207 protein-coding genes, 1 other RNA gene and 2 pseudogenes (1 of these 210 running past the window's edge) are annotated in these 230,686 nt (G+C 33.1%); 113 read left to right on the plus strand and 97 right to left on the minus strand.

Annotated features, from left to right (window positions below; genetic code table 11):
- From ACXGSQ_RS13000 to scpA, 6 genes are all read left to right on the plus strand, one after another.
- Window positions 1-1,223 carry the 3' portion of an acyl-CoA carboxylase subunit beta gene (locus ACXGSQ_RS13000; RefSeq protein WP_458626586.1) on the plus strand. Its footprint begins 337 nt before the window's first position, so 1,223 of the gene's 1,560 nt are visible here — the last part of the coding sequence; its start codon lies beyond the left edge, outside the window; the stop codon is at window positions 1,221-1,223.
- On the plus strand, window positions 1,223-1,582 hold the full coding sequence (locus ACXGSQ_RS13005) for an OadG family protein (RefSeq protein ID WP_458626587.1): 360 nt from the start codon (window positions 1,223-1,225) through the stop codon (window positions 1,580-1,582). Before ACXGSQ_RS13000 ends, ACXGSQ_RS13005 begins: the two co-directional genes overlap by 1 nt.
- A 92-nt stretch (window positions 1,583-1,674) precedes the next feature.
- Entirely contained in the window at window positions 1,675-2,094 is a 420-nt protein-coding gene (locus ACXGSQ_RS13010; protein ID WP_458626588.1) for an acyl-CoA carboxylase biotin carboxyl carrier protein subunit, read from the plus strand.
- Between the two features lie 56 nt (window positions 2,095-2,150).
- The gene (locus tag ACXGSQ_RS13015; protein WP_458626589.1) at window positions 2,151-3,473 is read left to right on the plus strand and encodes a sodium ion-translocating decarboxylase subunit beta; all 1,323 of its coding nucleotides are present in this window, start codon (window positions 2,151-2,153) and stop codon (window positions 3,471-3,473) included.
- 44 nt (window positions 3,474-3,517) lie between these two features.
- Window positions 3,518-5,308, plus strand: a complete 1,791-nt coding sequence (locus tag ACXGSQ_RS13020) for a methylmalonyl-CoA mutase family protein (RefSeq protein WP_458626590.1) — start codon at window positions 3,518-3,520, stop codon at window positions 5,306-5,308.
- Window positions 5,309-5,313: 5 nt separating this feature from the next.
- Window positions 5,314-7,446: a methylmalonyl-CoA mutase gene (gene scpA / locus ACXGSQ_RS13025; RefSeq protein WP_458626591.1), complete on the plus strand. Its 2,133-nt coding sequence runs from the start codon at window positions 5,314-5,316 to the stop codon at window positions 7,444-7,446.
- Between the two features lie 807 nt (window positions 7,447-8,253).
- Here scpA and ACXGSQ_RS13030 read toward each other — a convergent pair.
- Together ACXGSQ_RS13030 and meaB are read right to left on the minus strand one after the other, a co-directional pair.
- A complete protein-coding gene (locus ACXGSQ_RS13030) occupies window positions 8,254-9,006 on the minus strand; it encodes an acyl-[acyl-carrier-protein] thioesterase (RefSeq protein ID WP_458626592.1) in 753 nt (250 codons plus the stop codon).
- A 16-nt stretch (window positions 9,007-9,022) separates the two neighbouring features.
- A complete protein-coding gene (meaB, locus tag ACXGSQ_RS13035; protein ID WP_458626593.1) occupies window positions 9,023-10,027 on the minus strand; it encodes a methylmalonyl Co-A mutase-associated GTPase MeaB in 1,005 nt (334 codons plus the stop codon).
- A gap of 303 nt (window positions 10,028-10,330) precedes the next feature.
- Here meaB and ACXGSQ_RS13040 point away from each other — a divergent pair, with 303 nt between their 5' ends.
- From ACXGSQ_RS13040 to ACXGSQ_RS13095, 12 genes are all read left to right on the plus strand, one after another.
- Window positions 10,331-10,738 (plus strand): GNAT family N-acetyltransferase, encoded by a 408-nt coding sequence (locus tag ACXGSQ_RS13040; RefSeq protein WP_458626594.1) that lies wholly within the window; start codon window positions 10,331-10,333, stop codon window positions 10,736-10,738.
- Between the two features lie 420 nt (window positions 10,739-11,158).
- The gene (locus ACXGSQ_RS13045; protein ID WP_458626595.1) at window positions 11,159-11,635 is read left to right on the plus strand and encodes a hypothetical protein; all 477 of its coding nucleotides are present in this window, start codon (window positions 11,159-11,161) and stop codon (window positions 11,633-11,635) included.
- 85 nt (window positions 11,636-11,720) lie between these two features.
- Window positions 11,721-12,839: a DUF6688 domain-containing protein gene (locus tag ACXGSQ_RS13050; RefSeq protein ID WP_458626596.1), complete on the plus strand. Its 1,119-nt coding sequence runs from the start codon at window positions 11,721-11,723 to the stop codon at window positions 12,837-12,839.
- Window positions 12,840-13,023: 184 nt separating this feature from the next.
- Entirely contained in the window at window positions 13,024-14,352 is a 1,329-nt protein-coding gene (locus ACXGSQ_RS13055) for a TolC family protein (protein ID WP_458626597.1), read from the plus strand.
- A gap of 11 nt (window positions 14,353-14,363) precedes the next feature.
- The gene (locus tag ACXGSQ_RS13060) at window positions 14,364-15,569 is read left to right on the plus strand and encodes an efflux RND transporter periplasmic adaptor subunit (protein WP_458626598.1); all 1,206 of its coding nucleotides are present in this window, start codon (window positions 14,364-14,366) and stop codon (window positions 15,567-15,569) included.
- 9 nt (window positions 15,570-15,578) lie between these two features.
- Window positions 15,579-16,322 (plus strand): ABC transporter ATP-binding protein, encoded by a 744-nt coding sequence (locus tag ACXGSQ_RS13065; protein WP_458626599.1) that lies wholly within the window; start codon window positions 15,579-15,581, stop codon window positions 16,320-16,322.
- A gap of 2 nt (window positions 16,323-16,324) precedes the next feature.
- Window positions 16,325-17,545: an ABC transporter permease gene (locus tag ACXGSQ_RS13070; RefSeq protein ID WP_458626600.1), complete on the plus strand. Its 1,221-nt coding sequence runs from the start codon at window positions 16,325-16,327 to the stop codon at window positions 17,543-17,545.
- A gap of 364 nt (window positions 17,546-17,909) precedes the next feature.
- Window positions 17,910-18,947, plus strand: coding sequence for a sensor histidine kinase (locus tag ACXGSQ_RS13075; protein WP_458626601.1), 1,038 nt, complete (start codon window positions 17,910-17,912; stop codon window positions 18,945-18,947).
- 2 nt (window positions 18,948-18,949) lie between these two features.
- Window positions 18,950-19,678 (plus strand): LytR/AlgR family response regulator transcription factor, encoded by a 729-nt coding sequence (locus ACXGSQ_RS13080; RefSeq protein ID WP_458626602.1) that lies wholly within the window; start codon window positions 18,950-18,952, stop codon window positions 19,676-19,678.
- A gap of 132 nt (window positions 19,679-19,810) precedes the next feature.
- Window positions 19,811-20,110, plus strand: a complete 300-nt coding sequence (locus ACXGSQ_RS13085) for a hypothetical protein (RefSeq protein WP_458626603.1) — start codon at window positions 19,811-19,813, stop codon at window positions 20,108-20,110.
- 256 nt (window positions 20,111-20,366) lie between these two features.
- The gene (locus ACXGSQ_RS13090; RefSeq protein WP_458626604.1) at window positions 20,367-20,951 is read left to right on the plus strand and encodes a DUF6515 family protein; all 585 of its coding nucleotides are present in this window, start codon (window positions 20,367-20,369) and stop codon (window positions 20,949-20,951) included.
- A gap of 194 nt (window positions 20,952-21,145) precedes the next feature.
- Window positions 21,146-22,150: an LLM class flavin-dependent oxidoreductase gene (locus tag ACXGSQ_RS13095; RefSeq protein ID WP_458626605.1), complete on the plus strand. Its 1,005-nt coding sequence runs from the start codon at window positions 21,146-21,148 to the stop codon at window positions 22,148-22,150.
- A gap of 97 nt (window positions 22,151-22,247) precedes the next feature.
- Here ACXGSQ_RS13095 and ACXGSQ_RS13100 read toward each other — a convergent pair whose 3' ends face one another.
- Entirely contained in the window at window positions 22,248-23,726 is a 1,479-nt protein-coding gene (locus ACXGSQ_RS13100) for a collagen-binding domain-containing protein (protein ID WP_458626606.1), read from the minus strand.
- 192 nt (window positions 23,727-23,918) lie between these two features.
- Window positions 23,919-24,785 (minus strand): outer membrane beta-barrel protein, encoded by an 867-nt coding sequence (locus ACXGSQ_RS13105; RefSeq protein WP_458626607.1) that lies wholly within the window; start codon window positions 24,783-24,785, stop codon window positions 23,919-23,921.
- A 254-nt stretch (window positions 24,786-25,039) separates the two neighbouring features.
- Here ACXGSQ_RS13105 and ACXGSQ_RS13110 point away from each other — a divergent pair, with 254 nt between their 5' ends.
- The 9 genes from ACXGSQ_RS13110 to ACXGSQ_RS13150 all read left to right on the plus strand — a co-directional run bounded on the left by ACXGSQ_RS13110 (window position 25,040) and on the right by ACXGSQ_RS13150 (window position 39,900).
- The gene (locus tag ACXGSQ_RS13110; RefSeq protein ID WP_458626608.1) at window positions 25,040-27,580 is read left to right on the plus strand and encodes a DUF7619 domain-containing protein; all 2,541 of its coding nucleotides are present in this window, start codon (window positions 25,040-25,042) and stop codon (window positions 27,578-27,580) included.
- Between the two features lie 122 nt (window positions 27,581-27,702).
- Window positions 27,703-28,599: a helix-turn-helix domain-containing protein gene (locus tag ACXGSQ_RS13115; protein ID WP_458626609.1), complete on the plus strand. Its 897-nt coding sequence runs from the start codon at window positions 27,703-27,705 to the stop codon at window positions 28,597-28,599.
- Between the two features lie 227 nt (window positions 28,600-28,826).
- Complete coding sequence (locus ACXGSQ_RS13120) at window positions 28,827-29,849, plus strand: efflux RND transporter periplasmic adaptor subunit (RefSeq protein WP_458626610.1); 1,023 nt, start codon at window positions 28,827-28,829, stop codon at window positions 29,847-29,849.
- Window positions 29,850-29,864: 15 nt separating this feature from the next.
- Window positions 29,865-33,059: an efflux RND transporter permease subunit gene (locus tag ACXGSQ_RS13125; RefSeq protein WP_458626611.1), complete on the plus strand. Its 3,195-nt coding sequence runs from the start codon at window positions 29,865-29,867 to the stop codon at window positions 33,057-33,059.
- A 91-nt stretch (window positions 33,060-33,150) separates the two neighbouring features.
- Window positions 33,151-34,431 carry a TolC family protein gene (locus ACXGSQ_RS13130; RefSeq protein WP_458626612.1) on the plus strand — a complete coding sequence of 427 codons (1,281 nt, stop codon included), beginning with the start codon at window positions 33,151-33,153 and terminating at the stop codon, window positions 34,429-34,431.
- A gap of 18 nt (window positions 34,432-34,449) precedes the next feature.
- Window positions 34,450-35,052, plus strand: a complete 603-nt coding sequence (locus ACXGSQ_RS13135) for a TetR/AcrR family transcriptional regulator (protein WP_458626613.1) — start codon at window positions 34,450-34,452, stop codon at window positions 35,050-35,052.
- Window positions 35,053-35,543: 491 nt separating this feature from the next.
- A complete protein-coding gene (locus tag ACXGSQ_RS13140) occupies window positions 35,544-36,521 on the plus strand; it encodes an AAA family ATPase (RefSeq protein WP_458626614.1) in 978 nt (325 codons plus the stop codon).
- 3 nt (window positions 36,522-36,524) lie between these two features.
- A complete protein-coding gene (locus tag ACXGSQ_RS13145; RefSeq protein WP_458626615.1) occupies window positions 36,525-38,996 on the plus strand; it encodes a S8 family peptidase in 2,472 nt (823 codons plus the stop codon).
- 304 nt (window positions 38,997-39,300) lie between these two features.
- The gene (locus ACXGSQ_RS13150; RefSeq protein ID WP_458626616.1) at window positions 39,301-39,900 is read left to right on the plus strand and encodes a DUF6642 family protein; all 600 of its coding nucleotides are present in this window, start codon (window positions 39,301-39,303) and stop codon (window positions 39,898-39,900) included.
- A 166-nt stretch (window positions 39,901-40,066) separates the two neighbouring features.
- On the opposite strand, the gene ACXGSQ_RS13155 is transcribed toward ACXGSQ_RS13150, so the two are convergent.
- The 3 genes from ACXGSQ_RS13155 to ACXGSQ_RS13165 all read right to left on the minus strand — a co-directional run bounded on the left by ACXGSQ_RS13155 (window position 40,067) and on the right by ACXGSQ_RS13165 (window position 41,630).
- The gene (locus ACXGSQ_RS13155) at window positions 40,067-40,453 is read right to left on the minus strand and encodes a DUF302 domain-containing protein (RefSeq protein ID WP_458626617.1); all 387 of its coding nucleotides are present in this window, start codon (window positions 40,451-40,453) and stop codon (window positions 40,067-40,069) included.
- Window positions 40,454-40,600: 147 nt separating this feature from the next.
- The gene (locus tag ACXGSQ_RS13160) at window positions 40,601-41,047 is read right to left on the minus strand and encodes a TlpA family protein disulfide reductase (protein WP_458626618.1); all 447 of its coding nucleotides are present in this window, start codon (window positions 41,045-41,047) and stop codon (window positions 40,601-40,603) included.
- Between the two features lie 361 nt (window positions 41,048-41,408).
- Window positions 41,409-41,630 (minus strand): hypothetical protein, encoded by a 222-nt coding sequence (locus ACXGSQ_RS13165; RefSeq protein WP_458626619.1) that lies wholly within the window; start codon window positions 41,628-41,630, stop codon window positions 41,409-41,411.
- 512 nt (window positions 41,631-42,142) lie between these two features.
- Between ACXGSQ_RS13165 and ACXGSQ_RS13170 the strand changes: the two genes are divergently transcribed.
- A complete protein-coding gene (locus ACXGSQ_RS13170) occupies window positions 42,143-43,606 on the plus strand; it encodes an arylsulfatase B (protein ID WP_458626620.1) in 1,464 nt (487 codons plus the stop codon).
- Window positions 43,607-44,801: 1,195 nt separating this feature from the next.
- Here ACXGSQ_RS13170 and ACXGSQ_RS13175 read toward each other — a convergent pair.
- Entirely contained in the window at window positions 44,802-44,993 is a 192-nt protein-coding gene (locus tag ACXGSQ_RS13175; protein WP_418636380.1) for a cold-shock protein, read from the minus strand.
- A 201-nt stretch (window positions 44,994-45,194) separates the two neighbouring features.
- On the opposite strand from ACXGSQ_RS13175, the gene ACXGSQ_RS13180 reads away from it, so the two are divergent.
- Complete coding sequence (locus ACXGSQ_RS13180) at window positions 45,195-45,458, plus strand: hypothetical protein (protein ID WP_458626621.1); 264 nt, start codon at window positions 45,195-45,197, stop codon at window positions 45,456-45,458.
- A 117-nt stretch (window positions 45,459-45,575) separates the two neighbouring features.
- On the opposite strand, the gene lpxD (ACXGSQ_RS13185) is transcribed toward ACXGSQ_RS13180, so the two are convergent.
- The 5 genes from lpxD (ACXGSQ_RS13185) to ACXGSQ_RS13205 form a co-directional block, all read right to left on the minus strand.
- A complete protein-coding gene (gene lpxD, locus ACXGSQ_RS13185) occupies window positions 45,576-46,565 on the minus strand; it encodes a UDP-3-O-(3-hydroxymyristoyl)glucosamine N-acyltransferase (protein WP_458626622.1) in 990 nt (329 codons plus the stop codon).
- Window positions 46,566-46,704: 139 nt separating this feature from the next.
- Window positions 46,705-47,823 carry a DEAD/DEAH box helicase gene (locus ACXGSQ_RS13190; RefSeq protein WP_458626623.1) on the minus strand — a complete coding sequence of 373 codons (1,119 nt, stop codon included), beginning with the start codon at window positions 47,821-47,823 and terminating at the stop codon, window positions 46,705-46,707.
- Window positions 47,824-47,915: 92 nt separating this feature from the next.
- Window positions 47,916-49,466: an SDR family NAD(P)-dependent oxidoreductase gene (locus tag ACXGSQ_RS13195; RefSeq protein WP_458626624.1), complete on the minus strand. Its 1,551-nt coding sequence runs from the start codon at window positions 49,464-49,466 to the stop codon at window positions 47,916-47,918.
- A gap of 29 nt (window positions 49,467-49,495) precedes the next feature.
- Window positions 49,496-49,945, minus strand: a complete 450-nt coding sequence (locus tag ACXGSQ_RS13200; RefSeq protein WP_458626625.1) for a KTSC domain-containing protein — start codon at window positions 49,943-49,945, stop codon at window positions 49,496-49,498.
- A gap of 90 nt (window positions 49,946-50,035) precedes the next feature.
- Window positions 50,036-51,589 carry a DEAD/DEAH box helicase gene (locus ACXGSQ_RS13205; RefSeq protein ID WP_458626626.1) on the minus strand — a complete coding sequence of 518 codons (1,554 nt, stop codon included), beginning with the start codon at window positions 51,587-51,589 and terminating at the stop codon, window positions 50,036-50,038.
- Between the two features lie 212 nt (window positions 51,590-51,801).
- Here ACXGSQ_RS13205 and ACXGSQ_RS13210 point away from each other — a divergent pair, with 212 nt between their 5' ends.
- Entirely contained in the window at window positions 51,802-52,728 is a 927-nt protein-coding gene (locus tag ACXGSQ_RS13210; protein WP_458626627.1) for a peptidoglycan DD-metalloendopeptidase family protein, read from the plus strand.
- Window positions 52,729-52,787: 59 nt separating this feature from the next.
- A complete protein-coding gene (locus ACXGSQ_RS13215) occupies window positions 52,788-55,016 on the plus strand; it encodes a type IA DNA topoisomerase (RefSeq protein ID WP_458626628.1) in 2,229 nt (742 codons plus the stop codon).
- Here the strand turns inward: ACXGSQ_RS13215 and ACXGSQ_RS13220 are convergent.
- The 4 genes from ACXGSQ_RS13220 to ACXGSQ_RS13235 form a co-directional block, all read right to left on the minus strand.
- Window positions 55,006-55,476, minus strand: coding sequence for a GyrI-like domain-containing protein (locus tag ACXGSQ_RS13220; protein ID WP_458626629.1), 471 nt, complete (start codon window positions 55,474-55,476; stop codon window positions 55,006-55,008). The genes ACXGSQ_RS13215 and ACXGSQ_RS13220 overlap by 11 nt on opposite strands.
- A 64-nt stretch (window positions 55,477-55,540) precedes the next feature.
- Window positions 55,541-56,002: a cold-shock protein gene (locus ACXGSQ_RS13225; protein ID WP_458626630.1), complete on the minus strand. Its 462-nt coding sequence runs from the start codon at window positions 56,000-56,002 to the stop codon at window positions 55,541-55,543.
- A 326-nt stretch (window positions 56,003-56,328) separates the two neighbouring features.
- Window positions 56,329-56,790 (minus strand): hypothetical protein, encoded by a 462-nt coding sequence (locus ACXGSQ_RS13230; protein WP_458626631.1) that lies wholly within the window; start codon window positions 56,788-56,790, stop codon window positions 56,329-56,331.
- 1 nt (window position 56,791) lies between these two features.
- Window positions 56,792-59,260 carry a zinc-dependent metalloprotease gene (locus ACXGSQ_RS13235; protein ID WP_458626632.1) on the minus strand — a complete coding sequence of 823 codons (2,469 nt, stop codon included), beginning with the start codon at window positions 59,258-59,260 and terminating at the stop codon, window positions 56,792-56,794.
- Window positions 59,261-59,396: 136 nt separating this feature from the next.
- On the opposite strand from ACXGSQ_RS13235, the gene ACXGSQ_RS13240 reads away from it, so the two are divergent.
- Entirely contained in the window at window positions 59,397-59,693 is a 297-nt protein-coding gene (locus tag ACXGSQ_RS13240; protein WP_458626633.1) for a DUF3817 domain-containing protein, read from the plus strand.
- Window positions 59,686-60,924 carry a mechanosensitive ion channel family protein gene (locus ACXGSQ_RS13245; RefSeq protein ID WP_458626634.1) on the plus strand — a complete coding sequence of 413 codons (1,239 nt, stop codon included), beginning with the start codon at window positions 59,686-59,688 and terminating at the stop codon, window positions 60,922-60,924. The genes ACXGSQ_RS13240 and ACXGSQ_RS13245 overlap by 8 nt, the downstream gene beginning before the upstream one ends.
- Here the strand turns inward: ACXGSQ_RS13245 and ACXGSQ_RS13250 are convergent, their stop codons facing one another.
- Complete coding sequence (locus tag ACXGSQ_RS13250) at window positions 60,925-61,308, minus strand: acyl-CoA thioesterase (RefSeq protein ID WP_458629361.1); 384 nt, start codon at window positions 61,306-61,308, stop codon at window positions 60,925-60,927.
- Window positions 61,309-61,510: 202 nt separating this feature from the next.
- On the opposite strand from ACXGSQ_RS13250, the gene ACXGSQ_RS13255 reads away from it, so the two are divergent.
- Window positions 61,511-61,927: a glyoxalase gene (locus ACXGSQ_RS13255; protein WP_458626635.1), complete on the plus strand. Its 417-nt coding sequence runs from the start codon at window positions 61,511-61,513 to the stop codon at window positions 61,925-61,927.
- Window positions 61,928-61,985: 58 nt separating this feature from the next.
- Entirely contained in the window at window positions 61,986-62,126 is a 141-nt protein-coding gene (locus ACXGSQ_RS13260; protein WP_458626636.1) for a hypothetical protein, read from the plus strand.
- Here the strand turns inward: ACXGSQ_RS13260 and ACXGSQ_RS13265 are convergent.
- The 3 genes from ACXGSQ_RS13265 to ACXGSQ_RS13275 all read right to left on the minus strand — a co-directional run bounded on the left by ACXGSQ_RS13265 (window position 62,121) and on the right by ACXGSQ_RS13275 (window position 64,081).
- Window positions 62,121-62,798 (minus strand): DUF2461 domain-containing protein, encoded by a 678-nt coding sequence (locus ACXGSQ_RS13265; protein ID WP_458626637.1) that lies wholly within the window; start codon window positions 62,796-62,798, stop codon window positions 62,121-62,123. The two genes, ACXGSQ_RS13260 and ACXGSQ_RS13265, sit on opposite strands and share 6 nt — an antisense overlap.
- A 92-nt stretch (window positions 62,799-62,890) precedes the next feature.
- The gene (locus ACXGSQ_RS13270) at window positions 62,891-63,058 is read right to left on the minus strand and encodes a hypothetical protein (protein WP_458626638.1); all 168 of its coding nucleotides are present in this window, start codon (window positions 63,056-63,058) and stop codon (window positions 62,891-62,893) included.
- Window positions 63,059-63,178: 120 nt separating this feature from the next.
- Entirely contained in the window at window positions 63,179-64,081 is a 903-nt protein-coding gene (locus ACXGSQ_RS13275) for a mechanosensitive ion channel family protein (RefSeq protein ID WP_458626639.1), read from the minus strand.
- A 344-nt stretch (window positions 64,082-64,425) separates the two neighbouring features.
- Between ACXGSQ_RS13275 and ACXGSQ_RS13280 the strand changes: the two genes are divergently transcribed.
- On the plus strand, window positions 64,426-64,647 hold the full coding sequence (locus tag ACXGSQ_RS13280) for a hypothetical protein (RefSeq protein ID WP_179375806.1): 222 nt from the start codon (window positions 64,426-64,428) through the stop codon (window positions 64,645-64,647).
- A gap of 124 nt (window positions 64,648-64,771) precedes the next feature.
- Window positions 64,772-65,197 carry a hypothetical protein gene (locus ACXGSQ_RS13285; protein WP_458626640.1) on the plus strand — a complete coding sequence of 142 codons (426 nt, stop codon included), beginning with the start codon at window positions 64,772-64,774 and terminating at the stop codon, window positions 65,195-65,197.
- Window positions 65,198-65,255: 58 nt separating this feature from the next.
- Here ACXGSQ_RS13285 and truA read toward each other — a convergent pair whose 3' ends face one another.
- Window positions 65,256-66,041 carry a tRNA pseudouridine(38-40) synthase TruA gene (gene truA, locus ACXGSQ_RS13290; RefSeq protein ID WP_458629362.1) on the minus strand — a complete coding sequence of 262 codons (786 nt, stop codon included), beginning with the start codon at window positions 66,039-66,041 and terminating at the stop codon, window positions 65,256-65,258.
- 70 nt (window positions 66,042-66,111) lie between these two features.
- Between truA and ACXGSQ_RS13295 the strand changes: the two genes are divergently transcribed.
- Together ACXGSQ_RS13295 and ACXGSQ_RS13300 are read left to right on the plus strand one after the other, a co-directional pair.
- The gene (locus ACXGSQ_RS13295) at window positions 66,112-66,909 is read left to right on the plus strand and encodes a LytTR family DNA-binding domain-containing protein (protein WP_458626641.1); all 798 of its coding nucleotides are present in this window, start codon (window positions 66,112-66,114) and stop codon (window positions 66,907-66,909) included.
- 95 nt (window positions 66,910-67,004) lie between these two features.
- Entirely contained in the window at window positions 67,005-67,952 is a 948-nt protein-coding gene (locus tag ACXGSQ_RS13300) for a DUF5694 domain-containing protein (RefSeq protein ID WP_458626642.1), read from the plus strand.
- Window positions 67,953-68,046: 94 nt separating this feature from the next.
- On the opposite strand, the gene ACXGSQ_RS13305 is transcribed toward ACXGSQ_RS13300, so the two are convergent.
- The 21 genes from ACXGSQ_RS13305 to ACXGSQ_RS13405 all read right to left on the minus strand — a co-directional run bounded on the left by ACXGSQ_RS13305 (window position 68,047) and on the right by ACXGSQ_RS13405 (window position 92,497).
- On the minus strand, window positions 68,047-69,870 hold the full coding sequence (locus ACXGSQ_RS13305; protein ID WP_458626643.1) for a T9SS type A sorting domain-containing protein: 1,824 nt from the start codon (window positions 69,868-69,870) through the stop codon (window positions 68,047-68,049).
- Between the two features lie 227 nt (window positions 69,871-70,097).
- On the minus strand, window positions 70,098-70,712 hold the full coding sequence (gene hisIE, locus ACXGSQ_RS13310; RefSeq protein WP_458629363.1) for a bifunctional phosphoribosyl-AMP cyclohydrolase/phosphoribosyl-ATP diphosphatase HisIE: 615 nt from the start codon (window positions 70,710-70,712) through the stop codon (window positions 70,098-70,100).
- 48 nt (window positions 70,713-70,760) lie between these two features.
- Window positions 70,761-71,516, minus strand: coding sequence for an imidazole glycerol phosphate synthase subunit HisF (gene hisF, locus ACXGSQ_RS13315; protein ID WP_458626644.1), 756 nt, complete (start codon window positions 71,514-71,516; stop codon window positions 70,761-70,763).
- Window positions 71,517-71,579: 63 nt separating this feature from the next.
- Entirely contained in the window at window positions 71,580-72,314 is a 735-nt protein-coding gene (hisA, locus tag ACXGSQ_RS13320) for a 1-(5-phosphoribosyl)-5-[(5-phosphoribosylamino)methylideneamino]imidazole-4-carboxamide isomerase (RefSeq protein WP_458626645.1), read from the minus strand.
- A gap of 105 nt (window positions 72,315-72,419) precedes the next feature.
- Window positions 72,420-73,001 (minus strand): imidazole glycerol phosphate synthase subunit HisH, encoded by a 582-nt coding sequence (gene hisH, locus ACXGSQ_RS13325; RefSeq protein WP_458626646.1) that lies wholly within the window; start codon window positions 72,999-73,001, stop codon window positions 72,420-72,422.
- A gap of 89 nt (window positions 73,002-73,090) precedes the next feature.
- Window positions 73,091-74,227, minus strand: a complete 1,137-nt coding sequence (gene hisB / locus ACXGSQ_RS13330) for a bifunctional histidinol-phosphatase/imidazoleglycerol-phosphate dehydratase HisB (protein ID WP_458626647.1) — start codon at window positions 74,225-74,227, stop codon at window positions 73,091-73,093.
- A gap of 71 nt (window positions 74,228-74,298) precedes the next feature.
- A complete protein-coding gene (gene hisC / locus ACXGSQ_RS13335) occupies window positions 74,299-75,345 on the minus strand; it encodes a histidinol-phosphate transaminase (RefSeq protein WP_458626648.1) in 1,047 nt (348 codons plus the stop codon).
- 56 nt (window positions 75,346-75,401) lie between these two features.
- Window positions 75,402-76,691, minus strand: coding sequence for a histidinol dehydrogenase (hisD, locus tag ACXGSQ_RS13340; protein WP_458626649.1), 1,290 nt, complete (start codon window positions 76,689-76,691; stop codon window positions 75,402-75,404).
- 46 nt (window positions 76,692-76,737) lie between these two features.
- The gene (gene hisG, locus ACXGSQ_RS13345) at window positions 76,738-77,595 is read right to left on the minus strand and encodes an ATP phosphoribosyltransferase (RefSeq protein WP_458626650.1); all 858 of its coding nucleotides are present in this window, start codon (window positions 77,593-77,595) and stop codon (window positions 76,738-76,740) included.
- A 267-nt stretch (window positions 77,596-77,862) separates the two neighbouring features.
- Window positions 77,863-78,678 (minus strand): prohibitin family protein, encoded by an 816-nt coding sequence (locus tag ACXGSQ_RS13350; RefSeq protein ID WP_458626651.1) that lies wholly within the window; start codon window positions 78,676-78,678, stop codon window positions 77,863-77,865.
- Between the two features lie 10 nt (window positions 78,679-78,688).
- Complete coding sequence (locus ACXGSQ_RS13355; protein ID WP_458626652.1) at window positions 78,689-80,722, minus strand: vWA domain-containing protein; 2,034 nt, start codon at window positions 80,720-80,722, stop codon at window positions 78,689-78,691.
- Window positions 80,723-80,772: 50 nt separating this feature from the next.
- Entirely contained in the window at window positions 80,773-81,519 is a 747-nt protein-coding gene (gene fabG, locus ACXGSQ_RS13360) for a 3-oxoacyl-[acyl-carrier-protein] reductase (RefSeq protein WP_458626653.1), read from the minus strand.
- A 202-nt stretch (window positions 81,520-81,721) separates the two neighbouring features.
- Window positions 81,722-84,694, minus strand: coding sequence for a M16 family metallopeptidase (locus tag ACXGSQ_RS13365; RefSeq protein ID WP_458626654.1), 2,973 nt, complete (start codon window positions 84,692-84,694; stop codon window positions 81,722-81,724).
- A 112-nt stretch (window positions 84,695-84,806) separates the two neighbouring features.
- Window positions 84,807-85,679 carry a succinate--CoA ligase subunit alpha gene (gene sucD, locus ACXGSQ_RS13370; RefSeq protein ID WP_458626655.1) on the minus strand — a complete coding sequence of 291 codons (873 nt, stop codon included), beginning with the start codon at window positions 85,677-85,679 and terminating at the stop codon, window positions 84,807-84,809.
- 76 nt (window positions 85,680-85,755) lie between these two features.
- Window positions 85,756-86,166 carry a nuclear transport factor 2 family protein gene (locus ACXGSQ_RS13375; RefSeq protein ID WP_458626656.1) on the minus strand — a complete coding sequence of 137 codons (411 nt, stop codon included), beginning with the start codon at window positions 86,164-86,166 and terminating at the stop codon, window positions 85,756-85,758.
- Window positions 86,166-87,101, minus strand: coding sequence for a UDP-3-O-(3-hydroxymyristoyl)glucosamine N-acyltransferase (locus ACXGSQ_RS13380; protein ID WP_458626657.1), 936 nt, complete (start codon window positions 87,099-87,101; stop codon window positions 86,166-86,168). The genes ACXGSQ_RS13375 and ACXGSQ_RS13380 overlap by 1 nt, the downstream gene beginning before the upstream one ends.
- Before the next feature lie 82 nt (window positions 87,102-87,183).
- Complete coding sequence (efp, locus tag ACXGSQ_RS13385) at window positions 87,184-87,750, minus strand: elongation factor P (protein WP_458626658.1); 567 nt, start codon at window positions 87,748-87,750, stop codon at window positions 87,184-87,186.
- Between the two features lie 92 nt (window positions 87,751-87,842).
- Entirely contained in the window at window positions 87,843-88,628 is a 786-nt protein-coding gene (lpxA, locus tag ACXGSQ_RS13390) for an acyl-ACP--UDP-N-acetylglucosamine O-acyltransferase (protein ID WP_458626659.1), read from the minus strand.
- Between the two features lie 167 nt (window positions 88,629-88,795).
- On the minus strand, window positions 88,796-90,202 hold the full coding sequence (locus ACXGSQ_RS13395; RefSeq protein ID WP_458626660.1) for a bifunctional UDP-3-O-[3-hydroxymyristoyl] N-acetylglucosamine deacetylase/3-hydroxyacyl-ACP dehydratase: 1,407 nt from the start codon (window positions 90,200-90,202) through the stop codon (window positions 88,796-88,798).
- Window positions 90,189-91,217 (minus strand): UDP-3-O-(3-hydroxymyristoyl)glucosamine N-acyltransferase, encoded by a 1,029-nt coding sequence (gene lpxD / locus ACXGSQ_RS13400; RefSeq protein WP_458626661.1) that lies wholly within the window; start codon window positions 91,215-91,217, stop codon window positions 90,189-90,191. The genes ACXGSQ_RS13395 and lpxD (ACXGSQ_RS13400) overlap by 14 nt, the downstream gene beginning before the upstream one ends.
- Before the next feature lie 50 nt (window positions 91,218-91,267).
- Window positions 91,268-92,497 carry an HD domain-containing protein gene (locus tag ACXGSQ_RS13405; RefSeq protein WP_458629364.1) on the minus strand — a complete coding sequence of 410 codons (1,230 nt, stop codon included), beginning with the start codon at window positions 92,495-92,497 and terminating at the stop codon, window positions 91,268-91,270.
- A gap of 41 nt (window positions 92,498-92,538) precedes the next feature.
- Between ACXGSQ_RS13405 and porX the strand changes: the two genes are divergently transcribed.
- The 7 genes from porX to ACXGSQ_RS13440 all read left to right on the plus strand — a co-directional run bounded on the left by porX (window position 92,539) and on the right by ACXGSQ_RS13440 (window position 99,934).
- Window positions 92,539-94,086: a T9SS response regulator signal transducer PorX gene (gene porX, locus ACXGSQ_RS13410; protein WP_458626662.1), complete on the plus strand. Its 1,548-nt coding sequence runs from the start codon at window positions 92,539-92,541 to the stop codon at window positions 94,084-94,086.
- 228 nt (window positions 94,087-94,314) lie between these two features.
- Window positions 94,315-94,737, plus strand: a complete 423-nt coding sequence (gene tsaE / locus ACXGSQ_RS13415) for a tRNA (adenosine(37)-N6)-threonylcarbamoyltransferase complex ATPase subunit type 1 TsaE (protein ID WP_458626663.1) — start codon at window positions 94,315-94,317, stop codon at window positions 94,735-94,737.
- Between the two features lie 286 nt (window positions 94,738-95,023).
- Window positions 95,024-95,578, plus strand: coding sequence for a hypothetical protein (locus tag ACXGSQ_RS13420; protein WP_458626664.1), 555 nt, complete (start codon window positions 95,024-95,026; stop codon window positions 95,576-95,578).
- Window positions 95,579-95,686: 108 nt separating this feature from the next.
- Window positions 95,687-96,880, plus strand: a complete 1,194-nt coding sequence (locus ACXGSQ_RS13425) for an alanine dehydrogenase (RefSeq protein WP_458626665.1) — start codon at window positions 95,687-95,689, stop codon at window positions 96,878-96,880.
- Between the two features lie 44 nt (window positions 96,881-96,924).
- Window positions 96,925-97,302, plus strand: a complete 378-nt coding sequence (locus tag ACXGSQ_RS13430) for a hypothetical protein (protein WP_458626666.1) — start codon at window positions 96,925-96,927, stop codon at window positions 97,300-97,302.
- 85 nt (window positions 97,303-97,387) lie between these two features.
- Window positions 97,388-98,407 carry an NAD-dependent epimerase gene (locus ACXGSQ_RS13435; protein ID WP_458626667.1) on the plus strand — a complete coding sequence of 340 codons (1,020 nt, stop codon included), beginning with the start codon at window positions 97,388-97,390 and terminating at the stop codon, window positions 98,405-98,407.
- 147 nt (window positions 98,408-98,554) lie between these two features.
- Window positions 98,555-99,934: a nucleotide sugar dehydrogenase gene (locus ACXGSQ_RS13440; RefSeq protein ID WP_458626668.1), complete on the plus strand. Its 1,380-nt coding sequence runs from the start codon at window positions 98,555-98,557 to the stop codon at window positions 99,932-99,934.
- Between the two features lie 70 nt (window positions 99,935-100,004).
- Here the strand turns inward: ACXGSQ_RS13440 and ACXGSQ_RS13445 are convergent, their stop codons facing one another.
- Window positions 100,005-105,623, minus strand: a complete 5,619-nt coding sequence (locus tag ACXGSQ_RS13445) for an Ig-like domain-containing protein (protein ID WP_458626669.1) — start codon at window positions 105,621-105,623, stop codon at window positions 100,005-100,007.
- Window positions 105,624-106,070: 447 nt separating this feature from the next.
- Between ACXGSQ_RS13445 and murJ the strand changes: the two genes are divergently transcribed.
- From murJ to ACXGSQ_RS13495, 10 genes are all read left to right on the plus strand, one after another.
- Window positions 106,071-107,411 (plus strand): murein biosynthesis integral membrane protein MurJ, encoded by a 1,341-nt coding sequence (gene murJ / locus ACXGSQ_RS13450; RefSeq protein ID WP_458626670.1) that lies wholly within the window; start codon window positions 106,071-106,073, stop codon window positions 107,409-107,411.
- Window positions 107,412-107,442: 31 nt separating this feature from the next.
- Window positions 107,443-108,528: a glycosyltransferase family 4 protein gene (locus tag ACXGSQ_RS13455; protein ID WP_458626671.1), complete on the plus strand. Its 1,086-nt coding sequence runs from the start codon at window positions 107,443-107,445 to the stop codon at window positions 108,526-108,528.
- Window positions 108,525-109,724 carry an O-antigen ligase family protein gene (locus ACXGSQ_RS13460; RefSeq protein ID WP_458626672.1) on the plus strand — a complete coding sequence of 400 codons (1,200 nt, stop codon included), beginning with the start codon at window positions 108,525-108,527 and terminating at the stop codon, window positions 109,722-109,724. Before ACXGSQ_RS13455 ends, ACXGSQ_RS13460 begins: the two co-directional genes overlap by 4 nt.
- 62 nt (window positions 109,725-109,786) lie before the next feature.
- A complete protein-coding gene (locus ACXGSQ_RS13465) occupies window positions 109,787-110,368 on the plus strand; it encodes a serine O-acetyltransferase (protein ID WP_458626673.1) in 582 nt (193 codons plus the stop codon).
- Window positions 110,369-110,752: 384 nt separating this feature from the next.
- Window positions 110,753-112,582, plus strand: a complete 1,830-nt coding sequence (asnB, locus tag ACXGSQ_RS13470) for an asparagine synthase (glutamine-hydrolyzing) (RefSeq protein WP_458626674.1) — start codon at window positions 110,753-110,755, stop codon at window positions 112,580-112,582.
- Complete coding sequence (locus tag ACXGSQ_RS13475; protein ID WP_458626675.1) at window positions 112,569-113,645, plus strand: glycosyltransferase; 1,077 nt, start codon at window positions 112,569-112,571, stop codon at window positions 113,643-113,645. Before asnB (ACXGSQ_RS13470) ends, ACXGSQ_RS13475 begins: the two co-directional genes overlap by 14 nt.
- 6 nt (window positions 113,646-113,651) lie before the next feature.
- Window positions 113,652-114,800: a glycosyltransferase gene (locus tag ACXGSQ_RS13480; protein WP_458626676.1), complete on the plus strand. Its 1,149-nt coding sequence runs from the start codon at window positions 113,652-113,654 to the stop codon at window positions 114,798-114,800.
- Window positions 114,801-114,812: 12 nt separating this feature from the next.
- The gene (gene asnB / locus ACXGSQ_RS13485) at window positions 114,813-116,717 is read left to right on the plus strand and encodes an asparagine synthase (glutamine-hydrolyzing) (protein ID WP_458626677.1); all 1,905 of its coding nucleotides are present in this window, start codon (window positions 114,813-114,815) and stop codon (window positions 116,715-116,717) included.
- 6 nt (window positions 116,718-116,723) lie between these two features.
- Window positions 116,724-117,860 (plus strand): glycosyltransferase family 4 protein, encoded by a 1,137-nt coding sequence (locus ACXGSQ_RS13490; RefSeq protein ID WP_458626678.1) that lies wholly within the window; start codon window positions 116,724-116,726, stop codon window positions 117,858-117,860.
- A gap of 7 nt (window positions 117,861-117,867) precedes the next feature.
- A complete protein-coding gene (locus ACXGSQ_RS13495; protein WP_458626679.1) occupies window positions 117,868-118,488 on the plus strand; it encodes a sugar transferase in 621 nt (206 codons plus the stop codon).
- Between the two features lie 11 nt (window positions 118,489-118,499).
- On the opposite strand, the gene ACXGSQ_RS13500 is transcribed toward ACXGSQ_RS13495, so the two are convergent.
- Together ACXGSQ_RS13500 and ACXGSQ_RS13505 are read right to left on the minus strand one after the other, a co-directional pair.
- Window positions 118,500-119,144 (minus strand): HAD family hydrolase, encoded by a 645-nt coding sequence (locus ACXGSQ_RS13500; RefSeq protein ID WP_458626680.1) that lies wholly within the window; start codon window positions 119,142-119,144, stop codon window positions 118,500-118,502.
- A complete protein-coding gene (locus ACXGSQ_RS13505; protein WP_458626681.1) occupies window positions 119,137-120,111 on the minus strand; it encodes an ATP-grasp domain-containing protein in 975 nt (324 codons plus the stop codon). The genes ACXGSQ_RS13500 and ACXGSQ_RS13505 overlap by 8 nt, the downstream gene beginning before the upstream one ends.
- 428 nt (window positions 120,112-120,539) lie before the next feature.
- Here ACXGSQ_RS13505 and ACXGSQ_RS13510 point away from each other — a divergent pair, with 428 nt between their 5' ends.
- Genes ACXGSQ_RS13510 through ACXGSQ_RS13525 form a run of 4 tightly spaced genes read left to right on the plus strand, consistent with a single transcriptional unit; the run spans window position 120,540 to window position 126,763 of the window.
- Complete coding sequence (locus ACXGSQ_RS13510; RefSeq protein WP_458626682.1) at window positions 120,540-121,667, plus strand: DegT/DnrJ/EryC1/StrS family aminotransferase; 1,128 nt, start codon at window positions 120,540-120,542, stop codon at window positions 121,665-121,667.
- A complete protein-coding gene (locus ACXGSQ_RS13515; protein ID WP_458626683.1) occupies window positions 121,661-123,556 on the plus strand; it encodes a polysaccharide biosynthesis protein in 1,896 nt (631 codons plus the stop codon). Before ACXGSQ_RS13510 ends, ACXGSQ_RS13515 begins: the two co-directional genes overlap by 7 nt.
- Window positions 123,557-123,593: 37 nt before the next feature.
- Window positions 123,594-124,370: a polysaccharide biosynthesis/export family protein gene (locus ACXGSQ_RS13520; protein WP_458626684.1), complete on the plus strand. Its 777-nt coding sequence runs from the start codon at window positions 123,594-123,596 to the stop codon at window positions 124,368-124,370.
- Window positions 124,371-124,390: 20 nt separating this feature from the next.
- Complete coding sequence (locus ACXGSQ_RS13525; RefSeq protein WP_458626685.1) at window positions 124,391-126,763, plus strand: GumC family protein; 2,373 nt, start codon at window positions 124,391-124,393, stop codon at window positions 126,761-126,763.
- An 88-nt stretch (window positions 126,764-126,851) separates the two neighbouring features.
- On the opposite strand, the gene ACXGSQ_RS13530 is transcribed toward ACXGSQ_RS13525, so the two are convergent.
- Window positions 126,852-128,024: a proline dehydrogenase family protein gene (locus ACXGSQ_RS13530; protein ID WP_458626686.1), complete on the minus strand. Its 1,173-nt coding sequence runs from the start codon at window positions 128,022-128,024 to the stop codon at window positions 126,852-126,854.
- A 99-nt stretch (window positions 128,025-128,123) separates the two neighbouring features.
- On the opposite strand from ACXGSQ_RS13530, the gene aroB reads away from it, so the two are divergent.
- Window positions 128,124-129,194, plus strand: coding sequence for a 3-dehydroquinate synthase (gene aroB / locus ACXGSQ_RS13535; protein WP_458626687.1), 1,071 nt, complete (start codon window positions 128,124-128,126; stop codon window positions 129,192-129,194).
- On the opposite strand, the gene ACXGSQ_RS13540 is transcribed toward aroB, so the two are convergent.
- From ACXGSQ_RS13540 to ACXGSQ_RS13550, 3 genes are all read right to left on the minus strand, one after another.
- Window positions 129,191-129,709, minus strand: coding sequence for a DinB family protein (locus tag ACXGSQ_RS13540; protein ID WP_458626688.1), 519 nt, complete (start codon window positions 129,707-129,709; stop codon window positions 129,191-129,193). The genes aroB and ACXGSQ_RS13540 overlap by 4 nt on opposite strands.
- A 67-nt stretch (window positions 129,710-129,776) precedes the next feature.
- A complete protein-coding gene (locus ACXGSQ_RS13545) occupies window positions 129,777-130,256 on the minus strand; it encodes an Lrp/AsnC family transcriptional regulator (protein WP_458626689.1) in 480 nt (159 codons plus the stop codon).
- 74 nt (window positions 130,257-130,330) lie between these two features.
- Complete coding sequence (locus ACXGSQ_RS13550; RefSeq protein ID WP_458626690.1) at window positions 130,331-131,473, minus strand: M14 family metallopeptidase; 1,143 nt, start codon at window positions 131,471-131,473, stop codon at window positions 130,331-130,333.
- A gap of 303 nt (window positions 131,474-131,776) precedes the next feature.
- Between ACXGSQ_RS13550 and ACXGSQ_RS13555 the strand changes: the two genes are divergently transcribed.
- From ACXGSQ_RS13555 to ACXGSQ_RS13565, 3 genes are read left to right on the plus strand one after another with little or no spacing between them, the layout of a single operon-like run.
- On the plus strand, window positions 131,777-132,178 hold the full coding sequence (locus ACXGSQ_RS13555) for a helix-turn-helix domain-containing protein (RefSeq protein WP_458626691.1): 402 nt from the start codon (window positions 131,777-131,779) through the stop codon (window positions 132,176-132,178).
- A 40-nt stretch (window positions 132,179-132,218) separates the two neighbouring features.
- Entirely contained in the window at window positions 132,219-132,605 is a 387-nt protein-coding gene (locus ACXGSQ_RS13560) for a hypothetical protein (protein ID WP_458626692.1), read from the plus strand.
- A gap of 5 nt (window positions 132,606-132,610) precedes the next feature.
- Window positions 132,611-133,396, plus strand: coding sequence for a TerC family protein (locus tag ACXGSQ_RS13565; RefSeq protein ID WP_458626693.1), 786 nt, complete (start codon window positions 132,611-132,613; stop codon window positions 133,394-133,396).
- 28 nt (window positions 133,397-133,424) lie between these two features.
- Here ACXGSQ_RS13565 and ACXGSQ_RS13570 read toward each other — a convergent pair whose 3' ends face one another.
- From ACXGSQ_RS13570 to ACXGSQ_RS13635, 14 genes are all read right to left on the minus strand, one after another.
- Entirely contained in the window at window positions 133,425-136,100 is a 2,676-nt protein-coding gene (locus ACXGSQ_RS13570) for a DNA gyrase/topoisomerase IV subunit A (RefSeq protein WP_458626694.1), read from the minus strand.
- Window positions 136,097-136,573 (minus strand): hypothetical protein, encoded by a 477-nt coding sequence (locus ACXGSQ_RS13575; protein ID WP_458626695.1) that lies wholly within the window; start codon window positions 136,571-136,573, stop codon window positions 136,097-136,099. The genes ACXGSQ_RS13570 and ACXGSQ_RS13575 overlap by 4 nt, the downstream gene beginning before the upstream one ends.
- A complete protein-coding gene (locus tag ACXGSQ_RS13580) occupies window positions 136,570-138,429 on the minus strand; it encodes a DNA topoisomerase IV subunit B (RefSeq protein WP_458626696.1) in 1,860 nt (619 codons plus the stop codon). The genes ACXGSQ_RS13575 and ACXGSQ_RS13580 overlap by 4 nt, the downstream gene beginning before the upstream one ends.
- Window positions 138,430-138,852: 423 nt before the next feature.
- Window positions 138,853-139,947 carry a redox-regulated ATPase YchF gene (ychF, locus tag ACXGSQ_RS13585; protein WP_458626697.1) on the minus strand — a complete coding sequence of 365 codons (1,095 nt, stop codon included), beginning with the start codon at window positions 139,945-139,947 and terminating at the stop codon, window positions 138,853-138,855.
- A 113-nt stretch (window positions 139,948-140,060) separates the two neighbouring features.
- Window positions 140,061-140,909, minus strand: coding sequence for an SDR family oxidoreductase (locus ACXGSQ_RS13590; RefSeq protein WP_458626698.1), 849 nt, complete (start codon window positions 140,907-140,909; stop codon window positions 140,061-140,063).
- Window positions 140,910-141,013: 104 nt separating this feature from the next.
- Window positions 141,014-141,676, minus strand: coding sequence for an aspartate/glutamate racemase family protein (locus ACXGSQ_RS13595; protein WP_458626699.1), 663 nt, complete (start codon window positions 141,674-141,676; stop codon window positions 141,014-141,016).
- Window position 141,677: 1 nt separating this feature from the next.
- Window positions 141,678-142,625, minus strand: a complete 948-nt coding sequence (locus ACXGSQ_RS13600) for an L-histidine N(alpha)-methyltransferase (RefSeq protein ID WP_458626700.1) — start codon at window positions 142,623-142,625, stop codon at window positions 141,678-141,680.
- Between the two features lies 1 nt (window position 142,626).
- Window positions 142,627-143,775: an ergothioneine biosynthesis protein EgtB gene (gene egtB / locus ACXGSQ_RS13605; RefSeq protein WP_458626701.1), complete on the minus strand. Its 1,149-nt coding sequence runs from the start codon at window positions 143,773-143,775 to the stop codon at window positions 142,627-142,629.
- 848 nt (window positions 143,776-144,623) lie between these two features.
- Complete coding sequence (locus tag ACXGSQ_RS13610; protein ID WP_458626702.1) at window positions 144,624-145,001, minus strand: nuclear transport factor 2 family protein; 378 nt, start codon at window positions 144,999-145,001, stop codon at window positions 144,624-144,626.
- A gap of 5 nt (window positions 145,002-145,006) precedes the next feature.
- Window positions 145,007-145,204: a hypothetical protein gene (locus ACXGSQ_RS13615; RefSeq protein WP_458626703.1), complete on the minus strand. Its 198-nt coding sequence runs from the start codon at window positions 145,202-145,204 to the stop codon at window positions 145,007-145,009.
- A 4-nt stretch (window positions 145,205-145,208) separates the two neighbouring features.
- Window positions 145,209-145,838 (minus strand): O-methyltransferase, encoded by a 630-nt coding sequence (locus ACXGSQ_RS13620; RefSeq protein ID WP_458626704.1) that lies wholly within the window; start codon window positions 145,836-145,838, stop codon window positions 145,209-145,211.
- Window positions 145,839-145,930: 92 nt separating this feature from the next.
- Window positions 145,931-146,794: a helix-turn-helix domain-containing protein gene (locus ACXGSQ_RS13625; RefSeq protein ID WP_458626705.1), complete on the minus strand. Its 864-nt coding sequence runs from the start codon at window positions 146,792-146,794 to the stop codon at window positions 145,931-145,933.
- A gap of 183 nt (window positions 146,795-146,977) precedes the next feature.
- Entirely contained in the window at window positions 146,978-147,304 is a 327-nt protein-coding gene (locus ACXGSQ_RS13630) for a hypothetical protein (protein WP_458626706.1), read from the minus strand.
- 176 nt (window positions 147,305-147,480) lie between these two features.
- On the minus strand, window positions 147,481-147,858 hold the full coding sequence (locus ACXGSQ_RS13635; protein WP_458626707.1) for a hypothetical protein: 378 nt from the start codon (window positions 147,856-147,858) through the stop codon (window positions 147,481-147,483).
- Window positions 147,859-148,018: 160 nt separating this feature from the next.
- On the opposite strand from ACXGSQ_RS13635, the pseudogene ACXGSQ_RS13640 reads away from it, so the two are divergent.
- A pseudogene (locus ACXGSQ_RS13640) lies at window positions 148,019-148,240 on the plus strand (winged helix-turn-helix transcriptional regulator); the annotation flags it as partial.
- A 112-nt stretch (window positions 148,241-148,352) separates the two neighbouring features.
- Here ACXGSQ_RS13640 and ACXGSQ_RS13645 read toward each other — a convergent pair.
- Entirely contained in the window at window positions 148,353-148,709 is a 357-nt protein-coding gene (locus ACXGSQ_RS13645) for a 4Fe-4S dicluster domain-containing protein (protein WP_458626708.1), read from the minus strand.
- Between the two features lie 155 nt (window positions 148,710-148,864).
- Between ACXGSQ_RS13645 and ACXGSQ_RS13650 the strand changes: the two genes are divergently transcribed.
- The 9 genes and pseudogenes from ACXGSQ_RS13650 (at window position 148,865) to ACXGSQ_RS13690 (ending at window position 157,489) form a co-directional block, all read left to right on the plus strand.
- Window positions 148,865-149,923 (plus strand): acyl-CoA reductase, encoded by a 1,059-nt coding sequence (locus tag ACXGSQ_RS13650; protein ID WP_458626709.1) that lies wholly within the window; start codon window positions 148,865-148,867, stop codon window positions 149,921-149,923.
- Window positions 149,924-150,042: 119 nt separating this feature from the next.
- The gene (serC, locus tag ACXGSQ_RS13655) at window positions 150,043-151,104 is read left to right on the plus strand and encodes a 3-phosphoserine/phosphohydroxythreonine transaminase (protein WP_458626710.1); all 1,062 of its coding nucleotides are present in this window, start codon (window positions 150,043-150,045) and stop codon (window positions 151,102-151,104) included.
- A gap of 137 nt (window positions 151,105-151,241) precedes the next feature.
- Window positions 151,242-152,191: pseudogene (locus tag ACXGSQ_RS13660) on the plus strand (D-2-hydroxyacid dehydrogenase).
- A 107-nt stretch (window positions 152,192-152,298) separates the two neighbouring features.
- Window positions 152,299-152,934: a DUF937 domain-containing protein gene (locus tag ACXGSQ_RS13665; protein WP_458626711.1), complete on the plus strand. Its 636-nt coding sequence runs from the start codon at window positions 152,299-152,301 to the stop codon at window positions 152,932-152,934.
- A gap of 214 nt (window positions 152,935-153,148) precedes the next feature.
- The gene (locus ACXGSQ_RS13670; RefSeq protein ID WP_458626712.1) at window positions 153,149-153,586 is read left to right on the plus strand and encodes a DUF6146 family protein; all 438 of its coding nucleotides are present in this window, start codon (window positions 153,149-153,151) and stop codon (window positions 153,584-153,586) included.
- A gap of 49 nt (window positions 153,587-153,635) precedes the next feature.
- Window positions 153,636-154,130 carry a DUF6787 family protein gene (locus ACXGSQ_RS13675; protein ID WP_458626713.1) on the plus strand — a complete coding sequence of 165 codons (495 nt, stop codon included), beginning with the start codon at window positions 153,636-153,638 and terminating at the stop codon, window positions 154,128-154,130.
- Window positions 154,127-154,468 carry a hypothetical protein gene (locus ACXGSQ_RS13680; RefSeq protein WP_458626714.1) on the plus strand — a complete coding sequence of 114 codons (342 nt, stop codon included), beginning with the start codon at window positions 154,127-154,129 and terminating at the stop codon, window positions 154,466-154,468. The genes ACXGSQ_RS13675 and ACXGSQ_RS13680 overlap by 4 nt, the downstream gene beginning before the upstream one ends.
- A 37-nt stretch (window positions 154,469-154,505) precedes the next feature.
- Window positions 154,506-156,902, plus strand: a complete 2,397-nt coding sequence (locus tag ACXGSQ_RS13685; protein ID WP_458626715.1) for a TonB-dependent receptor — start codon at window positions 154,506-154,508, stop codon at window positions 156,900-156,902.
- Between the two features lie 14 nt (window positions 156,903-156,916).
- Entirely contained in the window at window positions 156,917-157,489 is a 573-nt protein-coding gene (locus ACXGSQ_RS13690) for a type 1 periplasmic binding fold superfamily protein (RefSeq protein WP_458626716.1), read from the plus strand.
- 46 nt (window positions 157,490-157,535) lie between these two features.
- Here the strand turns inward: ACXGSQ_RS13690 and ACXGSQ_RS13695 are convergent, their stop codons facing one another.
- Window positions 157,536-157,814, minus strand: a complete 279-nt coding sequence (locus tag ACXGSQ_RS13695; protein WP_458626717.1) for a hypothetical protein — start codon at window positions 157,812-157,814, stop codon at window positions 157,536-157,538.
- 103 nt (window positions 157,815-157,917) lie between these two features.
- On the opposite strand from ACXGSQ_RS13695, the gene ACXGSQ_RS13700 reads away from it, so the two are divergent.
- The 3 genes from ACXGSQ_RS13700 to ACXGSQ_RS13710 all read left to right on the plus strand — a co-directional run bounded on the left by ACXGSQ_RS13700 (window position 157,918) and on the right by ACXGSQ_RS13710 (window position 159,072).
- Entirely contained in the window at window positions 157,918-158,100 is a 183-nt protein-coding gene (locus ACXGSQ_RS13700; RefSeq protein WP_458626718.1) for a hypothetical protein, read from the plus strand.
- Window positions 158,097-158,291, plus strand: a complete 195-nt coding sequence (locus tag ACXGSQ_RS13705) for a hypothetical protein (protein WP_458626719.1) — start codon at window positions 158,097-158,099, stop codon at window positions 158,289-158,291. Before ACXGSQ_RS13700 ends, ACXGSQ_RS13705 begins: the two co-directional genes overlap by 4 nt.
- Window positions 158,292-158,397: 106 nt before the next feature.
- Window positions 158,398-159,072 (plus strand): ABC transporter ATP-binding protein, encoded by a 675-nt coding sequence (locus tag ACXGSQ_RS13710; RefSeq protein ID WP_458626720.1) that lies wholly within the window; start codon window positions 158,398-158,400, stop codon window positions 159,070-159,072.
- A 12-nt stretch (window positions 159,073-159,084) separates the two neighbouring features.
- Here ACXGSQ_RS13710 and ACXGSQ_RS13715 read toward each other — a convergent pair whose 3' ends face one another.
- Together ACXGSQ_RS13715 and ACXGSQ_RS13720 are read right to left on the minus strand one after the other, a co-directional pair.
- On the minus strand, window positions 159,085-160,317 hold the full coding sequence (locus tag ACXGSQ_RS13715; protein WP_458626721.1) for a DUF3999 family protein: 1,233 nt from the start codon (window positions 160,315-160,317) through the stop codon (window positions 159,085-159,087).
- Window positions 160,301-162,697, minus strand: a complete 2,397-nt coding sequence (locus ACXGSQ_RS13720; protein ID WP_458626722.1) for a DUF2339 domain-containing protein — start codon at window positions 162,695-162,697, stop codon at window positions 160,301-160,303. Before ACXGSQ_RS13720 ends, ACXGSQ_RS13715 begins: the two co-directional genes overlap by 17 nt.
- 402 nt (window positions 162,698-163,099) lie before the next feature.
- Here ACXGSQ_RS13720 and fumC point away from each other — a divergent pair, with 402 nt between their 5' ends.
- The 3 genes from fumC to hutI all read left to right on the plus strand — a co-directional run bounded on the left by fumC (window position 163,100) and on the right by hutI (window position 167,338).
- Window positions 163,100-164,497: a class II fumarate hydratase gene (gene fumC, locus ACXGSQ_RS13725; RefSeq protein WP_458626723.1), complete on the plus strand. Its 1,398-nt coding sequence runs from the start codon at window positions 163,100-163,102 to the stop codon at window positions 164,495-164,497.
- A 79-nt stretch (window positions 164,498-164,576) separates the two neighbouring features.
- The gene (locus ACXGSQ_RS13730; RefSeq protein WP_458626724.1) at window positions 164,577-166,004 is read left to right on the plus strand and encodes an FG-GAP-like repeat-containing protein; all 1,428 of its coding nucleotides are present in this window, start codon (window positions 164,577-164,579) and stop codon (window positions 166,002-166,004) included.
- Window positions 166,005-166,099: 95 nt separating this feature from the next.
- Window positions 166,100-167,338 carry an imidazolonepropionase gene (hutI, locus tag ACXGSQ_RS13735; protein ID WP_458626725.1) on the plus strand — a complete coding sequence of 413 codons (1,239 nt, stop codon included), beginning with the start codon at window positions 166,100-166,102 and terminating at the stop codon, window positions 167,336-167,338.
- A gap of 57 nt (window positions 167,339-167,395) precedes the next feature.
- Here the strand turns inward: hutI and ACXGSQ_RS13740 are convergent, their stop codons facing one another.
- Entirely contained in the window at window positions 167,396-168,283 is an 888-nt protein-coding gene (locus tag ACXGSQ_RS13740; RefSeq protein ID WP_458626726.1) for a chromosome partitioning protein ParA, read from the minus strand.
- A gap of 111 nt (window positions 168,284-168,394) precedes the next feature.
- Here ACXGSQ_RS13740 and ACXGSQ_RS13745 point away from each other — a divergent pair, with 111 nt between their 5' ends.
- Window positions 168,395-169,414: a formimidoylglutamase gene (locus tag ACXGSQ_RS13745; protein ID WP_458626727.1), complete on the plus strand. Its 1,020-nt coding sequence runs from the start codon at window positions 168,395-168,397 to the stop codon at window positions 169,412-169,414.
- Window positions 169,415-169,630: 216 nt separating this feature from the next.
- On the opposite strand, the gene ACXGSQ_RS13750 is transcribed toward ACXGSQ_RS13745, so the two are convergent.
- Genes ACXGSQ_RS13750 through ACXGSQ_RS13760 form a run of 3 tightly spaced genes read right to left on the minus strand, consistent with a single transcriptional unit; the run spans window position 169,631 to window position 171,238 of the window.
- On the minus strand, window positions 169,631-170,458 hold the full coding sequence (locus tag ACXGSQ_RS13750) for a mechanosensitive ion channel family protein (protein ID WP_458626728.1): 828 nt from the start codon (window positions 170,456-170,458) through the stop codon (window positions 169,631-169,633).
- Between the two features lie 20 nt (window positions 170,459-170,478).
- Window positions 170,479-170,661, minus strand: a complete 183-nt coding sequence (locus tag ACXGSQ_RS13755) for a hypothetical protein (protein WP_458626729.1) — start codon at window positions 170,659-170,661, stop codon at window positions 170,479-170,481.
- The gene (locus tag ACXGSQ_RS13760) at window positions 170,645-171,238 is read right to left on the minus strand and encodes an RNA polymerase sigma factor (RefSeq protein WP_458626730.1); all 594 of its coding nucleotides are present in this window, start codon (window positions 171,236-171,238) and stop codon (window positions 170,645-170,647) included. The genes ACXGSQ_RS13755 and ACXGSQ_RS13760 overlap by 17 nt, the downstream gene beginning before the upstream one ends.
- 525 nt (window positions 171,239-171,763) lie before the next feature.
- On the opposite strand from ACXGSQ_RS13760, the gene ACXGSQ_RS13765 reads away from it, so the two are divergent.
- The gene (locus tag ACXGSQ_RS13765; protein ID WP_458626731.1) at window positions 171,764-172,354 is read left to right on the plus strand and encodes a hypothetical protein; all 591 of its coding nucleotides are present in this window, start codon (window positions 171,764-171,766) and stop codon (window positions 172,352-172,354) included.
- A 287-nt stretch (window positions 172,355-172,641) separates the two neighbouring features.
- Here the strand turns inward: ACXGSQ_RS13765 and fabV are convergent, their stop codons facing one another.
- From fabV to ACXGSQ_RS13790, 5 genes are all read right to left on the minus strand, one after another.
- On the minus strand, window positions 172,642-173,832 hold the full coding sequence (gene fabV, locus ACXGSQ_RS13770; protein ID WP_458626732.1) for an enoyl-ACP reductase FabV: 1,191 nt from the start codon (window positions 173,830-173,832) through the stop codon (window positions 172,642-172,644).
- A 10-nt stretch (window positions 173,833-173,842) separates the two neighbouring features.
- Window positions 173,843-175,243, minus strand: coding sequence for a dihydrolipoyl dehydrogenase (gene lpdA / locus ACXGSQ_RS13775; protein WP_458626733.1), 1,401 nt, complete (start codon window positions 175,241-175,243; stop codon window positions 173,843-173,845).
- Between the two features lie 100 nt (window positions 175,244-175,343).
- On the minus strand, window positions 175,344-176,951 hold the full coding sequence (locus tag ACXGSQ_RS13780) for a S41 family peptidase (protein WP_458626734.1): 1,608 nt from the start codon (window positions 176,949-176,951) through the stop codon (window positions 175,344-175,346).
- A 509-nt stretch (window positions 176,952-177,460) separates the two neighbouring features.
- Window positions 177,461-178,231 carry a LuxR C-terminal-related transcriptional regulator gene (locus ACXGSQ_RS13785; protein ID WP_458626735.1) on the minus strand — a complete coding sequence of 257 codons (771 nt, stop codon included), beginning with the start codon at window positions 178,229-178,231 and terminating at the stop codon, window positions 177,461-177,463.
- A 173-nt stretch (window positions 178,232-178,404) separates the two neighbouring features.
- On the minus strand, window positions 178,405-178,863 hold the full coding sequence (locus tag ACXGSQ_RS13790) for an Lrp/AsnC family transcriptional regulator (protein WP_458626736.1): 459 nt from the start codon (window positions 178,861-178,863) through the stop codon (window positions 178,405-178,407).
- A gap of 164 nt (window positions 178,864-179,027) precedes the next feature.
- On the opposite strand from ACXGSQ_RS13790, the gene ACXGSQ_RS13795 reads away from it, so the two are divergent.
- The 5 genes from ACXGSQ_RS13795 (at window position 179,028) to ACXGSQ_RS13815 (ending at window position 183,326) form a co-directional block, all read left to right on the plus strand.
- A complete protein-coding gene (locus ACXGSQ_RS13795) occupies window positions 179,028-180,227 on the plus strand; it encodes an aminotransferase class I/II-fold pyridoxal phosphate-dependent enzyme (protein ID WP_458626737.1) in 1,200 nt (399 codons plus the stop codon).
- Window positions 180,228-180,374: 147 nt separating this feature from the next.
- Window positions 180,375-181,844 (plus strand): Na+/H+ antiporter NhaC, encoded by a 1,470-nt coding sequence (gene nhaC / locus ACXGSQ_RS13800; RefSeq protein ID WP_458626738.1) that lies wholly within the window; start codon window positions 180,375-180,377, stop codon window positions 181,842-181,844.
- Between the two features lie 142 nt (window positions 181,845-181,986).
- Entirely contained in the window at window positions 181,987-182,625 is a 639-nt protein-coding gene (locus tag ACXGSQ_RS13805; RefSeq protein ID WP_458626739.1) for a redoxin domain-containing protein, read from the plus strand.
- An 89-nt stretch (window positions 182,626-182,714) separates the two neighbouring features.
- Window positions 182,715-183,023 carry a thioredoxin family protein gene (locus tag ACXGSQ_RS13810; RefSeq protein ID WP_458626740.1) on the plus strand — a complete coding sequence of 103 codons (309 nt, stop codon included), beginning with the start codon at window positions 182,715-182,717 and terminating at the stop codon, window positions 183,021-183,023.
- A gap of 45 nt (window positions 183,024-183,068) precedes the next feature.
- Window positions 183,069-183,326, plus strand: a complete 258-nt coding sequence (locus tag ACXGSQ_RS13815) for a DUF6952 family protein (protein WP_215924862.1) — start codon at window positions 183,069-183,071, stop codon at window positions 183,324-183,326.
- Window positions 183,327-183,629: 303 nt separating this feature from the next.
- Here ACXGSQ_RS13815 and ACXGSQ_RS13820 read toward each other — a convergent pair whose 3' ends face one another.
- Window positions 183,630-184,256: a TetR/AcrR family transcriptional regulator gene (locus ACXGSQ_RS13820; RefSeq protein WP_458626741.1), complete on the minus strand. Its 627-nt coding sequence runs from the start codon at window positions 184,254-184,256 to the stop codon at window positions 183,630-183,632.
- Between the two features lie 83 nt (window positions 184,257-184,339).
- On the opposite strand from ACXGSQ_RS13820, the gene ACXGSQ_RS13825 reads away from it, so the two are divergent.
- The 4 genes from ACXGSQ_RS13825 to ACXGSQ_RS13840 all read left to right on the plus strand — a co-directional run bounded on the left by ACXGSQ_RS13825 (window position 184,340) and on the right by ACXGSQ_RS13840 (window position 186,640).
- Window positions 184,340-184,684, plus strand: coding sequence for an LIC_13387 family protein (locus ACXGSQ_RS13825; protein WP_458626742.1), 345 nt, complete (start codon window positions 184,340-184,342; stop codon window positions 184,682-184,684).
- A 67-nt stretch (window positions 184,685-184,751) separates the two neighbouring features.
- Window positions 184,752-185,888 (plus strand): FAD-dependent oxidoreductase, encoded by a 1,137-nt coding sequence (locus ACXGSQ_RS13830; protein WP_458626743.1) that lies wholly within the window; start codon window positions 184,752-184,754, stop codon window positions 185,886-185,888.
- Between the two features lie 208 nt (window positions 185,889-186,096).
- On the plus strand, window positions 186,097-186,348 hold the full coding sequence (locus ACXGSQ_RS13835; RefSeq protein WP_215937343.1) for a type II toxin-antitoxin system ParD family antitoxin: 252 nt from the start codon (window positions 186,097-186,099) through the stop codon (window positions 186,346-186,348).
- Complete coding sequence (locus ACXGSQ_RS13840; RefSeq protein WP_458626744.1) at window positions 186,341-186,640, plus strand: type II toxin-antitoxin system RelE/ParE family toxin; 300 nt, start codon at window positions 186,341-186,343, stop codon at window positions 186,638-186,640. The genes ACXGSQ_RS13835 and ACXGSQ_RS13840 overlap by 8 nt, the downstream gene beginning before the upstream one ends.
- 280 nt (window positions 186,641-186,920) lie before the next feature.
- Here the strand turns inward: ACXGSQ_RS13840 and ACXGSQ_RS13845 are convergent, their stop codons facing one another.
- Together ACXGSQ_RS13845 and ACXGSQ_RS13850 are read right to left on the minus strand one after the other, a co-directional pair.
- On the minus strand, window positions 186,921-187,613 hold the full coding sequence (locus ACXGSQ_RS13845; RefSeq protein WP_458626745.1) for a hypothetical protein: 693 nt from the start codon (window positions 187,611-187,613) through the stop codon (window positions 186,921-186,923).
- A gap of 156 nt (window positions 187,614-187,769) precedes the next feature.
- A complete protein-coding gene (locus ACXGSQ_RS13850; RefSeq protein ID WP_458626370.1) occupies window positions 187,770-188,735 on the minus strand; it encodes an IS110 family RNA-guided transposase in 966 nt (321 codons plus the stop codon).
- Between the two features lie 376 nt (window positions 188,736-189,111).
- On the opposite strand from ACXGSQ_RS13850, the gene ACXGSQ_RS13855 reads away from it, so the two are divergent.
- From ACXGSQ_RS13855 to ACXGSQ_RS13885, 7 genes are all read left to right on the plus strand, one after another.
- Entirely contained in the window at window positions 189,112-189,708 is a 597-nt protein-coding gene (locus tag ACXGSQ_RS13855; RefSeq protein ID WP_458626746.1) for a hypothetical protein, read from the plus strand.
- A gap of 393 nt (window positions 189,709-190,101) precedes the next feature.
- The gene (locus ACXGSQ_RS13860; protein WP_458626747.1) at window positions 190,102-190,452 is read left to right on the plus strand and encodes a 3-hydroxyacyl-CoA dehydrogenase family protein; all 351 of its coding nucleotides are present in this window, start codon (window positions 190,102-190,104) and stop codon (window positions 190,450-190,452) included.
- Window positions 190,453-190,769: 317 nt separating this feature from the next.
- Entirely contained in the window at window positions 190,770-191,591 is an 822-nt protein-coding gene (locus tag ACXGSQ_RS13865) for an SDR family oxidoreductase (protein WP_458626748.1), read from the plus strand.
- 16 nt (window positions 191,592-191,607) lie between these two features.
- On the plus strand, window positions 191,608-192,459 hold the full coding sequence (locus ACXGSQ_RS13870) for an SDR family NAD(P)-dependent oxidoreductase (RefSeq protein ID WP_458626749.1): 852 nt from the start codon (window positions 191,608-191,610) through the stop codon (window positions 192,457-192,459).
- A 161-nt stretch (window positions 192,460-192,620) separates the two neighbouring features.
- Window positions 192,621-193,874 (plus strand): metallophosphoesterase, encoded by a 1,254-nt coding sequence (locus ACXGSQ_RS13875; RefSeq protein WP_458626750.1) that lies wholly within the window; start codon window positions 192,621-192,623, stop codon window positions 193,872-193,874.
- Window positions 193,871-194,794, plus strand: a complete 924-nt coding sequence (locus ACXGSQ_RS13880) for a helix-turn-helix domain-containing protein (protein WP_458626751.1) — start codon at window positions 193,871-193,873, stop codon at window positions 194,792-194,794. Before ACXGSQ_RS13875 ends, ACXGSQ_RS13880 begins: the two co-directional genes overlap by 4 nt.
- Window positions 194,795-194,965: 171 nt before the next feature.
- Window positions 194,966-195,547 (plus strand): hypothetical protein, encoded by a 582-nt coding sequence (locus ACXGSQ_RS13885; protein WP_458626752.1) that lies wholly within the window; start codon window positions 194,966-194,968, stop codon window positions 195,545-195,547.
- 110 nt (window positions 195,548-195,657) lie between these two features.
- Here ACXGSQ_RS13885 and ACXGSQ_RS13890 read toward each other — a convergent pair whose 3' ends face one another.
- A complete protein-coding gene (locus tag ACXGSQ_RS13890; protein WP_458626753.1) occupies window positions 195,658-196,122 on the minus strand; it encodes a hypothetical protein in 465 nt (154 codons plus the stop codon).
- Window positions 196,123-196,135: 13 nt separating this feature from the next.
- Window positions 196,136-196,384, minus strand: coding sequence for a hypothetical protein (locus ACXGSQ_RS13895; protein WP_458626754.1), 249 nt, complete (start codon window positions 196,382-196,384; stop codon window positions 196,136-196,138).
- A 261-nt stretch (window positions 196,385-196,645) separates the two neighbouring features.
- Between ACXGSQ_RS13895 and ACXGSQ_RS13900 the strand changes: the two genes are divergently transcribed.
- The 3 genes from ACXGSQ_RS13900 (at window position 196,646) to ACXGSQ_RS13910 (ending at window position 200,178) form a co-directional block, all read left to right on the plus strand.
- The gene (locus ACXGSQ_RS13900) at window positions 196,646-197,251 is read left to right on the plus strand and encodes a hypothetical protein (protein WP_458626755.1); all 606 of its coding nucleotides are present in this window, start codon (window positions 196,646-196,648) and stop codon (window positions 197,249-197,251) included.
- Window positions 197,252-197,788: 537 nt separating this feature from the next.
- Window positions 197,789-198,709, plus strand: coding sequence for a hypothetical protein (locus ACXGSQ_RS13905; protein WP_458626756.1), 921 nt, complete (start codon window positions 197,789-197,791; stop codon window positions 198,707-198,709).
- A 416-nt stretch (window positions 198,710-199,125) separates the two neighbouring features.
- On the plus strand, window positions 199,126-200,178 hold the full coding sequence (locus tag ACXGSQ_RS13910; protein WP_458626757.1) for a type I restriction endonuclease: 1,053 nt from the start codon (window positions 199,126-199,128) through the stop codon (window positions 200,176-200,178).
- Window positions 200,179-200,561: 383 nt separating this feature from the next.
- Here ACXGSQ_RS13910 and ACXGSQ_RS13915 read toward each other — a convergent pair whose 3' ends face one another.
- Together ACXGSQ_RS13915 and katG are read right to left on the minus strand one after the other, a co-directional pair.
- Window positions 200,562-201,035 (minus strand): ankyrin repeat domain-containing protein, encoded by a 474-nt coding sequence (locus tag ACXGSQ_RS13915; RefSeq protein WP_458626758.1) that lies wholly within the window; start codon window positions 201,033-201,035, stop codon window positions 200,562-200,564.
- An 80-nt stretch (window positions 201,036-201,115) separates the two neighbouring features.
- A complete protein-coding gene (gene katG, locus ACXGSQ_RS13920) occupies window positions 201,116-203,341 on the minus strand; it encodes a catalase/peroxidase HPI (protein WP_458626759.1) in 2,226 nt (741 codons plus the stop codon).
- A 208-nt stretch (window positions 203,342-203,549) separates the two neighbouring features.
- Between katG and ACXGSQ_RS13925 the strand changes: the two genes are divergently transcribed.
- Window positions 203,550-203,792 carry a putative signal transducing protein gene (locus ACXGSQ_RS13925; protein WP_215924874.1) on the plus strand — a complete coding sequence of 81 codons (243 nt, stop codon included), beginning with the start codon at window positions 203,550-203,552 and terminating at the stop codon, window positions 203,790-203,792.
- A gap of 162 nt (window positions 203,793-203,954) precedes the next feature.
- On the opposite strand, the gene ACXGSQ_RS13930 is transcribed toward ACXGSQ_RS13925, so the two are convergent.
- A complete protein-coding gene (locus ACXGSQ_RS13930; protein ID WP_458626760.1) occupies window positions 203,955-205,580 on the minus strand; it encodes an ABC-F family ATP-binding cassette domain-containing protein in 1,626 nt (541 codons plus the stop codon).
- A 101-nt stretch (window positions 205,581-205,681) separates the two neighbouring features.
- Here ACXGSQ_RS13930 and ACXGSQ_RS13935 point away from each other — a divergent pair, with 101 nt between their 5' ends.
- Window positions 205,682-205,837 (plus strand): hypothetical protein, encoded by a 156-nt coding sequence (locus tag ACXGSQ_RS13935; RefSeq protein ID WP_458626761.1) that lies wholly within the window; start codon window positions 205,682-205,684, stop codon window positions 205,835-205,837.
- Between the two features lie 100 nt (window positions 205,838-205,937).
- Complete coding sequence (locus ACXGSQ_RS13940) at window positions 205,938-207,392, plus strand: TlpA family protein disulfide reductase (protein ID WP_458626762.1); 1,455 nt, start codon at window positions 205,938-205,940, stop codon at window positions 207,390-207,392.
- A gap of 21 nt (window positions 207,393-207,413) precedes the next feature.
- Here the strand turns inward: ACXGSQ_RS13940 and fsa are convergent, their stop codons facing one another.
- The 4 genes from fsa to ffs form a co-directional block, all read right to left on the minus strand.
- Window positions 207,414-208,067, minus strand: a complete 654-nt coding sequence (gene fsa, locus ACXGSQ_RS13945) for a fructose-6-phosphate aldolase (protein ID WP_458626763.1) — start codon at window positions 208,065-208,067, stop codon at window positions 207,414-207,416.
- 100 nt (window positions 208,068-208,167) lie between these two features.
- Window positions 208,168-208,581, minus strand: coding sequence for a hypothetical protein (locus tag ACXGSQ_RS13950; protein WP_458626764.1), 414 nt, complete (start codon window positions 208,579-208,581; stop codon window positions 208,168-208,170).
- A 45-nt stretch (window positions 208,582-208,626) separates the two neighbouring features.
- Window positions 208,627-209,430 carry an SDR family oxidoreductase gene (locus tag ACXGSQ_RS13955; protein ID WP_458626765.1) on the minus strand — a complete coding sequence of 268 codons (804 nt, stop codon included), beginning with the start codon at window positions 209,428-209,430 and terminating at the stop codon, window positions 208,627-208,629.
- 144 nt (window positions 209,431-209,574) lie between these two features.
- Window positions 209,575-209,673, minus strand: an RNA gene (gene ffs / locus ACXGSQ_RS13960) — signal recognition particle sRNA small type.
- Window positions 209,674-209,771: 98 nt separating this feature from the next.
- Here ffs and ACXGSQ_RS13965 point away from each other — a divergent pair.
- The 4 genes from ACXGSQ_RS13965 (at window position 209,772) to ACXGSQ_RS13980 (ending at window position 213,946) form a co-directional block, all read left to right on the plus strand.
- Window positions 209,772-210,800 carry a glutaminyl-peptide cyclotransferase gene (locus ACXGSQ_RS13965; protein ID WP_458626766.1) on the plus strand — a complete coding sequence of 343 codons (1,029 nt, stop codon included), beginning with the start codon at window positions 209,772-209,774 and terminating at the stop codon, window positions 210,798-210,800.
- A gap of 44 nt (window positions 210,801-210,844) precedes the next feature.
- On the plus strand, window positions 210,845-211,198 hold the full coding sequence (locus ACXGSQ_RS13970; RefSeq protein ID WP_458626767.1) for an acyl-CoA thioesterase: 354 nt from the start codon (window positions 210,845-210,847) through the stop codon (window positions 211,196-211,198).
- Window positions 211,199-211,330: 132 nt separating this feature from the next.
- Window positions 211,331-212,095, plus strand: a complete 765-nt coding sequence (locus ACXGSQ_RS13975; protein ID WP_458626768.1) for a hypothetical protein — start codon at window positions 211,331-211,333, stop codon at window positions 212,093-212,095.
- 273 nt (window positions 212,096-212,368) lie between these two features.
- Entirely contained in the window at window positions 212,369-213,946 is a 1,578-nt protein-coding gene (locus ACXGSQ_RS13980) for a right-handed parallel beta-helix repeat-containing protein (protein ID WP_458626769.1), read from the plus strand.
- 907 nt (window positions 213,947-214,853) lie between these two features.
- Here the strand turns inward: ACXGSQ_RS13980 and yajC are convergent.
- From yajC to ACXGSQ_RS14000, 4 genes are all read right to left on the minus strand, one after another.
- A complete protein-coding gene (gene yajC, locus ACXGSQ_RS13985; RefSeq protein ID WP_458626770.1) occupies window positions 214,854-215,144 on the minus strand; it encodes a preprotein translocase subunit YajC in 291 nt (96 codons plus the stop codon).
- A gap of 24 nt (window positions 215,145-215,168) precedes the next feature.
- Window positions 215,169-215,744, minus strand: coding sequence for a DUF1573 domain-containing protein (locus tag ACXGSQ_RS13990; RefSeq protein ID WP_458626771.1), 576 nt, complete (start codon window positions 215,742-215,744; stop codon window positions 215,169-215,171).
- A 189-nt stretch (window positions 215,745-215,933) separates the two neighbouring features.
- Window positions 215,934-216,878 (minus strand): transcription antitermination factor NusB, encoded by a 945-nt coding sequence (gene nusB, locus ACXGSQ_RS13995; protein ID WP_458626772.1) that lies wholly within the window; start codon window positions 216,876-216,878, stop codon window positions 215,934-215,936.
- A gap of 107 nt (window positions 216,879-216,985) precedes the next feature.
- The gene (locus tag ACXGSQ_RS14000) at window positions 216,986-218,089 is read right to left on the minus strand and encodes a Glu/Leu/Phe/Val family dehydrogenase (protein ID WP_458626773.1); all 1,104 of its coding nucleotides are present in this window, start codon (window positions 218,087-218,089) and stop codon (window positions 216,986-216,988) included.
- A 130-nt stretch (window positions 218,090-218,219) separates the two neighbouring features.
- Between ACXGSQ_RS14000 and ACXGSQ_RS14005 the strand changes: the two genes are divergently transcribed.
- From ACXGSQ_RS14005 to ACXGSQ_RS14015, 3 genes are all read left to right on the plus strand, one after another.
- Window positions 218,220-219,974, plus strand: a complete 1,755-nt coding sequence (locus ACXGSQ_RS14005) for an ABC transporter ATP-binding protein (protein ID WP_458626774.1) — start codon at window positions 218,220-218,222, stop codon at window positions 219,972-219,974.
- Window positions 219,975-220,039: 65 nt separating this feature from the next.
- Window positions 220,040-220,429 carry a PUR family DNA/RNA-binding protein gene (locus ACXGSQ_RS14010; protein WP_458626775.1) on the plus strand — a complete coding sequence of 130 codons (390 nt, stop codon included), beginning with the start codon at window positions 220,040-220,042 and terminating at the stop codon, window positions 220,427-220,429.
- A gap of 86 nt (window positions 220,430-220,515) precedes the next feature.
- Window positions 220,516-223,023 (plus strand): M14 metallopeptidase family protein, encoded by a 2,508-nt coding sequence (locus ACXGSQ_RS14015; protein WP_458626776.1) that lies wholly within the window; start codon window positions 220,516-220,518, stop codon window positions 223,021-223,023.
- A gap of 99 nt (window positions 223,024-223,122) precedes the next feature.
- On the opposite strand, the gene ACXGSQ_RS14020 is transcribed toward ACXGSQ_RS14015, so the two are convergent.
- Window positions 223,123-223,458, minus strand: a complete 336-nt coding sequence (locus ACXGSQ_RS14020) for a tRNA-binding protein (RefSeq protein WP_458626777.1) — start codon at window positions 223,456-223,458, stop codon at window positions 223,123-223,125.
- A gap of 42 nt (window positions 223,459-223,500) precedes the next feature.
- On the opposite strand from ACXGSQ_RS14020, the gene ACXGSQ_RS14025 reads away from it, so the two are divergent.
- The gene (locus ACXGSQ_RS14025; RefSeq protein WP_458626778.1) at window positions 223,501-224,055 is read left to right on the plus strand and encodes a thioredoxin family protein; all 555 of its coding nucleotides are present in this window, start codon (window positions 223,501-223,503) and stop codon (window positions 224,053-224,055) included.
- 76 nt (window positions 224,056-224,131) lie between these two features.
- Window positions 224,132-224,665 (plus strand): hypothetical protein, encoded by a 534-nt coding sequence (locus ACXGSQ_RS14030; protein ID WP_458626779.1) that lies wholly within the window; start codon window positions 224,132-224,134, stop codon window positions 224,663-224,665.
- Between the two features lie 191 nt (window positions 224,666-224,856).
- Here the strand turns inward: ACXGSQ_RS14030 and ACXGSQ_RS14035 are convergent, their stop codons facing one another.
- From ACXGSQ_RS14035 to ACXGSQ_RS14045, 3 genes are all read right to left on the minus strand, one after another.
- Window positions 224,857-226,833: a thiol-activated cytolysin family protein gene (locus tag ACXGSQ_RS14035; protein WP_458626780.1), complete on the minus strand. Its 1,977-nt coding sequence runs from the start codon at window positions 226,831-226,833 to the stop codon at window positions 224,857-224,859.
- 917 nt (window positions 226,834-227,750) lie between these two features.
- Window positions 227,751-228,509, minus strand: coding sequence for a LytR/AlgR family response regulator transcription factor (locus ACXGSQ_RS14040; RefSeq protein ID WP_458626781.1), 759 nt, complete (start codon window positions 228,507-228,509; stop codon window positions 227,751-227,753).
- A gap of 3 nt (window positions 228,510-228,512) precedes the next feature.
- Window positions 228,513-230,534 (minus strand): histidine kinase, encoded by a 2,022-nt coding sequence (locus ACXGSQ_RS14045; RefSeq protein ID WP_458626782.1) that lies wholly within the window; start codon window positions 230,532-230,534, stop codon window positions 228,513-228,515.
- Window positions 230,535-230,686 lie beyond the last annotated feature (152 nt).

Consider the following 230,686-nt stretch of genomic DNA (forward strand, 5'->3'; position numbering starts at 1 on the left):
TAATGGATATGGCAATGAAAATTGGAGTTCCTGTTATTGGGTTAAATGATTCTGGTGGTGCACGTATCCAAGAAGGTGTAAGATCATTGGCAGGTTATGCCGAAATCTTTCAACGTAATATTATGGCTTCTGGTGTGATTCCTCAAATTTCTTCCATTTTAGGCCCTTGTGCTGGTGGAGCGGTTTATTCACCGGCGTTAACGGACTTTACAATTATGACTGAAGATACAAGCTATATGTTTGTAACAGGTCCGAAAGTCGTGAAATCGGTGACAGGTGAAGTCGTGACGGCAGAACAACTAGGAGGTGCTAAAATCCATTCAACACGTTCTGGTGTGTCGCACTTTTTAGCAGAAAATGACGAGGAAAACTTATTATTAATTCGTAAGATATTGAGTTATATGCCTTCTAACAACTTAGAAGAAGCACCAATATTGAGTTGTAATGATCCTATTGACCGTTTAGAAGATGCTTTAAATGAAATTATTCCTGAAAACCCAAACCAACCTTATGACATTGTCGATGTGATTTCAATAATCACTGATAATGGGGAATTCACTGAAGTACATAGAAATTATGCTCGAAATATTTGTGTAGGTTTTGCCAGATTTAATGGTCACCCTGTTGGTATCGTTGCAAATCAACCTAAATTTTATGCTGGAGTTTTAGATATTGATGCGTCTAGAAAGGCTGCGCGATTTGTGCGTTTTTGTGATGCTTTTAATATTCCTATTGTAACCTTGGTGGACGTCCCTGGTTTCTTACCTGGAACAGGGCAAGAATACGGCGGAATTATATTACATGGTGCCAAATTATTATTTGCTTATGGAGAAGCTACCGTACCTAAAATCACTATTACCTTACGAAAATCTTACGGTGGAGCACACGATGTAATGAGCTGTAAACAATTAAGAGGTGATGTAAATTATGCATGGCCAACTGCAGAAATTGCTGTAATGGGTGCTAAAGGTGCTGTCGAAGTTTTAGAAGGTTCTAATATTAGAAAAATAGAAGACGATTCTGAAAAAGAAGATTACATCCAACAAAAAGAAGATGAATATACAGAGCGCTTTGCAAACCCGTATCAAGCCGCTAAGTATGGGTTTATCGACGATGTTATTGAACCGCGAAATACACGTTTCAGAATTATTAGAGCTTTAGAATTACTTAAGAATAAGAAAGATATAAATCCACCTAAAAAACACTCAAACATTCCATTATAATGATACAACCACTTTTATATACCGATCAAATAAGTGAAGGATACGTTATTCTAATAACCGGATTACTTATTGTCTTTGGCGCCTTAACAACTCTAGCTCTTTTCTTTAATTACGGATTACCTGTAATGCTTTATATGTACAAAGTTATAACCAAAGGAAAAGACAAAAAAATTAGCGAGATTAAGGTAAAAGAAGATCATGGTTTTACAGGAGAAATTTCAGCAGTCATTGGAGCTTCTGTACACATGTATTTAAGCGAACAGCATGACAATGAAAGCGCTATTTTAACAATTAAGCAAGTTAAAAAGACATATTCGCCTTGGAGTTCTAAGATATATGGAGTTCAAAATAGAATATAACAAATGAAACGCGCATGTTCTAAATATCATTACAAAAAAAACGATGTATTACGAACAGCATGTGACCATACAAACTCAATAAATACAAACACATGAAAAGTTATAAATTCAAAGTCAACGAAAACGGATATACGGTTAATATAAAGTCGCACGAAGATAATGTAATCAATTTAGAGGTTAATGGAACTTTATATGATGTCGTTATGGAAAAAGACATTAAGAAAACAAAAACACCAACCTTAGTACGTTCGGCATCAAAACAACCAGCAGCACCGTTACAAGTCACACCAAAATCTACAAAAACCAAAATTGTAGCACCAATACCTGGAGTCATTTTAGCCCTTAACGTAAACGTTGGTGATACCATCAAAGAGAATGATTTATTATTAGTTCTAGAGGCGATGAAAATGGAAAACAATATAATGGCCGAAAAATCTGGTGTCGTGGCATCCATTAACGTAACTGTAGGACAACAAGTGTTGCAAGATGCCGTATTGATTGAACTAGAATAGAACCTGTCAATAGCAGGTGACGCAACAGAAAATTAATCATTATTTAAAATTTAAAAATGAAGAAACTAATTATAATATTTAGTGCCATATCATTGCTGGTTTTAATGCGACCAGTACTGGGCTTAGGTGCCAATATAAACGCTATAGATCAGTCTTCTGCATCAACGACGCAAGTAGACAGTGACGAAGACCAAAGCATTGTCAACAAGGCCTTAGATGGCATAAAATCATTTTACAGTTATACCGGATTTGCTAATTCAACATCGGGAAATGTGATTATGATTATCATAGGAATCGTGTTTATCTATTTAGGAATTAAATTCGATTACGAACCTTTATTATTAATCCCTATTGGTGCAGGTGTTATACTGGGAAACATCCCTTTTGTCGCAGGAAACCAAACAGGTATTTATGAAACAGGTTCTGTTTTAAATTACCTCTATTTTGGTGTTGTCAAAGGGATTTATCCTCCACTTATTTTCTTAGGCATCGGAGCTATGACTGATTTTTCATCATTAATTGCAAATCCAAAACTTATGCTTTTAGGAGGTGCAGCGCAAATAGGAGTATTCGCAACGTTTTTAGGGGCCTTGTACTTAGGATTTAATCTGCCTGAAGCTGGCGCTATTGGTATTATCGGTGGTGCAGATGGACCAACAGCTATATTCCTATCATCTAAGCTGGCTAACGGAGTTAACTTAATGCCAGATGGTACAACCGTGAAAAACTTAATTGGCCCGATCGCTATTGCAGCTTATTCCTATATGGCCTTGGTTCCGGTAATTCAGCCACCATTAATGCGCCTTTTGATTTCCAAAAAAGACAGAAAAATTAAAATGAAACCACCTAGAGCAGTTACTCAAAAGGAAAAAATGATATTTCCTGTGGTAGCCTTAATATTAACCACATTTATCTCTCCAAGTGCATTGCCATTATTAGGAATGTTATTCTTTGGAAACCTATTAAAAGAATCTGGAAGAACAGAACGCTTAGCGGATACAGCAAGAACGAAATTGATTGATATTGTTACGATTTTATTAGGTGTAACCGTTGGGGCTTCAACACAGGCTGATATTTTTATTACAAAAGACTCTATGTTGATTTTTGGTCTTGGAGCCATATCATTTGTTATTGCAACTTGCGGTGGCTTATTATTTGCTAAATTTATGAACCTATTCTTAAAAGGAGATAATAAAATAAACCCTTTAATTGGTGCTGCTGGAGTTTCAGCCGTTCCTGATAGTGCTAGAGTTGTACACACAGAAGGCTTAAAGTCTGATCCAAGTAACTACTTATTAATGCACGCCATGGCACCAAATGTTTCTGGAGTTATTGGTTCTGCCATTGCAGCAGGTATTATATTGAGTTTCTTAGGATAACAACCTAAAAGAAGAATTAAATAACTTGAATAATAGTAATTATTATGAATAAGAAAAATAAACCACTCTTTTCCGAGTTTCCACCAGTAACAACCGAGCAGTGGATGGAAAGAGTGACAGCCGATTTAAAAGGTGCTGATTTTGATAAAAAACTCGTTTGGAAAAACCTGAACGGTATCAATATTCAACCTTGTTACAATAGTGAAGCGACCATCACACCACTAAAAAATACAGGAGAGAATTCTCAAACATTAGTAAATTATCGTACGGTTCCTGTTTGTTGTGCCGAAACCGGAAACGAATTAGCCATAAAAGCTATTGACGAAGGTATAAATGGTCTAATCTTCCAATTAACCGATACCGTTCCAGTCGCAGAACTTTTAAAAGGCATTGAGTTAAACACCATTACTGTGGCCTTTGAATTGAATCAAAATGCCACTACATTCATTAAAGATCTCGTAGCGTATGCTAAAGGAACAGACTTAAAGGGGTACATTAACACAGGTGTCATTTCTAACTATGTTACAACAGGTCAATTAGATGATAATCAAACTCAAAATATTGCGGACTTAGTAAAATTAACAGCTAATTTCCCGCACTTTAAAGCCATCACTATTTCTGGAACAGAATATTTAGATTCTGGTGCTAATCAAGTGCAAGAGATTGCTTATACCTTAAATGCAATAGTATTTTTAACCGAACAATTAAAAACTAAGGGTATTGCTATCCAAGATATTTTCAATAACTTAAATGTTCTTCTTGCCATTGGCTTAGAGTATTTTGTTGAAATCGGTAAGTTTAGAGCATTTAATAGTTTATTAGCTGAAATCGCCGCAAAATATGGGGTTACAGAATATGATAATACTATTACAGCAAAAACATCTATCTGGAGTAAATCAGTAACCGATGCAGAAACTAATTTACTGCGTTGCACCACTGAAGCCATGTCTGCCATATTAGGGAATGTAGATGGTGTTCTCATAGACCCTTATGATAAAGAATTCAAAAACCCTTCTGATTTCTCAAGTCGAATAGCAGGAAATATCACCACCATTTTAAGAGAGGAATCTTATTTTGGTAAAGTGTCTAATCCCGTTGATGGATCGTATTATATCGAAGAGGTGAGTTTTAAAATCGCAGAAAAAGCATTGGAATTATTCAAAGCTATTGAAGCTGAAGGCGGATTTTATAAAGCCTTTGAAAATGAAACCATTCAACAACAAATTGCTAAAATTCGTTTACAAAAGCTAAAACTTATTAGCCAACGCAGAACTCCAATGGTAGGGATAAACAAATATCCAAACCTTATGGAAACCATCGATTCTAGCTTACTTTCTAAAGGAGAATCAGCGAATCCCAAAGTATTAACACCAAGGAGAGCGTCATTAGAAATTGAAGCCATAAGAAGAACAACTGAAGAATTTGTTTCAGCCACAAACAAACGTCCAATAGTAGAATTGGCTAGTTATGGTAACTTAACAATGCGTAAAGCTAGAGCTGCATTTGCTTACGATTTTATTGGAGTTAGCGGTTATAATGTATTACAAGAAAAAAGCTTTGAAAGTGCTGAGCAAGCTGCAGAATTAAGTGCTAAATCAGATTCCGACGTTGTGGTAATGTGTAGTTCAGATGAAGATTATCACGAAACAGCATTAGCATTTATTAAAACATTTAGGGCTTTAAATGAGACTAAAGTCTTACTAATTGCAGGTGCACCAGCTCATATGAATGAATTAACTGAAGCTGGATTGGATGGATGCGTTAATATGAGATCTGATGTTATTGCTACGATTTCAAGCATTCAAAGTAAAGTTCAACAAACCATTAAATCTTAAGACGTATGCAACCCGATTTTTCAGATATACAACTAAACACAGCTGTTAAACAAACAGTTGCACCTTCAGAACGCCAAGATATTTGGAATACACCTGAAGGAATTCCTGTAAAAAAACAGTTTACAAAAGACGATATTGCACACGCAGAACATTTAAGTTTTTCGGCTGGTGTACCACCATTCTTAAGAGGACCTTATAGTGCCATGTATGCAATGCGACCATGGACGATAAGACAGTACGCAGGGTTTTCAACGGCAGAAGAGTCTAATGCTTTTTACAGAAGAAACTTAGCGGCAGGACAAAAAGGACTGTCTGTGGCATTTGATTTAGCAACGCACAGAGGTTATGATTCCGATCACCCACGCGTTACAGGTGATGTCGGTAAAGCAGGGGTAGCTATAGATTCTATTTTAGATATGGAAATCTTATTCGATCAGATTCCTTTAGATAAAATGTCGGTATCCATGACTATGAATGGAGCGGTATTACCAATTATGGCCTTTTATATTGCAGCAGCAAAAAAACAAGGGGTCCCTTTAAATCAACTTTCTGGGACTATTCAGAATGATATCCTAAAAGAATTCATGGTGCGTAATACTTACATTTACCCACCATTGCCATCTATGAAAATTATAGGTGATATTTTTGAATACACTACGCAAAACATGCCCAAATTCAATTCCATTTCTATTAGTGGTTACCACATGCAAGAAGCAGGTGCAACGGCAGATATTGAACTGGCTTATACCTTAGCCGATGGTATGGAATACATTAGAACCGGATTAAAATCGGGATTAAAAATCGATGAATTTGCACCGCGTTTGTCGTTCTTCTGGGCCGTAGGTATGAATCATTTTATGGAAATTGCCAAAATGCGTGCTGCACGTATGCTTTGGGCTAAAATCATAAAATCGTTCAACCCTAAAAACCCAAAATCTATGGCATTGCGTACGCATAGTCAAACATCGGGTTGGAGTCTAAGTGAACAAGATCCGTTTAATAATGTGGCACGAACCTGTATTGAAGCGATGGCTGCCACTTTAGGAGGTACGCAATCACTACATACCAACGCCTTAGACGAAGCTATTGCTTTACCTACAGATTTTTCCGCTAGGATTGCACGTAACACACAGATTTTTATTCAAGATGAAACACAAATGACTAAGGCTGTAGATCCTTGGGCTGGTTCGTATTATGTGGAATATTTAACCCAAGAAATTGCAAAAAAAGCTTGGAAACTCATTGAAGAAGTTGAAGAATTAGGTGGTATGGCAAAAGCCATTGAAACCGGAGTACCTAAACTACGTATTGAAGAAGCGTCTGCTCGTAAACAAGCACGTTTAGATTCTGGTCAAGATATTTTAGTTGGTGTCAACAAATTCAAAACAACGGAAAAATCAAATATTGAAATTTTAGATATTGATAATACAGCGGTTAGAGATTCTCAAATTGCACGTTTAAATAAAATGAAAGCAGAACGAAATGCTGAAGTAGTTGCTGCTAATTTAAAAGCCTTAGAAGATTGTGCAGGTGGGGGTGAAGGTAATTTATTAGAGCTAGCCGTTGAAGCAGCTGAAAATTTTGCTACTTTAGGCGAAATATCAGATGCTTTAGAGGTTCATTTTGGAAGACATAAAGCAGATACTAAATTAATTAGTGGCGTGTACGGAAAAGAAGTAGATAACGATAGTACCTTTGTAAAAGCACAGCAACTAGCTGATAAATTTGCGGAAATTGAAGGGCGTAGACCAAGAGTTATGATTGCAAAAATGGGCCAAGATGGACATGATAGAGGTGCCAAAGTAGTGGCTTCTAGTTTTGCAGATTTAGGTTTCGATGTGGATATGGGATCATTATTCCAAACACCAGAAGAAGTGGCAAAACAAGCCATAGAAAATGATGTGCATTTTATTGGAGCTTCAAGCTTAGCTGCTGGACATAAAACTTTAATACCACAATTAATAGGTGAATTAGAAAAATTAGGTCGACCAGATATTATGGTTTTTGCAGGTGGTGTGATACCTGCTCAAGATTATGATTTTCTATTAGAGCGCAAAGTCGTAGCCATTTTTGGCCCTGGTACCGTGATTTCTGAATCGGCAATAACCATTATGGAAAAATATTTAGAACAAGAATAAGTTCAAATTAAAAAGATAAAAGCTCAAACATTAAATGGTTTGGGCTTTTTTTTTATAAAACGACTTCTCATAAAACCAATCCTAAAAAGCCGCATAAACTGAATAATCTACATAATCTACACAATCCTCGGGACCGTAAAAACATTTAAATTTCTCCCCTCTACATCAAACTAGGAAAAGTTACAAAAACCAGAACAATTCACAAGAACATAAATTTCTGGGTAATCTGCATAATCTGCGGGAGCACATTAAGACAGGCATAAAAATCTGTAAAAACATCCACAATCCTCGGGATCGTAAAAACATTTAAATTTCTCCCCTCTACATCAAACTAGGAAAAGTTACAAAAACCAGAACAATTCACAAGAACATAAATTTCTGGGTAATCTGCATAATCTGCGGGAGCACATTGAGACAGGCATAAAAATCTGTAAAAACATCCACAATCCTCGGGATCGTAAAAATATTTAAATTTCTCCCCTCTACATCAAACTAGGAAAAGTTACAAAAACCAGAACAATTCACAAGAGCATAAATTTCTGGGTAATCTGCACAATCTGCGGGAGCACATTGAGACAGGCATAAAAATCTGTAAAAACATCCACAATCCTCGGGACCGTAAAAACATTTAAATTTCTCCCCTCTACATCAAACTAGGAAAAGTTACCAAAACCAGAACAATTCACAAGAACATAAATTTCTGGGTAATCTGCATAATCTGCGGGAGCACATTAAGACAGGCATAAAAATCTGTAAAAACACCCACAATCCGTAGGAGAATAAAAACACAAGCTAACTCAACCAACATCAATATCCCTTCCAAACCGTATGAGCAGTAGCACAAATCTTATCACTACCTTCAATTGTTATAGTATGCTGAAAAGCCTGCTCCGTTCCAAGTGTCTTGGTTAAAGACAATACTGTATCTCCATACTGCGCCTCAGCAATAAAACGACCATCAATTTTATGCAAAAAACATCGATCTACAATATCTTCAGGAATAGATTCAATAGCCCATTGTAAATATCTAATATTATTAACATGCTTATTCATATCTGTATCAAACCGGTTGACTCTAAATTTCTCGATATAGTCTGCAGAATCAACAGCATGAATCTTCTTCTTAATATCATGGTCAATCGAGGAACTATTGAAAAACGACCATTGTTCTTTAATAGCATTAAAAATAGGAACAGGTCTTCGTTTTTCGATATCAAAGAATACCCACAAGCCTTTAGCCCGTCCTATAATAGTTTGCTTTTCATCAAAAATGATATTCTCTCTAAAACCTTTAATAGACGAGTAATTAGACAACCAAGTTCTAATGGTAATTTTCTCTTTATAACTAGGATAACGGTCCATTTGCAAAACTCCAGAGACTAATACCCAACCCACATTCCTTTTTAAAAGGTCAAATAAACTATGATTAATAGCATAACAATGATCAGCAGCAGTTTCTTCCAGTAAGCCTAGTATTATTGTAGGAGTAGCTAGACCTAATTTGTTCATTTCAAAATATCGTAATTCAAATTGTTGGTCGAAATAATTATCAAACTTCATTTTGAATAGCGATTAGTTAAAATGACTTTTTAAATTTCTCAATGATTTGTTGTGCTGCCTTAACAGGAGATATTTCGGACGCTATAACATCCTGTTCTAATATGGATAGTTCATTCTTAATATCTTTTGAATGATAAAACAACTGTTTTAATTCTTCATTAATATTATTATACATCCATTTGATTTGTTGATGGGTTCTGTTTTTTAAGAAGTAGCCATTAGCATCAACAAGTTGTTTATATTTCAAAATCTCATCCCAAACATTAGAGATTCCGATATTCTTAATAGCAGAAGCGGTACTAACCACAGGACTCCATTCAGATTCTGATAACGGAAAAATATGTAGCGCATTTTGATATTGCCGTTTAGCAATGTTGCTCTTGGTTATATTATCTCCATCCGCTTTATTAATCACCACCATATCTGCCATTTCCATGATGCCTTTTTTAATTCCTTGTAATTCATCACCAGCACCAGCCAGCATCAATAATAAGAAAAAATCCGTCATGCCGTGAACGGCTGTTTCCGATTGTCCAACCCCAACCGTTTCTATTAAAATAACATCGTACCCAGCAGCTTCGCAAAGCAACATAGTTTCCCCTGTTTTATTAGCGACACCTCCCAAGGTATCACCAGAGGCGGAAGGTCTGATATAGGCTTCTTGCAAATTAGCCAATTCTTCCATTCGGGTTTTGTCTCCTAAAATACTTCCCTTAGAACGCTGACTACTTGGATCTATAGATAAAATAGCGACTCTATGACCTTTTTTTACTAAATGCAACCCAAAGGCTTCTATAAAGGTGCTTTTTCCAACCCCTGGAACCCCTGTAATACCTATACGAATTGATTTTCCCGAACTTGGTAAAATCTCTTGTACAATATCTTTGGCTAATCGTTTATCGCTTTCCAAATTACTTTCTATAACCGTAATTGCTCTAGAAAGAATAACGCGATCACCAGCTAATATCCCATCGATATAAGTCTGTGGAGTTAGTCTGTTTTTGGGTTTATAGTTTTTCATTATTCTATAAGAAAGCTAAGATTATTTATAGGGTTCACCAACTTTAACAAAGATACTGATAATGCAAAAAATAGCATAGAATAATAAGGCTTTTTAAAGCAGTATTTTCTAATGAATCTCTTGTAAAAACGTAACGAGATGACATCAATATAAGCGAAGTAGAAAAGGAGTGCGACCAACAGAAACAAAAGTTACACATACCAACACTAAACCAAATTCAATCTTAAGATGTATTACTGATTCAATTTGGTTTTTAATGATTAATTTAAGTGCATAAATAAAAGCACCAAAAATATAATAAGGATGATAACATACCAAGTAGAACATAATTTGTCATCAGAAGAGTTTAAAGAAGTACTCGTAAAATCAACACTTGGCGAACGGAGGCCTATAGACGATTCTGAAAGGCTAAAAACGATGATAAAAAATGCTGACTTAGTTATTACGGCTAGAGACCATAATAAACTTATAGGTGTTTCTAGATCTGTTACAGACTTTGTTTACTGCTGTTATCTTTCAGATTTAGCCGTAGATAAAGCATATCAAAAACTTGGAATAGGAAGGGAACTCATTAAACAAACTAAGCAAAAAACACCAAAAGCAACGCTTATTTTATTAGCTGCACCAGCGGCTGAAACATATTATCCACACATAGGCATGAAGCAAACAGAAGTTTGTTTTTTATTGAAGGATCTAAACGATTTGAGATAATGAATTTTAAAAAGACCACACAATACCCCAATTGCCTATGAGGATTTTAAAGCGAATTTTAAATTATATTAGTACGACTCTGATAGCTTTATTGCTTGCGTTTGCTTATATGCGAATTATTTTAGGTTCCAAATCAAATAATACGGATTGGCTTGCTAAATTATCTCATATTATTTATGACTTAGCATTTGTTTATGCTAGTCTTATCTTAGGAAGCATAATTGCAGTCCTATACATTTTAATAGACATAGTTTACGCTAACAATAAATTAAAAAGCAATGTCAACGCTACAAGGATTCGTTTGTTAATACTTGTAGGTTTAGCCGTATCCGTCACAGTAACACATTATGTACTAGAAAAGATAATTGATATAATATAAAGCGTTAACCCAAATTTGAAAATATAAATACCACAATCCATATGAAGAATCTATTTATAATACTAATGCTAATACTTGTACCAAGTCATGATAAACCTGTTGCTTTAAAAAATGATGACATCATAAAAAACGTCTTATACAAAGGCACCTTAAACGAGAAGATTAATATACAACTCTACATCAATGAACAAGAACATCCTTGTGGCGGCAATAAAACCATTATAAATGCAATGTATAAGTACGACAAGCAAGATCAATGGATATTGTTAAGTGTCACAACTGATAGCCAACACACCAATTACGCAATGATTGAAGATCGTTTTACAGGAGCTTTGTTTTTAGAAAACCATCAAAATCGTCTCAAAGGAGTATGGCTCAGTCCAGATGCCAAAAAACAATTTAAAGTAGAATTAGAAAATCAATTATTAGACCTCAAATTTGCAGCAGACCACACAATTATTGAAGAATTAGACGCGATCCTTTTTGACGACTTAATCTATAGCAAAAATGACTGTTAACCTCCGATAAGCACACACAATTATTACATGTTTTAACAGCTTGTATTTCTTTAACCAAAACGTCTAATAAAATAAAACCATGTCTATGCTTCCAATGTTTCTAATCATAGTAATTCCCTTTTGCTTTGTCCTTTTCAATGGCTTCTTTTACGCTATTAAAGGCAGAATAAAAACAAGGGAAAACGGATTCAAAGTAATTCAATTATGGACCGTTGTGCTCGTTCCTGCATTTTTCATAGCTATCTTTGATGTAGCTGAAACAAACGATTGCTGTACCGATAGCGCCGTGTTTTCACCCGATCATAGAATAGGGGTGTATATCTTACTTATGGCCTATACCGTGTGCTATAGTATATCAATCTTCAAAAAACGAGTTTTACCACCGTTAGCTGAACTTATTTTAAATGCATTTTTAATATTGGGGTTAATCATCAATGTGCTCTTGTGTTTCCACATTCATAACATGGAACTAGGAATGTTTATGTGGATTTTTGGCAACATACCTATCATCTTATTACTCCTCATAGAACTAGATAAAAATCAAAAAATCATCAAGCAACATATAGAGCAACATAAATTAGAATCTCACCATACTATTGGAAGATTCTGCATTGCCGTTTTAAAACTAAAACCGATTTATAAATACCCTATCTTAACTCTCATTTTGGTTCCAGTACTCATAGTACTGTCTTTAATTCTTTTAATTTTTGGACAGAAACCAGACAGCTTAATTAGTGCCTTTACCCAAACTTATAAACATGGCTTTTCTCAATTAGATTATATGTGCGATAACGTTGAATGTGGTGGGCATTTTTTATGCTCCGTTGGAGCAAATGGTCATAAAAAAATAGTAAAACCAATTCGATATGGCGAACGTAATGGAAATAAAATCATTTGCAATAGACAATTATTAATCGCTAATGCCTTTGAAGATTTAGTACAAGACAGATACCCTAACGCACATAAAATCATTAGGAAAGCTTATAACAAAGTTGGAGGTCAAATTCATAAGCACTACCATATATTCAATATAAAATGGATTTCTGATGGGATTTATATACTTATGAAACCTTTAGAACTAGTATTCTTAGCTATCCTTTACACCTTCGATAAATATCCTGAAAATCGCATAGCCATACAGTATTTAAGTAAAACAGATAAACAAAACATAAAGACTATAAAAACTATATCTGGTAAACCATAGTTAACATTAAATCAGACTTTGAAAGCCAATAATTACAAATTAAATGACTAAATTCAATTCTGGTGAAAAACCTCATCGATAAAATACCTCAATTCATATAGTGAATTAGCGCAAACGTCTATCGCTTTATATTAAGATAGGATATCGTTTCATCTTTGTAGTGTAAAATCAAATACACTCAAATATGAAACGTTTTTTTATCATCATAATACTACTAATAACTCAGGTAATTGTAGCGCAAGAAAACAATTCTGAAACATCTAAACTTTGGACTTTAGAAGATTGTCTTCAGTATGCTTTAGAAAATAATATCACCATAAAGGATGCGGCTTTAAATTACGAGCAAGCCACTGTAGATTACAGTAAAGCAAAATCATCGAGATTACCAAACCTCTACGGTACAGCCTCTGAAACATTTTCTAATGGAAATTCTATTGATCCAATTACAAGCGATTATGTTACCGATCAAATCTACAGTACTAACCTTAGTCTTAATAGTTCTGTGACCTTATTTCAGGGGAACCAGATTAATAATCAAATCGCGCAAAACAAATTATTACTAAATCAGAGTGAGTTGTTTGCCCAAGAAACTAAAAACAACATCATCTTAAGCATCTTAGAAAATTATTTGCAAATCTTATATGCTAAAGAAGGAATTACTATTGCTGAAAACAACTTAATAGCTTCAGAAAAAGAAGTCGAACGTGCTAAAGCAAGATTAGATGCAGGAACAATTGCCTTAAGCGATTACACCGAAGCACAGAGTCAAGCTGCAACGAACAGATATGCGATTATTACAGCTAAAAACACTTACCAGCAATACATTATCGCTCTAAAACAATTACTAGAGTTAAATCCTACCCAAGATATCGAAATCGAAACCTTAAGCAACGATGTCGACTACATTACACTAGAGCTCGATAAAGTGGCTATATACAATAAAGCACTAGGTATTTTACCAGAAATTGATGCGAGTAAGATAGGAGTAGAGGTCAGCAAAAAAGAGTTAGACATTGCTCAAGGAGCATATTTACCAACCTTATCACTGGTGAGCAGTTTGGGATCGGGCTATACAAGTGTTAATGATAATAACTTTTCTGATCAGTTTAATGTAAATTTTAATCAACGTCTTGGACTGTCATTAAACATTCCCATATTTAACAGAAACCAGACCAAAGCAGCAGTACAATCGGCACAAATCAATATAGAAAAAGCACAGATTAATCAGCAATTAATCGAAAAAGAGGTCTATAAGAAAGTAGAAACGGCTTATCAAAACGCTGTATCTGCACAAGAACAACTCATAGCCGCAGAAGCTTCTAAAACAGCCGCAGAACAATCGTATAAACTAGCGCAAAAGAAATACGAATTAGGCGGTTTAAGCACTACTGATTTAGTGATAAGTCAAAACACATTTACCAATGCGCAACAAAACTATTTACAAGCTAAATATTTAAGCATTCTATATCATCAATTATTACAATTTTATCAAGGAAACACTATTAAACTTTAATAAAAACCATCATGAAAAAAAATAAGAAAACTATAATCATAACCAGTATTGCAGTTCTAGTAATTGCCTTTGCAAGCTACACTTTCTTAAAGGGTGACGATGCTATGGTTATCGAAGCGAAAACAATAGTGGCAAAAAAAGCAGACGTCACCACAATGGTTACTGCGACAGGAACCATAGAACCAATTACTCAGGTTGAAGTTGGGACACAAGTATCTGGTGTTGTAGAAAAAATATATGTAGACTATAACAGTGTGGTTACCGAAGGACAGCTCATTGCAGAATTGGATAAAACCAATCTTAATGCAGCTAAAACTCAAGCACAAGCAGCTTATGATAATGCCATAAGCCAAAGAAACTACATGAAAACGATTTACGACAGACAAAAAACTTTGTTCGATAATCAGGTTATTAGTAAATCCGATTTTGATGATGCCAACTATAATTATCAAACCGCGAAAGGAACAGTAACACAACGTTATTCTGATTTGCAACAGGCAATAACCAATTTAGAGTATGCCAATATTTACTCGCCTATAGATGGGGTAGTATTGTCTAGAGATATTGACGAAGGGCAAACCGTAGCAGCAAGTTTAAGCACACCAACCTTATTTACCATTGCACAAGACTTAAAAGAAATGCAAGTGGAAGCGGATGTGGATGAAGCTGATATCGGACAAGTAATAGAAGGACAACGTGTAGAATTTACAGTAGATGCCTACCTAGGAGAGACCTTTGAAGGTGAAGTAACACAAGTGCGTTTAGACCCAACAGTTACTTCAAATGTTGTAACATATACCGTTGTCATTAAGGCACATAATCCAGACTTAAAACTAAAACCAGGATTAACAGCAACCATCTCTATTTACACTTTAGAATTAAGTGATGTGTTAACTGCAGAGGCTAAAGCCATCAACTTTAAACCAGAAAGAGAAGTATTAGCAACATATAATCAACAACATGGCTTAGAAACAAAAAATAGCGAAAGATCTAGAGAAGCCACTGCACTTTGGGTGTTAGGTACTGATGGATCAATTACACCGAAGATGGTAACACTTGGTGCCAGTGATGGTGTTAATGTTCAAATTTTAAGCGGAATTTCCGAAGGTGATAAATTAGTGTACAGTTTAAAAGGAGTTTCTAAATCGGAAGCTGGAACTGAGGAAAAAAGTGAAAGTCCTTTTATGCCACAACGCCCAGGCGGTAACAGAAAATAATAGAGAACGATGAGTAAAGAAATCATAAAAATACAAGATTTAAAACGTGAGTTTACCATGGGAACCGAAACGGTTCATGCCTTAAAAGGTATCTCGTTCTCAATAAAAGAAGGTGAGTTTGTTACCATAATGGGGTCTAGTGGATCTGGTAAAAGTACCATGCTAAATATCTTAGGCTGTTTAGATCAACCCACCTCTGGAACCTATGAAATTGATGGTGTAAGTGTAAAAGATCTCAGCAGAAATGAATTAGCAACCATTAGAAACGAAAAGATTGGGTTTATTTTTCAATCTTATAATTTATTAGCTAGAACATCGGCTATAGAAAATGTAGAATTACCATTGTTGTATAACAGTAAAGTGTCTACAGAAGAACGCAGAAAACGAGCTATTGAAGCTTTAAAAAAAGTTGGACTCGGAGAACGTTTACATCATACACCAGCACAACTTTCTGGTGGTCAACAACAACGTGTAGCGATTGCCAGATCATTGGTTAACAACCCCGTAATGATACTCGCTGATGAAGCTACAGGGAACTTAGATACACGAACCTCGTACGAGATCATGTCTTTATTTCAAGAATTAAATAAACAAGGTATTACTATCACGTTTGTAACACACGAACCAGATATAGCCACGTTTAGTAGCAGAACTATTGTATTAAAAGATGGAGATATTATGCAAGATTATAATAATCATAATATACTATCTGCAGCAAGTGAATTAGCCAAATTACCTAAACAAGACCATTAATTATGAGACTATTAAATTTATTTAAAATCGCAACAAAGGCTATTGTTCTTAACAAAACGAGAACTTTGTTGACTATGTTAGGCATTATCATTGGTGTGGCATCCGTAATTGCTATGTTAGCTATTGGTGAGGGCTCTAAGGAAAGTATTCGAACTACTATTTCTGCCATGGGTTCTAATATGATAACCATACAACCAGGTGCAGACAATAGAGGTCCAGCAAGAGGTAGTGGAGGAGATGTACAAACATTGACACTCGCTAATTATGAGACGATAAAAGCGCAATCCGATTTAATTAGTTACATCACGCCTGTAGTTAATGGTAATGGACAAATTATTAACGGTTCTAACAACTGGCCTTCTTCTATTTACGGAGTGAATCCTGAATATTTAGATATCAAGGTGGTTGGTTTACAGAGTGGAAGCATGTTTACAGATGCTGAAGTTAAATCAGCTTCTAAAGTAGCCGTGATAGGACAAACTGTAGTAGATAATGTGTTTCCTGATGGTCAAGACCCTGTGGGTCAAATGATTCGTTTTAACAATATACCGTTTAAAGTAATTGGAGTATTAGAAGAAAAAGGGGAGAATACGTTTGGTCAAGATCAAGATGATGTTGTGATTGCTCCTTATACTACAGTACAAAAACGTATTCTGGCAATCGATCACTTGAATCAAATTATAGCATCTGCGATTAGTGAAGATGATGCACCAGCTGCCGTAGAGCAGTTGAGTGCTATATTGCGTACAGAACATAAATTATTGGATAGTGAAGAAGATGATTTTACCGTGCGTTCTATGGAAGAGTTGATATCTACCTTTAGTTCTACCAGTGAAATGTTAACCATTTTATTAGTTGCAGTCGCTAGTATATCATTGTTAATTGGTGGTATTGGAATTATGAATATTATGTACGTGTCCGTAAAAGAACGAACCAAAGAGATAGGTCTTAGAATGGCAGTTGGTGCTAAAGGAGCAGATATTTTAATGCAGTTTTTAATTGAAGCTATTTTAATTAGCATTACAGGAGGTGTATTGGGGGTGCTATTAGGTCTTGGAGCTTCTGTCTTTATTGAAGAATTTTTAAACTGGCCTACAAGTGTCGCACTATATTCTATCGTTATCTCTTTTGCGGTATGTGCCGTAACCGGTATCTTTTTTGGGTGGTATCCAGCAAGAAAAGCATCGGCTTTAGATCCAATTACAGCTTTACGCTACGAGTAATAGTAATTTTCACGTGATGTAAATTTAATAATAGTAATTATGAAAACGATAGCTAAAATTAAAATTCTTAGTGTAACTATGGTGGTTTTGGTTTTGCTACAGTCTTGTAAAGAGAAAAATACAGATACTAAAACCAATGTTACTACCAATAATGTGAACAAATGACAATGGCACTGTAACCGACAATAACATAGGGTTAATGTGGCAAGCCATTCCAACGATAAATCATAATGTTCATATAGCAAATCCGTGAAACTGTCTATTCTATATAAAATTGAAGACAAATAGTTTTACCTTTGGTTTAGAGGAGTAACGTTGTAATAAATCCCTTCATTTTTTTCAAATATAGAATAGAATATAAGTAATGCATAAAAATAAAAACATAACAATCTTTTTACACCTACTAGTCTGGCTAACACTATTTTGCTTACCCTATTTAATATCGTATGGTGAAGAACAAGAGTTAGATAGAATTAAAGCGCATTTTTGGATTCCATTAGCCTTTTCGGCAATAATCTTCTATTTTAATTATTTTGTAATAGTAGATCGCTTTTTATTTACTAAAAAAATGCTCCATTTTGTAGCCATAAATGCTGTTATGATCACTTTCTTTTTGTTCCTAAAAGAATATATTGAAGACAACTTTTTTCAAGACATTCTAAAAAAACGTCTTGAAAACATTGAAAGGGCAAGACCTCCATTTAAAATGGCAATCTATCTACAGGTGCTGTCGTATATGGCGCCCTTATTGTTTTCAATTGCTTTAAAAACTACACAACGTTGGAACAAAACCGAAGCAGAACGTAAAGAGGCTGCTAATTTTAAACTGAAATCAGAACTACAGCATTTGCATTACCAATTGCAACCGCATTTCTTTTTTAATTCATTAAATAATATTTATTCTTTAGTCGATATTTCGCCAGACCAAGCCAAATCATCTATTCACAGTTTAAGTAAGTTGATGCGTTATATGTTGTATGAGACCAATGTAGAATCTATTCCGCTAACTAAGGAAATCGATTTTCTTAAAAAATATATCGATTTAATGAAATTAAGAATCTCAGACAAAACATCGGTGAGCTATACCTTTCCTATTAAAGAAACAGGTATTCAAATAGCTCCATTGTTATTTATTTCGCTAATTGAAAATGCCTTTAAACATGGGGTTTCAGCAACTAAAACAAGTAGCATTGATATTAACATGACTTGCGATGATGATACCGTTATATTCTCGGTAGAAAACAATAATTTCCCGAAGAAAACCGACGATAAAAGTGGGTCTGGTATCGGACTTCAAAATTTAGAAAAACGACTAGAACTATTGTATGCCGATAAATTTAATTTTAAAACTTTTGTAAAAAATGATCGGTTTTTAGTTACATTAGAAATTCAAACCGACTGAATATGAGCAACTTTAAAATCACCTGTAGCATAGTAGACGATGAGCCTATGGCACTTAATTTAGTAGAAAACTATGTAGAAAAAACACCCTTTCTAGAGTTAAAAAACAAATTTAGTAGTGCCATTGAAGCCATGGAAATTCTTAAAAACAACCCCGTAGATTTACTCTTTTTAGACATACAAATGCCAGATCTTACAGGTATTGAGTTTTCTAAAATGTTACCTAAAGAAACCCGTGTTATTTTTACCACCGCTTTTGATCATTATGCCTTAGAAGGTTTTAAGGTCGAGGCGATTGACTACTTACTAAAACCCTTTGATTATGCCGAATTTTTAGCCGCTGCCAACAAAGCCAATACCTGGTTTGAGCTGGTAAAAGGGAAACGAAAAAGCATCTTATCTGAAGAAAAAGAATTCCTCTTTGTAAAATCAGAATACAAACAACTGCGCGTTAAATTAGCAGACGTTTTATATTTTGAAGGGCTTAAAGACTATATCAAAATATGGTTAAAAGACACCCCAAAGCCTATCTTAACCCTAATGAGCTTAAAATCGCTAGAGGAAGAACTACCCGAAACACAATTCATGCGCGTACACCGTTCCTTTATCGTATCACTAAATAATATCGATGTTATTGAACGTAGTCAAATTATTATCAACGAGCAACGGATTACAGTCTCAGAACAATACAAGTCAAAATTTCTAGAATTTATCAATAACAACTCATTATAATAACCTGTCGGTTCTGATTCGTCTATAGAATAGTCTATTTAAGCAGCAAATAGATAGGGACTGTATATTCCTTTTCTAAATACCATTCCATAAAATTACATTTGCACCAGCATTAAAAATAATTTTATAAATATGAAAAAAACAATACTATCATTAACAGTAGTAATCTCAATGTTCAGCTGTAATAGTGTAAAAGACGTTAATACCTCAACAGTATCTCAAGCTGCAACCTTATTAAGCTCATTAAGCTCTAATGCAACGGTTCAACAAATTACAACACTGTTTAGTTTATTAGATACGAATAACGATGAAGCCATTAGTACTAATGAAGCGATAGGTTCTGTGGCCGATAATTTTAAGGTTTTAGATACCGATAGTAATGCAAGCTTAAACCTAACAGAACTAACAGGTTTATTAAGTTTACTAAAATAAATACCCTATAAATTAATTAATAGCAGTAAAAGGTATACTAAACTTAATAGTATACCTTTTTTTGCACCTAATGCAAAGAGGTGAATGGGCACACCACCATAAACAAATCCATAAAATTTATGTATTGGTAGATACAATCTGAGCATCCGTCTATTTGCTTTTTTTAACATAAATATTACGAATACCTTTAAACCATCGATCATAAATAGAGTCTTAGAAAGTGATTGAAAATGTTGAATTTTAAAAATTTAGAATTATGAAAGCACTTATAAAAACACTCGTATTACCAGCATTGCTATTAATAGGGACAGCAACACAGGTTTCAGCACAAACAAAGCGTAGTAATACAAAACAAAAAACGACCACAGTCGTTAGTAAGGCTAACAACAGAAGAGTCTCAAGCACTAAGGTTATTTACAAAAAACCAACACGTAAAATCGTTTCTGTAAGGTCTATACCAAACAAAACCATTGTAAAACATAAGGGACAAAATTACTATTATTCAAATAATAAGTTTTATACCCAATCTAGAGGACATTACATCGTTATTGCTCCTAAAGTAGGCTTTAGAATAAAGACCTTACCAACAAACCATAAACTCATACGCTTCAACACACATAATTATTACATCGCACAAGGCATCTTTTATATTCAAATAAATAATGAATATGAAGTGGTCGATCCAGAAATAGGAACTGTCGTTTATGAGCTTCCAGAAGATTATGAAAAAGTAACCATAGACGGACAAACCTATTACGAATACGCTAATATACTCTATGAAAAAGTACAAGTAGATGGTACTAGAGCTTATGAAGTGGTTGGTATTATAGATATGGAATAGAAAAAAACATGAATTAGATTAGATTAGATTAGATTAGATTGATTGGAAAAAAAGGAGGGCGTTTTTAAAACGGCTCTCCTTTTTGGATTTTATAAATAATTCAACTAGAAATGTAATTACCTTTGTAAATCGCAAGCTAAACATCCGACTAAATTAGCCTTGCAACATTTAACTATACCCAAATTAATAACATCATGAACGCTAAACATACAACATATTCCATATTAGACCTGGCTTTAGTGTCAGAAGACCACACCTTACAACAAACCTTTAATAACGTACTAAAACTAGCGCAACATGCCGAAACCTATGGCTATACACGCTATTGGTTAGCTGAACACCATAACGCTTCTAATATTGGAAGTAGTGCAACTTCTATATTAATTGGTTATGTAGCCCAAGGCACCAAAACCCTAAGAGTGGGTTCTGGTGGGATTATGCTACCCAACCATTCTCCTTTAATTATTGCTGAACAATTCGGAACCTTAGGAACCATATATCCTAATAGAATTGATTTAGGCCTAGGTAGAGCGCCTGGTACTGACCGAGAAACAGCAGAAGCCATTCGTTTCGATTTTATGCAAGCCGCACAGTCCTTTCCTATTGAAATAGAAAAAATACAAACTTATTTTTCTATCGAAAATGAAGATGCCAAAGTACGGGCCACAGTTGCCGAAGGGGTCAACGTACCGCTTTACATCTTAGGATCAAGTACCGATAGTGCACATTTAGCAGCTAAAAAAGGACTGCCTTATGCGTTTGCCAGTCATTTTGCTACCACACACTTATGGGATGCCATAAGCATTTACCGTAAAGAATTCCAACCATCTGATGCACTCCAAAAACCATACGTAATGGCCGGAGTTAATATTATCATAGCGGATACCGACGAAGAGGCTGAACGCCTAGCAACGTCTTTAATACGAATGATTGTAGGTATATTTACAGGAAGACGTGCTAACGTACAGCCTCCAACAGATATGACGGAAGAGTTAAGGGATATCATGAGAAACCCGCAAGTTCACCAAATGCTAAAGTATAGCTTTATTGGTAGTAAAGCCACAGTTAAAGCCCAAGTTAAGGAGTTTATGGAGCAAACCCAAGCCGACGAACTTATTGCCGTTACGAATATTTATGATATCAAAGACCGCATCAAATCGTATAAATTATTTGCGGAAATCATGGAGGAATTAAAGTAATTGCTAATATACAGAACACGCCATTAAAGGCTCTAAATAATAAAAGCCAGTTAGAAATAATTCTAACTGGCTTTTATATTTTTAAGAGATGACTCGTTTAAAACGAAAGGATTTGTTTCACAATAGTCCCTTCACTAGTCTTAAAACGAACAAATAAAACAGCATTGCCTTTAGCAATATCTGATAAATCCAATTGTATCACCTTAGAGGCATTAGACGTACTTGCCAAATTAGAGATACGTTTAACTAAGCTTCCTCTAATATCATAGATATCAATTTCAGCTGTCTCATCTAGAGTCGAGGAATATTTCAAATTAACAATACCATTAAATGGAGTCGGGTAGGCCTCAAAACTAAAACTACTACGGTACGAAGGTCCAGCGGCAGCACCACCACTACAAGCATCTCCAATACCATCTCCATCAGAATCCACTTGATCCGTATTATAGGTATAAACACAATTATCTATACAATCCGCAACACCATCACCATCAGTATCTGCAAAGCCTTCGTCTATAACACCATCACCATTATTATCAATACCATCACAAATTTCTTCAGATGTTGTTGGTGGAAAATCAATAGTGGTATCAAATAAATAAGGATGTACTTCTCCTGAGTTCTGCTCAAATGTTTCAGCAATAATCTGTCCATCAATATTAAATTGACTTCGATTATTAAAACGAGCACTTGGTGCGTAAATAGTCCCATAAATTTGAGCACCTCCTGTATAATCTATAGTAGAACTCACATCTGCAAAATTATATAAAACATATGGCGCATAACTAAGCGGACTGCCTACAATATTAGGCCAACTGTCTAAACTAACAACAGCAGCACCAACACTAACATCGGTCAGGTTAATAATAAATGGCGTTGTTTCTGAAGGAATTATAGAATTAAACTTTAATTCACTCAAACTATTAAATTCAGCAACAGTCAAATTAAGAATATTGGTCACATTAGGTGTTAAATCGACCCATAGCTTACCTTGGCTAAATTCATTCAAGTTCCAAGACACATTAGTAGTAAGTGTACTTAAGTCATCCGAAACAGCGGCAAACGTACTAAACGCAGCTGAAAAATCAATTTGAGGATCTCCGGCAATAGAGGCTGCACTTTGTGGGGTTGAAAGCGCAATGTTTGGAGTACTATCAAAATGACCTCCAAGAGGAGTTATTCGAGTATTACTAGGCACATTGTTCTGATCCACTTCAAAAATAGTGCTAGTTGACAAATCACCGATTTTAATATAGTTGTTTTCTAAGACTTGTAAACGACCAGACACATAGTGCACTTTGCCGTTCACCACTAAAGCAGTAGCCTGACTATCCCCATTGTAATACTGAACACCTCCAAAGATATTCAAAGTACCGTCGAGCGTTAAATCTCCACCAACCGCCCAAGAACCTTCAGATTCTGTCTTTATAGCAATAGCATCACCAGAGGTAAATACATTAAACTGCTGTGCTGCAGCGGTAGGATGAATGGGGTTGGTTTGGGCGCCGAGACGGTCTGTAGCATTAAACAATAAGGAGCCGACAACTAAATTGAAGAGTACAATTTTCGCTTTCATAAAATGTTATTTGTAGGTTAAGTACAACAAAAATAACATTTTAAGCATTAATTACGTGTCGTTCATCGAATAGTCGCCAAATTTTCAAAAACCCAAAATCCAATAAAGATTTACCTACAAAACACAGCTCCCTATAATACCTCGCGTAGCAATCAATAGAAAGTCCCCTTCAATGCTAGGGTATATAAGCCCTTAAGATTTAGTCGTTTCCGTTTTTTTAAACTTATAAATAATACCAAAATTAATACCAAAGGACGAATAAGGTACTTTCACCGCCAATTCTTTCGACGAATCCGTATTATCACTAGGCAACTCATCAACATAAGTCGTCGTTTTATGAGTGCCTGCAGGTAAATTGTCTATAGTATAAAGCCCTTCTACAGCAACCTTACCATCAGGTAAAACAACATTGGTATTAAATTCGGTAATTTCAGAATCTTTTCGCTTCAAACTAATACCATAATATTCAGCTTCTGCAAACACACTAAAGTTTTCACTTAACGGATACTCATAGCCAATAGCTGCGACAAAACCTAAAGGGAATTGACCGTGGTAATCTTCTACATAGTTCGTTTCAGAATACGAGCCAAGCGGTACACCTATAGCATCCGCTTCTGCCTGAGAAAATGTCGCTTTTTGATACACTACAGCTTCGGTCTTACCTCCCAATTTAACAAGGGCACCAATTCGACCATAAACATTAGAATCAAAACGATAAACCAAAGACGCCGCAGCTCCAAAAGCACGTGCTCTAGCCACCGCATCAACATCATAGCCTGTAAAATGGACTTTAGAAATCGTCTGATCAGAACCGTGCAGATACCCCAAACTTAAATCAACTCCAAAACGCTCATTAAAATAATAAGTCCCGCGCAATTGAGCATTAAGCCCTTCTCCATAACTACCATAAGCATTTTCTGTACCACTAGAGTTCTGAATTTCCCCCGTCTTCATTCCGGCACTACCAATAGCATAACCACCACCGGCCGAAACTTGAAATTGTGCATAAGCTGTGCTGCTTAGCAATAACGCTGTAAATACAATAAGAATCTGTTTCATAATAAAAGATTTTGAAGACAAAAAATAGCCTTACTAAAGATACGATTTCTTAAAGGCTTTTACCGTTAAGTTTTTCATAATTATTAAGCACAATTCAGATAAATTCAATACTAATACAGTCTAAATAAGCGCCGCTTACAGCGTTTTATTCTAAATGAAAAATTCTTAAATCTTCTACCACCCGCCCCAATATTATATTCTTAATAATATTAGTGTATATTAGTATCCAAATCCTCCCAATTTACCTACTAAAAATGAAAAAAATCACAACATTTCTATTGGTATTAAACGCTATGTTTAGTACACAAATACATGCTCAAGTTCAAATTGGAGAGGATATAGACGGAGAAGCGTCATTAGAATTATTAGGGAGTTCTGCCATTTCAGATAATGGCTCTATAATTGCCGTTGGCTCTAGAAGAAATGAAAGCAGTGGTACAAATGCTGGTCAGGTTAAAGTATACAGTAATGAAAATAATCAGTGGGTACAATTAGGCAGCACGTTAAGTGGTAATGAAAACGACTATTTAGGTGGTAGCTTAGACTTGTCTTCAGATGGTACTATTTTGGCAGTAACTGCTAGTTTTGTTAACAATTACGTCCAAGTTTTTAACTATAACGGTACAGACTGGCTTCCTTATGGTAATCAAATTATAAACCCATCAGAAGACGGTACCTTTGCTCCGTCATCTGTAGCCTTATCTAGCAATGGTAACAGAATCGCAATCGGATATCCAAATAATGATGATAATGGAAGCAATACCGGACAGGTGATCATTTACGATTATAATGGTACAGATTGGGAACAAGTAGGTGACGTAATTAACGGTGTGGCAACAACGATAACTATAGACGAGAGATTTGGAAGTTCTGTGTCACTATCGGCAGATGGTAATAGAATGGCTGCTGGTGCTCCTGGAAGTGGTAATGCAGAAGGGCATGTTAGAGTATATGAATATGATGGCTCAAATTGGATTAAATTAGGCTTCGATTTCGGACCTGCAAATCAAGGTGGCTCTACAGGTGCAAGCGTGTCTTTATCTGCAAACGGATATCGTATTGCTATCAGTGTACCAGGTATCGGCGATGCAATCATTTACGATTATGATGGATCAGAATGGCAAATGGAAAAGTATTTCTATTTTAGTGATGCATCGCGGGTATCACTAGCTGCAGACGGTATGCGCATAGCTATTAGTGATCCTTTATATATTTGGACAGGCGATGATTGGTTTACAGGAGAATATGGTAGAATCAGAATCTATGACTTTGATGAATTGAGTAACGATTGGGTACACTTAGGTGAAGATATTATTGGTGAAGAGGCATGGGACCAATTTGGCGCTGATGTTTCCATATCTGCAGACGGAAAATCAGTAATTGCAGCTGCACCTAAAAATGATGATAATGGTTTAGATGGACAAGGGCAAATAAGAGTGTTCAATATCAGTTTTAATACCATTATAAGCCAAGTCTCTTTCGACGTACAAGAGCTGAACTGTACGGAAGGTGCTATGGTAGCAAATAACGTAAAAATAAAAATAACTAATGAAGATGGTGAACTTGTCTCATTCACTAACTTAGGAGGAATTTCTAAAGCACTGGTTCCAAACGGAACTTATACCGTAACACCAATCTTAGACGATACGCGCTTTGAAATAGATCCTTTAGATATGTTGGTGGAATTTGATGGTATAGCTGAAACTAGAACAATCTATTTTTGTATTAGGAGTCTTCAAATGGTTAACGATGTCACTACAACAATAACGCCTCTAGAATATGCACGTCCAGGTTTTGATGCACCATACAGAATCACCTATCAAAATTTAGGAACTACCATCCTTAATGGAGAGGTATCACTTCAATTCAATGAGGAATTGCAAGACTATATAGAAAGCTCAGAAATACCTAACAATGAAACTATAAATACGGTAACTTATAATTATACCAATCTACAACCTTTTGAAACACGGTATATCGATGTCACATTAAATACAAAAGCACCACCAATCGTAAATGCAGACGATATCTTAACCTTAGTCTCACAAATAAGTAGTAATCCTACAGATGATGCTTTAGACAATAACACATTTACACTCAATCAAACAGTCATCAATTCGTTTGACCCAAATGATAAACACGTTTTAGAAGGCGACCAAATTACAATAGAAGAAATTGAAGGCTATCTACATTATAGAATACGCTTTCAAAACACTGGTACTGCTAGTGCTATCAATGTCAGAGTAAGAGATGTGTTAAGTGATAACCTCAATTGGGATACTTTCTTGCCAATAACCGCAAGCCATTCGTATAGTACACAAATAGTAAATGGTAATCTTGTCGATTTTAATTTCGAAAATATCCTATTGCCAGCAGAACAAGACAACGAGCCTGATAGTCATGGTTTTGTGGCCTTTAAAGTAAAACCTAAAGCCAATATCCAAATAGGAGATATCATTACCGGTAATGCCAACATATACTTCGATTATAACTTACCTATTATTACCAATACTGTTAACACAGAGGTCGTCAACGAAACATTAAGTCTAAATGCTAATAGCTTAGAACCAAATATTAAAGTCTATCCCAATCCTGCAAACCATAGCCTTTACATTATAACCAAACAAGGTGTAGAGATTCAAAAAATAAGTTTATACACCGTAACTGGACAATTAATACTAGAAACCAATACTCCAAGTCACGTTTTAAACCTAAGCCCTTTTACAAAAGGAGTCTATTTTCTACACTTAGAATCTGATAAAGGTATTTTTACTAAAAAGATTGTGATTGAATAAATTGTTTCAACTAAGAAGTGTGCCATGGAATAATAACTAAATTCATCTATCTATGAAATCATTAAAACAAATACTAAATTTAATTATTATCTTAGATTTTAAATTAAATAGGAAATTTCCAATTGACCGATTCATATATAAAAAATCACACTATAACAGAGCTTATTAAAATTCTTGGAGATCCAGACCAAAGAGATGGCTTGCATGTACACATTTCACGTAATAACTTTGAAGAAATCCCTATAAGCTATCCATTTAGAGGAGATAGTTATTTTATTATTTTATTAATTTCTGGAACCATTACAATTCAGCTTAATTTAATTTCACAAACGCTTTCAAAAAACGATGTGATTATTGTAAAACCACAGACGGTAACTCATATTCTTAAAATGAGTCCAGAATTAACGATGGTTGCTATAAGTTTTAATGTCGATTTCATTCTTAAAAACGGATTTAAAAAAGAGGATTTTGATGCCTTCGATTTTTTTACGGCAAGCAATGTCCCTAAATTAAAATTATCAGACCAAGAAGCGAAATCTATAATTGAAACTTCTAAAATTTTAGAAAAACACAACAGATTTACTATTACCGAAATACCATATAGAGAAGAAGTAATCCTCGCATCCTTCCGGTTAATATTGTACCAATATGCGTCGTTCTATAAAAAAGCATATCCCAATCTCGAAGCAAAATTATCACGTCAAGAAGACCTTACCCTTCGTTTCTTAAACATTTTAAATGAAAACCTTAAACATGAACGGTCTGTTGAATTTTATGCAGATATTCTTTGCATTACCTCAGGTCATCTCTCTAAAATACTAAAGGAAACAACAGGTAAGACAGCCAATCAATTAATTGATGAAGCGGTAATTCTAGAAGCTAAAATACTATTAAACACACCTGCCTTAAGCATAGCTCAAATAGCACAAGAATTAAGATTTAGCGACCAATCTTTCTTTGGTAAATTCTTTAAAAGACACACAGGTTCTTCTCCTTCAGCATTTAGAAAAGCACTCTAAAACACAGCAATTACACATACATTTATTTGACCACATCTAAAGTCTTAACAAGCCACAAAAACACTAAATAACAGCTACTTATAGTTTAGTCTTAGTTATTGATCTTTTATAAATAACGGTTTTAGACCAATTTCAGCATTTTACAGACCTTTTGCAAGTCCTTTTATAGATGGAATTTTGCCCCATATATAAAATCCAAACAAAGGAAACTACAAAAATTGTAAACTATGAAACATGTCATCACTGTAACGGCACTTGTCCTTATGCTAGCAAGTTGTTCAGAAAAGAAAGAAACCACAAAAACAGAATCGATACCCACAGTAACGGTAAACCAAATTAAAAAAACAACCAGCAAAGAAACGCTTAATTATAGTGGAACTATTGAAGCCGATAATACCGTGTCTTTAGGGTTTTCTGTACCAGGGCGTATTTCAACAGTTTATGTTCAAGAAGGGCAGCGTGTAAAAAAAGGACAATTATTAGCTGCTATCGATGCTACGACGTACAAAAATGCATTCGATATCGCCAACGCAGGACTAGAACAAGCTAATGATAATTTTACAAGATTAAATGGTTTGTATGAAAAAGGAAGCTTACCTGAGCGCGACTTCATAGCCGTTAAAGTCGCTGTTGCACAAGCCAATGCCAATAAAAACTTAGCAGCTAAAAATCTTTCAGACTCTAAATTGTACGCACCGTTTTCTGGTATTATAACAGCTAAATTGACTGAAATCGGTGCCACAGCAGCACCTGGTGTTCCTGCTTTTACAGTAATGAAAACCGATAAGGTCTATGCCATAGCATCCATTACCGAATCTGAAATATCGAAACTAAAAATTGGAACCCCAGCGAACGTAGAAATTACTTCAATGGGCGAAACATTTAAAGGGAAAGTTGCCGTAGTTAATCCTAGTGCCGATGCACTCACCAGAACATTCAAAGTAAAAGTAAGGCTAGATAATACTGATAATAAATTACTACCTGGAATGATTAGTAATATTCAAATTAAAACGGATAACGACCAAAATATCATTTCTATTCCTGCAGAAGCCATCCTTAGAGATGCCAACAATAAGGTTTATGTATTTGTCTCAAAAGACAATAGAGCCATCAAAAAAAGAATAGCCATTAGTGGATTCCATGGAAACCAAGTCATTGTTACAGACGGTTTAGCAGAGCAAGATCTTATTATCGTTGCCGGACAGAGAACCTTAAAAGACGGACAAACCATAACTACTATAGCGAAATAAAAGACGATTGTAAACATGAAAAAAGTAAAGATAAACTTTATAGAAGCTGCAATGAAGTACCGTCAGGTTACCATTGTACTAACCGTATTACTCATGTTACTGGGCGTATATTCCTTAGCAACGATGGCGCGTAGTGAAGACCCACAAATTACGGTTCGTAAAGGCTTAGTAATAGCAGCCTTTCCTGGTGCAGATGAGTTACAAGTAGAACAACAACTCACAGATAAATTAGAACAATACTTATTTGGTTTTGAAGAAATAAGAAAAGAAAAAACCATTTCAGAAACCAAAGAAGGTCAAGTTATTATAACCGCTGAGTTAAATGAAAACGTAAAAGACACCGATCGGTTTTGGGCAACACTTCAACACGGTTTAAACACCACATTTAGGCAAAATTTTACGGTACCAACAGGTATTATTGGGCCCATAGTAAATAGTGATTTTGGAGATGTGGTAGCGCAAATGATTACCGTATCTGCACCGGAACGTAGTTATGCCGAAATAGAATCGTATTTAGATGTCTTAGAGGATGGCTTAAAAACCATTAATGAAACGTCTAAAATAAAACGTTATGGTGGACAAAAAGAACAAATCTATGTAACGGTTTTAGATGAAAAACTAAAACAATACGGCTTCGATTTTTCTACCATTGCCCAAACCATTCAAATGCAGAATAACACTGGCTATTCTGGTGGCATAACCTTACAAAACGCTGAGGTCTCTGTGTTTGCAAAAAACCAATACAAAAACGAAGTCGACTTAGGTAATCAAATTATTTATAGTAGTCCAGATGGTAAAGTGGTACGCCTAAAAGATGTGGCAAAAATTGAGCGTCGTTACGAAGAAACATCAAGTTTTATTAAAGTAGATGACAACAAGGTTATGATGCTTACCGTAGAAATGCAACCTGGCAATAACATTGTTCAGTTTGGCGAAAAACTAACTGATAAAATTGAACTGATAAAACAACAATTACCACAAGATGTCTCTATAAACACTATAGTCGATCAACCTGCAGTGGTAAAAGGAAGTATCAGTCACTTCATGCTAGAGTTCGTTATTGCTATCCTTGCTGTAATTATAGTTGTAATTATACTATTACCGTTTAGAGTCGCTATCGTTTCAGCTGTTGCTTGTCCTATTGCTATTGTCATCACATTTGGAGTCTTAAACATTTTAGGAATTGAAATTCACCAAGTAACATTGGCTGCCTTAATTATTGTACTGGGTATGGTAGTGGATAACGCTATCGTAGTCGTCGATAATTATATTGAAAAGTTAGATGAAGGCGAAGAGCATTGGACAGCCGCTTGGCAAAGTGCGACGCAATTAATGGTACCTATTTTCACAGCAACCATGGCTATTATTTTTGCTTTTCTACCACTTGCTTTTTTCTTAAACGGTATTGCAAAAGAATTTATACAAGCCTTACCAGTAGCTGTCACTGTAGCCTTATTTACATCACTATTGGTCGCGTTATTATTAACACCATACATGTGTTATGTATTTATCAAAAAAGGTTTAAAACATAAAGTTAGCGATCAATTAGAAAAGACATCTTTATTAGATAAATTACAAATTAGATTTAATAATGCTTTAGATCTTAGTTTTAGATATCCAAAAACAACATTATTAATAGGCTTATCTTCAGTAGGTGTAGCTTTACTTTTAGCCTCAGGGCTTGAGCAAGAATTATTTCCAACGGCAGAAAGAAACCAATTTAATATTGAAGTGTGGTTACCTAACGGAGGAAGCTTAGAGCAAACAGAACAGGTGGTGAGCCGCATTGAAACCGAGATAAAAGGCGATGAGCGTGTTCTTGGAATTGCTAGCTTCGTAGGGACAAGTTCACCAAGATTTCATTCAACCTATGCACCAGAATTTCCACGGAAAAACTTCGCACAAATATTCATTACCACCACAAGTAAAGAAGCGACTCAAGAATTAGCGGATGCTTATATTGAAAAGTTCGACGGTTTTGTGCAAGACGGCTATATCCGAGTGCGACAATTGTCTATGAAAGAAACGCCTGCACCAATCGAAGTTCGTATTGTTGGTGAGCATCTAAACGACCAAAAACGCGTCGCAGAAAAAGTTGCGGCTATTTTAAACACAACCGAAGGCACCAACTGGGTAAGATCATCTTATCAAGATGATTATTACGGTGTTAATGTCAACCTAAAAGATGACAAAGCAAATAGGCTAGGAGTCACCAATGCTATGGTATCGCAAACTTTAGGTGCTGGCTTAAAAGGGTATCCGGTTTCTACACTTTATGAAGGAGATAAAGCAATTGATATTGTATTGCGCTACAATAGTGACAATCGTAAAAACATAGACCATCTAAGAGAGCTAAGTATCTCTACCGCATTCGGCACAAAGGTACCATTAAAAGAAGTCGCAGAGATTACACCAGAATGGCATACAGGTGTCATTACACATCGTAATGGTCTAAGAACACTTACCGTACGCGCTGAAACTCAAATGGGATTGAAAGCAGCCACAGTACAAAGCAATATCATGCCAAAAATAGCAGATATTCAATTACCAGAAGGTATTACGATTAATTACGGTGGTGAATATGAAAGCTCTAATGAAACTGCACCAGGTATGATGATGTCTTTAAGCATCAGTCTAATATTAATCTTCTTAGTGTTATTATTTCAATTTAAAGATTTTACAAAAGTCTTAGTCGTATTAGCCACCTTTCCATTGAGTTTATTAGGAGCTTTTTTAGGACTAATGCTAACCAATAATCCTTTCGGCTTTACAGCATTTATGGGAGTCATCAGCTTAATTGGTATCGTGGTAAGAAATGGAATTATCCTAGTCGATTATGCCGATGAGCTCGTTTTAGAGCATGGTTATACCATCAAAGCAGCTGCCAAAGCCTCTGGAAAAAGACGTATGCGACCTATTTTCTTAACCTCTATTGCTGCTGCTGTTGGAGTGGTGCCAATGATTATTGGAAAATCACCACTTTGGGCACCCTTAGGTAGTGTATTGGCGGTCGGTTTAATCGTGTCTATGATTTTAACCTTGTTCGTAGTTCCGGTATTGTATTACAAATTTGTTAAGCCTAAAGCTGATGTGGTACATCCACATCCTGACGCTGAGGAATTTGACCCCATTCTATACAAACCTAAGAAAAGTAGAACGGCTAGAAAATTAGCAGTTCTTAAACATAAATTGAAAAAACGTATCAAATAACAAATACTATAGGCTACTGCTTCCTCGATTAATAGCAGTTAGTTTCAGTAGTTGGTGGTAGTAGCCCTATAGTTTTAATGCCATTATAATAATGAAAACAGATAAATATATTGTGTCTTTAGTGATACTTCTAGTGATCTTCACAGTACAACAGACAAACGCTCAGAACAGGGTCTTAACACTAGAGCAAGCTAAAACATTAGCAAAAACCAATAACAAAAGTACACAACGCGCAGCGCAAAACGTTGAAGCGGCTAAAGCGGCTAAAGCATCGGTGTATGCCTCAGATAAACCTTTTATAGATGGAAGCATTACAGGACTTCATGTTGGAGAACCCTTAAGTGTATTATTACCAGAAAATCAGGCGTCAGCTTCTTTAGGCCTCACCCAAGTGATTTATGCTGGTGGAAAAATAAACACCGCTAAAAAAATAAGTACAACAGCTGTAGATTTATACACCTCCCAAAAAGAACTAACGGATGCCGAAGTACTGCTTAATGTAGAAACCACCTACTGGCAAATTATTACTGTTGCTGAAAAAGTGAATTTGGCAACGAAATTTAAAAGCCTTTTATCAACATTATTGCAAGATTTAACAAATGCCTTTGATGCTGGACTTATTTATAAAAACGATGTGCTTCAAGTCCAAGTGCAATTAAATCAAGCAGAATTAGATCTTATAAAAGCGAACGACGGACTTCATATGCTGAAGCTTCAAATGGCACAATTAACAGGTTTGGAAGATACCCATTTTGAAGTTACAGATACCTTTTCAGAGTCTTTAATGGTTTCAGAGAAAATAAGCGAAGATTTGGCATTAGCACAGCGACCTGAAATCAATATGCTTAAGGATGCGGTTGAAATTGAAAACCTACAAACCAAAGTATTACAAGCCAACAGAAAACCAACAGTCGCATTTAATGTTAGTGGATTATACGCTGCAGGAAAACAAGTCGATTTTACAGATGGCAGCAACGATTTTACCACCTATTACGGCATGCTAAACGTCAATATTCCAATTTTCGATTGGGGAAGCCGAAAACAAAAAGTAAAAGAGCAACAATTTAAAGCCCAAGCAAAACAACTAGAATTAGAAGACACACAAGAATTGATTCTTATTCAAATTGAAAACGCGTATTTAGAATTACAACAAGCCATTAAACGTATTGAAATCACTAAAAAGTCTTTAGAGCAAGCAGAAGAAAACTTAAAACTACATCAAGACCGTTTCGATGCAGGCACGGTTATCGGTAAAGATGTTCTCGAAGCCCAAGTGCTATGGCAACAAGCCTATGCAGAAGTTATAGATGCTAAGGCCATGTACCAAATAAGTCAAGCTAATTATAAAAAAGCTATTGGCGATATTCATTAATGAAATAATAATTTAGCTATGCACACAAAAGATCATATATTAAAAGCATCCCTAAATCTGTTTTTTAGTTTTGGTATTCAAAATATTTCTATGGATGACATCGCTAATAAATGTGGCATATCTAAAAAAACAATCTATAAACACTACGAGAATAAAAGCGACTTGGTAGATCAAACCATTCGACTTCTAGTAGAAGAATTAAAAGCAAATCTGAAAGTAACGCGGAGAACATCTGAAAATGCTTTAGAAGAATTATACACCTTCTTAGAATACCTTAACAGCATCTCTTTTGAAATTTCACCAGTGTACGGTAAAGATCTTAAAAAATATTATCCTAATAAATATATTGAAATCTTTGAGTATAAAAACCACATTATCATTCCTTTTGTTTTACGTAATATCGAAAACGGCATAGCAGAAGGGCTTTACAAAAGTGACATCAACGCCCAACAGATATGTGATGCTTTTGATAATATTTCAAAAATCATCTTTACTTCAGATTTGTCTTTTAATGCCTTTACCAATAAAAATGCTGTCAGCTTTTTAAATTCTTTATTTATGCATCGGTTGGTATCTATAAAAGGGCTTGAAGTATTACATCAATTAAATGAAATCGTATAGATAACACCGAAAGTTGGAGTGTCTCGACCTTTTTTGGTTGGGATGTATTGAGAACCTTAACGCCAGTTCGAGTGTTTCTTAGTGAGAAGTGCAACGAAGCGTTAAGACATGTATCGAGAACTCTCAATAACAAAATTTAGCAATCATTAAAAGACCAACCGTCAGTTCGAGTGTCCCGACCTTTTTTGGTTGGGATGTATCGAGAACCCTCTAATTATCTAAACATCTAAGAATTTATGAGTCTCTATAACTAATGATAATAGCCTCTTGCTAAAAACCGAGGTCGCAAACTACCATGGTGATGAATATAGATGCATTGCTAGCTTCAGATATGTTAGCTTTGATTTATAAATTGGATTGGTTTAAATGGATAATTAAGTTAGGAGTTTTAATCATAGTTTTATAATAAATAAATTTTAAAATTGCACTATTACATCATTAATTGATGAAACTTTTGTATATTTTTACGGCGAATAGCATGATAATATAAAATGGCTGCGGCAGAACAAATAAAAAGTCTAATTAAATCTTTTAGTGATGGAGATGATTCTCGATTCTATGCTACTGCAATGCAAATAGCTGCTGCAGAAGCAAGAAAGGGTCGTCAAGAACTAGCTGAAGAATTAAAGAAGTTAATTAAAGATTCTAAAAAGTCTAAACTTGATGTTGGAAATCTAAAGAACTTACCAGTAAACGCTGCTCAAAAAGAGTTGAATGATTTATTAGAATTTTCAAGACCTAATGACAAATTGAATGATATGGTCTTGAATGATAAACTAAAAAAAATCATAATCAGAATTTTAGATGAGCAAAAGCAAATTGATAAATTAAGACAGCATAACTTATTTCCAAGAAAGAAATTACTTCTTACTGGACCACCTGGTTGTGGTAAAACAATGACTGCAAAAGTGTTATCAAATGAGCTGGGAATCCCTTTATTTGTTATTAGACTTGATGGTCTTATAAGTAGATATATGGGAGAATCAATTGCTAAACTTCGTTTAGTTTTTGATACAATGAAAGAGTTTAGAGCGGTTTATTTATTTGATGAATTTGATAGTATAGGAACAACAAGAAATCACGGTAATGATGTAGGTGAAATAAAAAGAGTTTTGAATAGTTTTCTTTTACAAATCGAAAAAGATGAGTCAAATAGTTTAATTATTGCTGCTACAAATATGCCAGAAAATCTTGACGAGGCACTTTTTAGAAGATTTGATGATATTATTAATTATCCACTACCTACAGAAAAACAAATTTATCAATTTTATAAAAGAGAATTAAACGAAAAGTTATCTCATTCAGATAATATACTTCTAAATCTATCCAAAAAATCTATAGGACTTAATTTTTCCGACTTAAAGCGAGTTTGTGAAGATTTCCTAAAAAATATTCTTATTTACGGCGAGGAAAAATCTAATTTAGAATTTATAACTGAAATAATAAATTCTAGAAAAAAACCTTTCTAATAAATGTCAGATTTAAATCATATTCTTTTAAATGGATACACTTCTTCATTTCCATATAGTACACATGGAGGTGGAGGTTTCAATTTAAAACCTAGATCAAATAGGCAGCAGCATGGAACACATATACAACAATCATTTAATCATGCTGTTACCGAATTTTCAGAAGGAGATACTGATTATGAATTTGTATATATTGAATTTGAATCAGCAATTAATTTTGAACTAACATTTGATAGGTTTGAAGATGCTGGAGGTAACATTAGATTAGCTTCATGTAAAGCAATATTTACTAACGATGTTGATGGGCACGAACAAGTTGTATATAAAATTGCAGTTTATCTAAACAAAAGAGCTGTTTCTAATTTTCTAACCAAGATAGAACAATATTTAACCGAAAACACCTCTGGTGGAAATCCACGTAATCAAAATTTAATTTCAAACATTGAAAACATTAGAGCAGCAACTCTAGAAAGTTTTTGGCAAGAGCCTGAAATTGATTTCCCTACAGCAGGTCAAGAGGTTTGGTGGGAGGTTTGGTATAGTAATGTAGGCAGAGAAGAAGTTTTATCATCTATTAATTCTTTGAGTGATAGTGGACTTATAACAAACGAAAGAATATTAGAGTTTCCAGAAAACATTGTTGGTTTAGTAAAAGGAACACCTGAACAATTGGCTAGAACTTTATTGTATCAAAATAGTTTAGCTGAATTAAGAAAACCAATCGAAACTTCAGATTTCTTTACAAATTTGGATAAAACTTGGGAAGGTGAGTTTATTAACGATTTAAAAGATAGAATTAATAATGAAATTGATCAAAGTAATGTAGTTGTATGTCTTTTAGATACTGGTGTCAATAGAACTAATCCTCTTTTAGAAGATTTAATTCCTGCAAGGAATTTGGATTCTATAAATCCAGAATGGACAACAGCTGATTCATACAGGCATGGACATGGAACACCAATGGCAGGTATCATTTTATATGGTGATTTAAATGAACCATTAAGTAATACTGGAATCATTAACATAACAAATAATGTTGAAAGTATAAAAATTATAGACGCTAGTACAGCAAATGATCCTGATTTATATGGAAAAATTACATTGGAAGCCATTGCAAGCGCAGAAGTAATAAATCCATTTTCAAAAAGAATAGTGTGTTTAGCTGTAACAGCACCAGATAATGAATATTTAGGGAGGCCTTCTTCTTGGTCTGCTGCAATTGACCAAAAACTATTTGGTTCGGTAAGTCACAGAAATGATAATACCTTAGTTTTAATATCTGGAGGTAACTTGCCTTTAGAGGATAGGCTAACTTATCCTTTGTCTAATGATGATTTTTCAGTGCAAGATCCAGCACAATCTTTTAATTCCATTACTGTTGGTTCTTATACGAATAAAGACAGATTAGATACACACCAATTTCCTGGAGCAGAATTACTAGCTCAACGAGGTCAAATGTCTCCATGTAACTCTACATCGGTAAATTGGAATAAGACATGGCCAAGAAAACCAGATGTTGTATTTGAAGGAGGAAATGATGGAATATTTAATTCAGGTATCCTTGATCATGATTCATTAAAACTTCTTTCTACTGGAGTAGGTGGAATAGGTCGGTCTTGGTTAACTACTTTTTCAGACACTAGCGCTTCAGTTGCATTAGCTTCAAAATTTGCATCAGAATTATATCAAAAATATCCAAACTATAAACCAGAGACAATTCGAGCACTTATGATACATTCTGCCGATTGGAATGAAGCGATGCTTAATAATGTTAATATTAAAGAATTAAGCACCGATGATAAACGCAGTTTGATATCTAAAGTTGGTTATGGTATTCCTAATTTAGAAAGAGCAAAATATAGTGCTGTAAATTCTTTAACGATGATAGCTGAACGGTCTTTAAAACCTTATAAATATGAAGATAGTCGTGCTAAGACTAATGAATTTCATTTATTTGATTTGCCTTGGCCTACCGATATATTAACAGATCTTGCTGAATCAGATGTTAAGTTAAAAATAACATTGTCATACTTCATAGAGCCTAATCCTGGAAATAGACTATACGCAAGTGATCAATCATATAAATCACACGGTTTAAGATTTAAAATGATAGATAGAAATGAAGGAGTAGAAAGATTCAAAGCTAGAGTAAGTAAATCCATACGAGAAGGACAAGAAGATTATATTCAAGAGGGAAGTGAGAATTGGTTATTAGGGAGTCAAGTTAGAGATAAAGGTTCTATTCATAAAGATTTATGGATAGGATCTGCTGCTGATTTGGCGTTAAGAAATAAAATTGCAATATATCCAATTGGAGGTTGGTGGAAAAATAGAAAAAAATTAATGCGTTATGATTGTGAAGTATATTATAGTTTAATAATATCAATTGAAACTGAATCTAATGAAGTTAATATTTACAATGCCGTTTTATCTCAAATCCCTGTTCCTCTATCAATTCCGATTAGTACAAATTAAATTACAGCTAAGTAATATTTATCTAGCATAATTTGAGTAACAGGTATAAATCAAATTTATATTTACCTAAATTTTTCAATAAATAAAACGCTAAAAATAGCCCCCCTTCGAACATCGCAACCAACAGATTTTACCGTTTAAAAAGTTTGAGACACGCGTTCTTAAGTAACTATTATTCTTATTCTATTCTCTTTAGATATTGGCACTAATATAATCCGTCATAAAACTTCACACCAAACCACTAAAAAAATCAAAAGCGTTGTTTTAATTTTGTACTTTATAAACGGTACATAAATTTAGAAGCTTGCTAGAAAAAAGACCACAAGTATCCCAAGAACAGCTTACAGAAGTAGATTACTTTATTTATTGCTTAGAAGGGGTCGATGATGTAGACGCCAACACGGTAACCGAAGCACAAAAAAACTTAGAGCAATTGGCCCTAAACTATGGCATAGCAAGTATATATAAAACCTGCGACACCATTGAAGGCTTAGAAGATAGCTTAAACGCATTGGTACTAGATGATCATAATTTTAAGGCTTATGAAATCATCTATTTGGTGATTAGGGGAGAAGCCAATACCATTTGTTTAAATGACTACTACTATAGTTTACAAGAAATTGCAGAGCTTTTTGAAGGCCAGCTAAACGGAAAGATTTTACATTTTTCAAATGCCAAAATTTTGGATTTAGACGAAGAAGAAGCACAATTATTTTTAGATATCACTGGAGCAAAAGCGATTTCTGGCTATGGTAACGCCTATAATGGCATAGCAAGCACAAAACTAGATGAAGCCTTCTTTAATCTATTTAAAGAAGATGATGATATGTTCGCTGTGGTGGAAGAATTGCACCAAAAACATTATAGCGCCTGCCAATTATTGGACTTTAGATTGTATTATTAAACCCATTGTCTTGCAAAAAAACACCAACAATCAACCCACATCCATTATAGATTCTTGGCTCACAACTCATAACTCATAACTCTTAGTTCTAGTCTCCTGATTCTAAAAAACCGTCCCACTTAACACTTTACACCGAAGACTGACCACTTCACACTTCAAACCTCACTCAAAGCCCCTCAATAACAGCCTTAAGCTTCTCAGTAATTTCTTCTGCAATCCCTTTTAAATCATCGTTTTGCACAGCTTGCATAGAAGCCATAGGATTTACAGCAGCGACTTCAATGTCACCAGAATCTAATTCCTGCACAATAACATTACAAGGTAGCATGGTTCCAATTTTATTTTCCGCTAATAAGGCTTTATGGGCATAAGGCGGATTACAAGCCCCTAAGATTTTGTAATTATTAAAATTAACATCCAGCTTGTTTTTAAGCGTGTCTTTTATATCTATTTCCGTTAATACACCAAACTGTTCCGTTTTAAGTGCTGCAATAACATGATCTACAGTAGCGTTAAAATCACCTTTTAAGGTTTTACTAAAATAATAGTTCATAATACGTTGTTTTTTAAGTTAATGATGCGCGAAATGCAACCCTTAAAATTAATGAATTTCGTTAACATATAGTAACGCAATAGCATGTTTTAGTATGGCAATCCATTAAATATTTAAGTTAAGAATTACAAGTTTCAAAAAGAAAACTTAAATCGGATAATCTGTGCCTACTAAACTTTCCAAAGCATAGTACAAACGGTTTTTAGCATTCGCCTGAGAGCCAAATACAGAACGAAAAACCGTTCCATCAGCAGCAAGCAACACCCATTGCGGAGTCCCTTCAGACGAAAATTGATCATAAACTTGGTGATCACGATCAATATAAATCGGAAACGGCAATTCTCCACTAGTAAAAATGGCTGTAATATTGGCTTTATCACCAGTCCGACCTACAAAATCCGCATGAATCCCAACCACCTGTATACTTGGGAATTCCTGCTGAAACTCATAAGCCAAAGGAATCGCACGACCTGTACAGCTCAAACAGTCATTGTTATAGATAATAAGCAACAGAATTTGGTTCTTATAAAGATCAATTAAATCGACAGGAACACCGTCTAAATCTAAAACGTTGATGTGGGGTATGGAATCCATCATTGGTGATTATTCAGAACTGATTAAGGGGTAATAAAGTCATACAAATTTAAGCATTTTTAATCTACTAAAACCTGAAAAGCTTGAGAACACCAAAAACGAAACCAAACGACAATAGCCTAAAATATTTAAAATCATAGGCTATTGTAGCGTAGAAGTGGACATAAATTCTAATGAGATTGACGCAATAGTGTTTTAAGTTTATATATCGAAAGCGCCGAAAGAATGATAGCGATCACTACGAGCATCAATTCTGGTTGTGGTCGAGCAAAAAACTCCATAACTAAACCACCAAGCATCGTTGACAACAATAAAAAATAGGCTAGTTGACCTAAGCTCTTGGTGCGCTTGATAGCATATACTAGGAGAGAATCGCAATCACGAGTTCTACAACACCAGTAAAGTGCCTAAAAAAATTAGGATCTAGCGGTACTAAAGATTTGAATTGTTCAAAGCCTTGAACGCTTTTTTCAATTCCTATTAATTTTGGTATGGCAAAAAACGCCATAAGCCCAGCGGCAATTAAATTACTGACTTTATTAAAAATATTCATTTGTCTTGTATTATAAATTTTAGTATTCATTTTAAGTTAAAAATAGCGTTCGAAACCAGTAATGGTAAAAACACAATCTCTAGCAGCTGCAGCTACCTGAGCATTCGTAACAAAACCTTGGTCGTAAGTTTTTACAAAACCTTATAAATTCCTATTTATGAGGTTCAAGAATTCCTATAGAAAAAAATATATAAGCAATGAGTAAAGGGCAGAGGAGTGGTTGTAAAATCGAGTTTGCGAAATTCACAATTTCTTAAAACAATAAACATGTATGCGTAAATGTGTGTGGAATGGAAATAAAACTATTTGTTGACAAAGAAACTAGAAATTTACATATAGGCTTTTCTGTAATTGAATTAAAATTGTAAATAAAACCTGCGTCAAACAAAGTATAAATTCTAGAATTTCTATACATTAGTAGTTAATAGTAGGCCTAATCTATGATTTGGTAACAAGATTTAATGAGACCATTATAAAACGTAATAATTCCGTTCGAAAATGGTTCTGTATTTTTCGGGAAGCTTATAATGAATAAATTGATTATGAAAAAACTAATTTTTGTTTTATTAATTGCCACAGCCATTTCTTTAGTGACATATCTTGTATTTGTGAAGACTGATACAAATCGATCCACATCCAATACCGAAACTCATAGTAATCCAATAAGTCAACCCAATGTGATTTTTATATTGGTTGATGATATGGGATTTGGTGACGTGGGCTATAACGGCAGTGAAATTGCTACGCCTAATTTAGATAAAATGGCACGCAAGGGCATGACACTAAATAGAAACTATGTTTATCCTATTTGCAGTCCTACTAGAGCTAGTCTTCTAACCGGACAAAATCCTCTGTATTATGGCATTGATGGTCCCATGTCAGATGACAATGGCATGCCAATTGACCTAAAAATAATGCCTGAATATTTTAAAGATTTGGGCTATCAAACCTTTATGGTTGGGAAATGGCACTTAGGATTAGGAAATACTGACTACTGGCCGATTTCTAGGGGTTTTGATTCACACTATGGTTTTTTAGGTGGTTTTATAGATTATTACACGCATGTTTATTCTGGTGGACTGGATTGGCAAAGGGAAGGTGTATCGCTTAGAGAAGAAGGACATGCTACCGATCTATTCACAGCTGAAGCAAAAAAGATAATTAACGATCGTGATCCAGATAACCCTTTCTTCCTCTACTTAGCATATAATGCTCCGCATTCACCTTTGCAAACTACACCAAAAAACAGTGGCTTAAATGAAGATGTTACGTCTGGCAATAGATATGTTTTTGCTGAAATGGTTACTCAGCTAGATGATGGCATTGGCCAAATAATTGACGCGTTAGAGAATCAAGATATTCTAGAAAATACCATTGTGGTTTTCTCTAGTGACAATGGAGGATTGTTATCTCTTGGTTCTAATAATGGTGATTTACGAGGAGGCAAAGGCTCACCGTGGGAAGGTGGTATGCGAGTGCCTGGTCTCATTATGTGGGCAAATCACATCACTGCAGGTCAGGTACTAGATCAGCAAATCGCTATTCAGGATTGGTTACCAACTTTACTTGATGCTGTTGGAGGTGAAACATCACCTTTAGAGATCCAAAGTGGACAAAGTATGTGGTCGGCAATAAACAGTGGTATTGAAATCGAACGAAATCCATTGATTATTGGTTCAGCTTCTGGTAAGGCGGTATTTGACTGGCCATGGAAACTTGTACGTGAGGGGGACGATGGCGAGCATCAACTATACAATGTTTTAGAAGATCCCTATGAAAAAGAAAATCTAGCACAAGTAAAGCCCGAAATTCTAACGCGCCTAGAGACCGTGCTTGCGGCTCTACCCAATGTTCCAACCAGACGAACTATTGATGAGCATGCTGCGTCTACCGATGTTAGCAACAAAAAAACACGTAAATCACGAGGGGGCAAGATTGATTATGAAGCTCGCGAGCAAGAGACTCGTGAACCTTGGGCAGAGGCAGCTATCAAAGGAAATAACTAAAATATTTCATTTGCTGGATAAACCTATTTATAAAATGTCCTAAAGGAGAAGTGAGCGCGCATATTTTAGACTATTTTAAAGAATTGATTGAATATCAATTTTTAAAATACCTAAGATGTCTACAGATAATGAAACTTAAAAAAAGACTTTGGAATTCTAAATATAACAAGTGCATAGAATTTTGTTTTTACTCACGTAGTTAATTATTTACTTAAATTTTAATTGAGTTCGTGAATCTCATAAAAACTCGATTTCTTAAAATTTTAGCTCTTATGGAATGCCACGAGAATCGCGTAGAAAAAAATATGTAGTACAAATATCCAAATACCTCAAAATTTTAATGATTACTGAAACGTAGCTAATGTATTTAGCAACAAATGTCCACTGGACATTTAACACTAAATAGTGTGCGACTGTAAATTGCGTATAAAATAAATTACAATATTATTTAAATAGTCAAATTGGAATTAAGTATCAAACTCACAATTAGCTTGTACATCATAATCTATAACGTTAATTGATATACGTACTGTGGAAGTTATTTTATAATTATAGTCTTAATTGTATTATAAATCAATCATCCAACTGGATCATTGATTTATAATAGTATGTCAAATATCGCCCAAAAGCGCTATTTCGCTAATTGCTATAAATGTCCTATAATTTATATTATGTAAAATAGAATATAAAACAACCGACCCACTTTAAAGCATACTAACCTAAGCTGAAGTTTGCATTATGGCTTCCAATTCTGATTGAAGCCCTTTGAGATCATATTAAAAATTATGAATAATATCTCCGTAAGTTTTAATATAGATAAATCGCAACGAGGCTATTCTAGCTTTATGAGCTTTATCCTCAAGTAAAAATTGGGAACAATCTGAATTACAATTAAAATCAGTTATCAACTTTGTGTACCAAGATTGTGTACGTTCTAAAATTTCGAGATTACTTTTCGTCTTAGCTACATCATAATCACGCCCTAAGTTATAGACTTATTGATTTACCACGGTCCTCACCTACAAACCTATACCACTTAGAAATATAATCTCCTTCAACATAACGATTCGCGTACTGGAAAGAACCACAACCAATTATTGTCACATTTAATAATAATAATGTTAATGGGCACTCTTATAACGTAAAAAAGCCCATCACATAGTGATGAGCTTCCATAATTTAGGTTAAGTATATATTAGATAACTTTTACATTTACTGCGTTTAAACCTTTTTTGCCTTCTGTAAGATCAAATTCTACGTCATCGCCTTCACGAATTTCATCGATTAATCCAGAAATATGGACAAAATGTTCTTTGTTTGAACCTTCTTCGGTGATAAAACCAAAACCTTTAGCATCATTGAAGAATTTTACTGTTCCTTTACTCATTGTATTATATTTAATTTTAATAATTACTTAATAGTATTCAAATATGATGCCACAAATTATATACGGTTAATTATCGGATTTATAAGCGATTAAAAACAGCTTACCGATAAAACTAAGCCCTACAACAAACAAGTTTGAGTCCAAATAGCTTTGCACATACCTTTGTTTTGGATCTCCCTCTATCTATTAAATCTAAATATTATGGAAACAAAATTCTCATTGTTTAACCAGATTAATAGTTTATGTTACTGGTTATTAGTATCAAGCGATTACAGAACTTCAGTGAAATTAGATGCTGAAAATGACACCTATAGTGTTTGTATAAAGCATTGTGGCGTAGAGTTATACTCTAATACCATTAAAGGATTTAGCAAAAGAAATGCAACATTCTTAGAACACGAATTAGATGGTATGGTCGCTGGCTTATTACATTTAAAGCAAAATGTAGAACAGAAATCTGCTTAAGTGTATTGCAAAAAATAACGTCAGTTAGAATGAAATCCTAAAAAAGAACCGCATTCAAACTGACGTCAATATATGTATTTAATTTCTGAGCTTATACTGTCGCTAATAGCTAACTAATTACCTAGCTAACTTACGAAGCGCCACCCATTGTTTTAACATTTCTCTAGAATCTACCGCTGGATAACCTAATACCGTTTTCCCTGCAGCAACATCATTCATAACACCAGAACCTGCTCCTACAGTAGCTCCCGAATGAATAGTAGTATGATCTTTAATAGAGGCCGAGCCTCCAATAACAACTCCATCACCTAAGGTTACAGAACCCGCAAGTCCTGAGCTTCCTGCCATAATACAAGAACGTCCTAGCACACAGTTATGTGCTATTTGAACCAAGTTATCAATCTTACATCCGTCACCAATAATCGTAGAACTAAATTTACCACGATCTACACAAGAGTTAGCTCCAATCTCAACAGCATTACCAATTACTACATTACCAATATGAGGAATCTTTACTAAGCCTCTACCATCATCACTCGGACGATAGCCAAAGCCATCAGCTCCAATACTTACATTATTATGAAAAATACAATAGCTGCCAATTACAGAACGCTCTCTAATCACAGTACCCGACCAAATTGTGGTATGATCACCTATAGTTGTTTCATCTAAAATAGTCACATTAGGGTAAATGGTAACATTAGTACCTAAAACCACATCCTTACCAATATAAGAACCAGCACCTACTCTACTGCCAACACCTATTTTAGCCGATGGATCAATCGTTGCTGAAGGATGAATTTCGGTTTCAAAATGTGGAGGTTTTGGAGTAAACGTCTCTAGCAATTTAGCCATGGCCAAATCAGCATTCTTAACTTTAATAAACACCCGATTCTCACCTGGTTCAATATCAATATTATCATTAACAATGGCTAAACTGGCCTTTGAGTCTTTCCATAAACCAGCAAACTTTCGATTTCCAATAAAGGTCGCTTGGTTTTCGTTTGCTTTTTGAATTTGTTCTAATCCTTTTATTTTATTGGTGGTTTCACCTATAACCTCGCCTTGTACAATGGCGTTTATATCTTCTATTGAAAATGATTTCATGGGTATTAAAATTGTGAGTTAATTAATTAAAAACACAATATAATACTAAAATATGAAAGTGCTATAGGATGATAATCCAAAACTATCAGTCATAGTGATTTTGAAGAATAAAAAATCGTATCGAGAACCTTATACAAAATTACATCGTAAGCTCTCTAAACGTAATTCCTAAAGCTTTTTGTATCTCTAATACCTTCTGCATTTCGCCAGGAATAATTAAAGCAATAGACTGCCCTGTTTTACCAGCTCTTGCGGTTCTTCCACTTCGGTGCGTGTAGTAATCTAAATGCTCTGGTAATTGATGATGCAATACAAAAGCGAGATTATTAACATCAATACCTCGTGCAGAAACATCTGTAGAAATTAAAACTTGTAAACTTTCGTTTTTAAAAGCACGCATCACTTTATCGCGCTCCTTTTGTTGCATATCACCTTCTAAGGCGCCAACAGCAAAACCTTCTTGCTGTAATTGATGTGCCAATGCTTGTGTTCCCGCTTTGGTTTTACAAAAAATAATACCTCTTTCATCTTGACGCTTGTCTAAGATGCGAATAATCATATTCAACTTATCCTTAATACTAGTATTTATAAAATGATGTGAAATGTTCTCGTTAACTAAAGCATTTTTATTCACCTCTATTTTAACTGCATCTGGAGACATATACGTTTTTACAATACGCTTAATTTCTTCTGGCATCGTTGCCGAAAACAACCATGTATTGCGTTTAGACGTATTGAATTTAAGGATTTTAGTTAAATCTTCTTTAAAGCCCATGCTTAGCATTTCGTCAGCTTCATCTAAGACTAAAATCTTCACTTTAGAAATATCCACATCACCACGCTCTACTAAATCGAGTAAACGCCCTGGAGTTGCCACAACAATATGTGTGGTTCTTTTTAAGGCTTTAATTTGTTTGTCAATTTTTTCACCACCATAAACACCTTCAGCAAAAATCTTTTGGTCAATATACTTTGTAAATCTAAAGAGTTGCTTTTGTATTTGTTGTACTAATTCACGTGTTGGCGCAATAATTAAAGCTTGTACGTCAGAGTTATTAGTATCAATAGCGTGTAACACAGGTAAGCCAAAGGCTGCTGTTTTACCCGTTCCGGTTTGTGCTAATCCTATTAAATCGGTTTTAGATTTTAATAAAATAGGAATTACGGTTTCTTGTATCTCTGTAGGATTTACAATATTAAGTTCTTTTAAACCTTTGATGTAATTCTTATGTATTCCTAATTCTGAAAATGATGCCATAGTCTTTTATTATGTTGCAAAGGTAATTTGTACTTTGGATAATCCGAAAATTTAAGTACAAAATTAAAATTTAGATAATGTTTGAAGTGTAATTACCAGCTAATAGGTCGGTAGTCTTTTAAGAATTTACCAGACCAATGTTTACCTGTATTAATACCATCAAATAAAGGATCTAGCACACGTGCTGCACCATCAACAATATCTAAAGGTGGTTGAAAATCGTGTAAGTCTTGTTTTCGTTTTGCTAATTCCGCAGGATCTTCGTCAGTTACCCAACCTGTATCCACAGCGTTCATATAGATACCTTCTTTAGCTAAACTACCAGCAGCGGTATGGGTTAACATATTTAAAGCGGCTTTGGCCATATTGGTATGTGGATGACGGTCTTCTTTAAAAAAAGAATGAAACTTCCCTTCCATGGCTGAAACATTGATAATGTGCTTCTTACCTGTGTTCTCTTTCTTCATTACTTCAGATAGACGATTACACAAAACAAATGGTGCTACAGAATTGACCAATTGTACTTCAATCATTTCTGTGGTTTCAATTTCACCTAGTTTTAATCTCCAACTGTTGGTTTTTCTTAAATCTACTTGTTGTAAATCGGCATCTAATTTTCCTTCTGGAAAGACTTCTTGAGCCACTAAAGTATTATCAAAGCTATACGGAATCTGCGATAATTTAGCAGACGCTCTTAAACCAATACCTGGTTCTGGTCCATGCCAAGTTACTGGCATATTTTTATTAGAGGATGCTCCAGAAGTTAATTGTTGTAACTCTTGTAAACATTCGGTATGATCGTTTAGTAAATCGCGTGCAAACTTAGGTAACTCTTCTATTGGGCGTTCTTCGTTTGGCATTAAATGACTGTAAAAACCTGCTGGTCGTCTTACGGTCTGTGCGGCATTATTAATAAGAATATCTAGTTTTTCGTAGCGTTGTTCTATAAAGTTACAGAAAATTTCTACACTAGGAATATGTCTTAAATCAAGACCGTGAATCTTTAAACGATGGCCCCATTCTGTAAAGTCTTCTTCTTGAGAAAAACGCAAGGCCGAATCTACAGGAAAACGTGTGGTTGCAATAACTGTGGCGCCACCACGTAATAACATTAAGGTGATATGGTATCCAATTTTTAAACGCGATCCTGTAATGACAGCAACTTGTCCTTTAACATCGGCTGTTTGAAAACGTTTGGCATAGTTAAAATCGCCACACTCTTCACACATGGTATCATAAAAATGATGTAACTTGGTGAAAAGGGTTTTACAAACGTAGCAGTTTCTTGGAGACTCTAATTCTAACTGTTCTTTAGCTTTTAAATCAGCTTCGGGTAACAATTTGGGAGCCACAAAAACATGAGCCTCTCTTGCACTTCTAATTCCTGTAACTTTTCTCGCATTTTTATCTCTAGCGGCTTGCTTTCGCTTGGCTGCTTTTTTCGCATCCTTTTTTCTTCGCGAAAATTCTTCTCTACTCGGACGTGATAATTGTCCTGAGACTTTAATTAAAGCGGTACGTTGTGCTTTCGGAATTTCAAAAATCTGATCCGTATCAGCAACTAACCGTTCTAAAATAGAAATGCAATTTTCAATCTCATGGATTGAAATCTCTTCAGTGTTATCGGAATTAGCGTTACTCATAATTAATTAGGACTACTTTCTAAGCTAAATTAGGCTTCTTGAAGCTCTTTCTTAGATTTTCTGTATAAATATGAATTGAAGATACTTCGTCTTGCAAAACGCATTTGTTTATCTGAATTTACAAACTTAATAAACACATGTTTTGGAACACCAAAATACTCATAAGTGGCACCATCTAAAAATGTAATTTCTAAAAGCTGTCCTTTATGTTGAAAGTCTAAAATGCTAGAATCTGTAATAGTAGCTGTATACTCTTCAAGGTTTGCAGCTTTAGTTTCTGGCGCAATACTTACTAAAAAATGATACCCATCAATGATCTCAACACTTTTAAGCTCAGCTTCTTCCTGTCCGGCGTCACCATCTTGAAATTTATCTGGGTGCCATTCTTTTACTAAATTTCTATACGATTTTTTTAAAGTTTTTAAATCTATTGAATCTTCTATAGAAAATAACTTTTTGTATTGGTTGATGCGTTTCATTACTAGTGCTTTAATTTGAGGCGCGAAATTACGCTATTTTCTCAGATGAAGCGTTATTTATTTTTTTTAATAATTCAGAGTCTACAAACCTTAATCTTCTGGTGGAAACCCGTGAATTTCCTCAAATTTTTCATCAAAATTAGTTCTTAAGTACGAATTTAATTTTTTCTGATAATCGTCTTTTAACCATTTTAAGAAGTTATAAGTACTTCTACTAATGCATTTCGCATAGGTTTCAATACGTTGATTGATATCATCTTTTAATAATTTAGCCAATGCCAATGCATCGTAAACATCTTCACTATTTTCAATACAAATTTTAGCGTGTTGTTCTATAGAACGTTCTAATACGACTTTTGAAGATTCACCACTATCTACAGCGTCTTTATAAGTTTGTGTGATATCAAAATACGTTTCTTCAGACTTAGAGAATTCTTCTTTGATTTCATCTGATAAATCGTGTTTAAAGTTTGATTCAATCGCTTCGTCATCCTTAATACGATCTGCATACCAGTTTGGCGATTTAAAGATTAATTGCCAATCTATATCTGCTCCCCAAGGTCCAAATCTATAAAGATTGTTCCCTAAATCAATAGTTGTAAATTTCGATTTATTATTCAAAATACGAGAACCACGACCAATCATTTGGTAATATAAGGTTAAGGATTTGGTTGCTCTGTTTAAGATAATGGTATCAATAGTTGGTTCATCAAATCCTGTTGTTAAGATACTTACCGATGTTAAAATAGCATCTGGAGTTTCATGAAACCACTGTAAGATTTGTTTACGTTGTTTCTTAGTTGCTGTATTATCCAAGTGCATAATAGGTAAATCCGCTTCTTTAAATGCATAATACACATTAATAGACGTGTTAATACCATTATTAAAGATTAAGGTCTTCTTCCCTAGTGAATGTTTTTTATACGCGTCAATCAATTTTTGTAACATTGCCGGACTAGAGTATAAATCTTCAGATGATTTTACCGTATAATCTCCATTAGAACCGACCTCTAAAGAGGTTAATGCCATATCGTAAGCATAGGTCTCTGCTCTAGCCAAAAACTCATTTTCTATAAGATTCTCAATGGTTTCTCCTGTAATAAGTTCATCGTAGTTATCCTTCATAGGTAACTCTTTATTAGAACTTAATGGTGTTGCCGTAACCCCAAGGATAAACGATTTTTCAAAAAACTTAAACAGTTTGGTAAATGAATTGTAATGTGCCTCATCAATAATAACTAAACCAACATCTGAAATATCTAACATATCATCGTTTAGTCGATTATTCAAGGTTTCAACCATGGCTACAAAGCAAGAGTAATCGGCCTGATCATCTAAATTGGCCTTACTATTAATGACTTTATTTGTTACACCAAAACTATCTAACATTTTAGACGTTTGGTTACAAAGTTCCACTCTATGCGTCATTATCACTACCTTTTTATTGTGATTTTTAAGGTATTGACGTACCATTTCAGAAAAAATCACCGTTTTTCCACCTCCAGTAGGCAACTGATATAATAAGTGATAATCTTCACGTTCACTATCGAACTTTTCAAAAATCTGGCTTATTGCGCCCTGTTGGTAGTCATATAATTCTTTATCGGTTTTTTTTTCTTGAACAGCTTGATTTGTTTGAGACATAAATTTAATTTCGGGTTATCATCTTTAGAAGCTGCAAATTTACAACACTTTGCTTTGCAAAAAAAGTCTCAGTTCAAATGTTACGGATCTAACGTCATGAAAATTATATTTTTTTGTTAAATAAGTTTAGAGGCATTTCAATAATTTGACATTGAAATAATAATTATTATATATTTACGTTTCATCAGCTTATTCGATTATTTTTTCCCTCTATGAAGTACCTTTTTTTTAGTATTGCTTTTTTGTGTAGCTCATTATTTATAGTTGCTCAAAACGATTCAATTCCTCAATCATTAAAGATAGAACTACAGACCTATAAACTTAAAAGAGGACCTGTTATTGAAACTATTGAAATTCCGCTGATCACAAAAAACGCTACGAAAATTGATATTAAAGCAGACCATTGGGATACCACTGTTTATAATCCTTATGTTGATACTGTTCAGGAATTCCCATTAGAATTACATTTTACCGATACAACCTATGCTTTTCCAGTACCACATACCAAAGTTGTTACATCGCGCTATGGATGGCGAAGAGGACGCGCACATAATGGTATTGATATCGATTTAGTTACTGGAGATACTGTTGTTTCTATCTTAGACGGAATTGTACGCTTTGCAAAATATGCTAACGGCTATGGAAATACGATTGTGGTGCGTCATTATAATGGTATGGAATCGACTTATGCCCACTTATCACATATAGGAGTAAAAGCCAACGACACCATAGCTAGAGGGCAGTATATAGGTAAAGGAGGTAATACAGGAAACTCTAGAGGTAGCCATTTGCACCTAGAATTGAGTTATAAAGGAGAGCATATTCATCCAGAATATCTTTTTGATTTCTCTCCTAAAAATACGATTCGATCAGAACAAGTTTGGGTGACACAAAAGTGGACGCATGCTAGATACCACAGTTCGAGACGCGCGAGTAAAGTTAAGGTTATAAAATCTGCTGATGAAGCAGCTTTGGCGAGTTTAGCTAAACAACCAAAAACATATATTGTACGAAAGGGAGATACACTCTATGCTATTTCTAGGCGGAACAACATGTCTATATCAAGACTTTGCAAAACCAATGCGATTAAACCATCGTCTCCTTTAAAAATTGGACAAAAATTACTTTTAGAACTCTAAAAAAATAACCTTTTCAACTATAAATTTCTGTATTTTCGCATTCATTTAATTCATTTTTCTTGAAAGTCTGTATTGCCGAAAAACCAAGTGTTGCTAGAGAAATCGCATCTGTACTAGGAGCTACCACCAAACGTGATGGCTACTATGAAGGGAATGGCTATGCCGTAACTTATACCTTTGGACATCTTTGTACCCTATTTGAACCTGCCGATTACAAACCGTATTGGAAAAGCTGGGATTTAAACAACTTACCCATGTTACCTGAAAAATTTCAGGTAAAAGTGGCTAATAACGATGGCATAAAGAAACAATTTAAGATTGTAAAAAGTTTATTTGATAAAGCCGATGTTGTCATTAATTGTGGTGATGCTGGTCAAGAAGGAGAATTAATTCAACGTTGGGTTATAAATGAAGCAAAATATAAAGGTAAAGTACAACGGTTATGGATTTCTTCCTTAACCACAGAAGCGATAAAGGAAGGTTTCAATAATTTAAAACCTTCTGAAAATTACGATAATCTCTATTATGCAGGATTTTCACGTTCTATTGGAGATTGGCTTTTAGGAATAAATGCAACACGTCTTTATACCGTAAAACACGGTGGCTATAAGCAAGTCTTATCTGTGGGACGTGTTCAAACACCTACGCTAGCAATGCTGGTAAATCGTTTTAAAGAGATTGAAAACTTTGTACCACAACCCTATTGGGAATTACAAACGCTTTATAGAGATACCCTTTTTAGTTATGAAGAAGGCCGTTTTCTTAAAATGGAAGACGGTGAAAAATTAGCTACTAAAGTCAAAGAACACGAATTTGAAATCGTTTCTATCACGAAAAAGAAAGGTACTGAGTATGCCCCAAAACTGTTTGACCTTACAGGTTTACAAGTTTATTGTAATACAAAGTTTGGATTTTCAGCAGATGATACACTTAAAATTGCTCAAAAATTATACGAGAAAAAAGCGGTGACTTACCCAAGAGTTGATACCACTTTTTTACCAAATGATGTATATCCTAAGGTTCATGGTATATTATCTAAATTAACTGATTATTCGAGTCTTACAACACCTATATTAAGCAAAAAAATAAAGAAGTCTTCTCGTGTCTTTAATGACAAGAAAGTGACCGATCACCATGCCATTATTCCAACCGGAATGCAAACCCATTTGCAATATAATGAGCAACAAGTCTACGATATTATTGTAAAACGTTTTATTGCTGTTTTTTATGACGATTGTAAAGTATCGAATACAACCGTTATAGGAAAAGCAGCAGATGTTAATTTTAAAACCACAGGAAAAGAAATTCTATCTAAAGGTTGGCGTGTTGTTTTTGAATCTGAAAAGTCTAATAAAAAAGAAGATGCTCTACTACCTACTTTTGTAAAAGGTGAAAAAGGACCACATGAACCTTCGTTCTTAGAAAAGCAAACTAAAGCCCCTAATCAATATACTGAAGCCACACTGTTACGGGCTATGGAAACTGCGGGAAAACAAGTTGAAGATGAAGAACTCAGAGACTTAATGAAAGAAAATGGTATTGGTCGTCCATCAACACGTGCCAATATTATTGAAACGCTTTTTAGACGAAAATACATCAAGCGAAATAAAAAACAAATTTTACCAACGGTTACAGGTATCCAATTGATTGATACCATACAAAATGAACTCTTAAAATCTGCGGAATTAACTGGTACTTGGGAAAAGCAATTAAAGGATATTGAAAAAGGCAATTATAGCGCTAGTGCGTTTATTAAAGGTATGAAACGCATGGTTGATGCTTTAGTTTATGAAGTACGAAGCGAAAAAGTACAAACACGGATTTCTGCTGTAAATAATAAACCTGCAGGAAAACCTAAATCGAAACCAAAATCTAAAGCCAAAGCCAACCATTTAGTTGGTAGCTCTTGTCCTAAGTGTAAATCTGGCGCCTTAATGAAGGGCAAGTCTGCCTATGGTTGTAATCTTTATGGTAAGTCTTGTGACTTTACTTTACCTTTTAGTTTTGGAGACAAAAAAATATCCGAAAAACAATATATTCGATTATTAAGCAAAGGCTCTACAGTAAATTTAAAAGGCTTTAAAATTGACGGACAAACGAAAGAAGGCTTATTACGCTTTGATGATGATTTTAAACTAAAATTTGAACCAAAGCAAACCGTCAAAAAAACAACAATTAAAGCTGGAGATGTCTGTCCTAAATGCAAAACAGGTAAAATACTACAAGGCAAGACTGCTTTTGGTTGTAGCAATTATAAAGTAGGTTGTGATTTTAGGGTTAATTTTTAATTAACCTTATAGGAACATAAAAATCTTCTTCAGAATCAGGACTACCATTTTTATACATTTCTCCCATCACTTGAAAATGTGGTCGTTCATCAATTTCATAACCTGAATTAGGTAGCCATTCCGTCATAATTTGTCGGTAGGTTTTTGAAGCATCCATCCCTTTATGCTGAAATACAGCATAATCACCTTTAAGAATTGTAAAGCTTGTCATGCCATCAGGAATAGCATTATAACTTGAGACCTCTACACAAGCCCAAATCACAAAAGGGGTTTCCATAGCATTGAAATCATCATAAATTTGTAAAGCTATAAATTCAGAAGTCAACCGATTAGAAATTGCGCTTTGTTTTGGCATAAAACGCTTCCATAAGGCTACAATATTACCAAAGGCACCATGAGACATGGAACTTTTCATTCCAACGACTGTTTTGGTTTTGATTGTTAGTATTTGTGGAGCCATAACATTAAAAAAAAACCATCATAAGTATTAATTATGATGGTTCTATATGATTTATGAGGAAACACTATTTCACTAGTTTTACTCTAACGGCGTTCATACCACGTTGTCCTTTCTCTAATTCAAAAGTAACTTTGTCGTTTTCTGCTATTTCGTCAATAATACCACTGACGTGTGTAAAATGCTTTTCGTTAGTTTCTGTATCTATAATAAATCCAAAACCTTTAGAGTTATCATAAAACGAAACTTTTCCATTTCTAATTGGATCAAACGGTTCTTCGTCTGATTCTTCTTTTGTAGGAATACCAAGAACAATATTCTCAGCTTTTACCTTCACCTTCATTGATGGATCTGGAGGAGTATCTGTAAGATTACCATTATGATCTACATAGGCAATCGGGATTCCTTCTGAACCATTTTCATCTTTGTTGAGTTTACGCGCTTCCATTTTCTTGCGCTTGTCTTCTCGTTTTTTTAATCGTTTTTTTTCTTTTTCACTTTTACTAAAAGTTTGTTGTGATTTAGCCATTCGTAGTTTTAAAAATTAATATGTGTGTGCTTTTGAAAATATTTATAATGCAAACAAGTTAATCAACTTAACAATGAATAGTATTAAAATCTAGTACAATAACTTAAGAAATAATGTTATTTGTGTAGTATATCTTCAATGAACCGACTACAAAGATACAATTTCTATACCAATTATTAAATTTTAAAGCGCATAAAGAATACTGCATAGTACGATAAGCATAAGACCTAATCATTTTATGGTAGTATTTTCAGCTCTAATAGCTTTACATTACAACTGCAATCGCTTTATACCACGGGTTATATAAAAACAGTGCTATAGCGTTTTTATAACTTAACTAATTGACCTGTGTAATTCAGTTGGGCACCACTACTATCCGTTAGCGTTAAGAAGGCTTTGCCATTTGGTTTTGCTACAATACTTAAATTGTGCAATTTAGCTTCAATAACAATTGAAATTTGTTGGTTTTCATCATTAAATACAGTGTCAATGGTAGCATTGCTTTCTTTTAAAGTATAAATAACCTTATCCTTAGAAAAACCTTGTAATTGACCTGACACATTCAACTTGCTTATACTAATTTGATTTACTTCACCATCTAGTAATTCCCTATCCAAGCCATTATGTACAACATTGGCTACAAACTTATAAGCTTGTGTTTTCACTAAGGCTTTAGAATTATGATAACTTATCGAAAAAGCTTCTTGTTGACTTATTTCAGATTGTGCTGTTACTAAGGTTGTTGCTGAAAGACTAAAAAGCAAGGCTAATAAAACTATTTTTTTCATATTATTTTGGGTCTAAAATGTTGTTTATACGTTCTATACCATCTTGATAATGGTACTTTGTTTCTGTGTTTAAATTTGTTTTTGATGCTGCCATAAGTAAACGCTTTACAACGTTTAACTCACCTCTAACCAGCGCTCTTACATCAGATTGATTAACATTAAAATACTGTCTACTGCGATTTGGATCCAACTCTTCAGTCATTAATTCAAACATCGCATCTAAATAAACACGCTGCAAATTACGTCTAAAAACTGAAACATTTGTACCTGATTTTGCTTCAGACCAAATTCCTGTTCTTAAATCCTTCAATAATTCTAATGCCGAATAACTTTTAGTATCTAAAGCATGATGGTCTATTAAGCGACCTAAACGTTCAAAGTTTAATAAATTATTTAGGTGTCGCGATTGTAAACTTCGAATACGCTCTGTATAACCTGCGTAATTTATATTCTGAAGAATCGATTTATCTATTAACCACTCTGGAGTTTCAAAAGCATTGCTATGTAACCATTTTACTGCGGCTTTTTGATATGATTTAGAAACAGGACTAAAAACAACACCTTGTTGAGACGGATTTTTAGTATCTTCTATGACTCCTCCCACATGGGTAACAACATGTCCCACATAACGACTCCATACACTGAGTAATTCTCCATAAAGCTCTTCTAAATCTTCGTAGTTATCCGTTTGATCACTTGTCCAACTTGGTAAATTTTTAGCAACAATTTTTAAATTTTTAAGTCCATAAGTACTCGCTTTAATACTATTGTTTCCAATATCTTCGGTTTGTGCTGTGGGATCATAATTACCACGTTGTCCAAATTTATAAATTGGATTCCCTGCCTTTTCCATAATCCAACGTTCTAATATTGGCTTTTCGTCTTCAGCAGATTTAGCTTCATCTATATATCTATAGCCATAATTAATAGCATAGTCGTCATAAGGCCCTAACTGTCTAATAAACCGAATATTTTCATCACCTGGTTGTGCGATATAATTATAGCGCGCATAATCCATAATGGTTGCTGCTATACCATTTTTTTGCGTAAACGCACCATCTCTATAATTTTCTACATCATACGCATAACTTGCACTCATATTATGTGGCAAACCTAAAGTATGACCAACTTCATGAGCAATTACCATTTTCATCATTTCTCCAATGTCGGCATCTGGTGTGTTTAAAGTTCGAGCAGATGGATTGGCAGCCCCCGTTTCTAATAAGTAACGGTTTCTATATGAGCGCAAATGATTATGATACCATATAATATCGCTTTCAATAATTTCACCACTTCTAGGATCAGACACACTTGGACCTGTAGCATTTCTAGTAGTACTAGCAACATACCTTACTACAGAATATCTAATGTCTTCAGGGCTAAAATCTGGATCTTCTTCTTTGCTAGGTGGATCTTTTGCTATAATTGCATTTTTAAAACCTGCGGCTTCAAAAGCTTTCTGCCAAAGTTCAATTCCTGCTTTCATATACGACCTAAACTTCATTGGAGTTGCAGGGTCTAAATAATAAACAATAGGTTTTACAGGTTCAACTAATTCACCTCTTTTATAAGCTTCAATATCTTTGGGAATTAATTTCCAACGTCTTAAATATGTTTTTTTATCAGATTTTAAGGCTTCACTGCTATAATCATATTTACTCATGGTAAACCAACCAACACGTTGATCGTAAAGACGTGATTGCATTGGTATTTCTGGCAATAAAATCATTGATTGATTCATTTGCACACTAATGGTTTCGTCTCCTGTGTTTACCGGTGGATTAGACGCATTATAGGTAAAATCTTGTATGACTTCAATATTTTCAGGGAAACTCTTAACAGAATTGATAAAACTTCGTGATTTATCTAAATTCTTAACCTTATATGTAGAACGTAATCTTGACGATAACCCACTAATGGCTTTAACATCTGAACCGTAAAAACTAGTTACATCAATAACGACTGAAGACGAATCTTTAGAAAAGGCCGCGATATCAAAAGCATATAATGTAGGTTCGTAGTTATTCGATTTTACAGAAACGTTAATTGGTAAACTATCTTCAGCTACTGCACTCGACGATTTTTCTTTAATAAGAATTTTGTTTTTAAAACGTTCCCAATTAATCATTCGTGTATTGGTTTTAGTGCCGGCATTGACATAACCTCCCCCTAAATTTGAAGGTAGTTTAGAAAAACGACTGACCAAGAGCATATCTGTATCTAAATACTTCATTGGAATTTCAAAATAGTATGTTTCACCAACTAAATGCACATCAAACAACCCCTTATCCGAAATAGCATCTTTTGTAATGACCTTATCATAGTCTTTAATTTTACTAGTACTCTTTTTAGGAAGTTGTGTTTTTGATTGTGCCGTTTGGCTATTCGTTTTTTTCTTACGGATAGATTGCGCTGTTGCACAAGACACTAAGACAAACGAACATAGTGCGAGGGTTAAAATTTTTCTCATGAGTGGATAGCTGATTAATTGAAAATATTGTTAAATATAAATAATAGAATTTTAGTTTTTAGGTAATTTCTTAAAAGCTGTTAAAATCTATGCTTTTTACCTATTTCTAAAGTACTTTTGCACAAAATTTAATACGATGCCAAAATTGTTACCTGTTTTTAGGATTATAGCTTTGTTAGAAGGTATTTCTTATATCCTATTATTATTTATAGCGACACCTATAAAATATATTTATGAGGAACCGCAATACGTAAAATTATTAGGAATGCCTCATGGTCTTTTGTTTATGGCTTATGTCGTTATAGCGGTATTAATAAGTAATGATATGAAATGGCCTACACGTACACTTTGGATTGTTTTATTGGCTTCTATTATTCCTTTTGGAACGTTCTATATTGATAAAAAATACTTAACTAAACCTCGTCGTGCTTAACATAAGACATCTTTTATATGATTTTCTAATCGAAAACGGCTTATCTGAGGATACTTCCAAGTATCTTAACATGCTTGGGCTTCTCTTGGCATTACTATTAATTGCGTTTATAATTGATTATATAACGAAACGCTTTTTATGGAGATTTTCTGCTGGGGTAGCTAAGCGTACCAAAACTGATTTTGACAATATTCTTATCGCTAATAAGCTTCCTAGAAACGTAGCCCATATTATTCCATTATTAATTCTAATTGAATTTATCCCTCAGGTCTTTACCGATTTCGAAGTTGCTCAAAACATTATCGAAAAAACCTTGAAGGTTATAACAATTGTTCTTACCCTTCAAATTATTAGAAGTCTTTTAAGTTCTGTAAAAGATTATCTTAAAACATTATCGCGATATAAGGATAAACCTATAGATAGTTACGTACAAGTCTTTATGATTTTTGCGTGGCTTCTTGGCTTCTTTTCAATTTTAGCCATAATAACTGGAGTCTCATTTTTTCAATTTGCCACGACTTTAGGTGCGGCCTCTGCTGTAATTTTATTGATATTTAAAGATACCATCTTAGGTTTTGTTGCTAGTATCCAAGTTTCGATAAACGATATGGTACGCATTGGTGATTGGATTACGTTTGAAAAATATGGTGCCGACGGTGATGTTATTGAAATTAATTTAGCGACTGTTAAAGTCCAGAATTGGGACAAAACAATAACAACAATTCCCACGTATGCATTAATTTCAGATTCGTTTAAGAACTGGAGAGGGATGATGGATTCTGGAGGACGCCGCATTAAACGTTCCGTCATTGTTAAGACTTCTACAATTAATTTTTTAACCGATGAAGATATAGAACGATTTAGTAAAATTCAATTGGTTTCAGACTATTTAAAAACCCGTTCTGCAGAAATTGAAAATTATAATAATACCCATAATATCGATAAATCGGTTTTAATCAATGGCAGAAACCTAACCAATTTTGGTGTGTTTAGAAAATACCTTCAAACGTATATAGAAAATCATTCAGCCATAAATAAAGACATGACTTTAATGGTGCGCCAATTAGAGCCTACTCCACAAGGAATCCCTATGGAAGTTTATGCCTTTAGCAGTGATCAACGTTGGAAGAATTATGAATATATCTTAGGCGACATATTTGACCATATACTCGCTTCTGTAAACTATTTTGATTTAGAGATTTACGAGCTCTCTCTCGGAAAGAACGACTAACTATAATCGATCTTTTACAAACTCAACTTCCGTTTTTCCATGAGGTGCTGGTTTTCCATCAGCGCCTAAATTGACCATAACGATATTGTCTACGGTTAATATGGTTTCTCTGGTCATTTTATTTCGAGCTTCGCACTTTAAGGTCAATGATGTTTTCCCGAATTTGACAACTTCAATACCTAATTCAACAATATCTCCTTGTACAGCAGAACTCATAAAATTAATTTCGGATATGAATTTGGTTACAATTTTTGAATTTTCGAATTGAATAATGGTATAAAGTGCTGCTTCTTCGTCTATCCAAGCTAAAAGTTGTCCTCCAAATAAAGAACCATTTGGGTTTAAGTCTTCAGGTTTTACCCATTTCCTAGTATGAAATCTCATCATTTGATTTATCTATTTTTTGTATTTATAAACTCAAAGATAACCCTTAACTTAAAATAATTGGTATTGAATAGTATTACATTTATGAATAACAAAATCAGTAATGTTAATAAGAGCGTTAACAACATGTTTTTACTATAAATTGTGCATAAAACTAATTACTTAATTTTAATGTAGAATTAATCCTTAATAAAACCATATCATGTCCACTAGATCAGAAGACCTACTATCGATTAGACCCGAAATTGCATCTGCTAAAGTTTATGAAGGAATGCGTGCTGAAGAGTCGTTTCAGAATATAACTTTACGCCCCATTATAAAGCTACAGCATAATTTAATCATTGCTGTTTTTAGTCATTATATTTTTAAACGCAAAAATGTATTTTTCGAATTATCCTTACCTAAACAACTCGACTATATTGATCATGCCATTCAAAAAGATCTAAAACTACGAAACTCTTTGAAAGGAATGATTATAGGTCAGTTTACGGTTGAAGAATATGAACTATACATACAAAACTCTTCCGCTTTAAATAAACGTATGATGACCATAGTAAAAGAACGCTTAATCAATAGTATCCAACTTTTTATAAAACCTCCAACTTTAAAGACGGCTTAGTCTCCTTTAATGAACATAAAAACTGCTCGATAGTATCACTTTTTATATCACACTAAGCATGGTAAAAGTTGACCTAGAGGCTTCTGAGTATTACGTTATTTCTCTAGCATCACCTCTAGGGCAATTACTTAAGTATCGTAAAACAGGCGACCAATTTCAGTTTAATAATAAAAGCTATCTCATTAAAGCAGTATTATAATAATGACTCTCCATTTAAATTCGTTGTAAGCACATCACTCATGTAGTTAAAGAATGGTCTCACATTTTTAAACGCCTGATTAACGTTGTTTAAAAAATCATCGGCCAACACTTCTTGGTCGGTATATTTTTTAACGAAGATAAATTGTTTCCGTCTTATTAAGTCTATTGAAGGATGCTCCTTATCAAAGCCTTTAGGTGCTGTCTTAAGCTCATCTCCTGTAAAACCACCCCAAGTGGTTTTAAATGTTTGATTGTTTAAAATAGCGCGCATTTCGCTATCATCCATTTCAAATTCTTTCCTTATCCGTAACAACTCTTCTTTGCTAGGGTCCCAAAACCCTGTTGCAATAAACGATTCATCATTAGGTTGAATATGTAAATAATAACCACCTCTTAGTTCTGGCTTCTTTCTAGCAAACGAACCTCCAAAGTGCGTTTTATAAGGTAACTTATTTTTAGAAAAACGCACATCCCTATAAATTCTAAACATCTTAATGTTTTCAATCTGATCATGAGCACTCATTAATTCTCCTAAATAATTATACGCCTCCTTTACCTTTCCTTCAATAACTTTAAATTCAGGTTTATGATCATTGAACCAGTCACGGTCATTATTTTTTTCGAGTTTTTTAAAAAAAGTAAATGTTTCTTTTGGAATAGAATGACTCATAAGGCTTAAGAATATTGAATTATTGTTTAGTATATAAAAATATAAAAAGCCATCGAGACGACGGCTTTTTACTTTAATATTTACACTTTTGTTTATTCATCAATGGCATCTCCAACATCATCTGCTACGTCTTCGATAGCATCACCAGTATCGTCTACTGCATCTTCAATCTTATCTCCTGTAGATTTTTGTTCTCTACAACTCGTTGTCATTAGACTTAAACTAAATAGGGCTATAAATAAATAACTAAATTTTTTCATTGATTTTGATTTTAATGGTTAATGTATATTACAAATATCTACAATACAACATCATCTGATTTGCTCTTATCCTAAGAGTTTTAACGCTATTAAAAAGCACAATTCAGTTTAAAAGACTGTTTAGTTCCTAGACGGTGAAGTTTTCTGTTTTACAGATTCGATATCTAAATTATTACTGAACTGTAACGTTCTAATTGGAAAGGGAATATTGATCCCATCAGCATCGTATGCTTTTTTGATTTCTATAATGGCTTTCGTTTTTGCCCTTAATTTTTCAAGCATACTTTCTGCATCAATCCAAAATCGACATAAGTAGTTAATGGAACTATCACCAAATTCTGTATAATAAAATTCAACATCATCTGACGATTCAACCTGATTAAAAGTTTTAGCAATAACATCTTTAGTGAGCTGTTGTACTTTTTCTAAATCGGACTCATAACCTACTCCACATTCTATAAAGACTCTCATTTTTGTGGTAAGGGAATAGTTTTTCAAGGGATTATCTAAAATGGTTTTATTAGGAATAATAACAATATTATTATCGGCTTCTTTAAGCGTAAAATCTTTAAGGTTAATATCTATAACCTCACCTGAAAACCCTGTTGTCTCTACCCAATTACCAATTTGAATTTTCTTTCTAAAAGACAAAACAAGTCCAGCAAACGTATTAGCAATAGTCCCTTGTAGTGCTAAACCAATCGCCAAACCTACAACTCCTGCACCAGCTAGCAAGGATGTTAAGGCTTTTCCTAAATTTAAAATCCCTAAAGCAATAAATAAGCCGAAGGCTACAACTAACACAGCGACAACCCTAGCCATAGCATTTTTTATAGAATCTTGTTCAATACGCTTAGAGACGATTCGTTTAACAAGTCGTCTAACATATTTAGCTGCAAAATATGAAGCGATCATTACGATAATAGCTAAAATAAAATTTGGAATATTCTCTATTATGGCATTAAACCAACCGATTAATTTATCTATTAAATTTCCTAGTGCTGTATTGAATTGTTCTCTCATATAGTCATTGAATTTTTAGATCGACTTACGCCTATGTGCAAAGATCTATAGGATAAGTAAAGAAACTTTGCTCTTATCCTATGAGTTTTAACGCTAATCCATAAGGGTTAACCCTAATTCTATCTTTAAACTTTTAGAATATAAACTTTTACACCTGAGAATTCTAGATCCAACGCTATATAAATTAAAATAATTTCAATACAGGAATTTAAGGCAACTAAAACAACAAGTATTACTGGTAACAATTATAAAACGTAACGTGGTTAATAATTGTTTCAGAATAAACTTGTGAGGTATAATAATATTTACTATTATGCACAACTTTTAAAACAGACATTATATTTATGGGTAGACCAGCAACAAGACCAACAGCACTAAAGGACGGTTTCTATATTGAGATTAGAAACAAAGGCTCAAAATCAGGCGTAAAACTTTACAGTGGAACTAAATTACAGATGCATCGCGCTATAAAAATGTACGAACGCTCTAAAGAAGTTATCATTTTAGGTGAATCTGTCAATGGAAAATTTGTGGATAAAGAACCAAAACTTCACGTTGCAGATTAAATCAACGTATTTTTTATATAACTAATTTTCTATAGGAGTTAGTGTTTAAATTAAGTTTTCATAAATTGTTGATATAAAAGCTCTTAGTTACACTTTTAAATAAATCAATTTAATCAGCATTATTATGTCAAGTTCTATTAACAAACTACCTATTAGCTTTTGGATTATCAGTGTTTTAGCATTATTATGGAATAGCGCTGGCGTAATAGCTTATTTAACACGAGCTTTTATAACAGATGACGTCATTGCACAATTACCTAAAGCGCAACAAGCAGAATTCTTAGTAGAATATCCTGTTTGGTATACAGCAGCATTTGCTTTAGCTGTTTTTTGTGGAGCTTTAGGATGTATAGCCTTATTAATACGAAAAAAATGGGCTTATACATTATTTATTATTTCGGCATTTGCTGCTATTATTCAACATGTGTATTTATTTACACATGTAGAAATGACATTAGCAATGTTAATAATGCCAATACTAGTAATTGTTGTTTGCCTCCTTTTAATTAAGTATTCAAAACATGCGATTTCCAAAGGATGGATGAAGTAAAAAAACGTAACCAACCAATCTCAAAGAGGTACTAGTTATATAATAATTAGTACCTTTTTTATTTAAAATCTACGGAATGTAATATTAAGCCAGATGCCGGTGCAATATAATCCATCACTTCAGTACTTTCATTTTCTAAGGTTTCTTTGATATAATCTAAAGTAACCTCTCCTCTACCCAATTTTATAAGGCAACCAAACATCAATCGAATTTGGTTTCGCATAAAGCCTTTACCAATCACTTTGAATACATACGATTTTTCAGGAAAAAAATTAGCCGTATAAATATTATTATCTACTATTTCTGAAGATTCGATTGTTCTCACATATTCTCCTCTGTCTGTAGCACGATAGCAATAGGTTTTAAAATTGTGAGTACCTTCAAATAATTTGGCGCCTTGTTTCATTAAATCCACATCCAGCGGTTCGAGAATTGTAGTTAAAATAGGAGCGCAAAATGGATGGTTTTTTTGACCTTCAGAAAAGACATAATGATACTCTTTTAACTTTGAATCTTGTATAATATTAAATTTTTTATCGACTTCTTCTACAGACAAAGCCCTAATATCTTGCGGTAGATTATGATTAAATAGATCTAAAAAAGCATCAAAATCTTGAATTGGTTCATTATAAATAAATAATTCTAAAGCAGCTTCATTAGCAGAGACCATAGCATCTGTTCGGCCAGCGCCTAAAGTCTTAAATCGTATATCTTGAAGAATATACTTTAACGTACGATCAATCATTAGGTGTACCGTTTTTACATCGGGTTGCTTTTGCCAACCATGAAAACGATAGCCTAAATATTGTAATTTAATGAGATAATAATAACGTTTATCAAACATAGTGGCAAGAACGCTAATTTCTTTAAGATTCCAAAAGCAATGCTTACTTTTATAGTACAAAACTAAAAATTTGAAAAGACTTTACCCTTTTGATCCTTTAATAAAACATCATATCATTATTAGTTTATTATTAGCTAGTTGGGTTTTTGTTTTTTTATACTTCACAGAACCACTAGATGTTAATGAATTATCAAATAATGAAAAATTAGTTTATTTACCTAGTTATGGATTAGTCGTGGGATTTTGTTATTTGTTATTCTTACCCTTTCAAACCTATTTATATCACAGGTTAAAAAAACAATGGTTAATTTTTAGCGAATTAAGCTTTATACTCACGTTTTGTATAGTTACTATAACCATTTCACGGTGTTACTATTTATTCGTCGTTGTAGCAAATGAACCTAATCCCTATACTTTAGCTTATATGCTAACAGCAATATATCTTCCTGCAATTATTACAATCTTACCTATTATATTAATTGGAAGATTTAGTTTTGGAAAGTATTATGAAAAACAACTCGAAGATCAAAAGATCGAAATTAAAGGGGAAGGCAATTACGAAGGGTTACGCCTGCAACTGAATGACGTTATTAGTATACAATCTTCAGATAATTATATTGAAGTTTTCTACCTCACGGGTAACACCTTGAAAAAAACATTAATTAGAAATAAACTTTCAATTATTGCTGATGACTTTCCGGAATTACTTCGCACGCATCGATCCTATCTTATTAATCCTTTTCATTTTCAACAATGGAAAACGGAAAATGGAAAGCGTTTTGTAATCCTTAACCACCAAATAAAAGTCCCCATTTCTAAAACCTACCAAAAGGCTACAAAATTAGCGATTAATTCCGCCACAAACTAAGGTCATTTCACCCCAAACCCCTATTCTTATTGAATAAATATCATTTTCATAATTAAGTTTGCTTCAAGAAAGTTTAACACCAAAACAGCTTAATTATGAGAACACTATTCACTTTTAGTATCGTATTATTTATTTTAACATTCAATGGAAATGCTCAAGAAGTCCAAAAAGAAATCTTAATCGTAGGTACGATGCATACAGTTCCAAAAATTGTTAAAAACAGTTATAAACCCATGCTAAGGCGCGCTAAGACATATAACCCTACAGCGATTTATGTAGAAAGTCCAAGAGGAAACGATACGTTAAGTTGGGAATATTTAAAAGACGGCTGGTCAGAAAGTTACAAAGCATTTTATTATTTATCGGATTCAATCCAAAGTGTATTTAAACCTAATGTAAAAAAATATCATACTATTCTCGAAAAATCTTTTTCAGATATGACTTCTGAAGATTTAGATTTTATGATCTCAACGTTTGCTTATAATAGAGATAATGCTAATCATGAATTTTACAATTATATAAAAACATACGGTATACAAGGTTCTAAAAAACCAACACGTTATGAAGATGGCGATCTTACTTTTAAGCTTGCTTTGTATCAAGACCTAAAATTATTAACTTCTATGGACGACCAAAGCACCAATAGGGAATATCATGAAGCATGGTCAAAATGTAGTAAAGAAGGGCAATCTAATGGAAATAACACTATTAATCACAAACTAAATAAAAAGGCCTATAATGCTGCTATTTTACCTGCCATCTTTAGAGGTTTAGGTAAACACACCAACAAAAGAAAATCTTTAGAACAATTACATCTATCTAGTTCATTTACGTATGTTACTATTAAAACCGAAGGCTGTACGCAAGGCGAAATTTATTGGAATCAACGCAACATGAAAATGGCTAAAAACATAGGAGAACAAGTTATGGCTTCAGACTCAAAACGAAATATTGTTATTGTTGGAGCTTCTCATGTTATTGGATTAGAAAGCGAGCTAAAGACTAACTATCCAGAATTAAAAATTGTTCTTGCTGGTGAATAAAACTTTCTTAAAATTACTGCAAAAACAAAAACAGCCATAATTTTTACAATTATGGCTGTTTCTAATTAAAGTACTGTTTTTCCTGATATACGAATTATCTAATGATTAGTTTTTCAATTCTTCTTTCATTTGTGTTATTATCTAACTCTACAATATACACACCAGACGTTAACTGACTAACATCAATAGATTGACTTGTATTATTAGTATTTAAAACATTAGTTAAAACAAGGCGACCATTAACATCAAATAATTTTGCTTCAGTTGTATTTTCTAATTGACCATTAATATTAATTGTCTTAGCAGCATTATTAACATAAATTTTTACAGCCTCCATATCTACATTAATTACACTAAGTGCATTAGTTTCAAATCTAAGGTAAAATCGTCCTGTTCCACTTAAATTAACAGCTGGAGTAAATACAAAATCGGATGTATTTAATAAGGTCACTGTATTACTCACAGTATCTTCTAAATACATGTTGGTATCATCAGACATATCACTTTCAGCGATACTAATAGTTAGCTCTTGACCTTGAGGGGCATTAACACCCAATGGCACAACAACATTACTCATGGATGAGTTATTGAAAGCTTGAATAGCTAATGGAATCTCTAAACTATTGTCCATTAAACTAGAATAAATTGAAAATGCTGGTGGATTTGATCCGAATAAACTAGCGTCATAACCAGGATCTAATCCCTCTGAAGCATTGCTATTAAAATAAAAATCTGTAGAATATAAAGAACTACCTGAACTTAAATTTAATTTGATATGTCCATAATGTGATGATACTGCATCTCTAGAAGACTCAATATTTGTAGATCCACCTGAACGCATACTAGTCGTAAAATCAATTGAACCACCGCCTGTTTTAGATTTAACAAAAAAGGCTTGTCCTGGAGCAATTAATTCTGTTACACCTGCTAGTTCAGTAGTTAGTTGATTCAAAATTCTCCATGGATTAGAACTATTACCTGTATAACAGTAAATGGCCATACTTTCTGGATCTAATTGACTAGAATTGGTCGCGTAAAAAGTATTAAAATCTATATATGATGGATATGGATTTCCTATTAAATTCCAAGAATCACCATCACCAGCGTTAGTAATTGCTACTCCTGAAACATTACCTGTTTCAACAGCTCCGGTATAAATCAAATTATTTCCATCAGAAGTAGCTGCTCTATAACCATTTCCTGCTGCAAGAACATGTGTAGCATCTCCTAATATATCAAGATTATTATAAGCCCCTGCTGAGGTAACAAAAGGAGCAAATGCCTTCATCGTTAACAATGACGGATTACCAGGCAAATTCGTATTAGCTAATGAAAATGCAGAAAATAGCTGTCCTGAAAGCGGTGCTGAAACTAATTCATTTGTTCCAAATATTGCTGTCTGTCTGCTATAGGTTACATTACCTACAATAGTTCCATCAGAAATTAAGCTAGAAAATTCTCCTGCCGTAGAATTTAATAAAACATTAGCTGTAACTGTTACTCCAGAGTTAATCGTTATAGAAGCACCTGCTTCTATCGTTATTAGGCTAAGTGTAAGATTTGTATCGATAACAATAGTTCCAGATTGAACGACAATTAAATCAGCAATGTTTAAGCCAATTACTAATGGATCTCCAACAACCCAACCATCATTATAAATATGTGTTACAGGAATATCAAAAGCACTTCGTTCAAGATTATCATTTTCTGAAGAAACATTTAGAGCATTTTCATAAGCTTCGGTAGATTTATATTCTGACTCATAAGCGGTTGAGTCAAAATAATTTTGGTCACCTGGTTCGTATTGACCTTGTAATTGGTTTTGGATATTGTATCCAGATTCAAATTGCTGCGCCTTTGATAAATTAGAAAAGCACAATGCAGATAAAAAAATTAAAGTAGGTTTATAGTTTTTCATGAGATAAGGGTTTTTGTTAAACATTTCTGTTCCACAAACTTATGAAATCCAAAAACCTATTCGTTGAAATTCAAATTTTATCGATTAAATTTTTTTATTTTCGATAAAAATCAAATAAATACGATAAACCACTTATTTAATCGATAAACAGTGCAGGTAGCTTAAATTTCATCAAAACTCTCTAAAACCCTACCTTAAACACTGATAATCAGTTAGTTATATTGCAATTATTTCGAATTTCGTTGTTGAAGAACAGATACGACATCACTAAGCCTAAAGCCTTTAGCTTGCAATAGCATTAAATAATGGAACAATAAATCTGCATTTTCCTGTAAGAAAAGTTCATCATTATCGTCTTTTGCTTCAATAACAACTTCCACAGCCTCCTCTCCTACTTTTTGTGCGATTTTGTTAATTCCTTTTGCGAATAAAGATGCAACATAAGACCTTTCTGAATCTGCTTCTTTTATTCTAGACGTAATAGTATCTTCTAATTGCGAAATAAAACCATAAGACACTTCATTGGTTTCATTCCAGCAAGTATCTGTTCCTTTATGACAAGTGGGACCTTTAGGGGTTACTTTTATTAATAAAGAATCACTATCACAATCGAGTTTGATATTTACTAAGTTTAAAACATTACCACTTTCTTCACCTTTTGTCCAAAGCCTTTGCTTTGTTCTACTAAAGAAAGTTACCAATTTAGTTTCTATGGTTTGCTTTAGAGCTTCAGCATTCATATACCCTAACATTAATACTTTATTAGTGCTAGCGTCTTGAATAATTGCTGGCACAAGACCGTCTGGGTTTTTATTGAAATCTACGTTCATAGTTATTGTTATGTTGTTTGAGCGTTTAACCTTAGAATTCGCTCGAACAGACGTTATTAATTATAATCTTACTGCTATACCTTTATTATGTAAGGCTTCTTTTAATTCAAAAATGGGGATTTCACCAAAATGAAATACACTTGCCGCTAATGCCGCATCTGCTTTTCCTTCTTTAAAAGTATCGACGAAGTGCTGAATCGTTCCTGCACCTCCAGAAGCTATTATTGGAATGTTCACTAAATCTGAAAGTTTTGCTAATGCTTTGTTTGCGAATCCAGCCTTAGTTCCATCATGGTTCATGGATGTAAATAATATTTCACCTGCACCACGTTGTTCGACTTCTTGTGCCCAATCGAATAAATTTAATGTTGTTGGAATAGTACCTCCTGCTAAATGGACTAACCATTCTCCATCAACTTCTTTAGCATCAATAGCAACCACTACACATTGACTTCCAAATTTATCTGAAAGCTCATTGATTAATTTTGGTCGTTTTACAGCCGAAGAATTAATAGAGACTTTATCTGCTCCACAATGCAACAAGTCATCCACATCTTCCACAGATGAAATTCCTCCACCTACTGTAAACGGTATATTAACTTGTTCTGCTACTTTTAAAACCATATCGTGCATGGTTTTACGGTTTTCTAAAGTGGCTGAGATATCTAAGAATACTAATTCATCAGCTCCTAAATCAGCATACTGCTTCGCTAATACTACAGGATCACCAGCATCTCTTAAATCTACAAAGTTCACACCTTTTACGGTCCTTCCGTTTTTAATGTCCAAACAAGGGACTATTCGTTTTGTTAACATAATTTCGCTTTTAGGAATTAGCCTTTAGATATTAGCTAAAAGCTAACACAACTAATCGCTATTTTATAAAAATCGTTCTAATTCTTTTAAACTTATTCTGTTTTCATAAATGGCTTTACCAATAATGACACCTTCACAACCTATATCTTTTAGTGCTTCTAAATCATTAACACCAGATACTCCTCCAGATGCTATAAGGTTTACAGACTGCACACCACTACTATTGCTACAAGCTTCAATTATATTTTTATAAAGTTCAATTGATGGGCCTTCAAGCATTCCATCTTTTGAAATATCTGTACAAATCACGTACTTAATTCGTTTTCTTTGATAATCTTTTATAAATGAAATGACTTCCTCTTTACTATTATCTTGCCAACCGTTTATTGCTATTTTACCCTTATTACTATCGGCACCCAAAATGATTTTCTGTGGTCCGTATTTAGACAACCAACCTTCAAAGATTTCCCGATCACTAACAGCAATACTGCCTCCAGTTATTTGTCTTGCGCCACAATTAAAAGCCACATTTAAATCTTCACTAGATTTTAATCCTCCACCGAAATCAATTTTCAGATTCGTCTTAGAAGCAATTACTTCTAAAACTTTATAATTAACAATGTGTTTTGCTTTCGCTCCATCTAAATCAACCAAATGCAAGTATTCAATACCTGAATCTTCAAAAGCCTTGGCGACTTCTAGTGGATTTTCGTTATATATTTTTTTGGTGTCGTAATCGCCTTTGGTTAAACGCACACATTTTCCTTCTATAATATCTATGGCTGGTATTATTCTCATGCTTACTTCCCACAAAAGTGGGAATCTCTTTTTTTAATTAATACTCTATTTCTATCGAGACCTTTCGACTGCGCTCAAGGCGACATTTATTATTGTTTTAAAACCTTATAATTTTAAAAAATTCTTTAGTAACTGTTCTCCTGCTTTGCTACTCTTTTCTGGGTGAAATTGAACACCAAAGAAATTGTCGTTTTCTAATGCCGAAGCATATTCTAATTCGTAATCAGACGTGGCAATAGATGCCTCGCACTGTTCTGCATAATAACTATGCACAAGGTACATGTATTCTTTTTCTTTTATCCCTTTAAATAAATCGGATTTGAGATTAGAAATTGTGTTCCATCCCATTTGTGGGACTTTAACGTTATTAGAAAATCGTTTTACATTGACATCAAAAATACCAAGTCCGGTGGTATCACCTTCTTCACTATGACTACACATTAATTGCATGCCTAAACAAATCCCCAAAACAGGTTGTTTTAAGGTTGGAATTAATTGATCTAATCCACTTTGTTTTAGTTTTATCATTGCCGAACTCGCTTCGCCAACCCCCGGAAAAATCACTTTATCTGATGTTATAATTTCTTCAGGACTATCCGTTAAAATAGCGTCATATCCTAAACGTTGAAAGGCAAATTGTATACTTTTAATATTTCCAGCTCCGTAATTTACTATTGATAGTTTCATTGACATTTTATTGTCATTCCTGCGAAAGCAGGAATCTAATTATTTAATTTTTCAAAGTGGATTCCTGCTTTCGCAGGAATGACAAATCATTACAGCATTCCTTTAGTACTTGGTAAAATCATTTTTTCGACATCTTGTTTAACGGCCATTTTAATCGCTTTTGCAAAGGCTTTAAATATGGCTTCAATTTTATGATGTTCGTTGGTGCCTTCTACTTTAGTATTCAAATTACATTTAGCTCCATCTGTAAACGATTTAAAGAAGTGATAAAACATTTCGGTAGGCATTTTCCCAATCATTTCACGTTTAAATTCGGCTTCCCAAACCAGCCAATTTCGACCACCAAAATCAATGGCAACTTGTGCTAAACAATCGTCCATAGGCAAAGAGAATCCGTAACGTTCTATACCTAATTTATTTCCTAAGGTTGTAGCAAACACTTCTCCTAAAGCAATGGCTGTATCTTCTATGGTGTGGTGTTCATCAACGTCTAAATCACCATCTACCTTAATATTTAAATCGAGTTGCCCATGACGTGCAATTTGATCTAGCATATGATCAAAAAATGCAATTCCGGTAGCGATGTTGCTTTTCCCTGTTCCATCTAAATTAATATCAATTTTAATTTTAGTTTCATTGGTGTTTCTTTCGATGCTTCCAACGCGTTCTGTGGTTTTAAGAAATTTGTAAATCGCTTCCCAATCATTAGTTTCTAAAGCTATATAGTCTTCCAATTCATTATTACTTACTGTAACTTCATCGGTTCCTAAATTGGTGTTGTCATTTATAAAAATGCCTTTTGCACCAAGGTTTTTAGCCAATTCAACATCAGTAAGGCGATCTCCAATTACAAATGAATTCTTTAAGTCATAAGGTTCCGAAAAATACTTAGTCAACAAACCTGTATTTGGCTTACGTGTCGGAGCATTATCTTTAGCAAATGTCCTATCGATAAACTGCGCTGCAAAAACCACTCCTTCGGCTTCAAACGTCTTAATCACGAAATTATGAACAGGCCAAAAGCTGTCTTCAGGATACACTTCCGTCCCTAAACCATCTTGGTTGGTAATCATTACAATTTCGAAATTCAATTCTTTTGCAATTTTGCTTAAATATTGAAACACTTTCGGATAGAACTCTAATTTTTCAAATGCGTCAATTTGTTCGTCGGCAGGTTCTTTAATTAAAGTTCCGTCTCTGTCTATGAATAATACTGTTTTTTTCATAATACTTTCCCACGAAAGTAGGAATCTGTTTTTATTAAACTTCTTTTAATACCTACAAGGTTTTGAAAACCTTACAGGTTATTTAATGCTTGAATTAATTTTTCATTCTCCGCTTCCGTGCCTACTGAAAATCGCAAGCAGTTGTCGCATAATGGCTGATTCGTTCTATTTCTCACCACAATGCCCAGCGCCACCAATTGCTGATAGCGTTTATTAGCATCATCTACTTTAGCTAGGATGAAATTGGCATCAGAAGGATACACTGTTTCTATAAAACGAATAGACTTTAATGCTTTTCTCAATTTTTTCCTTTCTGTGATAATCATTTTCACCTCATTATCAACAGCATTCATAGCGTTTAAACGCTCTAAAGCTTTATCTTGAGAGAGTTGATTAATATTATACGGTGGTTTTATTTTATTTAATACTGAAATAATTTCTTGCGACGCGTAGCAGATACCTAAACGAATTCCGGCTAAACCATACGCTTTAGACAAGGTTTGTGTGATTATTAAATTCGGAAATTCATCCAAGCGACTTAACCAACTTTCTTTTTTTGAAAAATCAATATAAGCTTCATCAATCACCACAATACCTTGAAATTCATTAATTAATTCCTCAATTCTTTTAGCTTCAAAACTATTGGCTGTTGGATTATTTGGAGAACACAAAAACAACAGTTTAGTATGTGAATGCGCGGCACGTGATATCTCGTCAAAATTTGGCTGAAAATCCCTAGTTAAAAGAATTTCAATATTTTCAACCGCATTAAGATTTGCTAAAACACTATACATACCATATGTTGGTGGTAATGTGATAACCTTATCGCGATTAGGTTCACAAAACGCTCTAAATATTAAATCTAAAACTTCATCACTTCCATTTCCTAGTAAAATTTGGCTCGTTGGAACACCTTTTAATTCAGACAAACGCGCTTTTACATTAGTTTGTTGAGGATCTGGATACCGATTCACATCGGTATTAAAAGGATTCTCGTTAGCATCAATAAAAACCATGCCATCAGTGATGTCCTTATATTCATCTCGTGCTGAGGAATATGGCTTGATGGTTTTTATGTTTTCTCTTATGAAATTATTTAAGTTGAAATTTTTCTTCATTTTAATTGCTTCTCGATATAATTTCTCGTTCCTCGAAATCACTCGAAGTGACGATCTTACTCATTTATTAAATCTTTTAATCTTAAGCTTACCGCATTTTTATGTGCCTGTAACCCTTCTGCTTCTGCCATTAATTCAATAGCGTTTCCAATGTTTTGAATACCTTCTTTTGATATTTTCTGAAAGGTCATACTCTTTTGAAAGCTATCTAAATTAACTCCAGAATAGGCTTTTGAAAACCCGTTAGTTGGTAAGGTATGATTGGTTCCTGAGGCATAATCGCCCGCACTTTCTGGTGTGTAATTCCCGATAAACACAGAACCGGCATTGCTAATGTTATCTACAAAGAAATCATTGTCCGTTGTTGCCACAATAAAATGTTCCGGACCGTATGCATTAATAAGCTCTAACGCTGTTGCATTAGAATCCACCACGATAGATTTTGAATTTGAAATTGCTTTTTCTGCCATAGTTTTTCTTGGTAAAACAGCCAATTGCTTTTCCACTTCTGATGAAACCTTATCCGCAAATGCTTTAGATGTGCTTACCAAAATCACTTGACTATCACTACCGTGTTCTGCCTGACTTAATAAATCTGAAGCCACATAAGCCGCATTTGCCGATTCATCTGCCATGACCAATAATTCACTCGGGCCAGCTGGCATATCTATAGCAACACCATATTTTGTTGCTAATTGTTTTGCTACGGTTACAAACTGGTTACCAGGACCAAAAATCTTGTAAACTTGCGGAATGGTTTCTGTACCGAACGTTAAACCTGCAACAGCCTGTATGCCACCAACTTTTATGATTTTAGTAACGCCACAAAGATTTGCTGCGTATAAAATTTCATTAGCTATTTTTCCTTCTTTATTTGGAGGCGAACAAAGCACAATCTCCTTACAGCCTGCAATTTGAGCAGGAACCACTAACATTAAAACAGTAGAAAACAAAGGAGCTGTTCCGCCTGGAATGTATAAACCCACTTTTTGAATTGGTCGTTTTTCTTGCCAGCACTCTACACCAGCCATGGTTTCTACAAAAACTTTATCCGTTTTTTGAGCACAGTGAAATTTTTCAATATTCGTTTTTGCTAGTTGAATGGCCGCTTTTAAATCGTCATTTACAAGTTTTGAAGCTTGTTCTATTTCTGATTTTGAAACTATATTATTCTCAAGTGCTACTCCATCGAACTTCGTCGTGTATTTTTTTATAGCCTTATCACCGTCTTCTTTGACCTTTTTGAATATCTCGTCAACAGTAGCTTCAATCACTTCCACGGATTTAGTTGGTCGTTGTAAAAGCTCTAACCAACTCGATTTATCTGGATTATTGTATAATTTCATTTCACCTCTTAATTTAATGAGTAATTTGATGCTCTAATATATTCTATTAAAGCACCATATTTTCGATTGGACAAACTAAAATGCCTTCTGCACCATTCGCTTTTAATTCATCAATAATATTCCAAAAATCATTTTTGTCTATTACAGAGTGCATTGAACTCCAGCCTTCCCTAGCTAGTGGTAAAATCGATGGACTATTCATTCCTGGTAGAATTCTTATAATCTCATCAAGTTTATTATTTGGTGCATTTAATAGAATGTATTTGCTCTCTCTTCCTTTTAAAACTGATTTTAATCGGAATTGAAGTTTATCTATTAAAGCTTGATTTTCTTCAGAAATCATAGGTGAAGTCGCCAACACAGCTTCTGAAGTTAATAAGACTTCAATCTCTTTTAAACCATTTTTAAATAAGGTACTTCCACTAGAAACAATATCACAGATACCATCTGCCAATCCTATGTTTGGCGCAATTTCAACAGAACCATTAATGATGTGTAAGTTGGCTTTTAGTCCTGCTTTTTCTAAAAATTGATTCACCGTATTTGGATACGATGTTGCAATGCGTTTGCCATCTAAATCTTTTAAACTTTTTGCTTTTGATGATTTTGGAACTGCGATAGAAACTTTACATTTTGAAAACCCCAAACGTTCCACAATGGTTAAATCATTTCCTTTTTCTATCAACACATTCTCGCCTATAATAGCAGCATCAACCACACCATCTCTAAGGTATTGTGGAATATCACCATTTCTAAGGTAAAACACTTCTAAAGGGAAATTTCGTGCTGAAGCTTTTAGTTGATCTTTTCCGTTATCTACAGAAATACCAATCTCCTTTAAAATTCTCATGGAATCTTCATTAAGACGACCCGATTTTTGTACTGCAATTTTTAATTTACTCATAATTAAGTTTTATAATGTCTAAGACTTCAATTGCGTTTAAAAAACAAAAAACCCGCTTGAAGTTCTCAAACGGGTTTTTAAAATATATTTTGAATTTATTCAATACACTTTCACCTCGCTTGAGCGATTATATGAAAATGATGATGTAATTGAATAAGAGTCATGTTCTTTATGTTGCTACAAATATTGTTAATTTAAATTTACTAATCCTAATTTTAATTCAAAGAATATAAATTTTTAACAAATTAATAGTATTTGCTTCTTTAATTATTGATTTCCTAAAATAATCGGTAGGCCACTATCTCCAGAACCAATAATAATCGTTTTACTATTTGGTGATTCTGAAAGTTTTACTGTAGCTTCAATACCTTTATCCTGAAGAATTTTGTCTGTTAAAGATGCACTTAGAATTCTATTTGATTCGGCTTTACCTTGTGCTTCAATAATTACTTTCTCAGCCTCTTTTCTTGCACTTTCAAGTCTAAATTCATACTCTAATGATTCTTGCTCTTGCTTTAATTTACGCTCAATTGCTTCCTTAATCGTAGAAGGCAACGTCACGTCTCTAATTAAAATATCATTTAATTGAATAAACTGTGGTTCAACAATTTTTTTAGTCTCCTCAAAAATCTCTTCTTGAATGGCATCTCTTTTACTAGAGTATAATTGTTCTGGCGTATATCGACCAACAACACTTCTTGCTGCACTTCTAATCGCTGGTTGAAGTACACGGCTTAAGTAATCTTCACCTTTTTGGTTATGTAACTTCCCTAAGCTTTTAACATCGGGTTGATACAAAATAGAAGCATCAAGTTTAATATCTAAACCATTAGACGATAATACCGCCATTTTTTCTGCAACTTCTTGCTGACGTGTTTCATAATCAATTACGCGATTCCATGGAGCAATAACATGAAACCCTGGACCTAATGGCGCTTTTTCTGGGTCTACACCTCCACTAAGTGTTTCGTATAAAACTCCAGCATGACCAGAATCTAGTGTAACAGCAGACTTTGCTAAAACTATGATTAAAAGTACAACTCCAATTAAAATCGGTAATCCAATCTTAGGTAATTTCTCCATTTCTTTATTTTTAAATTAATCCGTTATATTTTCTAATAAACCACTCAACAAATAGACTTAAAACTATTAAACCAAGTAGATATTTCCAATCTATCAAAGGTACGATATTTTTAGTGCTTTTCTGAATGGTTTTATAACGATTATCACTTAATAATCGGTCTATTAACTCATTTGCCTGCGAAGTAAAATAGGCGGCTCCATTACTGTTTTTAGCAATTATTTTTAATTTTGAAATATCTGCATTTAAGAATTGTTGTTCTACATTGTATTCTATAATTTGAAAGCTTCCTGAGGCAGCAATAGATTCTGAGTTGTGTTTTATTGTAAAATCATATAATCCAGCGTTGATGCCGCTTAAATCTACTGTATAATTCCCATTATTTAACAATAGTGGTACTTCCCTAATGCTTTCATCTTCTTTATTTTTTAGCACAATACTTAATGAAGCGGTATTGTCAAACTCATAATTTTTATTAAAATATTGAGCTGAAATAATAACGTCATCATTGCCATTATAAAATGACTTATAATCGACATTAAGACGTTTTCGTTTTTTATTAGAACTTAAGTATTGAACCAATTTATTTAAAAATTCGTCAAATTCATTAAAACTATTAGTATTAATAAAGGCTTGTGCTCTCCAACGCCAAATATCTTCTCCGTTTAAAATAGCATGCTTGGTTGCATTTGTTTCAAATGTAGCCAGCATAATATCTTCAGTAGTTATTCCGTTTACGGCTTTATATAACAGGATGTCATGTGGGACTGAAATCTTGAGTGCTCCAAACTCTGATTTTAACGGTGGAAAAGTATTAAAATCTAAATTTTCGACAATGAATGTTCCGTAATTTCTATTTAAACTTGGTTGAAAGTTTTCAGTTTGATTGGTTATGGTTTGCTTTAAATAGTCTTGCGTTTGCTGTATTAGATTCCAGTTGGTAGTTGTCCCTGAAATAATAAAAGTGTTACTTTTTTGTTCCTTAATCGCTTTTAAAACCGAATTAAAGCGATTATTGGGCTGATACAATATAATCAATTGAAAATCATTAATTTTACCTAAAACATCTTTTGGTTTTACAATTGAAACCTTACGTTGTTCATTACTTTCAATCGCTTTCTTAAGTGCTCCCAAATCGGGATGCATTCTATCGTAAACTATTGCGATATTTGTTTTTTGATCAATAACTTCTACACCAAAATTTTTAGTGTTGTTGACCTTATTCTTTTCATTCTCTAAAGCCACCAATTCAACACGATAGGTTTTTACACCAACACTATTTGCTGTCAAAGCTGTTGAAATAATTTCAGAGGATTTTAAGGCATTAAACTCAAGTGCTTTTCTAAACACTACAGTATTACCAGACCATATTTTTAGTTCTGTAATTATAGTTTCGTTTCCTGTATAATTCGCGATAATTTCAACAGGAAATTTATTTTTTAAATACACATAACGATTCACATTTAACTGTTTAATACTTAAATCTGAATGTATGGTAGAATCCCCAAGAATAATAGGATAAATAGATTGTTTTATTCCTTTAGCGATATAACTATAATCTGAGCCATAGGTTTGATTACCATCAGTCAATACTACAATTGGTGCCGTTTGATTGGCGTACACGTCACCAAATTGTTTTAAAGCTAATGCTAAATTTGATTGGTGCTCTTTAAAGTTTAAGCTATCTAATGTGTTGACTGATTTCCCAAAACTATAGGGCTGAATATTAAAACGGTCATTTAACTCTGAATTATTGGTTAATACCCCAAGAATTTCCTTTGCGTTTTCATCTTGTTGTAAATAAGAAACAGATTCTGAATTATCTACAGCAACTACTAACGTCGGTTTTTCATCAAAATAAGTAAAGGATTCGAATTTTGGATTAATCAGTAATAATAAAATGCCAAATATTGAAATTGCTCTAAGCGCGGTGAGCAGGTATTTTAACTTTGACTTTAATTTCGATTTATACAAATACTGAAACAGCGCTAATAAAAGCGCTGTAATTGCAGCAATTGTTATGTATATAATTGTTAGTTTATCCATTAAAATCTCGACAAATATCATAAGATTCTTGCCTTCGCAAGAATGATTGTTTAAGTCAACATACCTCCATCAACATTAAGCGTCTGTCCTGTTACATAAGCACTTAAGTCACTCGCTAAAAACACACAAGCATTAGCAATATCTTCTGGCGTACCTCCTCTTTTTAAAGGAATGGCGCTTCTCCAACCTTTTACGGTTTCTTCATCAAGCTTAGCTGTCATTTCGGTTTCAATAAAACCTGGTGCGATGACGTTACTTCTAATATTACGAGAGCCTAATTCTAAAGCTACAGACTTAGAAAACCCAATGATTCCGGCTTTAGATGCTGCGTAGTTTGTTTGTCCTGCATTACCTTTTACACCAACAACAGAACTCATATTAATGATAGAGCCTTTACGTTGTTTCAACATGGTGCGTTGAACAGCCTTAGTCATGTTAAAAACCGATTTTAGGTTCACTTCTATAACTTTATCAAAATCTGCTTCACCCATTCTCATTAAGAGATTATCTTTTGTGATACCGGCATTATTGACCAAAATATCGATAGCCCCAAATTCAGCTAAAACATCTTCAGCTAATTTCTGAGATTCATCGAAACTAGCGGCATTGCTTTGGTAACCTTTAGCTTTCACCCCTAATGAATTTAACTCTTTTTCTAATGCGTTAGCAGCCTCTACAGAAGAACTATAAGTAAATGCAACATTAGCTCCATGCTGTGCAAAAACTTCTGCAATTCCTTTTCCTATTCCTCTACTTGCTCCTGTAATTATGGCTGTTTTTCCTTCTAAAAGTTTCATAATCTATATGTTTGGTTAGTTATTTTAAAGTTAGTGTTTATACTGACTTTTAATTAAATAGTCTTCTCTATACTAATTATCATTTTAAGGGTCTTTTGAACCGTTTCAAATATACCAATTACAAATTGTATGAAATAAAAAAAACCTCATATTTTAACATAAATATGAGGTTTAATTTTACAACTATTTTAAACGTATTGTCCTATTGCTTTAACGTTTCAGGTTGATTGTAGTTAAAAAGAAAATCAATATCCATTTCTCTTATCGTTCCTAACTTACTTAAGGCTTCAAAATCCATATCTTTTTTATTTCCAATAACCATAACATTATACTTTTTACCTTTTATGTTATTATTAAAAAATGTTTTTAGATCTTCCATAGTCATGTTATTAATAGCATCATAAATTTCTTTACGGTTGTCATTATCAATACCACGTTTTTTCAAACCTTCATAGGTCCAGAAAATATTAGATTTAGTAATACGTTCTGAAGCAATTTTCTTTAATGTTGCTTCTTTTGCTTGATTAAATTGATCTTCTGCCTCTGGCATATTGGTCATTAATTCCATCATAGCATTTACAGCTTGTTCTAATTTATTAGCTTGTGTCCCTACATAAGCCATAGTGTAATCTGGTTGTCCAGCCTCACGAGCATTATTATAACTTGAAAAAGCAGAATATGCTAAAGATTTAGATTCTCTAATTTCTTGAAATACAATAGAAGATAAGCCACTACCAAAGTATGTATTAAACAATTCTGATGCTGCCATTTTCTGAGGACTAAATTCTTCACCTTTAGCCAACAATAAAATTTCACTTTGTACCATATCGTAATCTACAAAATAGACATTACCCCCAGTTTCAAGATTTGTATACACCGTTTTTTCAGGATAATCTAATAGCGTTTCAGGAATCTTGTGATGTGTATTTAATGCTAATTTAGCTTCATCCACTGCATTACCATAATAAAAGATACGTTGCTTATACGCGCGCATTTCTTTTATTTTGTTTACTAATTCTGTTGGATTCATAGCTTTTAATTCTCGCTGAGAGTAAATATTTCTTAACCTTGAATTTTCACCATATTGACCGTAATTCATTAAGCCATTCCAAAAAATATTTCCTTTTTGAGTTTTACCATCTTCTCTATCTTTTAAAATACTCTCAACATATTTATCGTAAGCTTCTTGATTTGGCTCGGCGTTATTCCATAAGTGTTCTAAAAGTGTTAAACCAGCATCTAAATTTTCTTTAAGACCAGAAATTCCGATGTATGTTTTATCACTAGATGAGTATACATTGTAGCTTATTCCTATTTTATAAAACTCTTGTTTTAATTGTTCTGGTGTGTATTTGTCAGTACCTAAATAATCTAAATAACCAGCTGCTAAAGAAACCATACGATCGTTATCTTGTCCCATATCAAAAATGATATTTAAATTAAAGATATCGTTGTTAGGATTTTCTACGTAAGACACTTTAAGCCCATTATCTGTTTCAGTCTCTTTGATAGCCGTTTTATAATCAATAAATTGCGGTTTCAAATCAGGAGAAACCATAGCGCTTAAAGACTTCATGAATTCAGATTCTTTACCTCTGTTGAGTTCTATTGGTGTAATTCCTGGGTTTTCAACTTTTACAATTGAAGTATCCTCTCCTTTTAGTTTATGTACTTCTACATAGTTATTTCCATAAAAAGAATTCGCAAAGTCAACCACTTCTTGCTTTGTGATTTTTTTCATTTCATCTAACATTTTCAAACGATCGTTCCAGTTTTGTTCTCCAATGAAAGCATCTAAATAAGCGTATGCTGTTGCAGATCCATTTTCATATTCTCTAATTTGAGATAAACGCATATCATTGATTACAGCTTCTAACAACCAATCTTCAAATTCTCCTTTTTTAATTTTATCGACTTGCTCCAGCAAAAGATCTTTTACTTCGTCTAAAGATTGATTTGCTTTTGGCGAACCATAGAGTAAGTGAAAACCATAGTCATTATCAAAATTTGTAAAAGAAGATGCATTTTGCACCATTTGCTTCTGATTAAGATTTAAGTCAATTAAACCCGCTTGGGAGTTTGCCAACATATAATCTACTAATTTTAATAACATTTCTTGGTTAGATCCTTTTCCCTCTGATCTAAAAGCAACATATACCGATTCAGCTGTTGGGCCTAAGACTTCTTTCTTAACTGGTGCTGTAATTGGTGCTAATTCTGGGAATGTAGGGTGAGTTACTTCTTTTTTCTCATAACTACCAAAAGCATCATTTACTTTTTTGATAGTCGTATCAAAATCTAAATCACCAACCATGATAACGGCCATATTATTTGGTACATAATACTTATCAAAATAAGCATTAATAGCCTCCATAGATGGATTTTTTAAATGTTCAGAAACTCCAATGGTAGATTGCGTTCCGTAAGGGTGTGTTGGAAACAAACCTTGGAGCGTTGCAAAGTACTGCTTACGTCCATCATTATCTTGTCCTCTATTAAATTCCTCATAAACCGCTTCTAATTCTGTATGAAACAAGCGTAATACGAGTTTACTAAAACGCTCACTTTCTATTTTTAACCATTTATCCACTTCATTAGAAGGGATTTTGTTAACATATACAGTTTGTTCATTAGATGTGAAAGCATTTGTACCTTCAGACCCTAATGAATTAACCATTTTATCATATTCGTTAGCAATTGAAAGTTTAGAAGCTTCTAGAGAGACTTCATCAATCTTTTTATAAATTGCTTTTTTCTTTTCTGGATCTTGTTCTTTTTTATGTTCTTCGTATAAATCTGAAATCTGCTTGATGAGTTTAGACTCTTCTTCATAATTTGTAGTTCCAAATTTATCTGTCCCTTTAAAAACCATGTGCTCTAAATAATGAGCCAACCCAGTATTATCTGCAGGATCATAAGTGGAACCTGCCCTAACAGCGATAAGGGTTTGAATTTTTGGTTCTTCATCATTCTTACCCAAATAAACTTTAAGACCATTGTCTAAAGTGTAAAGTCGCAAACCTGTTGGATCGTTAGCTACGGTTTCATATTTAAATCCATTAGCATCTTGATTGGTTTCTACGGCATAAGCCATTTTTTTGTCATTGTTTTCGGTTTTACAACCAAAAACAGCTGCTACCATAAGTAGCAGTAATACTGTTTTAATGTTTTTCATTTTTTGATTTTAGTTGATTTTAGTTGATTAAATAGAATAAAAAAATCCATTAGCTAAAAATATAGCTAATGGATTAATAACGTAAGGTTTTTGATTATATTTTAACAGAATTTTATCCTAAAACTTCTGCAACTTTTTTACCTATTTCTGCAGGAGAATCTACGACATGAATTCCGCATTCTCTCATAATCTTCTTTTTAGCTTGAGCTGTATCATCACTACCACCAACAATAGCGCCAGCATGTCCCATTGTACGACCTGCAGGAGCTGTTTCACCAGCAATAAAGCCAATTACAGGTTTTTTACTTCCACTTTGTTTGTACCAATGTGCAGCATCGGCTTCTAATTGACCTCCAATTTCACCAATCATAACTACAGCTTCTGTTTCTGGGTCATTGATTAATAACTCAACAGCTTCTTTAGTGGTTGTTCCAATAATTGGATCTCCACCTATTCCAATAGCAGTTGTAATTCCTAATCCTTGTTTTACAACTTGATCAGCTGCTTCATAAGTTAAAGTACCAGATTTAGAAACGATACCAACATTACCTTTTTTGAAAACAAAACCTGGCATAATACCAACTTTAGCTTCACCTGGAGTAATTACACCAGGACAGTTAGGACCTATTAAACGACACGCTTTATCTTTGATATAGTTAGACGCTTTAATCATATCTGCTACAGGAATACCTTCTGTAATTGTAATAATCACTTTAATACCAGCATCAGCAGCTTCCATAATAGCATCAGCAGCAAAAGCTGGTGGCACGAAAATAATTGTAGTATCTGCGCCAACTTTTTCTACAGCTTCAGAAACGGTGTTAAAAACAGGCTTGTCTAAATGCGTCTGACCACCTTTACCAGGAGTTACACCTCCAACGACATTTGTACCATATTCAATCATTTGTTCAGCGTGAAATGTACCTTCACTACCTGTAAAACCTTGAACTATAATCTTAGAATTCTTATTAACTAAAACGCTCATTTGATATTGTTGATTTTAAGTTTTATGTATTTCGTTATGCAAAAATAAGAGATTTTAAACGCAAAAGCGACCTCTTTTATAATTTTATTTCTTTGTATGATTCTTTACTTTTTTTATCGTTTTCATCAGCTTGATGGCTGATTTCAAAACCACGATATAATTTACCATCTCTTACCTCCCAAATCGTAGAAAAATGCGCAATTGATGTTTCTGCATCTGGGGTTTCTATAGTTGAACCAAATAGTGTATGTCTTGTTGTTACAAAAACATCTGCTGTTATAAAATGGGTGAATTCAAACCGCAAACTGTTGTAAGACTGTCTTGTGCCTTCAAAAAACATTTCAATATCATTATATTTGAGTAATGTAACCCCTTGACTGCTTGTCCAGTGTAATTCACAATCCTTATGAAAATGTTTCGAAACCAAAGCAACATCATTTGCTAGGTCTGCTTCATAAAAGGCTTTGACAACTTCTTTTGCTGACATTATAGTTTTTTTAATTTTTGAAGGATTTCAGGAATTCTCTTAACATAAGCCATTTCTTTAAACATGGTTCTGGCATCTTGAGCAGGACTACCAAAATACGTCTTACCTTCTTCTGTAGTATGTCCTAAACCAGATTGTGCATATAACACGGTGCCTTTGGCAATTGTGATTCCACTTTTAACTCCCACTTGTCCCCAAATCGTCACATTATCTTCAACAACTACACAACCAGCAATTCCAGTTTGCGAGGCTATTAAACATTTCTTTCCAATTATGGTATCATGACCAATTTGAATCTGATTATCTAACTTTGAACCTTCACCTATAGTGGTATCTCCTGTAACCCCTCTATCAATGGTACAAAGCGCTCCAATATCTACGTGATCTTCAATAATAACTCTACCTCCAGATTTCAATTGATCGTAACCTTCTGGTCTGTTTTTATAATAAAACGCACTTGCCCCTAAAACCGTTCCTGCGTGAATGGTTACATGGTCTCCAATGACAGCGTCATCATAGATACTAACATTAGCATGAATAACACAGTTTTTACCAATTTTTACATTATTTCCTATAAAACAATTGGGTTGAATAACAGTACCTTCACCTATAATGGCGTCACTTGCAATGGCACTAGTTGAAGCTTTAAAAGGCTTAAAATGCTCTGTAATTTTATTAAAATCTCTAAATGGATCATCTGAAATAAGAAGTGCTTTTCCTTCAGGGCAAGGCACATCTTTATTAATTAAAACAATAGTTGCTGCAGACGCTAAGGCTTTATCGTAATATTTAGGATGATCTACAAAAACAATATCTCCAGGTTCTACCACATGAATTTCATTGATCCCTAAGATTTCAAAATCTTCAGCACCTCTAAATTCACAATCAATCAAGGATGAAATTTGTTTTAATGTATGTGGTTTTGGGAATTTCATTTCTCAGTATTCAGTATGCAGTCTTCAGCAGGCAGTTTTCAGAAATTTACTGCAAACTGAAGACTGTAAACTGGCATCTTATTTAATCTTTAATTCGTTCTTTGTAAGTGCCTTTGTCGGTTTCCACTTTAATCTTATCACCTTCATTAATAAATAAAGGAACGTTAACCTCTGCACCAGTTTCAACAGTTGCTGGTTTAGTTGCGTTAGTTGCTGTGTTTCCTTTTACACCAGGTTCAGTAGCTGTAACTTCTAATATTACAGAAGCTGGTAAATCTACCGAAAGTGGCATATTATCTTCCGTATTAATTTGAATAGTTACAATTTCTCCTTCTTTCATTAAATCTGGTCTGTCTAATGCAGACTCTAGTAATCTAATTTGTGTGTAATCCGATTCATTCATAAAATGATAGAATTCGCCATCATTGTATAAATATTGAAATTTATGTGTTTCAACACGTACATCTTCAATTTTATGACCAGCAGAAAATGTATTATCTAGAACTTTACCTGTAGTAACACTTTTCATTTTAGTTCTTACGAATGCAGGACCTTTTCCTGGTTTTACATGAAGAAACTCTACAATTTTATATATATCATTATTATATCTTATACATAATCCATTTCTAATATCTGAAGTAGTTGCCATTATTTTAGTGTTAGTCGTTAATTTATAGTCTTATATATCTTTAGTCATGCAAAGCACACTATTTGTTTTTTGTTGTCTAAAGTTTGAATTTCTTAATTCGATTTAAAGTAGCCTTTCATAATTCCACGATGCGAATTCTTAATAAATTGAAGAATTTCATCACGTTCTGGAGTGGCTTCCATTTCGGCTTCAATTAAATCTGAAGCCTGAGTATTATTATAATTTTTTTGATAAAGTATTCTGTAGATGTTCTGAATTTCTCTAATTTTTTCGGAAGTATAGCCTCTACGTCTTAAACCAACAGAATTGATTCCGACATAAGATAAAGGCTCACGAGCCGCTTTTACAAACGGAGGCACATCTTTTCTCACCAAATATCCACCTGTTACAAAGGCATGATTTCCGATAGAACAAAATTGATGAACAGCTGTCATTCCTGCTAAAACAACATAATCACCTACATTAATATGTCCGGCTAAAGTACTATTGTTAGAAAATATACAGTTGTTACCAACAATACAGTCATGTGCAATGTGACAATAGGCCATAATAAGACAATTGTTTCCAATAACTGTTTTCATTTTATCTGTTGTACCTCTATTAATGGTTACACACTCCCTAATGGTCACATTATCGCCAATTTCGACAGTAGTATCTTCATCATTATATTTTAAATCTTGAGGAACAGCTGAAATTACAGCACCTGGAAAAATATTACAATTTTTTCCAATTCGAGCACCTTCCATAATGGTTACATTACTTCCAATCCAAGTACCTTCTCCAATCTTTACATTATTATGAATCGTTGTAAAAGGCTCTATAACTACATTCTTTGCAATCTTTGCTCCAGGATGTACGTATGCTAACGGTTGGTTCATTTTTCTAATTTTTATTTTAATAAAGCGGCAAAAATGTGTTCGCTATTGAACTTAACATACGCTTTTTCAACAATGAGATTTTGCTCGTTTTATTTTTTTAATTTTATACTTTGAAGTAAAACTAGGAAGCTTCTTAATTTCAATAACCAGGAGCTCAATCACTAATTTTACTTAACTTTTGATATTTGTGCCATCAATTCTGCTTCTGCGCATAATTTACCATTAGCATAGGCGTAACCTTGCATATGACAAATTCCTCTTCTAATCGGAGAAATTAACGAACATTTAAATATTAATGTATCCCCAGGAACCACCTTTTGTTTAAATTTTACATTATCCATTTTCATAAAGAATGTTAAATAATTTTCTGGGTCAGGAACGGTGCTTAATACCAATATTCCACCAGTCTGTGCCATAGCTTCGACAATTAAAACACCAGGCATTACCGGAGCACCAGGAAAATGACCTTTAAAAAACTCCTCGTTCATAGTCACATTCTTCATTCCGATAACATGGTTATCAGACAATTCATAAACCTTATCTAATAATAAGAAAGGCTGTCTGTGTGGCAACATATCCATAATTTGATTAACGTCCATTAAAGGCACTGCATTCAAATCTATTTGAGGAACATTGTTACGTCTTTCGTTCTTTATCAATTTAGACATTTTTTTTGCAAACTGAGTGTTTACAAAATGCCCTGGTTTATTGGCTATAACTTTACCTCTTATGCGTGTACCAATTAAAGCTAAGTCGCCAACAACATCTAATAATTTATGACGTGCTGCCTCGTTAGGATGATGCAATGTAAGATTATCTAAAATTCCATTAGGTTTAACCGCAATATTATCTTTATTAAACGCTACTCTTAATTTCTCCATAGTTTCTGGAGACAATTCTTTATCTACATAAACAATAGCATTATTTAAGTCACCACCTTTTATTAGTCCATGCTCTAAAAGCATTTCAATCTCGTGTAAAAAACTAAAGGTTCTAGCGTCTGCAATCTCTGATTTAAAATCTGAGACTTTATTTAATGTCGCATTTTGAGTACCTAAAACTTTGGTACCAAAGTCTACCATAGTCGTAATTTGATAAGAACTAGAAGGCATTAATATTATTTCGCTTCCAGTTTCTTCATCGCAATAAGATACAACCTGTGTCACTTCATATTCTTCCCTAAAAGCATCTTGTTCTACAATACCAGCTTTTTCTAATGCCTCCACAAAGAATTTAGAAGAGCCGTCCATTATTGGTGGTTCAGAAGCATCTAGTTCTATAATAGCGTTGTCTATATCTAAGCCTACTAAAGCAGCTAAGACATGTTCACAGGTTTGTATAGTTACTCCATTTCTCTCTAAACACGTACCCCGTTGTGTATTTGTAACGTAATTAGCATCTGCTTCTATTTTAGGATTGCCTTCAAGGTCAATTCTAACAAATACAAATCCTGAATTCTCTAAACCAGGTTTAAATACTAATTTAACATCTGCACCAGTATGAAGTCCTACACCTGTAAGGGTGACTTCCTTTTCAATGGTTTTTTGTCTCGTTTCCGTTTTAATTATTGCCATCTACTTTTTTTTCTAATTCATTAATAGTTTTTACGAGTTTTGGTAAATTTTTAAAATAAACATACGATTTATTCCAATCGGAATACCCAAAAGAAGGCGAACCTTGTAAAACCTCGTTATCTTTTACATTTCTTCCTATACCAGATTGCGCTTGCACTTTTACATTGTCTCCAATAATTAAATGTCCTGCAATGCCTACTTGTCCTCCGATTTGACAATGTTCTCCAATTTTTGTTGAACCCGCTACTCCTGATTGAGCAGCTATAACCGTATTTTTTCCAATTTCAACATTATGAGCAATCTGTATTTGATTATCTAACTTTACACCAGTTCTTATAATGGTAGAACCGATTGTTGCTCTATCTATGGTTGTCCCTGCACCGACATCTACATAATCTTCTAAAATAACATTCCCTGTTTGTGGGATTTTAGTGTAACCACCAGCTTTATTTGGCGCAAAACCAAAACCATCGGCCCCTATTATAGCTCCAGAATTAATCACACAATTATTTCCTAGAATACAGTCCGAATAAACCTTAGCTCCAGGATATATAATTGAATTATCTCCTATTTTCACATTATCTCCAACATAAGCGTTTGGATAAATTTTTACATTATCTCCAATGTCTACATTATTACCAATATAAGCAAAAGCACCGATATAAATATGATCTGGAACTTTAACGGTCTCTGAAATAAAACAAGGTTGTTCTATACCCGATTTATTTGATTTTATACGATCGTAATATTCTAACAACTTAGAAAAACCTTCATAAGCATCTTCAACTTTAATAAGTGTTGTAGAAATCGGTTTTTCAGGTTTAAAATCTGCATTTACAATAGTTATGGATGCTTCTGTGGTATATATATAAGGTGTGTATTTTAGATTTGATAAAAATGTTAATGAGCCTTGCGTTCCTTCTTCAATTTTAGAAAGTTTAAAAACTTCAATATTAGAGTCACCAACAACTGTTCCTTCTAAAATATCTGCGATTTGTTTTGCTGTAAATTTCAATGATTAGATTTTAAAGTCATGTTGCTTTCCGCAAAAATAGAAAAAAAGGATTACATTTTCTTTTTAGGATAGCACATATAATATTTAGTGATGGGTTTACTAAGCGCTTTTAGATTTAATTGGTCTGATGCTTTAACCATATCTTTAATTTTTCCAGACTTAAATAAGATATTGATCTTCTGAAAGTTATTCTGATAAGCTTGATTCGTTAACACCCCTTGAAACACAAAATATGAGGCTTCATGCTTAGTAATGTGATGTTTTTTTATTAAGGCTTCAGAATGCATTTTTAATTCTGAAGATTTAATGGGCTTATTTTTTAGTTTTACTTTCAGTAAGTTTCTATTTAATATCATTTGGCAAAGGTTGCTCAACACAAAATCGTCATGGTTTTGCCAATCTTTCATAGCAGCAACAATATCATAATCATCTAATTTTGAGAAAACGTCTAAGGTTTCATTATTAAAGTTTTCGGCATTAATTTCAGAAAATAGAAAATAAAATAAAGCATCACTACAATTTAGTTTTACTCCCTGTTGTACTAACTCCTTTGCACGTTTTAGAGTTCCCATTAATAATTGTTCGGCAACCACACCTGTTTTATGCATATACACTTGCCAATACATAAAACGTCTTGCAATTAAAAATTTCTCAACACTTAAGATGCCTTTTTCTTCAACAACCAATTGATCATTAACCACATTAAGCATGGTAATTAAACGTTCACTATTTATATTACCTTCTGCAACTCCGGTATAAAAACTATCGCGCTTTAAATAATCGGCTCTATCCATATCGAGTTGGCTCGAAATGAGCTCACACATAAATTGTCGTGGATATTCTTTCTTAAAGATAGAAATCGCTAAAGTTAAACTTCCGTTAAACTCTATATTGAGTTCTTCCATGAAACGTAGCGAAATTTCTTCATGTGAAACGTTATTTACAATGCTGTGTTCCATAGCATGAGAAAATGGACCATGACCAATATCATGTAATAGAATGGCAATTAACAAACCATTCTCCTCATCACTAGAAATCGTAACTCCCTTAAAACGAAGTACATTAATCGCCTTCTGCATTAAATGCATACAACCAAGCGCATGATGAAATCGCGTGTGATGTGCACCTGGATAAACCAAATACGATAACCCCATTTGACTAATACGCCGTAATCTCTGAAAGTATTTATGTTGAATAATATCGAATATTAAGGAATTCGGAATCGTAATAAATCCGTAAATTGGATCGTTAAATATTTTTAGCTTATTATTTGTAGGCAAAATTTTAAAATTCATTAATTAAGAAACAAATATACCACAACATGATAAATATTCTTTGGGTTGACGACGAAATCGATTTACTAAAGCCACATATTATTTTTTTAGAACAAAAAGGTTATAGTGTTACAAAATGCCAAAGTGGTACTGAAGCATTAGAAATCATCAATGATACTAATTTTGATATGGTCTTTTTAGATGAAAATATGCCAGGTCTTACAGGACTAGAAACCTTAAATGAAATTAAGGAACGACGCGCTAATTTACCTGTTGTAATGATTACTAAAAGCGAAGAAGAGTACATTATGGAGGAAGCTATTGGTAACAAAATTGCTGATTATTTAATAAAACCGGTAAATCCACATCAGATTTTATTGAGCTTGAAAAAGAATTTGGATCATTCGCGGTTAGTATCAGAAAAAACAACTTCTAACTACCAGCAAGAATTTAGAAAAATTGCCATGGATTTATCTATGGTAAACTCTTATGAAGAATGGGTAGATTTATACCAGAGGTTAGTGTATTGGGAATTACAACTCGAAAGTATTGAAGATGTTGGCATGACAGACATTTTAGAATCTCAAAAAACCGAAGCTAATATGCAATTCGGTAAATTTATTGAGAAAAATTACGAAGATTGGTTTCAACCAAAGGCAGATGCTCCTGTAATGTCACATACCTTGTTTAAAGATAAGATTGTACCAGAGTTGAGTGATAAACAACCAACGTTATTGGTCGTGATAGACAATTTGCGATACGATCAGTGGAAAGCCTTTGAACCTTTTGTAAATAATTATTACAAAAAATCATCAGAACATGCCTTTTATAGCATTTTACCGACAGCCACTCAATATGCGCGTAATGCCATTTTTTCTGGATTGATGCCATCTGATATGGAAAGTTTATTTCCTCAATATTGGAAAAATGATACAGATGAAGGAGGTAAAAACATGCATGAAGGGGATTTCTTAAGAGAACAATTAAAACGTTTAGGCTTAAGCCATCTAAAACATGAATACCATAAAATCACCAATCTTAAAGCTGGAAAAAAATTAGTCGAAAATTTTAGATCCCTAAAGGATAATGACCTTAGTGTTATTGTCTACAATTTTGTAGATATGCTTTCGCACTCTAAAACAGAAATGGAAGTTGTTAAAGAATTAGCCTCTAATGATAAGGCTTATCGCTCACTCACAGTTAGTTGGTTTAAGAATTCTCCACTATTAGAAATGATCCAGTTATCACAACAACTTGGTTTTAAGTTAATACTAACAACAGATCACGGAACTATAAACGTAAAAGCCCCAACTAAAGTCATTGGTGATAGAGACACGAGTTTAAATTTACGTTACAAAACAGGGAGAAGCCTAACATATCAAGACAAAGATGTATTAGCGATTAAGAATCCAAAATCTATTCACTTACCCGCTTTAACCATGAGTAGTTCGTTTATTTTTGCTAAAGGTGATTTATTTCTAGCTTATCCCAACAACTATAATCATTATGTAAGTTATTACAGAAACACATATCAACATGGAGGTGTATCATTAGAAGAAATGATTATTCCGTTTGTTGTTATGGATCCCAAGTAATTTACTCTAAATTCATAACATAATGTATAATGATGCTGAATATAATTCAGTATCATTATTTTTTTACCCCCTCTTAAAGAAGCTAAGATTCTCAGAAGCCACAAGTTAAAACACCAATAAAATACTGTAAAGCGCATAAAAATCCGACGAAATACACTAATTGTTAGGTTATTTCAATTATTATTATTATTATTACCACTGTAATCCCTAACATGCCTAATATAAACAGTGAAAACCCTTGAATTCACATACCATTTAAAAGATATAGACGCTATTGCAGCTGAAGTTCTAGACCATTTAGATGTTAAAACCGTTCTATTTAATGGAAACATGGGAGCTGGTAAAACGACATTTGTAAATGCACTCTTAAAAGCGATGCACAGTAATGACGTTGCCACTAGCCCAACATTTTCAATTGTAAATGAATACAACATTCCTAATGATAAAATCTATCATTTTGACTTTTATAGAATAGAATCTATAGAAGAAGCTTATAACTTTGGAATAGAAGATTATTTAAGTAGTACTCATTGGGTATTTATGGAATGGGCTGAACGTATTGAAGAACTTATACCAGAACATTCGCAAAAAATTACTATTACGGATTTACAGGATAACAAAAGATCTCTAGAACTAACTATAAACACATAAAAATCAACCTTAGTGACGCTATGACAGTAAATAAATTTTAAATTAAATTATAATACTATTCCTACAAAATTATATTAGAATTACGGAAAAACCGTAATTAAAAACCCATAATTTACTGGATTTTAACAATTTCTGATTTGTAAGGCTTTAATAATGACCTTATTTTTGAGCTATTAATTAATTAAATCCCTTTAAATTATGAAAACTAAAAAGAATTTGTTAGTAGCAATTGCTATATTCGGAGGAGTATTGTTTACTGCACAAGCGACTAACATTATTAACTTGGATGGACAAACATCAACAGAACTTAAAAAAGGAAAAAGAAAACTTATTCCTAACGGCTAATAATAAGTTAAGTAAAAGTGCTATAGTTGGTTCTATAATTGCAACTATAATTGCTTTTACACCTCTTTTTTATTCCTTACATGAAAGTGTTCCAACGACTGAAGTTTGGGACACTTTTCTATTTACATATGATAGTGGTTTTTGGGAAGATGCCCAATATGCCATGTGGGTTTATACTGGTAAATTTCTACCACTACTCTTTTTAGTAATTTGGTTTTTTACTTGCCGTCATTGGTGGTACCACGCGTTACTTATACCAATAGTAATGTATTCCTTTCAAATAATTATAAGCTTTCGTACAGACGCTTTATATATTGATCAAAACCAAATTTTAGTTTTACTTCCTGTCTTAGTCATTGTAGTCCCATCCATTTATTTAATCAGAGCAAAGATGTTTAATAAAATCAATACATCTGATAAAAGTCTTGAAGAGCTTGAAGAAGAGTTTATGATTAAACCCAAAGGAGTTTGGGGTAAGATTAAGCAATATTTTTAGGTTGACACTTAATTTTCAAAATTATTCTTAATTTAAGTTATTTTAATATTAACTATTGTTTAGTGATATTCGCTATATTGCAATAGCAATATTAAAGTAATTGACTTAATGAGTATATCACCATTTACCAAAGCCCAGTTATTACCCCAAGAAGAAACCTTAGAAATTCTTAAACAAAAGGGAGAACTCTTTATTGGGATTCCAAAAGAAGCACATTTTCAAGAGCGACGTGTGTGTTTAACTCCTGATGCCGTTTCTGCTTTAACAGCTAATGGACACCGTGTACTTTTTGAGTCTGGTGCTGGAGAAGGTGCTAATTTTAAAGATAAAAATTACAGTGAAGCTGGAGCAGAAGTTACAAAAGATACCGCAAAGGTATACTCCTGCCCTATTATTTTGAAAGTAGAACCGCCTTCATTAGATGAAATAAAATTAATTAACCCGCAGACCCTCTTAATTTCTGCGCTTCAAATAAAAACACAACATAAATCCTATTTTGAAGCTCTTGCCAAAAAACGAATTACGGCATTAGCCTTTGAATATATTAAAGATGATGATGGAGCATATCCTGCAGTTAGTTCACTCAGTGAAATTGCCGGAACCGCTTCCATATTAATTGCATCGGAGCTTCTCTCTAATGTAAACGGCGGTAATGGTTTAATGATTGGTAATATTAATGGAGTTCCGCCAACTGAAATTGTAATATTAGGTGCTGGTACTGTTGGGGAATTTGCCGCGCGTTCCGCAATAGGCTTAGGAGCTAATGTTAAAGTATTTGATAGTTCTATCACAAAATTACGTCGTCTTCAAAATAATTTAGGCCGGACAATTTATACCTCAACAATGCAGCCTAAAAACTTATTGAAAGCCTTGAAACGTTGCGATGTTGCTATTGGAGCTGTTAGAGGAACCAATAGAGCTCCGGTTATTGTAACAGAGAGCATGGTAGACAACATGAAATCAGGCTCCGTTGTAATAGACGTTAGCATTGATATGGGCGGCTGTTTTGAAACTAGCGAAGTCACTACGCACGATCGTCCTACTTTTGAACACAACGGGGTTATCCATTATTGTGTACCCAATATTCCTGCACGCTATTCTAGAACAGCTTCAGTTTCCATTAGTAATATATTTACTCCTTACCTTTTAGAAATTGGTGAATATGGCGGAATAGAAAATGCCCTTCGATTTGATCGTGGTTTAAAAAATGGGTTGTATTTTTACCACGGCATATTAACTAATAAATCCGTTGCAGAATGGTTTGGTTTAGAATATAGTGATGCCAACTTATTAATTTTTTAATCTGTACTTAACGATAAGCGTCTGACAGAATTACTCTCAATATCATGAAATTTATACACCGTTTAGCCTATTATTTAGGTGGATTTGCCGTTGGCCTAATGCTTCTTATGTTTTTTTTAAATGGAAAAGATGCCTCTTGTGATTACGGACCAAATGCTAGAACAATTAAAAACATAAGCTCTAAACCTTTTACCTATACTAATGAGGCCTCTAATTTTATAGTGGAACAATCTCTAGATTCTACTATCGTCCTCAACTTGGTGAAATTTGGAAATGTAGATTTTTCAGAAAGTAAAACAAAAATGGATTCTTGTAAAATCTATCTTATAGAAAACATTTATAAAGAGCGTGATATTGAATTAATGATAAAGAATTGTGACTCCATAGCTACAATCCTCGATATTAAGTACACACACAACTAATAAATTGAAATTGTTTCCTTTATAATTTAGAGGATTCCATCTAAATTTATAATATTTGAAATACGATTAAAAAAACAACTATAATATGAAAGTATTAGTAACAGGAGCAGCAGGGTTTATAGGTTTTTACACAGCTAAAGTCCTTCTTAATAAAGGTCATCAAGTGGTTGGGCTAGACAATATAAATGACTATTATGATGTTAACTTAAAATATTCTAGACTTAACCAATTAGGCATCAATAAGAATGAAGCTTCTGAATTTAACAAACTTTGTAAGAGTAAATCTGAAGACTTCTCTTTTATTAGAATGAATCTCGAAGATAGAGAGGAGCTTCCTAAATTATTCAGAAACGAGAAATTTGACATTGTTTGTAATCTAGCAGCACAAGCTGGTGTAAGGTACAGTTTAGAAAATCCTGAAACCTATGTAGATTCTAATCTTGTGGGCTTTTTAAATATTCTTGAATGCTGTAGAAACAATGCTATAAAACACTTAGTTTATGCTAGCAGTTCAAGTGTTTATGGAATGAATAAGAAAATACCGTTTTCTACAGATGACAATGTAGATCATCCAATTAGTTTATATGCTGCTACAAAAAAGAGTAATGAACTAATGGCTCATACTTACAGTCACTTATTTAATATTCCTACCACAGGCTTACGCTTTTTTACAGTTTATGGACCTTGGGGCCGACCAGATATGGCGATGTTCTTATTTACAGATGCCATTGTAAACGACAGACCTATTAAAGTGTTTAACCATGGTAATATGGAGCGTGATTTCACGTACATCGATGACATCGTAGAAGGTGTTGTCCGAATTATTGAAAAGTCACCAACCAAACGAATAGAATCTAATGAATTTTATAAAATATATAATATTGGAAACAACAACTCGGTGAAATTATTAGATTTTATTAAGGAAATAGAGTTAAATCTAGACAAGGTCGCAAAAAAAGATATGATGGAAATGCAACCAGGTGATGTAGAACGTACTTGGGCAGATGTAGATGAATTAATTAAAGACTACGACTATAAACCAAATACTTCAATTAAACAAGGCGTAAAATCTTTCATAGACTGGTATAAAGAATATTACAATTAATCCCTTAAATTTGAACAAAATTTATACTTGCAATAATCTTATCGTAAAAAGAGGTTGTTTATATAGAATATTATTTGAATTAAATAAAAAAAGTCAAATTTGTACACATTTTAAAATTTAGACTCAAATCAAAATAAACTTAGAAGCATGAAAATCACGAAGATTTGCTGTATTGGAGCTGGTTATGTCGGTGGACCAACAATGGCGGTAATAGCAAAAAAGAATCCTAATATAAAAGTTACTATTGTAGATATTAACGAAGAGCGTATTGCGGCTTGGAATGATGAAGACTTATCAAAATTACCTATTTACGAGCCAGGATTAGCTGAAATTGTTGCAGAAACAAGAGGAAAGAATCTATTTTTCTCTACAGCAATTGATGAAACAATCAAAGAATCAGAAATGATTTTTATCTCAGTAAATACCCCAACCAAAACTTATGGTAAAGGAAAAGGTATGGCTGCAGATTTAAAGTACGTAGAATTATGTGCCAGAAATATTGCTGAGGTTTCAACGACAGATAAGATTGTTGTTGAAAAATCAACTTTACCTGTAAGAACAGCTCAAGCTATAAAAAGCATTTTACACAATACAGGAAAAGATGTGAAATTTGAAATTTTATCTAATCCTGAATTTTTAGCTGAAGGTACAGCTATTCAAGATTTGTTAAATCCTGATCGCGTTCTAATTGGAGGAGAGTCTGAAGATGCTATTGAAAGCTTAGCCAATGTATATGGAAGTTGGGTATCACAAGAAAGAATACTAAGAACTAATGTTTGGTCTTCTGAGTTATCTAAATTAACTGCTAACGCCTTTTTGGCTCAAAGAATTTCTTCAATTAATGCCATTTCAGAATTATGTGAGCATACAGAAGCAAACGTGAATGAAGTTGCTAAAGCCATTGGAATGGATTCTAGAATTGGACCAAAATTTTTAAATGCCTCTATTGGCTTTGGTGGTTCTTGTTTTCAAAAAGATATCTTAAACCTTGTTTATATTGCTAGAAGTTATAACCTCAACGCTGTTGCTGATTATTGGGAGCAAGTTATTATTTTAAATGACCATCAAAAACGCCGTTTTTCTGATCATTTAATAAGTACATTATACAATACTGTTTCTGGTAAAAAAATTGCGATGCTAGGTTGGGCTTTTAAGAAAGACACTAACGACACAAGAGAATCAGCTGCTATTTATGTGGCAGACCACTTGTTAAACGAACAAGCAAACATAGCTGTATACGATCCTAAAGTTAATAGTGTAAAAGTACAATCCGACCTTAACTACCTAAATACTAGATCTGAAGAAGAAAACAATGCATTGGTTAAGTCGTATAACGATCCTTACGAAACATCAAAAGATGCACATGCGATTGCTATTATGACAGAATGGGATGAATTTAAGACCTATGATTGGAAGAAAATTTATAACCAAATGAAAAAACCTGCATTCATTTTTGACGGTAGAAACATTTTAGACAAGTCTGAAATGGAATCTATTGGATTTGAATATTTTTCTATTGGGAAGTAACCTCACTTTATTCAAAAAAAAAGTACTCAACTTTAATACGTTGAGTGCTTTTTTTTTGAATAGAATTAATTTATTCTACTATTAATTTTTTAGTGATGTCTCTATCTTTATCTATAAGTTTTACAAAATAAACACCAGACTGAAGCGAACTAATATCAATTTGAGTTGTTGTTGTAGCACTTAAATTCTCATTAGTGATTTTAGAATGTTTAATTAACTTTCCGGTCACATCATAAATATTAATGTCTGAAACAATTAATGTGCCTGATAGTTTTACATTAACCGTTCCTGATGCTGGATTAGGATAAACATCAAACGCAAATTCCATCTCATCGTCAGTAATAGGACTCGGACTCGTTGAATCATTTACACAATTTAAATCTACTTCTACCCTAACGGTAGCCTCATCGAAGTCTAAAGCATTAAATACAGTAACAGTATAATCTGTTGTTTCATTTGGTGAAACGACAATAGTCGGTGTTGTCTCACCGGTACTCCACACATAATCATCTCCTCCTGTTGCCGTTAACGTTGTATGCTCATTTAAACAGATTAAGACATCTTCTCCTGCATCCGCAACTACGGGTTGTAATACATTTACTGTAACTTGCTTATCATCATAACACTGTCCTATATAACCTTTTACTTCATAGGTTGTCGTTACCGATGGACTTACCGCAATATTTGGCTGAGACCCTCCATTATTCCACTCATAAGTATTTGCACCTGATGCCGACAACGTTACAAAGTCACCATTTAAAATATCAACACTCTCTCCATTGGCAATAGATACCACAGGGCTAGGATCGACATAAACCTTAACATCATCGGTATCGGATTGCTCTCCTTGAGTAACCGTTACTGAATAAGTTGATGTAGATAATGGATTGACAACAATACTTTGCGTGGTTTCACCTGTACTCCACAAGTAACTATCACCTTCATTTGCTGTCAATACAACCTCATAATTTTCATTATCACAAACCCGTTCATCTGTACCTGCTGAGGCTTGAAACAAAGGAGTCACGGTAACTGTGACTTCTTTTAGCTCACTGCTGCACGAATTAGTCATTCCTATGACATTATAAGTTGTCGTTTGTGTTGGACTGACTAAAATTGAATTAGATGTGTCACCAGTATTCCATAAGTAAGATTCCGCACCACTTACTTCTAAGTTTGTACTCTCTCCTTCAATTATTGTAATATTTTCACTTACTGTTATATTAGGTAATTCATTCACTGAAACCTTAACACTATCTGTGTCTGAATTTCCATATTCATCAAAAACCGTAACTGTATAGATTGTCGTTTCTGTAGGAGACACGATCACCGAAGCACTTGTTTCACCTGTACTCCAAACATAACCGAGCCCTCCTGAAGCATTTAACGTTACACTTTCACCAAAACAAATAGAAACATCGTTTCCTGCATTTGCATTAAGCTTCGGAATTACTGTCACCGTAACTTCTGCAATAGATTCACAATTACTTGTTGAAAAACCTGTAACCGTATAAGTAGTCGTTTCTAATGGACTAACAACTATAGAATTCGAAGTCTCTCCTGTATTCCAAAGGTATGTACTTGCACCACCTACTGTTAAATTAGTACTCTCGCCTTCAAAAATTGTGACATCTTCACTAAGCGTTAAACTAGGTAAATCATTAACCGTAACAGTAACACTATCTGAATCTGAATTTCCAAAACTATCGAATGCTGTTACTGTGTATATCTCTGTTACTATAGGATTAATTGTAATTGAAGCACTTGTTTCTCCTGTATTCCATAAATAATCAGTACCACCAGAAGCTGTTAAGATCACACTTTCTCCGTTACAAATAGCAACATCATTACCAGCATTTGCATTAAGCTCCGGAATTACTGTCACCGTAACTTCCGCTATAGATTCACAATTACTTGTTGAAAAACCTGTAACCGTATAAGTAGTCGTTTCTAATGGACTAACAATTATAGAATTCGAAGTCTTCCCTGTATTCCAAAGGTATGTACTTGCACCACCTACTATTAAATTAGTACTCTCACCTTCAAAAATTGTGACATCTTCACTAAGCGTTAAACTAGGTAAATCATTAACCGTAACAGTAACATTATCTGAATCTGAATTTCCAAAACTATCGAATACTGTTACTGTATATATATCTGTTACTATAGGATTAATTGTTATTGAAGCACTTGTTTCTCCTGTATTCCATAGATAATCAGTACCACCAGAAGCTGTTAAAGTCACACTTTCTCCGTTACAAATGGCAACATCCTCTCCAGCAAAAGCAATGACTTCTGGAACTATTGTCACCGTCACTTGAGCTACACTTTCGCATCCATTCTCTAAATACCCTGTAACCGTATATGTTGTTGTATCTGTAGGACTCACAGTTATAGAACTTGATACTTCACCTGTATTCCATAAATATGAATTGGCCCCAAAAACTTCAAGTGTAGTAGACATTCCCATCATAATTACGACATCATCATTTATGGTTAATTCGGGTGTTGGTAATACAAATACTTGCACTTCATCTGTGTCTGAACAGGTACCTGAAAATACTTCAACACTATAAACTGTATCTTCATTTGGATTTACCGTAATCGTTTCAGTCGTTTCACCTGTACTCCAAAGGTATGAATCACCTCCTTGAGCGGTTAAAACAACCGACTCTCCAAGACAAGTCGATTGATCTTCTCCTGCATTTGCAACAGGTGAAGGGTTAACTGTTACTGTCACTTCATCGGAATCGGAATTACCAAAACCATCTGTTACAGTAACTGTATAAGTTGCGGTCTCTGTTGGGACTAAAGTTAACGAAGCCCCTGTATCTCCGGTATTCCAAGTGTATGTAACACCTCCGGTTGCGTCTAAAGTAACACTATCCCCTAAACAAATTGATTGATCTTGTCCTGCATTAGCATTTAATTCCTCTACAACAGTTACTAAAACGTCAACACTGCTTTGACAACCGCTTTCTGAAAAACCAGTTACTGTATATGTTGTTGTTACTTCAGGACTTACTATAATTTCGGAAGCAGTTTCCCCTGTATTCCAAATATAGGTACTTGCACCACTAACCGAAAGCGTAGTTGAACTGCCTATCATAACATATATATCATCGCTGACTGTTAAAACAGGCGCTTCGTTGACATTAACTGTAACCTGAGCCGTATCAGTAAAGCCATAAGCATCTTCAGCTGTCACTATATATGTTGTTGTTTCTGTTGGACTCACCATAAGTTCTGACCCTAAATCGCCAGTATTCCAAAGATATGTAGTAGCGCCAGAAGCATTCAATATAACACTCTCGCCATTACATATCGTAACATCTTCACCTGCGCTTGCCATAATTTCGGGTACAACCGTAACTGTAACACTAGCACTGCTAGAACATCCGTTTACATTTGTTGTATTTACTAAATATGTTGTTGTATTGTTAGGACTGACTGTAATTGATGCTGTAGTTTCTCCTGTACTCCATTCAAAATTATCGCTTCCTGTTGCCGTAAGCGTTGTAGATTGACCTTCAACAATAATTAAATCTTCAGTAACTGTAATTTCTGGTGCTTCACTTATAAATACTGTAACGCTATCTGTACTTGAGCAATTATTTGAAAATGTTTCTACACTATATGTTGTTTCTACTGAAGGAGTCACTTCTATTGAACTTGTAGTTTCTCCTGTGCTCCATAGATAAGAATCTCCGCCTGTAGCAGTCAATATTGTTGACTCCCCAAAACACAACGTTTGATCTTCACCGGCATCTGCTATAGGTACTGCATTTACTGTAACCGTAACATTAATAGCCTCAGATTGCTCATTATCATCAGATACTGTTACGGTATAAACTATTGTTTCTACAGGAGCGACTTCTATACTTGCTGTTGTTTCACCTGTGTTCCACATATAATTTGTACCGCCACTTGCTGTAAGTGTTATGCTTTCTCCTGCACAAATCTGTTGATCATCACTTGCGCTCGCTAGGAGCGCTTCAGGAAAAACCGTTATTTCGGAGGTATCTGTAAATCCACCATCAGCAGCGGTAAAGGTTATTGTAACATCCCCTAAAGACACTGGTGTAACCAACCCATTTGAATCAACTATAGCAATGTCTTCATCACTAGAAGTCCAAATACCATTTCTATTCGTTGCATTTTCAGGAATAAATGTCGCTGTTAACTGAAGTGTATCTGTTATCAATACTTCTGCAGAATTAGGAGTTACTGTAATGCTTTCTAATCCTATTGAAACTAAAGACGCATCCACTTGATTTAAATACTCTTCTAACCATGTGTAACCACTCGGAGCAATATCATTATGATCTTGCCCCTCAGGCACATTCGCCTGAAACCAAATTTCTGGAATATGTGGATTTGAAACGTAAAAGTTGTCTGGTCTATTTTGTGAAACAATGTTTGGAACACTCCAAGTTGAGCTATCTGCTCTAGGGACATAAACTCCATTATTAATGTTGGCTAACCAACCGGCATCTAATACATCTTTATTATCGCTTACTGAACCATCAGCATTTAATCTAGAATTACAACCGACATCACTTTTTACACTGTCAAAAGCTTCATCAGCAGATTGAACAGGAATTGGCGCCCCTAATAAAGGATGTTGAGTGTCTGTAAAATAATTTGAATTTAAAAGCTCACCAATCAAATGCCCTTCACCAACCAAAAAATAACGATGCATTAACTTATTATCTGCATTCAATTGAGCAACATTATAAGTTAAAGGGTTGATAGTATTAACCGATACAATTTTATTTCCATTAGTATAAATACTTGGAGGATCTGAATCTATTGATGTTTGCATATTTAAACGACCATCACTAACTGGTGTATTACCAAAGTCATAATAATTATTTATATGATTCCATTCAGGATTACCATCTGTTCTTATTAATCTATTATCAATTGTCCAAACTACATTGTTTATGGTTTCAATTTTTGCACCATTATAACCAGCAATATTTGGTGTTCGATGTGTTATATTATAAAATAAGGAGTGATGAAATGACATTTCTCCAGTTGTCACAGAAGGTTGGCCACCGAATAAAACACCTTTCTCTCCTTCTCCCATAATACACCGTTGTACAGTGACATTATTAATTGTATAATTTCCAGAAGCAGCTGACCAATCAGAAGTTTCATCTCCATCAAAACTAAAACTACAATGGTCAAAAATGTGATTTGTTGTACTACCTGCTGCAGTAAAGCTATCATTTTTTTGATAACCAAATCCTTCGGCATCTATACCACCTCTAAATCTAATATAACGACAAATTACATTATCTACACTTTCCATAAAGACTCTATGACCTTCAATAGTGATTCCTCCCTCTGGCGCAGTTTGACCTGCTATAGTAACATTTCCATTATTAGGCCCCATATACAAAAAGGTATCTAATCTAATTACCCCACTAACATCAAAAACAATTGTTCTTGGGATTTCCATTTGCATCGCATATCTTAAAGACCCAAAACCACTGTCATTTAGATTTGTAACATGGACGACCTCCCCACCTCTTCCGCCTGTGGTATAAGCTCCTGCACCATATGCACTTGGAAACGATTTTACTTGAGCATTACTATGCACATTGTATAATAAGGTAAAAAAGAGTAAAACAAAAAATTTGTAAAAGGAAATACCATTCCTTTTAGTTAGAGGGTTATTCATAAATAGGGGGTAATTATAAATTTAACACACTCGAAACTACATATAAAAACTTTAAAACACTAAATTAATCGTTAAAGCGAATTTAAACGTAAGTTGTTTCTTATGAGTCAGTTTAAAAGTTTAGTTTTACAGTTAAATACGTTTAAAAAGCTGTTTTGGATCATGAACGGCAAATTAGTCCGATTAAAAGTAACAAATCGATATTTTTAGTTCAAAGAAGCAGCAATTTCTCTATTGATTTGTAAGGCATAAAAAAACAAATACCTCGTCCTAATTATCGTAATAAGTTTAAGTTAAACCGAATTAGGATTATACTTCAATTTTTTTTTTTCATATTTGTCGCTATGCAAGGAAAGATTGATTTAATTTTCAAAAAAAGTATTTAAGATTTTGTGAATTATACAAACATATCACTATGGATTTAATTTCTTTATTACTATAATCATAATGAACGTAAAACTTATTCAAGAAAATATTAAAAAATTTCTTGCACAACCTCTGATTATTAACATTGTTATTGTTGCCACAGTTACGTTGGGGGTAAAAATAATTGGTTTTTATAAAGAAACGGTTATTGCTTCTAGTTATGGCCTATCAGAGTTAATAGATACGTTTTACATTGCTCTTTTAATTCCAACGTTTATACAAAATGTCTTCATAAATGCCTTATGTGCCATATACATACCCAATTATATCGCAGAACTTAAATCTGGTGGTAATAAAGGAGAGTTTCAGTCCATTATCTTTTTAACCTCACTAGCCATTGCTCTATTTTTCTTTATTCTAATTCTGATTTTTGAGAATTTCTTTTTATCGACTTTATTTCCAGGTCATTCAAGTTCATATTATATTAGTATTCAAAATCAATTAAATTACATCTTACCTTGCCTATTTTTTTGGTCCTTATCTGCTGTAATTAGTGGCCTTTTAGACATTTCAAATAAATTTTTCTTTTCGACCATTTCATCTGTATTTCTATCGTTATCCGTTATTGTTTGTTTGTTGTTTTTTACTGAAGAGCTTGGTAATTTAACTATTTCTATTGGAATGCTTATTGGAAGTATTTTATCATTTATTTTTCTACTCATTGTTAGTTTATACTATAAACTTATCGTTTTGAAAAAACCAAAATTTAGTAAAAACTCTAAAGAAATGATTAAGCAATTACCTCCAAAAATATCATCTGGATTATTGAGTGGTTTAAATAATTTTGTTGATCAATTTTTTGCTGCTCAATTGGTTGTTGGTTCCATTACAGCAATTAATTATGGAATAAAAATTCCGTCATTTATAATTAGTATTATAATAATAGCTTTAGGAAATGTGCTTCTTCCCCATTTCTCGAGATTGATAAATACAGATTTAAAGCAAGCCTATCAACAATTATTTAAAATATTAAAGACAATATTTATACTTGCCCTTGTAATAGTAATTATTTCATTTTTCTTTTCTGATGAAATCATAAGACTACTTTTTGAACGGAATGAATTTAATTCTGATGACACAACTATAGTTTCTAATATTCAAAAAATCACGCTGATATACATTCCTTTCTATTTATGTACGATGGTTCTTGTTCGTTTTTTAACTAGTATAAATAAGAATAGTTTTATGGCATGGATTTCATTTTTCAGTCTTATTGCTAATATTGTATTAAATATAGTCTTGATTAAGCAATATGGTGTTTATGGATTAGTATTAGGAACAACTATAATTTATATTCTTACATTCTTTTTCTTTATTAACTTTACGCTTAAGCAATACAAATTATCTAAAAAAACAATTTGAAGAAGAAAGTCTTAACCCAAAAGTTCACTAAATGAAAATAGATTTTATAATAAGTTCACTGAAAGGCGGAGGTGCAGAGCGCGTTATGGCTTTACTGGCTACAAATTTATCAAAACGAAAAGGCTTCGATATTACTGTTATTACGCTTAATAAAGGTGAAGGTTATAACTTAGACCAATCTATTTCAAGAGTAACGTTATGCCATGGCAGCATCTCAAATCATACTATTAGAAGCTTTGTTAATCTTTACAAATATTATAAAAACAAAAATAATCGGCCTCACGTTATTATTTCATTTATAACATTAACTAATTTTATAACGATTCCTATTGCCAAATTATTTTCAATTAAAATCATTGCTGCAGAACACAATAGTCATTTACGCATTATGAATGGGCGTAAATTTTTATCTGATTTTACTAGAAAAGTACTTTATAAAAAGGCGGACTTAGTAACCGTTTTAACCAGCTTTGATATTCCTTATTACAAAAAACACGGCTCAAATGTAATAGTAATGCCTAATCCATGCTCTTTTACTCCAATAGAAGACATACATATTCAACGAGAAAAAGTTATTTTAGCTGTGGGGAGCTTGGATAGATATCACCATAAAGGATTTGACAATTTAATTAAGTTCATTGCACCAGTATTGAAGGATAATCCAGATTGGACATTAAAAATTGCAGGAGGTGGTGATGATGGACTACAGTATTTAACTCGTATCGTTAAAGATCAAAACATAGAGCACCAAGTATGTTTTACAGGATTTGTAAGTGAGATATCTAAATTAATGGAATCCTCCTCCGTTTTTATACTCCCATCAAGATTTGAAGGATTGCCAATGGTACTTCTAGAAGCGATGTCTCAAGGTATGGCTTGTATTGCTTATGATTGTAAAACAGGACCTTCAGATATCATTTCTAATAATAGTAACGGTTTACTTATTGAAGATCAGAACGAGAAAGAAATGACTTTAAAATTAACCCAACTTTTAAATAATGACACCTTAAGATTATCACTTGGTAAAGAAGCAATTAAATCCTTAGAGCGATTTGATTTAGACACCATAATAAACCAGTATATCTCAATTTTTGAATCGTTACAGGATAAATCATGAAAAAAATTCTAATCCTTTTTTTTATATTACCTCTAATATTCAACACTCTAAATTTACAAGACTTTATAGCTATATTCGTATCAAGTACAGCAGCACAAGTCTTAGCTTATTTAAACTTAGCCTTGATTTTAGTTGGAACGGTTCTTTGTATTAAAGAAAAAGGATTAGTGTCAGCAACAGCTAAACTTTGGATAGTATTTTTTGCCTGTTACTACACATTTGGATTAATTGCATCCGTCTATACAAAATACACACCTTCTTTAGCAAAAACTCTTATTCCTGTTATTTATTTTTATGGGTTTTATGTGTTTTTAAGCAATGTTAATTATAGGAAAATCACTTTTAGAGTAATTACAATCTGTTTAGTAACGGCTTGCATAATGCTTGTAATTCTGTATAACTTAAATTTTGATTTAGATTACGGAGGTGTACATATCTACAAAATTGATCGTGCAGGTGGACTCTATGGTGATGCCAACAATGCAGCATTAGTGTGTATATTAGCTTATCTTTTTTTTAATAAATTTTTCGTTGCAAAAAACCATACGCAAAAAGCCTTAAAAATATTAGGTATTTTATTTATTTTATACAGTCTATTTCTTACGTTTTCAACAACAGGCTTATCAACCTTTTTAATTGTACTCCTTTTAAGTAATTATAAATATTTTCGCGGTATACGAATTATGTTTCTCGTCGTAGCTTTTATTTCATTATTCTTGGTTGTTTTAAATTTGCAGAGTATTACAAAAGATATGAACCTATCTTCCGCTCAAAGAGTTAAAATAGAAAACTTAACTAATGTTATCACATTAAATACAGATAAGGTCGATAATTCAGGAAGAGGTGATTTATTAGCAAATTTAATGAGTTATATCTATGAAAACCCAATCATTGGAAATGGTGTAGACTTTGCCGTTAGTATAAGAGGTCATAATACTTATATGGGAGTATGGGCGGATGCAGGCATATTTGTTTTTATCCTATTCTGTATTATACTTTTAACGCATCTCTTTAGAGCTTTAAAATTAGAATTACAATTAAAGTTTTTTGTCCTAAGTGTAGTATTTACACTTTGCGTTTTTATGTTAAGTTTACAAACGGTCATAAATCAGGCTTATATTATGGTTATTTTTTGCACCCTAGGCTATTTAATTGATTTTGGAGAAGACCGTAGTCCCAGCCCAATCATCCCTTAACGTAGTAGTTGTTACTAAGCCTATATGTTTTAATAAAAAACAACGTATCAAAACAAAGATCAATGATAAAATCTAAGACCAGTTATTTAGAATATTTACAAAAAGATAAAATTGCGTTAGGTATTAAAAACGATAGTTTTTATGAACAAATTATTAATATTCTATCGCCAAATCCTATATGGGTTTTTCAAAAAAGACTTCGTAAACTCGAATATTTTAATAACTGTAAACGTGGTATTTTGAACAGATTATATTTTTTTTACTTAAAATATAAATTCAAAAAAACATCTATAAAATTGGGTTTTTCAATACCTATAAACGTCTTCGGTCCTGGTTTATCAATTGTCCATTATGGTACTATCGTAATTAATAGCAATACCAAAGTAGGACGTAATTGTAGGATGCATGCTTGTGTAAACATAGGTGCTTCTGGAGGATCAGATAAGGCCCCACAAATTGGTGACAATGTTTATATTGCTCCTGGCGCAAAAATCTATGGTAATATTTCTATTGCAAACAATACAGCCATTAGTGCAAATGCTGTAGTTAACAAGACATTTGAAGAAGAAAACATTCTATTAGCTGGAAACCCTGCTGAAAAAATAAAAACTATTGATATATCAAGAATTATAAAACACTTATAACAAGCTGCTTTTTAAGCAACAAACTATTTTTATAACAACTATTAAATCAAACAAATTATATTACAATCAAAAGCTAATTGTACGCCACAATTAATTTCAGTGTTAATAAAAGTTTTTATAATACATTTAGTAGAATAATTTTGATATTTACATTAAGTTACAACATATTTACAGCTTGAATTATTGAGAATCATTAAGTTCAACCTAAATTTTGACCGAAAATGTTATTTAATTCTCTAAATTATTTTTCTGTATTGAACAATTATTTATTGTAGTCATTAGACCGTATGACCAATATTAAAATGCCGCTCATAAATAAGTGAAAAACGTTCAGATAGTCTAAATAAAAAACTTTAAGATAACTTTATTAATAATAAAATAACCATGTGCGGAATTTACGGAAGTACAATACTATATAATGAAACTCAAGTTAAAGAGAAGCTCAAACGCACATCCTTTAGAGGTCCTGACCAAATGGGATGGAAATTCTATAAATCAGATAATCACTCGATAGCATTTGGACATAATAGGTTATCAATTATAGATTTAGACGCTAGATCTAATCAACCCCTCGCCTATTCTGACAATATTGAAATTGTTTTTAATGGTGAAATATTTAACTTTCAAGACATTAAGAACAAGCTTTTAAAAAAGGGTTATACTTTTAAAACAACAAGTGACACCGAGGTAATCTGCGCAGCTTATTTAGAGTATGGGAAAGATTGTGTAAATCATTTTAACGGAATGTTCGCATTTGTTATATATGATAAAATTAAAAATCTTTTTTTTGGTGCTCGAGACAGACTTGGTCAAAAACCTTTTTATTATTATCATAATGGTAAAGCTTTTGAATTCGCAAGTCAGGTATCTTCAATACAACTTTATCACAACGATTTAAGTATCTCTAAAAAGGCTATTGATTCGTATCTAACCTGGGGAACAATACCTGATCCTCTCAGTATATTTAATGAAGTAAAAAAACTACTGCCTGGTAATTCTTTTATTTTTGATATAGACTCAGGAAGCCTTAATATAGAACCTTATTGGGATATTGACTATAAAGGCGAAAATAAATTTTTAGGCACTTATGAAGACGCACAAACAGCGTTAAAAAACACCCTTTCAGATGCTGTTAAAATAAGAATGTTTGCAGATGTTCCTGTTGGAGTCTTTTTATCTGGTGGTATAGACTCTTCTCTTATTGCTGCTTTAGCAACTCAAAATTCACAAGCTAAAGTCAAAACGTTTTCTGTTAAATTTAATGATAAAGGTTTTGATGAAAGTGTTTATGCGCAACAAGTCGCTGACCATTTAAAAACCGAACATAATGTTATTGAATGCAATTATGATGAAGGATTAGATTTAATTGAAAATTTTCATCATTTCTACGACGAACCCTTTGCAGACCCTTCCGCTATTCCATCAATGTTACTTGCTAAACACACTAAAAAACAAGTAACTGTGGCTTTGTCAGGAGATGCAGGAGATGAGAGTTTTATAGGTTATCATCGCTATGACTGGATAAATAAAGGAAATAAATTTATGAAAATTCCTTATCCCGCAAGGTTACTTATGTCTAAGATGGTTGCTCTATTCCCTAATTATAGATTAAAAATTCTATCAGAATTTATGAAGTACAAATCTATAGATATGGCGTACTTAGACTCAAAAACAGGAGCGTCTAAAATGAATAGTAAAGAAGTTGATGAGCTTAAATATCTAATACATAATAATAAGAACTTATTAGAACGCGTATCTGATTTTGATATAAAAACATATTTAAACTGGGATATTAACACTAAAGTAGATCGTGCTACTATGGCATATTCGCTTGAAGCTAGAGCTCCATTAATGGATTATCGCGTAGTAGAGCTTGCTCAAAGCTTACCTACTGATTTTAAATTTAAAGGTAATAATCAAAAAAGGATACTAAAAGATATACTATATCAATCGGTTCCCAAACATATTTTCAACCGACCGAAAGCTGGATTTACCATGCCTTTTAAAAATTGGTTTAGAGAAGACCTTAAAGACTATGTCTTAAGCGAATTAAATCATGAAGGCCTAAGTCAAATCCCCGGAATTGATATCGCATTGGTAAAAAAACAAATAACACAACATATGGATGGAAGCTGGAACCACTACCCTATGATTTGGAAATTATTGGTATTAAAACAATGGTTAAAACACAACCCTAATCATGACATTAAATAAACCAATAAAAATTGTTTTTGTTTTACCTACCTTATTTGCAGGTGGTTCTGAACGTATAATATCTTATTTAGCTCAAAATATTGATAAAAATAAATTTGATACAACATTAATTGTTGTGGGGTCTGCTAAAGATTCTGCATATGAAATTAATAATATTAATTGCATTTTTTTAGAAAAACCAAGAGTACTAAATGGTATTCCGCAACTATTTAAACAGATTAAAAAACTAAAGCCTGACATTGTCCTTAGCGTAATAAGTCATTTAAATACTGTAATGGCTTATATGTCTATTTTGTTTCCTAAAACAAAATTTATCGCACGAGAATCCACTGTTCTAAGTGTTGATGAAAGTATATTTAATGAACATAAGAGTAATACTCTTTTAAGTGTTTTAGGACGTAAACGCTTTAGCTTTTTTGATAAAATTATCTGCCAATCAAAAGACATGTTGACAGATATTGAAAACAATTACAATCTTAATAATGACAAATTAGTTGTAATTAACAATCCCATTACAAACACATTTACAATAAAGGAAAAACAAACAAATCATAATCCAATTCGGTTAATAACCGTTGGTCGTCTTAGTAAAGAAAAAGGAATTCCGAGAATTTTAAAATTGTTGTCTAAACTTAAAATTCCATTTCATTACACTTTAATCGGAGATGGCCCTGATAAAGAAGAGGTAATGAATTTAATTCAAAACTTAAGTTTACAAGATAAAATCACTCATATCCCTTTTACTAAAGAGGTAGAAAAATATCTTATAATTAATGATTACTTTCTTCAAGGCTCATATGTAGAAGGATTTCCAAATGCACTCTTAGAAAGTTGTGTTATAGGCACACCCGTAATTGCTTTTAATGTACCAGGAGGAACGAAGGAAATTGTAGTTAATAACGTCAATGGTTTTTTAGTAAATGATGAAGATGAATTTATAGAAAAACTTCAAACCCAAAGAGAATGGAATCCTAAAACAATAAGTGATTCTGTTCTAGAAAAATTTAGCAAAAGAAAAATAATAGGTGATTATGAACAATTATTTCTTGAAGTTATAAAATAGTTAATAGTGAATCATTCAAAAAAAAATATAAGTATCCTTAGTATAACTTTAGGAAGTGGTGGAGCTGAAAAAGTCATTAGCCTACTCCTCAAGAAACTAGTTGTAGATTATAATGTAACCTTAGTTTTATTTTACAACACAATACACTTCCCTATACCAGAAGGCGTTAACGTTGTTATCCTTTCTGAAAAAGGTGCAGACCGACCGTTTTTATTAAAAACAATTGATAGTATAAATTTTATTATAAAATATAACCGCTTTGTAAAAAAGCAGTCTATTGATATTTCTGTATCATTTTTAGCATTCCCTAATCTTATAAATGGAATTATTTCTAGTCTAAATAAATCCGTAAAAACAATTATTAGCGAACGAGGGTTTCCTTCCGACAATGTAACTAGTAAGTTATCATTATATATTTCTAAACTATTCTATCCTGTTTTTTATAATAGATGTGATAAACTATTCTCAAATTCGGTTCACATTAATAGAGATTTAAAGGATAACTTTGGTGTTAAAATCCCAATGGAAGTCATTTATAACCCAATAGAAATTCCAAATTTAGTTATCGATTCTAAAAACTTAAATACTTCAATTAATACTTTAAAAGTAATTACCGCAGGAAGCTTAATAAAAAGAAAAAATCAAATAATGACCATTCTTGCAATTATGACATCTAAATTAAAATATGAATTTTCTATTTTGGGTGGTGGTGATTTACATGACTATTTACAAAATGAAATTGATAAGCACCAATTAAATGATAGTGTTTTTCTAAAAGGAAAAGTCAAAAAAGTAAATGAACATTTACTCAATAGCGAATGTTTTGTGCTTTCATCTTTTACTGAAGGGTTTCCAAATGCACTAATTGAAGCCATGGCAATAGGTTTACCTAGTATATCAACAAATTGTTTATCTGGTCCATTAGAACTATTAAATGAAAACAAAGAGGTAAACATTAAGGATGGTGAATTTTTCATTGCTAAGTTCGGCTTACTAGTTAATAATGATGATTATATTGGGTTAAGTAAGGCATTAGATTATTTTCACAATAACCCAGAAGAAAGAGAACGATTTAGCAAGCTAAGTTTAGAACGCTCTAAAGACTATCAATTAGAACGTATTTATAAAAAGTTTGATTACTTTATACAGAATTAATACAAAAACAAAATGTGTGGAATTAACGGCATTATAGCCAAGACCAATAGAAACAAAGACGAGATAACAGCTGTCCTTAACACAATGAATAATTTAATTATTCATAGAGGACCAGATGAAGATGGCTTGTTTTCTGAAGAAAATGACCAATTCACTGTTGGTATGGGAATGCGTAGGTTATCCATTATAGATTTGTCTTCGGGTAAACAACCTATTTTTTCAGATGATAAACAAATTGTCATTGTATTTAATGGTGAAATATATAATTACAAAGCCTTAAAATCTAAATTAGAATCCGAAGGAGTAACATTTAAAACCTCTAGTGATACTGAAGTCATCTTAAAAGCTTACGAAAAGTATGGGGTTGAATCTTTTCAATGGTTAGATGGTATGTATGGCTTTAGCATCTATGACAAAACCATTAATAAACTATTTATTGCTCGTGATTTCTTTGGTGAAAAACCATTATACTACACGCATACGGATAACGAATTTATTTGGGCATCAGAGTTAAAATCTATAATCAATACGATAGATTTTACTCCTAATATTTCAAAAAAGGGATTGAACCTTTATTTTAGATTAACCTATATTCCTGCGCCACATACCATTTACGAAAACATTTTTAAGCTTGAAGCTAATCATTATATAGAATATGATTTAGCGTCTCATAATACAAGCATTCATAAAATAAATGCTGAGCCTAAACCAAAACCAACAAATATTTCATTTGACGATGCTAAAGCAAAAACCAAAGATCTCGTTTATAAAAGTGTAGATAGCAGATTTATTGCAGACGTTGGTTTGGGTACATTTTTATCTGGAGGTGTAGATTCTTCTATTATTTCACTTTGTTTAGCACAAACTACAGATAAAAAAATAGATACATTTTCAATCGGATTCAAAAAAGCATCTTACGACGAAACAGACAAATCTAGAGTCGTTGCCAAAATGCTAAATAGTAATCATCACGAATTTATAATTGACGAAAATGATCTTAAAAATAACATACACGAAATTTTAATCAATTTCGATGAACCTTTTTCAGATACTGCAGCCCTACCTACACACCTACTCTCCGAAAAGACAAGAGAACACGTTACAGTTGCTCTAACTGGAGATGGTGGAGACGAAGTATTTGGTGGATACAACAAGTACTACATTGGTAAAATGAACAAAAAATATACTAGCGTTGTACCAAAAGGGCTTCATAAATCGATTGCCGGTTTAAGTAATAAGTACCTTATTAATAAAGATGATACGCGTGGTAGAAAGTTTCAGATTAATAAACTCTTAAATGCTATTGATTATGATGGTGGTTTTTATTGGGACATTATTTCGTTAGCAAATACCAGCAATCAATTAGCCGAAATAATGTCTCCAGATTATTTTGATGCCAATATTTTTCAAGAATATAAAAATGTTTTGGGAAAACAAAACATTGAAACCCTAACTGATTTTAGACTTGTAGATAAAATTTTGAGTTTAGAGGGAGGCATGCTAGCTAAAGTTGATAGAACAAGTATGATGACATCCCTAGAATGTAGAGCACCTTTCTTAAATCGAGATTTATGGGAATTCACTAACACCCTACCCGAAAGCTATTTAATGAAAGGCTGGAACAAAAAGTATATTTTAAAAGAAGCTTTTAGAGATCAGTTTCCTAAAGAATTTTTAGAAAAAGGAAAAAGCGGTTTTGGATCTCCTACAGGAGATTGGCTAAGACAAAGCCTAAGAAAAGAACTAGAATCCTATATTGATCCGGTTATGCTTAAGTCACAAGGTATATTCAATGTAGACGTTATAACCAAATTAGTTAAAGATCATTTAGAAAGTAAAAAAGATAGTACCTTTAGAGTTTGGTCGTACTATTGTTTTCAAAAATGGTATAAATATAATTTCCTTAAACAAAACTAAATTGACATGGAGAAAAAAAGAATACTACTTATTGCCTCATATGCAGGTTCTCTTATAAGATTTAGAGGAGATTTTATTAAAAGCTTAATCGCAAACGGATTCAATGTATTTACAGCAGCTCCAGAATATACCGATGAAGATATTGAAATAATAACCGCAATGGGCGCCAATCCTATTGAGTTTAACTTGCAACGTACGGGGCTTAATCCTTTAAAAGATTTAAAATCTATTAAGGCATTAAAATCAATAATGAAGGATAATCGGATAGACCTAGTTTTTCCTTATACCGTAAAACCAGTTATTTATGGTTCTATGGCTGCCAATAGTTGTAAAATCCCTGTCATTTCTTTAATTACGGGTTTAGGCTATGCATTTACGGGACTATCCGCTAAAGCTAGAACGTTACAGCGATTTAATGAAATTCTTTACAAATTATCAATTAGAAAAAATAAAATTATTGTATTTCAAAATAGGGATGATTACCAATTATTTTTAGATCGAAAGGTCATTTCCAAACAACAACGTGTAGATTTTGTAAGTGGTTCTGGTGTCAACTTAAAGGAGTTTACTTTTGTAGAAAAAAATGCTTCCGATAAAGTTAGTTTTCTTTTAGTCGCTAGGCTAATTGAAGAAAAAGGTATTGGGCTTTATATGGAAGCAGCAAAATTACTAAAGGCAAAATATCCAAAAGCAGAATTTCACTTAATTGGAGTTGTTGAAACATCTCCTTCTGCTATCAGTGAAGATGAAATTAATGCGTTGCATAACGAAGGGATTATTGTTTTTCATGGAAGACAAACTAATATAGAAGATCATTTACACCAAAGCGATATTTTTGTTTTACCGAGTTATTACAGAGAGGGGTTACCGAGAACAACATTAGAAGCTAGTGCTTGTGGCAACCCTATAATTACAACAGACTCTGTTGGTTGTAGAGAAGCCGTTAAAGAAGGAGAAAATGGTTTTTTAATTACCCCTCAAAATTTAGATGCTTTAGTAAAACCCATGGAATATTTTATTAACCATCCTGAAAAAATTAAAGAAATGGGAATTAATAGTAGAAAATATGCCGAAGAGCGTTTTGATGTTGACATTATAAACAACGATTTGATTCAATTAATAAATAGTGTTCTTAAAACATAAGTAAAATATGAATTTATATAAAACATTCATAAAACGTATTTTTGACTTTTTAGCCGCGTTGATAGGTCTACTAATTATAGCGCCTTTGTTTTTATTTCTCATTATCTGCCTTTTTATACTCAATAATGGCAAACCCTTTTTCTACCAAGAACGTACAGGTAAAAATGGTAAAATATTTACAATTATTAAGCTCAAAACCATGACCGATAAAACAGATAGTAACGGTGATTTATTACCTGCAATGGATCGTGTTACCAAAATCGGAGCTATATGTAGAAAATTGTCTTTAGATGAACTACCGCAATTAGTTAACATACTAAAAGGAGATATGAGCTTAATTGGGCCACGCCCCTTATTACCGATATACTTAGATCGCTATAATTCAAGACAAAATAGACGACACGAAGTTTTACCAGGAATTACCGGTTGGGCGCAAGTCAATGGAAGAAATACAATAAGTTGGGAGCAAAAATTTGAATATGACGTTTACTATGTAGAACAGCAATCATTTTTACTAGATTTTAAAATTATTCTAAAAACCATAGATAAGGTTATAAATAGAAAAGACATCAACAATTCTGAGAATCTAGACATGCCTGAATTTAAAGGATCAAAACCACAACGCTAAAAATCCTATAACTAGCAAATTTTAAGATCTTTAAAATCGATTATAAAATCTTTTGGCAAATTCTCAACCTCCATAAATTTGTAAGATTCAAAATGAATATTTTTACCATTATCTACTAAAGCTATACTATTCCACCCTAATGAATTAGGTGCAATAAAATCTTTCTTTAAATTATCGGCAATATAATAATAGGTTGTTCCCTCCAACGCCTTTTCTATAGCTATAAAATTAGCAAAATTTGGTTTTTCTGTTCCAATTTCTTCTGAAATTATAATTTTATCTAAGTAATCTACAATACCTAAATTCTTCAGCTTTGCTCTTTGCGTCTTTGATCTGCCATCAGTAACTATGGCTATTTTCCCTTCTTTTGATTTTATAGCCTCAAAGACCTCTAATACACCATCAAATAATTGAATATCCGGTTGATGATCTCTATACATTGCAACAAGAGTCCCAATGTCTTTACCATAAGTATTAGCAAGGAATTCAAAAACGTTAACCTTATTTCTATACAAGGAAAACATCTTAGAATATAGAGATTTCCAATCCTTAGGTTCTATATATTTTGAAATAGATTTATAGGCCGATTTTAAATAGTCCAATTCATTATACAAGGTGTCGTCTAAATCAAAAACAACAATTGTATCTTTATTCACCTTTATATCCATGTACTAGAATTTCATCATCATAGCGAATCATTAATAAATCGTTTTCCCAAACATCAAATTTATCACCAATAGTCTTTCCGTATAAATACTCATCAATAATCCATTTAGAAAAATTTGCTCCCGATAAATACGATAAAGGATATCCACCACCAAACCGAGGGTTAATTTCTATGGCGTATACCTTTTTGTCATCGTGTTTACTTAGGAAAAACTGAGCCGTAAGACAACCAATAGCTCCATCAATATAGCTTAAGTTATCCTTTATATAATCTACTAAAGCATTATTAACTGTCAATGCTTTATAAACTTCTCCATCCCTAACCTCTATTCTTTTTCTTGGAACAACACATTTCAATTTATGATCTTTGCCAAAATATAAATCACATGTGAATTCATCAAAATCATCATGGTCTAAATACTCTAAAAACATTAATTTATCATTATTAAAATGATAATCTGTCAACTCTTCTTTAGTTCTAATTAAAAAGGTATCTACACTTCTACTCCCATCTATTGGCTTTATAAAAAGAGGTAATTCATAATTATCTTTGCTGAATTCTTTAGCTACATTTACGTTATGCGCTTCAAAAAACTCATGTATAACTCTCTTATTTCTACATTTAGATACAAAATCAACGGATGATATAACGACCTCAATACCTTCTTCCTTAAACCTTACTTTATTTTTTGCAAGTTCAAGTAGTTCCGTATCTATTGTTGGTATTATTAAACGAATTTTATACGTTTTACAAAAATTTATTAGAACCGAAATATAATCCGTAGCATTTAGTTTAGGCACCTTAAAAAATCCATCTGCAACTTGGCAAGCTGCTGATAAAACCGGGTTAGCATCTGTAGCATAAACCTTGCTTTCTGGATCTACTTTTTTTAGTTCTTTTTGAAACGATCTTACAAGCGAAACTCTACGTCCGGCTGAAGTGATTAAGATATTCATTCTATAAATTTAGGTTAGCAATTTTTTTAATATATTTATATCAAATGATAAATATAATATAGTTAATATTATCTTTGTTATAGAAACGATATAAAGTCTAAAATTAGGTTGTAAATTGATATAAAAATGACCTTAATAGACATATTTGTCTATTCTTTTTTTAACATCAGTAGTGCTCTTGGGCAACTACATTTACTATTTATGTAGTAAAGTGCTTCTAATTTAATGTGTTGTAATAAATCATTACATATGAAATAATCACTTTCTATAATTTAGAAAATAACGTAATTATTTACTTTTCATCGTTTTAATTTGGGGCAACTCAAGATAAAAGCGCATATTTAACCCTTAAATAAGATCGTGTCCCAGATCCCTCTATTGACATGAAATTGAATAGTAATAGCATAATTACTTAACAATTTTTACGTATGAAACCTAAAATATGGCTTTCATCACCACATATGAGTGGTAATGAACTATCTTACATTAATGAAGCATTCGACACCAATTGGGTAGCCCCATTAGGACCTAATGTCAATGGCTTTGAAACTGATTTACAATCTTACCTTAAAAATAGCCGACATGTTGCAGCATTAGCATCTGGAACGTCTGCTTTACATTTAAGTTTAGTTATGCTGGGAGTTGGAAACGGAGATGAAGTGATTTGCCAGAGCAAAACATTTTCTGCGTCTGCTAACCCAATTGTCTATCAAGGAGCGACTCCTGTCTTTATAGATAGTGAAAGAGATACGTGGAACATGTGTCCTGAGCAACTTGAAATCGCCATTAACGACCGAATTTCAAAAGGAACAAAACCTAAAGCTATTATCGCTGTACATTTATATGGTATGCCTTACAAAGCTGATGAAATTAATGAGATTGCATTAAAGTATAGCATTCCTGTTATTGAAGACAGTGCCGAATCTTTAGGAAGCTTATATAAAGGGGAAAATTGTGGGACGTTGGGTGATTTCTCAATACTCTCATTTAATGGAAATAAAATTATAACAACTTCTGGAGGTGGTGCTTTAGTCACTAAAAGCAAAGAACTGAAACAGCAAGCTGTTTTCTTAGCAACACAAGCGAGAGATGATGCTCCACACTACTTACACTCGCAAATTGGATACAATTATAGAATGTCTAATATTGTTGCCGGAATTGGTCGTGGACAAATGACTATTTTAGATAGCCATGTAGCAAAGCGTCGCTCAAATCATCAACTTTATTTTAATGCTTTCAAAGACAATAATAAAATCTCCTTTCTCCAAGAACCAGAAGGTTATTTTTCTAACCGTTGGTTATCTTGTATCCTCTTAGATTCTATGGAAACTCGTGAGGGATTAAGACTAGCGTTAGAAGCTGAAAACATTGAATCTCGACCTTTATGGAAACCAATGCACCAACAACCCGTTTTTAAAAAATACCCAAGTTACCTTAATGGTGTATCTGATGCGTTATTTGAGAAAGGTTTATGTTTACCTAGCGGATCAAATCTTACTGATAATGAATTAGAAAGGGTAGTTTCAGCTATAAATGCGTATTTTGTAACATGCTAATTAAACTTCTACATAAAATATCACAAAAATATGCATCTAAATGGCTCGTATTGCTATTTGATGTTATAATCGTAATTGCTTCTTTTTTCCTTGCCTATTTAATACGATATAATTTTCAAATAGATTTTGACTTTATAAAACTATTAAATCAAGTGCCGTACGTCGCGCTTATTGCAGCTATTAGTTTTATTGCTGTTGGATCATACAAAGGAGTTGTTCGGTTTACAGGATTTAAAGACATTGTAAATATTATAATAGGAGCAAATATATTAGCAACGATTTTAATTTTTTTCACTTTTTTAAGTCGAAAATTCCTTGGCGATGATAATGTTTTTAATATATCCGGCTCCATTGTATATATTCACTTATTATTGAATATCCTATTCCTAATTGGCTCTAAACTATTTATAAAATCTATATATAATCATATTACTCAAGATTTTCAATCGATTTCAAATGTTTTAATTTTTGGAGCAGGGAATTCTGGTATGTTAACTTATGATGCCATTCAAAACGATACCAAGAGTGGCCTTGAGGTCGTTGGTTTTATTGATGATGATGAACGAAAAATTGGAAAAAAGATAAATCTAATTAAGGTTTATAACATTGAATCTATTGACGAAAATTTCATTAAAAATAATAACGTTGAAGACGTTATAATATCAATTCAGAACATAGATCCTACTCGACTACTTCAAATTACTGGTAGTCTATTCGCTTTAGGTCTTAAGGTAAAAATCGTTCCTCCTGTTCAAAGTTGGATAGATGGAGATTTGAGCGTAGGCCAAATTAAAGAAGTTAAAATTGAAGATTTACTTGGAAGAGACCCAATTAATATAAAAAATCCTGATTTAGAAGAACAGTATGACAATAAAGTTATTTTAATAACAGGCGCTGCTGGTTCAATAGGAAGCGAGATTTGCAGAAAAGTTAGTCTATATAACTATAAAAAATTAATTTTAGTAGATAATGCAGAGTCTGCACTCTACGATATACAACAAGAATTTAGACAACAAGGTTTAGAAAATATTGATGCTATTGTCGCTGACGTAAGAAATAGAACGCGAATCGATCAAATATTCAACCTATATAAACCAAAAGTAATTTTCCATGCAGCCGCCTATAAACACGTCCCTTTAATGGAAAACAATCCATTTGAAGCGGTTAGTGTTAATATTGGAGGAACTAAAAATGTTGCCGATATCGCCGTCAAACATAGTGTTGATAAATTTGTATTTATATCAACAGACAAGGCGGTAAACCCAACAAATGTAATGGGAGCCACAAAACGTATCGCAGAACTTTACGTAAGCTGCCTAAAAGGAAAAGGACATACAAAATTTATCACCACAAGATTTGGTAATGTCTTAGGCTCTAATGGATCTGTAATCCCTTTATTTAAAAAACAAATCGAAAAAGGAGGGCCTTTAACAGTAACACACAAGGACATTACGCGATATTTTATGACCATTCCTGAAGCTTGTCAATTAGTATTAGAAGCAGCAGCGATGGGTAATGGTGGCGAAATTTTTGTCTTTGACATGGGAGAGCCGATTAAGATATTTAACCTTGCTACCAATATGATTATTCTATCTGGATTACGATACCCTGAAGACATCGATATTAAAATCACCGGATTAAGACCTGGAGAAAAGATTTATGAAGAACTATTAGCTGATGGGGAAAACACAAAGAAAACCTATCACGATAAAATTATGATTGCCAAATCTAGGCATGTAGATATTATTAATGTTGAAAAACAAATCAATAAGCTAACCGCAATAAACTCGTTAACACAACCTTTAGAGATTGTATCTTCAATAAAAAATTTAATACCAGAATATATCTCTAACAATTCAACATATGAAGTGTTAGACTTAAAAAAATAAATCCTACGGTCAAATTAATCTATAAACTATTATTTACATGAAAACACGTATTCTAATCATTTCAATATTAGCAATTATAACAGCAACGTCTTGTGCTTCTAGGAAAAAAATAGTTTACTTTCAAGATGAACTCATTAAAGAAGGACAGTTGGAATCTGAGCCAACTCAATTAACTTATAAACCAGACGATATATTAACAATTAATGTTTCTGCCCTAGACCCAGACACCGTTAGACCTTTCAATTTGCCAATAGTTTCAAATAATACTTCTGACTTAACAAGTGCTCAAGGAACTTTGCAGCAGCAATCATATTTAGTAGATTATAACGGTAACATTGATTTTCCCGTTTTAGGAAGAATAAAGGTAGAAGGACTAACACGAACAGAGTTAACAGCCTTATTAACGGAACGCATAAGACCAATGGCCAAAGATCCCATTGTTAATGTAAGATTAGCAAATTTTACTATAACTGTTATTGGAGAAGTAGCTTCACCAGGAACATTTACAATGCAAGATGAACGAGTAACACTTATTGAAGCTCTTGGTTATGCAAATGATTTGACCATCTTTGGGAAGCGAAAAAACGTGAAATTGATAAGAGAGGTTAATGGAAAAAAGAAATTTGCAAATATTGATTTAACATCAGTAAACACAATAAACTCTGACCTGTACTATCTTCAGCAAAACGATGTAATCTATGTAGAACCAAATAATGCAAGAATTAGATCTTCTACATACAATCAAAATAACGGAGTATTAATTTCGGCAATAGGTACATTAACCACAATTTTAGCTATATTCATTATAAAATAGCTATTTAATTAAAATCATATATGGAATCCAAACCTGTTTCAAATTCTAATGAAATTAAACAAAGTGTTGAGTTATTTCTTTCTTATTGGAAAATACTTATATTTTGTGCTGCAGTTGCACTATTTCTCGGATACACCTACCTGCGATATACGACTTATGAATATAGCGCCACTGCAACTATTAAAATAAGAGATGAAAAACAATCTAAAAAATTACAACCCATAGGCGAGCCTTCTAATGAAGGACTTTTTTCTGATGGTTCAAACAAAATAAAAGATGAAATTGAAGTTATTCAATCTCGAACATTAATTAAAAATATTGTAAAAAAATTAGATTTAAACATTAGATGTTTTACCCAGGGCAATATTAAGGAACTTGAAATTTACAAAAACCCTCCTGTTTCGTTAAGTTTTTTAGCTAATGACTCTATTATACATAGATTAGATACTACAATCTATATTAAAGTAAAGTCACCAACTCAATTTTTAGCATACGTTAACGAAAGCAAAACCCTAGTAAACAGGGATGAGTTAAGCGGAAAATTATATGATTTTGGAGCAAGAATAAAAACAGGTTTTGGCGACATGGTCATAACTCCGAATATTGGAAAATATGCTCCTGTGGTTGGAAGTAATTTAAAAATTTCAATATCACCTGTTAGCAAAATTGTAAACCATTATCAAAAAAAAATTAAAGTTTCAACAGAAACAGGCTCTAGTGTCATAAAGCTAGACTTAAAAGAAAGCAATTCATATAAGGCCGTTGATATATTAAATCAGCTTATACAAGAATACAATCAAGATGTATTGTTAGATAAAGAGGCAGTAGTAAAAGAAACATCTGAATTCATTAACAATAGGCTTCAGCAAGTTTCCGTTGAATTAGAGAAAGTAGATTACACTGCGGAAGAATTGCAACAAAAAAATAACCTCACTGCTTTAAGTTCCCAAGCCGATCTTAATCTTCAAAGTGAAAAACAATTACAATCTCAAATTTCATCTACAGCGAATAATATAGAATTAATTTCTTTTCTCGAGACAAAAATATCGAGCGATAATAAAAGTACCGATTTATTGCCTGCTAATATTGCAATTGGAGATCCTAATACAGCACAGGTACTAAGAAGCCATAACGAATTAGTATCGCAGCGTGATAAAATTCTAAGAAATTCAAGTGAGAAAAACCCCGTGGTTATCCAATTAAATAATCAAATTGAATCATTAAGGTTAAACCTTCAGAATTCATTAAAAAACATGAGAGCTACATCTGAGCTCACTTTAAGTCGTTTAAACAGAGATAATGCTAGAATTCAAGGTCAATTATATTCTGCACCAACTAAAGCAAGACAGTTTAGAGATATAAAAAGACAGCAAGACATTAAAGAGTCATTATATCTTTATTTATTAGAGAAACGAGAAGAATCAGCCATAAGGCTTGGAATGTATGCACCAAACGCTAAAATCATTGATCGCGCCTATTCCTCTCACCTTCCTGTTGCGCCTAATAAGATGATCGTTTACATAGCTTCTCTATTATTTGGATTAGGACTTCCAATAGCTCTGATATACATTTCTAATCTATTAAATACCAAAATATACAACAAAGAAGACTTAATTAATGTATTAAATATTCCTTATTTAGGAGATATCCCTAAAACTTCTAAAAAACATAAACTTATTAAAAAAATCGATTATTCTCCAAAAGCAGAAGCTTTTAGAATTGTAAGATCCAATATCGATTTCATGCTTAAAGACATAAAAAATCGTTCTAAAAAACTATTTATAACCTCTACCGTCCCTCAAGAAGGGAAATCACACACCAGTGTCAATTTAGCCACATCCATAGCATATTCTGGCAAATCTGTGTTACTAATTGAAACAGATATTAGAGTTCCCAAATTACTTAACTATCTCGATATAAAGGACAAATCAGTACAAGGGCTTTCAGACTACATTGTAGATAAATCAATTAAACCAGAACATATTATATTAAAACACAAAGACAATGAGTTTTTAGATATTATCCCTTCTGGAACAATACCTCCTAACCCTTCAGAATTATTAATGAGCGATAGAGTTGAAGACCTATTTAATCATTTTGAAACCAAGTACGATTACATTATAGCAGATACCTCTGCGGTAGGTATAGTAAGCGACACCTTACTAATTTCAAAATTAGCCGATATGTTTATATATGTTGTAAGCGCAGACAAAATAGACAGACGTTTACTTATGCATGTAGCACAACCATTAAAAAAAGACAAAAGATTACCTAACATGACTTTTCTTTTAAATGGAACTAATTCTAATAAAAAAGGAGGTTATGGCTATGGTTATGGCTATGGTAACAATCCTAACAAGAAGAAAAAATGGTACCAATTTGGTAAGTCTTAATTAACCCCACCAAATTAAGCTACCTAAAAGAAAAGCCACTAATTGTCATTTAGTGGCTTTTTTTTATACTTAAGTAATAATTAAATCCTTACAGCTTCCGTCTACGCTTTTCCGTTTTCAGTAAAGTTAACTCTCTACTCGTTTGCCCTGAGACAGACGTATTCTCCTCTGCCCTTCTAATTAAATAAGGCATCACATCTTTCACAGGACCAAAAGGAATATATTTTGCAACATTATAACCTTGCGCCGCTAAATTAAAACTAATATGATCACTCATACCGTATAACTGTCCAAACCACACATTGTTATCTTGCTTAGATATATGGTTAGTTTCCATAAGCTCCATTGCTAAATAACAGCTTGCTTCGTTATGCGTACCAATAAAAACAGAGATATCTTTTAAATTATTGAGAATATAATTTAATGTTGCATTAAAATTATCATCGGTTGCTTTTTTATTTTCACATATTGGAGAATCATAACCTTTCGCTATAGCTCTGTCACGTTCTTTTTCCATATAAGCACCACGCACAATTTTCATCCCTATTTTAAAACCATCGTCTTTTGCACGTTGATGCAATGCCTTTAAGTAATCTAAACGATCCCAACGGTACAATTGAAGTGTATTATAAACAATAGTCACATCTTTATTATAACGACGCATCATTTCTTCTACCAAATCATCTGCAGCATCTTGCATCCAACTTTCTTCCCCATCGATTAATACTTCAACATCTTTTTCTTTTGCCAGTTTACAAACCGTATCAAATCGATTTACAATTCTATTCCATTCTGCTTCTTCATCGGTTGTTAAAGCGATTCCTTCTGTCTTTTTTTGATACAATAAAAAACGTCCAAAACCAGTTGGTTTAAACACTACAATTGGCATCGCTTCTCTTTCATCACAAAAACGAATGATTTTCAGTATTTTCTCTAAAGCGTTATCAAATTGATTCTCTTCCGCTTTACCTTCAACAGAATAATCAAGCACGGAACTTACTCCTTTCGTATATAATTTATCTATGACAGGCAAACAACCTTCCTCATTAACACCACCGCAGAAATGATCAAAAACAGTAGCTCTTATCAGTTTTTCTACAGGTAAATGCGCTTTTAAGGCAAAATTAGTGGCTGCAGTTCCCATTCGAACCAAGGGCTCAGAAGAAATCATTTTGAATAAAAAATAGGCACGTTCTAATTCTGAATCAGATTTTAAAATAAACGCCGTACCTGTGTCCTCAAAGAGTGAACGATTTATCATTAGCTAAAAGAATATAAATGCAAATATATTTATTATAGTCTTACATTTTTTTCTAAAAAGGAAGTATTTTCACATCCTATTTTGCAGATAAGTTATAATATGGAATCTATTTCAACAAAAAACGCCGTAATACATTTTAATTCTGAGGTTTATACAGAATTAAATAATTATTTAAAAACCACAAAACCTTCTAAGATATTTGTTCTTGTAGACACAAATACGCATGATTATTGTCTACCTAAGTTCCTAGAACGTATAGAATCTGGAGATATCCCTTTAGAAGTAATGGAAATACCAAATGGTGAAGAACATAAATCTATTGACATTTGCACTGGCGTGTGGGAAGCGCTTTCGGAGTATAATGCTGATCGTAAAAGTTTATTAATCAATTTAGGAGGTGGAGTTGTTACTGATTTAGGAGGATTTGTAGCAAGTACTTACATGCGTGGTATACCTTATATAAATATACCAACAACCTTATTAGCTATGGTAGATGCTTCTGTTGGAGGTAAAACAGGAGTAGACTTAGGAGCTTTAAAAAATCAAGTTGGTGTTATTAACGAAGGTCAAATGGTAGGTGTTGATACCTCATTTTTAGATACATTACCACAAAATGAAATGATTTCGGGTTTTGCCGAAATGCTAAAACACGGTTTAATCTATGATGAAGCCTATTGGAATACTCTAACTCATCTCGAAAATTTAGATCTTTCTGATTTAGATGGTTTAATTTATGACTCTATCGTTATAAAAAACCAAGTTGTCACTTCTGATCCTACCGAACAAGGTTTAAGGAAAATATTAAATTTTGGACACACACTTGGACACGCTATTGAAAGTTATTTCTTAGAAAATGCTGATAAAACCCCGCTTCTTCATGGCGAAGCTATAGCAATTGGTATGATTTTAGAAAGCTATTTGTCTACAAAAATTTGTGACTTAAGTGATGTTAACTTAAAAACTATAACGGATGGTATTTTAAAAACGTTTGCTAAAGTTGAAATATCTAAAGCCGACCAAAATCATATAATAGCGTTACTAAAATACGACAAGAAGAATAGTCATGGTGTCGTAAAGTTTGTACTGCTTGAAGCCATAGGGCAACCCAAAATAGATTGTATAGTTAGCAATGAATTAATTTCGGAAGCTTTTGATTATTACGCAAACTAAAGGTAGCGTTCTTTTATAATTTTTAAGTGATGTTTTTCATGGCCAGCAATAATATAACCAATTGCTCTAACCGAAACAGGAAAACCAGAAGCCTCACCTAACAAAAGCAAAGTTTCATTATCAAAGGTCTTAAATAACACTATTGTAGCCTGTCTCACTGCTCTATATTCAGCCAACAAGCTATCCATTGAGCGTTTTTCAACATTAGCAGATATAACGTAGTCATCTTGCTCAAACCCCGCTAAAGACGTCTTATCACGTCTTGCAATTCTTAATGCTCTATAAGCAAATACACGCTCTGTATCAATTATATGTAGTAACACATCTTTTATAGACCACTTTCCTTTGGCATAGGCATAATTGTGTTTCTCTTCTGGAATGTTTGAAAAAACAGAAAACACTAGTTCTAGATTTTGCTGTAAACCTTCAACAATAACCATATCTTTAGCTACTGCATCTAAATAAGGTTGATAATAAGAATTATATTCTGCTGGACTAAGAGATGCTAAATTCATATATTTTTTTTAAAATAAAAAAAGCCCCAGGATTACCAAGGGCTTTTGTTAAAATATTCAATGTTGATTACAATTCGTTAAAAATAGTATGCATCAAACGTTTTTTATCATTTAAGCTCTCTTCTAAAGAAATCATTGTTTCTGTTCTGTAAACACCTTCAATGTCATCTAACATAAAAATAATATCCTTTGCATGCATTGTGTCTTTCGCTCGTATTTTACAGAAAATATTAAATTTACCTGTTGTAATATGCGCTACGGTAACGTAAGGAATATCTATAATTCGCTCTAAAACAAATTTCGTTTGTGACGTGTTTTGTAAAAACACACCCACATAAGCTATAAATGAATAATCTAACTTTTGGTAATCTAATGTTAATGATGACCCCATTATAATACCTGCTTCCTCCATTTTCTTAACACGCACATGAACAGTACCTGCGGAAATCAATAACTTTTTTGCTATATCCGTAAAAGGAATACGCGTATTATCGATAAGCATATCGAGAATTTGATGATCAACTTCATCCAATTTAAACTTTGCCATAATTGTATAATCTTTAAACTAAACGCAAAAATAAAACATTTAAATTAACAATTATGCATTAAAACTGAATAATTTTACGGTTTTAATGAGATTCTTTCATTATTTATGATTACGAAATCGATTTCGGAACCTACAATTAATTCAGAATTATCTATTGTTTTTACTAAAAACCCATTGGCTTTTATTTCGTTATGACCATACTTATTATTCAATTTTGAGATCTCTTCTATTACAGGTACAAATTCTAACTTATCTCCTAGCAATACCTCTCTATATTGAATAGCAACATCAACAGTACCGCCTTCGTCATCTACCTTTGCATTTCTTATAATGACATCATAAAAACATTTTGCGTTTTCAGGGATATCAAAATAAGTTTCATATCCATTAGCATCAACACCATTTAAAATGACTTCTACCCCTTTAAGTATAGCCATAAACATTAAACGCCTTACCTCTTCTCTATCGTAATCATTTTTGTAATGCCCCGCTTCATACAATAACGTTGGTACTCCAAAATGCTGAAACGTATCACCAACACAATTGATATTGAAACCATCGTCGTATCTCCCTATTCCATTAGGAATTTCGGGTTGTAAAAACTTATTAATTTCACCAATAATAACCATAGCCTCCTTCCTGTTGATCGTTAACTTCCGCTCTTGATCTTGCGCTGGTGATAAAAAAGAAAGCGTAGCCACATTATTTGTGCTTCCTGCACTAAAAATAGTCCGCTGACCATGAAGGTTAAAACAGTAATTAGGCTTAAAATCATCATATAGCTTCCTAAGCACATTACTTTCTGACTGAGATAAATCTTGAGCATCTCTATTTAAATCAACACCATTAGCATTTATTCGTGTATAACGCTCAGCTCCGTCTGGATTCAATATAGGAACCACCATTAAAGTACATTCTTCTAAAATCCGATTTGAAATAGCATGATCTAACTCTAACAAATTAAAACAGTCAAAAAGCGCCTTAGTCGATGTTGATTCGTTACCATGCATTTGAGACCATAGCAAAATCTTTATAGGACCTGTACCAAATTTCAAACTGTATATGGGCTGCTCTTTAACAGAATATCCAAATGTTGAAATAACAGGTTTAGACAAATTACCGATACACTTTTCTATATGAGCATTGGTGATATAACGACCATATAATTCGGGCGTTTTTACCTTTAAAAATAATTGATTCAAAGTCTCTAAATTCATACTATCAAATTAATGGTTACAAATGTAATCATTTGATATTTTACATTTGTAAACAAGATTTTTAAAGTAAAATGTTACACTAGTAAACAACAATTCTCACAAAAACGAAGGCTTATGACCAAATCTTAACAACGCGACATTAAAATTATTTTTTAAACACCTATCTTATTTATTATCAGTGATTAATAATGATAAATCAAACTTAAGATTTAATACTGTAAAAATTATTTTGTTACATTTATACCATACCTAAATACTATTGTTTACATTTGTACCATTACAATAACCAACCCTTAGTTTACAATGATAAACTCAAAAGATTTCACCGGACGCTTACAAAAAGTTATTGATTACTACAGTGAATCCGCCTCTAGTTTTGCAGAAAAAATCGGAGTGCAACGCTCTAGTATTTCACACATTCTGAGTGGTAGAAATAAACCTAGTTTAGATTTCGTAATGAAGGTTCTTCATACCTATCCCGAAGTTGAACTGCATTGGCTCATAGACGGAAAAGGAAATTTCCCCAACCAAATCCCTACCCTAAAACCACCTAAAACTAACACCATTGAAACACCGCCAAAACCCCAACCCTCAAAACAAACCCTAAACACCCCAAGCCCTAATACTAATTCAGACTCTGATTCCGAAATCGACAAGATTGTAATATTTTATAAAAACGGCACTTTTAAAAGCTATAAGCCTTAATATTAATTATACGATTCATTATCTTTGCAAAAAGATTTACATGAGATTTTTTCTTTCCATAGCATTGTTAGTATTAGTATCAAGCTGTTACTCCAACGAGCGAAATTGTTCTGATTTTAAAACCGGAACCTTTGAGTTCACCTATACCATAGACGGCATTGAACACACTTCTCGCTTTAAGCGCACTGAGAACCTAAATATTGATTATCACAAAGAGAAGACTGACTCGTCATCTATTCGCTGGATAAACGATTGTGAATTCATACTAAAAAAACTACACCCAACGAGTAATTCAGAAAAAGACGCTATTCACATGAAGATTCTCTCTACGACAGAAGACTCCTATACATTTGAATACAAACTCGCAGTTAAAAGACCCAATAGACCGTTAAGAGTCGAAAAAGGAGTGGCTAAAAAAATTGAATAAGCAATATGCTTGACTTTCTATTAACTTCCGATGCTATAATGGCATTATTAACATTAACGTTTCTAGAAATAATACTAGGCATAGATAATATTGTATTTATCTCAATTGCCGCCAACAAACTACCAGAAAACCAGAGAAGCAAAGCAACAAAAATTGGTCTTTTGCTCGCTATGGTTCAACGCATCATCCTACTAACATTTGTTTCTTTTTTAATCGGCCTAAGCACACCATTCTGCACCGTAGAAACAAACTGGTTATCCATTGAAATTAGTTGGCAAGCCATCATTTTATTTGCTGGAGGACTATTCTTAATATATAAAAGCACTTCTGAAATCAGAGAAAAAGTAGAAAACCCAAGCCATGATGAAAACCAGGTAAAATCCAAACCTATAAAATCACTTAGCAATGCTATCGTTCAAATCGTTATAATTGACTTTATATTTTCGATAGACTCAATATTAACCGCTGTCGGAATGACAAACGGATTACACCCCAACCACAACTACACCTTAGTTCTAATGATTATTGCGGTGATGATTTCTATAGGTATTATGATTGGTTTTGTAGATCCAATTCGAAAATTCATTGACACCCATCCAAGTATACAGATTTTAGGACTTGCTTTTTTAATCCTAATAGGGTTTATGCTCCTTACAGAAGCAGCACACCTATCTCAAACAGAAATCTTTGGAAACACGGTTGGTGCTATACCAAAAGGCTATCTCTATTTTGCAATTGCATTTTCGCTTTTTGTAGAGTTCTTAAATCTTAAAGCCGTTAAAAAGAAATAATCAAAACCCGATTTACTGAATTTAATCTTTAAAACAAAGTCACCTGCCCTTTATCATCCATCCCTAATTCATCATCATCATCATCCGTTGATGAATTGTCTGATTTTACATCATTTTTAGACCCAGCCGAACTGTTTTGTTTCGTTTTAACAGTTTCCTCATCAACAACTTCTATATCATCCGCAGGCACTTCTTCTGGCGCCTCATAAGGCAAAGATTCTAATAGGTTAATTTGGTTTATTTTATCCTTAGTTAACTGATTTCCTAGGGCAGTAATCCCTTTTACCGAAATAAACTCTTCAAGGTTAACTTCCATGTTTGGCTTACGGTCTTTACCGCGTTCCTTGGTAAATTCCACATCCACAATCGGTCTCCAATCTGTTGAAACAATCTCTAAGTGTGAATCAGGATGATCTGAAATAAAATCTTCCTCCTTTCCTTCCTGTTCAACAACAAAACGCTTCACATAATACCGTTCTTTTTCACCATCATAATAAATTGCCGAAATTGGTTTCTTAGGAATCCATTTCTCCATAACAATCATATCGCTATCAAAATGCGCCGTTAATTCTGGAATAATTGTTTTTACAACTCCTGACTGATTGATAATCAAAATACGATCCTCACCTCTAAACTCACCAATCAATTCACCTCTACCGTCAACATTTAAGCGCTGAACCGTATCATCGAACCAAATTTTACGCGGTTTTAACGTTGAAACTCCTTTTTCCTTTAACTCCACCCTTTTTATGGCATGCTTAGTAACCAAATTACCTTTTGAAGCTCTACCTTTTATAAGAATATCAGCAAAATCTAAATCCCATTTCAACTTCTTAATACTACCAACTTGACGCAACATAATAGTTACGACTTCAGCCTCACCATTAGGATTAGCAGAAAAATACCATAAGACCGAACCTTTATTCCCATTAGTTAAATCGTATTCACGATCTCTTGTAATACTAGTAACAGCAAACCGCTTAACATAAGAAGGCCCAGTTTTACCATCGCGATAAATCATGTTATAAATGGTACGTTTATCTTTTTTCTTAAACACAGCAACATGAATAATATTCTTACCCACAAAGGTTTTAGAATCCACCTTAGTCACCATCATCGTGCCATTATTTGTAAACACAATGATATCATCAATATCACTACAATCACAAACATACTCATCGCGTTTTAATGATGTTCCAACAAAACCTTCCTCTCTATTAACGTAGAGTTTTGTATTTCTTATTACAACTTTAGTCGCGTCAACATCATCAAAAATTCTGATTTCAGTTTTACGCTCCTTACCTTCGCCGTATTCTTTTTTTAATCGCTCAAAATACGCTACAGCATAGTCAATTAGATTGTTTAAGTGATGTTTTACTTCAGCTATTTGATCTTCTAAAGCATCTATTTTTTGCTGCGCTTTATCAATATCAAATTTTGAAATACGCTTAATTCTAATCTCAGTTAAACGCGTTATATCTTCATCAGTAATAGCGCGTTTTAAATGTTTTATGTGTGGCTGAAGCCCTTTGTCAATAGCACTAATAACCCCATCCCAAGTTTCCTCTTCTTCAATATCGCGATAGATTCTTTTTTCAATAAAAATACGTTCAAGTGATGCAAAATGCCACTGCTCTTCAAACTCACCAAGCTTTATTTCTAATTCGCTTTTTAAAAGCTGAACCGTTTTATCCGTAGAACGACGCAACATTTCGGTCACCCCCACAAAGTAAGGCTTGTTATCTTCAATAACACAACCTAATGGGGAAATTGACGTTTCGCAATTCGTAAAAGCATACAACGCGTCAATTGTTTTGTCTGGCGATAAGCCCGAAGGTAAATGAATCAATATCTCTACATTAGCAGCAGTATTGTCTTCAATTTTTTTAATCTTAATTTTTCCTTTTTCGTTTGCCTTAAGTATAGAATCTATAAGTGATGATGTTGTTGTACCAAAAGGAATCTCGGTAATTACCAATGTATTCTTATCGCGTTGCGATATTTGCGCACGCACGCGTACTTTTCCGCCTCGTAAACCATCATTGTAATTGGTAAAATCTGCAATACCAGCTGTAGGAAAATCGGGCAAAATTGTAAAACGCTTACCTTTTAGATGTTTTATAGAGGCATCAATCAACTCAATAAAATTGTGTGGTAGTATTTTTGTGGACAAACCTACCGCAATTCCCTCACCTCCTTGCGCTAACAATAAAGGAAACATTACTGGAAGGTTTATAGGCTCTTTTCTCCTGCCATCATAAGACGCTTGCCATTCTGTTATTTTTGGATTATAAACAACATCTAAAGCAAACTTAGAAAGTCTTGCTTCAATATAACGCGATGCTGCAGCACGATCGCCAGTCAATATATTTCCCCAGTTTCCCTGCGTATCAATCAATAAATCTTTCTGACCAATCTGCACCATAGCATCTGCAATACTCGCATCACCGTGAGGGTGATATTGCATGGTATGCCCAACAATGTTCGCTACTTTATTATACCGACCATCATCTAAGTCTTTCATTGAATGCATAATACGACGCTGAACTGGCTTAAAACCATCTTCAATCGCAGGTACAGCACGCTCTAAAATTACATAAGAAGCGTAATCTAAAAACCATTCTTTGTACATTCCGGTAACCTTGGTAATCGTTTCTTGGCTACCTTCGTCTTCATTTAACAACTCGTCATGTTCTTCTATCATCTATCCAACTTTATGCTTTTATTTTCTTTTATAATCTTCCGTAATGATTGCCTAACATACTTTATCTTTTTTCGTTTTAAAAGTGTGATGTTAAAACGCTCTTTTGTTATTTTCCCATTACTAAGTGATGTGTAAACCACTAAGCTCTTATAAAAATAATAGTTATAGATTTTATAACCCGATAATTTTTCTCTAGATATCTCAATCTTATTTTCTCTATAATTCAAAAAATCAGTAAGAATCAACCCTCTATTTGTAATAATAACCTTTGCTCCATCACTATCATACTCAAAAAATCTGGCGACAAAATGCACCACCACCACAGCAACCAATAATCCTATAAGCACATAAAACGAGCTTCCCTCAACTAGATTATAAGATTTAAATACTGTAGCTAACAAAATCGCTACGATTATTAACACAAAATAGATAGAAATTATAGTATTTTTTATTTCTCTGTTATCCGTTCTCATAAGGTATCCTCAACAACGTCTAGTTCAACTTTAAGATTGTCTATAATAAACTCTTGTCGTGTAGGTGTATTTTTTCCCATATAAAAAGATAACAATTCTTCAATAGACATATCCTTATCCAACATTATAGGATCTAAACGAATATCTTCACCTATAAAATGCACGAACTCATCTGGTGAAATTTCCCCCAAACCTTTAAATCGGGTAATTTCTGGTTTTGGTTTTAATTTCTCTAAAGCATCACGTCGTTCTTGTTCTGAATAACAATAAATAGTCTCTTTCTTATTTCGAACTCGAAACAATGGAGTTTGCAAAATATACAAATGACCATCTTTTATAACTTCTGGAAAGAATTGTAAGAAAAATGTAATTAACAATAAACGAATGTGCATCCCATCAACATCGGCATCCGTTGCAATTACAACATTGTTATAACGTAAGTCTTCTAATGATTCTTCAATATTTAAAGCCGCTTGTAAAAGGTTAAACTCTTCATTCTCATAAACAATTTTCTTGCTTAAACCATAACAATTTAATGGCTTTCCTTTTAAACTAAAAACAGCTTGCGTATTGACATCTCGAGATTTTGTAATACTACCTGATGCAGAATCTCCCTCGGTAATAAACAAAGTCGTTTCTAAATTACGTTCATTTTTAGTATCTCCAAAATGCACACGGCAATCGCGTAATTTTTTATTATGAAGACTGGCTTTTTTAGCTCTGTCTTTTGCTAATTTCCGAATACCAGATAATTCCTTACGCTCGCGTTCAGCCTGAAGGATTTTACGCTGTAATTTTTCAGCAGTATCTGGATTTTTATGCAAAAAGTTGTCTAAGTAAGTTTTTACGAAATCATTAATATAAGTTCTAACGGTTGGCAATTCACCTCCCATATCCGTAGAACCCAATTTTGTTTTGGTCTGACTCTCAAAAACAGGTTCCATTACTTTAATAGCAATAGCCGTTACCACAGATTTTCTAATATCTGAAGCCTCATAACTCTTACCATAAAATTCTCTGATTGTTTTAACAATAGCCTCTCTAAAAGCCGCTAAATGTGTTCCTCCTTGCGTGGTATTTTGACCATTAACAAACGAATGGTATTCTTCGCTATACTGAGTTTTACTATGTGTAATTGCAATTTCTATATCATCACCTTTTAGATGAATAATAGGATACAGCATATCTGATTCGTTAATGTTTTCAGATAACAAATCTTTCAAACCGTTTTCACTGTAAAACTTTTCACCGTTAAAAACAATAGTCAACCCCGGGTTTAGATACACATAATTTTTAAGCATCTTAACCACATATTCGCTTCGATACTTATAATTTTTGAATATAACTTCATCTGGAATAAAAGTTACCTTAGTTCCTTTTCTTCTCGAGGTTTCCTCTAAAAGATCTTGATTGGTAAGATTACCCTGTTCAAATTCTGCAGATGCCGATTTATTATCTCTTGTCGATTCAACTCTAAAATAAGACGACAGCGCGTTTACCGCTTTAGTACCAACACCATTTAATCCAACCGATTTTTTAAACGCTTTAGAGTCATACTTTCCACCCGTATTCATTTTAGACACCACATCTACAACTTTCCCTAATGGAATACCACGACCATAATCGCGCACTATAACGCGTTCACCCTGAATGGAGATTTCAATCGTCTTACCTGCTCCCATCACATACTCATCAATGGAATTATCTAATACTTCTTTTAAAAGTATGTAAATACCATCATCTGGAGACGAACCATCACCTAACTTACCGATATACATACCTGGTCGCATTCGGATGTGTTCTTTCCAATCGAGTGAGCGTATATTATCTTCAGTATAATTAGTCTGTTCTGACATAAATTTAAGTGAATATTTAGATGAAAGGCTAATATAAGATTATACCTTAAAAGATGAAATAAGGAAGCACTAAAGTAATTAACAAAACGGTATAAATATGTTGAGAACATTGGAGTTTTTTTCAATTAAAACCAAAAACAACACTATTTCGCATTTAAAACATAACACTTCTTATCCTCTTAAAACCAATAAACACATTTATAAATTACGCTTTTGACACTACAACATAAAAATTCCTAACAAAGAACACCTCTTAATTTATCTTCAATTAGTCATAAACCTATTTAATATTTCCTCGTCATCAAAAAAAAATAAAAAAAAATGTGTGTTTTAGGAATAGACATTCTATCACTAACACACACACACCAAAAAAATAAACGCTATTTAAAACTTATCTTTTTTTAAATTTAGCATTGATGTAAATTACACATTAAACAAGAAATGCATTATATCCCCATCTTTAACTATATAATTCTTTCCTTCTACGCGCATTTTACCTGCTTCTTTGACTTTAGCTTCACTTCCAAACTGAACGAAATCATCATAAGCAATAACTTCTGCTCTAATGAAACCTTTTTCAAAATCCGTATGAATAACTCCAGCCGCTTGTGGTCCTGTAGCACCGACATTAATAGTCCAAGCTCTTACTTCTTTAACACCAGCTGTAAAATACGTTTGTTGGTTTAGCAACTTGTATGCCGAACGAATTAATTTAGCAGAACCTGGTTCGTCTAGACCTATATCCGCTAAAAACATTTGACGCTCTTCGTAATCGTCTAATTCATTGATATCTGCTTCTGTACCAACAGCCAAAACTAAAACCTCTGCGTTTTCATCCTTAACCGCTTCTTTTACTTTTTCCACATAAGCATTTCCAGTCGTAGCAGCCCCTTCATCAACATTACAAACGTACATTACTGGTTTATCTGTTATAAATTGTGATGGCTTAACATAATCCTCGTAATCTTCTTCAGAAAACTCTAATGCTCTAACCGAAATACCAGCTTCTAGATTCTCTTTTATTTTTAAAAGTACCGCTTCTTCTTTCTGTGCTTCTTTATTACCTGTTTTGGCTGCACGCTTCACTTTTTCTAACTTCTTATCTGCAGTTTCCAAATCCTTAAGCTGCAACTCCATATCAATGGTTTCCTTATCTCTTATTGGATTGATATTACCATCAACATGCACAATATTGTCATTATCAAAACAACGTAAAACATGAAGAATAGCATCTGTTTCTCTAATATTAGCCAAAAATTGATTTCCCAACCCTTCACCTTTACTAGCTCCTTTAACTAACCCTGCAATATCCACGATCTCTACTGTTGCTGGCAACACACGTTCTGGATTTACTAATTCTTCTAGTTTTTTTAATCTTGGATCTGGCACATTTACCACCCCAATATTAGGCTCTATTGTACAAAACGGAAAGTTGGCACTTTGCGCTTTAGCATTAGATAAACAGTTAAATAAGGTTGACTTTCCTACGTTTGGTAATCCTACGATTCCTGCTTTCATTGAAACTATATTTTTCATTCCCGAGAAAACGGGAATCTATTTTTTGCGAGTGCAAATGTAGTTAATTCATAGAATAGTTGGATTATATTTTTTTGAAATGATTAGGACTAAAATTACACCCCTTTAAATTGTCTGATTAATTCCAAAGGGGACTTATGCAATCGTCCTGTTGCTTTTTCAAAATCCGAAGGTATATTATTGGCTCCATTTTTAATTCCTTCATAAATACCAGCAACTATAGTTCCCATAAAATCACCTAATTCGGCTTTTCTTTCGGCTAAATAAGCAGCTACCGAAACGGAATGATAAACGAGATTAGTATGATACACTATATTTATATCCTCTGCTAACTGACTTTGAGTAATTGCCTCTCCAACAAGATTGTAAATTTGCCCATTGTGCTTTTCTTCCATTAGCATTTTTGCATACGCAAACCCTAATTCATCTCGACTAGTATAAGCACATTTCCCCTCATCTGCACAGTTTTTAATTTCGCCATCTTTCACATAATTATCAATGTATTCCAAATCGGGTTCAATATAAATTCCATTTCGTCCAATACTCCACTCCAATCCAGAATCTTGAACATCCTTTTCTGTCTGTCTATTAGATTGAACAATAGGACTAAAAGCAGTGCCTTCCTCAGCACCAATGATACTTGTGTAAACGATTTTTTTTACGTTATTGTTTTTTGCTGCTTCAATAACATTTCTATGTTGCTCGATTCTTTTTTCGGGCTGATCCATTCCAGAAACTAAAAGCACCGCATCTATACCTTGTAATGCTTTATTAAAATGCTCTTGGTTATTGTAGTCTCCTTCTCTAATTTCAACACCAAGATGCTTTGCTTTTTCTGGTGTACGCGCTAGTCCAATGACATTATCTGCTCCTATTTCTTTAACTAAATGAGTAATAATGGAAGCTCCTAATTTTCCGCTAGCTGATGTTACTGCTATTTTCATAATATACTAATTTAACTCATGTTTGTTTTGTCTTTACAAAAGTCCAAATTAATAGCTTGAACACATAGGTTAATCTTTGCCTAAAAATGGTAAAAATGAAACGATTATCTAATAACCCGCAAGGCATCTTCAATTTGAACTTGTGCCATATCTAAAAGGTTATTTGTCTTTGGATTGAAAATAGACAATTCAGTACAAGCCAATATCACAGGGTAATTTTCGGTATACTTAGCAATTAAGGAATGAAATGCCTTAATTAAATCTTTGGTTTCTGTTTCATTATATACCTGTTTCCGAACAGTATCAATCAACACCATTTCAGATTGAGTAGGTAATATTACTTCAATTCCATTAGACTTCAAATACGACCGAATATATAAAGACTTCATACTATGCAAAGAACCAAACAACACCACGTTAGTCCATTTGTTTCGTTTGATTTTTGAAACTGATAAATCCAAAGGGTGTATTATACTTTTAGACCTGATTAATCTATCCATAGTTTCATGAAGGGTAATATTAGGAACAAGAACGTGTTCAATAGGCAACTTTTCTATTTCATACACATAGCGCTGCATCACATTATCTAATTCCTCTGATACATTGGGCAAAAGTGGATTAATTGAATCAAAATTTACGTTTAGCAATATATAAGGACAAGTACTATATCCACCATTTTTTTCATTATAAAGCCTATTCAACTCGCTTAAATAAAACATCGTTGACCGGCTTCCAAGTCCCAAAATAGCAACCGCTTTGTTATCCATTTTAATTTCTTGTCAAAATATAGTCCGCAAAATAAGACTTACTATCCATTATTTTTGTCTCCAAAACAAAATCGGTTTTAGCAATAATATCTTTAATTAAGGCATCATTATATTTTCTTGAGATTTCTGTATGAATTTTTTCACCTTCTTTAAAATCATAAGACTCACCAATTGCATTTATTGTTACGGTTTGATCCTTTGTACTCACAATAAAACTCTTTGCAATTCCATCTTCCTCATTATACTCTGGCTGATGTTTAAAATGATTTAAGTTAAAATCTCCACCCAATTCATTATTGATTCTTTCAAGAAGATTTAAATTAAACTTTGCTGTTACCCCTTTACTATCGTTATAAGCTGGAAGCACAATTTCTTTAGCCTTTATTAAATCGACACCTAATATCAATTTATCTCCTGCCTTAAGATTAGTCCCTAAATTATAAATGAATTGTGCTGCCATATCATCACTCATATTTCCGATATTAGAACCTAAAAACAAGATAATCTTGGGCTTATGACTTTCTTTTAATGACGCCAACACCTCAAAATAATCACCTTCTTGCGTTTTAACAGACAGATTAGGTAAGGTTTTGGATAAATCTTTTTCTAATAAACGCAAGGCATTTATAGAAATATCTATTGGAAAATAATCAAACTGAAAACCTTGACGATCTAAAGACCGCAGTAATTCTTTAGTTTTTAAACCATCGCCAGCACCGAGTTCTATTAATTCAAAATAAGAATCAGATCTTAGTTTTATGGCATCTATTAATTGTTGCGTTTTATTTTGAAAGACATCTAATTCGCTTCGCGTTAAATAGTACTCTGGCAAATTCATTATTTCAACAAAAAGCGCATCTCCTTTTTTGTTGTAAAAATATTTTGAAGGTAGTGTTTTGGGTTTATCATTTAATCCTTGTCTTACTTCTTTTGTAAATTTATCAATCATGTTATTTTGCTAATCGGATTCCTGTAAATTGCCATCTCTCCGTTGGGTTAAAAAAATTGCGATATGTTGATCGGCTATGGTTTTTAGATGTCGCTACAGAAGCTCCTCTTAATACCATTTTATTACTCATAAATTTCCCGTTGTATTCACCTACAGCTCCATTTTCTTTTTTAAAATTAGGATAAGGCAAGTAAGCACTATTAGTCCACTCCCAGCGTTTCCCCCAATTTAAATGCCCTGCAGCAATCTCCCATTCAAATTCGGTTGGCAAACGCATACCTTTCCATTCGGCATAAGCACAAGCCTCATAATAATTTATATGCGTTAAAACTGCTGCTTGATCTACTTTTTGTAAACCTGAAAGTGTATAGTAATGCCACACTCCATCTATATTATGCCAATACATCGGTGAATTGATTTGATGTGTATTTACCCATGTCCAACCTTCGTCTAACCAAAAATTAAAATCAGCATAGGCACCAGATTCCATAAATTCAATATATTCACCATTGGTAACCAAATAATTATTCACCTCAAAATCATTAACATATACTTTATGCACACCTAATTCATTGTCATAACAAAAGTCATTTCCTCTATAACCAACATCATAAACCCCTGCTTCAATCTTAATACTTTCGGTATTTCTGTTTGTATCTTTAACTAAGTTAAACCCACTATTAAAGACAGGAAAAAGCGGATTGTGTCCAAGCATATATTTCACATCCGTAATCAATAATTCTTGATGTTGCTGTTCATGATTTAATCCTAAAATCACTAGGTCTATTATATTTTGATCAGAAACAGCTTTTAATAAACGCTCCATATTAGCGTCTACATAGGCTCTATATTGATAAATGGTCTCAGTGCTAGGCCTAGACATATTACCTCTATTGGCTTGCAATATTCTATCCCCTACAGTATTGTAATAACTATTAAACAAAAAATTAAAATTAGAATCATACGTCGTATAACTTTCCAAGTACGGAATTAAAATAAAGGTTTCAAAAAACCAAGTGGTATGAGCTAAATGCCATTTTGGAGGGCTTGCAAATTGTACCAACTGAATAGAGTAATCTTCAATTTGGAGATGATTACAAAACGTAACGGTTTCTTGCCTTATTGTTTTATACTTTTCGGTTATATTCATTTTATTCTAATCCTTTTTTTTTCTGGACTCCAGAATGGTTTTGTCTTAATCTGTTTGGAATCCCAGTTTAATTCGTTTCTAAAATAATTGTTTAATGCTACTCAAATACGACTATCACCAGCAATATAAACCATTTTACCCCCCTTTATTTAAGGTACAATCTTAAAACTTCACTTATTAGGAATCTGTACTAAACAATAAAAATCGAACGATCTTAAACCATCAATATCTTTAAAAACGTCAGATATACACTTCCTATAAATTTAATTATCAACGTATTGCCCCCTATACTCTTTCTGTCTGTAGCAATAGCTAAATCTAAATGACCATTAGCAGTGTTTAAATCCCACACTAAAACGTCTTACTTTATCTTTAAAAGATAAATCATTATTCCTAATACCAGAGCTTAAATGCAAACCATAGCTAGAAACGAATTCAGAACGCTTTAAAATATCACTTTTTAATCGAATTCCGTAAACAGATTCAGAAATTCTATCTTTTTTATTAATAATTACGTCTTACAGCACCACCTTTTTTAATATATTTTAGAGTAGACTCATTTATATCGTATTGATTTTTTTTAGTTTTATATTCACGACTCCTATATAAATCTGTCCTATAATTATGAACTCTAAAAAAACTTATGATTATCCTAACTATGATAAAAGCAGAAAACTCCACAAGGCAGTCGCAATTCCTAGTACTTGCCTTACAAAAAACGACTAATCCCTTTTGAGAGTATTAAAAACTCGTAAGGAAATTCAGAAATTTGTCATCTTAGAACTGATTACTAACTCCATCGCAAAACATTTCTAAGAAGGTTTTTCTTAAAAACGAATTATTAGACCTTAATACATAGTATTAGGATTCATCGATTTTTCTGGCACTTGTTGAATACTATCCCAATGTTCTACGATTTTCCCATCGCTTGAGAATCGAAAAAAGTCCATCGTAATGTATTGATCATTATCTGGCCAAATTTGATGCGTATGAAGCGCTACCAAATCTCCTTCTGCAACACTTCTTACAAACGTTATGGATTTTACAGGATACTCTTTTTGCATTCTATTAAAATAATCTATAAACGCCTGAGGTCCATTTGCAACTAACGGATTATGTTGAATATAGTCTTCACCAACATACAACTCTACAGCCTTAGCAGGATTCCCTTCATAAGCCATCCTATAAAATGCTATGGCATTTTCTTTATTTTTTTCTAAACTCATTTTAATTATAGATTTGATTTTAATTCCTTCAATTCCTTTTCTAAAGCTTCGGCTTTTTCTTTGAATTTTTCCATGGCCTTTTTAAGCTGACTCACTTTTTTCAATACCTCCTCATCTTGAATTGCCTGATAAACGGTTTGCCCGTTTGCTTCTTTTATTTTTGATTTACCACCACACGTTGGGCAATTTGCTACTTGACTCATTTTTTTACCTTTTATTAGTTATGATAATGGCTTTTCCATCGAATTTAGTTTGAAATTGATACTTCTCACTTTGGGCTATTGTACTTAAAAAGACTTTTGTCTCTTTCATATCTGCATTATCCACATAGATTAATGTATTCGCATGAAAATTAGGCTCAAGCATTAAAAATAGAGGGAAACACAAGTCTTTCCAACCATCTAAAATCAATAAATCTATTGCCTCTTTATGATGTTTCAATGTTTCCATGGCATCACCAATTCTAACTTCAATTAGAGTATGGACTCCTGCTTTTTTAAAGTTTTCAATCGCTCGTTTTGCTTTTGTTCTAATGATTTCTGTGGTAATTATATAACCACCTGTCTCCATGACTCCTTGAGCCAAAAACAATGTAGAAACACCAAATGAAGTCCCAAACTCAACAATTCTCTTAAGCCCATTATCTCTTATCAATTGCACCAAATCATTACCTTGAGCTTTTGATATAGAAAGATATACATCCTTAAAATCACTTGGCTCAATTGCACTCAAGTCCCTATTAGCTAAACCTTTAATTAATTTCAAACGATCGTTTTTAGCCTCGCTATATAATTGATTTAACGTTAATTCTATTGTATTGGATTGTTCAACCATCATGGTATTTTAACTTCAAGACAAATTTGAAGATTTACAGAATAACCAGGTAGGTTAATCTTTGACAAAAAATGGTAAATGTGAGAATAAAAGAATTACAACTTCGATTTGAATTGCTTTGGAGTAACCCCCGTACTCTTTTTGAAGAATTTAGTAAAATTAGTAACTTCGTCAAAGCCAATTTCAAAAGCAATCTCCTTTAAACTTTTACTCGTCGTGACTATAGCTCGTTTAGCTTCAAGAATAACATATTGATCAATAAATGCTTTAGCCGTATTTAACGTAAACTCCTTAACCACTTGATTTAAGTGCTTAGTAGAAACAAACATCAACTCAGCGTAATCTTTCACATTTCTTGTTTGGGTATAATTAGTTTCTAACAAATTTTTAAATTGAATAAAAGTCATATAGCCCTTTGAATCGTTATTTTGAAACTTTCCTGCACTAGCCTTACGTTCTAAACGCAGTAAATATAAATTTAATAATGCCGCAACAATATTTTCCTGAGCGTATGTATTCTGTGCTTTAAGCTCAGTAATAAGTTCGTTTAGAAAAATGGTATTAGCTGTTTTATCGCTAAAATCAGGTGACGTTATATGGTAATTATATAAATGTGAAATTATATTTATTGAGGATTTAGAAAAATGGTCGAGCACAAAATCTTCAGTAAATAAAATTAAGAAACCATCATATTGCGCGTTTTTTTGAAAAGCATGCACCTGACCTTTCGCTATTTTTAATACAGTGCCCGCACTGACAGAATAATCTTTTAAATCTATTTGGTGACTTCCTGTCCCCTCAGTAACAATTAATAAAGCAAAAAAGAATATGCGATGCGGCTGCGTAGGGTTGTGATCTAAAATATGAGGAATTCTAGCAAATAGCTTCGTTAGATTTAAAATCTCAAAATCCTTAATATTTTCAGTGTTCTGAAATGATATGTTCGGTATATTCTTCAAATAAAAATTGTAACTATTGAGGCGTTTACATAAATGATTAATCGTTCTATTTCGGTTGCGGTCATTAATAGGAATTCAAAAAAAAATCAACAGCTAAAACTATACATTTTTGACGCCAATAAAAAACCCTAAGTTATATACTCAGGGTTTTTATGATAATTACGTAATAAACAACAAATACGATTAACGCTCTAAAAGCTTTTTAGACACTTTATAAGTTGCCGTATAAGCCAAGTCTTTTTGGCGTTTCTTAAATTCCGAAAATGCTTTTGTGTACCATTTAGGATCTGTCGCTTTCTTTTTATAAGCGTCATTCCCAACGGTATCAAACAATTCACCTTCTAATCTTGGAGCAATAGTATATATACTAAGACCAAAGTGTTCTGCACGTTTAAGTACGGTTTCAAAATCCGATTCTGAAAAATAATGATTCTGCTCTGTGTCAAATCCATCATTAATATTTTCTAAATCCGTAAATATATGTTGTTTTAAAAATTCTGTTTGTTCCATAATATAAGGTAACTTAAGTAATAAAGGTCGGTATTAAAATAAAAAAACTAGGGCTACTGAAACGACTTCAGTATGCATTGACAAAGTTAGTGCTTCTTTATAGTATAGTGATAAACAGCAGTCATTAATTTGAAAAATTAAAAACAATCTCCTCTCTATATATACTTAAAACGTTTCTAGGCTTGAGTTACATGTTTAAATGTTGGAGAACTTTCAGTTATACTACCAACACCCTTCTTATTGACTTTAAAAACAACATCCTTGGCTGTAGTAAATAATAAAACAGATAAAAAAGAGCTTTTTAAATGTGACTTTACTACTGCCAATGCCGCATCTAACGTAAGTTCCTCTTCTATATCCTCAGTTTCTCTTGGTCTAAAACTGTATTTCAGCAACACCTTAAAGTCGTCATCAGAATAAATTGGTCTAATAAATATGTTTTTCAACTCAGGTTTCCCTATGGTTTTGGCCATAGTTAATTTGGCAAAAGTACCTTCTTTAATACTTTCTTTCACTTGTTCCCAGAAAACAATAAATTCATCTTGGTATGTCATAAACTAAAAAAAATAACAGCTATAATGATACTAAATTTTCCGTTAAACACTTAGTAAAACTAATTTATTTTTCTTTTTATTAAAACAAAATAAGAGGCTGTATACTAAAAACCCTACATCATTTTATACGATAGGTATAATTTAAATAAAGTAGAACCTCATAGTTTTATTTCATTTATTAGAAGGCGGTTTACGTTCTGGCCTATTCATCTCTAACAAAATGTTTACACAAACAGTAAGAGAACTAGAAAAGGATGGATTAATTACACACACTATATTCCCCGTAGTTCCACCCAAAGTAGAGTACAAATTAAGTCCTAAAGGCAAATCGCTTAATGCTATCTTAAGACAATTGGATCAATGGAGACTAGATAATTCTAAAAATTCATTAATTAGATTCAATATTATTACATTAACAGCATGCTATTTTAAACAAAAAAATCCTAAGCCAAAGACCTAGGATTTTTAATACTTAAAATGTGTAAGCTATGTTATTAATGACCAACTGGATGCATAAAACGTTGCTTCGCTAATAATTGCTCTTCTGTTTCTACATGATCCTCATCTGGAACACAACAATCTACTGGACAAACAGCAGCACATTGCGGCTCTTCATGGAAGCCCATACACTCTGTACATTTATCTGGTGAAATATAATAAACTTCATCGCTTATCGGCTCTTGCGTCTCGTCTGCATCGACTTCCTTACCATTTGGAAGTACTACTTTTCCTTCTAAACTAGTGCCATCAGCATAACGCCAATCGTCAGCTCCTTCGTAAATAGCAGTATTTGGACATTCAGGCTCACAAGCTCCACAATTAATACATTCGTCTGTGATTATAATTGCCATAGTAATTTCTGTTTTTATTTATCATTAAAAATGAGACTCACCTAATTTTGAAAATTTTAATTATTTATCAAAATCAAACCTTTTGTTGCTCATTTGCTTTGCTTAAATTTGTAGCTGCAAAAATAAAGCCAAAACATCGCATAACCAAACCCATTATGGATTTAGAACAAAGAATTAACGCATTCGTAAAATTAGGCGCATTTTTAAATCAATTTCAACAAAACGAAAGCATAAGAAATGAAAATGTAGAAGCCAATGAATTGTTTTTTGATGGCTTTAAACACCAGCTAAAATTAGCGCAAGAACATAATGGTTGGTTTACTAAACAAAATATTGCTTTTACCTTAAATAACTGGTCTAATGCATTGACTAACAAAAACATTAAGCAATGGATAGATAAGTATGACTTTAACAATGTCAATCCACAAACCGTTGCCATTATTATGGCAGGTAATATTCCTCTCGTTGGCTTTCATGATTTTTTAAGCGTACTTATTTCTGGACATAAAGTCTTAGTTAAACAATCGTCTAACGATAAACATCTATTACCCTTTTTAGCGAAATATTTGGAGATTGTTGAACCCGATTTTAAAGGTAAAATCAAATTTACTGAAGAAAAACTAGAAAACTTTGATGCCGTAATTGCCACAGGAAGTGATAATACGGCACGCTATTTTGAATACTACTTTAAAAACAAACCTTCTATTATTAGAAAAAATAGAAATTCAGTCGCTATTTTAACGGGTAATGAAACTAATGAAGACCTAGAAGCTCTTTCTGATGACATTTTTAGATATTACGGTTTAGGATGTAGAAACGTATCAAAATTCTTTATTCCAAAGGATTATAATTTTGATGCCTTTTTTAACGCTGTTTACAAATGGCATCCTATTATAAATGAATCGAAGTATGCTAATAATTACGACTATAACAAAGCCGTTTATTTAATGAGTGAGTTTGAAATGTTAGAAAATGGTTTTTTAATGATCAAAGAAGATGAAAGCTACGCCTCACCTATCGCCACATTGTTTTACGAATATTATAATAGTCCAACAGAATTACAACAAAAACTAAAAACAGATAGCGATAAAATACAATGCATGGTGGCCAATGGTTTTTCCGATAATGAAATTCCTTTTGGAAAAACCCAGAAACCACAACTTTGGGATTATGCAGACAATGTAGACACTGTTGACTTCTTGCTAAAAATATAGCCTAAAAATTATCAATTTCGCAACAAGTTTTAAGCAATTAATTAGCACCTTTGTATCTGTTCAAAAACTAATAGATTCAGGATTTAGATGTTAAGATCCTGAATTAAATTCATAATAAAATGAAAAAACATAATTTCAGTGCAGGTCCATGTGTACTACCAAAATCGGTAATGGAACAAGCAGCAGCAGCAGTTTTAAACTTTGATGACGGACTTTCTCTTTTAGAGATTTCACACCGTAGCAAACCTTTTGTTGATGTTATGGAAAATGCACGATCCTTAGCTTTAGAATTGTTAGGACTAGAAGGTAAAGGCTATAAAGCTTTATTTCTTCAAGGAGGTGCAAGTACACAGTTTTTAATGGTGGCTTTAAATTTATTAGAAAAAAGAGCTGGGTATTTAAATACGGGAACTTGGGCAGACAAAGCGATTAAAGAAGCTAAAATTTATGATGATATTTATGAAGTAGGTTCTTCAAAAAGTGCAAACTACAACTACATTCCAAAAGGATACGATATTCCTGAAGATTACGATTATTTTCACTGTACTTCAAACAATACTATTTTTGGAACTCAAATGAAAAGTTTTCCAAAATCACCAATTCCAATGGTGTGTGATATGAGTAGTGATATTTTTTCGCGTCAGTTAGATTTTTCACAATTTGATTTAATCTATGCTGGAGCTCAAAAAAATATGGGGCCTGCAGGAACTACGCTAGTGGTTATAAAAGAAGATATTTTAGGAAAAGTATCGCGTAAAATCCCTTCAATGATGGATTACAAAACGCATATCAGCAAAGGAAGTATGTTTAACACTCCTCCTGTATTTGCAGTTTATGTATCTATGTTAACATTACAGTGGCTAAAAGACTTAGGTGGTATTAAAGCAATTGAAGAAGAAAACGAAAAGAAAGCACGTTTAATCTATTCTGAAATTGATTTAAACCCTTTATTTAAAGGCTATTCTGTTAAAGAAGATCGTTCTATTATGAATGCTACGTTTACTTTAGAAAATGAAAATCTAAAGGAAACGTTTGAAGCTATGGTAAAAGAAGCTGGCATTAATGGCATAAATGGTCATAGAAGTGTTGGTGGCTACAGAGCATCTATGTATAATGCCTTATCATTAGATAGTGTAAAAGCACTTGTTGAAGTGATGAGCGAATTAGAAAGCAAAGCTTAAAATACAATTGGAAGTCACAGTATGCAGTTATTGACTCCATTAAAAACAAATAATAACCGTCGTTCTCAGCGAAGTAAAGGCATTAGTTTTTTACGATTGCCTAATCTAACGCCTTAACAATGACAAAATAGAAAATAATGAAAGTATTAGCAAACGATGGAGTTTCTCAAAGTGGAATTAACGCTTTAGAAGCTGCAGGTTACGAAGTAATTACAACTACAGTTGCACAAGAACAACTAGAAAACTATATCAATAAAAACGACATTTCTGTTTTATTAGTAAGAAGTGCAACTACGGTTAGAAAAGATTTAATTGACAACTGCCCTAGCTTAAAAATTATTGGTCGTGGTGGCGTTGGTATGGATAATATCGATGTAGACTATGCGCGTAGCAAAGGCTTAAAGGTGATTAATACCCCTGCTGCATCTTCACATTCTGTTGCAGAATTAGTATTTGGGCACTTTTACGGTTTAGCGCGTTATTTACATAATTCTAATCGTGATATGCCATTAGAAGGAGATTCTAAATTTAAAAATTTAAAAAAGGCTTACGCTAAAGGAACTGAACTAAAAGGTAAAACTTTAGGTATTTTAGGATTTGGACGTATCGGTCAAGCAACCGCTAAAGTGGCTATTGGAGCAGGGATGAAAGTGGTCGCTTTCGATCCTTTTTTAGAAAAGCAAATTTAGAATTAGATTTCTTTGATGGTCAGAAAGTAAATTTTGAAATTGAAACCATTTCAAAAGACGATGTTTTAAAACAAGCTGATTTCCTTACGCTTCACGTACCTGCACAAAAAGATTACGTGATTGACGAAGCAGAATTTAACCTTATGAAAGATGGTGTTATTATTGCCAACGCAGCACGTGGTGGAGTTATTAACGAAGTCGCTCTTGTTAAAGCCATAGAAAGCGGAAAGGTATCGAGAGCCGCATTAGATGTTTTTGAAAAAGAGCCACAACCAGAAATTCAACTATTAATGAATCCGGCATTATCATTAACTCCTCACACTGGTGCAGCAACTAATGAAGCACAAGATAGAATTGGAACAGAATTAGCAGAACAAATTATAACAATTCTAGGTTAAAATTTAAATGTGACCTAATCAAATAAAATGAGTCCTACTATATGTGGGACTTTTTTTTTGTACCTTGAAATGATTATTTTTTTTTAACCTTAATTATATATAACGAAATGGCAGGAATTTTAGATTTATTAAACAGCGATATTGGAAAAACCATTATTAGTGGTGTTTCTGGTTCTACAGGAACAGATCAAAATAAAACAAGTAGCGTCTTAACAATGGCGTTGCCTGTACTTATGAAAGCAATGGAGCGCAATGCTTCTACACCAGAAGGAGCAGCAGGACTTATGAGTGCTTTAAGTAGCAAACATGATGGAAGCATTTTAGATAACCTTGGTGGTTTATTTGGTGGTGGTGTTGACGATAATGTAAAAGATGATGGAGCCAAAATTCTTAGTCACGTATTAGGCAGTAAACAACAAGGTGTAGAACAGGTTATTGGTCAGAAAGCCGGCTTAGATGCTGGTTCTGTAGCCAATATTTTAAAAGTAGCCGCTCCGATTTTAATGGGTGTTTTAGGAAAACAAGCTAGTCAGAGTAATGCAAGTTCTCAATCTGACATCAGTGGCCTTTTAGGAGGGTTACTTGGTGGTAGCAGCACACAAAACGAACAAAGTTTCTTAGAAAAAATCTTAGATGCAGATGGCGACGGAAGTGTTATTGATGATGTAGCTGGTATGGTTTTAGGAGGAAGCAAAAGTTCTGGTGGAATTGGAGGTCTTCTTGGAGGCTTATTTGGTAAGTAAAATTCCTTTTATATACAATTTTAAAGCAGTTCGTGATAACGAGCTGCTTTTTTGTTTTTACAATCCAAACTATTAAAATCGATAGTGTGACGCATCCAAAAGGTTCGTTTACTTAGTTTGAGTTGTAATAATTCCTCTGCTAACGTTATTTTGTGGTGTTAAATCGAAGTAAAACTTTATAAACACAAACATTTTTTTAATATCTTTAATACTTATGAAAAAGATTATCCCATTAATTATTGTCCTCTCGTTAATTGCAAGCTGTAAATCTTACAATTACACCCCAACAATTAATAACGACAATGAACATAGTTTAGTTCAAAGCGACACCGTTTCTATTAGCAGTGATGAAAACGATTACGAAATTATTATTATAGAGCCCGGCTTCAACTCATGGCTATTAAGCACAGCACGACCAGAAGGTTACCACTCACAAGAATGGTTGGAGTCTAGAAATACAATTTTAGTACAAGCATGGAATCAAAGACATTTACAACCACATACCTACGATCCAAATCTATACGAAGTTCGTATCGATTACGATTCTCGTTCGGATTACGGTTACGAAGTCAACTATAAATTATACAATTACTTTCTCTATTTTCAACTCAAATACAAACAACGCTTATCTTCTTTTACACCTAGAATTTAGTTTAATAAACCATCATAATTCACTAATTTTGCAGCACTGAAAAGGTGCTATGGAAAAATTTAAAAAACATTGGGAAATTCAACACAATTGGCAGTTAGTATTTCCCTTTTTTGGTGTAATTATCTTAGGATATTCTGCGTTTAAAATTGCGAATGCTTTTTTAAAAAATTATGGCTTAACTTTAACTATAGTTGTAGCGCTCATTATATTCTTCCTATTCATAAAACTAATTTTAATCCTATTTAAAAAACTAGAAAAGAAGTGGATTCTCGATTATAAATGGGAAATGATCCGCGTTTTTATGGTCTTTGCCGTTACAGGATCATCATCTTTATTTATCGGAAAACCTATTATAAGATTTATTGGAATTACTAAAGAAAACTTAAACTCTACACTTTATTGGTTTTTATATATTATCATTGGTATTATTTTCTATCAAATCCTATTAGTAACTTTTGGATGGCTTTTTGGGCAATTCAAATTTTTCTGGGAGTTTGAAAAGAAAATGCTACGAAGATTCGGGTTTAAACGCTTTTTAGATTGAAAACAAAAACAGTAATAACATCACTATTTAAAACATTAGCAATTATGCTAATGCTTTCGGTGTTGTTGCCTTCTGCTGTAAAATTAACACATGCGTTTAATCACCATACACACGAAGTTTGTGATTCTGATAATGAGCTTAAAACTCATTTTCATGAGTCTGATTTAGATTGTGATTTTTATAAATTCAAACTCATAAACAACTTATTTCTAGTCTGTAACAACTACGAAATACTTACAAAAGTAACAGCGACAGAACAGCTGTCTTCATATTATAATTCTTTAAAAAGTTATCAGCATTCCACACGATTTGTAAGAGGGCCACCTATGGTGAGTTAGAATTCTAATTTTCTAATACTCTCATAAATCTATTTGAATGAAACGAATAATTATTGGCTTAGTTATAGCGATTTCTAGCTTTGGCCATAGTCAGGATTGCAATTATATTTTTTTAGGAGAACTCAAAGATTTTCATGACGGAACCCCTATAGAATCTGCAACAATCTATCAAAAAGAAAATGATCGATATGCTTTCTCAGATTTAGATGGTAAGTTCAAAATTGAAAATTTGTGCGCAGGCCTCCTAACGTTAACCATATCTCACGCTAATTGTGAAACCAAAACCGTAAGTTTTGAAATAAGTGGTGATGCCTTTAAAACCATTTTAATGGAGCACCATATTGAAGAACTTAAAGAAGTTTCCGTAATAGCCCATGTAGATAAAAAGGACACCAAAACAGCCCAAGAAACCGTAATTAAGGAATATACTTTAAAAAAGTATGCTGCATTAAGTATTGGTGACGCATTAAAAGAAGTGGCTGGTGTTTCTTCTATTAATACTGGAAGTTCCATTGTGAAACCTATGATTAATGGGATGCATAGCAGCAGATTAATTATGTTAAACAATAACGTAAGATTACAGGACCAAGATTGGGGAATTGAGCACGCACCTAACATGGATGTTAATGCGGCATCTCAAATCTCTGTAATTAAAGGTTCTGGAGTCTTAGCTTATGGTGGTGATGCTATTGGAGGTGTGGTTATCGCTAACCCAGAACGTGTTTTTTTAAAAGATACATTGTTTGGAAAAACAACACTTAGCGGACAAACTAATGGTAGAGGTTATGCTTTTAACACCAAGTTAAATAAGTATACAAAAAAAGGATGGTTTGCTTCTGTGCAAGGATCGCTTAAACAAAATGGTGATTTTGAAGCTCCAGATTATATATTAACCAATACAGGGTCTAACTCTAAAGGACTTACTTTCCGTGCTGGAAAACAAACCTTTGAATCTGGTTTTGAAGTCTTTTATAGCTACTTAAACAACAAAATAGGTATTCTTAAAGCTTCGCATATTGGAAATATTGAAGACTTAGTTTCTGCCATTAATAGCACAAAACCTTCAGTGATAGAAGATTTTAGTTACGACATAAATGCACCTAAACAAGATGTAACACATCAACTTGCAAAAGCCATGTATTACAAACGTTTTAAAAATTTTGGTAAAGTAAATTTACAATACGACTACCAAAATAACCAACGTTATGAATATGATATTCGTGTAGGAGATGATAGAGATAAAGCCGCTTTAGACCTTAAACTTCAAACCCATACCCTATCTTCAGATATTGTGCTAGATGCCCTTTCTGACTATAAATTGAAGTTTGGAATTATGGGCAGATATCAAAATAATTTTGCAAATCCAGATACAGGTGTAAGACGCTTAATTCCGGATTATGATAAGTATGATTTTGGTATTTATGCTACAGCAGAACATAATTTAAATTCTAAAATGACTTTAGATTTTGGTTTGCGTTATGATTTCAATCGTATTGATGCTAAAAAATATTATTTCACATCACGATGGGAAGAACGTGCTTATGATGAAGACTTTTCGAATCTCATTATTGATGATTTAGGCACGCAATTACTAGTAAACCCTGTGTTTGATTATCATAATCTTTCTGTTTCTGCAGGATTTAACTATCAACTTAATGAGCATAATAGTTTTATAGGAAACTATAGCTTATCTAGTAGACCACCAAATCCTTCAGAATTGTTTAGTGATGGCTTACACCACTCTGCTGCTAGAATTGAATTAGGAGATTTAAATTTAACTAAAGAAACTTCTAATAGAGTTTCTGCTAGTTATAACCACAACTCAAAACAATTTAATTTAACGGCAGAAGCTTTTTATAACCATATTAATGATTACATGTATATAGAACCAACAGGTATTGAGCAAACCATAAGAGGTGCTTTTCCTGTTTGGGAATATTTACAAACAGATGCTGAGTTATACGGTATCGATTTAAGTGCAGACTATACTATAAATGAGCATTTTAATTTTTCAAATAAATCATCTTACACGGTAGGAAATGATATTAAAAATGATAGAACGCTTATAAATATACCTGCATTTAATACCCGAAACAGTATAACTTATAGTAACGATTGGAAACAATTTTCTGCGTCTCTGACGAGTGATTGGACTTTTGAACAAACCAAATATCCAGATAATAACTTTGAAACTTACATCGCTTCTACAAACGAAACTGTTTTAGTCGATATAAGTACACCTCCAAGTGCTTATCAATTGTTAAATTTTTATTCTGAAGTGACTTTAGAAACTTCAAATAAAACCAATCTTAATATTGCGCTTAGTGTAACTAATTTATTAGACACTAACTATAGAGCTTACTTAAATCGCCTTCGTTATTTTGCTGATGACTTAGGAAGAAATATAATGCTACAATTACAATTTAACTATTAAAAAAAAATTCAAACATGAAAACAATTAAATTTTTATTTATTACCGTATTAAGTTTATCTGCATTAACATCTTGTTCATCTGATGATGACACACCAGAAGCTGTAAATGAAGAAGAAATCATCACAACAGTTCGTTTAGAATTAACATCAGCTAATGGTGATGTTGTAGTTCTTCAAAGTCAAGATTTAGATGGAGATGGACCAGATGCACCTGTTTTTTCTATTGAAGGAACTATTTTAGCTGACACAGAATATACAGGAGAAACTAAGTTTTGGAATGAACTTGAAAGTCCTGCTGAAGATATTACTGAAGAAGTATTAGAAGAAGGCGTTGATCACCAAGTATTTTATACATTTACGACTAACAATGCTAATAGTAGTGTAACTTATACTGATATAGATGATAATGGTAACCCTATCGGCTTATCAACGACATTTAATTCTGGTGCTGCTTCAACAGGTAATACAGTAGTTGTTACTTTAAGACATGAACCAACAAAAAGTGCTGACGGTGTTAGCACTGGTGACATTACAAATGCAGGAGGCGCAACAGATGCCAACGTAACATTTACATACGATGTAAACTAAAACTTAGTTTAAACTAAAAAAAAGCACTCCATTCGAGTGCTTTTTTTTATGCTTTTATTTCTGGTGTATCTTTTTTTATAAGGTAAGTATAAAACCACATTAGTGTAAATGTTGGTATTACGTCAAAGCCTGGCAAGGCCTCTTCTACAAAACTAATGACTCCAGCTATTTTTCCTGCCTTTCCTGCATATAATCGTGTCATTAACCAAGCAGAAATTGGTGCCCATACAACATCTGAAAATTCACCGATTCCGGGAATGATAAACGAGACCATACCTAAAGCGTCTAAAAGCAAACCAATCCCTAATTTTTTGTATTTATTCATATAGTGTATTAATTACTAACTTATTTAAAGCAACAATTATTCCAAAAAAAGGGCCTTGTCATGTTTGTATTAAACCTTTTATGGTATAAACCTGCATTCTTTATTGCTTCTACTGACCTTATTAGGTTTTACCAATACAAGTATTGCTCAAGATAAAAAATTAATAAACATACAACGAACACCGCAATCTCCTAAATTAAATGGCCTTTTAGATGATGCCACTGGTTTTGTTTCCAATAGACCAGAAATTGGAAAAATAGCCTCAAAAACAAACGCACCAAAGTGAGAACAACCTACGATGATAAGGCTATTTATGTTGCAGCTTATCTTTATGACGACCCTTCAAAAATAATGAAACAACTTACCAATAGAGATAACTTTGGTCATACCGATTACTTTATATTAGTACTAAACCCTAATAACGATGCTCAAAACGACACTTCGTTTTACGTTTTTAGTTCTGGTCAGCAAGCCTAGGCTTCAATATTTTATTGACTTTAATGGAATTAAATCTGTTTTGAATCCTAATAAATCTGAATCTTAGTTTTGTAAAATTAGGGATTAAGTATTACTTTCACATTGTATGAGTAAAACCGTTATTTCCGCAAAGCAGATTAAGAAAGCCTATAAAGATCTTCAGGTCTTAAAAGGGGTTGACCTAACTATTACCGAAGGTGAAATTATTTCAATTGTTGGTGCTTCTGGTGCTGGTAAAACCACACTTCTTCAAATTTTAGGCACTTTAGACAAACCCGATTATAAACCAGGTACTGAACTGGTTATAAATGATCAATCGATAAAAACACTAAACGATAAAGCTTTAGCGAAGTTTAGAAATAAAAATATTGGTTTTATATTTCAGTTTCATCAGTTGCTACCCGAGTTTTCTGCTTTAGAGAATGTATGTATTCCTGCGTTTATTAATAACACACCGAAAGCAGATGCCGAAAAGCGCGCTATTGAGTTATTAGATTATTTAGGACTAAAGGATCGCATTCATCACAAACCTAATAGTATGTCTGGAGGGGAGCAACAACGAGTGGCTGTCGCTAGAGCGTTAATTAACAACCCGAATATCATTTTTGCTGATGAACCTTCTGGGAATTTAGATAGCGAATCTGCAGATCAACTTCATAATCTATTCTTCAAACTTAGAGATGAGTTTAATCAAACCTTTGTCATCGTTACACATAACCAAGAATTAGCAGAAATGGCAGACCGAAAGTTGACTATGGTTGATGGGAAGATCTTAGGATAATAATAAAAGAGACTAGCTCTTCTTTAGCATCTTCAATGTAAAGCCTCCAAGAATTAAAATCACAACAGTTATAATTCCCCAAAGCCAATACTTATTTTCAAATAGTGGTTGTAATTTTTGATGTTTTGGCTTCATTATAAATTGCTCCTTGCCTAGGGTTAGAGCTTTTAAGTCTTTAGGAATTTTAGTTTCAAACTTAGCAATGTCATAATTTGGTATTCTCGCTGCAGGCTTACCATAAACCAACATATAATCTGCTGGTTCTGTAAATCGTCCCACTAATTGATGCTCGTAACCTTTTACAGAAATATCTTTTAGGTTCAGTGGCTGATTATCCCCATTATAAATTGTTATTCTTAGATGTTTAACAATGGTATTCGGAACTTTAAAACGATTGGCTTCAAGCGAGTTTAGTGTCGCATTTTTAAGCGTTCTATAGGTATATTTCCAACCTTTTTCGGTTTTTACACTATCACTTTTATATTCAATTTTTAAAGGCCTGTAATAATCAAACGTATTAGCAACATCAATATCTAATTGGCTTATAGATACCGATTGTTCTAAGTCTAAATTAATAGTGGTCGCTTTTTGCTTCTTGTCGTCTATAGTTACAATGGTCTTAATGACATGATTTACAAAGCTTCCCTCTGTAATTTCATATTTAATAAGTTCTGCTGATATTAATTCTGGTGAATCATTTTGCTTTACTAAAAGTCTAAAAAAACGGTATTTAGCATCCGGAAAATCAAGCCTTGTAAATTTAAAATTCGTCGTTTCATTTTTAATAGACATAATTCTATAATCTTCAAGAATTGTAAACCATTCTTGTTGATTTTGACTGCCTTGCAATTCTATCCTCCAATCAAAATTTTGCTCCTTAAAATTTAGATGAATCTGATTAATAATATCCTCAGAATTTAACTGAAAGGTAAAATAATAGCCATTCGCTCCTTTCGTTTTATTAATGATATCAAATGGTATCGTTTTACTAACGACCTTTTCAGAAAGCACTTGCAACAAATACGGGGCCTCAATGCTATCGCTTTGAGCTGTGATTCCATAAATTCGAAGGTCTGACAAATCCGATTTCAGCTTTCCAAATACCGGTTTTGGCAAAGAGATTTTATGCCACTCGTCATTCACTTCATTAAGTGCCCTTTTATAATTATAAGTTTCTATTTGAGCAGCACAAAATGTGGTACAGCCTATAAGAAACCCTATAAATAACCTAGTTGTTAACGTCATCTGAAATTTGATTTTTGTATTTATTGTATAAAAACGAAATAATTAAAAGTAACACACCAAGAGACACAAACACTATGGTTTTAGAAATGGTATTTAGATGTACAATATCGTAAAAGAAGAGTTTTATTAAAGTTATGCCAAATAAAGCCATGCCTCCAATTCGTAAATAAACTTTGTTTTTCCAAATGCCAAACGCAATTAACAAGAACGAATACACACCCCAAAGTATGCTCAACCCTAGTTTATACGATTGCGTCGATTCAGACAAATGCATCCAATGAATAAACTCACTACTCAACACCCAAAGCATGGATACATGAAGTATGATATCGTATGCTATTTTATAGCCTTTGGTAATCCCTTCGCGTTTAATAAATTTATAACACGTCGATAAAGCAAGTGCTAAAAAGATAAAACAGACATAGCGAATCCATAAATAAAAGCTGCTTTGAGCAAAATATTCCGAAGGATTCATATAACTTTCTCTGAGATCACTCAATGCTAATAACCCTTGCGTTAAAAACACAAATATGGTGATTACAGTTAGACCTAATATGATTTTCTCTAATAATTTATGTTTTATAAACTTGAAATTAATGAAAGAGAATAAGGTCACAAATAATAAAGAATAATTAAGAACCCAAATGGTTTTAAAATCTCTTAAATCATAATTAAAGATGGACTCCCTGTTATGCTCTTGAGTTGTGATGGATAAGTTTGTAGTATGATACAATTGATCCCAATACATTTCAATTTCTAATCTAAAGGCATAGTAAGCACTAAACACTAATATCGAAGGAATAGCATAAGCAAGCAATCGGTACCAAATTGAAGTCGGCTTTAAAGCAGACGTATAGTCCTCTTTTCTAGACAACCAAACAATAACTCCAAAGGCAGAAACAAATAATAACGAGGTTAGGAAATGACTATTAGCAATAAAAGTCAATTGATCTTCTACATCCAAACCGTAATAAGCACTATAGGCAAAAGACCAATCTTGCAAAAGACTTATAAAAGCTAAAAGCATTAGCGGGTACGCTAATTTTTCGTAAACCTTAATACCTTTGGTTCTACCCAACCAAAATAATAAAGCCGCTTCACTTACCCATAAAAGCGTCACCCAATTACCATCTAATTGTACCGGAATTGTAATTGTAATAAAAACCAACACCATTGCGGATGCTAAATAAAACAAGTTTTTATCCCCCAGTTTGTTCTTATAAAATATAACACTAACAATAAAATGAATAACCGCATTACCAAGTGTAAACAAACCTAAAAGCTGCGAACCAATACTATCTTCATTAAGCGTAGCATAACCAAATCCAAAAAATAAAAATGAATTAAGGAGTAACAATACAACATCACTCGTTTTAAACGCTTCTTTTCTCAGCATTTTATAGGCTAAAAATGTGATGTAAAAAATAATAAAGAATAAACTCAAAAAAGTTAAAGCTAAACTAAACTGCTCGTCTTCATAGTATTCAAAAAAGAACCATGATCCATAGATCAACCATGTAAACATAAAGGCTGAATAGTATAATGATTTCCAATATTTTTTAAATGAAAGTACTAATATGCCAATATTAATAATCACCATGTAACTAAATAAAACCGCCACTTGTCCAGAACCATTACTCAGTAAAAACGGCACAGCATAAGCTCCTACGAGCCCAATATGCGCAATCACTTGCTTATTATAACTTATGGCAGCAACCACTGTAAAGGTGGTGAAAATTACCATGAGTGCAAACGCAAAAACCTGAGGTATTAAATCGTAAAAACTATAGGCAAAAAAGGTGATAAAATATAGGATTACAATAGAACCGCTAACCAAAACAGCACTATAAGACTCATACTTTTCTTTCAATTTAATACCAAATCCTAATAAGCCAATGGCTGTTAAATAACCAAGAATAATTCGCGTTAAAGGACTGATTAAATCATTTTCAATCGAGTATTTAGCACCAATAGCAACTCCAATAATAGTGATAATAATTCCAATTTTATTAAGAATATTTTCACCTATAAACTTCTCTAAGCTCGATTTTTCTTTAGGCTTTTGTTTAGTAATAATGTCTTCTTGCGCCTCAATAAACGTATTTTGATTATTGGTCTCTTTAATTGATTGAGGTACTCGATCAATAGATTGGCTAGCTTGAGTAATCGTATTTACAGGAAGTTCTACCTCCTTTTTAGGGAATACTTCTGGTTGTATGTCCTCCTTATTTGGAATCGGTTTGTCTTCAACAGTACCCGATTTTAAGTGATACAATTCCTCTTTTAAACTATTAATTTCAGAAGAAAACTCGGCTTGCTTTTTAAAAAGCAGTTCCAATTTATCAATTAATTTATCAATAAGTTCTTGATTTGTTGCCATATGCAGTTGATTTGGTCATCGTTTTTAACAAAAAGACGAAGCTAAAATAGTTTTAAAAAACTGAACGGTCAACTTTGTGCTTTGAAGTTCTCTTTTTTTACCCCTTTTTAAAGACGCTATTGTATTACGGTTTTTCAATTGCACCAAGCCCAAAGGCAATATACATTTAACCGTTTTAAATAGCATAAATTCAATATAACTACCCAATACTCATTGTGCATTCTTTTTTAATGATGACTTAGAACCTCATAAATCCATAAAAACAGCATTGATAAAACGATGTCGAAATATTTATATAACTTATTAACTATTTGAATTAAAATCGGTTCAAATAAAACCTTAGATATTATCATATAAACTAACAAAACCTTTAATTTTGTAATGCAATAAAAAAAAGTACACATGAATTATCGAATAGAAAAAGACACCATGGGCGAGGTTAAAGTACCTGCCGACAAACTTTGGGGAGCACAGACAGAACGCTCTCGTAACAACTTTAAAATTGGAGCTTCTGCCTCAATGCCATTAGAGATTGTATATGGTTTTGCTTATCTAAAAAAAGCAGCAGCTTATACCAATTGTGAACTAGAGGTTTTATCAAAAGAGAAGCGTGATTTAATTGCACAAGTTTGTGATGAAATTTTAGAAGGCAAGCATAATGATCAATTTCCTTTGGTAATATGGCAAACTGGTTCTGGTACACAAAGTAACATGAACGTTAATGAAGTAATTGCTAACCGTGCTCATCAAATTGCTGGAAAAGTTATAGGTGAAGGCGAAAAAACAATTCAACCTAACGATGACGTTAATAAATCGCAATCCTCTAACGATACATTTCCAACAGGAATGCATATTGCGGTGTATAAGAAAGTGGTTGAAACGACTATACCAGGAGTTATTCAGTTACGTAATACGCTTCATAAAAAAGCACAAGAGTTTAAGACTGTTGTAAAAATTGGTCGTACTCACTTAATGGATGCTACACCGTTAACTTTAGGTCAAGAATTCTCGGGTTATGTCTCGCAATTAGATCATGGATTAAAAGCCTTAGAACATACCTTAGCACATTTAAGCGAATTAGCTTTAGGTGGAACCGCTGTTGGAACAGGATTAAACACACCTGAGGGCTATGATGTTTTAGTTGCAAAATATATTTCTGAATTTACAGGATTACCTTTTGTTACGGCTGAAAATAAATTTGAAGCTTTAGCGGCTCACGATGCTATCGTAGAAACACACGGTGCTTTAAAATTATTAGCGGTTTCTTTAAACAAAATAGCTAACGACATTAGAATGATGGCTTCTGGACCGCGTTCTGGAATTGGTGAAATTATCATTCCTGCTAACGAACCAGGTAGTTCAATTATGCCAGGAAAAGTAAATCCAACACAATGTGAAGCCTTAACAATGGTTTGTGCACAAGTTATGGGTAACGATGTAGCCATTTCTGTTGGTGGTACACAAGGCCATTACGAGCTTAATGTATTTAAACCAATGATGGCAGCTAATATCTTACAGTCGGCTCAACTTTTAGGGGATGCTTGCGTTAGCTTTGAAGAACATTGTGCGAGTGGCATAGAACCTAATCACCAAGTGATTAAAGAATTATTGAACAACTCGTTAATGTTAGTTACGGCGTTAAACACTAAAATAGGCTATTACAAAGCTGCCGAAATTGCAAATACAGCACATAAAAATGGTACGACCTTAAAAGAAGAAGCTGTGAATTTAGGGTATGTTACTGCTGAAGATTATGACGAATGGGTAAAACCAGAAAACATGGTGGGCACTTTAAAATAACGACCAAACACCAAAATCATCGTTAAAATGCATTATTTTAGAATTAATTATTATATTCGTACAAATAAATTGAAACATTATGAAGAAAACACTACTCATGTTTATACTAGTTTCTGGAATCAGTAATTTAAACTACTCACAAGATTGGGTACTAAAGAACATTGATCCAGACACAGGAGACGAAGCATATGAAATTGATTCTGGTGATATTGATGGTGATGGTGATATTGATATTGTAATGGCAACTTATAATTACAATGAAGGTGTCCCAGATCAAGATTATATCAAATGTTATTTAAACGATGGAACTGGTAATTTCCCAATTCAAATTACGGTATCATCAACCATTAGATGGGTGGATGGCTTAATTTTAGCAGATGTTAATGAAGATGGAGCTGCTGATATCGTGGCAACATCCGCAATCCAAAATAAGTTAGTTTATTACTTAAGTTCAACTAGTATGGACGCTTCTTATGTGTATACAGAAACGGCTATTGATAATTCTATTGGTGGACCAGGACAAGTGATTGCTGGTGATATCAATGGTGATAATCACATCGATTTAATTACACCGTCTTATAATAACAACAGAACGCAATGGTATTCTGGTGATGGTTCTGGTAATTTTACTGCCGAATCAGATATAGAAAGTGGTACGTCAGACGGTCCTTATTATGTTGATGTAGCTGATTTTGATGCCGATGGTGATTTAGATGTTTTAGTTGGTTTTTATAATACCGGATCATTAGAAATATATTACAATCAATTTGATGGTTCAGCCCCAGATCCTACTTCAACCGTTTCGTGGATTAAAGATACGGAAACGGTAGATACTGGAAGTTCTTTTCTGTTAAGTGTTGCGTTTGCAGATGTAAACAATGATGGTACTATGGATGTTGTTAAACTAGATAACCTCTCAGGTGATGTAAAATGGTTTAATAAAATAAAAAATGGTACATCAACAGCAACTACAGTTTCTGACGCAAGTATTATGGCAAGACCTGGAGCTTTTTTAGTTACAGATATTGACGAAGATGGTTTAAATGATTTTATATTAACAGATTACGGATCTTCAGATGATGCTATTATTTGGTTTAAAGGAGCTGCTGATGCATCTCCAAGTGCTACACCGCAATTAATAATAGAGAACAACCATCAAATGTTAGATATTACGGCCGCTGATTTTGATGGCGATTCTGATATTGATATCGCTGTAGTAGGAAATCATAGTGATACCGTAGAATGGATAGAAAATATACTTAATGGATTAAGTGTTGATGTTTCAGAATTAAATACAATTAACATCTACCCTAACCCAGCGAAAGATGTCTTAAATTTTGAAGGCTTCAACAAAAGTATTACCGTTTCCGTATTTAATGTCTTAGGAAAACAAATATTAGAACAGAAATTAAACAATGGGGAAACCCTTAATGTTTCTGAATTACAAACAGGTGTCTATACCATAAAAATAGATAACAAATTAACTTCAAAATTTATTAAAAGTTAAAATATTACTATTAAAAACATTTGAAACGCTAGTAAATTGTTACTAGCGTTTTTTTTGTTCAAAAAAATAGCAATCTTTACAAAAATAGCAACACGATGTCTCTACTCATTACCAACATTAAACAACTCATTCAAGTTCATGACTATAACACCACCATTATTAAAGGTAGTGCTATGAAAAAGTTACCAATTATTGAAAATGCATATCTCTATATAGAGAATGATACGATAATTGAATTTGGCAACATGGAAGATTGCGAGGGGTTTGATGCTGAAACCGTTATTGATGCAACGGGTAAATTAGTTTTACCTTCTTGGTGTGACTCTCATACGCATATTGTATATGCAGGTGATAGAACCTCTGAATTTGTAGACCGAATAAATGGCCTGTCTTATGCCGAAATAGCCAATAAAGGTGGTGGAATTTTAAATTCCGCTAAAACACTTCAAGAGACCTCTGAAGAGGAGTTATTTGAACAATCCATAAAACGATTGAATAAACTCATTGCAATGGGAACTGGAGCTGTAGAAATAAAAACAGGCTATGGCTTAACCGTGGAAGCAGAATTAAAAATGCTCCGCGTTATAAAACGTATGAAACAAGAAAGTTTAGGTGTCATTATACCAACGTTACTAGCGGCTCATGCGATTCCTGAAGAATTCAAAACAAAGAAAGAAGACTATATAAAATATATCACAGAAGACTTAATTCCTAAAGCGGCAGAGTTAAACATTACTAATTATGTTGATGTATTTTGTGAAGAAGGTTATTTTGATATAAACGATACTGAAGCCATATTAAAAGCTGGTGAAAAATTCAATTTACGACCTAAACTTCATGTTAACCAATTTAATATTCTAGGAGGTATTGCTCTTGGTGTAAAATACAACGCTTTATCTGTAGATCACTTAGAAGAACTTAATGATGATGACATTGAAGCATTAAAAGGAAGTGAAACCATACCTGTTGCCTTACCTGGTTGCTCCTATTTTTTAAGTATTCCGTATACACAAGGTCGTAAGATTATCGATGCCGGTTTGCCTTTAGCTATCGCTACAGATTACAATCCAGGATCTTCACCTAGTGGTAATATGAATTTTGTAGTTAGCGCGGCTTGCGTAAAACTAAGATTAACTCCAGAAGAAGCTATAAACGCAGCAACTGTAAATGGAGCTTATGCGATGGGAATAAGTAATATGTATGGAAGCATAACTCGTGGTAAAAAAGCAAATCTCATCATAACAAAACCAATGAATCATTATAGCGAAATACCCTATGCCTTTGCTCACAATCCTGTTGAGCAAGTCATCATTAATGGTCAAGTCTTAAAATAAAAAAAATCCAGAAGTTAACCTTCTGGATTTTTTTTACAATCGATTAACAATTGAGGTTTACTTTAATTCAAACTCTGAAGTAGAAATTAATGCTTTATCACTAAACACATTAACGGTGTAACGTCCTTTTTCAAATTTAGAATCCTCTAACTCATTGATATATTCGCAAATGTTTAAGTTTCTATTCTCGTAGTTAAATCGACTAATTAAACTGTAGTTTAAAACGTCATCCTCAAATTCAATCTGATCGTTAGAACCTAATACATTATTTTTAGGATCGATAACTTGAACATATAATTCTTTATCTCCACTTTCGGTTAGCATATTTTTTGCCACTGTAAAACACACTTTTATTTTATCACTTCTACTTGCGCGTTCTGTTGGTATTTGTTTACCACTATTTCTTTCTATAACTCCCATACCAACTAAACCAACGGTTTGTAATGCCGCCGCATCTTTAACTACTGTGGCGAGCTCTGTATTTTGTACTAATAATGAATCGGTAAACATGGTACGCTCAGCCAATTGAATTTGTGTACTATCTAATGATGACGCTAAATATTGGTTTTCACCTTTTAAACGATCGTTCTCAGTTAACAAAATATCCATCTCTTCTTGCAAAGCCATGTATTTTTTCTTGTAGCCCCATAAACTACCAACACTATTTTGAGATACTTTTAAAGAATCCATTAAACCTTGAATACGTTCTCTAGCAGCAATTAAATCTTGATTTTTAATTTCATTTTCAGCAATAGCTTCGTCATAATCTTTTGCCATATTATTAAGATCATTCAAGACTTGCTTCTTTTCACTCATTAATAATTTTTCATTCTCTTGCTTCTCGCTGTAAAGTTTAGAAGTGTAAAATGCAGTGACTAAGAATAATACTAATAATATGCCTAATCCTACCTTTAACCCTGTACTTGATTTTTGTGAACCTTCCATAAATTGTTTGTTTTAAGTATTGTTAATTCTTGTTTTTTTTAATCGAAATTAGAGGCCAAAGTAATTAAATAAAAATGTACTTTTAATTTATTATTATAATTATTTATCCCAATGGAACATCTTATAGTATTTACAGAAAAAGAACAACAACTGCTTTTAAAGAAACGTAAAGGTGAAACCAAATTTGGTGAACATATTCAGGTATTACCAAACCTCACTGAGATATACGATGATATTGTTCATTTAGATGTTGACTATGTTATTTTTGGTATAAAGGAAGATATCGGAGTGACTGCAAACTATGGAAAACCAGGCGCTTACAAAGCTTGGGAAGCAACTCTAAAAGTTTTGTTAAATATACAGAGTAATGACTTTACCCAAGCAAAACGCGTCCTCATACTAGGCCACTTAGAATATCCTGAACTCAGAGAATCTATTGCTAATTTTGATTTGTCTAAAAAAAAGCAAATGTCTAAAGTTAGAAGTCTTGTAGAGACTATAGATAAAGACGTTACTTATGTTGTATCATCAATTATTAAAGCTGGTAAAATTCCAATAATTGTAGGAGGTGGTCATAACAATGCTTATGGAAACATAAAAGGCTGTGCTTTGGCAAACGACAATAAAATAAACGTCGTTAACTTTGATGCCCATTCTGATTTTAGAGCTGAAGAAGGTCGGCATAGTGGTAACGGATTTAGTTATGCTTTTGCTGAAGGTTTTTTAAAGAACTATTTTATTTTTGGCTTACACGAAAATTATACTTCAGATACTTTATTAAAAACAATAAAGAAAGTAAAAAACATAAAATACAATACCTACGAAGCTATTGAAGTTAGAAACGAACTCAAGTTTGTGCCTGAAATGAAAACGGCTTTAGATTTTGTAGCTCATAAAAAATTTGGTATTGAAATTGATTGTGATGCTATAAGAAACATCCCAAGTAGTGCGATGACACCTAGTGGCTTTAGTGTAAAACAAGCGCGGCAATTTGTAAACTATTTAGGGCAACACGAAAATGCAGCCTATTTACATATTTGTGAAGCTGCTCCCACCCAAAACACAGAAACTAAAGTTGGAAAACTAATGACCTATTTAATTTCTGATTTTATTAGAGCCAATAAATCATAACAACGCTAAAGTTTACAATAATGATAAATATCATTGTAATTTATCAATTCCTTAATTAGCTTAGCTTTTAATTACTATTATACCTTATAGCAGTAATACAACTATGTATTAATGCTAAAAATCCTAATCAATAGAATGAAAAGGATTTTTAAACACGTCAAGTACTTGCAGGATTGCATTTTATAAAAATATAAAATCTATAACCCTAACCTATAGTTAATCCTGCATTTGTACTTGATTTTCTACGATTTCTTTTATAGGAACAACTAGTTTCCCTTCCGAATTTTTCAATATTACTGAGATGCTCTGTACCGCTTCTATAGTATAAGGCTTATCATTAAAAATAATGTTCTGTCCAACTTCAAAGGTCTTTCGAGCATAAAACGTATTTAATAATTTACTCACAACCTCACGCGCTCCTAAACCAAATGCAATCGCAAATGCGACCAAGAAAGCTGCAATAATCATATTAATGTTATTAGAAATGATTTCTGTATTGATACCTGCTTGGTTTAAAGCCGTAATCGATATAAATGTCAGCAGTAGAAAAAAGACAATTTGACTAATCATCTTGCCGCCAGACAAGTCCATAGATTCAAATAATGATTTTAATCCGTTCTTCACAAAATTCGCAAAGATTAAACCAATGATAAAAATAATGAGCGCTGCAAATAAATGAGGTAAATAAGATAATAAAGCACTAATCTGATTAGAAATAATCTCTAATCCCATAATATCAGATGCCGTTATTAATAAAATGATATACATAATCCATTTCACGAAATTGGACACAATCTTAACGGTATCAAAATTGAGTTTTTTACCTTCTACAATTTCAATCTCATTTAACTTATCATCTAATTTATTGGCTTTTGCTAATTTTAAAACCTTCTTTATTAGCTTAACAATAAGCTTTGTTACAACCCAACCTATAATTATAACAATTAATGCCCCAATAATATTGGGGAAAATTTTAGTGATCTCAAACCACATTGTTGTCAATGATTGCATGGCAATATCTTTAAACTCTGTTACTTTTTCCATACTAATAATTTTATCTTGTATTACTTATTTTCTTTTGTTCTTTTACTCGTTACGCTATCTATAATATGCCCTATGTTATACGAAAATAATTCAGCCAGTTCCATAAAAAGTTTAGCTAAGGCAATATCATGCATAACTTTCTCTTTCAATTCCAAAGGAACCTCCTTTAAAGGTCGATCTAATTGCTTAAATGGATTCTCCATCTTTCGTATAATTTGTGTACTTAAGTACAAGTTTATCTTTTGCTCTTTTTAATCGCATTTTTACTGCGCTTTCTCCAATATCTAAAGCGTCAGCTAATTCTTTTATTGATAAATTATCTTGATATTTTAATAATAAAATCATTTTTTCATCTGGTGAGATAAGTTCCATGACTTCCTTCAAATGCTCAACTCTCATATTTTCAAATTCGAGAGTAGAATCAATATCTTCTCCTATATTTTCAATATCAATAATTTCAGAGCTAATTGATTTTTTTTCAAATTTCTTCGCCGTATTTCTAGTCACATAATTCACACAATGATTATATGTAAAAGCATACAACCATGTTGAAAATTTAGATTTTCCTTTAAAGCTAGCTAATTTTACAAAAACTCGCAAAAACACATCTTGAGTCAAATCTTTGGCTTCGTCAACACCGTTGGCAAACCCATAACACTTATTATAAACCATTGAGGCATACCTGTCATAAAGCAGCTCAAACAACATAGTGTCGTTGGTTTTAACGATTGCTTCTACGAGCGCTTCATCGGTTAGGCTATGAAAAGCGTCTTTTGTCAAGGGAATATTTTGTCGGTTATTATTAGCTAATAAAGTTAAGACACTAGATTTTAATTAAGGTCACAATTCTTTTAAAATTTTTCACTTATTTTAATTAAAAAAAGAAGTCTTACGATTACAAATCACTTAAAACAGCTCCATAACACTTAAAACAAATACCTTAAAATTAAAAATAGATTCTAAAATACAGTTGATATAGGGTTTAAATACATGCAAAACAGCCTTAGAAGATACGATCATCTTACTTTTTAGTAGGTTTTATTGTTAGCCCCCCCTCCTCTTTTACGCTAAGAGGAATGCCATTGAAGCCTTTAACTTTAACATTCACCGATTTTATATTGTGGCAGCCACTCAAATAGAGTCGTTTACAAATGAACATGTTACAGTTAATCGAAAAGTGCTTTCCGTTAGTCGAAGTTATAAGGAAGAAGTTTTGAAACGTTTAGAAAATTTTTAACTTTAAGAAAATAATCACCCAAATCTAAACGTTACATAGCAACAGCTATTGTACTGAAAAACCCCTTAATGAGCGACGACTTACATAACGCTATTCCTAATTTAACACCTTTTAATTACGAGCATCATCACGATGCGCATTTTATAAATAAGCCTTGGATTTTAGTGAATGGCATTTCTAAAAAGAAGTCTATCTACACCTTTAAAGCAGATAATGTTCTAGAAATTAGCAGAAAAGACAACATCATTAAAACGTCTTGGAGTATTAGCATTCAGAATATATTTTCTATTGAAACTGAGGATGGTCATATAACGGTAGAAGCCTATTTTAAAGATGACGATATTTTAGTGCTTAATAACCAAAATAGAGACGAATTTGCAATGTACATCAATGCGAGTAATTATGATAACGACTTAAATTCAGTAGAAGATATTCAAGATTTTTTAAAAGATAAATACAAAAATAAAGTGAGTTCAGCTATTTATGACCATGAATTCTACTACATCGAAAAATCAAAAGAATTCGGTCCTTTTAAAGTAGAAGTCTTAGCCAAAAAGGTAAAAAGCGGTGAGATTAGTAGGTATTGTTTTGTTAGAGATATCAATGAATATGACTACAGTAACCGCTTACGTATTTCTGATTTAATTCAAGAACTTTGATTCTTAGTTTTCAATCGCAGTTATAGCTTACAGTGGACGTGTAAAGAAAAAAACAAGATGAATTTAAACTATCTTCTAAAGATAACGCCGTAAATCTCCGCAGCTGTTCTGCATAACATTCCGCATCCCCCAATCTCCACACCACCATATCACCGCATCACCGCATCACCGCATCACCGCATCCCCCAATCTCCACACCACTCCTCCGCGAAACAACTTTAAATTCATAAAAAAAGCGAAAATCTATTCAGAAATCCGCTTTTCATAATATTTACGTTTTAGTCTATCTATGCTTGTAATCCAGGAATAGCCACCATTTCATCAACATCTTTATCGTAATCAACTCCTTCAACATTAAAGCCAAATAAGTTAAAGAAATCCGTTTTATAACCTTCTAAATCACCAATGTTTGGTAACGTTTCAGTTGTAGCTTCTTTCCAAAGTTCTAACACTTTAGCTTGGATATCATCACGCATTTCCCAATCGTCAATACGAATTCGTCCTTGCTCATCCAATTGTAAATCTTCAGCATATAAACGCTCGTTAAATAAACGCTCTATTTGCTCAATACAACCTTCATGAATTCCCTCTTCTTTCATCACTTTATACAATAACGAAATGTACAACGGAATTACAGGAATTGCAGAACTCGCCTGTGTTACTAGAGCTTTGTTTACAGACACATAACCTTTTCCGTTGATATCTTTTAACGCATCAGTAATTTCAAAAGCAGTGGCTTCTAAATGATCTTTAGCGCGACCAATCGTTCCTTTTCTATAAACCGCTTCGGTTAATGAAGGGCCAATATAAGAATAGGCAACCGTTTTAAAATCTTCCGATAAAACATCAGCAGATTTTAATAGGTCAATCCACATTTTCCAATCTTCACCGCCCATTACAGCAATGGTATTGTCAATATCATCACCAGAACATGGTGCTATTGATATTTCTTTTACGACTCCTGTATGAAAATCAACCGTATTATTGGTAAACGTATCGCCAATAGGCTTTAATACCGATTTAAAACGTTCTCCAGTATCTGGATGCGTTCTTACCGGTGAAGCCAAACTGTAAATCAACATATCGATTTTCCCTAAATCGTCTTGAATCAATTTTAAAGTTTGTGCTTTAATTTCATTAGAAAAGGCATCACCATTAATACTCTTAGCATACAAACCATCTTTATGTGCTTGTGTTTCAAAAGCGGCACTATTGTACCAGCCTGGTGACGCTGGACGCCCTTCTGTTGGTGGCTTTTCAAAAAACACGCCAATGGTTGAGGCATTAGAGCCGTAAGCACTTGTTATTCTTGATGCCAAACCAAAACCTGTTGAAGCTCCAATAACTAATACGTTTTTAGGGCCATTGGTTGTTGGTTTTGATTTTATATATTCTATCTGATTCAATACATTTTTCTCACAACCTGTTGGATGTGATGTTAAACATATAAACCCTCTAGTTTTTGGTTCTATTATCATATTTTATGTTCTATACGTGTAAAGCTCTATTGTCTGTGGCTGCTAAAGCGGCTTCTTTTACGGCTTCTGCAAATGTTGGGTGGGCATGTGACATACGTGAAATATCTTCGGCTGATGCTCTAAATTCCATAGCGGTTACAGCTTCTGCAATTAAATCGGCACAACGTGCTCCAATCATATGCACTCCTAAAACCTCATCAGTGGTTTTATCGGCTAAGATTTTTACAAAACCATCTAAATCTCCACTTGCTCTAGCACGACCTAAAGCTCTAAATGGAAACTGACCTACCTTGTATTCTACATTATCTGCTTTTAATTCTTCTTCTGTTTTACCAACGGCAGCTACTTCTGGCCATGTGTAAACTACACCAGGAATTAAGTTATAATCGATATGTGGTTTTTGTCCTGCTATAGTTTCAGCAACAAAGGTACCTTCTTCTTCTGCTTTGTGGGCTAACATCGCTCCTTTTATAACATCACCAATAGCATAAATATTAGACACATTAGTTTGTAAATGTTCATTTACCTCAACCTGCCCTCTATCATTTAATTTAACTCCTGCAGCTTCTGCATTTAAGCCTGCCGTATATGGTTTACGTCCAACTGAAACTAAACAATAGTCTCCTTTAAATTCAACAACTTCACCTTTTTTGTTTTCAGCTTTTACAATCACCTCATCACCATTACGCTCAACGGATTGTACTTTATGAGACAACATCATTTTGAATTTTGCTTTCTTAAAGACTTTATTCAATTCTTTAGATAAGCCCGCATCCATAGTTGGTAAGATTCTGTCCATAAATTCTATAACAGTAACTTCTGCACCTAAACGACGGTACACTTGGCCAAGCTCTAAACCAATAACTCCTCCACCAATAATGATTAAGTGTTTTGGAATTTCTTTTAATTTTAAAGCTTCTGTAGAGGTAATCACACGTTCTTTATCTAACGTGATAAACGGTAAGCTACTTGGCTTACTTCCTGTGGCAATAATGATTTCTTTAGCTTCAATCTCGCCGGCGTCTTTACCTTCAATTTTAATATGAGTCGCATCTACAAAAGATCCTAAACCTTCAAAAACATCAATATTGTTTTTCTTCATTAAGAAATCAACACCTCCTGTAGTTTGATCGACAACAGCTTGTTTACGACCAATCATTTTTTCTAAATTCACTTTGATCTCACCAGGGATTTCAATACCATGATCTTCAAAATGTTTTGTTGCTTCTTCGTAGTGATGCGAAGAACTTAATAAGGCTTTACTTGGAATACAACCAACATTTAAACAGGTTCCTCCTAGTGTAGAATACTTTTCAATAATAGCTGTTTTCATCCCTAATTGTGCGCAACGTATTGCTGCCACATATCCACCAGGTCCTGAACCTATTATTGCTACATCGTATGATTTCATAAGAATACTTTTTTGTCTGATTAAAAAAACGATTACAAAAGTACAATTTTGATTAATGATTTACGAATTTTAAAACCTTATATTAAATGAAGAAAATTATTTAGTCATTTTGCTCTAAATCTTCTAAAATCCATTCTAATTCTGGATCAATCGATTGCAAGCGATCCTTATAACTTGGCAGTATTTCTACATCTGGTTTTATACCATAGCCATCTGGTGTCGTTTTATTTGGTGCACCAATATGCGCAAGTCCTATTCTAGCACGTACTTTTGTATGCGGCATCTCGTATACCTTATAGTATCCAGCTACGGTGCCGTTATAAGCTCCTCCTGTTTCTTCACCAACAAAAATAGCGCGATGACTCCCCTTTAATTTTGTAGATAATATAGATGATGCTGAAAATGAATTACCATTAATCAGCACGTAAACCTTACCTTTAAAATTTAAAGGTTTTGGCTCGTGTTCTTTAGAGGATTTAAATTTATAATATAATTTGTTATTCTTTTTTTCGGTCTTAAAAAGATCAATGGTAACCAGTACTGGTGACGCTATACCTGCAATGGCTTTAACTAAAGTGGGACTTGAATTAGCCATAAGGCTCTTTAAAAGCGGAAAGCGTGTATTAACTTCACTTGGATTAATCATCGTGAAATTTTCATCCGTAAGATACGAATACAAATAGGTGATTTCCTTTAAGCGACCACCAAAATTATTTCGCAAATCAATAACTAATGCGTCTGCTTTTAACGAATCAATTGTTTTAAAACTTTCATCATAAAATTCTTCATAACTCCCATTAGAAAAGCCTCTTATTTTTAATAACGCCACAGTACTATCTTTCCCTATAAAATCAAGGTTTCTAGTGTATTCATCTCTACTCGCATTATAGCCATAGTTCCTTTTATGCTTACGCTCTGCTTTTAATCGACGCGTTTTAGCCTTACGTTCAGCTTTGCTAAGTTTTGGAAGAGCCTTGTTACGTGTTTTAATAGAATCTGTATTTAAGCTGTCTTTTGCTATAGAATCTAAATCCTTTTTTAAGACACGTTTATACAGTTTTACAAATATTGAATCCGAATGTCTTAATTTTAAACGTATACTGTCAAAACGGCCTTTATCATTGGCGTAATAATTCATAAAACGAAAACCAGCCACGCGATTTTGAAAGGTCGTATTATAACCATCTGATGCTATAATTTTAGTATAACGTTTTAATAAATCTTGTACCTTGTTACCATCCACCTCAAGGACTTCCGAATTCACTAAAAGCGAATCTTCTCCTCTTGCATGCACCACAACAAGTTTGCCTTCTAAATATTCAAAATCTAAATTCGTGATATCGAATTTAGATCCTCGTAACGCTTTTCTTTCTTTTCGATTGAACCGTTTACTTGGTGGAGACAATGACATATGACCTTGACCAACATATTTAGTCACAGCGGATAATTGTTTGTAAAACGTTCGACTGTCCATAGGTGCTTGAATGGCCTGCTTTAAACTATCGAATTTAAAATCTAAAACCTCCTTAGTGGTAAACTGATATAAATGAGGGTGATTACGCTGTAATTGCTCATAAACCTTATCGATATCTTTTCGTAAATCTGCAACGTCATGTCGTTGTGAAATTTGCTTATTGTACTTTTCTACACTAGCGCAAGAAGTTAATAATAAAATTACTAATAAGGGAAACAGCAATTTATGATTCATATGAGCGTAATTTTAAGTTTTGTTAGGTAATTGAATTATAGCCCATAATAAGTATAGACGTAAATCGATTAAGGATGGTTGCCTCAATAATTTTTTCAAGATAATTGTAACCCTACTTAAAAACAAAAAAAATCCAAACTTCTAGATTATGTGTAATAACCTAAAAGAATGGACCTAGTATCTCCCCAGATAAAATAGTACCTTAAAATTGCAAATTAAGACAACCACTAGCAATACTCAATTTGAGTATTTTATAAATTTCAACTTATTTTTTCGATAAAACGAAACCTAATCAAGATGTAAGCATTACAAGAAGTCGCAATGCGAAAGAAGAAACATAAAAGACTTGTAAAAGAGAGTTCATTATACCGCAAAAAAATAGTCCAAACTTCTAGATTAGGTTGAGTAATCTAAAAGAATGGACTTATATCTCCCTAAGATATAATAGCAAGTCAAAGTTCTGAATTAATACAAACACTAACAATACTCAATTTGAGTATTTCTTTAACTTACAACCAATACTGATTCATCTTTAACATCCCAATAAGCTCTCCTGTAGATGAGATGTTAAGCTTTTTCAAAATATTACGTCTATGGGTATCTACTGTATGTGAACTGATATTTAATTTACCTGAAATCTCTTTACTCGTCTGATTTAAAATAAGTAACCGAATAACATCACGTTCCCGGTTGCTGATACCATCATTTAATAATTTTTGAGAAAAATTATTAAAAAATAGGGTTTCGTATTCATGATTTGAATTAAGCAATTTTGCCGATGCCGTAATTTCCATTTTAATATTGGCATCCAAAACCGTGTAATGGGCTAACCCAATTATAGGCTTCCCTTCCGAATCAAACACCAACGGAGTGGTATTCTGAACAATGTTCACATAAACACCATCCGCATTTTTAAGTCTAAAATTCCAAGTATAATTGGCGTCTTTTCGCCGATCCGCAGGTATAGTCTCTAGCGTAAACGTCATCAAGCTATTTAAAGCACTTAACCAAGCGTCAATATCATCCGGATGAATTCTGCTCCAAAAATAACGCATCCCTAAAGCCTTTAATTCGGTTGCATCCAGGCCTAAACACGCCGTATAGTTTTTACTGATGTATTCAAAGGTTAAATCTTGTGTATTAGTAACACAAAAAAACGTTGAACTATACGGTAAATAGTCATCGAGCTCAATAATTTTGGCGATGTGCTCCTTTAGAAATGGTTTATCATAAGATTTAAAAATAAACTTGTATAAATCCTTTATCTCACTGTATTTCATGCTGTAAAATTAGAAAATTTATCTAATTATTAAGCCTCTAGCTCTTAATAACCACAAGAAATCACAAGATGTTATGAAAATACCCCACACAAAACACCGCATTTTTAACACATAAACGGGTTTAAAACAGAACAAGGATGAAGTACATTAAGAATCCTTAACCTCCCTAAGTGTTACAAGATGATTGCCGTGGTATGCTTCACTTCGCTAATCATAAACATACTGTGGGTACTACCAATATGATCAATTTTAGTTAATTTTTCAACCATAAACTCCCGAAAAGCCTGCATATCCTTCACTAAAACTTTAAGCAAATAGTCATAATCTCCACTAAGATGATAGCATTCTAAAACCTCACTTAATTGGTTAACCTCACGCTCAAACTTCACCACATAATCTTGCGAATGCTGTACCAATTTAACATGACAAAACGCCACAAAATCCTTTTGTACCTTAGACTTATCTACTAAAGCAACATACTGTTTTATAATACCACTTTTTTCAAGCTTTCTAATACGCTCATAAACTGCTGTCACCGACAAGTTTAACTGGTGAGATAAGGCTTTAGTGGTTTGCTTACTATCGGTTTGTAGTAAATGAAGCAGTTTTCGGTCAGTGGCATCAAAAATCATACATGTTATTTTTTCGGAAATAATTATACAAAACTCAAATTTAATGATAATAAAACTACAAAAACAACCAAATACAGAATATTAATCTATATATAAACATAACCATTGACTAATCATCTAAAAATAGCGAAGTTTGAATAAACTAATTAAAATATCTCATTATTATGGCATTCAAACCTGCAAACAATATACAAGACTTACAATACTTCGGCGAATTTGGTGGTGTTAACCCATCCATTTCAGATTCATCAACTTATACATTCCTATCGGCTAAAACCATGTTCGATACCTTTGAAGGTAATGCTGACGGCTGTTATTTATACTCACGTCACTCATCTCCTTCAAACTTATACTTAGGAGAAGCTTTAGCCGCTATGGAGGGTACAGAAACAGCTACCGTTACAGCTTCTGGTATGGGTGCTATTACACCAGTCTTATTACAACTTTGCGGTGCTGGCGAACATATTGTAAGCAGCAGAACCATTTACGGTGGGACCTATGCCTTCTTAAAAAACTTTGCCCCGCGTTTAGGTCTTAATACCTCGTTTGTTGATATCACTAAATTAGAGGCTGTAGAAGCAGCCATCACACCTAAAACTAAAGTCTTGTTTTGCGAAACCGTAAGCAATCCTTTATTAGAAGTGGCAGACATCGCAAGCTTAGCGAAATTAGCAAAAAAGCACCATCTTAAATTGGTAGTAGATAATACCTTTTCGCCCTTATCTATATCACCTATAAAATTAGGAGCCGATGTTGTGATTCACAGTTTAACCAAATTTATCAATGGCTCTTCAGATACCGTTGGTGGTGTTGTATGTGGTACACAAGAATTAATTGACGACCTAAGAAACGTAAACAGCGGAGCGGCCATGTTACTCGGCGCTACCATGGACAGCATGCGTTCGGCTTCTGTTTTAAAAAATCTGAGAACTTTGCATATTAGAATGATGCAACACAGTTATAATGCAACATACTTAGCGGAACGATTTGAAAATGACGGTTTAAAAACCGTATATCCTGGACTAGCCTCTCACCCATCACATACCCTATTCAAATCTATGATGAACGAAAAATACGGTTTTGGTGGTATGATGACTATTGATGTAGGATCTTTAGACAAAGCCAATGCCTTAATGGAATTAATGCAAGAGCGCAACCTAGGTTATTTAGCCGTAAGTTTAGGATTCTATAAAACCTTATTTAGCGCACCAGGAAGCTCAACTTCTTCAGAAATACCTGAAGATGAACAAAAAGAAATGGGTTTAAGTGATGGCTTAATTCGTTTTTCTATTGGTCTTGATGCCGATATAGAACGCACCTACGATATGATGAAAACTTGCATGAAAGCATTAGACATTCTTTAAGCTAAAAACACAGCTATATAATTAATGGTTAGATTCTTAGGTAACACTAAGGGTCTAACCCTTTTTTTGCTTCAAATTCTAGGATTTGCATTCCATTTGCAAATGGCTTAACAAAATCGTAACATTACAGAACTAAACGGACTAAAAATGCAAGAAAACGACAACCTAAGTGAGATTAAAACAGAAGATCAAGTAATTATAGACAATAAAGAACTTAGTTTTTTTGAAGCACTTATACCTGTTGTAATTCTCATGGCCATGCTAGCCTATAACATCTTTTTTGTTGAGGATCAAGAATGGTTTGGCGGCTATACCAATCAAATTATTTTATTATTAGGGGGAGGTATCGCTGCCATTGTCGGCTTTTTTAATAAAGTAAATATCAAAATCATGCTCAAAGAGGTTTGGGAAAACCTAAGAAGTGTGTTTGTACCAATTATGATTTTGTTTTTAGTCGGTGCTTTAGCAGGCACTTGGTTAGTCAGTGGAGTCATTCCTGCCATGGTGTATTACGGTTTACAAGTTTTAAGTCCCGAAATATTCTTACCAGCATCCGTCGTTATTGCCGCTGTAATTTCTATTGCTACAGGGAGTTCTTGGACTACCTCTGCAACCGTAGGTATTGCCTTAGTGGGTATTGGTACCGCCTTAGGTATTAATCCAGGGATGATTGCTGGTGCTGTAATTTCTGGAGCTTATTTTGGAGATAAAATGTCCCCATTAAGTGACACCACCAACCTAGCTCCTGCAATGGCTGGTACCGATTTGTTTACTCACATCCGATACATGGCCATTACCACCATACCAACCATTCTTATAACCTTAATTGTATTCGCTATAATTAGTGCTAATATTGAACCTACAGGAACTGCAGACGTTAGCAATTTACTAGCTTCAATTAAAAACACCTTCCATATTTCACCTTGGTTATTTTTAGTACCTATTACTGTAGTGGCTTTAATACTACTCAAAACAAAACCACTATTAGCTTTAGCATCCGGCATTGTTTTAGCCATCATATTCGCATTCATTTTTCAAACTCCAGTGTTAGAGAACTTATCTGAATCTAAATTATCAGCCATAATTAACTCTATTTTCACAGAGACCTCTATTGCTACAGATAATGAAAATTTAAATGACCTCTTCTCTGCTAAGGGGATGCAAGGCATGCTATGGACCATCTATTTAATTATATGCGCCATGGTTTTTGGGGGCATTATGGACGCCATTGGAGCACTATCCCGAATCACAAAAGCATTGCTTTCTATAGCCACCTCTATATTTGGATTATTTGCCAGTACTGTGGTAAGCTGTTTAGGCTTAAATATTATTGCCTCAGACCAATATTTGGCCATTGTTATTCCTGGGAAAATGTTTAAGCAAGCTTATATCGATAAAGGCTTAGCCCCAGAAAATTTAAGTCGTACCCTAGAGGATTCTGGAACCGTAACCTCTGTACTAATCCCTTGGAACACCTGTGGAGCTTACCAAAGTGGTGTCTTAGGCGTTGGGGTGGGCGAATACTTTATGTATGCCATCTTTAACTGGTTAAGTCCTTTTACCACCTTAGTCTTTGTTGCTTTAAATCTTAAAATTAAGATGCTAAAAGATAAATAGCTTTTACTTATTAAAAATAAAATTTAGTATAGCTAAAACCTATTGCTTTATAAAAAATTAAAATTTGCTTAACGTATTAATTCCCTAATGAAAAGTATCTTTGTAGTCGAAAATTAATAATCAATTTAAAACTATAAAAAACATGGCATTAGTAGGAAGAGAATTTCCAAATTTAGATGTAAACGCAATGAACGCTATGGGCGACACGTTTAAAGTGAACGTTCTAGAAGAAGCGCGTAACAACAACAAAAAAGTTGTATTATTCTGGTACCCAAAAGATTTTACTTTTGTATGTCCTACAGAGTTACACGCTTTTCAAGCGGCTTTAGGCGAATTTGAAAAAAGAAACACCCTTGTAATCGGTGCGTCTTGTGATACTGCCGAAGTACACTTTGCTTGGTTAAGTACCTCTAAAGATAATGGTGGAATTGAAGGAGTAACGTACCCGATCTTAGCCGATTCTAACCGTAACCTAGCCTCTGCTTTAGGGATCTTAGATATTTTCAATGAACAATTCGATGAAGAAACAGGTCTAGTAACTGTTGAAGGTGATAACGTAACCTACAGAGCAACATACATCATTGACGAAGAAGGAATCATTCAACACGAAAGTATTAACAACATGCCTTTAGGTAGAAACGTTAACGAATACTTAAGAATTATCGATGCCTTAACACACGTACAAGAAAAAGGTGAAGTTTGTCCTGCAAACTGGGAAGAAGGTAAAGATGCAATGCAAGCCAATGCTAAAGGGACTGCTGAGTATTTAGCGTCTCACTAAAAACTTATTGTCATTGCTAGCAAAGCGTGGCAATCTCAATTAAACCTGACTGTTTTCAAAAATCGGTCAGGTTTATTAAACAACAAACTATGATACAAGAATTAGAACAAGATAATCTACAAGAGATTATTAATAGTAACGCTACAGTGATCGTACAATATTCAGCGACATGGTGTGGTAATTGTAGAATAATGAAACCTAAATTCAAGAAATTAGCAACAGAGCACGAAGGAGCAACTTTCGTTATTGCTGATGCTGAAAAATTTCCTGAAAGTAGAAAATTAGCAAACGTTGATAATTTACCAACCTTTGCAACATTTAAGAATGGCGAATTTAAAAGCCAAGTACAAACCAATAAGTTCGATGTTTTAAAAGAACTGGTTGACGAAGTCGCTTAATTTGTTTAACCTTTTAATAGATTCCTGCTTTCGCAGGAAATACATATGAAACTACCTGTAATTAAACACTTAACGCAATTCATTGAAGACAATGATGAAGATTATATCATTGAAACCATTGAAACCTTAGAAGCCTTAACCGAAGTACCATCGCTTAAAGATGAAGAGCTCGACGTTATTGGAGAATTAATCTCTAACATGTATGGTGCTATTGAAGTCAACAAAATGATCAAAGAAGGAGCTACTAAAAAAGATGCCGTTAACAATTTTATGAAACGTGTCTTAGGGTCTATTGATAAGTAAATAGAAAAAGAAAAATTAATGAGTATAAAACCACCTTGCGAAAGCTTGGTGGTTTTTGCGTTTTATAGGGGGTTGAGATGCAAGAATTAACTTTTACGGATTCCCGTAAGTTTTTTTGAAAAGATGATTTTATCTTGGCATTTGATTAGGAAACCTATAGGTAAAATTACGTATAGATTTTTAAGATAATAAATTTAACTTCGCGGCTGATGACTTTTAAACTCATATTAAACCTGCCATAACCTATTTGATTTATAGGATATATATGATGATAAAAGTTATTATAAAACACGTTCTCTGTAATTATAACTCATCCGAAACAATCAATTTATATTCATTTTGACCTTTTAAGGTTAAATAAGGAAAAATAGATTGCATTAAAATTACCGAATATTTTGAGATTGATTTCTTTGTTAGTTCAGAGTGAAAAATTTCAGCATCGGATATCCAAAAATCACTTAAAAGCTGAAGACGTTTATATAAGTTTTTATATTCGTTAGGTAAAATTTCTTCTCGAATTAAATCGTTCTCAATTAATAAGTTAAAAAGCATTGAGAATTGTTGTTCTCTTTCAGTAATTAACTTTGAATAATGAATTTTAATTTTTTTGTTCTCACGCATAATTTGAACAAAATCAAGAAGAAAAAAACGATATTCGTAAAAATTATTCATCATTGTTTGAGAAATACTGAACAGTGCTTTTAAAGGGTTTTTAAACTCTTGCATACTTGACATACTACTATCAATGCTTTGCACTAATTTAAAATACAAAGCTTCAATAATATCTTCCCTTTTTTTAAAATGATAATTTAAATTCCCTTGACTTATTTCCATTTTATTTGCTATTGTTCTAAGCGTTACTTTAGACAACCCAAGTGAATTAAATAACTCTAAAGAGTTTTCTAAAATTATGTCTTTAGTCTTTTTCATTTTACAAAAGTAATCAAATTAGTAACATTGACCTAATTCTAAAATAAATTAGTACATTTGACCTAAATTAAAATTAACTAAAAATGAAGATTGAAAAAATTAGTAGTAAAATAGCGAGTTGGTCCTTAATATTTGTTGGTATTGGACATACAATTACAGATTTAACAAGCCCAAAAACATCATCTCAAAATGACTTCATCATAAAAATGAAAGAATTTCCTATTGAAATTTTAGGAAGCAATGCTACTATTTTTTCTTTCCATCAAGGTTTCAGTTTAATGATGGGGTTATTACTTTTTGGCTATGGATTATTAAATATATTGATTTTGAGAAATAACCAAGCTTTATCAATTCCAACAAACATTGTTATCTTTAATATTATAATTTGTTTGATTTGCCTTGCATTATCTATTAAATATTTTTTATAGTGCCAATTCTATTTACAGGTATAGCCTTTTTAGGATTTACAATTTCGTTAATTACAAAACGTATAAAATGAAAATTTCCATAATAGGAGGCGGAATTGCAGGCTTAACCACAGCAATTGCATTGAAACAAAAAGGTTATGAGGTAGAAATATTTGAACAATCTAAAGCGTTCAAGAAAGCAGGTTCAGGTATCAATTTGGCAATTAACGCAATGCAAATCTATAAAAGATTAGGTATTTATGATGAGATTGCATCTTTAGGCAGTTACACCAATGCCTTACTTATTACAGATGAAAAATTCAACATACTTTCTAAAATAAAGCTATTAAAAACAGAACAGGAATTTAAGACAAAAGCTTTTGCAATTCACAGAGCAGTTTTACATACCATTTTAGTAAATAAATTAGATGGCGTAAAAATTCACTTAAATAAAAAGTTAAAATCATTAAATCAAACAGATAATGAAGTCATTTTTGATTTTGAAGATGAAACAACATATACCTCAAACATATTAATTGGAGCAGATGGAATTCACTCTGTGGTTAGAAAATCAATCATTGGTAATACTGAATTACGAATTGCGAAACAAGTTTGTTGGAGAGGTATCGTGAAAACAGATATTTCTAATAAATATGAAACCCAATTAAATGAATTATGGGGAAAAGGAAAACGTTTTGGTTTTGTGAAAATTAATAAAAATGAAGTGTATTGGTATGCATTAGCAAATTACAAAATGGACTATAAAGTAGAATTTCGTAATGCAAATTTGGAAGAATTATTTTCAAATTTTAGTCCTTTAGTAAAACAAATAATATCAAAAACAGAGAAAAAAAATATCATTTTCAATGAAATGATGGACTTAAAACCAATTTCAAGTTGGCATAATAAAAATGTATGTTTAATCGGAGATGCATCTCACGCTACAACGCCGAATTTAGGACAAGGTGCTTGTCAAGCGATTGAAACTGCTTTTGTAATTGCAGAATGTCTATCAACTGAAAACAATATAAATTTAGCATTTCAAAAACTCGAAAAAATAAGAAAAAAGAATGTCGAAAAAGTTATAAATACAAGCTGGACAGTTGGAAAAACAGCTCACTTAGATAACAGAATTGCAATCTTTTTCAGGAATAACATTATGAAACTAATGCCAAAAAAAATCACTGAAAAACAATCGACTTCTATTTATAAGCTGAACTATTGAAAATAACTACAGAGAACACCGTATATAATTTATTGCTGGCTTCTCGCCTACTTTCGAAAGTCCTAGCGGATTTTCTTGGTCGGTAATTATTTACTAAATTAGTTGATTAAATCACGCAACAAACCATATACAAGCACGTTCTACGAAATTTGATAAAAATTTTGCAAACATACCAATTTTTGGTATATTTGATATAAATAGTATCAAAATGAACAAAAACACATCAATATCACTTGGAAATTATTTTGACCAATTCGTCCAAAATAGTATTAGTGAAGGAAGATTTAAAAACGTTAGCGAAGTTATACGAGCAGGATTAAGACTTTTAGAAGAAGAAGAAAGTAAAGTAATTGCATTGAAAAAAGCAATTCAAGAAGGAATAGACAGTGGAATAGCGCACGATTTTGACCCGAAAAAACATCTTGAATCTCTAAAAGCGAAAAAGCACTCGAATGGCTGAATATAAACTGACGAACAAAGCTGTTGCGGATTTATCAAAAATTTGGGAATATACATTTGAGGCTTGGTCAGAAAAACAAGCGGATAAATATTACGATGGACTAATCTCAAATTGTGAGGAAATTGCTGAAAATCCAGATTTAGGAAAGAATTATGAAGGAATTTCAAAACAACTTTTAGGAATAAAATCAAATCGACATATAATATTCTACAGAACTTTAAACGAAAATTATGTTGAGATTACGAGAATATTACACGAAAGAATGGATTTGAAAAAAAGAATAGCGGAATAAAAACTGCGTAGAACACCGTATATAATTTATTGCTAGTTCTAGCCTACTTACAAAAATCCTCGCGGATTTTCTATTCAGTTTTTATTTGTTAAATTAGGTGCTTAAACACGCCACTAATCATACACAATAACGTTGTTCATAATGCGAAAATCGTATAAAACATCAACATTTGAAATAAAAATGTGAGCAACAGAATCACAATTATAATTAATAAAAGTAATCAAATATATACACCCTATAACCGTAAGTTTTTATTGGGCATCAAACCAAAAATCAACAGTTATCTTTTCTGCTGTTGAACTTGGTTCTGTCTATTTTGACCTCTCATTCCGCCACGTCCACTTCCATTTCCTCTACGTCCGCCACCACTTCGCATCCCTTGGTTTTGACCTTGCCCTCTTTCTGAGTTTATATTTCCTTCCATTTTATTTGAAACAACACCAATGGATAGTTTAGAAAAATCACTATTTTCTTTGGATAATATTTTTGTTTTTGGAATTTTAATTGAAAACTCAAATAATTGACTCGAAGCTGTATAATGGTTTTCAATTGCAATATCTAAAGTATTTAAGTCTTTGTTAAATACTTGACTTTCTTCAAAAGAACTATATTCTGCTTCTGCAGGTAATTTTTCAATCATACTATTTAAGTCAATAGTGTTTGAGTCATTATTTCCTCGGGAACCTTGGCGAGATTGTCTTGGTTCGGTACTAGAGGGATATTTTACATACACATCCTTTTTTTCCTTTCCTTTAATATCGTAATAAATAGTAAGTCCTTTTCTAATAATTGACGTTGCAATCTTCTTATCCGTAGTGCTTAGATTTAGGTAGATATAATCGCCTTCTTGTGAAACTTTATAAAGAATATTATTATTGCTTATTTCCGTAGTATCCGCTGAAAAACTTCTTTTATTTGATGCAAAACAATTTAAACTTGAAAGTGTTAAGAGTGCGAGTATTAGATATTTCATTTATTGTAAATTTTTAATAGTTTTAGTGTATAGACTATCAAAATTGATAAAGGTTTAATCATTTATAAAAAAATATCGTTCTAAAATCCGATAAATAAAGAATGAACGTAAAAAACACTATGCACAACAAAGAACTGAGTTAAAAAACAAGCAATTTTAAGCTAATTTAGAAACAAAGTTTTCATCATAAGGCAAACCACTTTTTGCAATGGCAAAAGCTTGTTTTAATAACTTATTGGCAACAGCTATTAAGGCTTGTTTTTTGCGCTTCCCTTTGGCTACTATTCGTTCATAGATTTCTCTACATGCCTTATTATGCTTACTGGCCGAAAAAGCACATAAAAACAACATGTTTCTTAACTTCTTATTCCCTACTTTGCTTATCCTACTGCGTCCTCTAACACTACTTCCAGATTCCCTTATTGTTGGTGTAATGCCTACATAACTGCAAAGCTGTGATGCGCTTTCAAACTTCTTAAAACCATCTGTTACAACTATTAAAAACAAAGCAGTTTTTATGCCTATTCCTGGAATGCTATTTAATAAGGTTAATTGGTGTTGCTGATCTTGTTTTACTAGTTCCAACAACCTTAATTCTATGCCTTTAATCTCGTTGTCTAAATGCTTTAAATCTCGTTTTAAAGACTGATAAACATATTTCGATGGAATACCTAAGACTTCCTCGCCATGTTTCTTATTCTTGGTCTGGGTGCGTTTCTTTAAATAATTATCCAACAATCTAAAGAGTTGTAGACATTCTGCTTGAATAGCTGTCAAGGCACTGTACATTGGCAAATTGTTCATCGTTCCATACTCACAAATCGCTTTTGCATCACTCTTATCTGTTTTTACTTTAGCCAATTTCATCTGTATAAAGCGTTTAACTGACAATGGGTTTACTACTGATACTGCTACTTCGTTTTTATCTAAAAACTGAGCTAACCTGTAATGATAATAGCCTGTAGCTTCCATAACTACCAAAGCTGCTTTAGGTAGCTTTTTTAATAGTGTTTTAAAGCCTTTTTCATCATTATTTAATTGAATATGACCTATAGACTCGCAATACACATCAAAAACATTTTTACTAATGTCAATACCATAAATTTCTTTATCTTTATTCATAAAAAATGAGTTTTAGAAAGGACATTCTACTTTACTTTCAACAACTTAAAAACGAGATCTTGGTCTCACAGAACTGAACGAAATTTAGGTAGAAAAAGAGAGAGGATTATCAATGTTGTCGAAGTCTTGGCTTCACCGTGTATACTAACCTTAATTCTCTCTTTTGTACTTTCTGATTTATTAATCTAATTTAATAATTTGCAAACTTAAGCCGTATATAATTTAGAACCTATCCTAGCCTACTTCCAAAAAGCCTCACAGAGTATCTATTCCGTTTTTATTTAGTAAATTAGATACTTAAACACGTAACACCCGAGCGCAGCGAACTGACAAAGCAAATCACAAACAAAACCGCTGACTATAATTAAAAAAAATAATGACACCTAAACAGGAAGAACGACTAAAAAATAAAATCAAGAAAATTAAACAAGACCTTCAAGCAGACAAAAAGCATTGGGGCGGATATTATCACGATGGTCGTGGCTTACGCTATTTACCTCCCGAATTATACTTAAAATTAGGAGATTTCACTGGGGCCTTACGATACTTCAATTGGTTTACAAAAAATTTCCCTGAAGACATTGGCTATCCCATCTTCCTTTTTGAATGGACCATTACGCTTTTTAAAACCAAAAGAATTGAACAAGCCGAAAAAAAAGCCATTCAAACTTTTATGTCTAATACTTATATTTTTGACAAATTTCTTGAAAAAGAATCACTTCAATTTGAAAAATCTGAAGCTTCAAATTGGCAGCTAGAAGAACTAATTGAATATTTTGATTATACTAAAAATCAAGACGACTTAATTGATTTCAGTGAATGGCTAGAGCGTTTTACCACAAGCGAAACGTTTTATGCCTTTGCGAATAGATTTATTGAATTGAGACAAAAGTTGGAAAACGAACCTGTTGGACATACGAGAACCAAACTGATTGAGAAAGAAAAAGAATTAATAAAAAAATATACCAATTAAAACAACGACTGCCAACAACCTGTATAAATCATTGCTAGCCCTAGCCTACTTCCAATTATCTATTCAAATATTATTCACTAAATTAAAGCTTCATAAAAGTAGCTAGTCCTAAACCAACCCTCACGAAAAAAATGAACATAAAATTAATAACCGTTCTTTTCGTTGTATTGCTGACCGCTTGTAATTCAAATAAAATAACAAGCATCGATTTTCATTATACGCAAGCAGGAAAATCATCACCGTCTCAGACGTTCTGTCGTAGTAATCTATTTGTGGACTTGGAAAATATACGTTATAAAAAAATTACGAATAAAAAGGTTTTAAATAAGTTTGAACAGCAACAAATGAAATAAAAGAATCAGACGAATTTTCTATTGACAGCTTCCTATTCCATTGTACAAAGAGCAACCAGGATATATTTTAAATACGCTATTGGTTCCGCACTTTAAGGCTAGTGTTCAAACGGCTGCAGATGGCATTGCAGAACCGCAAATAATTGATAAAACCTGGATGATTTCTACAGGTTCGCCAATTGGTCCTTTTTCGCTCTTAGACATCATTGGTCCTAATACACCCTATAATTTGTTCAAGGCATGGGGAGAAGAAGGAGATGAACTTTCTGCGAAGGTTGCTGGATGGTTTAAAACGGAATACCTGGACAAAGGAAGGATGGGCACCGCAAACGGAAAAGGAGTATATACCAATCCAAATCCGGCATATAAAGATCCTGATTTCCTCAAATAAATGTAATGAGATATCCAAAACCCAAAGACTATTCTTTGGGTTTCGGCTTCTTGAAAAGCTCGGGAACATTTGCATTTAAAAACATACACATTTTGACTAATACTACGGCTTTAAGACGCAGAGAAGACTTATGCCCTTATGGTTTACCAAAATATTAATATTCACTCGTGTAAACCTAAAGGTTTCATTAAATGCAGAGGAAACTCTAGCGAAATTAAAATCCGAAATAAGTATTCAAAAATCTGAAATTGATATACTTCCATTAGTTCTATACCTTATAATTTTGCATCATTATTAATCTTTAAAAGACTAAAGTGATGAACAAAACAATTTTTATAACAGGAGCAAGTAGCGGAATAGGAAAAGCAACAGCAATTCATTTTCAGAAAAAAGGATGGAATGTAGTTGCAACAATGCGTAATACAAACAGCGGAAAAGACTTAGCAGAATTACAAAATGTTTTAGTGACGCGATTAGATGTTACAGACAGTAGCTCTATTCAATCTGCTGTAAAGGCTGCAGTCCAAAAGTTTGAAACTATAGACGTTTTACTTAATAATGCAGGGTATGGTATGTTGGGGACTTTAGAAGCAACTCCTATTGCAACCATCAGAGAACAATACAATGTAAACGTTATTGGGCTGCTTGAAACGACGCAAACCGTTTTACCTATTATGCGCAAACAAAAATCTGGAACCATTGTAAATATATCATCTATGGGTGGTCGTATTGCATTACCTTTAGGTAGTGTGTATGGCGCTACAAAATATGCAGTAGAAGGCATTTCTGAAGCATTACAGTACGAACTTGAACCATTGGGTATTACTGTGAAAATTATTGAACCTGGTGTTATTACATCAAACTTTAGTAAATCTGTAGCTTTTAATGACGAGAACATTAGCGACTATAAAGTTGTTGTAGATAAAATTATGAAAACCTATAAAGGAGAAGAAACTAATGATACTTTTCCTGGAAGTGCACCAAACACAGTTGCTAAAGTAATAGACACTGCGATCCATGATACTACAAACCAACTTAGATTTCCTGCAGGTAATGATGCTGAACAAATGTTAGAAGCTAGAGCAAAACTATCGGATGGTGAGATGATAGCTATGTTGAAAGAAAACTTTGGAATCTAATTAAAGGCTATCAAAAATGGAAAACATTATTATATCTGGTGCTACTAACGGCATAGGAAAAGCACTTATAGCGGCGTTAATAAAAAAGGGCGGCTATAAAATTGGAATCATAGGAAGGAATAAAGAGAAGTTAACTGCCTTAACCAAGCTACCTAACGCTTCGGCTAATCAAATACACATTTATCAAGCGGACTTATCATCTTTAGCACAAACTAAAAAGATAGCAAAAGAGATTATTGCTGATTTTGACCAAATAGACTATTTGATTAATAATGCGGGTGCTTATTATTATGATAAAGAAATTACCTCTGAAGGTTTTGAGAAGACATTAGCCACTAATTATTTATCGACTTACCTTCTTAACAAATACCTGAGCCCAATAGTAATACGTACGGCTTCAGAAAAAGGAGATGCGCAAATAATTAACACTGGGTCTAGTGGCCACAAAAGAGCTATTAATTGGGACGATTTTAATTTTGATAAAAAAGAATATGATGGTCCTTTTGTTTATGAACATTCCAAACACTTAATGATTTCACATACGTTTGATTTGGCAAAACAATTACAGAATACAAATGTGAGAGTCAATACAATTCATCCAGGTTTTGTGACATCCGGATTAATAAAAGGAAAAAAAATGCCCTTCCCAATGAACGTGTTAACAAAAATTCTACCGATATTTATGGGTATTACACCCCAAAAAGCAAAAGATGTTTATCTATGGTTACTATTTGATGAAAAAGCTAAAAGACTTAACTCAAAATACATCAGCAATAAAAAAATAGGAAAAGTTTGGAAACCTATTAGGGATATGCAAGCACAAAAACGGCTGAGATTTGAAACCGAAAAAATGATAGAAAAATTTTAATTATCCTAATTTAAAACAGTTCTCGTTTTTAATTTAACGGAATTAACTTTTAAAGAATCTTTAAAACAACAAAGCAGGTTCTTTACCTAAAATGACTAATCAAAATGCATTTGTTTTTTTGATTCAATCACATAATTAAAATTTAACAACACGCTTATTATATGAAGTTTATCCTTATCGTTTTACTTGTTTTTACAGGATTGATAATAATTGATGTATACGCTTTTCAAGCTATTAAGAATGTCACAAAAAACCAATGGTTTTATGGCCTGTATGGTATTATTTCCGTTGGTGTATTAATTTACCTTTTTGCAATTATTATTAGGTATGATAATACCGTAGGTCCTGATAAAGATAGTTTAATTTTCGGTGCTGTTTTTATCCTATTTTTAGTACCCAAAATTGTAGTAATCTTACTCATGTTTGGAGAGGATATTATTAGGGTTTCACTTGGTCTTTACCAATATTTAACAAACAATACGTCTAGTGAAAATGCAACAACTTTCATTTCTTCAAGAAGAAAATTTATAAGTCAATTAGCATTAGGCATTGCTGCCATCCCTTTTTCTGCTGCTCTTTACGGTATTTTTAAAGGGAAGTACAATTACAAAGTAATTTCACATACCCTTTATTTTAAGGATCTCCCAAAGGCTTTTGATGGGTTTAAAATTACGCATATTACAGATGTACACTCTGGAAGTTTTGATGATGAAGAAAAAGTTAAATACGCTATTGATTTAATCAACCAACAAGACACAGATACTATTTTATTTACAGGTGATATTGTAAACACAAAAGCAAATGAAATGGATCCTTGGATAGCTATATTTAAGGAAATAAAAACACCAGAATTTGGTAAATATTCAGTGCTTGGCAATCACGATTATGGAGAATATGTAGAATGGCCTTCTCAAACGGAAAAAAACAATAATTTTAATGCGATAAAGGCTATTCATAAAAAGATAGATTTTAAATTATTATTAAATGAAAGTATTTATTTTGAAAAAGAAAATGAAAAAATAGCGCTTATTGGTGTTGAGAATTGGGGGCATAATTTTAAACAAGCTGGCGATTTAGAGCAAGCTTCTTTACAAACTTCAAAAAACGATTTTAAAATACTTATGAGTCATGACCCTAGCCATTGGGAATACGAAGTAAAATCCCATGATCACAATTACCAATTAACCTTAAGCGGTCATACACACGGTTTACAGTTTGGTATAGAAATTCCGGGATATTTCCAATGGAGCCCTGTACAATATATTTACAAACAATGGGCTGGCTTGTATAAAGAATTTGGACGGTACATTAATGTAAATAGAGGTTTTGGATTCCATGGCTACTCAGCTAGAATAGGTATTTGGCCTGAGATTACCGTAATAACATTAAAACAACAAACAAATAAAAACGAATGAAAACAGACTTTATATCTATTGATACCATTAGTGAAGTCAATGCTATTTTTAATGTAGACTCACCAAATCACCCATTAGTCTCTGTAATTCATTTAAACGATCCTAAAATTCGGAAGCGTTTTAATAATGAAAAATTTATAATTAATTTATATTCTATTGCTATAAAAGATATTTCTTTAAAGGGGTTTAGCTATGGCAGAAATAAGTTTGACTTTGAAAGTGGTACAATGATGTTTATTGAGCCTGGTCAAGTCATTTCTCCAGGAGATGAAGAAATGAGTGTAAATAATCAGGGTTGGATGTTATTTTTCCATCCTGATTTAATTCGCCACTCTTCGCTTTCATCTAAAATGAAGTCCTACGATTTCTTTTCATACAACCTTCATGAAGCTTTACATCTTTCTGAAAAGGAACGCAACGAAATAAAAATATTGGTTGATAAGATTGAAACAGAATATTTTCAAAATATAGATAGACACAGTCAAAATGTAATTGTTTCTACTATAGAATTGATCTTAAATTATGCGACGCGGTATTATGACCGTCAGTTTTTTACACGTTCTGTTTTTAATACAGATAAAGTGAGTGAGTTTGAAACACTGCTAACCTCGTATTGCAATTCTGAAAAGTTAAAAGTAGATGGAGTGCCTTCTGTTCAATATTTAGCTGAAGCTTTAAATATGTCACCAAAATATTTAACCGAATTACTAAAAAAGGAAACTGGGAGAAGTGCACAAAGCCATATACATGAAGTTATAATATCAAAAGCTAAAACCATACTTTTAAATTCAAACAAGAGCGTTAGCGAAATAGCTTATGATTTAGGGTTTGCATACCCACAATACTTCAGTAAATTATTTAAAAATAAAACCAAAATGAGTCCGAATGATTTTAGACTTAAAACGAACTTCCCTTCATAACTGAACACAACAAATCTAAATTTATAGATTTACAAAAATAATACGAAAAGGTAACATAAAAGTTACATGCTTTATACTACTTTTATTTGCGTTGAAACCGAAGAAAATAAATAAAGAAAGAAAAACAGGTCTTTGTGTATTTGGTAACCAACGGCACTAAAACATATATAGATGAAAAATATGCTTTTATTTCTAGTAGTAATAACAATTACGTTTTCATGTAAAGAAAACGAATCTACAGCACAATTAGTAGCTATAAATGAAAATACGGTAACCACGGTATCAAAATTTCCAGAAAGTGTACCGACTTGCGAACGCAATAAAAAACTGTTTGATGCCGTTCCGCATCTTGATACTTACGCAGAATATAATTTCAAGAATGTGGGTTGTACTAAACACGGACTTGCGGCTCAATACAACCACCCTACAAATGATTTCTACGAATTTACATTCACTATCACCGAAGAGGTAAATGAAAACAAAATCATGTTCAATTACATACGAATAGGTCACAAAAATGCCGTAAAATTAGACATCGAAGACACTTTCGTTAGCGATCTAAACATATTTGACAATGCGTTTATAACCACCACAACTGAAACGGAATACGAGGAAGCAAAATACCATGCCACCTATAAGGATAAATACATTATCATTTTGGTTATACGTGGTAAAAATGTATCTAGCAAAGCGGCCGTTGATAGTTATGTAAAAGCATACCTTGAAACTATTAATAAAGATTTTCTTGATTAATCTTAAAGGAATAATCGAAGCAATGCTATAAACAAAATAGTCGTGTTAATAGAATCTACAAGTTTATATGTCACCATTTAAACTAAAACACAGGCGCTACCACTAACGTCCTATAAACATTTCAAAACCGTAATACCTACACTGTCTTTAGCATTTAAAACATACAAAGCGCCATCAACTTCTTGATAAAACCGCACACCAAGTACACATAGCGCAGTACCAAGACCATTGGGTAAAGTAGCAGGCTCTAAAACTAAAGTAGAACTCACATTAGCACGATCTAAAACTAACGAAGGAGCCAAATGCAAGGCATAATTCAAATGCTCAAAATCAAAATCTAGAACACCATAAGTCAGCGCCATATGAGTAGCACCATCCGCAAAGCCCACCTGCTGAATATCAAAATCAGTATCAGAAACATGAAACCCAAAAGGCAAAACCTGCCGTACAGCACACGCAGGTGTATAACTAAAATGTTGCAACAACTGAAGACCTTGCGCCTGCCCTATCCCTTCAGCAACACTGCGTTCTCTGCGTTTATGTGTCGTATCTAAGGCTTTTATACGTGTAAACAAGCCTATTAAACGATTATGGAAATGGGTGAATGTAGCCCTTATAAAACGGAGTCAAAGCTAATCTAAACGCTTTATTCACCGCTGAGCAATGTTCAAACTCATTAGCATTTTCGCACACACGCTGCATACTAGCCTTGCGCTTTATTGCTTTTCTAGTAAATCCACCACCCGCTTTTCGTGCAATAGGCTTACCATTCAAATAATAAAAATTAATACCATTTAACGTGCCTACTAAAGGGATAATTCCGGTCTGTTGTGCCATAGCATCACACCTTAAACTAAACACTTATGATACAGTAATATACAAAATATTTTAATGCAGGTTATAGCATAATGGATCACATGGGTTGACAAATAACTCTAATACACAGAATAGTAATTAGATCTAATTACCTTAAGAACTGAATACCTAACCAGCTAACGAAAATACAATCAGATCTACTATTCCGTTTTTATTTACTAAATTAGACGCTTAACCAATCTCAAACAACCCCTTCCCTTCAGGGTTCCAACAAAAACTATTATGAAAAACACATTACTAATTCTAGTCTTACTGTTTATAAACTTAAGCCATGCACAAGAAAATTATGAAGTAGAAATTAATGGCAAAATCTTTGACATAGCACTAGATAAAGACTATGAATTAGAGATTAACGGAACCCCAATTAAAATTAACCTTAAGCAAAAAGATACCCTTGTATACAACGATGCATATTTTAGCTTTAAATACCCAAAGGAATATAAAGTAGGTAGAACAGTCATTGATAAAGAAATTGAACAGTTAATGCTTATGACCGCAGAAGGTTCTGGTTTTATTATTCAAAAATACTCAGGCATTAATCCAACCATGCTAAATGAATTAATGATTAATGAACTCACAAAAGAAAGTGTGAACTATGGATTTAAACTAGTTAGAGAAGATTATGAGAAAACCTTAGCCTCTGGCTCAAAAATAAATGTAAACAAAGCGGTTTTAACCTATAACAACGAAATAAACATTTATGAAATTGCTTCTATAGGTAAAAAAGATTCCGGATTAATACTAATGACTATGGAAATGACCAACGCTGAAAATTCTTTAGGCAAAAGCCTCATTAATATGATATGGAATACACTAGAAATCAAATAAACAAAGTGTTAATGGTTAAAATAAATACTAGCCATAACGCATCATTTAATTTAAATCTATGAATCCAGAAATGGAGATAAAACGAATTTGTTAACTAAAGAATGGGAAATTGAAGAGTAATTAAAGTACCTGGCAAAACGGGGAGCTCTATTTATATCTCTAAATATAATTTACAACTATCATATCGAGGTTTCAACATCGCTAATTTATATGATTTTCGAAATTCAGATACGGCTAAATTTCAAATAAAACCAGATCTTCAACCGAGCAATCAATATAATTTTGATGATTTACGTTGAGATTTGCGGCAAAAGCAAGACTAACTTATCTTAAAAACTAATAACCAAACACCATTCAAAATTATAGTGAGCTCTAAACCCAATGCTCCAAAAGTTTATTCTATTTTTAATACGCTACCAGACAAAAGCCTATTCGGTTCATATTAATAAAATTACATGTTCAACGGTATTAAAAGACGTTGACCATCTGCTTTATAAAAAATTAAATCACAGCGTATAAAACAAATTAAACATACTGATGAAAAGAATTATAACAAACATGATACTCGTTTTTACGGTCTTTTTAAATGCACAAGACCATTCTGAAAAAGCAAAAGAATGGCTAAAGACCCTAAATTCAAACAACATTATCACCGAATATTACAACAATTACAAGAATAAAATTCTTAAAGGAACAAATCTCGTTTTTACTGAATATGATTTAGACATCACAGATTCGACCACCCTAAACGCATATAAAGCTGCGCTAGACAAAAACTTTAAGTTCTATATTCAAGAAGCCAAAGACAGAACCTTACTAATATATTCTAACTACGACGAGGAGCAATTAGATAAATTTATCAACCTCGCCAAAACAGAACCCAATATCAACATAGTCTTGCTAGAAACCAATTTTGCCGAAATTGCAGAAATCATCATCAAAGAGCATAGCGAATATATTGCTCACGATATCCCTTTTATTGTAAGGGAAATAAAAGCAATCACGCAACCTTTACGATTAAGACTTATAATTGATAACGATACCCTAGCCAATATTCGTAAAACAGACTTCAATTTAGTATTAGTAACAGTAAACCCAAAGTATAAGCAATTACAAATTCTAAACAGAGAAACTTCAGAAATTGAGATCCCTAAAGACCTTAAATATGAAGATATGAAACACATCATTGTAACCTTTAACAACAAACAATATCCTTTTTTCGAAAATCATTATGAGAATTTACCGAAAGAATTAAGAGCCGTAATGAACGACGACGTCAAAGAATTACACAATCCACTGGCTAAATATTGCTTCGAGAAATTATTGTATTGGGAAATTAGGATAGACAATGACCCTAAAAACAATCCAGACTACAAGCTAATAAAAAGACCAGATGAAAATAGTAAAGGTCTAATTAGTTTCAAAACACGTCACACATCCCTTGGAAGAATGAATTAACAGCTTTAACCAATGTGTATTTAGTTCTTATTTCCTCCCTTTTACGGTTTACCGTAACCTCCATAATATGGAGTGTTGTAACTTAGCTTTTGTTTAAAAATAGCTACTACGTTATGTTGCGAATGGATGTGAATAATTTAGAATAATTATGAATCATTCTCGTATCAATTTATCTTTTTTATACGCAACAATTATAGTGAAGATATTGGATTAAAAAGTTGTTTGAACACCAGAAAAATAATCTTTTTGGATAGAACAACATTAAAACAAGAAACAATTCACAACAATAACGACAAGCCATCTTACACATTAGTATTTCTTATAATCTTTTAAGATTATCATTCTAATACATAGCTCATTACAAATGAAAATACAAAAACACCCCCTGATAACCAGAATTTTCAAAATCTAAAAACATGGAATTATACAACCAACTAAAAGGACTTGCAGACAAAGTAGAACAACTGAAAGACCGAATTGAAACAGAAGAAAGTACAAAGCACGCTTTTACTTTACCATTCATAAACATCTTAGGATATGATGCTTTTAATCCTACAGAAGTTGTTCCCGAATTTACTGCTGATTTAGGACTAAAAAAAGGAGAGAAAGTTGATTATGCCATTTTCCAAAATGGTGCACCAATATTAATTGTAGAATGTAAAAATTGGAAACAAAATTTAGACGTTCACAACTCTCAATTATTTAGATATTTCCACGTTACAAAAACAAGATTTGCACTTTTAACAAACGGAATAATTTATCGTTTCTATACCGATTTAGAAGAAACCAATAAAATGGATGAAAAACCATTTTTAGAATTTGATATTACCAATTTAAAAGAAAGTACAGTAAAGGAAATTGAGAAATTTCATAAATCAAAGTTTGATGTTTCAAAAATTGTTGATAATGCAAGTAATTTAAAATATACGAGAGAAATTAAAACTCTAATTAATAACGAACTTCAGTCTCCATCACAAGAATTTGTCCGTTTATTTGCCAACAAAGCTTATAATGGAAGATTGACTTCAAATGTCATGAATGAGTTTACTGAAATTGTAAATAAAGCTTTTGCACAGATAATTAGTGAAAAAGTTAGTGACCGACTTAATTCTGCACTAAATAAAGAAGTGGAGAAACAAAAGGTTGAAGAAACCGAAGAAGAACCTAAAAGCAAAATAGAAACTACGGAAGAGGAATTAGAAGCTTATCAAATTGTAGTTGCTATTTTGAGACGAAAATTAGCCAAAGAAAGAATTGTTTCGAGAGACACTCAATCCTATTTTGGAATCTTATTAGATGATAATAACAGAAAACCTCTTTGCCGACTTCACCTTAATGGAGGAAATAAATACATCAGTCTTTTTAACGACAATAAAAAGGAAGTTAAAGAACCAATAAATTCAATTGATGCTATTTATAATTTTGAAAAACAATTACTAAAAACAGTCGAAAATTATATTGCTGAATAAAACATAGAGAGCTACATTGCGCACCATAAATTGTTTGACTTGATCTTATCTCAAAAATCATTTCAGTTTTTCATGCTCTAATCCATTGTGTGCGGTGTTATTCAATTTTTATTTAAGAATTTGAATACTTCACACCTCCCAATCCAATAACCAAACACAACAAACAAGTCCTTTTTTTATCTTAAGCCATAGCCCATTTTGCTCTAAAAAAACGCAAATACAACAATACAAGTTATAACGTGTTGGATTCAGCTAAAACTAAGGTAAACTCCCTGTAAACACTAATAAAGCACACGCCTGACTTCAATTACAAAAAAACTGAGTACAAAAAAAGCCATAACAAGCTAATTTTAAACTCAGTTTTTAATTGAAGTTACTATATACTAGTCTAAAAGCTCCACAATCTCATCAAATTGTTTATCTCTCGCATAGTCTAAAGCCGTTTTACCATCGTTGTCTTTAATGCTAGTATCTGCGTTATAGTCTAGAAGTAATTTTACAATAGCAACCTTGTTGTATTGCGTCGCAAATATCAAAGCTGTGACACCATTAGTATTCACCGCATTAATATCGGCTCCATGTTCTAATAAGGTGGTTGTTAAAGCTACATTCCCTTTAAAACTAACCCCAATCAATGCCGTATTTCCTGATGCATCTTTAGCATCAAGGTCGGCCTTATGCTCAATTAGCAATTGTGTGGCCACATCATTATCAAAATAGGTCGCTAAAATAAGTGGAGTAAATCCACGAGCATCTTGACTGTTTACTAATTGTGGATTAATACACATTAAAGCTTTTAATCTGTCTTTATCGCCAACTTTTATAGCTTCAAAAAAAACATCGGTATCTTTTTTCATTTTCTGAAATTTTAAAATTTTTAAAATAAAAAGGAATGCACATCAAGTCCATTCCTTTTTATATCAATGTTTAATAGGTATTATATATCAAAACGATTAGCGTTCATCACTTTTGTCCAAGCTGAAACAAAATCCGTTACAAACTTTTCTTTGCTATCATCTTGCGCGTATAATTCTGAATACGCACGTAAAATAGAGTTAGATCCAAATACTAAATCTACACGTGTTGCGGTGTATTTCACTTCACCTGTATGACGGTTTTTGATTTCATAGATTCCATTATCCTGAGATTTCCATTCGTAAGTCATGTCAGTAAGGTTTACAAAGAAATCGTTTGTTAAAGCACCTTCATTTTCCGTAAACACACCATGTTTTGTGCCTCCATAGTTGGTTCCCATGACACGCATGCCTCCAACTAAAACCGTCATTTCTGCAGCTGTTAAGCCGAGTAATTGTGTTTTATCTAGTAGCATTTCTTCCGGACTCACTACATATTCTTTTTTCTGATAATTTCTATAACCATCTGCAAGTGGTTCTAAAGATTCAAAAGATTCAACATCTGTCATTTCTTGTGTTGCATCACCTCTACCTGGTGTAAAAGGAACATTCACATTTAAACCTGCATTTTTGATTGCTTTTTCTACACCAACATTACCAGCTAATACAATAGTATCTGCAATACTAATTCCAAATTCCGAAGCAATAGGTTCTAAAACAGCTAATACCTTTTGTAATTGTGCAGGCTCGTTACCTTCCCAAGCATTTTGTGGTTCTAAACGAATACGCGCTCCATCTGATCCTCCTCTAAAATCTGATCCTCTATACGTTCTTGCGCTATCCCAAGCTGTAGACACTAATTCTGATATTGTTAAATCTGTACTTGCAATTTTAGCTTTAACAGCGTCAACATTATAATCCTTATTCCCTTTTGGAATTGGATCTTGCCAAATTAAATCTTCTTTTGGTACATCTGGTCCAAACCAACGGTCTTTTGGTCCCATATCACGATGCGTTAACTTAAACCAAGCGCGAGCAAAAGCGTCAGAAAACGCATCAAAATCATTCATGAATTTTAATGAAATTTCTCTGTAAATAGGATCCATTTTCATGGCCATATCTGCATCGGTCATCATTGGATTAAGCCTTGTTGTTAAGTCTTCAACATCTACAGGCTTATCTTCCTCCTTAATACTTACAGGTTCCCATTGGTCTGCTCCTGCAGGACTTTTTCTAGATTCCCACTCGTGGTTAAATAACATTTCGAAAAAGCCATTATCCCATTTTGTAGGGTGTGTTGTCCAAGCTCCTTCTAAACCACTAGTAACGGTATATCTTCCTTTACCAGATTTTGTTGGATTAGACCAACCTAAACCTTGTGCATCTACATCTGCACTTTCTGGATCAGGACCTAAAATACTAGCATCTCCATTTCCGTGTGTTTTCCCTACGGTATGTCCACCAGCAGTTAAAGCCACCGTTTCCTCATCATCCATCGCCATACGTTTAAACGTTTCACGAATTTGCAATGCTGTTTTTAACGGATCTTGTTTACCGTTAACTCCTTCTGGATTCACATAAATTAATCCCATTTGTACAGCGGCTAATGGATTTTCCATAGTGTCTGGTTTATCGACATTACCATATCGCTCATCACTTGGTGCTAACCATTCTTTTTCAGCTCCCCAATACACGTCTTTTTCTGGATGCCAAATATCTGTACGTCCAAATGCAAAACCGTAGGTTTTTAATCCCATACTTTCGTACGCAATAGTTCCGGCAAGAATAATTAAATCTGCCCAACTTACTTTATTACCATATTTTTTCTTGATAGGCCACAATAAACGTCTCGCCTTATCTAAACTTACATTATCTGGCCAAGAATTTAAAGGTGCAAAACGCTGGTTTCCTGTTCCTCCGCCTCCACGTCCATCAGCTAATCTATATGAACCTGCCGCATGCCATGCCATTCTAATCATTAATCCACCATAATGTCCCCAATCTGCAGGCCACCAATCTTGAGAATCGGTCATAAAATCGTGTAAATCTTGCTTAAGTGCAGCAACATCTAATTTTTTTAATTCTTCTTGATAGTCAAAGTCAGCACCAAGGGGATTTGTTTTAGTATCATGTTGGTGTAAAATGTCTAAGTTTAGCGTGTTTGGCCACCAATCTGTTACTGATTTTTCTGTGGTAGTAATTGCGCCTTGCATAAAAGGACATTTACCTAATCCTGATCCTCCATGTGGGTTAGTTTCTTGATTTTCTGCATGAATTGAATCGGCAGAGTCTTTAGCTGAATTTTCCATATATCGTAATTTTCGTTTTAATTTTTGATAAAAATATAGATTAAGATACTGATATTTAATTTATAATATTTTATTATCTGATATTTCGATAACCAAAAACTATAGTAAATTAACAAATTATAGTTAAAACAAATAAAATTGTGATTTATTTAGTAAATAATCTCAAGAAAATTTCGTAACTTTTCTATATGAATTAATACCTATAATTATGAGCACTACAGAATATACAAAAGTTTACTACGGTAATTTTATTTTAGTTACACGAGTTAAAGACGAATTGGAAGCCTCTGGCATAATACCAATCATAAAAGACGAAGGAGAATCGCAACGTTTAGCAGGTTATGCATCAATGAATCAAGGCTTCCAAGAAGTCTTTGTCCATAATGATGAATTAGATAAAGCTATGGCGATTATTAATAGAGTAAAAGCTGAAATGGAAGCTGCTTCTTAATGATAAGCAATACTCTACCATAATTAGAATGTACGACTTAAAATACTTAGGCTGTTTTTTTTTAAAACCTGCCTTAGTATGAATAGATACTTCAAGTTAAAACTAAAAAAATGCTGATATTAAAAAATATCAGCATTTCTATTTTAAAGGAATAAGATGCTATTAAGCCGTAACATTATACATCTTTTCGCGTTGTTCTTTTATTTTTTTATCACTCATGTACTCATCAAACGTCATATAACGATCAATAACTCCACTTGGTGTTAATTCTATAATTCTATTACCAACGGTTTGCGCAAACTCATGATCATGTGTTGTTAATAAAATGGTGCCTTTAAAGTTTTTTAACGAATTGTTAAACGCTGTAATACTTTCTAAGTCTAAGTGGTTGGTTGGCTCGTCTAACATTAATACGTTAGCTCTCATCATCATCATACGGCTAAGCATACAACGAACCTTTTCGCCTCCAGATAAAACATCTGATGTTTTTAGAGCTTCTTCACCACTAAAAATCATTTTCCCAAGGAATCCTCTAATATTTACTTCCTCACGCTCTTCTTCTGTTTGTGCCCACTGACGTAACCAATCGACCAAAGTCAATTTATTATTAAAGAATTCGCTATTATCTAATGGCAAATACGATTGTGTAGTAGTAACTCCCCAATCAAATTTTCCAGAATCCGCTTGTTCATTACCATTAAGAATTTGATAAAACGCTGTTGTTGCTCTAGAATCTTTAGAGTACACCACCACTTTATCTCCTTTATTTAAGTTAATATCTATATTACTAAATAAAACATCGTTTTCTATACTAGCTGATAAACCTTGAACATTCAATATCTGATCTCCAGCTTCACGATCGCGTTCAAAAATGATAGCAGGATAACGACGACTAGAACGTTTAATTTCTGATATATTTAATTTATCAATCATTTTCTTTCTACTCGTTGCTTGCTTAGATTTAGCAACGTTAGCAGAGAAACGACGAATAAAATCTTCTAATTCTTTCTTCTTTTCTTCAGCCTTTTTATTTTGCTGTGCATGTTGTCTTGCTGCTAATTGAGACGACTCGTACCAAAACGTATAGTTACCAGAGAAATGGTTAATCTTCCCAAAATCGATATCCGAAATATGCGTACAAACCGAATCTAAAAAGTGTCTATCGTGAGAAACCACAATTACGCAGTTTTCGTAATTTGCTAAAAAGTTCTCTAACCACGAAATCGTTTCGTAATCTAAATCATTGGTAGGCTCATCCATAATTAACAAATCTGGATTGCCAAATAAAGCTTGTGCCAATAATACACGTACTTTTTGCTTACCATCTAAATCTTTCATTAAGGTGTAGTGGTATTCTTCCTTAATCCCTAAGTTAGACAACATCGCTGCAGCGTCACTGTCTGCATTCCAACCATTCATTTCTTCAAACTGCACTTGAAGCTCACCTATTTTCTCAGCGTTTTCGTCCGTATAATCGGCATAAAGTGCATCAAGCTGAGATTTCAATTCATATAAAGGCTTATTCCCCTTCAAAATCGTTTCAAGAACAGTATCTTCATCATGTTTATTGTGATTCTGCTCTAAAACAGACATACGCTTGCCTGGCTCTAAATGAACACTTCCAGAAGTTGGATCCATTTTGCCCGCTATAATCTTTAAAAACGTAGATTTTCCGGCACCATTGGCTCCAATAATACCATAGCAATTACCATTATTAAATGTCGTGCTTACTTCATCAAAAAGTATGCGTTTTCCAAATTGAACTGAAAGATTAGAAACTGATAACATGTCTTTAAATTTTAATCTATTAACCTCACGATAAATGAAGGCGAATTTTTGAGAGTGCAAAAGTAGAAAATTAAACCCAAAATCTGCTATTTTACAGCATTATGAATCTTAAAAAAGTGGTAAAATTCAAATTGAAAGCCGTTTCTGAAGATGATTCCTGCTCTTCGGTTTACAAACTGTACGAAACGCACATCACTAAAGCCACTAATAATATAACAAAACAACCGCAACACATCTTAATTTATGCATTTCATTAAAATTTAAGACTTACCTATAAGTTTTAACGAGGTATTAACAGCAGATACGTAAAGCATCCTATATTTTTGTTTTCTAATCGATTATAAATTTTACATGCAAATGCTACGTATAGTTTTTACTATTACTTTATTATCAACTGTTTTTGGATGTCAATTCAAAGGTGGAAATACTAGTGACTATGCGTATATTGGTGGCGAAATTATCAATCCTAAAAACAATAGTGTTATTCTCTATAATACCAATGGACAGATTTTAGACTCCATCACTTTAGATGCCAATAATCGTTTTATTTATAAAATAGATAATCTTCATCCGGGTTTATACTCGCTTACTCATGGTGGCGAATATCAAATGTTATTATTAGAGCCTTTTGATAGTATAATGTTTAGACTAAATACTTATGACTTTGATGAGTCTTTAGTGTTTACCGGACATGGAGCCAAAAAGAACAATTATCTTCTTAAAACCTATCTATCTAATGAAAAGGAAGCCAAACAATTGGTTAAATATTCTAAAATGGAACCAGAAGCTTTTAATGATTTTGTTGAAAACAGGCGACAAAAACAACTAAAAGAGTTTCATCAATTTTTAGAGCGTAACGAAGAATCCGAATTTTTTAAATCAATTATAGAAGCCAATATCAATTACAACACATACGCTGACAAGGAGATTTATCCTTTTGCATACTTCGGTAATAACAAAATGATTCACATTAAAGATCTACCTGAAGATTTTTTTGCTCACAGAAAAAACATCGATTATAATGCGACCTATTTAAGTCGCTTCTTTGCTTATAACCGATTTTTATTCTCTCATATCGATAACCTAGCCATTGACAATTATTATAAAGATAATGCCTACCACAGTAAGTTTAATAGACATGCTATGGGCTACAATAAATCTAAATTAGATTTAATTGATAGTATTATCTCAGATCCCATTATTAAAAACAACTTATTAAAGTATAAAGCACGAGAATACATTAGCTATAATCACACAGAAGATGAAGCAAATGAATTACTTAATTATTACTTAGAAAAGAGTACTAACGAAGAAGACAAGTTATATATGACCGATTTGGTCTCGTCTTTAAAATTATTACGTCAAGGGAATCCGTTGCCTAATATTTCTATTGTGAATTATAACGACACTGAGTATTTTATCAATTCCATTATTACCAAACCAACAATAATTTATTTCTGGTCGTCAAATTCTAAATCACAATATAGAAATAGTCATTATATGGTAGATAAGTTGAAAGTGAATTTCCCTCAAATGGATTTTATTTCAATAAATGTGAATGATAATAACGATAAATTCTGGAAAAAAATCATTGACAATTACAACTTTCCAACGATTAACGAGTTTAAATTTAAGAATTCAAAAGAAGCACGTAAAACACTAGCCGTAAACTACTTAAACAAATGTATTATTGTTGATAAAAACGGTATCATTTTACATCCTAATGCCAATATCTTTAATTCTCAATTTATTGAAACCCTTGAGGAGCTATTACAAAGAGAGCACCTTATTGTAAAACAAGATGCTCTTTAAAACTGTTATATAGAACGTTAATTAATTTCCTTTCTTATAATCTGCTAAGAATTTTTCTAAACCACTATCTGTTAATGGGTGTCTAAGTAATCCTGTGATTGAACTTAATGGTCCTGTCATAACATCTGCACCTAATTTAGCACAATCGATAACGTGCATGGTATGACGAACAGAAGCTGCTAATATTTGAGTTTCAAAAGCATAGTTATCATAGATATGACGTATCTCAGCAATAAGGTTTAAACCATCTGTTGAAATATCATCTAAACGACCGATAAAAGGAGAGACATACGTTGCACCTGCTTTAGCCGCTAATAACGCCTGACCAGGAGAAAAGACTAAAGTAACATTGGTTTTAATTCCTCTATCAGAAAAATATTTACAAGCCTTAATACCATCTTTAATCATTGGTAATTTAATTACAATTTGATCGTGTAATTCTGCTAAGGCTTCCCCCTCTCTTACCATCCCTTCAAAATCTGTAGAAATAACTTCTGCAGAAACATCACCATCTACAATATTACAGATAGCCACATAGTGCTTCATAATATTATCCGTTCCTGTAATGCCTTCTTTAGCCATTAACGATGGGTTTGTTGTTACACCATCTAAAATACCCATATCTTGAGCATCTTTAATCTGCTCTAGGTTTGCTGTATCGATAAAAAATTTCATAAAAACTTGTTTTGAATTGTTGTGTTTTTTATTGTCGCGAATTTACGACTTTAAGCCTCATTTATAGGAATGATTTTTCAGAATATATTAACAAAAGATTCTAATTGATGATTATCGTAAACGCTTTAGATGTAGAATACGCACACAAAGAATCTTCATATTGTCCAGAATCTTCATCATAATATTCTGGTGGGTCGACATAAAGACGTATAGTAAAAGTAAATGTCCCAGCGGTCTGAGGGGTCCCTTCTATAGAGAGCGTTCTAAAATTAGTAAAGGTTTCCAAACCATCGGGTAAGTCGCCATAGATTTCATAGGTATAGCCATAATCATCATCGCGAGGCTCATTTTTTATTTCTGAAGTTAAGCCTTCATAATAATAGGTATTAACAAAACCAACATGAAACGATGTATTAGGAATCTCTGGTCGTTTATTAATGATGCACTCTATAATATCCTCACAACTGAGCAATAAAAAACACACCACCAAAAGTAGAAATTTTAAACCTTTCATAAACGTTCTTGTGCTATGTTACACCTAAAATAACTTACCAACACATTACAATTTATAATGATTCATCAATAGCTTCTCGTAAGCTGAATCAGGAAGAATTCGTTTTAAAACTATTGAGAATTTCTGCATAAAGGCACCTACTTTATAATGGATTTTCGGATTTTTAGTCTGAATGATTTTAAATATCGCTTCTGCCATTTGCTGCGGATCACTTCCACTATCCACGTGCTCATCCATCATACTTAACGTTTTTCCATAAGTCGCTTTATATGGAGAATCCTCTAAGGCCGGAGCATGATAACGACCAGCCGCAATATTGGTGGCAAAATCTCCAGGAGCTACATTCGTCATATTGATATTAAACCCCTTCAACTCCATTCTAAAGGCTTCCGTAACTAGCTCCAATGCTCCTTTACTAGCACTATAAATACCTCTATATGGCAGTCCCATATAACCTGCAATAGACGTCACGTTAATAATTAAACCCGATTTCTGTTGGCGCATAGTTGGCAACACAGCCTTAATCATATTTATTGGACCAAATAAATTGGTTTCAAAATTGCGCTTTATTTCTATATCAGGAATCTCTTCTATCGGACCAGTAATACCTGCACCTGCATTATTTAAGAGTACATCTATTCGAGATTCGTGGGTTAGGATTTCTGCTACACAATTAGAAATCGTTTCTGGCTTTGTAACATCTAAAGCTACAATAGGAAATTTACTATTAGGATACCTATCAGGATTCCTACTTGTGCCATAAACGTTAAATCCTTTGGTTTGAAGAAATTCACCAACAGCTTTTCCTATTCCTGAAGAACCACCTGTTATTAATACAACTTTAGACATACTGTTTTATAAATTATAATATCGAAAATACAACTTCTGAAATTAGTAGCTCTTATAATAGTAAACTAACCTCAATTAGAACTTCTCTAAACTGAAAAAATCTCGATGCGCCGAGGCGTTCAAGATTTGAGTTTAGGGTACAAAAAAAGGCAAGCTACCTACATCACACCGCTACGACCATTTACCTTTGCTGCGTTCCCGCCCTGGAGGATTCAACAGGAGCTGGTTGTGTAGGACTTGCCAGGTGCAAAGATACAATCTTTTAATACTTTCGCAATAATTTATAGAGATTTTTAAACTGAATTTTATTTAATAACTTGCTAAAAATTCAAACAGTCCTTATGCACATTTCTAAATATTTCATTCTCTTAGCTTTAAGCTTATTTTTATCCAATTGTGGTGATACAAATGCTTCAAAACAATCTAGTTTATCTATAAATACTTCGGTAAAATCTTTAATGTTTGGTGATACATTGAAACTTTCAATCAATAATCCAAAACAATTAGAGCTTACTAAAGTGAGTTATCAGTTAAATGGCAAACCCATTGAAAACAATACCGTTTTAAACCAGGTAACTTTAGGTGAAAAAGAAATTACAGCCACCGTCAATTGGGGAGATAAAACAGAAACGCTATCAAAATCAATTCAAATTTTTAATAATAGTATTCCTTCTTATTACAAATACGAGGTTGTAAATACATATCCTCATGATATTACGTCTTACACCCAAGGATTAGAATTTTATAATGGTGAACTATATGAAAGTACTGGTCAGCGTGGAGAATCGAAACTTAGAAAAGTAAATTTTGAAACTGGAGAAGTCTTAAAAAATATCCATTTAGAAAATCAATATTTTGGTGAAGGCTTAACGGTTTTGAATGATAAAATATATCAACTTACATGGCAGGCCAAACGTGGATTTATTTACGACGTTAATACTTTTGAAAAGTTAAGCACCTTTAATTATGGAACAAGCAAAGAAGGTTGGGGCATTTGTAATGACGGAAAAACACTTTATAAATCCGACGGTACAGAAAAAATATATTTATTAAACCCTGAAAACCTAAATGAAAAAGGACATATTGAGGTCTATACAGAAAAAGGTAAAATCCCTAATTTAAATGAACTCGAGTGGATTGACGGAAAGATTTTTGCCAACATTTACCAGAAAAATGGAGTTGCCATTATCAATCCAAAAACAGGTGGTGTCGAAGGTGTAATTGATTTTAAACCTTTAAGAAAACTAGTAACTCAACATCCTGAATTAGACGTCCTAAACGGAATTGCATACCATCCAGAACGCCAAACCATTTTTGTAACAGGAAAAAATTGGGACAAACTTTTTGAGGTTAGAATAATGAAACAATAATAGCACTGTGCAGACATTCGAAAAAACCATTACCGTTACAAAAGATGACATCGATGATCTGTAACCATGTAAACAATGTACGCTATGTACAATGGGTTCAAGATATTGCTAAGGATCACTGGTTGGCTTATGCCACAAAAGATATTTTAGAAGCCTACTCTTGGTTTTTGGTCAATCATTTTATTGAATATAAAAATCAGGCATTATTAGGGGATAAATTACTTTTAAAAACTTATGTGCCAAAAATTGAAGCCGTTTCTACCACAAGACATGTAGAAATCATCAATGCTAAAACCAATCAATTAATAGTGAAGTCTAAGGCAAAATGGTGCTTAATAGACAATAAAACACAGCGACCTACGCGTATCATTCCTGAAATTGCTGAGTTATTTAATTAGATTACACCTTCATTTTTCTTCTTTACAATCTTTTAAAACAGAGGATTAACATTTATTTAGGTTAAAGTTTGTTTAACGTTGGGTTAATTGTAATTTGAATCTCTTTACTTTATCGCATCAATCAAATCAACCATGCGTCAATTCATCATTCTCATCTTTTTGTTAGCCTTGCCCTTGGGGTTAAATGCCCAAGTTTTAAAAGGTAAAGTTTATAATTCTACAACAACCATAGAAAACATAAAAGTCTTTAATGACACTCAAAACCGATTAACTGCGACCAATAAAAATGGAGATTTTAGTATTAATGCCAAAGTGAATGACACCATTTTATTTGAGTCTTTATTTTACCATCCAAAAGCTGTGATACTTAAAGACATTCATTTTAATGGTGTTGCCGTTTTCGAACTCAAAGAAATACTCACAGAACTCGATGAAGTTGAAATAAAAGCAGCACCAGAAGAACTTGTGTTTGTCGAAGAAACTTATAATATTGAACTTAAAAATTTAATTCAAACAGATATAAAAAATCATCCCGAAAAATATGCTCCTTTAGGAAACAATCAGGGTGTAGATTTTATTTACTTGGCTCGCAAGTTAGTTGATTTATTAAAGTCAAAAAAACCAAAAACACTTGAAGAAACAACTATTACCTACGAAAGCCTTAAACTACTAATTGAAAAAAGTTCTTTTTTTAATAGTCAACTATTAATCGAAAACCTTAAAATCCCTGAAGAACATAAATATCTTTTTTTAGAGTTTTGTGCTGCTAAACAATTAAGCTCAGCATTACTTAAAGATGAAAATAAGATGGCATTACTCGAAGAATTAGTAACAAATAGTCAGCTCTTTTTAATTTTGTTAGAGGAATATGGAGAGGAGCCACTAACTAAGGATTAATTTATTCTAATCAGTAGATTCTAGCGTCAGTTCGATTGAAATTGCGTTTTCGCAATTTTTTATCGAGAACTGACGAGCCATTGTTGGTGTTTTTTACCAACAATTTTATATCCAACATCATCTAATTGAAAACTGTTGGTAAAAAAACACTTACAGTGGTAAAGTGGATTCCTGTCTTCACAGGAATGACAAGCATTATATAATTATTGCTTAACTATAATAAATCCTAACTTCAAAAGTTATATTTTTAAGCCTTAATTATATTTATCACTTATGAAGCGATTGCTATCATTTTTACTTTGTTTTGGAATCTTACTATTTTGGAGTTCTTGTCGTAACGATTTTGAATTTACACCAAGTAAAGGAAATCTTGAGTTTGCCCAAGACACCATTTATTTAGATACTGTTTTTACAAACATTGGTTCTAGCACCTACAATCTTAAAGTATATAATCGCAGTGATGATGATATTGTGATTCCGACCATACAATTTGAAAATGGTCTGAGTTCTCGTTACAGAATGAATATTGATGGCACCACAGGATTAGAAGGCGCGCAAGAAGGTAAATTCTTTGAAGATGTTGAATTATTAGCTAACGATAGTTTATTTATTTTCATTGAAACCACAATCGATATTACAACTTTAGGAGCCTTAGATAATCAATTTTTATATACCGATAAAATCCTTTTTGATGCAGGAAGCAATCAACAAGATGTAGATGTTGTCACTTTAGTTAAAGATGCTGTTTTTATCTATCCGAGTAAAGATGATGAAACTGGTATTATTGAAACCTTAAGTTTTGATGTCGATGGAGATGGTACACCAGACGAAACCACATTACAAGGTCGTTATCTTGCGGATGATGAATTAACGTTTACCAACGATAAACCATATGTCATTTATGGTTATGCTGGTGTTGGAGCTGGTAAAACCTTAACCATGGAAGCTGGTGCGAGAGTTCATTTTCATGCGGATTCTGGAATTATAGTGACCAATAATGGATCACTTCAAATTAATGGAGAATTAAGTGATAACCAAGACGTTTTAGAAAACGAAGTCATTTTAGAAGGTGATCGTTTAGAACCACTTTACGAAGATATTCCTGGTCAATGGGGAACGATTTGGTTGTATAGTGGCAGTGAAAACAACTCCATTAATTACGCGACTATAAAAAATGCAACCATAGGCGTATTATCTGAAGGAGATCAAAATGCGCCAAACGATAAATTAACCATTAGGAATTCTCAAATTTATAATGTCAGTAGTTTTGGAATTTTAGGACGTGCAACCTCTATTAAAGCAGAAAATGTAGTGATTAATAATGCTGGCCAATCCTCATTTGCTGGCACGTATGGTGGAAAATATAATTTCACACATTGTACGATTGCTAATTATTGGAATAACAGTTTTAGACAATACCCTGCCCTACTTATAAATGATTTTATAGTGGATGAAAACAATGCCGTTTTTACAAACGATTTAACGGAAGCCAATTTCAATAACTGTATTATTTATGGTAATGATAATCCTGAGTTTTTATTAGAAAATGAAGGCGATATCTTTAATTATAAATTTACTAACTGCTTATTACGATTCGATAATGACAATCTTGAAGGGAATGGTAACTATGATTTTGACGATGAAATATTTTATATAGGCAACGTATTTAATCAACAACCAGAATTTGAAGATGCTTTTGAGAATAGGATGCGTATTGGTGATGATTCTGCAGCAGATGGCATCGGACTTTCAACTTTTGCGACTCAAGTTCCTAATGATATATTAAATGTGAGTAGAACAGTTTCGCCAGATGCTGGTGCTTATCAAAGTATAGATTTTGACGAAGACTAATTATTTTGACTAAGAAACGTGTAAAACTCTTAAAACGTGTTTCATTAGTTACACTAATTCTTGGATTGGTAGTGGTACATTTTTTTTCACCTCGACTTATTTCAGAAATTAGAAATCCTGTCGTTGGCTTAATAAAACGAAATAAAAATGTTAACATCAACGTAACTTCCACTAATGCGTCAAAATTAAATCAAAAAGAATTCGTTTTTAATTCGTTTGATAGCCTTAAACTATCTGCTCTATTAACCTATTCGTAGAGTTTAGATACAACCAAAGGAACGGTTATTCTCTTGCATGGCATTCGCTCTAACAAAAATCACTTTATAGAATTAAGTAAATTTTTATCTGTCAACCGATTTAACTCCGTAGCATTAGATTCTAGAGCTCATGGGAAAAGTGAAGGAAACTTTTGCCCTTTTGAGGTCAATGAAATCCATGATAACGTCGTCTATACAATTTGGAAAAACAATGATTAATTATGTAATAAAATCGATTTTGAAAAGGCTAGCCCCTCCTACTTTCCATTTTTAAACCAACTTAACGGTAATGATTGGGTTATCGCAGATTTAAGAAATGTTAAAAATAAAACAGGATTCTTTAATCGACTTTTTGGAAGCTAGAACAATGACTAGCTCAATTCAAATAAAAAAGGAGCCTGGTACACACTAACCATATAAAACTCAATCATCAGTTTTCAGAAGCGCTAAGTATTTTGCATAGCATAATTACGAGTACAAAACTCAAAGAAACTATAAAATGAAGCCTATCAACCTACGGCTTAAATGGTAAAACTCGTTTTTGAATTTGGTTTCATCACAGTGACTTTCAATAATAACATTGATAGAAACAAAAAAAAACTGCTCAAATTAATGAACAGTCTTTTTAATAATTTATAATACAACTCAATCTATTTTACAACAGCTGGTGCATTTAATTTATTACTCATTTCCATAGAAATTGCAGAACGATCAAATTTGATTTTTCCTGCTAATGTTTCAATAACACAACTGTTATCTTTATCATTTAATTCTACAACTTTTCCGTGCATACCACTTTTAGTAATAACACGAGTACCACGCTTTAATTCGCTGGCAAACTTTTTTTCTTGTTTAGAACGTTTCATTTGTGGTGCAATCATAAAGAAATACATCACTGCAAAAATTGCGATAAACGGTAAAAATGATCCTATTGCGTCCATTCAGTAATTATAAGTAATTATTTATTAATCGTGGTTATGTCCTTCGTGACCTGGTTGCGTAGAGTATTTTCTTGGCGCAGCAGCTCCATTATCTGTAGCTAAAGGATTAACAGCTTTTGTTGTTGACTTCGCTGCGTTAGTAGCTGCAGGTGCATTTGGATCTTTCTCTACAAATGCCGTAATTCTTACAGGTATTTTACCTTTTTCAGTATTTGTAGTCATCGTTAAAGATTTTGTAACTTTACCATTACCTTTTCCATTAAATCTAACGGTAAATTCACCGGTTTCACCTGGTTGAACTTCTTTAGTATAATTTGAAGGAACTGTACATCCACAAGTACTTTTAATATCACTAACAACTAACATAGAGTTACCTGTATTTGTATACTTAAAGACTGTTTCTACCGGAGTACCATTTGCAATCGTACCAAAATCGTGTTCTGTCTTATCTAAAGTTAAAACGGCAAAATCTCCTGCATTGGCATCTCTTTCTGCAGCAACAGCAACATTTTCAGATTTAATTTTACTCGCAGCATCATCTTTACAAGATGTAAACGCTATCATGCATAATGCACTAAGTCCTAAAATTACTTTTTTCATTATTTTATATTTTTGTTAAAATTTGGTTCAGAATACGAAGTTAATCATTATTTTAAGGATTTAAAATTTTTAAGTTCTTGTTAACATATTTTAATAGGAAATAACCGTCTAAGTAACTACGATTCAACTTGGTTATTTGACCTAAACCATAGTTTTCTATAAAATATGATTTTTATGACATATCATAAATTACATTAAACCTCTTCCTGCTTTAGGATGAATATTTTCAGATTGATATTCCTTAACTATTTTATCTAAGATTCCGTTAATAAACAAACTACTTTTTGGTGTTGAATATTCCTTAGCAATTTCTAAATATTCGTTAATTGTAACTTTATGAGGAATAGAAGGGAATTTTTGAAATTCACATAGTGCCATTTTCAACAATACACCATCTAAGCTTGCTAAACGTTCAGAATCCCAATTCGTAGTTTTCTTACTGATCTCTTCTGCAAATTTAGAACTGTTTAAAAATGTCTTTTTAAATAATTCAATTGCAAATTCCTTATCATCATCATCTTTATACAAACTTGGTAACAAGGCCGTTTCTGGAGACGTTAATTTCAGCTTACGTAATACTTTTAACATGGCTGTATTTACAACAGGTAAATCATCAACCCATGTAATCTTTTTATCTTCAAAGAAATCGTAAAGCTTCTCGTTTGGTGCGATAATCTCTGTAAATACATCGATTACAAAATTTTTATCTTTCTTAAAACTCGGTTCAGTATCTGCTGTGTAAGCCTTATAAATATCACTTTTCAAAATAGCTTTAAAAAGAATGTCTACATATTCGAAATCTAAATCCCAAAAATTCAACTTCTTATTGGCTATTGCTTCTTGCAACATAGTATTGCTACTAATAAGATGTAACAGTTGATTTTCTTGAAACTTTAAATCAGGATTTTTATCTGCATCAGTACCTAAGAGTTTATTTTGCAGTTTTTCGTTATGATTCTTGCTTTTTTTGTGCAACTCAGTGAGCAACGCTAAAAGCGATAAATATAAATCATACATACTATCTAAACTGTGTAACAAAAACTTTTGTTCTTTTATTAGATCATCACTCTCGTGACCTTTAAAAGCATACATAGATTGCATGGCTTTAATTCTGATATGTCTTCGGTTTAACATGTGTAAGAACTTACTTTTAGTATGGGTTATTAAAAAAGGTGAACCTAGTTAAGATTCACCTTGCAAAAATACTATTATTTAATTTTTATATTAGAATATAATTCAGACTATTTTAAGTTTTCTCTTTTACGCGTTTCAATACGTTCTCTAGCAACATTTAAAGCCGCGTTATGCGTCGTAATATTATTAACTTTCGCGTTATCTAAAATTTCAAGAGTGGTATTGTAAATATTCTCAGTCTTACGAATAATTTCTTGTCGACCATAATTCTCTAATTCTGCATAAACGTTGATAATTCCACCGGCATTAATTAAAAAATCTGGAGCATAGACAATACCACGTTCTTTTAAAATTAAACCATGACTACGCTCTTCTGCTAATTGATTATTTGCAGCTCCAGCAATCACTTTGGCTTTCAACTTATAAATTGTCTCGTCATTTATTGTTGCACCTAAAGCACAAGGGGCGTAAATATCCATGTCTTCACTGTAAATATCCTTTCCACCATAAATGGTAACACCGTATTTACTACGAACTTCTTCTAAACGCTCTTGACTAATATCTGCAATCGTTACATTAGCTCCTTCGTTTACCAAATGTTCTACAAGGGCTTCACCAACATTACCAATACCTTGCACATATATATTTTTATCTTCTAAAACGTCTGACCCAAATTTAAATTTGGCTGCCGCTTTCATTCCCATAAAAACACCATAAGCAGTAATTGGTGACGGATTTCCCGCTCCACCTTTACTTTCTGAAATTCCGGTAACATATGGAGTCACTTCTCTCACGGTATCCATATCTTCAGTTGTCATCCCCACATCTTCTGCCGTGATGTAACGACCACTTAAAGAATGTACAAATTCTCCAAAACGGCGCATTAATTCTGGTGTTTTTTGTGTTTTGGCATCTCCGATAATAACGGCTTTACCGCCACCAAGGTTTAATCCAGTAATAGCAGATTTAAAAGTCATTCCGCGAGACAAACGTAATACGTCATTAAGGGCTTCCCACTCATTAGCATAATTCCACATTCTAGTACCACCTAATGCTGGACCTAAAACTGTATTATGAATACCAATTATAGCTTTTAAACCAGTATCTTTGTCGTTGCAAAAAACAATTTGTTCATGATTATCAAAAGAATGTTGTCCAAAAACTGGATCCATTTTTTTTAATTCCTTTGAAGATATAATTTCTGAAGTCATGTATGTATATTTTTGGGCGTTTTATTTTTTTCTAAAAACAGCACGCAAAAGTAAATTATAATTAAAGGATTAGCAAAATATTAACTATTAAATACGATTATCACAATACTTTTGACCTACTAAGTACAGTATGAAGGCACTAAAACATCTCAATAAATACTTTATAAAATATAAATATCGTCTTATTATAGGAATCCTTATTACTATAGTAGCCAAGGTATTTGCACTTTTTACACCACGATTAGTCGGTGCATCTATAAACGTTGTGTCCGACCGATTAGACGGAAAAATTTCAGAAGAAATTTTTAGAAGCGAGCTAATGATTAACATTCTCTACCTCGTAGGTGCTGCAGTTGTAGCCGGAATTTTCACGTTTTTAATGCGTCAAACCATTATTAATGTGTCGCGTTATATAGAGTTTGATCTTAAAAATGAAATCTATCAACACTACCAAGTATTGTCTTTAAAGTTTTATAAATCCAATAGAACTGGAGATTTAATGAATCGGATAAGTGAAGATGTTGGTAAAGTAAGAATGTATGTCGGACCAGCTATAATGTATACCATCAATACCATTACGTTATTTGCTGTTGCCATCATTTACATGATTGATAGATCGCCTACTCTAACCTTATATACCTTATTACCGCTTCCCTTTCTTTCGGTAGCCATTTATAAATTAAGTCGCTTAATTAATAAACGTAGTACCATTGTACAACAATCCTTATCCACCCTGTCAACATATTCACAAGAAACATTTAGTGGTATTTCGGTTATTAAGTCTTACGGTATTGAACCTAGAACAAATAAGGCGTTTGAAAAACTTTCGGCAGAAAACCGACAAAAACAAATCAACCTAACCAAAGTACAAGCCTTATTTTTTCCAATGATGATTTTATTAATTGGAATCAGTAACTTGATTGTTATATATATTGGCGGTATGCAATATATGGATGGCGAAATTGAACAAATTGGAACCATCGCAGAGTTTATTATTTATGTTAACATGCTAACTTGGCCTGTTGCTACTGTAGGTTGGGTAACGTCTTTAATACAACAAGCTGAAGCTTCACAAGAACGTATTAATGAATTCTTAAATACAGAACCAGACATTAAAAACACAGCCACTGAGTTAACGCCAATTAAAGGAGATATAGAATTTAAAAATGTATCCTTTGTCTATCCTGACACTAATATTGAAGCTTTAAAAGACATAAGCTTTAAGTTAAATTCGGGTGAAACCTTAGCCATACTTGGAAAAACAGGTTCTGGTAAATCGACCATACTAGATTTAATTGGCCGCTTATATGACATCGATAAAGGCACTATTCTAATTGACAATACTAATATTAAAGATTTAAATCTTTTAAGTTTAAGACAGAGTATTGGTTATGTACCACAAGATGCGTTTTTGTTTTCAGATAGTATAAAAAACAATATAAAATTTGGAAAAGAAGACGCTACAGACGAAGAGGTTATAGATGCTGCAAAAAATGCAAAAGTGCATAAAAACATTGTAGGCTTTAACAAAGGCTACGATACGGTTTTAGGCGAACGTGGTATTACTTTATCTGGTGGTCAAAAACAACGGGTCTCAATAGCAAGAGCCATAATTAAAAAGCCCGAAATTTTATTATTTGACGATTGTTTGTCTGCTGTTGATACAGAGACGGAAGAAAAAATCTTAAAGAACCTCGTAAAAATCACAGAAGGCAAAACTACAATTATCGTAAGCCATCGTGTATCTTCTGCTAAGAATGCAGATAAAATTATTGTTTTAGACGACGGAATTGTTATAGAGTCAGGAAATCATGAAAGCCTTATAAATAAGGATGGTTACTATAAGGAATTATACAACAAACAGCACTCTGAAAAAGAAATGTGATTATTTGTTGCTTAGGTTACTTTTTTTTTAGATTTTTGGATTGAAACTAAAAAATAGATTGAGTTATGAGTGATTATGAAATGATGGACAAAGAAGAAATATATTCGAAAGTATTACGTGCAGGAAGAAGAACATATTTCTTTGATGTTAGAGCTACAAAAGCTGGTGATTATTATTTAACGGTTACAGAAAGTAAAAAATTCACCAACGACGATGGTTCGTTCCATTATAAAAAGCATAAAATCTACTTATATAAAGAAGATTTTACTGAATTTAAAGAGATCTTAGCAGAAATGACAGATTATATCATTAACGAAAAAGGTCAAGAAGTGATTAGCGAACGTCATCAAAAAGACTTTAAACGCGAAGATGATTTTGTTACTCAAGAGGCTAAAACAACTGAAGATATTCAAAGTACAGATAGCTTTACCAACATCAGTTTCGACGATATTTAAAAACAGCTTCGGTTAAATAATAACAAACCTTGACAACTATTGTCAAGGTTTTTTTTATTTTTAAGGTCTAACCAACCTTCAATGCTATGCAACGCATCCTTCTACTCTTTATTCTAGCGACTTCAACATTGTTGTCTCAGTCACAAACTGAATTATCCTATTATTTACCACAAAACGTAACTTTAAACCCAAACATACCTACACCAGAGCGTGTCTTAGGCCACCAAGTTGGAGAATGGCACGTTACCCATGATAAGCTAGTGGAATACATGAAAGCTTTAGCGAATGCTTCAGATAGAATTACACTAGAGGATAGAGGCAAAACCTTTGAAGACAGACCTTTGCTCCTACTAACCATTACAGCATCTGAAAATCATAAGCATATAAAAGCAATTCAATCCGCTCATATTGAAGCTACCGAATCAAATTCTGCTAATTCAGAAAATAGACCTATTGTCGTTTACCAAGGGTTTTCAATTCATGGCAATGAACCTAGTGGCTCAAATGCAGCATTGTTAGTTGCCTATTATTTGGCTGCTGCAGAAGGAACTGAAATAGATAATTTATTAAAAAACACTATAATCCTATTGGATCCTTCATTAAATCCAGATGGTTTACAGCGCTTCGCTTATTGGGCAAATTCTAATAAAAACATTAACCTAAACCCAGACCCAAACGATAGAGAATACAGTGAAGTTTGGCCTGGAGGACGTACCAATCATTACTGGTTTGATATGAACAGAGATTGGCTGCCTGTGCAATTACCAGAATCTAGAGCGCGCATTGAAACCTTTCATAATTGGATGCCTAATATTTTAACGGATCATCATGAAATGGGCACCAATGCAAGTTTCTTTTTTCAACCTGGAATTCCATCGCGTACACATCCCTTAACACCGCAATTAAACCAAGACCTCACTAAAGGTATTGCAACATACCACGCAAAGGCTTTAGATAAAATTGGCTCTTTATACTATTCTGAAGAAAGTTTTGATGATTTCTACTACGGTAAAGGCTCTACTTTTCCAGATATTAATGGAGGTATTGGCATTTTGTTTGAACAAGCCAGCTCTCGTGGGCATGTTCAGGAAAGTGAAAATGGTTTATTAACCTTTCCTTTTACTATAAAAAATCAATTTACAGCGGCTTTATCAACACTTGCAGCAGCCAATGGAATGCGAAAAGATATTTTAGACTACCAGCATAACTTTTTTAAAAATGCAAGAAATGAAGCCTCTAAAGAAGGTAAAAATGCAATTGTGTTTGGAGACGAGAAAGATGCGGCAAAAACATATCATTTAGCCGAAATATTAAAACGTCATCGTATTACCTTTTACGACTTAAAATCTGATTTTTCAAAAGACGGAAAAACCTACAAAAAAGGCTACAGTTATATTGTCCCTAAAAATCAAAAGAACACAAGGTTAATTAATGCCATGTTTGAAAAACGAACTACGTTTCAAGACAGTTTGTTTTATGATATTTCGGCTTGGACATTCCCTTTGGCCTTCAATTTAGATTATACAGAAACCACAATAACTAATGTCGCAAATGAAGTTACCAATTTAAAACAGCAAGTCGGTGGTGTTAGTTCTCAAAGTGACTATGCCTATTTATTTGAATGGCACGAGTACTATTCTCCTAAACTTCTAAATGCCATTTTAAAGAAAGGTTTACGCGCAAAAGTTGCCATGAAACAGTTTAAAGCTAATGGAAAATCTTATGACTATGGAACAATTATGATTCCTGCGAAAAACCAAGATTTAACGACGGCTGAAATCTATAATTTCTTAAATGAAGCGGCACGAGAAAGCCACATAAAAATAGATGTGGTTGCAACAGGTTTAAACGATGGCATAGACTTAGGCAGCCGAAATTTCAGCAACTTAGAATTACCTAAAATTGCTCTTTTAGTTGGAGAAGGAATGACTTCTTATGACGCTGGAGAAATCTGGCATTTATTCGATACGCGTTATGACATTATTGCGACAAAATTAGACACTAAAAATTTTAGCAGAGCCGATTTAAGTCGTTATAATACCATTATAATGGTCAACTCTTATTCAGGATTAAACGATAGTAATACAAACAAATTACAATCATGGATTAGTAATGGTGGGACTTTAGTGGCTTATAAAAATGCGTTAAAATGGTTGAATACTAAAAAATTAATGACAATTGATTTTAAAAAGAATAAGCATACCGCAAAAAACATTAGTTATGAGCAGCGCAGTGATTTTAGAGGTGCACAAGTTATTGGAGGTGCTATTTTTGAAACCCAATTAGATCGCTCTCACCCTATTAATTTTGGCTATAAAAATGATAAACTGCCAATGTTTAGAAATTCAACCTTATTTATAAATGAAGATAAAAACAGTTACAACAACCCTATTCAATATACTAAGAATCCATTATTAAGTGGCTATATTTCTGAAGAAAATCTAGATAGTATTAGTAAAACCGTGCCGTTAAAAATTGGAAAAATGGGAAGAGGAAACATTGTTGCTTTTACAGACAACACTAATTTTAGAGCGTTTTGGTATGGAACTAATAAATTATTAATGAATGCTATTTTCTTTAGAGAAGAGATGTAGGCTTTAGTGATTGGTGATTGGTGATGGTTAAAAATAATATTTTCCTGATGTCTTATGTTTTCATATTTAAACTTTAAGTCTTTGAAACATATAAATTCATTACGACACCTGTACTCCATTCCTAACTTTAGTTTCAGGATGCAATAAAAACACATCATCTGCTTTTACAGCCCCCACAACCAAGCATTCACTCATAAAATTAGCAATTTGCTTTTTAGGAAAATTCACTACAGCCAAAATTTGACGATGTAATAAATCTTCTTTATTATACTGTGTTGTAATTTGTGCAGAAGACTTCTTAATCCCTAATGTACCAAAATCTATGGTTAATTGATACGCCGGACGATGAGCTTTTGGGAAATCGTTCACCTCGATAATAGTCCCAACACGCAAATCTACTTTTGTAAAGTCTTCAAATGTTATTATCTTTTCCATATATTCTAATAAACCTCTAATTCAATACAAATATATAAAATAATGGCTCGTACAGAATCTAACATGCTACCTCTTGGTACTAAAGCACCTGATTTTACTCTTATAGACACAAAAGATCATACAAAAAAATCACTCAACGAACTAAAAGGCACAACTGGAACTTTAGTCTGTTTTATATGTAACCACTGCCCTTTTGTAATCCATGTGAGTTCTGAGTTGGCACAATTGGCTAAAGACTATATTTCAAAAGGCATCAACTGCATCGCTATTTCTAGCAACGATGTAAAAAATTATCCACAAGATCGGCCAGAGTTAATGACTCAAAATGCCATAGATAACGATTATATTTTCCCGTATTTATATGACCAAACACAAGAAGTTGCCAAAGCATACGACGCTGCATGCACACCTGACTTCTTCTTATTTGACGCCGATTTAAAGTTAGTTTATACAGGACAATTAGATGATTCTAGACCAGGAAATGGAATACCAGTAACAGGAAAAGATATTAGAGCAGCCATGAATGCATTAATTAACAAAGAACCCGTAAACCCTAACCAAAAACCTAGTATGGGTTGTAATATAAAGTGGCTATAAGACAACAGGCCTACCCTTACCCCGAGAATAATAGGATATGTTTATGTTATACAACAACTCTATGACCTCAAAATTAATGACGTCAAAAACAGAAAAGATAAAAATTCAATTTAAAAATAAAGATGTAACAGCTCATAAATTGACAGTAACATCGGAAATTCCAATTGATTTAAAATCCGCTTGGATAGAAGTTAATAAAAGTGCTACGCTTGAATTTGTGTCTAAAGGAAAAATATATTTCATTCCAACGGATGGAGAATTTCCAGAAACATGGAAAGAAGGAATGACCTTAACCACAAAAATGAAGGCCTATGGGTTTATACCTTTTGGTGGACTTCATACCATATATTTTGCCAATATAGATGATGATACTAATTGTTTAGAAACTAAAGAAAATGATAGTTTTGCAAAAGTTTGGAATCATAAAATATCAATAAAACCAATCGACAAAAACACTATTTATTATGAAGACGAAGTTATTATTTACGGTGGATTTTTAACAGTATTTATTTCTTGGTGGGCTAAATCCTTTTATCAACATAGACAAAATCGATGGCAGATTTTAGCTAAGAAAAACAAGTTAAACGTAAGTAAAAGCACAATCTTTTAATAGAAATTAGGTGATAAAAATTATTACTTTTAAGAATATTAACATTTCAACTTTTTATTATAAAATTATTTATAACAGATTTTAAATTCAATAAAAGAGGTCGTCTATAAAGTTAGTTTAGACGACCTCTTTTAAATAAGGTAATAGGATTACAAATGCAATCTTTATGTTTTACTTATTCTTAAATAATATCAATCAATCAATTCAAATCGAAGGAAAAGAAATGCTTTTTCCCTTAAATCACCTTTATTCCTAGCTCTAAAAACAGCATCTAAATAGGTTTCACCTGTAGCACTAACCACAATCTTGGTCATGGCTGTATATTCATTTTCAAAATTATTATAATCTCCAGACAATTGGCTGTCTTTTCCATAATTCTCGCTAAATTCAGCTTGACTTATACCTTGAAGTTCTGCTAACACGAAATGTATTGGTATTTTCTGTGTCATTCCAAAATCGTTATTCATTAAAATATCTTTAGACGAATATTCTTTTACCCAAGTTTCCACTTCAAACTTGGCATTCTCGTCATTTGCTTCTTCAGGGCTAATTTCAAAAACTACTGAATTCATAATATTTTTCAAATTCTTTCTGTTTTTACTTGAATTCATCGCTACATGAATTTGATCATTCATATTGCCGCATGCTAATGCTATGGATCCAGGCCAAGACTTAGTTCCTGCTACTTTACAAGGAGTTTTCTTTTTAAAGGTCTTATAAAGTACATTACCAAACTTAGATTTAACTTTATTATTTGCAGTATACTTAATATGCTGCATTACCGCATAATCAGCTATACCATCATTATCTTTGGTGTTTTTTCCTTCTATTTCCAAAAGGGTCACCTTTAGTTTAAGATTTTTTTTAGGTACACAATCTCTATCCTTTTGCTCGAATACAGAACTTATTTTTAACTGCTCACCTTTAAGATTATTTACTTTATAAGAAATAGGCAATGCTAATAGACCATTTCCTGCTTCGGCCTCTACCCATTTATCAAAGCCTATCTTCATATCATTCTCCTGAACTGAACGTGCCGCAACACTAGAACTACCTCCATAAAAGAAAACACGAGTTTCAGATGAACTATCACGATTTATAGATTTTACAAATCCCTGGATATCACCTTTGCTTAATCCATAATTAGCTGAAACCTGCATTTCAGCTTTAATTTCACTCATGCTTTTATTAGTTTTAATCATCATAAGACCTTTTCTTCCATAGGTCACTTCTGAAACATAAGCCAATTGACCGGCATCACTAGGTGTATTTATAAATTTAACAGTATTCGGGTCAGCCGCAACATTGTACATGTTTTGTGTGAACTTTATTAAATAGTAATAACTGTTACTATAATTGCTTCCAGACACTCCAAACTTTGCCGAAACCATAGCCCCATAACTATAAGAACCTGTCACCGCATACTGAAGTTCTTTCTCTGAATTGATTTCTATAATTTCAAAACTCATATTCGCTGGTATGGTCTTGGAATTCAATTTTCCTGTTAAATTCCCCAAAGCATTATTAATACCACTTATATTCTGAGGATCCTCAACACTAACTGATAAATTATCTAATCCTGAGATTGCAGACGTATTAATAAGATAAACAGTCATAGGGTCTCTTGGCTCTGTATTAATAGTATTCCTTCCATCTAAAATAGACTGATAATTAATTACTACTCCTGGTTTTATAAATGGAGGAATGCTCGATTCTGTAAAATAACTAAAATCAGATGTTGTGATATTTAGAGTTTTGGTTGTTACAAAGCAATTATTTGCATCTTTCACAGGTTTTGACTCACTTACATTAATTTGGTTTGTTGCATTTGTATAGCTAGCTTCAAGTTTTGTATGGTCACTTCGATCTCTTGTATCACTGACATCTACTTTTTTTAAACCACTTACATATTCAAACAATCCCGGAGTTAGTATTGGCTTTTTTATCAATTTCACAGGTATAGTATTCACCTTTACTGGTGTTACAATATTAATTGGCTTCGTTTTGGGTACATTCTTTATTTCCCTTATTTTCCAACTTTTGTTTTTCTCAACTTTTTCTGTTTTAGTTTTACTTGCTTCTTGTTTTTTTGTCGTTTTTTGTGCAAATGAAGGCATTGACATTAGCAAGAAGAAAAATGCTCCTACACATAACATTGTTTTTTTCATAATTAATAATTTTCTGATTATTGGTTTCTTTTTTAAATGGACTAGTCTTGTAACGTATATTGATTTTTTCTGTAAAAAGATTATTTGTTTTTTTATCTCCATTAGGTAATTTGCATAACTTCCAAAAGCCAATACACTTAAAAAATGCGGAGTATTATAAATGTTCTTTTCATTCCGTTATTCTCAAATTTGTAGTATCATCTTTGATTTTTTTTAATTATAAACTTCCTTTTTTACACGAGATATATACTTTTACTGTTGCCATACCACCATCAAAAAACAAAAAAGAGCTACACTAGAGCACCCGGTTTTAAAAACGCTAAGCGTGCGATTATCGTTATGCTCGTATGATCTAACCTTAATAAAGGCTGAAGCTGCTTTTGCTCAATGACTAGTATAAAATTATTAGCATATAGCTATCATAGCATTTAACTCGTAAATAGTTGTAGTTAATAGGGGAATAAAAAATCTTTCAATCTCAGTATCAAAGTTTTTTTTATAGAATAATAAGAACTAAACAGTCTATACTTTTAACTCTTTTCTTAAAACTCATTTCTTGAACAGGGAATTCAAATTTAAAATGAAATGCTTTGTATACTTGTTATCGGATTTAAAGATTAGTAAAATTTAATTTTATTTTTCATCTTAGATAAAAATAAACGTTACTTGTTGCAACAAATGTAATGGATGTATTTTCTGACACAATAGCAAATCAGAATTTGGCATATTATAGTTAGTATTTGATGGGTTTGACTTAGAATTTGGAATTACAATTATTTATAAAAAATACTGTTACCAATTTATATTTGAAATATAAAGGACCAATAAGGTTTTTTGTTTTGAAAAAAAGTTTTAACATCTGTAAAAAGCCTATACTAATCAGGCAAAAACACATATTTAAAAGACTTATCTTGCGGTTACTTAAAACGGATCATAGTTTCAAGAATTTCATTAATTTGCTTACCTTTTTGCCTTGAAACAGGGATTTCTACCTCATCATGCATTATTAGACTACCTCCATCTTGTTTTAAAATTCCTTTAACAAATTGTGGATTTATTAGGTGCGACTGGTGTACTCTAACAAAACCGTGGTGTTGTAAAAGTTCTTCTATTTCTTTTAAAGTTCTACTGATTAAAATTTTGCTTTGATCTTTACAAAAAATATAGGTGTAGTTGCTATCGGATTGGCATCTAATGATATTTTGAATTTCTACAATTTGATAACCAACGCCTGTAGGCAGTGCAATTTTAGAACACTTTTTATTAGAATTTTTTAAATGATTCTGTAATAATTCCCATTGTTCTTTGCTTGTTTTTTTACGGCGCTTTTCCCAATTGGAAAGTGCTTTTACAATATTTTTTTCGGTTATTGGTTTCAACAAATAATTCATAGCGCTATACTGAAAGGCTTTAATAGCATACTGATCATAAGCTGTGGTAAAAATCACATCAAAATCTATAGGAAGAAGATTATCTAACAATGCAAAACCATTGAGATTAGGCATTTCTATATCGAGAAACAGTAAATCTGGCGGATTATTTTTTATAAATTCTAATCCATCAATAGAATTTGTAAAAACCCCAGTAATTTTATAGTCAGCGTGTACTCTCTCTATTAAGTTCTTTAAGACATTTGTACAATGGCTTTCATCATCTATAATTATAATATCTGTCATGTCTCAATATTTATAAGTTAATGTAATACGTGTTCCCAAAACACTTTCACCCGATTCGAGGTCTGAGATTTTAATATCAATAGAGTGATCATTTAAATGATTATACAGTGTAAGTCGGTCTTGTACAATGGTTGTCCCCATGCTATTGTGTAATTTACGCTTTTTGCTACTTTCTTTTCTGCCAATGCCGTTATCTTCTATAACAATTTTTAAATCAGCACTAGTATCAAAAACAATTGTTAGATTTTTTTCAGCTTTCAAACTCGGGTGTAATCCGTGCCAAATAGCGTTTTCTACAATAGGCTGTAAAAGAAGCGGTGGAATCTGATACTGTGATAATTCTTCCTTTGAAGTGACATGAATAGTATAATTAAAATCTCGCCCCATTCGACTCTTTTCTAAAGAAAGATACAATTCTAAAATACCCAATTCCTCTTCTACTGTAATTTTATCACGATTACTATTCTGCAATATGCCACGCAATAAACTAGCAAAATCGTCGAGATAGGTTATTGCAGCCTCATTTCTAGAAGTCATAATTAAATTTTTAATAGCATTCATACTATTAAAAATGAAATGTGGATTCATTTGAGAGCGTAAAGCTATCATTTCTGTTTCCTTTATTTTTTTATTAAAATCATCCTTTATTTTTTGATCGCGTTCGCGTTCTATTTCAGAATAAAGCTGAATGAGTTCTTCTGTTTTTTTTTGAACTTTTTCATCAAGTTCACGATTCATAGTTTCCTGCAAGTGTTGATTTTCTTGTAACTGACCAATCAACTCGGCATTTGCTTTTTCTTTTTCTTTTTGAAGTAAGAATACATTTTTACCCAATGCTAACGAAAAACAATACACTTCTGCTAATAACCCTATTTGAAAAACAATATTTAAAGACTGAGTAAAGTTAAATAAGTGACCAGGAATTAAGTTCATATTATTATATGCAAGATAAGTACTGACTATTGCTCCCATAAAAAAGAACGTTTGCCCTACTATAAAGTAGATTAACAAGGGATGTTTAACTTTTAAAATAATCCAAAATATTAAAACAAAATTAATAGGCAGAATAATAAACCTTATGATCAAAAATAACGATGCCGTAAATTTTATACCTATAAAAAAATGACTAATAACAAAATTAAAGAGTGCATATATAAAGCAAAAACAACCTAAATTAAAGAGGATTTTTGCTAATAATCTATCGTATTTTTTTACGTCTAAAAGCTTTAATATAAACCACACATAAAAGCCTATAAAAACAAATTGTACAGGCTCTGATAACTCATAAGCCAATTTAGGAAAGTACTCAAAGAAATTACCAACAGGTGCTAACGTTAAGCGAAGCGACAAAAAGCCATAAATGATTTGAAAAAACAAATATCCTAAATAATAGAGATATAATTTTTTTCGTAATCGCAACCAAAAAATCAATGAAAAAACAAATATTGTAGTAAGTGAAATAATATAAAAATAAATATATCCAATGGAATTTGCTTGACTTCTAAAAGTGTCCTTCGAAAACATCCAATAGGCTCTTTCGGAATAGATAGCAGGACTACTTATCAATGGCATTGTAGTGTTAGCAGTTAGCCGCACATATATTAAGGACTTCTGAAAAGGATAGAATATTAATTCAGAAAAATGTTGCTCCCGTTTATTAGCTCTATCAGGAAGTGGTACATATGATCCATTTCTTATTTTCTTAAATCGACTATTAACCTGCTGAAAAACAGAAACATAATGACCCTTACTATAAAGATAGGTTCTAACGGTGTCTTTGGAAGTGTTAACAATACTAAATTTAAGCCAAACAGCAGTTTTTGAAGAGACTTTATATGGTGCATCATAAGGAGCCCATGTGGTATGTTTTTTTATTTCTTCAAAAGACGTTTCAAGATTAGTTCGCAATACTTCAACATACGGGTTGCCCACTAAGTTGATCTTTTTTGAAATAGAATCAGCCATAATTTGCCCAGAGAGTTGCATTGTACTCAACGACAAATAGAACACTATAACCGTAATCATTTTCATTATAGCTAAAATACCAATCTATTTCTAAATGCTTTACATAGGTTTAGCATTCAGCTACTTTCATTTAGTATTCGGTAGAGTTAGCGCTTTATTTCGCTTTCAAAATTTCACAAGTCAGATGACTTATATTCTATTAGCATAATTAA

The sequence above is a fragment of the Winogradskyella sp. PC D3.3 genome (assembly GCF_054366245.1).

What these genes read in the sequence shown, in the direction of transcription:
- ACXGSQ_RS13005 (WP_458626587.1), top strand. Translation starts at nt 1,223, where the DNA reads ATGATACAACCACTTTTATATACCGATCAAATAAGTGAAGGATACGTT.
- ACXGSQ_RS13010 (WP_458626588.1), top strand. Translation starts at nt 1,675, where the DNA reads ATGAAAAGTTATAAATTCAAAGTCAACGAAAACGGATATACGGTTAAT.
- ACXGSQ_RS13015 (WP_458626589.1), top strand. Translation starts at nt 2,151, where the DNA reads ATGAAGAAACTAATTATAATATTTAGTGCCATATCATTGCTGGTTTTA.
- ACXGSQ_RS13020 (WP_458626590.1), top strand. Translation starts at nt 3,518, where the DNA reads ATGAATAAGAAAAATAAACCACTCTTTTCCGAGTTTCCACCAGTAACA.
- scpA (WP_458626591.1), top strand. Translation starts at nt 5,314, where the DNA reads ATGCAACCCGATTTTTCAGATATACAACTAAACACAGCTGTTAAACAA.
- ACXGSQ_RS13030 (WP_458626592.1), bottom strand. Translation starts at nt 9,006, where the DNA reads ATGAAGTTTGATAATTATTTCGACCAACAATTTGAATTACGATATTTT.
- meaB (WP_458626593.1), bottom strand. Translation starts at nt 10,027, where the DNA reads ATGAAAAACTATAAACCCAAAAACAGACTAACTCCACAGACTTATATC.
- ACXGSQ_RS13040 (WP_458626594.1), top strand. Translation starts at nt 10,331, where the DNA reads ATGATAACATACCAAGTAGAACATAATTTGTCATCAGAAGAGTTTAAA.
- ACXGSQ_RS13045 (WP_458626595.1), top strand. Translation starts at nt 11,159, where the DNA reads ATGAAGAATCTATTTATAATACTAATGCTAATACTTGTACCAAGTCAT.
- ACXGSQ_RS13050 (WP_458626596.1), top strand. Translation starts at nt 11,721, where the DNA reads ATGCTTCCAATGTTTCTAATCATAGTAATTCCCTTTTGCTTTGTCCTT.
- ACXGSQ_RS13055 (WP_458626597.1), top strand. Translation starts at nt 13,024, where the DNA reads ATGAAACGTTTTTTTATCATCATAATACTACTAATAACTCAGGTAATT.
- ACXGSQ_RS13060 (WP_458626598.1), top strand. Translation starts at nt 14,364, where the DNA reads ATGAAAAAAAATAAGAAAACTATAATCATAACCAGTATTGCAGTTCTA.
- ACXGSQ_RS13065 (WP_458626599.1), top strand. Translation starts at nt 15,579, where the DNA reads ATGAGTAAAGAAATCATAAAAATACAAGATTTAAAACGTGAGTTTACC.
- ACXGSQ_RS13070 (WP_458626600.1), top strand. Translation starts at nt 16,325, where the DNA reads ATGAGACTATTAAATTTATTTAAAATCGCAACAAAGGCTATTGTTCTT.
- ACXGSQ_RS13075 (WP_458626601.1), top strand. Translation starts at nt 17,910, where the DNA reads ATGCATAAAAATAAAAACATAACAATCTTTTTACACCTACTAGTCTGG.
- ACXGSQ_RS13080 (WP_458626602.1), top strand. Translation starts at nt 18,950, where the DNA reads ATGAGCAACTTTAAAATCACCTGTAGCATAGTAGACGATGAGCCTATG.
- ACXGSQ_RS13085 (WP_458626603.1), top strand. Translation starts at nt 19,811, where the DNA reads ATGAAAAAAACAATACTATCATTAACAGTAGTAATCTCAATGTTCAGC.
- ACXGSQ_RS13090 (WP_458626604.1), top strand. Translation starts at nt 20,367, where the DNA reads ATGAAAGCACTTATAAAAACACTCGTATTACCAGCATTGCTATTAATA.
- ACXGSQ_RS13095 (WP_458626605.1), top strand. Translation starts at nt 21,146, where the DNA reads ATGAACGCTAAACATACAACATATTCCATATTAGACCTGGCTTTAGTG.
- ACXGSQ_RS13100 (WP_458626606.1), bottom strand. Translation starts at nt 23,726, where the DNA reads ATGAAAGCGAAAATTGTACTCTTCAATTTAGTTGTCGGCTCCTTATTG.
- ACXGSQ_RS13105 (WP_458626607.1), bottom strand. Translation starts at nt 24,785, where the DNA reads ATGAAACAGATTCTTATTGTATTTACAGCGTTATTGCTAAGCAGCACA.
- ACXGSQ_RS13110 (WP_458626608.1), top strand. Translation starts at nt 25,040, where the DNA reads ATGAAAAAAATCACAACATTTCTATTGGTATTAAACGCTATGTTTAGT.
- ACXGSQ_RS13120 (WP_458626610.1), top strand. Translation starts at nt 28,827, where the DNA reads ATGAAACATGTCATCACTGTAACGGCACTTGTCCTTATGCTAGCAAGT.
- ACXGSQ_RS13125 (WP_458626611.1), top strand. Translation starts at nt 29,865, where the DNA reads ATGAAAAAAGTAAAGATAAACTTTATAGAAGCTGCAATGAAGTACCGT.
- ACXGSQ_RS13130 (WP_458626612.1), top strand. Translation starts at nt 33,151, where the DNA reads ATGAAAACAGATAAATATATTGTGTCTTTAGTGATACTTCTAGTGATC.
- ACXGSQ_RS13135 (WP_458626613.1), top strand. Translation starts at nt 34,450, where the DNA reads ATGCACACAAAAGATCATATATTAAAAGCATCCCTAAATCTGTTTTTT.
- ACXGSQ_RS13140 (WP_458626614.1), top strand. Translation starts at nt 35,544, where the DNA reads ATGGCTGCGGCAGAACAAATAAAAAGTCTAATTAAATCTTTTAGTGAT.
- ACXGSQ_RS13145 (WP_458626615.1), top strand. Translation starts at nt 36,525, where the DNA reads ATGTCAGATTTAAATCATATTCTTTTAAATGGATACACTTCTTCATTT.
- ACXGSQ_RS13155 (WP_458626617.1), bottom strand. Translation starts at nt 40,453, where the DNA reads ATGAACTATTATTTTAGTAAAACCTTAAAAGGTGATTTTAACGCTACT.
- ACXGSQ_RS13160 (WP_458626618.1), bottom strand. Translation starts at nt 41,047, where the DNA reads ATGGATTCCATACCCCACATCAACGTTTTAGATTTAGACGGTGTTCCT.
- ACXGSQ_RS13165 (WP_458626619.1), bottom strand. Translation starts at nt 41,630, where the DNA reads ATGAATACTAAAATTTATAATACAAGACAAATGAATATTTTTAATAAA.
- ACXGSQ_RS13170 (WP_458626620.1), top strand. Translation starts at nt 42,143, where the DNA reads ATGAAAAAACTAATTTTTGTTTTATTAATTGCCACAGCCATTTCTTTA.
- ACXGSQ_RS13175 (WP_418636380.1), bottom strand. Translation starts at nt 44,993, where the DNA reads ATGAGTAAAGGAACAGTAAAATTCTTCAATGATGCTAAAGGTTTTGGT.
- ACXGSQ_RS13180 (WP_458626621.1), top strand. Translation starts at nt 45,195, where the DNA reads ATGGAAACAAAATTCTCATTGTTTAACCAGATTAATAGTTTATGTTAC.
- lpxD (WP_458626622.1), bottom strand. Translation starts at nt 46,565, where the DNA reads ATGAAATCATTTTCAATAGAAGATATAAACGCCATTGTACAAGGCGAG.
- ACXGSQ_RS13190 (WP_458626623.1), bottom strand. Translation starts at nt 47,823, where the DNA reads ATGGCATCATTTTCAGAATTAGGAATACATAAGAATTACATCAAAGGT.
- ACXGSQ_RS13195 (WP_458626624.1), bottom strand. Translation starts at nt 49,466, where the DNA reads ATGAGTAACGCTAATTCCGATAACACTGAAGAGATTTCAATCCATGAG.
- ACXGSQ_RS13200 (WP_458626625.1), bottom strand. Translation starts at nt 49,945, where the DNA reads ATGAAACGCATCAACCAATACAAAAAGTTATTTTCTATAGAAGATTCA.
- ACXGSQ_RS13205 (WP_458626626.1), bottom strand. Translation starts at nt 51,589, where the DNA reads ATGTCTCAAACAAATCAAGCTGTTCAAGAAAAAAAAACCGATAAAGAA.
- ACXGSQ_RS13210 (WP_458626627.1), top strand. Translation starts at nt 51,802, where the DNA reads ATGAAGTACCTTTTTTTTAGTATTGCTTTTTTGTGTAGCTCATTATTT.
- ACXGSQ_RS13220 (WP_458626629.1), bottom strand. Translation starts at nt 55,476, where the DNA reads ATGGCTCCACAAATACTAACAATCAAAACCAAAACAGTCGTTGGAATG.
- ACXGSQ_RS13225 (WP_458626630.1), bottom strand. Translation starts at nt 56,002, where the DNA reads ATGGCTAAATCACAACAAACTTTTAGTAAAAGTGAAAAAGAAAAAAAA.
- ACXGSQ_RS13230 (WP_458626631.1), bottom strand. Translation starts at nt 56,790, where the DNA reads ATGAAAAAAATAGTTTTATTAGCCTTGCTTTTTAGTCTTTCAGCAACA.
- ACXGSQ_RS13235 (WP_458626632.1), bottom strand. Translation starts at nt 59,260, where the DNA reads ATGAGAAAAATTTTAACCCTCGCACTATGTTCGTTTGTCTTAGTGTCT.
- ACXGSQ_RS13240 (WP_458626633.1), top strand. Translation starts at nt 59,397, where the DNA reads ATGCCAAAATTGTTACCTGTTTTTAGGATTATAGCTTTGTTAGAAGGT.
- ACXGSQ_RS13250 (WP_458629361.1), bottom strand. Translation starts at nt 61,308, where the DNA reads ATGAGATTTCATACTAGGAAATGGGTAAAACCTGAAGACTTAAACCCA.
- ACXGSQ_RS13255 (WP_458626635.1), top strand. Translation starts at nt 61,511, where the DNA reads ATGTCCACTAGATCAGAAGACCTACTATCGATTAGACCCGAAATTGCA.
- ACXGSQ_RS13260 (WP_458626636.1), top strand. Translation starts at nt 61,986, where the DNA reads ATGGTAAAAGTTGACCTAGAGGCTTCTGAGTATTACGTTATTTCTCTA.
- ACXGSQ_RS13265 (WP_458626637.1), bottom strand. Translation starts at nt 62,798, where the DNA reads ATGAGTCATTCTATTCCAAAAGAAACATTTACTTTTTTTAAAAAACTC.
- ACXGSQ_RS13270 (WP_458626638.1), bottom strand. Translation starts at nt 63,058, where the DNA reads ATGAAAAAATTTAGTTATTTATTTATAGCCCTATTTAGTTTAAGTCTA.
- ACXGSQ_RS13275 (WP_458626639.1), bottom strand. Translation starts at nt 64,081, where the DNA reads ATGAGAGAACAATTCAATACAGCACTAGGAAATTTAATAGATAAATTA.
- ACXGSQ_RS13280 (WP_179375806.1), top strand. Translation starts at nt 64,426, where the DNA reads ATGGGTAGACCAGCAACAAGACCAACAGCACTAAAGGACGGTTTCTAT.
- ACXGSQ_RS13285 (WP_458626640.1), top strand. Translation starts at nt 64,772, where the DNA reads ATGTCAAGTTCTATTAACAAACTACCTATTAGCTTTTGGATTATCAGT.
- truA (WP_458629362.1), bottom strand. Translation starts at nt 66,041, where the DNA reads ATGTTTGATAAACGTTATTATTATCTCATTAAATTACAATATTTAGGC.
- ACXGSQ_RS13300 (WP_458626642.1), top strand. Translation starts at nt 67,005, where the DNA reads ATGAGAACACTATTCACTTTTAGTATCGTATTATTTATTTTAACATTC.
- ACXGSQ_RS13305 (WP_458626643.1), bottom strand. Translation starts at nt 69,870, where the DNA reads ATGAAAAACTATAAACCTACTTTAATTTTTTTATCTGCATTGTGCTTT.
- hisF (WP_458626644.1), bottom strand. Translation starts at nt 71,516, where the DNA reads ATGTTAACAAAACGAATAGTCCCTTGTTTGGACATTAAAAACGGAAGG.
- hisA (WP_458626645.1), bottom strand. Translation starts at nt 72,314, where the DNA reads ATGAGAATAATACCAGCCATAGATATTATAGAAGGAAAATGTGTGCGT.
- hisH (WP_458626646.1), bottom strand. Translation starts at nt 73,001, where the DNA reads ATGAAACTATCAATAGTAAATTACGGAGCTGGAAATATTAAAAGTATA.
- hisB (WP_458626647.1), bottom strand. Translation starts at nt 74,227, where the DNA reads ATGAAAAAAACAGTATTATTCATAGACAGAGACGGAACTTTAATTAAA.
- hisC (WP_458626648.1), bottom strand. Translation starts at nt 75,345, where the DNA reads ATGAAGAAAAATTTCAACTTAAATAATTTCATAAGAGAAAACATAAAA.
- hisD (WP_458626649.1), bottom strand. Translation starts at nt 76,691, where the DNA reads ATGAAATTATACAATAATCCAGATAAATCGAGTTGGTTAGAGCTTTTA.
- hisG (WP_458626650.1), bottom strand. Translation starts at nt 77,595, where the DNA reads ATGAGTAAATTAAAAATTGCAGTACAAAAATCGGGTCGTCTTAATGAA.
- ACXGSQ_RS13350 (WP_458626651.1), bottom strand. Translation starts at nt 78,678, where the DNA reads ATGGAGAAATTACCTAAGATTGGATTACCGATTTTAATTGGAGTTGTA.
- ACXGSQ_RS13355 (WP_458626652.1), bottom strand. Translation starts at nt 80,722, where the DNA reads ATGGATAAACTAACAATTATATACATAACAATTGCTGCAATTACAGCG.
- fabG (WP_458626653.1), bottom strand. Translation starts at nt 81,519, where the DNA reads ATGAAACTTTTAGAAGGAAAAACAGCCATAATTACAGGAGCAAGTAGA.
- ACXGSQ_RS13365 (WP_458626654.1), bottom strand. Translation starts at nt 84,694, where the DNA reads ATGAAAAACATTAAAACAGTATTACTGCTACTTATGGTAGCAGCTGTT.
- sucD (WP_458626655.1), bottom strand. Translation starts at nt 85,679, where the DNA reads ATGAGCGTTTTAGTTAATAAGAATTCTAAGATTATAGTTCAAGGTTTT.
- ACXGSQ_RS13375 (WP_458626656.1), bottom strand. Translation starts at nt 86,166, where the DNA reads ATGTCAGCAAAAGAAGTTGTCAAAGCCTTTTATGAAGCAGACCTAGCA.
- ACXGSQ_RS13380 (WP_458626657.1), bottom strand. Translation starts at nt 87,101, where the DNA reads ATGAAATTCCCAAAACCACATACATTAAAACAAATTTCATCCTTGATT.
- efp (WP_458626658.1), bottom strand. Translation starts at nt 87,750, where the DNA reads ATGGCAACTACTTCAGATATTAGAAATGGATTATGTATAAGATATAAT.
- lpxA (WP_458626659.1), bottom strand. Translation starts at nt 88,628, where the DNA reads ATGAACCAACCGTTAGCATACGTACATCCTGGAGCAAAGATTGCAAAG.
- ACXGSQ_RS13395 (WP_458626660.1), bottom strand. Translation starts at nt 90,202, where the DNA reads ATGGCAATAATTAAAACGGAAACGAGACAAAAAACCATTGAAAAGGAA.
- porX (WP_458626662.1), top strand. Translation starts at nt 92,539, where the DNA reads ATGATAAATATTCTTTGGGTTGACGACGAAATCGATTTACTAAAGCCA.
- ACXGSQ_RS13420 (WP_458626664.1), top strand. Translation starts at nt 95,024, where the DNA reads ATGGACAAACATCAACAGAACTTAAAAAAGGAAAAAGAAAACTTATTC.
- ACXGSQ_RS13425 (WP_458626665.1), top strand. Translation starts at nt 95,687, where the DNA reads ATGAGTATATCACCATTTACCAAAGCCCAGTTATTACCCCAAGAAGAA.
- ACXGSQ_RS13430 (WP_458626666.1), top strand. Translation starts at nt 96,925, where the DNA reads ATGAAATTTATACACCGTTTAGCCTATTATTTAGGTGGATTTGCCGTT.
- ACXGSQ_RS13435 (WP_458626667.1), top strand. Translation starts at nt 97,388, where the DNA reads ATGAAAGTATTAGTAACAGGAGCAGCAGGGTTTATAGGTTTTTACACA.
- ACXGSQ_RS13440 (WP_458626668.1), top strand. Translation starts at nt 98,555, where the DNA reads ATGAAAATCACGAAGATTTGCTGTATTGGAGCTGGTTATGTCGGTGGA.
- ACXGSQ_RS13445 (WP_458626669.1), bottom strand. Translation starts at nt 105,623, where the DNA reads ATGAATAACCCTCTAACTAAAAGGAATGGTATTTCCTTTTACAAATTT.
- murJ (WP_458626670.1), top strand. Translation starts at nt 106,071, where the DNA reads ATGAACGTAAAACTTATTCAAGAAAATATTAAAAAATTTCTTGCACAA.
- ACXGSQ_RS13455 (WP_458626671.1), top strand. Translation starts at nt 107,443, where the DNA reads ATGAAAATAGATTTTATAATAAGTTCACTGAAAGGCGGAGGTGCAGAG.
- ACXGSQ_RS13460 (WP_458626672.1), top strand. Translation starts at nt 108,525, where the DNA reads ATGAAAAAAATTCTAATCCTTTTTTTTATATTACCTCTAATATTCAAC.
- ACXGSQ_RS13465 (WP_458626673.1), top strand. Translation starts at nt 109,787, where the DNA reads ATGATAAAATCTAAGACCAGTTATTTAGAATATTTACAAAAAGATAAA.
- asnB (WP_458626674.1), top strand. Translation starts at nt 110,753, where the DNA reads ATGTGCGGAATTTACGGAAGTACAATACTATATAATGAAACTCAAGTT.
- ACXGSQ_RS13475 (WP_458626675.1), top strand. Translation starts at nt 112,569, where the DNA reads ATGACATTAAATAAACCAATAAAAATTGTTTTTGTTTTACCTACCTTA.
- asnB (WP_458626677.1), top strand. Translation starts at nt 114,813, where the DNA reads ATGTGTGGAATTAACGGCATTATAGCCAAGACCAATAGAAACAAAGAC.
- ACXGSQ_RS13490 (WP_458626678.1), top strand. Translation starts at nt 116,724, where the DNA reads ATGGAGAAAAAAAGAATACTACTTATTGCCTCATATGCAGGTTCTCTT.
- ACXGSQ_RS13495 (WP_458626679.1), top strand. Translation starts at nt 117,868, where the DNA reads ATGAATTTATATAAAACATTCATAAAACGTATTTTTGACTTTTTAGCC.
- ACXGSQ_RS13505 (WP_458626681.1), bottom strand. Translation starts at nt 120,111, where the DNA reads ATGAATATCTTAATCACTTCAGCCGGACGTAGAGTTTCGCTTGTAAGA.
- ACXGSQ_RS13510 (WP_458626682.1), top strand. Translation starts at nt 120,540, where the DNA reads ATGAAACCTAAAATATGGCTTTCATCACCACATATGAGTGGTAATGAA.
- ACXGSQ_RS13515 (WP_458626683.1), top strand. Translation starts at nt 121,661, where the DNA reads ATGCTAATTAAACTTCTACATAAAATATCACAAAAATATGCATCTAAA.
- ACXGSQ_RS13520 (WP_458626684.1), top strand. Translation starts at nt 123,594, where the DNA reads ATGAAAACACGTATTCTAATCATTTCAATATTAGCAATTATAACAGCA.
- ACXGSQ_RS13525 (WP_458626685.1), top strand. Translation starts at nt 124,391, where the DNA reads ATGGAATCCAAACCTGTTTCAAATTCTAATGAAATTAAACAAAGTGTT.
- ACXGSQ_RS13530 (WP_458626686.1), bottom strand. Translation starts at nt 128,024, where the DNA reads ATGATAAATCGTTCACTCTTTGAGGACACAGGTACGGCGTTTATTTTA.
- aroB (WP_458626687.1), top strand. Translation starts at nt 128,124, where the DNA reads ATGGAATCTATTTCAACAAAAAACGCCGTAATACATTTTAATTCTGAG.
- ACXGSQ_RS13540 (WP_458626688.1), bottom strand. Translation starts at nt 129,709, where the DNA reads ATGAATTTAGCATCTCTTAGTCCAGCAGAATATAATTCTTATTATCAA.
- ACXGSQ_RS13545 (WP_458626689.1), bottom strand. Translation starts at nt 130,256, where the DNA reads ATGGCAAAGTTTAAATTGGATGAAGTTGATCATCAAATTCTCGATATG.
- ACXGSQ_RS13550 (WP_458626690.1), bottom strand. Translation starts at nt 131,473, where the DNA reads ATGAATTTAGAGACTTTGAATCAATTATTTTTAAAGGTAAAAACGCCC.
- ACXGSQ_RS13555 (WP_458626691.1), top strand. Translation starts at nt 131,777, where the DNA reads ATGATAAACTCAAAAGATTTCACCGGACGCTTACAAAAAGTTATTGAT.
- ACXGSQ_RS13560 (WP_458626692.1), top strand. Translation starts at nt 132,219, where the DNA reads ATGAGATTTTTTCTTTCCATAGCATTGTTAGTATTAGTATCAAGCTGT.
- ACXGSQ_RS13565 (WP_458626693.1), top strand. Translation starts at nt 132,611, where the DNA reads ATGCTTGACTTTCTATTAACTTCCGATGCTATAATGGCATTATTAACA.
- ACXGSQ_RS13570 (WP_458626694.1), bottom strand. Translation starts at nt 136,100, where the DNA reads ATGATAGAAGAACATGACGAGTTGTTAAATGAAGACGAAGGTAGCCAA.
- ACXGSQ_RS13575 (WP_458626695.1), bottom strand. Translation starts at nt 136,573, where the DNA reads ATGAGAACGGATAACAGAGAAATAAAAAATACTATAATTTCTATCTAT.
- ACXGSQ_RS13580 (WP_458626696.1), bottom strand. Translation starts at nt 138,429, where the DNA reads ATGTCAGAACAGACTAATTATACTGAAGATAATATACGCTCACTCGAT.
- ychF (WP_458626697.1), bottom strand. Translation starts at nt 139,947, where the DNA reads ATGAAAGCAGGAATCGTAGGATTACCAAACGTAGGAAAGTCAACCTTA.
- ACXGSQ_RS13590 (WP_458626698.1), bottom strand. Translation starts at nt 140,909, where the DNA reads ATGAAAATAGCAGTAACATCAGCTAGCGGAAAATTAGGAGCTTCCATT.
- ACXGSQ_RS13595 (WP_458626699.1), bottom strand. Translation starts at nt 141,676, where the DNA reads ATGGATAACAAAGCGGTTGCTATTTTGGGACTTGGAAGCCGGTCAACG.
- ACXGSQ_RS13600 (WP_458626700.1), bottom strand. Translation starts at nt 142,625, where the DNA reads ATGATTGATAAATTTACAAAAGAAGTAAGACAAGGATTAAATGATAAA.
- egtB (WP_458626701.1), bottom strand. Translation starts at nt 143,775, where the DNA reads ATGAATATAACCGAAAAGTATAAAACAATAAGGCAAGAAACCGTTACG.
- ACXGSQ_RS13610 (WP_458626702.1), bottom strand. Translation starts at nt 145,001, where the DNA reads ATGAGTTTAGAAAAAAATAAAGAAAATGCCATAGCATTTTATAGGATG.
- ACXGSQ_RS13615 (WP_458626703.1), bottom strand. Translation starts at nt 145,204, where the DNA reads ATGAGTCAAGTAGCAAATTGCCCAACGTGTGGTGGTAAATCAAAAATA.
- ACXGSQ_RS13620 (WP_458626704.1), bottom strand. Translation starts at nt 145,838, where the DNA reads ATGATGGTTGAACAATCCAATACAATAGAATTAACGTTAAATCAATTA.
- ACXGSQ_RS13630 (WP_458626706.1), bottom strand. Translation starts at nt 147,304, where the DNA reads ATGGAACAAACAGAATTTTTAAAACAACATATATTTACGGATTTAGAA.
- ACXGSQ_RS13635 (WP_458626707.1), bottom strand. Translation starts at nt 147,858, where the DNA reads ATGACATACCAAGATGAATTTATTGTTTTCTGGGAACAAGTGAAAGAA.
- ACXGSQ_RS13645 (WP_458626708.1), bottom strand. Translation starts at nt 148,709, where the DNA reads ATGGCAATTATAATCACAGACGAATGTATTAATTGTGGAGCTTGTGAG.
- ACXGSQ_RS13650 (WP_458626709.1), top strand. Translation starts at nt 148,865, where the DNA reads ATGGATTTAGAACAAAGAATTAACGCATTCGTAAAATTAGGCGCATTT.
- serC (WP_458626710.1), top strand. Translation starts at nt 150,043, where the DNA reads ATGAAAAAACATAATTTCAGTGCAGGTCCATGTGTACTACCAAAATCG.
- ACXGSQ_RS13665 (WP_458626711.1), top strand. Translation starts at nt 152,299, where the DNA reads ATGGCAGGAATTTTAGATTTATTAAACAGCGATATTGGAAAAACCATT.
- ACXGSQ_RS13670 (WP_458626712.1), top strand. Translation starts at nt 153,149, where the DNA reads ATGAAAAAGATTATCCCATTAATTATTGTCCTCTCGTTAATTGCAAGC.
- ACXGSQ_RS13675 (WP_458626713.1), top strand. Translation starts at nt 153,636, where the DNA reads ATGGAAAAATTTAAAAAACATTGGGAAATTCAACACAATTGGCAGTTA.
- ACXGSQ_RS13685 (WP_458626715.1), top strand. Translation starts at nt 154,506, where the DNA reads ATGAAACGAATAATTATTGGCTTAGTTATAGCGATTTCTAGCTTTGGC.
- ACXGSQ_RS13690 (WP_458626716.1), top strand. Translation starts at nt 156,917, where the DNA reads ATGAAAACAATTAAATTTTTATTTATTACCGTATTAAGTTTATCTGCA.
- ACXGSQ_RS13695 (WP_458626717.1), bottom strand. Translation starts at nt 157,814, where the DNA reads ATGAATAAATACAAAAAATTAGGGATTGGTTTGCTTTTAGACGCTTTA.
- ACXGSQ_RS13710 (WP_458626720.1), top strand. Translation starts at nt 158,398, where the DNA reads ATGAGTAAAACCGTTATTTCCGCAAAGCAGATTAAGAAAGCCTATAAA.
- ACXGSQ_RS13715 (WP_458626721.1), bottom strand. Translation starts at nt 160,317, where the DNA reads ATGACGTTAACAACTAGGTTATTTATAGGGTTTCTTATAGGCTGTACC.
- ACXGSQ_RS13720 (WP_458626722.1), bottom strand. Translation starts at nt 162,697, where the DNA reads ATGGCAACAAATCAAGAACTTATTGATAAATTAATTGATAAATTGGAA.
- fumC (WP_458626723.1), top strand. Translation starts at nt 163,100, where the DNA reads ATGAATTATCGAATAGAAAAAGACACCATGGGCGAGGTTAAAGTACCT.
- ACXGSQ_RS13730 (WP_458626724.1), top strand. Translation starts at nt 164,577, where the DNA reads ATGAAGAAAACACTACTCATGTTTATACTAGTTTCTGGAATCAGTAAT.
- hutI (WP_458626725.1), top strand. Translation starts at nt 166,100, where the DNA reads ATGTCTCTACTCATTACCAACATTAAACAACTCATTCAAGTTCATGAC.
- ACXGSQ_RS13740 (WP_458626726.1), bottom strand. Translation starts at nt 168,283, where the DNA reads ATGGAAGGTTCACAAAAATCAAGTACAGGGTTAAAGGTAGGATTAGGC.
- ACXGSQ_RS13745 (WP_458626727.1), top strand. Translation starts at nt 168,395, where the DNA reads ATGGAACATCTTATAGTATTTACAGAAAAAGAACAACAACTGCTTTTA.
- ACXGSQ_RS13750 (WP_458626728.1), bottom strand. Translation starts at nt 170,458, where the DNA reads ATGGAAAAAGTAACAGAGTTTAAAGATATTGCCATGCAATCATTGACA.
- ACXGSQ_RS13755 (WP_458626729.1), bottom strand. Translation starts at nt 170,661, where the DNA reads ATGGAGAATCCATTTAAGCAATTAGATCGACCTTTAAAGGAGGTTCCT.
- ACXGSQ_RS13765 (WP_458626731.1), top strand. Translation starts at nt 171,764, where the DNA reads ATGAGCGACGACTTACATAACGCTATTCCTAATTTAACACCTTTTAAT.
- fabV (WP_458626732.1), bottom strand. Translation starts at nt 173,832, where the DNA reads ATGATAATAGAACCAAAAACTAGAGGGTTTATATGTTTAACATCACAT.
- lpdA (WP_458626733.1), bottom strand. Translation starts at nt 175,243, where the DNA reads ATGAAATCATACGATGTAGCAATAATAGGTTCAGGACCTGGTGGATAT.
- ACXGSQ_RS13780 (WP_458626734.1), bottom strand. Translation starts at nt 176,951, where the DNA reads ATGAATCATAAATTGCTGTTTCCCTTATTAGTAATTTTATTATTAACT.
- ACXGSQ_RS13785 (WP_458626735.1), bottom strand. Translation starts at nt 178,231, where the DNA reads ATGAAATACAGTGAGATAAAGGATTTATACAAGTTTATTTTTAAATCT.
- ACXGSQ_RS13790 (WP_458626736.1), bottom strand. Translation starts at nt 178,863, where the DNA reads ATGATTTTTGATGCCACTGACCGAAAACTGCTTCATTTACTACAAACC.
- ACXGSQ_RS13795 (WP_458626737.1), top strand. Translation starts at nt 179,028, where the DNA reads ATGGCATTCAAACCTGCAAACAATATACAAGACTTACAATACTTCGGC.
- nhaC (WP_458626738.1), top strand. Translation starts at nt 180,375, where the DNA reads ATGCAAGAAAACGACAACCTAAGTGAGATTAAAACAGAAGATCAAGTA.
- ACXGSQ_RS13805 (WP_458626739.1), top strand. Translation starts at nt 181,987, where the DNA reads ATGGCATTAGTAGGAAGAGAATTTCCAAATTTAGATGTAAACGCAATG.
- ACXGSQ_RS13810 (WP_458626740.1), top strand. Translation starts at nt 182,715, where the DNA reads ATGATACAAGAATTAGAACAAGATAATCTACAAGAGATTATTAATAGT.
- ACXGSQ_RS13815 (WP_215924862.1), top strand. Translation starts at nt 183,069, where the DNA reads ATGAAACTACCTGTAATTAAACACTTAACGCAATTCATTGAAGACAAT.
- ACXGSQ_RS13820 (WP_458626741.1), bottom strand. Translation starts at nt 184,256, where the DNA reads ATGAAAAAGACTAAAGACATAATTTTAGAAAACTCTTTAGAGTTATTT.
- ACXGSQ_RS13825 (WP_458626742.1), top strand. Translation starts at nt 184,340, where the DNA reads ATGAAGATTGAAAAAATTAGTAGTAAAATAGCGAGTTGGTCCTTAATA.
- ACXGSQ_RS13830 (WP_458626743.1), top strand. Translation starts at nt 184,752, where the DNA reads ATGAAAATTTCCATAATAGGAGGCGGAATTGCAGGCTTAACCACAGCA.
- ACXGSQ_RS13835 (WP_215937343.1), top strand. Translation starts at nt 186,097, where the DNA reads ATGAACAAAAACACATCAATATCACTTGGAAATTATTTTGACCAATTC.
- ACXGSQ_RS13840 (WP_458626744.1), top strand. Translation starts at nt 186,341, where the DNA reads ATGGCTGAATATAAACTGACGAACAAAGCTGTTGCGGATTTATCAAAA.
- ACXGSQ_RS13845 (WP_458626745.1), bottom strand. Translation starts at nt 187,613, where the DNA reads ATGAAATATCTAATACTCGCACTCTTAACACTTTCAAGTTTAAATTGT.
- ACXGSQ_RS13850 (WP_458626370.1), bottom strand. Translation starts at nt 188,735, where the DNA reads ATGAATAAAGATAAAGAAATTTATGGTATTGACATTAGTAAAAATGTT.
- ACXGSQ_RS13855 (WP_458626746.1), top strand. Translation starts at nt 189,112, where the DNA reads ATGACACCTAAACAGGAAGAACGACTAAAAAATAAAATCAAGAAAATT.
- ACXGSQ_RS13865 (WP_458626748.1), top strand. Translation starts at nt 190,770, where the DNA reads ATGAACAAAACAATTTTTATAACAGGAGCAAGTAGCGGAATAGGAAAA.
- ACXGSQ_RS13870 (WP_458626749.1), top strand. Translation starts at nt 191,608, where the DNA reads ATGGAAAACATTATTATATCTGGTGCTACTAACGGCATAGGAAAAGCA.
- ACXGSQ_RS13875 (WP_458626750.1), top strand. Translation starts at nt 192,621, where the DNA reads ATGAAGTTTATCCTTATCGTTTTACTTGTTTTTACAGGATTGATAATA.
- ACXGSQ_RS13880 (WP_458626751.1), top strand. Translation starts at nt 193,871, where the DNA reads ATGAAAACAGACTTTATATCTATTGATACCATTAGTGAAGTCAATGCT.
- ACXGSQ_RS13885 (WP_458626752.1), top strand. Translation starts at nt 194,966, where the DNA reads ATGAAAAATATGCTTTTATTTCTAGTAGTAATAACAATTACGTTTTCA.
- ACXGSQ_RS13895 (WP_458626754.1), bottom strand. Translation starts at nt 196,384, where the DNA reads ATGGCACAACAGACCGGAATTATCCCTTTAGTAGGCACGTTAAATGGT.
- ACXGSQ_RS13900 (WP_458626755.1), top strand. Translation starts at nt 196,646, where the DNA reads ATGAAAAACACATTACTAATTCTAGTCTTACTGTTTATAAACTTAAGC.
- ACXGSQ_RS13905 (WP_458626756.1), top strand. Translation starts at nt 197,789, where the DNA reads ATGAAAAGAATTATAACAAACATGATACTCGTTTTTACGGTCTTTTTA.
- ACXGSQ_RS13910 (WP_458626757.1), top strand. Translation starts at nt 199,126, where the DNA reads ATGGAATTATACAACCAACTAAAAGGACTTGCAGACAAAGTAGAACAA.
- ACXGSQ_RS13915 (WP_458626758.1), bottom strand. Translation starts at nt 201,035, where the DNA reads ATGAAAAAAGATACCGATGTTTTTTTTGAAGCTATAAAAGTTGGCGAT.
- katG (WP_458626759.1), bottom strand. Translation starts at nt 203,341, where the DNA reads ATGGAAAATTCAGCTAAAGACTCTGCCGATTCAATTCATGCAGAAAAT.
- ACXGSQ_RS13925 (WP_215924874.1), top strand. Translation starts at nt 203,550, where the DNA reads ATGAGCACTACAGAATATACAAAAGTTTACTACGGTAATTTTATTTTA.
- ACXGSQ_RS13930 (WP_458626760.1), bottom strand. Translation starts at nt 205,580, where the DNA reads ATGTTATCAGTTTCTAATCTTTCAGTTCAATTTGGAAAACGCATACTT.
- ACXGSQ_RS13935 (WP_458626761.1), top strand. Translation starts at nt 205,682, where the DNA reads ATGAATCTTAAAAAAGTGGTAAAATTCAAATTGAAAGCCGTTTCTGAA.
- ACXGSQ_RS13940 (WP_458626762.1), top strand. Translation starts at nt 205,938, where the DNA reads ATGCTACGTATAGTTTTTACTATTACTTTATTATCAACTGTTTTTGGA.
- fsa (WP_458626763.1), bottom strand. Translation starts at nt 208,067, where the DNA reads ATGAAATTTTTTATCGATACAGCAAACCTAGAGCAGATTAAAGATGCT.
- ACXGSQ_RS13950 (WP_458626764.1), bottom strand. Translation starts at nt 208,581, where the DNA reads ATGAAAGGTTTAAAATTTCTACTTTTGGTGGTGTGTTTTTTATTGCTC.
- ACXGSQ_RS13955 (WP_458626765.1), bottom strand. Translation starts at nt 209,430, where the DNA reads ATGTCTAAAGTTGTATTAATAACAGGTGGTTCTTCAGGAATAGGAAAA.
- ACXGSQ_RS13965 (WP_458626766.1), top strand. Translation starts at nt 209,772, where the DNA reads ATGCACATTTCTAAATATTTCATTCTCTTAGCTTTAAGCTTATTTTTA.
- ACXGSQ_RS13970 (WP_458626767.1), top strand. Translation starts at nt 210,845, where the DNA reads ATGACATCGATGATCTGTAACCATGTAAACAATGTACGCTATGTACAA.
- ACXGSQ_RS13975 (WP_458626768.1), top strand. Translation starts at nt 211,331, where the DNA reads ATGCGTCAATTCATCATTCTCATCTTTTTGTTAGCCTTGCCCTTGGGG.
- ACXGSQ_RS13980 (WP_458626769.1), top strand. Translation starts at nt 212,369, where the DNA reads ATGAAGCGATTGCTATCATTTTTACTTTGTTTTGGAATCTTACTATTT.
- yajC (WP_458626770.1), bottom strand. Translation starts at nt 215,144, where the DNA reads ATGGACGCAATAGGATCATTTTTACCGTTTATCGCAATTTTTGCAGTG.
- ACXGSQ_RS13990 (WP_458626771.1), bottom strand. Translation starts at nt 215,744, where the DNA reads ATGAAAAAAGTAATTTTAGGACTTAGTGCATTATGCATGATAGCGTTT.
- nusB (WP_458626772.1), bottom strand. Translation starts at nt 216,878, where the DNA reads ATGTTAAACCGAAGACATATCAGAATTAAAGCCATGCAATCTATGTAT.
- ACXGSQ_RS14000 (WP_458626773.1), bottom strand. Translation starts at nt 218,089, where the DNA reads ATGACTTCAGAAATTATATCTTCAAAGGAATTAAAAAAAATGGATCCA.
- ACXGSQ_RS14005 (WP_458626774.1), top strand. Translation starts at nt 218,220, where the DNA reads ATGAAGGCACTAAAACATCTCAATAAATACTTTATAAAATATAAATAT.
- ACXGSQ_RS14010 (WP_458626775.1), top strand. Translation starts at nt 220,040, where the DNA reads ATGAGTGATTATGAAATGATGGACAAAGAAGAAATATATTCGAAAGTA.
- ACXGSQ_RS14015 (WP_458626776.1), top strand. Translation starts at nt 220,516, where the DNA reads ATGCAACGCATCCTTCTACTCTTTATTCTAGCGACTTCAACATTGTTG.
- ACXGSQ_RS14020 (WP_458626777.1), bottom strand. Translation starts at nt 223,458, where the DNA reads ATGGAAAAGATAATAACATTTGAAGACTTTACAAAAGTAGATTTGCGT.
- ACXGSQ_RS14025 (WP_458626778.1), top strand. Translation starts at nt 223,501, where the DNA reads ATGGCTCGTACAGAATCTAACATGCTACCTCTTGGTACTAAAGCACCT.
- ACXGSQ_RS14030 (WP_458626779.1), top strand. Translation starts at nt 224,132, where the DNA reads ATGACGTCAAAAACAGAAAAGATAAAAATTCAATTTAAAAATAAAGAT.
- ACXGSQ_RS14035 (WP_458626780.1), bottom strand. Translation starts at nt 226,833, where the DNA reads ATGAAAAAAACAATGTTATGTGTAGGAGCATTTTTCTTCTTGCTAATG.
- ACXGSQ_RS14040 (WP_458626781.1), bottom strand. Translation starts at nt 228,509, where the DNA reads ATGACAGATATTATAATTATAGATGATGAAAGCCATTGTACAAATGTC.
- ACXGSQ_RS14045 (WP_458626782.1), bottom strand. Translation starts at nt 230,534, where the DNA reads ATGATTACGGTTATAGTGTTCTATTTGTCGTTGAGTACAATGCAACTC.